Annotated in this window: 215 protein-coding genes, 5 tRNA genes, 1 pseudogene and 2 riboswitches (2 of these 223 only partly in view); of the genes and pseudogenes, 115 read left to right on the forward strand and 106 right to left on the reverse strand. The window is 58.4% G+C overall.

The window, feature by feature from the left end; all coding sequences use genetic code 11:
- The 3 genes in view from cobM to cbiE are tightly spaced (each overlapping or abutting the next) and all read right to left on the reverse strand, a layout consistent with a single transcriptional unit that may run on beyond the window.
- On the reverse strand, positions 1-550 hold the 5' portion of the coding sequence (gene cobM, locus GS620_RS00270) for a precorrin-4 C(11)-methyltransferase (RefSeq protein WP_171231969.1). It extends 245 nt beyond the left edge of the window; the window shows 550 of its 795 coding nt (coding positions 1-550); it begins with the start codon at positions 548-550; its stop codon lies beyond the left edge, outside the window.
- Positions 547-927 carry a cobalamin biosynthesis protein gene (locus tag GS620_RS00275; protein WP_171329089.1) on the reverse strand — a complete coding sequence of 127 codons (381 nt, stop codon included), beginning with the start codon at positions 925-927 and terminating at the stop codon, positions 547-549. The genes cobM and GS620_RS00275 overlap by 4 nt, the downstream gene beginning before the upstream one ends.
- Positions 924-2,123, reverse strand: a complete 1,200-nt coding sequence (gene cbiE / locus GS620_RS00280) for a precorrin-6y C5,15-methyltransferase (decarboxylating) subunit CbiE (RefSeq protein ID WP_171613510.1) — start codon at positions 2,121-2,123, stop codon at positions 924-926. Before cbiE ends, GS620_RS00275 begins: the two co-directional genes overlap by 4 nt.
- On the opposite strand from cbiE, the gene GS620_RS00285 reads away from it, so the two are divergent.
- Entirely contained in the window at positions 2,122-2,853 is a 732-nt protein-coding gene (locus GS620_RS00285; RefSeq protein ID WP_171613512.1) for a cobalt-precorrin-6A reductase, read from the forward strand. The genes cbiE and GS620_RS00285 overlap by 2 nt on opposite strands.
- On the opposite strand, the gene cobJ is transcribed toward GS620_RS00285, so the two are convergent.
- The 9 genes from cobJ to GS620_RS00330 all read right to left on the reverse strand — a co-directional run bounded on the left by cobJ (position 2,844) and on the right by GS620_RS00330 (position 13,889).
- Entirely contained in the window at positions 2,844-3,608 is a 765-nt protein-coding gene (gene cobJ / locus GS620_RS00290) for a precorrin-3B C(17)-methyltransferase (RefSeq protein ID WP_171613514.1), read from the reverse strand. The genes GS620_RS00285 and cobJ overlap by 10 nt on opposite strands.
- Positions 3,605-4,333: a precorrin-2 C(20)-methyltransferase gene (locus GS620_RS00295; protein ID WP_171206609.1), complete on the reverse strand. Its 729-nt coding sequence runs from the start codon at positions 4,331-4,333 to the stop codon at positions 3,605-3,607. The genes cobJ and GS620_RS00295 overlap by 4 nt, the downstream gene beginning before the upstream one ends.
- Positions 4,330-4,959, reverse strand: a complete 630-nt coding sequence (locus GS620_RS00300) for a precorrin-8X methylmutase (RefSeq protein ID WP_152457460.1) — start codon at positions 4,957-4,959, stop codon at positions 4,330-4,332. The genes GS620_RS00295 and GS620_RS00300 overlap by 4 nt, the downstream gene beginning before the upstream one ends.
- Positions 4,959-6,080 (reverse strand): cobalamin biosynthesis protein CobG, encoded by a 1,122-nt coding sequence (locus tag GS620_RS00305; RefSeq protein WP_152457461.1) that lies wholly within the window; start codon positions 6,078-6,080, stop codon positions 4,959-4,961. Before GS620_RS00305 ends, GS620_RS00300 begins: the two co-directional genes overlap by 1 nt.
- On the reverse strand, positions 6,077-9,370 hold the full coding sequence (gene cobN / locus GS620_RS00310; protein WP_171613516.1) for a cobaltochelatase subunit CobN: 3,294 nt from the start codon (positions 9,368-9,370) through the stop codon (positions 6,077-6,079). The genes GS620_RS00305 and cobN overlap by 4 nt, the downstream gene beginning before the upstream one ends.
- Before the next feature lie 5 nt (positions 9,371-9,375).
- Positions 9,376-10,431 (reverse strand): cobalamin biosynthesis protein CobW, encoded by a 1,056-nt coding sequence (cobW, locus tag GS620_RS00315; RefSeq protein WP_171119456.1) that lies wholly within the window; start codon positions 10,429-10,431, stop codon positions 9,376-9,378.
- 1 nt (position 10,432) lies between these two features.
- Positions 10,433-10,804, reverse strand: a complete 372-nt coding sequence (locus GS620_RS00320) for a DUF1636 domain-containing protein (protein ID WP_152457464.1) — start codon at positions 10,802-10,804, stop codon at positions 10,433-10,435.
- Positions 10,805-10,895: 91 nt separating this feature from the next.
- Positions 10,896-11,103: riboswitch (cobalamin riboswitch) on the reverse strand.
- Positions 11,104-11,330: 227 nt separating this feature from the next.
- On the reverse strand, positions 11,331-13,187 hold the full coding sequence (locus GS620_RS00325; protein WP_171228874.1) for an SLC13 family permease: 1,857 nt from the start codon (positions 13,185-13,187) through the stop codon (positions 11,331-11,333).
- Between the two features lie 628 nt (positions 13,188-13,815).
- Positions 13,816-13,889, reverse strand: a tRNA-Cys gene (locus tag GS620_RS00330).
- Positions 13,890-14,114: 225 nt separating this feature from the next.
- Here GS620_RS00330 and GS620_RS00335 point away from each other — a divergent pair.
- From GS620_RS00335 to GS620_RS00345, 3 genes are all read left to right on the forward strand, one after another.
- Positions 14,115-14,768, forward strand: coding sequence for a protein-L-isoaspartate O-methyltransferase (locus tag GS620_RS00335; RefSeq protein ID WP_171613518.1), 654 nt, complete (start codon positions 14,115-14,117; stop codon positions 14,766-14,768).
- 94 nt (positions 14,769-14,862) lie between these two features.
- On the forward strand, positions 14,863-16,281 hold the full coding sequence (locus tag GS620_RS00340; protein ID WP_171170416.1) for a TolC family outer membrane protein: 1,419 nt from the start codon (positions 14,863-14,865) through the stop codon (positions 16,279-16,281).
- Positions 16,282-16,354: 73 nt separating this feature from the next.
- Positions 16,355-17,128, forward strand: coding sequence for a hypothetical protein (locus tag GS620_RS00345; protein ID WP_171613520.1), 774 nt, complete (start codon positions 16,355-16,357; stop codon positions 17,126-17,128).
- A 3-nt stretch (positions 17,129-17,131) separates the two neighbouring features.
- Here GS620_RS00345 and GS620_RS00350 read toward each other — a convergent pair whose 3' ends face one another.
- Positions 17,132-18,589 (reverse strand): cobyric acid synthase, encoded by a 1,458-nt coding sequence (locus GS620_RS00350; RefSeq protein WP_171613523.1) that lies wholly within the window; start codon positions 18,587-18,589, stop codon positions 17,132-17,134.
- A 62-nt stretch (positions 18,590-18,651) separates the two neighbouring features.
- Between GS620_RS00350 and GS620_RS00355 the strand changes: the two genes are divergently transcribed.
- Complete coding sequence (locus GS620_RS00355) at positions 18,652-19,221, forward strand: cobalamin biosynthesis protein CobQ (RefSeq protein ID WP_171613525.1); 570 nt, start codon at positions 18,652-18,654, stop codon at positions 19,219-19,221.
- Positions 19,222-19,308: 87 nt separating this feature from the next.
- On the opposite strand, the gene GS620_RS00360 is transcribed toward GS620_RS00355, so the two are convergent.
- Positions 19,309-19,629 carry a DUF6280 family protein gene (locus GS620_RS00360; protein ID WP_037310273.1) on the reverse strand — a complete coding sequence of 107 codons (321 nt, stop codon included), beginning with the start codon at positions 19,627-19,629 and terminating at the stop codon, positions 19,309-19,311.
- Between the two features lie 218 nt (positions 19,630-19,847).
- Here GS620_RS00360 and efp point away from each other — a divergent pair, with 218 nt between their 5' ends.
- Positions 19,848-20,411, forward strand: coding sequence for an elongation factor P (efp, locus tag GS620_RS00365; RefSeq protein WP_170346480.1), 564 nt, complete (start codon positions 19,848-19,850; stop codon positions 20,409-20,411).
- A 54-nt stretch (positions 20,412-20,465) separates the two neighbouring features.
- On the opposite strand, the gene GS620_RS00370 is transcribed toward efp, so the two are convergent.
- Both GS620_RS00370 and GS620_RS00375 read right to left on the reverse strand, forming a co-directional pair.
- Positions 20,466-21,407 carry an ABC transporter transmembrane domain-containing protein gene (locus tag GS620_RS00370; RefSeq protein WP_152457471.1) on the reverse strand — a complete coding sequence of 314 codons (942 nt, stop codon included), beginning with the start codon at positions 21,405-21,407 and terminating at the stop codon, positions 20,466-20,468.
- A 113-nt stretch (positions 21,408-21,520) separates the two neighbouring features.
- Complete coding sequence (locus GS620_RS00375; RefSeq protein WP_152457472.1) at positions 21,521-22,258, reverse strand: folate-binding protein YgfZ; 738 nt, start codon at positions 22,256-22,258, stop codon at positions 21,521-21,523.
- A gap of 73 nt (positions 22,259-22,331) precedes the next feature.
- Between GS620_RS00375 and GS620_RS00380 the strand changes: the two genes are divergently transcribed.
- Positions 22,332-23,006 carry a TIGR04283 family arsenosugar biosynthesis glycosyltransferase gene (locus GS620_RS00380; protein WP_171613527.1) on the forward strand — a complete coding sequence of 225 codons (675 nt, stop codon included), beginning with the start codon at positions 22,332-22,334 and terminating at the stop codon, positions 23,004-23,006.
- Positions 23,007-23,013: 7 nt separating this feature from the next.
- Here GS620_RS00380 and GS620_RS00385 read toward each other — a convergent pair.
- Positions 23,014-23,769 (reverse strand): annotated as a pseudogene (locus GS620_RS00385) (hypothetical protein); the annotation flags it as partial.
- 103 nt (positions 23,770-23,872) lie between these two features.
- On the opposite strand from GS620_RS00385, the gene GS620_RS00390 reads away from it, so the two are divergent.
- Complete coding sequence (locus tag GS620_RS00390) at positions 23,873-24,643, forward strand: alpha/beta hydrolase (RefSeq protein WP_171170424.1); 771 nt, start codon at positions 23,873-23,875, stop codon at positions 24,641-24,643.
- Positions 24,644-24,741: 98 nt separating this feature from the next.
- On the forward strand, positions 24,742-25,581 hold the full coding sequence (locus GS620_RS00395; protein WP_171613529.1) for a DMT family transporter: 840 nt from the start codon (positions 24,742-24,744) through the stop codon (positions 25,579-25,581).
- Between the two features lie 39 nt (positions 25,582-25,620).
- Here the strand turns inward: GS620_RS00395 and GS620_RS00400 are convergent, their stop codons facing one another.
- Positions 25,621-25,902 (reverse strand): hypothetical protein, encoded by a 282-nt coding sequence (locus GS620_RS00400; protein ID WP_152457476.1) that lies wholly within the window; start codon positions 25,900-25,902, stop codon positions 25,621-25,623.
- 210 nt (positions 25,903-26,112) lie between these two features.
- Between GS620_RS00400 and GS620_RS00405 the strand changes: the two genes are divergently transcribed.
- Positions 26,113-26,724, forward strand: a complete 612-nt coding sequence (locus GS620_RS00405) for a hypothetical protein (RefSeq protein ID WP_171613531.1) — start codon at positions 26,113-26,115, stop codon at positions 26,722-26,724.
- An 83-nt stretch (positions 26,725-26,807) separates the two neighbouring features.
- Here the strand turns inward: GS620_RS00405 and GS620_RS00410 are convergent, their stop codons facing one another.
- From GS620_RS00410 to parE, 3 genes are all read right to left on the reverse strand, one after another.
- The gene (locus GS620_RS00410) at positions 26,808-27,776 is read right to left on the reverse strand and encodes a UDP-glucuronic acid decarboxylase family protein (protein WP_171613532.1); all 969 of its coding nucleotides are present in this window, start codon (positions 27,774-27,776) and stop codon (positions 26,808-26,810) included.
- Between the two features lie 323 nt (positions 27,777-28,099).
- Entirely contained in the window at positions 28,100-28,924 is an 825-nt protein-coding gene (locus GS620_RS00415) for a hypothetical protein (protein WP_171613534.1), read from the reverse strand.
- On the reverse strand, positions 28,917-30,875 hold the full coding sequence (gene parE / locus GS620_RS00420; RefSeq protein ID WP_171119470.1) for a DNA topoisomerase IV subunit B: 1,959 nt from the start codon (positions 30,873-30,875) through the stop codon (positions 28,917-28,919). The genes GS620_RS00415 and parE overlap by 8 nt, the downstream gene beginning before the upstream one ends.
- A gap of 434 nt (positions 30,876-31,309) precedes the next feature.
- Between parE and GS620_RS00425 the strand changes: the two genes are divergently transcribed.
- From GS620_RS00425 to GS620_RS00450, 6 genes are read left to right on the forward strand one after another with little or no spacing between them, the layout of a single operon-like run.
- Positions 31,310-31,972, forward strand: coding sequence for a hypothetical protein (locus GS620_RS00425; protein ID WP_171613537.1), 663 nt, complete (start codon positions 31,310-31,312; stop codon positions 31,970-31,972).
- 48 nt (positions 31,973-32,020) lie between these two features.
- Complete coding sequence (locus tag GS620_RS00430) at positions 32,021-36,250, forward strand: PKD domain-containing protein (RefSeq protein ID WP_171613540.1); 4,230 nt, start codon at positions 32,021-32,023, stop codon at positions 36,248-36,250.
- Positions 36,251-36,266: 16 nt separating this feature from the next.
- Positions 36,267-37,664: a S8 family serine peptidase gene (locus tag GS620_RS00435; RefSeq protein WP_171328940.1), complete on the forward strand. Its 1,398-nt coding sequence runs from the start codon at positions 36,267-36,269 to the stop codon at positions 37,662-37,664.
- 30 nt (positions 37,665-37,694) lie between these two features.
- On the forward strand, positions 37,695-38,150 hold the full coding sequence (locus GS620_RS00440) for a hypothetical protein (protein ID WP_152457484.1): 456 nt from the start codon (positions 37,695-37,697) through the stop codon (positions 38,148-38,150).
- Positions 38,143-39,117, forward strand: a complete 975-nt coding sequence (locus GS620_RS00445) for a polyprenyl synthetase family protein (protein ID WP_171613542.1) — start codon at positions 38,143-38,145, stop codon at positions 39,115-39,117. Before GS620_RS00440 ends, GS620_RS00445 begins: the two co-directional genes overlap by 8 nt.
- A gap of 1 nt (position 39,118) precedes the next feature.
- Positions 39,119-41,341, forward strand: coding sequence for a geranylgeranyl reductase family protein (locus tag GS620_RS00450; protein ID WP_171613544.1), 2,223 nt, complete (start codon positions 39,119-39,121; stop codon positions 41,339-41,341).
- Positions 41,342-41,509: 168 nt separating this feature from the next.
- Here GS620_RS00450 and GS620_RS00455 read toward each other — a convergent pair whose 3' ends face one another.
- The 3 genes from GS620_RS00455 to GS620_RS00465 all read right to left on the reverse strand — a co-directional run bounded on the left by GS620_RS00455 (position 41,510) and on the right by GS620_RS00465 (position 47,156).
- Entirely contained in the window at positions 41,510-45,799 is a 4,290-nt protein-coding gene (locus GS620_RS00455) for a thiopeptide-type bacteriocin biosynthesis protein (RefSeq protein ID WP_171613553.1), read from the reverse strand.
- Positions 45,800-45,837: 38 nt separating this feature from the next.
- Positions 45,838-46,230, reverse strand: a complete 393-nt coding sequence (locus tag GS620_RS00460; protein WP_171613555.1) for a hypothetical protein — start codon at positions 46,228-46,230, stop codon at positions 45,838-45,840.
- Between the two features lie 254 nt (positions 46,231-46,484).
- A complete protein-coding gene (locus GS620_RS00465) occupies positions 46,485-47,156 on the reverse strand; it encodes a GntR family transcriptional regulator (RefSeq protein ID WP_171613558.1) in 672 nt (223 codons plus the stop codon).
- A gap of 128 nt (positions 47,157-47,284) precedes the next feature.
- Here GS620_RS00465 and GS620_RS00470 point away from each other — a divergent pair, with 128 nt between their 5' ends.
- The 5 genes from GS620_RS00470 to GS620_RS00490 all read left to right on the forward strand — a co-directional run bounded on the left by GS620_RS00470 (position 47,285) and on the right by GS620_RS00490 (position 51,478).
- Positions 47,285-48,229, forward strand: a complete 945-nt coding sequence (locus tag GS620_RS00470; RefSeq protein ID WP_171613559.1) for a glutamine amidotransferase — start codon at positions 47,285-47,287, stop codon at positions 48,227-48,229.
- Positions 48,226-48,939, forward strand: coding sequence for a glutamate synthase (locus GS620_RS00475; protein ID WP_171170454.1), 714 nt, complete (start codon positions 48,226-48,228; stop codon positions 48,937-48,939). The genes GS620_RS00470 and GS620_RS00475 overlap by 4 nt, the downstream gene beginning before the upstream one ends.
- A complete protein-coding gene (locus GS620_RS00480) occupies positions 48,924-50,348 on the forward strand; it encodes an FMN-binding glutamate synthase family protein (protein WP_152457492.1) in 1,425 nt (474 codons plus the stop codon). The genes GS620_RS00475 and GS620_RS00480 overlap by 16 nt, the downstream gene beginning before the upstream one ends.
- Positions 50,345-51,040: a type 1 glutamine amidotransferase gene (locus tag GS620_RS00485; protein WP_171119482.1), complete on the forward strand. Its 696-nt coding sequence runs from the start codon at positions 50,345-50,347 to the stop codon at positions 51,038-51,040. The genes GS620_RS00480 and GS620_RS00485 overlap by 4 nt, the downstream gene beginning before the upstream one ends.
- Before the next feature lie 87 nt (positions 51,041-51,127).
- Positions 51,128-51,478, forward strand: coding sequence for a DUF1127 domain-containing protein (locus tag GS620_RS00490; RefSeq protein ID WP_171119483.1), 351 nt, complete (start codon positions 51,128-51,130; stop codon positions 51,476-51,478).
- Here GS620_RS00490 and GS620_RS00495 read toward each other — a convergent pair.
- Positions 51,475-52,614, reverse strand: a complete 1,140-nt coding sequence (locus GS620_RS00495; RefSeq protein ID WP_171613561.1) for an FAD-dependent oxidoreductase — start codon at positions 52,612-52,614, stop codon at positions 51,475-51,477. The genes GS620_RS00490 and GS620_RS00495 overlap by 4 nt on opposite strands.
- 91 nt (positions 52,615-52,705) lie before the next feature.
- Between GS620_RS00495 and GS620_RS00500 the strand changes: the two genes are divergently transcribed.
- The 13 genes from GS620_RS00500 (at position 52,706) to GS620_RS00560 (ending at position 64,083) form a co-directional block, all read left to right on the forward strand.
- Positions 52,706-53,998, forward strand: a complete 1,293-nt coding sequence (locus tag GS620_RS00500; protein WP_171119485.1) for a glutamine synthetase family protein — start codon at positions 52,706-52,708, stop codon at positions 53,996-53,998.
- Positions 53,998-54,264: a EutN/CcmL family microcompartment protein gene (locus GS620_RS00505; protein ID WP_171170465.1), complete on the forward strand. Its 267-nt coding sequence runs from the start codon at positions 53,998-54,000 to the stop codon at positions 54,262-54,264. The genes GS620_RS00500 and GS620_RS00505 overlap by 1 nt, the downstream gene beginning before the upstream one ends.
- A 39-nt stretch (positions 54,265-54,303) precedes the next feature.
- A complete protein-coding gene (locus GS620_RS00510; RefSeq protein WP_117869464.1) occupies positions 54,304-54,612 on the forward strand; it encodes a BMC domain-containing protein in 309 nt (102 codons plus the stop codon).
- 22 nt (positions 54,613-54,634) lie between these two features.
- Positions 54,635-55,819 carry a hypothetical protein gene (locus tag GS620_RS00515; RefSeq protein ID WP_171613563.1) on the forward strand — a complete coding sequence of 395 codons (1,185 nt, stop codon included), beginning with the start codon at positions 54,635-54,637 and terminating at the stop codon, positions 55,817-55,819.
- Positions 55,819-57,198 (forward strand): aldehyde dehydrogenase family protein, encoded by a 1,380-nt coding sequence (locus tag GS620_RS00520; RefSeq protein WP_171613565.1) that lies wholly within the window; start codon positions 55,819-55,821, stop codon positions 57,196-57,198. The genes GS620_RS00515 and GS620_RS00520 overlap by 1 nt, the downstream gene beginning before the upstream one ends.
- Positions 57,195-57,818, forward strand: coding sequence for a BMC domain-containing protein (locus GS620_RS00525; protein ID WP_152457501.1), 624 nt, complete (start codon positions 57,195-57,197; stop codon positions 57,816-57,818). Before GS620_RS00520 ends, GS620_RS00525 begins: the two co-directional genes overlap by 4 nt.
- Entirely contained in the window at positions 57,818-58,999 is a 1,182-nt protein-coding gene (locus GS620_RS00530) for a malate dehydrogenase (protein ID WP_171613567.1), read from the forward strand. The genes GS620_RS00525 and GS620_RS00530 overlap by 1 nt, the downstream gene beginning before the upstream one ends.
- Positions 58,996-59,406 carry a Rid family hydrolase gene (locus GS620_RS00535; protein WP_171119491.1) on the forward strand — a complete coding sequence of 137 codons (411 nt, stop codon included), beginning with the start codon at positions 58,996-58,998 and terminating at the stop codon, positions 59,404-59,406. The genes GS620_RS00530 and GS620_RS00535 overlap by 4 nt, the downstream gene beginning before the upstream one ends.
- 95 nt (positions 59,407-59,501) lie before the next feature.
- Positions 59,502-60,782 carry an ABC transporter substrate-binding protein gene (locus GS620_RS00540; protein ID WP_171231918.1) on the forward strand — a complete coding sequence of 427 codons (1,281 nt, stop codon included), beginning with the start codon at positions 59,502-59,504 and terminating at the stop codon, positions 60,780-60,782.
- 65 nt (positions 60,783-60,847) lie between these two features.
- Complete coding sequence (locus tag GS620_RS00545) at positions 60,848-61,699, forward strand: branched-chain amino acid ABC transporter permease (protein WP_171613569.1); 852 nt, start codon at positions 60,848-60,850, stop codon at positions 61,697-61,699.
- A 1-nt stretch (position 61,700) separates the two neighbouring features.
- On the forward strand, positions 61,701-62,648 hold the full coding sequence (locus tag GS620_RS00550; RefSeq protein WP_171613571.1) for a branched-chain amino acid ABC transporter permease: 948 nt from the start codon (positions 61,701-61,703) through the stop codon (positions 62,646-62,648).
- The gene (locus tag GS620_RS00555; protein ID WP_171119617.1) at positions 62,645-63,376 is read left to right on the forward strand and encodes an ABC transporter ATP-binding protein; all 732 of its coding nucleotides are present in this window, start codon (positions 62,645-62,647) and stop codon (positions 63,374-63,376) included. The genes GS620_RS00550 and GS620_RS00555 overlap by 4 nt, the downstream gene beginning before the upstream one ends.
- Positions 63,376-64,083 carry an ABC transporter ATP-binding protein gene (locus GS620_RS00560; protein ID WP_171613573.1) on the forward strand — a complete coding sequence of 236 codons (708 nt, stop codon included), beginning with the start codon at positions 63,376-63,378 and terminating at the stop codon, positions 64,081-64,083. Before GS620_RS00555 ends, GS620_RS00560 begins: the two co-directional genes overlap by 1 nt.
- An 87-nt stretch (positions 64,084-64,170) precedes the next feature.
- Here the strand turns inward: GS620_RS00560 and GS620_RS00565 are convergent, their stop codons facing one another.
- On the reverse strand, positions 64,171-65,175 hold the full coding sequence (locus tag GS620_RS00565; RefSeq protein ID WP_171613575.1) for an Ldh family oxidoreductase: 1,005 nt from the start codon (positions 65,173-65,175) through the stop codon (positions 64,171-64,173).
- A 31-nt stretch (positions 65,176-65,206) separates the two neighbouring features.
- Complete coding sequence (locus GS620_RS00570; protein WP_171613577.1) at positions 65,207-67,636, reverse strand: FAD-dependent oxidoreductase; 2,430 nt, start codon at positions 67,634-67,636, stop codon at positions 65,207-65,209.
- 322 nt (positions 67,637-67,958) lie between these two features.
- Here GS620_RS00570 and xylB point away from each other — a divergent pair, with 322 nt between their 5' ends.
- The 3 genes from xylB to GS620_RS00585 are packed head-to-tail and all read left to right on the forward strand — an operon-like array spanning position 67,959 to position 71,658.
- Entirely contained in the window at positions 67,959-69,416 is a 1,458-nt protein-coding gene (gene xylB / locus GS620_RS00575; protein ID WP_171613579.1) for a xylulokinase, read from the forward strand.
- Positions 69,416-70,363, forward strand: coding sequence for an aldose epimerase family protein (locus GS620_RS00580; protein WP_171613581.1), 948 nt, complete (start codon positions 69,416-69,418; stop codon positions 70,361-70,363). Before xylB ends, GS620_RS00580 begins: the two co-directional genes overlap by 1 nt.
- Positions 70,360-71,658, forward strand: coding sequence for a cytochrome-c peroxidase (locus GS620_RS00585; RefSeq protein ID WP_253283773.1), 1,299 nt, complete (start codon positions 70,360-70,362; stop codon positions 71,656-71,658). The genes GS620_RS00580 and GS620_RS00585 overlap by 4 nt, the downstream gene beginning before the upstream one ends.
- Here the strand turns inward: GS620_RS00585 and GS620_RS00590 are convergent, their stop codons facing one another.
- Together GS620_RS00590 and GS620_RS00595 are read right to left on the reverse strand one after the other, a co-directional pair.
- Positions 71,659-73,158, reverse strand: a complete 1,500-nt coding sequence (locus tag GS620_RS00590; protein WP_253283774.1) for a CRTAC1 family protein — start codon at positions 73,156-73,158, stop codon at positions 71,659-71,661.
- 1 nt (position 73,159) lies between these two features.
- On the reverse strand, positions 73,160-74,377 hold the full coding sequence (locus tag GS620_RS00595) for an ROK family transcriptional regulator (protein WP_171613585.1): 1,218 nt from the start codon (positions 74,375-74,377) through the stop codon (positions 73,160-73,162).
- Positions 74,378-74,530: 153 nt separating this feature from the next.
- Between GS620_RS00595 and xylF the strand changes: the two genes are divergently transcribed.
- The 5 genes from xylF (at position 74,531) to GS620_RS00620 (ending at position 80,593) form a co-directional block, all read left to right on the forward strand.
- Entirely contained in the window at positions 74,531-75,550 is a 1,020-nt protein-coding gene (gene xylF, locus GS620_RS00600) for a D-xylose ABC transporter substrate-binding protein (RefSeq protein ID WP_152457515.1), read from the forward strand.
- Positions 75,551-75,625: 75 nt separating this feature from the next.
- The gene (locus tag GS620_RS00605; RefSeq protein WP_171613587.1) at positions 75,626-76,924 is read left to right on the forward strand and encodes a sugar ABC transporter permease; all 1,299 of its coding nucleotides are present in this window, start codon (positions 75,626-75,628) and stop codon (positions 76,922-76,924) included.
- Positions 76,924-77,721 carry an ATP-binding cassette domain-containing protein gene (locus GS620_RS00610; RefSeq protein WP_171614469.1) on the forward strand — a complete coding sequence of 266 codons (798 nt, stop codon included), beginning with the start codon at positions 76,924-76,926 and terminating at the stop codon, positions 77,719-77,721. Before GS620_RS00605 ends, GS620_RS00610 begins: the two co-directional genes overlap by 1 nt.
- 10 nt (positions 77,722-77,731) lie before the next feature.
- A complete protein-coding gene (gene xylA, locus GS620_RS00615) occupies positions 77,732-79,039 on the forward strand; it encodes a xylose isomerase (protein WP_171119505.1) in 1,308 nt (435 codons plus the stop codon).
- 198 nt (positions 79,040-79,237) lie between these two features.
- Entirely contained in the window at positions 79,238-80,593 is a 1,356-nt protein-coding gene (locus GS620_RS00620; protein WP_171614471.1) for an MATE family efflux transporter, read from the forward strand.
- Positions 80,594-80,603: 10 nt separating this feature from the next.
- Here the strand turns inward: GS620_RS00620 and GS620_RS00625 are convergent, their stop codons facing one another.
- From GS620_RS00625 to GS620_RS00660, 8 genes are all read right to left on the reverse strand, one after another.
- Positions 80,604-81,701: a M56 family metallopeptidase gene (locus tag GS620_RS00625; protein ID WP_171613590.1), complete on the reverse strand. Its 1,098-nt coding sequence runs from the start codon at positions 81,699-81,701 to the stop codon at positions 80,604-80,606.
- On the reverse strand, positions 81,688-82,083 hold the full coding sequence (locus tag GS620_RS00630; RefSeq protein ID WP_170346648.1) for a BlaI/MecI/CopY family transcriptional regulator: 396 nt from the start codon (positions 82,081-82,083) through the stop codon (positions 81,688-81,690). Before GS620_RS00630 ends, GS620_RS00625 begins: the two co-directional genes overlap by 14 nt.
- A 65-nt stretch (positions 82,084-82,148) precedes the next feature.
- Positions 82,149-82,550: a DUF2160 domain-containing protein gene (locus GS620_RS00635; RefSeq protein ID WP_171613592.1), complete on the reverse strand. Its 402-nt coding sequence runs from the start codon at positions 82,548-82,550 to the stop codon at positions 82,149-82,151.
- 8 nt (positions 82,551-82,558) lie between these two features.
- Complete coding sequence (locus tag GS620_RS00640; protein WP_152457520.1) at positions 82,559-83,356, reverse strand: carbohydrate ABC transporter permease; 798 nt, start codon at positions 83,354-83,356, stop codon at positions 82,559-82,561.
- The gene (locus GS620_RS00645) at positions 83,353-84,216 is read right to left on the reverse strand and encodes a carbohydrate ABC transporter permease (protein ID WP_152457521.1); all 864 of its coding nucleotides are present in this window, start codon (positions 84,214-84,216) and stop codon (positions 83,353-83,355) included. Before GS620_RS00645 ends, GS620_RS00640 begins: the two co-directional genes overlap by 4 nt.
- On the reverse strand, positions 84,213-85,289 hold the full coding sequence (locus GS620_RS00650; protein WP_171613594.1) for an ABC transporter ATP-binding protein: 1,077 nt from the start codon (positions 85,287-85,289) through the stop codon (positions 84,213-84,215). The genes GS620_RS00645 and GS620_RS00650 overlap by 4 nt, the downstream gene beginning before the upstream one ends.
- 1 nt (position 85,290) lies before the next feature.
- Entirely contained in the window at positions 85,291-86,340 is a 1,050-nt protein-coding gene (locus tag GS620_RS00655) for an ABC transporter ATP-binding protein (protein WP_171613596.1), read from the reverse strand.
- An 82-nt stretch (positions 86,341-86,422) separates the two neighbouring features.
- The gene (locus tag GS620_RS00660; RefSeq protein WP_152457524.1) at positions 86,423-88,162 is read right to left on the reverse strand and encodes an ABC transporter substrate-binding protein; all 1,740 of its coding nucleotides are present in this window, start codon (positions 88,160-88,162) and stop codon (positions 86,423-86,425) included.
- 243 nt (positions 88,163-88,405) lie between these two features.
- Between GS620_RS00660 and GS620_RS00665 the strand changes: the two genes are divergently transcribed.
- Genes GS620_RS00665 through GS620_RS00695 form a run of 7 tightly spaced genes read left to right on the forward strand, consistent with a single transcriptional unit; the run spans position 88,406 to position 95,792 of the window.
- Positions 88,406-89,767: a V-type ATP synthase subunit B gene (locus tag GS620_RS00665; RefSeq protein ID WP_171613598.1), complete on the forward strand. Its 1,362-nt coding sequence runs from the start codon at positions 88,406-88,408 to the stop codon at positions 89,765-89,767.
- Positions 89,745-90,350 carry a V-type ATP synthase subunit D gene (locus GS620_RS00670; RefSeq protein ID WP_171363145.1) on the forward strand — a complete coding sequence of 202 codons (606 nt, stop codon included), beginning with the start codon at positions 89,745-89,747 and terminating at the stop codon, positions 90,348-90,350. The genes GS620_RS00665 and GS620_RS00670 overlap by 23 nt, the downstream gene beginning before the upstream one ends.
- Positions 90,347-92,143 (forward strand): V-type ATP synthase subunit I, encoded by a 1,797-nt coding sequence (locus tag GS620_RS00675; RefSeq protein ID WP_171613600.1) that lies wholly within the window; start codon positions 90,347-90,349, stop codon positions 92,141-92,143. Before GS620_RS00670 ends, GS620_RS00675 begins: the two co-directional genes overlap by 4 nt.
- A complete protein-coding gene (locus GS620_RS00680) occupies positions 92,140-92,583 on the forward strand; it encodes an ATP synthase subunit C (protein WP_152457528.1) in 444 nt (147 codons plus the stop codon). The genes GS620_RS00675 and GS620_RS00680 overlap by 4 nt, the downstream gene beginning before the upstream one ends.
- The gene (locus tag GS620_RS00685) at positions 92,583-93,260 is read left to right on the forward strand and encodes a hypothetical protein (RefSeq protein WP_171613602.1); all 678 of its coding nucleotides are present in this window, start codon (positions 92,583-92,585) and stop codon (positions 93,258-93,260) included. The genes GS620_RS00680 and GS620_RS00685 overlap by 1 nt, the downstream gene beginning before the upstream one ends.
- Before the next feature lies 1 nt (position 93,261).
- Complete coding sequence (locus GS620_RS00690) at positions 93,262-93,954, forward strand: hypothetical protein (protein ID WP_171613604.1); 693 nt, start codon at positions 93,262-93,264, stop codon at positions 93,952-93,954.
- Positions 93,951-95,792, forward strand: coding sequence for a V-type ATP synthase subunit A (locus tag GS620_RS00695; RefSeq protein WP_171613606.1), 1,842 nt, complete (start codon positions 93,951-93,953; stop codon positions 95,790-95,792). Before GS620_RS00690 ends, GS620_RS00695 begins: the two co-directional genes overlap by 4 nt.
- A gap of 100 nt (positions 95,793-95,892) precedes the next feature.
- On the opposite strand, the gene GS620_RS00700 is transcribed toward GS620_RS00695, so the two are convergent.
- The 7 genes from GS620_RS00700 to GS620_RS00730 form a co-directional block, all read right to left on the reverse strand.
- Entirely contained in the window at positions 95,893-96,276 is a 384-nt protein-coding gene (locus GS620_RS00700) for a hypothetical protein (protein ID WP_171119516.1), read from the reverse strand.
- A 555-nt stretch (positions 96,277-96,831) separates the two neighbouring features.
- Positions 96,832-96,906 (reverse strand) — tRNA-Glu (locus GS620_RS00705).
- A 24-nt stretch (positions 96,907-96,930) separates the two neighbouring features.
- Positions 96,931-97,005 (reverse strand) — tRNA-Glu (locus tag GS620_RS00710).
- 97 nt (positions 97,006-97,102) lie between these two features.
- Positions 97,103-98,845: a single-stranded-DNA-specific exonuclease RecJ gene (gene recJ, locus GS620_RS00715; RefSeq protein ID WP_171613608.1), complete on the reverse strand. Its 1,743-nt coding sequence runs from the start codon at positions 98,843-98,845 to the stop codon at positions 97,103-97,105.
- A gap of 93 nt (positions 98,846-98,938) precedes the next feature.
- Positions 98,939-99,922, reverse strand: a complete 984-nt coding sequence (gene glpX / locus GS620_RS00720; protein ID WP_171119518.1) for a class II fructose-bisphosphatase — start codon at positions 99,920-99,922, stop codon at positions 98,939-98,941.
- Positions 99,923-99,991: 69 nt separating this feature from the next.
- Positions 99,992-101,278, reverse strand: coding sequence for a homoserine dehydrogenase (locus tag GS620_RS00725; protein WP_171613610.1), 1,287 nt, complete (start codon positions 101,276-101,278; stop codon positions 99,992-99,994).
- Between the two features lie 127 nt (positions 101,279-101,405).
- Positions 101,406-101,654: a hypothetical protein gene (locus GS620_RS00730; RefSeq protein WP_171119520.1), complete on the reverse strand. Its 249-nt coding sequence runs from the start codon at positions 101,652-101,654 to the stop codon at positions 101,406-101,408.
- Positions 101,655-101,756: 102 nt separating this feature from the next.
- On the opposite strand from GS620_RS00730, the gene GS620_RS00735 reads away from it, so the two are divergent.
- Positions 101,757-102,344, forward strand: a complete 588-nt coding sequence (locus tag GS620_RS00735; RefSeq protein ID WP_152457537.1) for a TetR/AcrR family transcriptional regulator — start codon at positions 101,757-101,759, stop codon at positions 102,342-102,344.
- Between the two features lie 21 nt (positions 102,345-102,365).
- Here the strand turns inward: GS620_RS00735 and GS620_RS00740 are convergent, their stop codons facing one another.
- Entirely contained in the window at positions 102,366-103,277 is a 912-nt protein-coding gene (locus tag GS620_RS00740) for a pirin family protein (protein ID WP_171613612.1), read from the reverse strand.
- A 157-nt stretch (positions 103,278-103,434) separates the two neighbouring features.
- On the opposite strand from GS620_RS00740, the gene GS620_RS00745 reads away from it, so the two are divergent.
- On the forward strand, positions 103,435-103,917 hold the full coding sequence (locus tag GS620_RS00745) for a hypothetical protein (RefSeq protein WP_152457539.1): 483 nt from the start codon (positions 103,435-103,437) through the stop codon (positions 103,915-103,917).
- On the opposite strand, the gene GS620_RS00750 is transcribed toward GS620_RS00745, so the two are convergent.
- Genes GS620_RS00750 through GS620_RS00760 form a run of 3 tightly spaced genes read right to left on the reverse strand, consistent with a single transcriptional unit; the run spans position 103,876 to position 106,692 of the window.
- A complete protein-coding gene (locus GS620_RS00750) occupies positions 103,876-104,475 on the reverse strand; it encodes a TadE/TadG family type IV pilus assembly protein (protein ID WP_152457540.1) in 600 nt (199 codons plus the stop codon). The two genes, GS620_RS00745 and GS620_RS00750, sit on opposite strands and share 42 nt — an antisense overlap.
- 4 nt (positions 104,476-104,479) lie before the next feature.
- Complete coding sequence (locus tag GS620_RS00755) at positions 104,480-105,010, reverse strand: TadE/TadG family type IV pilus assembly protein (protein ID WP_171119523.1); 531 nt, start codon at positions 105,008-105,010, stop codon at positions 104,480-104,482.
- Positions 105,007-106,692, reverse strand: coding sequence for a Tad domain-containing protein (locus GS620_RS00760; RefSeq protein WP_171231900.1), 1,686 nt, complete (start codon positions 106,690-106,692; stop codon positions 105,007-105,009). The genes GS620_RS00755 and GS620_RS00760 overlap by 4 nt, the downstream gene beginning before the upstream one ends.
- A gap of 333 nt (positions 106,693-107,025) precedes the next feature.
- On the opposite strand from GS620_RS00760, the gene GS620_RS00765 reads away from it, so the two are divergent.
- The 4 genes from GS620_RS00765 to rpoD all read left to right on the forward strand — a co-directional run bounded on the left by GS620_RS00765 (position 107,026) and on the right by rpoD (position 113,001).
- Entirely contained in the window at positions 107,026-108,456 is a 1,431-nt protein-coding gene (locus GS620_RS00765; RefSeq protein ID WP_171613614.1) for a Glu/Leu/Phe/Val dehydrogenase, read from the forward strand.
- Between the two features lie 119 nt (positions 108,457-108,575).
- The gene (locus GS620_RS00770) at positions 108,576-108,872 is read left to right on the forward strand and encodes a hypothetical protein (protein WP_171363153.1); all 297 of its coding nucleotides are present in this window, start codon (positions 108,576-108,578) and stop codon (positions 108,870-108,872) included.
- 80 nt (positions 108,873-108,952) lie between these two features.
- Entirely contained in the window at positions 108,953-110,899 is a 1,947-nt protein-coding gene (gene dnaG / locus GS620_RS00775; protein ID WP_171613616.1) for a DNA primase, read from the forward strand.
- Between the two features lie 113 nt (positions 110,900-111,012).
- Entirely contained in the window at positions 111,013-113,001 is a 1,989-nt protein-coding gene (gene rpoD / locus GS620_RS00780) for an RNA polymerase sigma factor RpoD (RefSeq protein WP_171119526.1), read from the forward strand.
- A 160-nt stretch (positions 113,002-113,161) separates the two neighbouring features.
- Here rpoD and GS620_RS00785 read toward each other — a convergent pair whose 3' ends face one another.
- Positions 113,162-114,202: an AraC family transcriptional regulator gene (locus tag GS620_RS00785; RefSeq protein WP_171363155.1), complete on the reverse strand. Its 1,041-nt coding sequence runs from the start codon at positions 114,200-114,202 to the stop codon at positions 113,162-113,164.
- Between the two features lie 459 nt (positions 114,203-114,661).
- Between GS620_RS00785 and GS620_RS00790 the strand changes: the two genes are divergently transcribed.
- The 4 genes from GS620_RS00790 to ribD all read left to right on the forward strand — a co-directional run bounded on the left by GS620_RS00790 (position 114,662) and on the right by ribD (position 117,189).
- Positions 114,662-115,066: a hypothetical protein gene (locus GS620_RS00790; protein WP_171613618.1), complete on the forward strand. Its 405-nt coding sequence runs from the start codon at positions 114,662-114,664 to the stop codon at positions 115,064-115,066.
- A 21-nt stretch (positions 115,067-115,087) separates the two neighbouring features.
- Positions 115,088-115,501 (forward strand): secondary thiamine-phosphate synthase enzyme YjbQ, encoded by a 414-nt coding sequence (locus GS620_RS00795; RefSeq protein ID WP_171363156.1) that lies wholly within the window; start codon positions 115,088-115,090, stop codon positions 115,499-115,501.
- Between the two features lie 120 nt (positions 115,502-115,621).
- Positions 115,622-116,092 carry a transcriptional regulator NrdR gene (gene nrdR, locus GS620_RS00800; RefSeq protein ID WP_117869416.1) on the forward strand — a complete coding sequence of 157 codons (471 nt, stop codon included), beginning with the start codon at positions 115,622-115,624 and terminating at the stop codon, positions 116,090-116,092.
- Positions 116,089-117,189, forward strand: coding sequence for a bifunctional diaminohydroxyphosphoribosylaminopyrimidine deaminase/5-amino-6-(5-phosphoribosylamino)uracil reductase RibD (gene ribD / locus GS620_RS00805; protein WP_171328875.1), 1,101 nt, complete (start codon positions 116,089-116,091; stop codon positions 117,187-117,189). Before nrdR ends, ribD begins: the two co-directional genes overlap by 4 nt.
- 2 nt (positions 117,190-117,191) lie before the next feature.
- Here the strand turns inward: ribD and GS620_RS00810 are convergent, their stop codons facing one another.
- Genes GS620_RS00810 through GS620_RS00820 form a run of 3 tightly spaced genes read right to left on the reverse strand, consistent with a single transcriptional unit; the run spans position 117,192 to position 121,708 of the window.
- The gene (locus tag GS620_RS00810) at positions 117,192-119,192 is read right to left on the reverse strand and encodes a capsular polysaccharide biosynthesis protein (protein ID WP_171613620.1); all 2,001 of its coding nucleotides are present in this window, start codon (positions 119,190-119,192) and stop codon (positions 117,192-117,194) included.
- A gap of 3 nt (positions 119,193-119,195) precedes the next feature.
- Positions 119,196-120,329, reverse strand: a complete 1,134-nt coding sequence (locus tag GS620_RS00815) for a polysaccharide biosynthesis/export family protein (RefSeq protein WP_152457552.1) — start codon at positions 120,327-120,329, stop codon at positions 119,196-119,198.
- Positions 120,330-120,382: 53 nt separating this feature from the next.
- Positions 120,383-121,708: a capsule biosynthesis protein gene (locus tag GS620_RS00820; protein ID WP_171613622.1), complete on the reverse strand. Its 1,326-nt coding sequence runs from the start codon at positions 121,706-121,708 to the stop codon at positions 120,383-120,385.
- 141 nt (positions 121,709-121,849) lie between these two features.
- Between GS620_RS00820 and GS620_RS00825 the strand changes: the two genes are divergently transcribed.
- From GS620_RS00825 to GS620_RS00845, 5 genes are all read left to right on the forward strand, one after another.
- Positions 121,850-122,437 (forward strand): riboflavin synthase, encoded by a 588-nt coding sequence (locus GS620_RS00825; protein WP_171613625.1) that lies wholly within the window; start codon positions 121,850-121,852, stop codon positions 122,435-122,437.
- A 99-nt stretch (positions 122,438-122,536) separates the two neighbouring features.
- Positions 122,537-123,658 (forward strand): 3,4-dihydroxy-2-butanone-4-phosphate synthase, encoded by a 1,122-nt coding sequence (ribB, locus tag GS620_RS00830; RefSeq protein ID WP_171328867.1) that lies wholly within the window; start codon positions 122,537-122,539, stop codon positions 123,656-123,658.
- A gap of 2 nt (positions 123,659-123,660) precedes the next feature.
- Entirely contained in the window at positions 123,661-124,212 is a 552-nt protein-coding gene (locus GS620_RS00835) for a 6,7-dimethyl-8-ribityllumazine synthase (RefSeq protein ID WP_171206893.1), read from the forward strand.
- On the forward strand, positions 124,209-124,691 hold the full coding sequence (gene nusB, locus GS620_RS00840; RefSeq protein ID WP_171119535.1) for a transcription antitermination factor NusB: 483 nt from the start codon (positions 124,209-124,211) through the stop codon (positions 124,689-124,691). The genes GS620_RS00835 and nusB overlap by 4 nt, the downstream gene beginning before the upstream one ends.
- A 59-nt stretch (positions 124,692-124,750) precedes the next feature.
- The gene (locus GS620_RS00845) at positions 124,751-125,056 is read left to right on the forward strand and encodes a hypothetical protein (protein WP_171170548.1); all 306 of its coding nucleotides are present in this window, start codon (positions 124,751-124,753) and stop codon (positions 125,054-125,056) included.
- Between the two features lie 214 nt (positions 125,057-125,270).
- On the opposite strand, the gene GS620_RS00850 is transcribed toward GS620_RS00845, so the two are convergent.
- A complete protein-coding gene (locus GS620_RS00850) occupies positions 125,271-125,696 on the reverse strand; it encodes an SRPBCC domain-containing protein (RefSeq protein ID WP_171170550.1) in 426 nt (141 codons plus the stop codon).
- On the reverse strand, positions 125,689-126,012 hold the full coding sequence (locus GS620_RS00855; RefSeq protein ID WP_152457560.1) for a helix-turn-helix transcriptional regulator: 324 nt from the start codon (positions 126,010-126,012) through the stop codon (positions 125,689-125,691). Before GS620_RS00855 ends, GS620_RS00850 begins: the two co-directional genes overlap by 8 nt.
- A gap of 114 nt (positions 126,013-126,126) precedes the next feature.
- On the opposite strand from GS620_RS00855, the gene GS620_RS00860 reads away from it, so the two are divergent.
- The gene (locus GS620_RS00860) at positions 126,127-126,558 is read left to right on the forward strand and encodes an MmcB family DNA repair protein (RefSeq protein WP_152457561.1); all 432 of its coding nucleotides are present in this window, start codon (positions 126,127-126,129) and stop codon (positions 126,556-126,558) included.
- Between the two features lie 2 nt (positions 126,559-126,560).
- Here GS620_RS00860 and GS620_RS00865 read toward each other — a convergent pair whose 3' ends face one another.
- Positions 126,561-126,749: a DUF6324 family protein gene (locus tag GS620_RS00865; protein WP_152457562.1), complete on the reverse strand. Its 189-nt coding sequence runs from the start codon at positions 126,747-126,749 to the stop codon at positions 126,561-126,563.
- A 77-nt stretch (positions 126,750-126,826) separates the two neighbouring features.
- Between GS620_RS00865 and GS620_RS00870 the strand changes: the two genes are divergently transcribed.
- Entirely contained in the window at positions 126,827-127,309 is a 483-nt protein-coding gene (locus GS620_RS00870; protein WP_171119537.1) for a GNAT family N-acetyltransferase, read from the forward strand.
- Positions 127,310-127,356: 47 nt separating this feature from the next.
- Positions 127,357-127,433: transfer RNA gene (locus GS620_RS00875), tRNA-His, on the forward strand.
- A gap of 94 nt (positions 127,434-127,527) precedes the next feature.
- On the opposite strand, the gene GS620_RS00880 is transcribed toward GS620_RS00875, so the two are convergent.
- The 12 genes from GS620_RS00880 to secG all read right to left on the reverse strand — a co-directional run bounded on the left by GS620_RS00880 (position 127,528) and on the right by secG (position 136,771).
- Entirely contained in the window at positions 127,528-128,334 is an 807-nt protein-coding gene (locus tag GS620_RS00880) for an ABC transporter permease (RefSeq protein ID WP_152457564.1), read from the reverse strand.
- A complete protein-coding gene (locus tag GS620_RS00885; protein ID WP_171170555.1) occupies positions 128,331-129,218 on the reverse strand; it encodes an ABC transporter permease in 888 nt (295 codons plus the stop codon). The genes GS620_RS00880 and GS620_RS00885 overlap by 4 nt, the downstream gene beginning before the upstream one ends.
- A gap of 82 nt (positions 129,219-129,300) precedes the next feature.
- Positions 129,301-130,050 carry a transporter substrate-binding domain-containing protein gene (locus tag GS620_RS00890; protein WP_171170557.1) on the reverse strand — a complete coding sequence of 250 codons (750 nt, stop codon included), beginning with the start codon at positions 130,048-130,050 and terminating at the stop codon, positions 129,301-129,303.
- Positions 130,051-130,083: 33 nt separating this feature from the next.
- Complete coding sequence (locus GS620_RS00895; protein WP_152457567.1) at positions 130,084-130,860, reverse strand: ABC transporter ATP-binding protein; 777 nt, start codon at positions 130,858-130,860, stop codon at positions 130,084-130,086.
- A gap of 109 nt (positions 130,861-130,969) precedes the next feature.
- A complete protein-coding gene (locus GS620_RS00900; protein WP_216597811.1) occupies positions 130,970-131,728 on the reverse strand; it encodes a phosphate/phosphite/phosphonate ABC transporter substrate-binding protein in 759 nt (252 codons plus the stop codon).
- Positions 131,729-131,733: 5 nt separating this feature from the next.
- Positions 131,734-132,171, reverse strand: a complete 438-nt coding sequence (locus GS620_RS00905) for a TerB family tellurite resistance protein (RefSeq protein ID WP_171613627.1) — start codon at positions 132,169-132,171, stop codon at positions 131,734-131,736.
- Between the two features lie 20 nt (positions 132,172-132,191).
- Positions 132,192-132,641, reverse strand: coding sequence for a TerB family tellurite resistance protein (locus tag GS620_RS00910; RefSeq protein WP_152457570.1), 450 nt, complete (start codon positions 132,639-132,641; stop codon positions 132,192-132,194).
- Between the two features lie 42 nt (positions 132,642-132,683).
- Complete coding sequence (locus GS620_RS00915) at positions 132,684-132,977, reverse strand: DUF1330 domain-containing protein (RefSeq protein WP_152457571.1); 294 nt, start codon at positions 132,975-132,977, stop codon at positions 132,684-132,686.
- Between the two features lie 66 nt (positions 132,978-133,043).
- The gene (locus tag GS620_RS00920; RefSeq protein ID WP_171613629.1) at positions 133,044-133,829 is read right to left on the reverse strand and encodes an isocitrate lyase/phosphoenolpyruvate mutase family protein; all 786 of its coding nucleotides are present in this window, start codon (positions 133,827-133,829) and stop codon (positions 133,044-133,046) included.
- A 167-nt stretch (positions 133,830-133,996) separates the two neighbouring features.
- Positions 133,997-134,479 (reverse strand): bacterioferritin, encoded by a 483-nt coding sequence (locus GS620_RS00925; protein WP_152457573.1) that lies wholly within the window; start codon positions 134,477-134,479, stop codon positions 133,997-133,999.
- A gap of 122 nt (positions 134,480-134,601) precedes the next feature.
- Positions 134,602-136,245, reverse strand: a complete 1,644-nt coding sequence (locus tag GS620_RS00930; protein WP_152457574.1) for a CTP synthase — start codon at positions 136,243-136,245, stop codon at positions 134,602-134,604.
- Positions 136,246-136,405: 160 nt separating this feature from the next.
- Positions 136,406-136,771, reverse strand: coding sequence for a preprotein translocase subunit SecG (gene secG / locus GS620_RS00935; RefSeq protein WP_171613631.1), 366 nt, complete (start codon positions 136,769-136,771; stop codon positions 136,406-136,408).
- A 151-nt stretch (positions 136,772-136,922) separates the two neighbouring features.
- Between secG and nthA the strand changes: the two genes are divergently transcribed.
- From nthA to GS620_RS00960, 5 genes are all read left to right on the forward strand, one after another.
- Positions 136,923-137,537: a nitrile hydratase subunit alpha gene (nthA, locus tag GS620_RS00940; protein WP_171613633.1), complete on the forward strand. Its 615-nt coding sequence runs from the start codon at positions 136,923-136,925 to the stop codon at positions 137,535-137,537.
- The gene (nthB, locus tag GS620_RS00945) at positions 137,534-138,211 is read left to right on the forward strand and encodes a nitrile hydratase subunit beta (RefSeq protein ID WP_171613635.1); all 678 of its coding nucleotides are present in this window, start codon (positions 137,534-137,536) and stop codon (positions 138,209-138,211) included. The genes nthA and nthB overlap by 4 nt, the downstream gene beginning before the upstream one ends.
- Positions 138,208-138,537 carry a nitrile hydratase accessory protein gene (locus GS620_RS00950; protein WP_171613637.1) on the forward strand — a complete coding sequence of 110 codons (330 nt, stop codon included), beginning with the start codon at positions 138,208-138,210 and terminating at the stop codon, positions 138,535-138,537. The genes nthB and GS620_RS00950 overlap by 4 nt, the downstream gene beginning before the upstream one ends.
- Positions 138,538-138,761: 224 nt before the next feature.
- Positions 138,762-140,057, forward strand: a complete 1,296-nt coding sequence (locus tag GS620_RS00955; RefSeq protein ID WP_171119553.1) for an adenylosuccinate synthase — start codon at positions 138,762-138,764, stop codon at positions 140,055-140,057.
- Positions 140,057-140,293 carry a DUF2842 domain-containing protein gene (locus GS620_RS00960; protein WP_171228487.1) on the forward strand — a complete coding sequence of 79 codons (237 nt, stop codon included), beginning with the start codon at positions 140,057-140,059 and terminating at the stop codon, positions 140,291-140,293. Before GS620_RS00955 ends, GS620_RS00960 begins: the two co-directional genes overlap by 1 nt.
- A 149-nt stretch (positions 140,294-140,442) precedes the next feature.
- Here the strand turns inward: GS620_RS00960 and GS620_RS00965 are convergent, their stop codons facing one another.
- On the reverse strand, positions 140,443-142,143 hold the full coding sequence (locus GS620_RS00965; RefSeq protein WP_171363169.1) for a hypothetical protein: 1,701 nt from the start codon (positions 142,141-142,143) through the stop codon (positions 140,443-140,445).
- A gap of 219 nt (positions 142,144-142,362) precedes the next feature.
- Between GS620_RS00965 and GS620_RS00970 the strand changes: the two genes are divergently transcribed.
- Positions 142,363-142,974 (forward strand): thiamine diphosphokinase, encoded by a 612-nt coding sequence (locus GS620_RS00970; protein WP_371809764.1) that lies wholly within the window; start codon positions 142,363-142,365, stop codon positions 142,972-142,974.
- On the opposite strand, the gene GS620_RS00975 is transcribed toward GS620_RS00970, so the two are convergent.
- From GS620_RS00975 to GS620_RS00990, 4 genes are read right to left on the reverse strand one after another with little or no spacing between them, the layout of a single operon-like run.
- Complete coding sequence (locus GS620_RS00975) at positions 142,919-143,833, reverse strand: DMT family transporter (RefSeq protein WP_171613639.1); 915 nt, start codon at positions 143,831-143,833, stop codon at positions 142,919-142,921. The genes GS620_RS00970 and GS620_RS00975 overlap by 56 nt on opposite strands.
- A 45-nt stretch (positions 143,834-143,878) precedes the next feature.
- The gene (locus tag GS620_RS00980; RefSeq protein WP_171119557.1) at positions 143,879-144,295 is read right to left on the reverse strand and encodes a GFA family protein; all 417 of its coding nucleotides are present in this window, start codon (positions 144,293-144,295) and stop codon (positions 143,879-143,881) included.
- A 23-nt stretch (positions 144,296-144,318) separates the two neighbouring features.
- Positions 144,319-145,692: an L-serine ammonia-lyase gene (locus GS620_RS00985; protein ID WP_171170577.1), complete on the reverse strand. Its 1,374-nt coding sequence runs from the start codon at positions 145,690-145,692 to the stop codon at positions 144,319-144,321.
- A 1-nt stretch (position 145,693) separates the two neighbouring features.
- Positions 145,694-146,395, reverse strand: coding sequence for a glutathione S-transferase family protein (locus GS620_RS00990; RefSeq protein ID WP_171206882.1), 702 nt, complete (start codon positions 146,393-146,395; stop codon positions 145,694-145,696).
- A gap of 167 nt (positions 146,396-146,562) precedes the next feature.
- Here GS620_RS00990 and rpiA point away from each other — a divergent pair, with 167 nt between their 5' ends.
- The 6 genes from rpiA to GS620_RS01020 all read left to right on the forward strand — a co-directional run bounded on the left by rpiA (position 146,563) and on the right by GS620_RS01020 (position 152,766).
- Complete coding sequence (gene rpiA / locus GS620_RS00995) at positions 146,563-147,351, forward strand: ribose-5-phosphate isomerase RpiA (RefSeq protein ID WP_171231878.1); 789 nt, start codon at positions 146,563-146,565, stop codon at positions 147,349-147,351.
- A gap of 126 nt (positions 147,352-147,477) precedes the next feature.
- Positions 147,478-148,836 (forward strand): glutathione-disulfide reductase, encoded by a 1,359-nt coding sequence (gor, locus tag GS620_RS01000; protein WP_171613641.1) that lies wholly within the window; start codon positions 147,478-147,480, stop codon positions 148,834-148,836.
- A 72-nt stretch (positions 148,837-148,908) separates the two neighbouring features.
- Complete coding sequence (hflK, locus tag GS620_RS01005; protein ID WP_171170586.1) at positions 148,909-150,051, forward strand: FtsH protease activity modulator HflK; 1,143 nt, start codon at positions 148,909-148,911, stop codon at positions 150,049-150,051.
- Complete coding sequence (hflC, locus tag GS620_RS01010) at positions 150,051-150,947, forward strand: protease modulator HflC (protein ID WP_171119562.1); 897 nt, start codon at positions 150,051-150,053, stop codon at positions 150,945-150,947. Before hflK ends, hflC begins: the two co-directional genes overlap by 1 nt.
- The gene (locus GS620_RS01015; protein ID WP_152457591.1) at positions 150,947-151,141 is read left to right on the forward strand and encodes a DUF2065 domain-containing protein; all 195 of its coding nucleotides are present in this window, start codon (positions 150,947-150,949) and stop codon (positions 151,139-151,141) included. The genes hflC and GS620_RS01015 overlap by 1 nt, the downstream gene beginning before the upstream one ends.
- A 110-nt stretch (positions 151,142-151,251) precedes the next feature.
- Positions 151,252-152,766, forward strand: coding sequence for a Do family serine endopeptidase (locus GS620_RS01020; RefSeq protein WP_152457592.1), 1,515 nt, complete (start codon positions 151,252-151,254; stop codon positions 152,764-152,766).
- 223 nt (positions 152,767-152,989) lie between these two features.
- On the opposite strand, the gene GS620_RS01025 is transcribed toward GS620_RS01020, so the two are convergent.
- The 5 genes from GS620_RS01025 to GS620_RS01045 all read right to left on the reverse strand — a co-directional run bounded on the left by GS620_RS01025 (position 152,990) and on the right by GS620_RS01045 (position 157,226).
- Positions 152,990-153,658 carry a Crp/Fnr family transcriptional regulator gene (locus tag GS620_RS01025; protein WP_152457593.1) on the reverse strand — a complete coding sequence of 223 codons (669 nt, stop codon included), beginning with the start codon at positions 153,656-153,658 and terminating at the stop codon, positions 152,990-152,992.
- 115 nt (positions 153,659-153,773) lie between these two features.
- A complete protein-coding gene (locus GS620_RS01030; protein WP_152457594.1) occupies positions 153,774-154,379 on the reverse strand; it encodes an inner membrane-spanning protein YciB in 606 nt (201 codons plus the stop codon).
- A 16-nt stretch (positions 154,380-154,395) separates the two neighbouring features.
- On the reverse strand, positions 154,396-155,298 hold the full coding sequence (locus GS620_RS01035) for an EamA family transporter (protein ID WP_171170590.1): 903 nt from the start codon (positions 155,296-155,298) through the stop codon (positions 154,396-154,398).
- A gap of 91 nt (positions 155,299-155,389) precedes the next feature.
- Complete coding sequence (gene ftsY, locus GS620_RS01040) at positions 155,390-156,529, reverse strand: signal recognition particle-docking protein FtsY (protein WP_171119565.1); 1,140 nt, start codon at positions 156,527-156,529, stop codon at positions 155,390-155,392.
- 58 nt (positions 156,530-156,587) lie between these two features.
- Entirely contained in the window at positions 156,588-157,226 is a 639-nt protein-coding gene (locus GS620_RS01045) for a lysoplasmalogenase (protein ID WP_171119566.1), read from the reverse strand.
- Positions 157,227-157,366: 140 nt separating this feature from the next.
- On the opposite strand from GS620_RS01045, the gene GS620_RS01050 reads away from it, so the two are divergent.
- Entirely contained in the window at positions 157,367-157,762 is a 396-nt protein-coding gene (locus GS620_RS01050) for a hypothetical protein (RefSeq protein ID WP_253283775.1), read from the forward strand.
- Here GS620_RS01050 and GS620_RS01055 read toward each other — a convergent pair whose 3' ends face one another.
- Positions 157,763-157,984, reverse strand: coding sequence for a glutathione S-transferase C-terminal domain-containing protein (locus tag GS620_RS01055; RefSeq protein WP_171170597.1), 222 nt, complete (start codon positions 157,982-157,984; stop codon positions 157,763-157,765).
- Positions 157,985-158,006: 22 nt separating this feature from the next.
- Entirely contained in the window at positions 158,007-159,491 is a 1,485-nt protein-coding gene (xseA, locus tag GS620_RS01060; RefSeq protein ID WP_171613643.1) for an exodeoxyribonuclease VII large subunit, read from the reverse strand.
- A 75-nt stretch (positions 159,492-159,566) separates the two neighbouring features.
- On the opposite strand from xseA, the gene purD reads away from it, so the two are divergent.
- Positions 159,567-160,835 (forward strand): phosphoribosylamine--glycine ligase, encoded by a 1,269-nt coding sequence (gene purD / locus GS620_RS01065; protein WP_171613645.1) that lies wholly within the window; start codon positions 159,567-159,569, stop codon positions 160,833-160,835.
- A 134-nt stretch (positions 160,836-160,969) separates the two neighbouring features.
- Here the strand turns inward: purD and GS620_RS01070 are convergent, their stop codons facing one another.
- Both GS620_RS01070 and GS620_RS01075 read right to left on the reverse strand, forming a co-directional pair.
- Positions 160,970-161,713: a VCBS repeat-containing protein gene (locus GS620_RS01070; protein WP_171613647.1), complete on the reverse strand. Its 744-nt coding sequence runs from the start codon at positions 161,711-161,713 to the stop codon at positions 160,970-160,972.
- Complete coding sequence (locus GS620_RS01075; RefSeq protein WP_152457603.1) at positions 161,713-162,036, reverse strand: 2Fe-2S iron-sulfur cluster-binding protein; 324 nt, start codon at positions 162,034-162,036, stop codon at positions 161,713-161,715. Before GS620_RS01075 ends, GS620_RS01070 begins: the two co-directional genes overlap by 1 nt.
- Positions 162,037-162,163: 127 nt before the next feature.
- Between GS620_RS01075 and GS620_RS01080 the strand changes: the two genes are divergently transcribed.
- Together GS620_RS01080 and GS620_RS01085 are read left to right on the forward strand one after the other, a co-directional pair.
- Positions 162,164-162,556, forward strand: a complete 393-nt coding sequence (locus GS620_RS01080) for an OB-fold nucleic acid binding domain-containing protein (RefSeq protein ID WP_152459842.1) — start codon at positions 162,164-162,166, stop codon at positions 162,554-162,556.
- A 225-nt stretch (positions 162,557-162,781) separates the two neighbouring features.
- On the forward strand, positions 162,782-163,168 hold the full coding sequence (locus tag GS620_RS01085) for a hypothetical protein (protein ID WP_171119571.1): 387 nt from the start codon (positions 162,782-162,784) through the stop codon (positions 163,166-163,168).
- 69 nt (positions 163,169-163,237) lie between these two features.
- Here the strand turns inward: GS620_RS01085 and GS620_RS01090 are convergent, their stop codons facing one another.
- Positions 163,238-163,936: a glutathione S-transferase N-terminal domain-containing protein gene (locus GS620_RS01090; RefSeq protein WP_171613649.1), complete on the reverse strand. Its 699-nt coding sequence runs from the start codon at positions 163,934-163,936 to the stop codon at positions 163,238-163,240.
- Between the two features lie 121 nt (positions 163,937-164,057).
- A riboswitch (SAM riboswitch) is annotated at positions 164,058-164,135 on the forward strand.
- A 62-nt stretch (positions 164,136-164,197) separates the two neighbouring features.
- Here GS620_RS01090 and metZ point away from each other — a divergent pair.
- Together metZ and folE2 are read left to right on the forward strand one after the other, a co-directional pair.
- Complete coding sequence (gene metZ / locus GS620_RS01095; RefSeq protein ID WP_171613651.1) at positions 164,198-165,403, forward strand: O-succinylhomoserine sulfhydrylase; 1,206 nt, start codon at positions 164,198-164,200, stop codon at positions 165,401-165,403.
- Between the two features lie 232 nt (positions 165,404-165,635).
- A complete protein-coding gene (folE2, locus tag GS620_RS01100) occupies positions 165,636-166,739 on the forward strand; it encodes a GTP cyclohydrolase FolE2 (protein WP_171613653.1) in 1,104 nt (367 codons plus the stop codon).
- A 342-nt stretch (positions 166,740-167,081) separates the two neighbouring features.
- Here folE2 and GS620_RS01105 read toward each other — a convergent pair whose 3' ends face one another.
- The gene (locus GS620_RS01105) at positions 167,082-167,588 is read right to left on the reverse strand and encodes a hypothetical protein (protein ID WP_171613655.1); all 507 of its coding nucleotides are present in this window, start codon (positions 167,586-167,588) and stop codon (positions 167,082-167,084) included.
- A gap of 260 nt (positions 167,589-167,848) precedes the next feature.
- Here GS620_RS01105 and GS620_RS01110 point away from each other — a divergent pair, with 260 nt between their 5' ends.
- A complete protein-coding gene (locus GS620_RS01110; RefSeq protein ID WP_152457609.1) occupies positions 167,849-169,297 on the forward strand; it encodes a TrkH family potassium uptake protein in 1,449 nt (482 codons plus the stop codon).
- Positions 169,297-170,871: a 5-guanidino-2-oxopentanoate decarboxylase gene (locus GS620_RS01115; RefSeq protein ID WP_171613657.1), complete on the forward strand. Its 1,575-nt coding sequence runs from the start codon at positions 169,297-169,299 to the stop codon at positions 170,869-170,871. The genes GS620_RS01110 and GS620_RS01115 overlap by 1 nt, the downstream gene beginning before the upstream one ends.
- Before the next feature lie 52 nt (positions 170,872-170,923).
- Here the strand turns inward: GS620_RS01115 and GS620_RS01120 are convergent, their stop codons facing one another.
- Positions 170,924-172,663: a serine protease gene (locus GS620_RS01120; protein WP_171613659.1), complete on the reverse strand. Its 1,740-nt coding sequence runs from the start codon at positions 172,661-172,663 to the stop codon at positions 170,924-170,926.
- A gap of 206 nt (positions 172,664-172,869) precedes the next feature.
- Between GS620_RS01120 and GS620_RS01125 the strand changes: the two genes are divergently transcribed.
- A complete protein-coding gene (locus tag GS620_RS01125; RefSeq protein ID WP_152457612.1) occupies positions 172,870-173,799 on the forward strand; it encodes a glycine--tRNA ligase subunit alpha in 930 nt (309 codons plus the stop codon).
- A gap of 8 nt (positions 173,800-173,807) precedes the next feature.
- On the opposite strand, the gene GS620_RS01130 is transcribed toward GS620_RS01125, so the two are convergent.
- Positions 173,808-174,440 carry a MarC family protein gene (locus tag GS620_RS01130; RefSeq protein WP_171206867.1) on the reverse strand — a complete coding sequence of 211 codons (633 nt, stop codon included), beginning with the start codon at positions 174,438-174,440 and terminating at the stop codon, positions 173,808-173,810.
- Positions 174,441-174,518: 78 nt separating this feature from the next.
- On the opposite strand from GS620_RS01130, the gene GS620_RS01135 reads away from it, so the two are divergent.
- The 9 genes from GS620_RS01135 (at position 174,519) to glmM (ending at position 186,837) form a co-directional block, all read left to right on the forward strand.
- The gene (locus GS620_RS01135; protein WP_171206866.1) at positions 174,519-175,040 is read left to right on the forward strand and encodes a DUF6446 family protein; all 522 of its coding nucleotides are present in this window, start codon (positions 174,519-174,521) and stop codon (positions 175,038-175,040) included.
- 8 nt (positions 175,041-175,048) lie between these two features.
- Positions 175,049-176,257 (forward strand): sodium/glutamate symporter, encoded by a 1,209-nt coding sequence (gene gltS, locus GS620_RS01140; protein WP_171613661.1) that lies wholly within the window; start codon positions 175,049-175,051, stop codon positions 176,255-176,257.
- 9 nt (positions 176,258-176,266) lie between these two features.
- Positions 176,267-178,537, forward strand: a complete 2,271-nt coding sequence (glyS, locus tag GS620_RS01145) for a glycine--tRNA ligase subunit beta (protein ID WP_171613663.1) — start codon at positions 176,267-176,269, stop codon at positions 178,535-178,537.
- 89 nt (positions 178,538-178,626) lie between these two features.
- Positions 178,627-181,167, forward strand: a complete 2,541-nt coding sequence (locus GS620_RS01150; RefSeq protein ID WP_152457617.1) for a putative PEP-binding protein — start codon at positions 178,627-178,629, stop codon at positions 181,165-181,167.
- Between the two features lie 187 nt (positions 181,168-181,354).
- The gene (locus GS620_RS01155; protein ID WP_152457618.1) at positions 181,355-181,996 is read left to right on the forward strand and encodes a cell wall hydrolase; all 642 of its coding nucleotides are present in this window, start codon (positions 181,355-181,357) and stop codon (positions 181,994-181,996) included.
- Positions 181,997-182,069: 73 nt separating this feature from the next.
- On the forward strand, positions 182,070-183,443 hold the full coding sequence (locus GS620_RS01160) for a multicopper oxidase family protein (protein ID WP_171613665.1): 1,374 nt from the start codon (positions 182,070-182,072) through the stop codon (positions 183,441-183,443).
- A 101-nt stretch (positions 183,444-183,544) separates the two neighbouring features.
- Positions 183,545-184,465, forward strand: a complete 921-nt coding sequence (locus GS620_RS01165) for a dihydroneopterin aldolase (protein ID WP_152457620.1) — start codon at positions 183,545-183,547, stop codon at positions 184,463-184,465.
- Positions 184,462-185,460, forward strand: coding sequence for a dihydropteroate synthase (folP, locus tag GS620_RS01170; RefSeq protein WP_171613667.1), 999 nt, complete (start codon positions 184,462-184,464; stop codon positions 185,458-185,460). Before GS620_RS01165 ends, folP begins: the two co-directional genes overlap by 4 nt.
- A gap of 33 nt (positions 185,461-185,493) precedes the next feature.
- Positions 185,494-186,837 carry a phosphoglucosamine mutase gene (glmM, locus tag GS620_RS01175; protein WP_171228515.1) on the forward strand — a complete coding sequence of 448 codons (1,344 nt, stop codon included), beginning with the start codon at positions 185,494-185,496 and terminating at the stop codon, positions 186,835-186,837.
- Here glmM and GS620_RS01180 read toward each other — a convergent pair.
- Together GS620_RS01180 and ilvC are read right to left on the reverse strand one after the other, a co-directional pair.
- Entirely contained in the window at positions 186,834-187,736 is a 903-nt protein-coding gene (locus GS620_RS01180; RefSeq protein ID WP_171170634.1) for a DMT family transporter, read from the reverse strand. The two genes, glmM and GS620_RS01180, sit on opposite strands and share 4 nt — an antisense overlap.
- A gap of 131 nt (positions 187,737-187,867) precedes the next feature.
- Entirely contained in the window at positions 187,868-188,890 is a 1,023-nt protein-coding gene (gene ilvC / locus GS620_RS01185; RefSeq protein ID WP_171170636.1) for a ketol-acid reductoisomerase, read from the reverse strand.
- A 131-nt stretch (positions 188,891-189,021) separates the two neighbouring features.
- Between ilvC and GS620_RS01190 the strand changes: the two genes are divergently transcribed.
- Both GS620_RS01190 and GS620_RS01195 read left to right on the forward strand, forming a co-directional pair.
- Positions 189,022-189,477, forward strand: a complete 456-nt coding sequence (locus GS620_RS01190; RefSeq protein ID WP_171170638.1) for an Lrp/AsnC family transcriptional regulator — start codon at positions 189,022-189,024, stop codon at positions 189,475-189,477.
- Positions 189,474-189,932 carry an Lrp/AsnC family transcriptional regulator gene (locus GS620_RS01195; protein ID WP_171613669.1) on the forward strand — a complete coding sequence of 153 codons (459 nt, stop codon included), beginning with the start codon at positions 189,474-189,476 and terminating at the stop codon, positions 189,930-189,932. Before GS620_RS01190 ends, GS620_RS01195 begins: the two co-directional genes overlap by 4 nt.
- Before the next feature lie 6 nt (positions 189,933-189,938).
- Here GS620_RS01195 and GS620_RS01200 read toward each other — a convergent pair whose 3' ends face one another.
- On the reverse strand, positions 189,939-190,640 hold the full coding sequence (locus GS620_RS01200; RefSeq protein ID WP_254705361.1) for a GntR family transcriptional regulator: 702 nt from the start codon (positions 190,638-190,640) through the stop codon (positions 189,939-189,941).
- Positions 190,641-190,869: 229 nt separating this feature from the next.
- Between GS620_RS01200 and GS620_RS01205 the strand changes: the two genes are divergently transcribed.
- Positions 190,870-191,997 (forward strand): aminotransferase class V-fold PLP-dependent enzyme, encoded by a 1,128-nt coding sequence (locus GS620_RS01205; protein WP_171613671.1) that lies wholly within the window; start codon positions 190,870-190,872, stop codon positions 191,995-191,997.
- Positions 191,998-192,009: 12 nt separating this feature from the next.
- Here GS620_RS01205 and GS620_RS01210 read toward each other — a convergent pair whose 3' ends face one another.
- From GS620_RS01210 to GS620_RS01220, 3 genes are all read right to left on the reverse strand, one after another.
- On the reverse strand, positions 192,010-193,206 hold the full coding sequence (locus tag GS620_RS01210) for a UbiH/UbiF family hydroxylase (protein ID WP_171119593.1): 1,197 nt from the start codon (positions 193,204-193,206) through the stop codon (positions 192,010-192,012).
- A 74-nt stretch (positions 193,207-193,280) separates the two neighbouring features.
- The gene (locus GS620_RS01215) at positions 193,281-193,529 is read right to left on the reverse strand and encodes a hypothetical protein (RefSeq protein ID WP_171119594.1); all 249 of its coding nucleotides are present in this window, start codon (positions 193,527-193,529) and stop codon (positions 193,281-193,283) included.
- An 85-nt stretch (positions 193,530-193,614) separates the two neighbouring features.
- Positions 193,615-194,259 carry a pyrimidine 5'-nucleotidase gene (locus GS620_RS01220; RefSeq protein WP_171613673.1) on the reverse strand — a complete coding sequence of 215 codons (645 nt, stop codon included), beginning with the start codon at positions 194,257-194,259 and terminating at the stop codon, positions 193,615-193,617.
- Between the two features lie 100 nt (positions 194,260-194,359).
- On the opposite strand from GS620_RS01220, the gene GS620_RS01225 reads away from it, so the two are divergent.
- Positions 194,360-195,007, forward strand: a complete 648-nt coding sequence (locus GS620_RS01225) for a GntR family transcriptional regulator (RefSeq protein WP_171613675.1) — start codon at positions 194,360-194,362, stop codon at positions 195,005-195,007.
- A 3-nt stretch (positions 195,008-195,010) separates the two neighbouring features.
- Here GS620_RS01225 and GS620_RS01230 read toward each other — a convergent pair whose 3' ends face one another.
- On the reverse strand, positions 195,011-196,888 hold the full coding sequence (locus GS620_RS01230; RefSeq protein ID WP_171613677.1) for a glycosyltransferase: 1,878 nt from the start codon (positions 196,886-196,888) through the stop codon (positions 195,011-195,013).
- A gap of 81 nt (positions 196,889-196,969) precedes the next feature.
- Positions 196,970-198,136, reverse strand: a complete 1,167-nt coding sequence (gene carA / locus GS620_RS01235) for a glutamine-hydrolyzing carbamoyl-phosphate synthase small subunit (RefSeq protein ID WP_171170651.1) — start codon at positions 198,134-198,136, stop codon at positions 196,970-196,972.
- A 183-nt stretch (positions 198,137-198,319) separates the two neighbouring features.
- Here carA and GS620_RS01240 point away from each other — a divergent pair, with 183 nt between their 5' ends.
- Positions 198,320-198,805, forward strand: coding sequence for a GatB/YqeY domain-containing protein (locus GS620_RS01240; protein WP_152457635.1), 486 nt, complete (start codon positions 198,320-198,322; stop codon positions 198,803-198,805).
- 18 nt (positions 198,806-198,823) lie between these two features.
- Here the strand turns inward: GS620_RS01240 and GS620_RS01245 are convergent, their stop codons facing one another.
- The 3 genes from GS620_RS01245 to ctaD all read right to left on the reverse strand — a co-directional run bounded on the left by GS620_RS01245 (position 198,824) and on the right by ctaD (position 201,742).
- Positions 198,824-199,315, reverse strand: a complete 492-nt coding sequence (locus tag GS620_RS01245) for a DUF2244 domain-containing protein (protein ID WP_171119599.1) — start codon at positions 199,313-199,315, stop codon at positions 198,824-198,826.
- 44 nt (positions 199,316-199,359) lie between these two features.
- Entirely contained in the window at positions 199,360-199,959 is a 600-nt protein-coding gene (locus GS620_RS01250) for a 2-hydroxychromene-2-carboxylate isomerase (RefSeq protein WP_171613679.1), read from the reverse strand.
- 124 nt (positions 199,960-200,083) lie between these two features.
- On the reverse strand, positions 200,084-201,742 hold the full coding sequence (ctaD, locus tag GS620_RS01255; protein ID WP_170346621.1) for a cytochrome c oxidase subunit I: 1,659 nt from the start codon (positions 201,740-201,742) through the stop codon (positions 200,084-200,086).
- Between the two features lie 305 nt (positions 201,743-202,047).
- Between ctaD and GS620_RS01260 the strand changes: the two genes are divergently transcribed.
- Positions 202,048-202,467: an HIT family protein gene (locus GS620_RS01260; RefSeq protein WP_171170655.1), complete on the forward strand. Its 420-nt coding sequence runs from the start codon at positions 202,048-202,050 to the stop codon at positions 202,465-202,467.
- Here GS620_RS01260 and GS620_RS01265 read toward each other — a convergent pair whose 3' ends face one another.
- Positions 202,468-202,890 (reverse strand): helix-turn-helix domain-containing protein, encoded by a 423-nt coding sequence (locus GS620_RS01265; RefSeq protein WP_171613681.1) that lies wholly within the window; start codon positions 202,888-202,890, stop codon positions 202,468-202,470.
- An 83-nt stretch (positions 202,891-202,973) separates the two neighbouring features.
- Here GS620_RS01265 and GS620_RS01270 point away from each other — a divergent pair, with 83 nt between their 5' ends.
- Positions 202,974-203,915 carry a cation diffusion facilitator family transporter gene (locus GS620_RS01270; RefSeq protein ID WP_171613683.1) on the forward strand — a complete coding sequence of 314 codons (942 nt, stop codon included), beginning with the start codon at positions 202,974-202,976 and terminating at the stop codon, positions 203,913-203,915.
- A gap of 316 nt (positions 203,916-204,231) precedes the next feature.
- Here GS620_RS01270 and lipB read toward each other — a convergent pair whose 3' ends face one another.
- Positions 204,232-204,888 carry a lipoyl(octanoyl) transferase LipB gene (lipB, locus tag GS620_RS01275; protein WP_152457642.1) on the reverse strand — a complete coding sequence of 219 codons (657 nt, stop codon included), beginning with the start codon at positions 204,886-204,888 and terminating at the stop codon, positions 204,232-204,234.
- Positions 204,889-204,927: 39 nt separating this feature from the next.
- Entirely contained in the window at positions 204,928-205,587 is a 660-nt protein-coding gene (locus GS620_RS01280) for a DsbA family oxidoreductase (RefSeq protein WP_171170660.1), read from the reverse strand.
- Positions 205,588-205,728: 141 nt separating this feature from the next.
- Here GS620_RS01280 and GS620_RS01285 point away from each other — a divergent pair.
- Positions 205,729-205,815 (forward strand) — tRNA-Leu (locus tag GS620_RS01285).
- A 528-nt stretch (positions 205,816-206,343) separates the two neighbouring features.
- On the opposite strand, the gene GS620_RS01290 is transcribed toward GS620_RS01285, so the two are convergent.
- The 3 genes from GS620_RS01290 to GS620_RS01300 form a co-directional block, all read right to left on the reverse strand.
- Positions 206,344-208,200: a KGGVGR-motif variant AAA ATPase gene (locus tag GS620_RS01290; RefSeq protein WP_171613685.1), complete on the reverse strand. Its 1,857-nt coding sequence runs from the start codon at positions 208,198-208,200 to the stop codon at positions 206,344-206,346.
- Positions 208,200-208,724 (reverse strand): type II TA system antitoxin MqsA family protein, encoded by a 525-nt coding sequence (locus tag GS620_RS01295; protein ID WP_171613687.1) that lies wholly within the window; start codon positions 208,722-208,724, stop codon positions 208,200-208,202. Before GS620_RS01295 ends, GS620_RS01290 begins: the two co-directional genes overlap by 1 nt.
- Positions 208,725-209,214: 490 nt before the next feature.
- Positions 209,215-209,772 (reverse strand): hypothetical protein, encoded by a 558-nt coding sequence (locus GS620_RS01300; protein ID WP_171613688.1) that lies wholly within the window; start codon positions 209,770-209,772, stop codon positions 209,215-209,217.
- A 400-nt stretch (positions 209,773-210,172) separates the two neighbouring features.
- Between GS620_RS01300 and GS620_RS01305 the strand changes: the two genes are divergently transcribed.
- The 4 genes from GS620_RS01305 to GS620_RS01320 all read left to right on the forward strand — a co-directional run bounded on the left by GS620_RS01305 (position 210,173) and on the right by GS620_RS01320 (position 215,820).
- Entirely contained in the window at positions 210,173-212,056 is a 1,884-nt protein-coding gene (locus GS620_RS01305; protein ID WP_171613690.1) for a glycosyltransferase family 2 protein, read from the forward strand.
- 94 nt (positions 212,057-212,150) lie between these two features.
- Complete coding sequence (locus GS620_RS01310; protein ID WP_171613692.1) at positions 212,151-212,822, forward strand: class I SAM-dependent methyltransferase; 672 nt, start codon at positions 212,151-212,153, stop codon at positions 212,820-212,822.
- A gap of 22 nt (positions 212,823-212,844) precedes the next feature.
- Complete coding sequence (locus GS620_RS01315) at positions 212,845-213,897, forward strand: glycosyltransferase family 2 protein (RefSeq protein ID WP_171613694.1); 1,053 nt, start codon at positions 212,845-212,847, stop codon at positions 213,895-213,897.
- Between the two features lie 27 nt (positions 213,898-213,924).
- Positions 213,925-215,820, forward strand: a complete 1,896-nt coding sequence (locus GS620_RS01320) for an ATP-grasp fold amidoligase family protein (protein ID WP_171613696.1) — start codon at positions 213,925-213,927, stop codon at positions 215,818-215,820.
- A 48-nt stretch (positions 215,821-215,868) separates the two neighbouring features.
- Here the strand turns inward: GS620_RS01320 and GS620_RS01325 are convergent, their stop codons facing one another.
- Positions 215,869-216,171 carry a DUF6476 family protein gene (locus GS620_RS01325; protein WP_171613698.1) on the reverse strand — a complete coding sequence of 101 codons (303 nt, stop codon included), beginning with the start codon at positions 216,169-216,171 and terminating at the stop codon, positions 215,869-215,871.
- Between GS620_RS01325 and GS620_RS01330 the strand changes: the two genes are divergently transcribed.
- The 4 genes from GS620_RS01330 (at position 216,170) to GS620_RS01345 (ending at position 219,798) form a co-directional block, all read left to right on the forward strand.
- Positions 216,170-217,204 (forward strand): RluA family pseudouridine synthase, encoded by a 1,035-nt coding sequence (locus GS620_RS01330; RefSeq protein ID WP_171613700.1) that lies wholly within the window; start codon positions 216,170-216,172, stop codon positions 217,202-217,204. The genes GS620_RS01325 and GS620_RS01330 overlap by 2 nt on opposite strands.
- 145 nt (positions 217,205-217,349) lie before the next feature.
- Complete coding sequence (rpoH, locus tag GS620_RS01335; protein WP_171116444.1) at positions 217,350-218,246, forward strand: RNA polymerase sigma factor RpoH; 897 nt, start codon at positions 217,350-217,352, stop codon at positions 218,244-218,246.
- A gap of 249 nt (positions 218,247-218,495) precedes the next feature.
- Positions 218,496-219,470 (forward strand): Gfo/Idh/MocA family protein, encoded by a 975-nt coding sequence (locus GS620_RS01340; protein ID WP_171613702.1) that lies wholly within the window; start codon positions 218,496-218,498, stop codon positions 219,468-219,470.
- Between the two features lie 58 nt (positions 219,471-219,528).
- Entirely contained in the window at positions 219,529-219,798 is a 270-nt protein-coding gene (locus GS620_RS01345; RefSeq protein WP_170346639.1) for a DksA/TraR family C4-type zinc finger protein, read from the forward strand.
- Positions 219,799-220,505: 707 nt separating this feature from the next.
- On the opposite strand, the gene GS620_RS01350 is transcribed toward GS620_RS01345, so the two are convergent.
- The 3 genes from GS620_RS01350 to GS620_RS01360 all read right to left on the reverse strand — a co-directional run bounded on the left by GS620_RS01350 (position 220,506) and on the right by GS620_RS01360 (position 223,675).
- Positions 220,506-222,326 carry a M3 family oligoendopeptidase gene (locus tag GS620_RS01350; RefSeq protein ID WP_171613704.1) on the reverse strand — a complete coding sequence of 607 codons (1,821 nt, stop codon included), beginning with the start codon at positions 222,324-222,326 and terminating at the stop codon, positions 220,506-220,508.
- An 84-nt stretch (positions 222,327-222,410) separates the two neighbouring features.
- A complete protein-coding gene (locus tag GS620_RS01355; protein WP_171613706.1) occupies positions 222,411-223,385 on the reverse strand; it encodes an alpha/beta fold hydrolase in 975 nt (324 codons plus the stop codon).
- Positions 223,385-223,675: an SCP2 sterol-binding domain-containing protein gene (locus GS620_RS01360; protein ID WP_152457676.1), complete on the reverse strand. Its 291-nt coding sequence runs from the start codon at positions 223,673-223,675 to the stop codon at positions 223,385-223,387. Before GS620_RS01360 ends, GS620_RS01355 begins: the two co-directional genes overlap by 1 nt.
- 30 nt (positions 223,676-223,705) lie before the next feature.
- Here GS620_RS01360 and GS620_RS01365 point away from each other — a divergent pair, with 30 nt between their 5' ends.
- Positions 223,706-224,314: a tetratricopeptide repeat protein gene (locus GS620_RS01365; protein ID WP_171204570.1), complete on the forward strand. Its 609-nt coding sequence runs from the start codon at positions 223,706-223,708 to the stop codon at positions 224,312-224,314.
- A gap of 21 nt (positions 224,315-224,335) precedes the next feature.
- Positions 224,336-225,693 carry the start of a helicase-related protein gene (locus GS620_RS01370; RefSeq protein ID WP_171613708.1) on the forward strand. Its footprint extends 1,468 nt past the window's final position, so the window shows 1,358 of its 2,826 coding nt (coding positions 1-1,358); its start codon is at positions 224,336-224,338; its stop codon lies off the right edge, out of view.

A 225,693-nucleotide genomic window follows, 5' to 3' on the forward strand; every position in this document is an offset into this window, starting at 1 on the left:
CGGACCCATAGGCCGGGGTCAGATCGGCAATGACATTTTCCAGATTGCCGATGGACAGATGAATGGCAAGTGTCGCCCCTGTGCGTGCGAAATTCTCCAACGTCTCGCCTTCGGGCATAGAAGATGCACGGCCCGGCGTCCGGGTCAGAACCACGGATTGCGCCAGCCCGGGCAGAGTAAGCTCGGTTCCCAAAGCCGCCGCAGCCGCCGCAAAGGACGGAACGCCTGGGGTTACGCTGACCGGGATGCCCATTTCCTTGAGGCGGCGGATCTGCTCCCCCATCGCCGACCAGACCGACAGGTCGCCCGAATGCAGACGGGCCACATCCTGGCCGGCCTGATGTGCGGCCTCGATCTCGGCCATGATCTGATCTAGGTCCATTGGCGCGGTGTTCACGATCCTTGCGCCTTCGGGGCAGTGGCCAAGAATTTCTTCCGGAACCAGGGAACCCGCATAAAGGCAAACGGGGCAGGATGCGATGATGTCGCGCCCGCGCAGCGTCAGTAGGTCGGCGGCGCCCGGTCCGGCGCCGATGAAATGAACGGTCATGTCTGTCCTCCGATGGCTATGGCGCAGGTCGCCAGCCGGTCGTCTGAAATCTGTCTGGGTGAAAGCAGCCGCGCACCCGGGCCAAAATGCTTTCCGGCGGCGGCCAATGCGGATGCTTCGGCCACGCTTCCGGTGCCATAGGTTGCGCGGCTGCGGTTCGAGCAGGTGAGTGTACGTTGACCGGCCAGATCGGCGGCGGCAACGAAGTGGAGCGGAAGGGACAGTTCTTCGGCAAAGGTCGTCAGGGCCGAATGACCTTCCTTGTCAGCAACGGTTGCCAGGGCGGCGACATCGTGGTTTGCGGCCGCCGTGTCAAATACGGCGCGCAAGCTGGCAACCGTGGCAGCGGACGAGAATCCCAAACCGGCAACGATCATAGCGTCACGCTCCACTGCACGACCGGATAGGCGGATTTCCAGCCGCGGCGCGGTCCAAGCGGCGCCGACTGCGCGAGTTCGATCCGCAGAAGCTCTCCGCCCAGTTTCTCATGCCATTGGGCCAATATGGCCTCGCTTTCCAAAGTCACGGCATTGGCAACCAGGCGGGTTCCGGAAGACAGGTTCTGGTGCAGCCAGTGCAGCAGGTCTGGATCAAGCCCCCCTCCGATGAACACCACGTCGGGCAGTTCCAAACCATTCAGTGCAGCGGGCGCGGTGCCATGGATGACGTTCAGCCGATCCTGACCCAGTGCATCGGCATTCCGACGAATGCGCTCAGCCCTGTCAGCACGGGGTTCAATGCTGGTTGCGGTCAGGGTCAAATCGCACATCAGCCATTCGATGCTGATCGAGCCGGTGCCCCCTCCGATATCCCACAGGTGCTCGCCCCTTTGCGGAGCAAGCGCCGAGAGTGTCAGCGCGCGGATCGGGCGTTTGGTGATCTGCCCGTCCGTCTCGAAGATGTGGTCCGGTTTGCCAGACGCCTTGGAAAGGGCAGGTCCTGCACCGGAAACCTCCAGACCGACGCAGACCGGATGGTCGAACGTACCCAACAGCGCCTCGGTCAGCGTGACTGTTCGGGTGTTTTCGCGCGGGCCACCTAGGGCCTGCATCACATGCAGGGCCGAGTCGGCAAAGCCTGTCTCGGTCAGATACCGTGCCAGTTCCGCCACGGACTTTCCGTCACGCAGCAACAAGATCGCGTGCGCTCCCGGCGCCAGATGAGGACGCAAACGGGTCAGCGGCGCGGCGTGCAGGCCGAAGGTCAATGTGCTTTCCAAAGGCCAGCCGAGCCGGGCAGCGGCCAGCGAGAAGGTGGATTGGCCGGGCAGGGCGGTCCATTCACCGGCATCTAAATTGCGCGCAATGACCGAGCCTGCGCCAAACCAGAACGGATCGCCCGAGGCCAGAACAACCGTCTGGCGGCCACGCAATTCCTTCAGGATCGGCAGCCCTTCCGAGAACGGCACAGGCCATTCGACACGTTCCGCCCCTGTTTCGGGCAGCAATGACAGGTGGCGCGGCGGCCCCATGATCACTTCGGCCCGGTCCAGCACTTGACGGCCGGATGGCGACAGGCCATCAAACCCATCTTCGCCCAGCCCCAGAACGGTCAGCCACGGAGATTCAGACATGACAACCCTCCTGATCCTTGGCGGCACGACCGAGGCCAACGCGCTGGCCAAAGCTGTTTCGCGACAAGGGATTGCTGCTGTGTATTCCTACGCCGGACGGGTGGAAAACCCGCGACCGCAGCCCTTGCCGGTAAGGGTTGGCGGTTTCGGCGGTCCGGAAGGTCTGGCCGCCTATATCCATGAGAACGCCATCACCCATGTCGTGGACGCGACCCATCCATTTGCGGCCCGGATGAGCCGGAACGCGATCGAGGCATGCGCCGCGACGCGGACGCCATTGGCCGCGTTGACCCGCGCGGCCTGGGTGTCGCAGCCCGGCGATGTCTGGCGTCACGTGCCCGACATCGCTGCCGCCGTCGACGCATTGTCCGGTGATGCTCAGCGTGTCTTCCTTGCCGTTGGCCGCATGCATCTTGAAGATTTTTCGACCCGGCCTCAACACAGTTATCTGCTGCGCCTTGTGGATGAGCCCGACACTTTGCCCTTGCCGAATGCAGAGGTGGTCGTCGCCCGAGGGCCGTTTACCGAAGCCGACGACCGGGCGTTGATGCAGCGCCAAGGGACGCAGCTGGTCGTGTCCAAGAACGCAGGCGGCACGGGCGCGCGCGCCAAGCTGGACGCGGCGCGGGCGCTGGGCCTTCCCGTCCTGATGATCGACCGCCCGGTTCTGCCGAAGCGGACCGAGTTTTCGCAGGTCGCACAGGTTCTGGACTGGCTGTCTCATCCCTGATCCTCATCAGGGGTGAAGCGAGGGGTGTAAACGATGGGTGCGCCATCGCGCTCGATGACGCGCGTTCGGGATGACCCCACGATCACCACAGTCTGCATATCCGCCATGTTGGGCGTGGCTTCGGCCAGTGTCGAAATGCGCATCTCTTCATCGGCCCGCGATACGGCGCGGGCGAACAGGATCAGACGTTCGGGCTCACATTCTTCGCGCAGGATTTCCAGCGTCTTTACAAAGCCTTCCGGGCGGGACTTCGAGCGCGGATTGTAAAAGGCCATCGAGAAATCCGCCTGTGCAGCAAGGCGCAGGCGTTTTTCAATCAATGACCATGGTTTGAGGTTGTCGCTGAGGTTGATGGCGCAGAAGTCATGCCCCATCGGGGCGCCCGCGCGCGCGGATGCAGCCAACATCGCCGTGATCCCCGGCAGCACATCGATATGAAGGTCGCGCCATTCCGCAGGGCCGTTTTCCAGTGCTTCGAAAACGGCCGCCGCCATGGCAAACACGCCGGGATCGCCCGAGGATACAACGACCACCCGTTTGCCATCGGCAGCCATTTGCAGCGCGTGTTGCGAGCGGTCGATTTCGACCCGGTTGTCACTGGCATGCAGTGTAAGGCCGGGGCGTTCGGCAATACGCGCTACATATGGGATATAGCCCACAACATCGGTGGCTTCGGCCAGCGCGGCTGTTACTTCTGGTGTAACAAGCGCCTCGTCACCCGGCCCCAGACCGGCAATCTTGACCCAGCCGCTCATGGTCGCCGCCCCTGACCGTGCACGACGATGATCGAGAAATACGGGGTGATCTTCTCGCAGGCTTCGGACAGCTTTGTCACCGTCTGGTTCGGCATCTGCGCATATTCCACGATCCACGCCCGGTCATACAGGCCAGCGGTCTTCAGAGCGCGCTTCACCTTGTCGATGTTGCGTCCGATTTTCATCACGACCAACGCATCGGTCAGAGCCATGCGTTCCGCCAGCGTGTCCTCGGGCAGGGTGCCAACCAGCACGGTCAGCACATCATCACCCCAGGTGATCGGGTCTCCGGTCGCGGTCCACGCTCCGGACATACCGGTAATGGCGGGTACAACTTCAACCGGCGCGTCTTGGCGCAGTCGGCTGTAAAGATGCATGAACGAGCCATAGAAGAAGGGATCGCCCTCGCACAGAACAACCACGTCCTCACCCCGTTCTGACAGGGCCTTGAGATGCCTTGTGCAGTCTTCGTAGAATGCTGCCAGCAATTCGTTGTAACGCGGGTCTGTCACTGGGATCTCGGTGGTTACGGGATATTCCATCGGAAACTCGACCGCGCCTTCGGGGATCATCCCGTTAACGATCTTGCGCGCCTGACCACTGCGACCGGGTTTGCGGAAATACGCTACATGCTTTGCATTGCGCAGCAGGCGATCAGCCCTGACGCTCATCAAATCCGGATCGCCGGGGCCAAGGCCCACACCGTATATGGTGCCCATCTTCATTCTGCCCGGCTTGCGATGGCGTTGATGGCCGCCACCGTGATGGCGCTGCCGCCCAGACGACCTTTGACGATGCAGGACGGCACCGGTTGCGCCTGCCACAGCGCATCCTTGGATTCCACCGCGCCGACGAAGCCAACCGGGCAGCCGATGATCGCGGCAGGGCGCGGGCAATCCGGGTCTTCCAGCATGTTCAGCAAATGAAACAGTGCGGTGGGCGCATTGCCTATGGCGACCAGCGCGCCCTCTAGATGCGGCCGCCACAGCTCCAGCGCAGCGGCGGAACGGGTGTTGCTCATCTCGGCAGCCAGCGGGCGTACGCGTTCATCGTGCAGAGTACAGATCACCTGGTTGTCGGCGGGCAGGCGGAAACGGGTGACACCTTCGCTGACCATGCGCGCATCACACAGGATCGGTGCGCCATTTTCCAATGCGGTGCGGGCCGTCTGCACGAAGCCGGGTGAGAAATGCACGAACTCTTCCAGCCCGACCATGCCCGCGGCGTGGATCATGCGAACGGCAACCTGCTCTTCATCGGCATCAAAACGGGCCAGATCAGCCTCGGACCGGATGGTGGCAAAGCTTTCCTTGTAGATCGCCGCGCCATCGGTTTCGTATGTATAGGGCATCAGGTGAAGTCCATAGTCATGAGTGTTTCCGGGTCGAGCCCGCGTTGGCTGGGCTCATCCCCTGCGCGGCCCTGTTTGACAAGATCAAATCGTCCGTTTGCGCCCACCAATGTGATGTCGGCAGGACCCATGCGAGCGCATCCCTTGCTACAGCCCGAAACATGCAGGCGTACGGACACCCGCGAAGCCAACGCCCGGGCGATGTCGCGCGTCTCGGCCTGCGCTTGCGGGCAGAACGGCGCGCCGGGGCAGGCGTCGGTGGTCATCAACGGATCGGTTTCATTTTCGACAAAGGCCGGGGCAGGTATCGCCGCCCCGCCTTCCAGCAGGATCAGCCGCCACGGGGTGACGCGCAGGGCGCAAGCGCCGCTGTCCTCGATCAGGTCATACAGCTTGCGCGCAGGCAGCGACCCAAAAGCCGCGCCGTACAGGGCACCCAGTTCACAGCGGCCCGGTTGAAGCTTTGCGCCAACGGAACCGGGCGCACATCCTTGCCATTCCTGCGGCAGGGCGTCGATGACACGCGCCATGCGGCGTGTCTCGGGTGTGTAGGTTTCGGCAAACCACATTGCCAGCGCGATCACGTGATCAATGGCGTCGGTCTCGGTTACGCTCCGCCCGGTTGCGCACCCGTCAGCGCGCAGGATCAGGCTGCCTGCACCGGATTCCAGGCGAATATCGGCCGAATCCGACGCCAGCAGACGTTCGGGGCCGGTGTCGATTGCAAAGCCGAACTTTGCCGGCAGGGCCGGCAGCTCCGCAAGCCGGTCAATCAGTTCATGGGTCAGTCGAGCAGTCAAATCGCCCGCCTGATAGAGCGGCGTAACCAGAATATTGCGGCGTATTTCGATACCGGGTTCCGCATCCAGCAGGTTCAGCGCGGCAAGCTCTTTGAGCAGAGGCTGATGGTCTTCCTCTTCCACGCCCCGCAATTGCAGATTGGCGCGATTGGTCAAATCGATCGAGCCGTTGCCAAAGCGGTCCGCCAGATCGCACAGTCCCAGTGCCTGATCGGCCTCCAGACGCGCCAGCCGGGGCCTGACCCTGACGACCAGACCGTCACCGGACATCATCGGACGATGGGCGCCCGGGCACCAGCCCTGAACAATTGGTGCACTCATCTCAATCCCTCCAGATCAGCCCGGATAGAGTTCCGGCGCGTGTTCCAAAGCCCGGCCTCAAGCAGCGCGCGGAACTGGTCCTGCATGGCCTGGCGCGCCTTGGGATTGGCCTCTTGCAGGAACGCGTCGACCTCTTCGTTGCCCAGAGTGGCATCGTGGTAGAGGTCAAAAAGATGTGGTGCGACCGTGCCAGACAGATGCGCGAAAGAAGCCATATGATCCAGCGTTGCCGCGATTTCAGCCGCCCCCCGGAAACCATGGCGTTGCATCCCGGCGATCCAGCCGGGGTTGGCGGCACGGGCGTGGACGACTCGGCTGATTTCTTCACGCAAAGTGCGGGCACGCGGGTTTTCGGGGTTGGTGTTGTCCAGATGGTACAGCTGCGCGGTTCCGCCGGCGATCTTCTTGGCGGCGGCAAAACCCGCCTCGTGTGTGGCATAATCGTTGGCCAGAAGAAGATCGGTTTCGGTCAGGTCCTGCAAGTGGACAAAGCTGTCCGCATTTGCAACGCGTTGGGTGATGCCGTCCTTGTCCTGCGAGATGTGTTCGCCTTCCAATGCAAAAGAGCTGGCCTCAAGCCACGCTTCACCGGCCTCCGCACGGGCCTCGTCGGTATACACCTCGGAAAGTTCGGTCATATTCACGCCATAGCTTCCGGGCGCAGGTCCATAGACCCGCGCTGCCGGCTCCTGCCCGGCATAGGGGTTCCAATCCGTTGCCTCATCACGCGCGGACAATGCGCGCACCGCTTGGCCAAACAAAGCGGACAGCGTCGGGAAAACATCCCGGAACAGGCCCGAAACCCGCAGGGTAACGTCCAGGCGCGGGCGGCTCAGGTCGGTAATCGGCAGAACCTCGATGCCGGAAACCCTCTCGGACCCTTTGTCCCACACGGGTTTGACGCCCAGCAGGTGCAGGGCCATGGCGAATTCCTCGCCCGCCGTGCGCATGGTGGCTGACCCCCACAGATCGACGATCAGCCCCTTCGGGTAATCGCCTTCTTCCTGAAGATGGCGTCGCACCAGTTCTTCGGCCAGTTTCACACCCTGAGCATAGGCCGCACGGGTCGGAACCGACCGCGGATCGGTGGTGTAAAGGTTCCGCCCGGTGGGCAGAACATCTGACCGGCCACGATAGGGGGACCCCGAAGGCCCGGCATCAATCCGCTTGCCTTCGAGCGCTTTGATCAGCGCGTCGCGTTCGGCGTGGGCCGAAGGGGCCGGATCGAAACTGCCCGTCACCTCGGGCACGCGCCCGAAGATGTGCAGCCCGTCGCCAAACTGACTTTCCTTGATGTCACAGACAAAGCGATCGATGCGGGTGATGGCCTCGGCGGTGCAGGTTGCCTGATCGAGGCCAAGATCGCTTTCCAGCCCTATCGCCTGCGCTTCATCACGGATATCTTCCTGCAAGCGGTCGCGGCGTTTGGGGTCAAGCCCGTCGGCGTTGGAAAACTCATCCAGCAGCGATTCAAGCCGCACCATCCGATCCGGCGTGCCGCTGTCCTTCATCGGGGGCGGGATGTGGCCCAGCGTGACGGCTCCGATCCGGCGCTTGGCTTGCGCGGCCTCGCCCGGGTCGTTCACAATAAACGGGTAGATCACTGGCAGATCGCCGATCAGCGCCTCGGGCCAGCAATCGGCTGACAAGGCGACCGATTTTCCGGGCAACCATTCCAGCGTTCCATGCGCGCCGATATGGATCAGCGCATCGGCACCCAAGCCTTTGCGCAGCCACAGATAGAAGGCGACATAACCGTGGCGCGGGGTGCGCGAGAGGTCATGATAGTCGTCATCCCGCAACTCGGGCGTGCCGCGTTCGGGTTGCAGCGCGACCAGCGCCTTGCCGCGCCGAAGCGCGGTGAAATGGAAGGCCCCATCGGCACAGGCCGGATCATCTTCGGGCGCGCCCCAAACGGCGTGCAGACCGGCGCGCAGGGTCTCGGGCAATTCCGCAAGCGCATCCTGATAATCCCCGAGCGACCACGAAATCCGTGCGTCCAGAAGAGTGTCGGCAATCAGCTCGCCTGTCGCGATGTCATAGCCTTCTTCGTCAAGATCGGACAGCATCGCCTCGGCCGAGGCCAGCGCGTCGAGGCCAACCGCATGGGCCATCTGCCAGTCTTTGCCGGGATAGGTGGACAGGACCAACGAAGGAATCTGATCTGCCTTGGGTTTGTCGTTCAATGCAAGCCAGCCCGATACACGGTCGATGATCGCTTCGATCCGGTCCGGTTCGGGCCGATGTGCAAAGCGCGCGTATTCCAGATGCGGATCGCGTTTGCCGGGTTCCTTGAAAGACGCGATTCCCGCCGAGATCCGTCCATCCACCTCGGGCAGTACCACATGCATGGCAAGATCGGCCGGGGACAAACCGCGTTCCGCCTCGGCCCAGGCTTTGCGGCGGGAGGTGGCGAGAGCGACCTGAAACACCGGCACGCCTACCGCGTCCAGAGGCGACGTTCCCGACGCGCCTTTTCCCGAAAACGAAGTGGCGTTGACAATGGCCGATGGGTTCAGCGCAACAACATGTTCCCGCAACCAGTCGGCGGCCACAGGCGCCTTGAGCGACGGGGCAAACAGGCCCACCGCCTCGAACCCACGGGCGCGCAGGCTGCGGATCAGGGCCGCGATCGGGGCGGTGTCCGCCGAGGTCAGGTAAGCGCGGTAGAAGGTGACGAGGATGCGTTTGGCGTTACCTTCGAACGCGGTTTCCACCGGGATTACGCCGCGATCCGGACACCACGCGCCACATTCGGGCAAGGTCTTGGCGCCCATCACCGGCCCGGCATAAAGCCCCGCCGCCAAAGCCATCTGCGCCAGCGCCGCCTGTGCCGCGACCTCGCCGCCGGTATCGCATAGATGCGCCAGCCGCCGCAGGGTGGAAACGGGCAGGGTGGAATAGTTGTCCAGCCGCGTGTCCTCGCGCCCGTCGGCGGGCAGCACCGCCAGCGCGATGCCTTTGGCCTGCGCCAGCGCCAGCACCTGCTGCAACCCGTAGGACCAGTAGGGCACCCCGCCGATCAGACGGATCAGAATGCCCTTGGCGCCCTCCAACGTCTGTTCGACATAGGTATCGACCGACAGGGGGTGTTTCAGCGCCGTCAGGTTGGCCAGCCGCAACGAGGGCATCCGCCCCTCGGGCCCGCCACCACGATGCCAGCCCGCCGCGAAAGCACCCAGATCGCTGTCCGAAAAGGACAGCACCACCAGTTCCGCCGGGCTCTGGCCCAGATCGGTTGGGGTCTCGGTTTCCTCGAGCCCGTGGCTTTCGCGGAAGACGACGTGCATGGGTCTTACTCGGCGGCCTCACGCACACCCACGAGGATTTCGCGGATTTCCGCCTCTTTGATATCGTCATGCTCGGCGATGACGACCAGACGCGAACGACGGTCTTCACCGGGTTCCCACGGGCGGTCATACTGGTGCCGTACCCGCGCGCCGACCGCCTGAACCAGCAGGCGCATGGGTTTGCCCTGAACGGCGGCATACCCTTTGACGCGCAGGATGTTCAGTTCATTGGCGAGGCGTTCGATATTGGCGACCAGTTGGGCCGGATCGGTCTGCTCGGGCAGCTCGACGATGATGCTTTCGAAATCGTCATGCTCGTGATCGTGATGGCCGTCGTGATGCGAGGGTCGGGCGTCCATGTCATCCTCGGCGGCGGCTTCCAGACCCAGCACAACGCGCACGTCCACGGCACCTTCGGCCACTTCGACGACGGGCAGGGGGCGCGGCGCCTCGGCGGCGATGATCTCGCGCGCTTTGGCCACGCCTTCGGGGCCGGCGAGGTCGGGCTTGGTCAGCAGGATGATGTCGGCGCACGAGATCTGATCCTCGAACACCTCGGACAGGGGCGTTTCGTGGTCGATCGAGTCATCGGCCATGCGCTGGGCGTCCACCGCTTCGACATTGGGCGCGAAACGGCCTGCGGCCACAGCCTCGGCATCGGCCAAGGCGATCACGCCGTCGACGGTGATCTTCGAGCGGATGTCAGGCCAGTCGAATGCCTTGAGCAGCGGTTTCGGCAGGGCCAGACCGCTGGTTTCGATCAGGATATGATCCGGGCGCGGCTCCAACGCCATCAGGGCCTCGATGGTGGGAATGAAATCATCTGCCACGGTGCAGCAGATGCAGCCATTGGCCAGTTCCATGATGTTTTCCGCCGGGCAATCAGGAATGGCGCAGGATTTCAGGATGTCGCCATCGACGCCTACATCGCCGAACTCGTTGACCACGACGGCAAGGCGCTTGCCCTGCGGGTTCTGCATCAGGTGACGCACCAAAGTGGTCTTGCCCGAGCCCAGAAAGCCGGTGATCACTGTGACGGGGAGTTTTTCGAGGTTCGACATGTCAGGCTCCAATGGGGGGAATGCGCGAGGCACAGTTCTTGCGAAAATGTTCGGGGCGTTCGCGCCATTTCACCAAACCATCTTCCGTGGCCAGATACTTGGTCGCGCCGTCGACGATGACGTCGACATGATCTGTTTCGTTCAGGTTTTCATACACGAAGGTCCAGCGGCCCGGCCCGCGCAACACGATCGAACAGCCTTGATCGCAGTTTGACAGGCATTCAACGGCTTTCAGGGTGACACCGTCGGGCAGGTCTGCCTGTTCCAGGGCCTTGTGCAACAAAGCGCCCGGGCGTTGCGCGTCATCTTCGACAGGCAGGCCGCGACGGCAGGTGGTACAGACCAGCAACTCGACTGGTGCGGTCTCGGTCATGTCTCTCATCCCCCCAAATCCTCTTCGCGGGGGACGGGGTTTCATGCGGGCCACGATTGGTCATGGACCCGACACCGGAACACCCCGCCCGGTTTCAACTTCGGTTGTTGGCAGGTCTCCCGGCTTGCGGATGCCAGAGGCGGGCCTCTGTCGGATGTCCCGCCTTCCCGGCTTTCGAGCCAGTGGCATTGGGCATCCTCTCCGTTCACGGTCGCGGGGGCGGCTGCGTTTGGCGGCAAGACCGTTGACGCATTCCCTTTTCATCGGCTGTCACCGACACCAACGAAAGGGACATGCGGCACCGCTGGCCTGCTTGTCAAGCGAGTCGCGCGCAACAATTATGCAGAGGCATGGAAAGCGACCTGTGGGCGTCGATGGGCGGCATGGTGTGCCGGGACCCAGCCTGAGGTGGGCCGGGCGACGAACGGTATCTCAGCAAGGGGCGTAGACTATGGCCAACCGGTGCTTCGACTGAACCTGTCCAGATGATGGGTAAAGACCACCGAACCCCCTGGATCCTCTTGCGCTAATAGATGACGTTTATCATGAGCAGCGAGACGACCAGAAACAGCGCCGTCATTATTCCGCCGGAGCGGACGAAATCCATCACCTTGTATCCGGCCGGACCCATGATCAACGCGTTTACCTGATGGGTTGGGATGATGAAGCTGTTCGAGGTCGATATGGCGACCGTCAGGGCAAAGACGGCCGGGTTTCCACCCGCCGCCACCGCAATCGATACCGCCAGAGGCACCAGCAGAACCGTGGCCCCCACATTGGACATGACCAAAGAAAAGGCCGTCGCCAGAACAGCGATGCCGGTTTGCAGCGACCAGAGCGGCCAGCCGTCCAGAATTATCATGATCTGCTGCGCGATCCACGCGGCCGTGCCTGTGTTCTGCACGGCTTGTCCCAAAGGTATGAGGCAGGCGAGCAGGAATACGGTGTTCCATCCGACCGCGCGGTATGCCTCGTCCACGCTGAGCACACGGGTCAGCATCATGCCCACCGCGCCGGTAAGAAGACAGAGTGAAAGCCGGACATCCGTGAACAGGATCAACGACAGCGAAATGGCGAAGAATGCCAGGGCCCAGCCGACTTTTTGCGGCCGCAGCTCGTCCTGAGGAAAGTCCGTCGTCACGACGACGAAATCCGGATCTCGTTTGATCCGCATCAGGTTGTCCCATCTGGTATGTGCCACAAGCATGTCGCCCGCCTGAAACTTTTCGAGTCCGATCTGAGTGGATTCGTGATCCTCGGTCTCGACATGGCTCAGCGTCTCTTCGCCGCGGTGAATGGCCAGCAGCGACATCCCGTAGGTCTTGCGAAACAAAAGCTCGCGGGGGCATTTGCCGATCAGCTTGCTGTCGGGCGTGATGACCACCTCGGCCACGCCTGCATTGGTTGGGGCGAACTCTTCGACGAAAATGTCCAAATCCGGAAGAACGGTCAGCCCGTATTTCTCGGCGAACTTCTCGACCTCCCAACGGCGGCCGACGATGGCCAGCCGACACGGCGCTGCAATTTCCGCTGTCAAAACCTGAACCATCGAGGTTTTGCCGCGATAGAAGGTGGAAATGATGTACAGGTGGTTTTCGTGGTTGATGTCGGCCAGAATCTCGCCGACCAAAGGGCTGTCCTCGGGCACCACGACTTCGAACACATCGGCTTTGAGGCCATAGACCCTTTGCAGGTATTCCTGTGTCCCTTGTCCGGTACCCGTATTGTCAGGCCCTTCAGCCTCGGGCAAAACCCAACGTCCCAACAGCAGAAAGTAACCAATTCCCGTCAGGATCAGAACCGCACCGATCGGCGTGACCGAGAACAGGCCGAAGGGCTCCATTTTCTGAGAGGCCGGCAGACTGTCATTTGCCGTCAGGATCAGATCGTTCAGCAGGATAAGAGGAGACGACCCCACCATCGTCATGGTGCCGCCCAAAATGGCGCAGAATCCCATCGGCATGAGCAGGCGCGACAGCGGTATGCCCGACCGTGTGGAAATTCGGCTGACAACCGGCAGAAACAGAGCAGCGGCGCCGACATTCTGCATGAACGAGGATATGACGCCAACGGTGCCGGAAATGATTGGTACAACCCTGCCTTCGGACTTGCCGCCGTATTTGAGGATGACGGCAGCCACCTTGTTCATGATCCCCGTCTTGTCCAGACCGGCCCCGACGATCATGACCGCAATGATCGAGATGACGGCATTGGATGCGAAGCCGTCGAACAGAAGGGTGACATCCGCCAGATTTCCCAGCCCGGGCGCGTAGCTGAGCAAGCCTATGAGAACCAGAACCAATATGGCGGAAAGGTCGATCCTTATGATCTCGGAAACGAAAAGAAAAACGGTGAAAGCCAGCAGGGTGCAAACGACCCCCATCTCGAAGGTAAAGGCAATGTGTTCCACAATACGTCCAGAACTTTTTCTTTGTTAGAGTCCTAGTTCATCCTTCCCGAGTTGTCATGAAGTTTCGTTTTCCGGCGATGGTGAGACATAATATTGCTCAAGAGCTGTTGCTTGAGCAATGCTTTCGGGAACCCCGTTGGACGAACACGTCAGAAAGAAGGATAGGCCAAATTGCATAAGGCAGTCTGCACGCTTCGCGCAGGCGCGATGCCGTCCCAACCAGGTCGAAGCAGCACAGGTAATGGCAGGTCAATTCCAGCCATGGACGACAGACAATCCGACAGCTTTGTTTGCAGCACCATTCTGCCGCTGCGTGAACCGCGCAAAGGGCCTGCTTGGCCGTCCCTGATCGCAATCTGACTACAAGAAAGGTTTGTACCCAAATGGCTGGGACCAATGGTTCAGGTCACCAATTCTGATCATTTCAAGATGAAGATGCCCAGGAAGTACGGCGGGTGTTGCCTGAACGCAAGCTGGCGGCATATGTCCAGAATGCTCGCATTCGGATGGAACAGAACAAGATCACAATACGAAAAATCCAATAGTTGGTTGGATATTGGACCTCGAGGAGGGAAAAAGTACCGCAAGTCATTGGAGGTACTGGAGGCGAGTACCGGAATCGAACCGGTGTAGACGGATTTGCAATCCGCTGCGTCACCACTCCGCCAACTCGCCTTTTCAAGCAAAATCAAATACTTGCTGTGGTGTGCGTGGGGTTTTAGCAGCTTTCCCAAGGGGCGTCCAGAGGATTGCGCGCAATTTTTGTCGACGAGATTGAAATTTGCCGAAGCCCGCAACCGCAAACGCACAGGCGCGGGGGGTTGCGTCAACAGGGCCGTTGCTGGGCGTTTCAGGATGTGGCAAAAGCCGGGTAACTTTGGGAATGACTCGAGAGATCCTATGACAGATTTCGCTGCCCGGCGCCGCACTATGGTTGATACGCAAATCCGGCCTTCGGATGTTACAAAGTTCCCGATAATTGAGGCGATGTTGAACGTCCCGCGCGAAAACTTCGTGCCTGACGCACAGCGTGAGGCCGCCTATGCCGACAGTGTGATCGATCTGGGCAACGGGCGCTGTATGCTCGAGCCGAGAACGCTTGCTAAAATGCTGGATGCGCTCAACATTTCGAACGACGAGATGATTCTCGATATCGCTCCGGCGACGGGGTATTCCACTGCGGTTGCCGCGCGTATGGCCCAGTTGGTTGTTGGTGTGGAAAGCGACGACTCGCTGGCGTCCGAGGCGCAAAGCCTGTTGGCTGAGGCCGATGTGGACAATGCCATTATCCACGCCGGTCCTTCGGATCAGGGTGCGGCTGAGCACGGTCCTTACGATGCGATCATGGTGCAGGGCGGTGTTGAACGGATTCCCGACGCGCTGTTGGATCAGCTCAAGGAACATGGCCGGATTGCATGCCTGTTTGTTGAAGGCAATCTTGGAACTGTGCGGATCGGTCGAAAGACCGGAGGCCGGGTCAGCTGGCGGGATGCGTTCAACGCCAGTGCACCGATACTAGAGAGCTTTTCGGCGGAGTGTGCATTTTCGCTATAGTTCGCCGATAGATTCTGCTGGCGCCTTGATTAGTTGAAAAGAAGACCGCAAACTGCCTTCAGGGCAGTGTAATTTCGTTTGAGAGGATTTCGGTATGCGTGGTTCAGCGACAGGCAAGCTGGTCAGGGCATTCGCAGTGACCGCAGGACTTGCCATCAGCGTTATGCCAGGGCGTCCGGTGTGGGCTGACAACATAACAGACGCCTTCATCGGCGCGTATAATACAAGCGGCTTGCTGGAGCAGAACCGGGCGCTGCTGCGCGCGGCAGATGAAGACGTGGCAATCGCGCTTTCTGCATTGCGGCCAATCATCAACTGGACTGTACAGGTCAGCCAGGATTATACCCGGTCTCGGACCAACAATGTGGTCACAACGACCGAGCCGTCCCGGTTTTTCACCGGTCTGGGGCTAACTCAGCTTCTGTATGATGGTGGCGCTTCGGTTCTGGGCAAGCAATCGGCGCAGGAAACGGTTCTGTCGACCAGACAAACCCTGATCGACATTGAACAACAGGTGCTCATCCGCGCTGCAAATGCTTACCTGGGCGTGCTGCTACAGGAAGAAACAGTCGCAATTCGCCAGAACAACGTGGATGTTTCGGCGGAAGAGCTTCGCGCATCGAATGATCGCTTCGAAGTTGGCGAAGTGACGCGCACGGACGTGGCGCTTTCCGAGGCGCAGTTGGCAAGTTCGCAAGCTGATCTGGCGGTCGCTCGTGGTGAACTGAGCATCGCGCAGGCTGAATATGTCAATGCGGTCGGCAAGGCGCCAGGGAGGACGGCCGGTCAACCCAGCCTGCCCAATCTGCCACGAAGTGAGGCAGAAGCGATCAGCCTCGCGCAACGCAACCACCCGGCGATTCTGTCGGCGCAGCATCAGGTCCGCGCTTTTGATCTGATTGTACAGCAGCAGCGGGCCAACCTTGGGCCGAATGTCAGTTTGAATGCTGATGCGGGTGTGCGTGAAAGCTATGACAACAACGACTATGTGAACGACGCGACCGTGTCGCTGGACTTTACACAGCCGATTTACGCCGGTGGCCGGTTGGCCGCGAATGTGCGGCGCGCTATGGCAAATCGGGATGCGTCTCGTGCGAATCTTCTGAACGTACAAAAGAATATCACACAGGGCGTTACGGACCGGTATGCAGCGTTCCAGGCAGCCAGTGCCAGCCTCAGGGCATCGACGGAACGGGTTCGCGCATCGCAGGTGGCATTTGATGGCATCAGGGAAGAAGCGACCTTGGGTGCCCGGACCACTTTGGACGTTCTGAATGCTCAGCAGGATTTGCTGGACGCGCAGCTGGCCGAAGTGGCGTCGCGAACGGAACGATCCCGCGCAGCGTATCAGCTGTTGCAGGCGCAGGGCCTTTTGACGGCAGAACGTCTTGGCCTGGCGGTTCAGATCTATGACCCGACTTTGTACTATAATCTGGTCAAGAAAGCCCCCGCGCGTGTCAGCAAACAGAGCAAGGATCTGGATCGAGTCCTCAAAGCGTTGCGTCGGGACTGACCGGCAATACTATTTGTTGTAGGGCTCGGATTGTTTGGCTACACTCGATCCAACGATAGAGCGGTAGAGAACAATGTCTGATAATGTCGTGAAAGCAGGGATCGAAGACGTTCTGTCTTCGGTCAAACGTCTGGTCAGTGAAGACAGTCGCGGTAAATCCTCCTCGGATCAACAGGGTGCAACGCGCAAGCCGGGGCGTTTGGTGCTGACGGACGCGCTGCGCATCAGCAAACCCGCTCAGCCCGAGATCATGCCCGCCAAGCCGTCTCCTGATGTTGCCGACTCGGCCAAGCCGATGCTGCTGCGTGCCTGCGACATCGTCAGGGCAGGTGATCCTGCCAACACTGCGGATGACGCGACCGAGGGGCATTCCGCGGAAACTGGCTCAACCGATGATCCCGCGATCAGCCTGAGTGCCAAGATCGAAGCGCTGGAAGCGGCGATTGCGCAAACCGAGGATCAATGGGAGCCGGATGGCGACAGCGCAGACGCCTATTCCGGCACACCGACGCATTCCCTGCCGTGGAACGTCGAAGAGGAGTTTGCGGCCGCAAGGACCGTCGTTCTGACTGATCAGGAAGATACGGACGATCCTCAACCCGAGTCCGCTTCGATACAAAACGCAGAGTTCATCCGGGCGGGACGACCGGCTGAATCCGATCGTGCCACTGAAGTCGTTGTAGACGTTTCGACAACGGATTTGGATGAAGAAACATTGCGTGAGCTGATCGCGGAAGTTGTCCGCCAGGAGTTGCAAGGCGCGATGGGCGAGCGGATCACGCGAAACGTGCGCAAAATGGTTCGGCGGGAAATCGCGCGTGCGCTCGCCGCGAAAGATCTGGGATAAGATTCAGCCGCGCTGTGGTGGCTGGCCCAGGCTCAGCATCAGGTCAAGATTCATGTGGCGTTCCAGATGATCGGCCAGATCATCCAGCGCCTGCTCTACTCCGTCTTCGTAGGCTATGTCCGACGTCACGCCCAGCGTTGACAAGTAGCGGGCACGAAATGCGTCTGACGAGAAAATTCCGTGCAGATAGCTGCCCTTGACCCGGCCGTTGCTGCTGGCGGCGCCTTCTGGTCTACCTTCGACCTCAAGCCATGCGCGGGCGCGGTCAGGGCCGTCGGTATGGCCCATGTGGATTTCGTATCCGCTGACCGGCTCTCGGTCTGGCAGGGCATGGGCGGAACGCAGGATGACCTGTTTCTGCCCGCCCATTACGGTATCGACGTTCAGCAACCCCAATCCATCAACTTTGCCCGGCCGGCCGTCCACGCCATCAGGATCGGAAATGGTCTTGCCCAGCATCTGATAGCCGCCGCACAACCCCAGGACATGTCCACCGCGGCGAACATGTGCATACAGGTCGATATCCCAGCCCTGTGCACGAAAATAGCTCAGATCTCCGATCGTGGACTTGCTGCCGGGAAGCAGAACCAGATCCGCATCGCCGGGCAGGGGACGTCCGCCTGGAATGACCTCGACGCTCACGCCGGGCTCGGCAGACAACGGATCGAGATCGTCGAAATTGGCCATACGCTCCAGTTGGGGCACAACGACCTTGCACGCGCCGCCTGTATGGGAACGGATGTCCATCATGTCTTCGGCCGGCAGTTTCCAGGCGTCGTGAAACCAGGGCACAACCCCAAGGCAGGGCCAGCCTGTTCGGGCCGAGATGTCATCACGGCCTTCGTCAAACAGGGACACGTCGCCCTTGAAACGGTTGATGGCAAAACCCCTGATCTGCGCCACGTCGCCTTCGTCCAGAACGGCCTGAGTCCCAACGATCTGCGCAATCACCCCGCCACGATGGATGTCCCCGACCAGAACAACAGGAATGTCCGCTGCACGGGCAAATCCCATATTGGCGATGTCACCTTTGCGCAGGTTGGTCTCAGCCGGGCTGCCAGCGCCCTCGATCAGAACCAGATCAGCGTCGGCGCAGAGCCTGTCAAAGCTTTCCAGTGCTGCGCCCAGTAGCTTGGATTTGTCCTTACGATAGTCACCGGCCTTCATCGTGCCAGCGCGCTGCCCCTGAACGATAATCTGCGCGCCGGTATCCGTCTCGGGTTTGAGCAGAATAGGGTTCATGTCCGTGTGTGTTGCCCGCTTTGCCGCGCGGGCCTGAAGGGCTTGTGCGCGGCCAATTTCGCCACCGTTTTCGGTGACGGCTGCATTGTTCGACATGTTTTGTGGTTTGAACGGCGCGACCCGAAGGCCCCGGCGCGTGTAGGCGCGCGCCAGCCCCGCCACCAGAACCGATTTTCCGACATTGCTGCCGGTCCCTTGAATCATGATGGCGCGAACCATGCCTTGTCTCCTATAAGTCTGGGCGCAGATGATCTGATTTGAGCCGAAAGGGAAAGCCCCGGATGAATACGCCTGCGCATCTTTTGATCGGGGCTGCCGTGTTCGCCCGGCCGCCGCAAGGGCCTGTCCTCTGGGCTGCGCTGCTGGGAGCGTTATTGCCGGATCTGTCCCTATACGTGATGGCGGGCGTATCCCTGTTTGTTCTGGGCATCCCCGAGCAGGTGGTCTTCGGGCAGCTTTACTTTTCCCCGGCGTGGCAGACCGTATTCGCCATAGACAATTCCTTTATCCTATGGGGGCTGGCATTCCTGCTGGCAGTCTGGAGAGGTTGGCATGTTCTGGCTGTCGGTGCAGCGGCGGGTCTGTTGCATCTTGCGACAGATTTCCTGCTTCATGCGGGCGACGGACGGCCACAGTTCTGGCCCATCAGCGACTGGGTGTTCCAAAGCCCTGTCAGCTATTGGGACAGCGACCATCATGCTTTGTGGGTGGCACCGGTGTCAGCCTTTGTCTGTCTGGCTGCATATGTTCTTCTGTGGCAGCGTGGATTGCCGGTTTGGGGCAAAGCCCTGTTCGCTACCATGCTGGCGGCTGAACTCTGGGTGGTTCGGCAATGGCTGTTGTTCTTTTGAGCCATTGGCTTCATGCCTGTCGATCAGGCATAGAAAAACGCGCTCTGATAGGCAGAGCGCGTTTGTTCAATCCAAATCTACTTTGGTTCAGGCAGCTTCGGCCTGCTGTGCAGCGTTGCGGCGTTCGCTTTCTTCCCGCGACAGGGCGACCGAGGTACGGACGCCGCGTCCAACGAATTCCATCAATCCGCTGACGACCCGTTCGTTCGGGTCAATGCCTGCGCAGGACAGAACTTCGCGCCCATCGCGCGAACGCGCCCAGCGGGCGATTTGTTCGGGGCCATTGCCGTATTTCTTGTCATCGGCGATAGCATCATCAAGCGCAGCCAGGACAACGGCCGCGAAAAGTTTGCGCGCACGATTGCCTTGCTCATTGTTAAAGGCAGTGCCGTCAACGAAATCTCTCATCTCGTCTTCCTTGTTGTTCTTGCTCTTGCATTTTCGGCGTGAGGGTCCTTATGACCGATTAGGTGCGATTCGGATACAGCTAAAATGCATAGTTGCGTTGCGTCACTTGCATGGCTCGCTGCACCTGCAGCACTAGGTGTCGTTGTCTTGTCAGGTGTGATCCCGCCAGATATAGGGACCGCAACTGATGCATCAACCGTTTGTGAAGGATTTATGTAATGCCCAAGATAAATGGGAACGAAATTCGCCCCGGCAATGTGCTTGAGCATAACGGTGGCCTGTGGGCAGCGGTCAAGGTCGACCATGTTAAGCCGGGCAAAGGCGGAGCTTTTGCACAGGTGGAGCTGCGCAACCTGCGCAATGGCTCGAAATTGAACGAACGCTTCCGCTCGGCGGACAAGGTCGAACGCGTGCGTCTGGAGCAAAAGGATCAGCAATTCCTGTATGAATCCGACGGGATGCTGGTGTTCATGGATTCAGAAACCTACGAACAGATTGAATTACCAGCAGAATTGCTGGGTGACCGCCGTCCGTTTCTGCAAGATGGCATGACCATTGTTGTCGAATTCTACGAAAGCGAGGCGCTGAACGCGACGCTGCCGCAGAAAGTGACCTGCAAGATCGTCGAGACCGAACCGGTGGTAAAAGGTCAAACGGCGGCGAACTCTTTCAAGCCCGCGCTGCTGGACAATGGCGTGAAAGTCATGGTTCCCCCCTTCATCGGCCAGGACGAAATGATCGTCGTGAACACGGAAACGATGGAGTATTCCGAACGCGCGTGACGTTTCGTCACGTTACGCATCAGACCGCGCAGGCACCCGCCGCGCGGTCTTTTTTTATGCGTTGGGTCGATAGCGATAGCGGGTTGGATCCGGGCCGAACAATTCCAGCATCAATTCGTACTTGATACGATTGGCGCTGACCTGACGATAGAATGCGATCAGAAAGGCAGTGGGTCCCTGAATGCGGCTGAGCCCACTGGTGGCGGCCACCACGGTGCCCACATCCGTTTTGCCCTGTAAGACCAGATATCCCCCCAGCATCAGGATGCCGACGGTGCCGGCCCCGTTGATCACGCTCAGCAGGAACTTTGCCGAAAGTTTCCACAGGAACATCCGCCGCCGCGTGTCGTAAATGTCATCGAACATGATGTTGATATCCCGCTCAACGGCTTCGATATCCTCGGTCGTCAGTCGGTCGGTGGCACCGCGCAGAATGCGAACCCGTTCCGCCACGAAAGTGTTCACTTTGCGCTGCGAGACCAGAACGATGATGATTTGCGGCACGATCATTGACAACGCAATCAGCCCCAGACCTGGTTGCGTGGACGAGATATAGCCGATGACGCTGATCAGCGTTCCAATCTGAACGACCGGATCCGAAAAGGCTCCACCGGCAAACTTGCCCAACTCTTCGGCTTCGGCCGAAATGGCGGTGGTCATGGTGCCTTTGCGCAGGCCTTCGTCTGAATCCTTCAGGTCGGTCGAACGCCAAAGCAGGCGTTGGCGGATCAGCCGGATCATGTCTTCGCCCAAGGTTCCGGCGCGATAGCCCAGTACCCATTTCAGGGCGAGGCTCAGCAGGATGACGGCCATCATGCCGATGCCCAGTTGGATCAGTTTTTCAGTCCCGACATCGTCGGATGTCAGGTGGTTGACGATGTCGCGCTGAAACTCAAGCGGCACGGCGGCAAGGCCCGCAATTGCGACGGACAGCATGATGAGGATGATCTGCCGCCCCGCACTGGCGCGCCAGATCGCGGAATAAAGTCGAAACATGCGGGTATCCGGTTCGTCCTGTTTGCCTGCACTTTGGCAGTGCAGGACAACGGGTTCAAACTTTTCGATACAAGCTGATGCGCGGGTCGTGCCGATTTGGCAACAAGGTGGGCTCAGTCCTCCAGGCGCACTGTGGCGTCTCCGGCCTGCATCTCAGGGCCTGCACGATCAAATCGCAGATACGCGATCCCGTTTCCGCCGGCCTGTGTGTACAATGTTCCGACAGGTTTGCCATTTGCACTGACCTCGGTCCCCACCGGGGCCGAGCCCTGGACAACGACGCGTCGCAGACCTTTGCGCAATTCGGTTTTGTGCTTCATGCGTGCGGTCACTTCCTGCCCGACATAACATCCTTTTTTGAAATCCACGCCATTCAGCGCTTCGAAGCCGGATTCCAGGATGTAACTGTCCGGGGTCAGTTCAATGCCTGACTCGGGAATGCAGTGCCGGACGCGCAGTGCATCCCAGTCGGTTCCATCATCGCCCTCGGGTTCGGGGGAGTAGTTGCGCCAGCCCATGTCCGGGTGGCGGGGATCGGGCAGGGCGGTTTCCGGCGCAGCCTTGGTGCCGCGTTGCAGGTTCAGATCGGTTCCCTCGATCGTCACATCCGCACGCAACTTGTACATCGTCAGACGTTTGACCAGATCATCCGCAAGGTGTTCGGCCACATCCAGAAGAACTCTGTCGTCATTTCGTTTCAGGAAGAAATCCGCCAGGTACTTTCCCTGCGGAGTAAGCAGAGCAGCGTAGACCAGCCCGTTGTCCAACCCCTTAATGTCGTTGGTAATCAGATCCTGCAAAAAGCTTTCGGTATCCGAGCCGGACAGGCGCAGAATGCGGCGGGTGGGCATGGCTTGGTCCTCGTCATTTCCTCAGGCCTCGTGATATAGGAAGTTCCGATGCCAAGACCAGAGGTTATCAGACGTGCCCGCGCCTATTACCGTCGTAATCCCGACCCTCAACGCCGCCGATGCTTTGCCCGAATGTCTTGGGGCTTTGATGGAAGGGGTGCATGCCGGGTTGATTCGGGAATTGATCATCAGCGATGCCTGCTCAACCGATCACACGCCGGATATTGCGGAAGAGGCCGGTGCGACGGTCGTGACCGGCCCACCATCCCGAGGCGGCCAGCTGCGCCGAGGGTGCGCGCAGGCCAAAGGGGATTGGCTGCTGATTCTTCATGCGGATACAGTGCTGCAACAGGGGTGGAGCGAGACCGTCAGCGCCCACCTGCCTTCAGCCAAACCGGCTGCTTTTCGGCTGGCGTTCCGCGCGCGCGGGATCGCGCCGGCCTGGGTGGCTGGCTGGGCCAATCTGCGCAGCAGGCTGCTGGGATTGCCCTACGGAGATCAGGGATTGCTGGTTCCGCGTCACGCGTATCAAACGGCAGGCGGGTTTCCGGACCAGCCGTTGATGGAAGATGTGGCTTTGGTGCGCGCGTTGCCAAAGATAACGGTGCTGAATACTCGCGCCTCTACGAGTGCGGAGCGGTATGAGCGGGCGGGGTGGATTCGGCGCGGTGCTCGGAACCTGTGGACTCTTCTGCGTTACTTTCTGGGGGCTGACCCGCAGGTTCTGGCGCAGGCTTATCGACGTTGAACGTGGTGCGCAGTTCGACCACGGATTTGCCAAGCCGAAACGGTGCCGCAAAACTGACAAGGCATAGGGCCACGATTTGCAGGACAAGAATATGAGCATTGTCCTGTAGGTATTCCCATTCTTCTTTCAGCTTCCCGACCTGCGCAATCAGGTCATCGTAGCTCTGCGCAAGTATCAGATAGTCGCCCGCAATCGCGGGAACCTTGCGACGCATGTTGTCAATGGCGGTCTGTGTGTTTTCGTCCAGTGATGTGAAGACTAGGAACTGGTCGATGTCAAAGGCATCGGCCTTGGCGGCCATGTCACGTATTTCCTCCTTTTCGCCCTTGGACTGACCCCCAACCAGGAAGTGAAGCCCCTGTAGGGGGGCCACTTCGTTCGTGACCGCGATGAACAGGGGCAGTTCCGAGTTGCTGGCGGTCGAAGCTGAAAGGAATTCAACCTTTTCGCATAAAACGGCGGTGTCCGGATCATAGGCCGGATCACAGAACCGCAGGCGAAACCGGGCCGCATCCCTGTCAAATGCCAGCGTCGCGGCATAGGCCACGTCGATCTGTCGGTCCAGTCGCGAGCTGTCCGAGGTGTAAAGCCCGGCCAAAACAGCCACCAATGCCCCGATGCCACCCAGCACAACCCATACCAGATCAGCCAGTTTCCACGCCCGGTGCCCTGCCGGTTTGCGAAACAGAAAGGCAGTGCCGATTGAGCCGATGACAAAGAACAGGATCAGCAGCGGCAATTGATTGTCGGTCACAAAACTCATGCGTCCAATCTTAGGACCTGTGCTTCGACCTGCAACAGGGATCACGGGCAGTTGTAACGTCTTACCATATCCCCATACTGTAGGCAGCGCAGGGGGGACTTCGATGACCAAAGAAATCGTTCTTATCCACGGAGCATTTGCCGGACCTTGGTGCATGCAGGATTACGCGGCCTTCTTTCGGGGCCAAGGTTGGACGGTTCACGTTCCTGCCTTGCGTTACCATGACGGTGATCCGAAAGCGGACCCCGACCCGGGTCTGACCGATACCAGTGTCATGGACTACACCAATGACATCGCCGATTTTGTACAGGGACTGGACCACAAACCTGTCATTTTGGGGCATGCCATTGCTGGGGTGGTGGCGCAACAAGTGGCGTCTCGTGGTTTGGCCAGTGCCATCGTTCTGATCAATCCCAATGCGCCTTGGGGCACTTTGCCCGAAACCGATGATGAACGGGCTGTACCGCGCACCTTGATGGAAGGCGGCCCATTCTGGAAGCAGCCGATGCGGGTCGGGTTCGATTTGATGGCCCCATTCGCCTTGAACAAGATGGATGAGGCGCAGCAGCACGCTGTATTCGATCAATTGGGCGCGGAAAGCGGGCGCGTGATGTTTGAAATGTTCTTTTGGATGTTCGATGACCATCACGCGATCAAGGTTGATTTCGACAAGGTTGACTGCCCGGTTCTGGTGGTCTCGGGTGCCGAAGACAGGGCTGTTAACCCCGATACCTGCCGCGCACTGGCAACGCGCTATGGGGATCGCGGAACCTTTTTGCTGGTCAAAGATCATGCGCATTTCCTGTTCATGGAGCCAGGTTGGGAAGGGCCGGCCTCGAAGATCGAGAAATGGCTGACAACCCAGGTGATCTGAAACGGGCTTGACAACGATCCACCCTTTGCAGACATGGCGCCAATTGAATGGGGCAGTTGACCCTTTTGGCGCGAAATCTCTGCGGGAAAGGTCCGGACATGACCCTGTTCGTTGTCCTTATTATTCTTTTAGCTGCTTTGCTGCACGCGGTGTGGAATGCAATCGTGAAGACAGCGGCGGATCGAACCACCATGCTGGGTTTGGTCGCTTTGGGTCAAGTGCTGCCTGCGGCGGTCATGGTGATGCTGCTGCCGCTGCCAAACCCTGAGAGCTTTGTTTACATCCTGCTCTCGACCGTTGTGCATTTCGGCTATTACTTCATGCTGGGCAAAGCCTATCAGCATGGTGATCTGAGTGTGGTCTACCCCATCGCCCGTGGAATTGTCCCGGCGCTGGTTTCGCTTTGGGCAATGGCCTTGGTCGGAGAAGTGCTGCCTTTTCAGGCCTGGACCGGTATCGCCCTGATTGCCCTGGGTATCCAGCTGAGCAGTTGGAAAGCTCTGCGCTCGGGCGTTGGGCGCAGCGCACTGATGTTTGCGCTGGGTACCGGGTTCTGCATTTCGGTCTATTCGGTCGTTGACGGGATCGGTGTTCGGCTGTCGGGTAACACGCTCAGCTATTGGGCGTGGGGTGCGTTTCTGCACCTGTTCATTGCCGGATTTGTCGGGGTGCGGAAACGTGCGACCCTGAAAGACCTGCCAGCCAAAGTGTGGATGATCGGCATTCTTGGCGGGCTGGTATCGATGACAGCTTATGGTCTGGTACTGTACGCCAAGAATTTTGCACCGCTGGGCGCGGTTTCGGCGCTGCGGGAAACTTCGGTCATCTTTGCCGCACTGATCGGGTTCGTATTCCTCAAGGAAGGCAACTGGGCGCGACGGTTGGGTGCCGCGGTGCTCATGGCCGTGGGTGTCGCCCTGATCGGATTGGCGGTCTGATCCGGCTGAAAAGCCCCGGGCGACAGTGATTTTTCTGGCTTAGCGGCCGACCTGAAACGTGCTTTGTGGCTTCCAGTGCATGGTGCCCTTGTCGCTGCTTACACATCGCAGCAGGCGTTCCTCGCGCGTGTTGATCGTGTCAGTGACCGTATTGTCGCCAAAGATCACGATGAAGGAATCCGGTGAATAAGCCAGCCCCTTGTAATAGCAAAACCGTGTTTCCGCCCCGTCCGGGATCGGAGATGCCAGGCTAAGCGTCTGTTGCGCCGGGGCCTGGGTCGCCAGCATGGCAAAGGCCAGCCCATAGGTCAGTGTTTTCATGTCGTCCTCTCGTCCTGCAAATCGGTTGTCGATCAAAAAGGGTTTGGACGCCCGGACCTCAATCATGGTTTCTTGTTTCAGCAAGTTTGAACGAGATCAACGGGTTAGGCAACGAAAATCCTACACGCGCAGCGACAAGCCAAGGGGGCGATTTTTACGGTTGGTCACTTCTGTGGTAACATGGCCGCATTGTTTAAGGAGAATTGAGAGATGTTCAGACCCTCTGTGGGAGCGATTATGGATGTCATGTCCCAAAAAGGTTTTGTGGTTTTCGACACCCCCACTGTCGATTGGAACCTGAACATAGTGGGCATTCGCGCCCACCCGGTTTCACCCAAGAAATTCGATGATGTCATGACGGTGTTTCACCGGTTTCTTGGCGTTTGGGATATAGCGTATTACCCGATGACGGCCGATCCCAGCGATCATTACCTGAAGAACCCGATAAACCCGGATGGGACGGCCATTCTGGCGCCGGGGCAATACCGGTCCTGCTACAAGATCGATATTCATAAACGAGGCCGGCCCGGAGGCCACAAGGCGCTGTGTCAAAGGCTGGGAAACGTTACCGTGTTTCGGGACAACAACAGGGATGGAAACCTGAACCTTGTTAATCCTCAAAGCGGGATGTTCGGCATAAATCTGCACAAGGGGCCAAACAACGGTGACGATGACACTGCGAATACGATCTATTCCGCCGGGTGTCAGGTATTCGCCGATCAGCGTCACTTTGCCGAGTTTCTGCTGAAATGCGAAGCCGGGCGCGACGCGTTTGGCAACAAGTTCACCTATACGCTGCTGGATCAGGCAGATTTCGAATAAAGCGATGGTTTGCGAAGGTTCTGCAAGCGCCGGGGCAGGACAGGGGCTGGGGGCGTGCCCGGATCTTAAACCGGGCCTTGGCCCTAGGTCTCGACTTCGGCCTGAAGGTCTCGGAAATACCGGATGGTTGCGTGCAGCCCTTCTTTCAGTTGCACTTTGGGCTCCCAACCCAGCAGGGTGCGCGCCAGTGTGATATCGGGCTGGCGCTGTTTCGGGTCATCCTCTGGCAATTCCTTGAAACTGACAGGGGTTTCTGCCCCCACAAGGGCCTGCACTTCGTGGGCCAGTTCGTTCATCGAGAATTCGTTGGGATTGCCCAGATTGACCGGGCCGGTGACGTCCGGGCCGGTCTCCATCAGGCGGATGAACCCTTCGATCAGGTCATCCACGTAACAGAAAGACCGGGTCTGCGTACCGTCCCCAAAGATCGTGATCGGATCACCCGTCAGGGCCTGCATGATAAAGTTCGACACGACGCGCCCATCTGCGGGGTGCATTCTGGGCCCGTAGGTGTTGAAGATTCGGGCGACCTTGATCTCTAACCCCATCTGCCGGTGATAGTCGAAGAACAACGTCTCGGCGCAGCGCTTGCCCTCGTCATAGCACGAGCGCGGGCCAACCGGGTTGACGTTGCCCCAATAATCTTCGGTCTGCGGATGGATGGTCGGGTCGCCATAAACTTCGGAGGTCGAGGCCTGAAAGATCTTGCATTTCAACCGCTTCGCCAGACCCAGCATGTTGATCGCGCCGTGCACGCTGGTCTTGGTCGTCTGCACCGGGTCGTGCTGATAATGCACGGGCGAGGCCGGACAGGCGAGGTTATAGATCTCGTCAACCTCCACAAACAGCGGGAAGGTCACATCGTGGCGCATGAACTCGAACCGCGGGTTGTTGTGCAGATGGTCGATATTGCGCTTGGTGCCGGTGAACAGGTTGTCGACGCACAGAACCTCATGCCCCTGATCCAGAAGCCTGTCGCACAGATGCGAGCCCAGAAACCCGGCCCCACCGGTTACGAGAACACGTTTTCGACTGTCATAAAGGCGGGCCATTGCAAATCCTTAATCGTTAAATCCAAGCCAGCTTGTCACAGGGAAGCCGGGTCTTGGTTTGATTAGTAAACCGAAGATGTTTGAATTGCAGTAGATTTTGGTTTTTTGAGGGCGCGTGTGGTGTTGGTGTGAATTCCGCTCAGTCAATACTTGATGCAAAGCATCAAGCATGCGCCCGACCCGCGCCATGGGCGGGCGCGTTCCGCACTTACCCTCGGGCCGGGCGCGAGGTTTGTGATTAGGTATGATGGGTGTTCACACCCATGATGATGAAAAAAGTTCAATAGGCGTTAACAAATGCCTGGTGTTCGCTTCGTGTACGTTTAATCCTTAATCTTAGCCTCGCATTCAAAAGTAACGGTTTCACTAGTGTGCAGGTATTCCTCTTTGGAAATGCCAAAAAACCTTCGTAGGTAGGGATCTAACTTTCGTGGAAGAACATCCATAAGGATGGGGATTGACGCAAGGAAAATAAAAATGGGAGTGACCGTTCTAAACACCTTGTAGCCAAGGCTGGCAGATTCGGAACCATCGAGTGGAGGAAAATACTGAAATATCAAAATAAAACTTGCTAAAACGAGTACAATGCTCACCAGTCCAAATTGCCAAGTATCAGATGGCCTAAGATACTTCTTGGCTGCAAGACTTGGTAAGTTCTTTAAGTCACCATGCAAGTGCTTTTGGATGGCGCTATCATGTGCAACATAAATAGTTAGAGAGTTTCCCCGAGGAATGTAAACGTCCGATAGAATAATTGCTTCTTGTTGATCCGACAACATCGCGTGAGAACCGTTGTTGCTATCAATCACTATGCTTGAAAACACAGTGTTTTTGTTCTTCTTGGGAATCGCGATAGGCTTGGCGAAATCTTCATCTGTCAAAACAACATCGGTGTTGTTCAACAACGTGATGACATCAGTCACTAGGCTATGGCCCTTCGCTTCCCCATTCGAAATGGTTATGTCGAACCCCTTAGGTAAGTTGGTCTTTATTCTTTCCTCTCTTACCCATTGAAAGAAGAGTTTCTTCTTTTTCCTTTCTTTGTGACCTCTGAGCCAAAAGAAAGCTCCAAGAATTGAGATCGTACTAGCTACGCCATTGATGTAGTCACCGTTGTTTGCATAGAGAGAGGACAGAAATTCAAACATCCAACTCCTCCACAAACCGGGCGTTCTCCTGAATGTACTGGAACCGCAGTTCGGGTTTCTTGCCCATCAGACGCTCGACCAAGTCGCCGGTTTCGCCGGGTTCGTCCTCATCGATCGTAACCCGGATCAATTTCCGGGATTTGGGATCCATCGTGGTCTCTTTCAGGTCCTTGGCGTCCATCTCGCCCAGACCCTTGAAGCGCGAGACGTCGATTTTACCCTTGCCGCCCAGACCTTTCTCAAGCCACTCGTCGCGCTCGGCCTCGTCCAGGCAATAGACGCGTTTGGCGCCTTGGGTCAGACGATATAGGGGCGGGCAGGCCAGGTACAGGTGGCCCGCGTCGATCATCGGGCGCATCTGCGTGAAGAAGAATGTCATCAGCAAGGACGCGATATGCGCCCCGTCCACATCCGCGTCGGTCATGATGATGACCTTGTCATAGCGCAGATCGTCGAGGTTGAACTTGCTGCCCAGCCCTACGCCCAGCGCCTGCGTCAGGTCGTTGATCTCGGCATTGGTGCCCAGTTTCGAACTGGCCGCGCCCAGCACGTTGAGGATCTTGCCGCGCAAGGGCAGCAGGGCCTGCGTTTTGCGGTCACGCCCCATTTTGGCCGAGCCGCCGGCCGAGTCGCCCTCGACGATGAATAGTTCGGTGCCTTCGCGTGTTGAACTGGAACAGTCCACCAGCTTGCCGGGAAGACGAAGTTTTTTGGTGGCGGACTTGCGTTGTGTTTCCTTCTCGGCCCGTCGGCGCAGGCGTTCCTCGGCCCGCAGGATCAGGAAGTCGAGGATCGCGCCGGCGGATTTCGTGTCGGCGGCCAGCCAGTTGTCGAAATGGTCGCGCACCGCGTTTTCCACCAGCCGCTGCGCCTCGACCGTGGCAAGGCGGTCTTTGGTCTGGCCGACGAATTCCGGTTCGCGGATGAAACAGCTGACCAGCGCACACCCCCCGGCAATCAGGTCTTCACGCGTGATTTGGGCGGCTTTCTTGTTGTTGATCAACTCGCCATAAGCCTTGATGCCCTTGAGGATCGCGGCCCAGAACCCGGCCACATGGGTGCCCCCTTCGGGCGTGGGGACGGTGTTGCAGTAGGATTGGATGAACCCGTCGCGCGAGGGCGTCCAGTTGATCGCCCATTCGACCTTGCCGGGGGTTCCGAATTTCTCCTGAAAGTCCACGGTTCCGGCAAAGGGCTGGTCGGCATAGGTCGACGAGCCATTCATCGTCTCTTTCAGGTAGTCCGACAGCCCGCCCGGGAAGTGAAAGGTGGCCTCGGTGGGCGTCTCGCCGTCATCGATGGCGGATTTCCAGCGAATCTCGACGCCCGAAAACAGGTAGGCCTTGGAACGGATGGATTTGAACAGGCGGGCGGGTTTGAACCGGTGGTGGCCAAAGATCTGGTCGTCAGCGTGGAAGGTGACTGTGGTGCCGCGCCGGTTGGGGGCGGCGCCGACCTTTTCCACTGGGCCCAACGGGACACCGCGCGAGAAACGTTGTTCATAAAGTTGCTTGTCGCGGGCCACCTGAACGACCATCGAATCCGACAGCGCGTTCACCACCGAGGCGCCCACGCCGTGCAGACCACCCGAGGTCTGATACGCTTTGCCCGAGAATTTGCCGCCCGCGTGCAGGGTGCACAGGATCACCTCGAGCGCGGATTTGTCCGGGAACTTGGGGTGCGGATCGATCGGAATGCCGCGACCGTTGTCGCGCACGGTCAGGGCGTAATCGGCGTGCAGTTCCACCTCGATCCGGTTGGCATGGCCTGCCACTGCCTCGTCCATAGAGTTGTCGAGGATCTCGGCCACCATATGGTGTAAAGCGCGTTCATCCGTGCCGCCGATATACATACCAGGTCGCTTGCGGACCGGTTCCAAACCTTCGAGCACCTCGATCGAGGAGGCGTCATAAGTTGTGGTCGCTTCTGGCGTCAACAGATCGTCGGGCATGGGTGCTGCTCTTGTTTTTGAGTTTCCCCCATTATGGCAGGTGATGTGGTCCGGGGGAAGAGGGGCGCGAGGTGTTGTGGACGGATTGAAGGCGCGGGGCCGCGGGATGCTTGCACAATGTGGCGGCGTCCCGATTGGCGGTTTTGCTTGAAACCACCACCCCTCGCCGTGGCGCGGGAAGGTCCCGCACTGCCGTTGTCGACAGTTGGTCAGGGCCTGTATTCTGGGCTGCATTTCTCGCGACAAACCCGTCCGATAAAACCAGCGACGCGACAAATAAAGTTACGCGATCGGGTTGAAGTCAGCCTTGCTGCGTCTCCGGCTCATTGACGGAATCGCTTTAAAAATATATCGTGAAGCAAGACTCCCAAAGTATCTATATATCAGTTCCAAGCGTTCAAGAGTTACGTTTATTTCGTAATTGGAAGGCTGCTATGGCTACGTTTCAGGACGTTCAAGCAGCAGTGCGTGATATTGCTGCCCGTTTGAATGTCACCCCAGAGCTTGCTCGTGCTGCGCTGATTAACCCCGTGTTGGCGCTTGAGGAGCTTGGGTTCGAATTGGACCTGTCTGGCCGACTTGAGCTGGAGGACAGAGCGCGGTTCTCCAAGAAACAGATCGTTGAACGCAAAAGCTTGCGGAAGAAGATTTTCGCCGCGTCCGGGCATGAATTTGACCCCGGGCAGGAACACGATCTTGCTGTGGTACTTTTCGACGAGTTGAAGCTGGTCGATGAGGCTTCGAAACGCCCTGACCTGTCTCCCTTGTCCTTGCCGATGCGAAAAGTGCGCTATTCCACCTCCAAAGTGAAGGTGGCCAGGGTCAAGGCATCGGAAATCGCGCGTCGATTTCCCGGGAAAGCCAAAGGCAAATCCGTCGCCGGGATCGATCCAAGTTTGATCGAGCCCGTGAAGATTCCCGACCCGCTGGAAGCACTGGGCAAGGCGCACAAAATCATCGCTCCGTTACTTGCCTACCGGCAACTTGATGCATCGACACCGCGTTTTGCGACCGAGGCGCTGTATCGTGCCGTGCGAACCGGGAAACGTAGGCTGGTCAATATCACGCCCCGCGCCGTTGTCACCGGCACTGCTTGAAGACACCCGGGCGCGATTCCCTCGCGCCGTCACACCGAGGACGTCAGGATGGCAAATACAAGAGGATATCAAGTTGTCGTCGAAGCCTCGGAAGAGGTCCTGCGAAAGGTCATTCGGGGGGCGTGGAAGTCCGCGGAATGCGACGATGATCCCGGCGATGAAGGCCGCATTCCCGAATTCATGGATGTTCCCGCAGGTGAAACCTTTGGCGGTTTTGTCGTAGCTGACGGGTCGGTTCAGATTCCCGAAGACCAGTTGGACGCCAGCTTGCGCCCGGACATCACCGGTGCCGAAATTCAACTTGGTGTCCTGATCCAGATCGAAATCGAAAACCCCCCGGTTCCATCGGCGCAAATGCTGACGATGACGGCCGATCTTGCTGCGGCTGCGCCGATTGGTCTAATTCCCGGGCGTCAGGATGTGGGATGGCTGTTGGATGGCCTGCCTCGCAACCAGGTGTCCGCAACGCTGACCAGCGGCGATCCGATTGCGTCCAATATCGAGTTGTTCGCAAGCGAATTCGTGGACAAAGCCTATGAGAACGGCGGCCCCGGCGGACCGATCGATCCGGCCTTTCCCTCCATCCCCCATGTCATCGATGAGACCGAGCTGCAATTTGCCTTGGGAGCGTTGACGACGGATGTCCATGCGGAAATCTTCAACGACGCCTCGGATGCGGCGCACGATATTGAAACCACCGTGTCAGGCGGTGACATAACAATTTCGCTGCCGGTTTATCTGCGGATGTTCAACATTGTCGTTGGGCCGACGGTACAGCTTTTTTTCAATCCGCAGGACCCCATGGGGATCGAAACGCGGATCAACATCACGGCACCTTTCAGTCGGGTCGGTTCGGAATTCCGCACGGATTTGAACGCGGCCACCGTTACCGTGGACGCGATCAACCCCGCCGGTCCGGAATATGGGCCAGAGGGTGACAATTACATCGACAACCGTGATCAACTGGCGGCGATCCCGTTGGTCGCGATTGACCTCGACGCCCAGATATCCAGCGAACTGGTGTCACGGGGGCAGGAATTGGCCAGTGGGCTGGGCGAGATTTCAATTGCGGCCCCGACAGTGGCCGAGATCGAAGAATTCATCGGCGACTTTTTTCATCAGGATCTTGAGGCCCGCGATTTCGTTTACATCTGGGGACCAGAGGCAACGGACGAAGAGTTTGAAGTCGACAGCATCACCGTTGGTGTGACAAACGAGTTTCTGGCGATCGCCTTGAACGATGATGGCGGCGGTGACGTAGGCGGGCTTGCCAATTTCATTCCTGCTGACAGGGATTTTGCAATTGCCATCAGCGCGGCCCAGGTCGAAGCATCGATTGAAACGGCGCGCATCGAAGCCGAATTGTCGGATGATGACCTTCCGAAGACCTTTACACCTGACGGGCGCGAAGTCCGGCTGACCGATCTGGACGTGAGCCTCAGGGCGGGGGCGATCAGAATATCGGGCAAGGTGACGGTCGTAGACGCGATCCTGGGCAGTATTGATGTGGATGCCGACTTTTTCAATGATGTCGGATTGCGCTGGCAGCCGAACGGTTCGTTGGGCCCAACCGGTGGACAGCAAATGGATCACTTTGAAATCGACAGCGATGTCGATCCCGAAGAATCCGTGTTGCTTTGGGTGCTGACGGCAATCGCCGCGATATTGTCATTCGGCGCTTTCGGAATTCTGGGCGCATTGGTCGTTGTGATCGTGGCCCTTGTCGTCCGGGGAATTGCCGAAAGCATGGGCAGTGAAATCCTGTCAGACGAAGTTACGAATACGGTCACGGGTATCACCGGCTGGCCGGAGAACCTTGCCAGGATCGGGCGGGTGGAAGCGGTTTTCTCTGACCCGATCGTGATTGATACCGACGGTCTTGAAATTGCCGGAGATTTCACGGTTATAAGCAGTTGCGAAGCCACGGATGTCGTCCCGGCGGATTCGGGCGGGGCACGGTCGGGTGCGGCCGCATCGGCCATGTCGCTTGCGGCTGCGAATGAACATCCTGACGCGGGGTACGAGTGGTTGCCGGGTGACGGAACACCGGCCGCGGTCTTGCCCTCGATTCAGCATGTCTATGCTGCAAGTGGTGTCTACACCGCAAAACATGCGCTGACGATCAACCAGCCGGGTGGCGCGCGCAGTCGCAGTTTCTCGCTTGTTACCGTCGAAAATGTGCCGCCGACAGTGGATGCCGGCCCTGATCTGACGGTGCAGGAGGGTGAAGAGGTCACTCTGGTCGCACGGTTCCGAGATGTCGAATACCCCGACACCCACGAATCCATGTGGTATTTCGGTGATCACCACGCGCCCAAACCCGGCGTGATTTCTGAAACCAATGCACCTCCTGCGGCGACAGGCACGTCGACCGTGACTCATGCCTGGTGCGACAATGGCGAATACACCGTCACGGTGCGCATTCGCGACGTCAATGGGGGCGAGGCCATCGACACCTTGCGTGTCACCGTCACCAATGTTCCGCCCGTGGTCGAAGCTGGCCCGGACCTTTATGCCTATGTCTGCACACCGATCACGCTTGTCGCCGATTTCCGGGATCCCGGATGGTGCGACACGCATACGGCCAAGTGGGATTTCGGCGATTGCGGCGAACCCCGCACCGCCCTGATCGAGGAAACGAACGAACCGCCGGAAGCCGAAGGCACGGCGACCGCCTCGCATGTCTATGAAAACTGTGGTGACTTCCGGGCGATCTGTACCGTCATGGATGACGATGGCGCCTTTGGTCAGGACGACCTGACCGTCCGGGTCGTGCATTTGCTGAACCCCGGTTTCGAAGATGGTTTCCGTTCGCTTCCAGCGGGCAATGTCGGTCGGTTCTGGACACCCTATGCATGGCTGACCGACTTGGCAGCCTTTCACGCCGGAAAGGGAAATCCCGTTCCGCAATTGGCCCCGATCCCCGCCGATGCCTTTGACTGCGAAGGTTGCATCGTCCGGACCGGTGACAGGTCCCAGCGGGTCATCGCGCAGCGCGGCCTTCGTGTCGGGCTGTGGCAATCGCTGGGTTCGAACCCGGGATGGGATTATGAGTTCTCTTGTTGGTTCGCGAAGGAGGCCGGCGACGCAGGCGGCTATGCTTTGGGGTTGGATCCGCGCGGTGGTGATGATCCTCGGGCGCCCTGGGTGGAATGGTGGACCGGCAACCTGGACGGTGCCTGGCGGCAATTGCGGGGCCGCGTGACGGCGGAAGCCGAAGCCGTGACGGTATTTCTGGAGTTCAGCGGAGATGATCCGCGCAACGATGCGCTTGGCTATATTGATGATTGCGCTTTCATCGCGATTCAGCCGCATTGTCCGGAACAGCCGAAACCCGATCCGGAAATTCCCCCGCGTGAACGTTGCATTGATTTTCGCGGCCAGAAACTGCCTTCCCGCCATCCGGTATTGAACGTCGGCGGAGTGCGGTTCCTGCCGACCAAGGGCAGCGTTCTTCAGATCATTGGCGGGTTCCAGCCGCAAGGCACACCCAAACTGTTGCTTTCCATCGCCGGTGTTTTCGCCCATCTGCCGGTCGTCGCTGACTGGGCCCGCCTCAAGCTGAGCTTTGCTGGCGGAAAGCCCATAACGATCATCGCACTTGATGCGGCGGGCAATGTCCTGACGACCCAGACAGGAACGCAGCAGCAGGGGGTACAGATCATCGAGGTTCAGGCGAGCGGTATGGTGACCCTCGCGATGCGTGCGCAGGAAGCGGCGTTGATCGAGCTGTGTTTCCGGCCGGAACACCCGCGCAGTACGCCTTCGGCAGAGCCTGAACCGGGGCCCGGCATTGTCGTGAACCCGCGCTTCGATCGTGCCGTCGCACCGGCCATGTTCAGTGCAAGGACGACCACGGAGGACAGAACCTTGACCGAAACCAACAGCCCCCATCCGTTCGGCCTGTCCGAGGCGGCTTGGGGCAAGCTGGACACGCAGCTGCAATCGGAATTGGCGAAGGCCGCAACAGACGGCGATGATGGGAACTCGGTGCAGGTCATATTGCGCTTGGCGCCAGACACCGAAGGCAATGCGCCCTCTTTCCGGCGCGCCGAAACGAAGGCCCGCGAAGATTATTTCCGCCGACGCACACGGCCCTTGTTCGGTACCCTGGAAAACCTGGGCGGTGTCGGGATTACCGAACTGTGGCTGATAGACAGTGTTGCCGTTGAACTTTCGCCCGGGGCCATCGCGACAATGGCCAACGATCCTTCCGTCGTGATGATCACCCATTCCACCAAACGTCAGGCCATTCCTGAAAACCCCACAAGACCATGATCTAAAGGAGCACGAAATGTCCGAGTTAAGCCGGGAACACGTTGATCGCTTCGAAAGAGCGGAACGTCGTGAAATCGAGAAGCTTCGTGCCGAGTTTGGCAGCGAGTCCATCTCGAAGATGGACAGCATTATCTTGCGCGACCTCTTGGCCAACCGAAAAGAGGCGCGCCTGAACGCTCTGCTTGGCCAAACCGAAACCGCCCAGCTTCCTCGGCATCGCGTGCTGGTCTCGCTGCGCAGCGGCAGGGCATCGCCGGATCGCCCGCCCCGTGCGTTCGACCGGCGCCAGCGCCGCCGTTCGATCATGCAACACCGGCGCCATGGTGAAGACGTGGTGGGTAAAATCGCCAAAAGCTTTGAAGAGCGGGGGATTGAGGTCGAACGGTTGTTTTGGCTGACTCACAGTCTGGTTGTTCTGGCCGATGACCAGCGCCTTACGGATATCGCGGGGCGCGCCGATGTCCTGAAGATGGCTCATTGCAAAAACCAGATCCTGATCGACCTGGATAACAGTCGTCCGCTGATCAATGCCGATGTCGTGGAAGCCAGCGGGATCAACGGTGCAGAGGTGGATGTTGCCGTTCTGGATACGGGCGTGGACCAGACACATCCCGAACTTGCCGGGAATTTCGGAACCCAACAGGATTTTACCGGCGAGGGGTTGGGCGACCTGAATGGGCACGGTACGCATTGCGCGGGCGTTGTCGCCAGCAACGGCGCGACGTTCCGTGGTGTCGCCACGGGGGCGGTCATCCACGACTACAAGCTGCTGGATCAGTTTGGCAGCGGGAACGCTCCAAACTGCGTTGCGGCAATCCAACAGGCCGTGGCGGACGGGATGGATGTCCTTTCCAATTCCTGGGGCTTTTCGCACAGAAACGGCAATTGGGTCGATCCGGACGGAACATGCGTTTTATGTGTCGCCGCTGATGCGGCTTCGACCGCCGGGGTGACCTTTGTGGTGGCCGCGGGCAACGAGGGAAATGACAGTTGCGGCACCTATGACACGCGCATTCGCTGTCCGGGTATTGCGCAGAGCGTGATTACCGTCGGCGCAAGCGATGACAGCGACAACATGGCCGGTTTCTCCAGTCCCGGACCAACGCCGGATGGACGCGACAAACCGGATGTCACCGCCCCCGGCGTGGATATCGTGGCATCGCGATCGGCGACCGGCAATGACATGAATGGCGGCGCGACGGTGATAGATCCGCTTCATCTCGAGGCCAGCGGCACCTCGATGGCCTGCCCCCATGTCGCAGGGGTCGCGGCGCTGATGTTGCAGCGAAACCCGACACTGCTGCCGGCAGACATCAAGGCAGTTCTCATGGCCACCGCCGTCGATATCGGCGCACCGACCACGCAGCAGGGCGCCGGGCGTGTGGATGCTCGGGCGGCGGTCGGCTCGGTCTGATTTGGATATTTTGGAACGGAGGATACGAACGTGGCAGACTATGAACAGCGGATGCAGCCGGAAGAGGGTGCAAAGGCAGTCGAAAAACTGGCCGAAGATGCTTTGGCTGGTTTCAAGGCGGACGCCAAGAAGGAATATGCTGAACTGGTCAAGCAGTACGAGGGCGCCAGTGCAACGGTTGGTGTTTTTGGTATGGGGTCGGTCGAAGTTTCGGTGATGAGCGGTGAAGTTCTCATCAACCCGAGCCAAAAGCGCAAAGGGAAAGGCCGGGGCGTCGGCGCGATTTCACCGGAAGCACTTGTGGCCATATCCGAAGGCAGGATGACCGTAATGGACGCTTTCCACCGTGGTGAGATTGTCGTTCGCGCCGAGTCCGCAGCATTGCACGAGGGCTACGACAGTTTCATCAGGAACTCCGAAGCGGCGCTCAGGTCGAAGCGTTTGCAGAAGACTCTGGCGCAGTTCCGCAAGATTGCGGATGTCTGACTGGTTGCAAGACGAACAGGTCCGGGCCACGATACCCCAGGTTGAAGCATCCATGTTGGATGCCGTCGCCTCGGACCAGCCGGGATTCGAAGAGATAGCCCACTGGCTTATCGGGGCTGGCGGGAAACGGTTGCGGCCAATTCTTCTGCTGCTTACCGCGCGAAACCTCACCGACACAGAAGGCCGCAAGCGCGCAATTCAGGCGGCGGCGGCTGTCGAAATGATCCATGTGGCGTCGCTCTATCATGACGACGTCATGGACCGGGCCGAACTTCGGCGTGGAGCGGAAAGCGTGAACCGTCGCTGGTCTTCGCCCATCGCCAGCTTCGCCGGAACATTCATTCTGGCCCGTGCAATAAACCTGTTGGAGTCCATCAGCCCAAAGGCCTCTGAGCTGGCTGGCAAACACTGCGCTGCGCTGTGTCTGGGGCAGTTGCGCGAAGCCGAAAACGCCTACAACGCCGATTGGACCATTGAAGAGCATCTTGAAATGCTCGAGGGCAAGACGGCCGAGCTGTTTGTTCTCGCCGCATCGTTGGGGGCGATGTTGGCGGACGTAAGTGATCAGGATCGAGACGCACTGATCACCTATTCAAAGTGCCTCGGCCTTGCATTTCAGCTGCGCGACGATGTTCTGGACTACATTGCAAGCAGCGTGGAGCTTGGAAAAGGGTCCGCCTCTGATCTGCGCGAAGGGGCCTATACGATGCCGGTGCTCCTGTGCCTGGGTCAGAACGGTCAGGCCGCCGATGAATTGCGGGCCAGGTTGAGGCTGGCTGAAATGCAGGATGCGGATATTTCGCGCGCTGTAGAGATCATTCGCAATTCGGGCGCGGTGGAAGCTACGGAACAGTTGGCGCGGGACAAATCCGAAGCGGCCGTACAGGTCATCTCGGGGCTGGATGATCATGTGCTGCGCGCCTCGCTGGCAAACCTCGCCCGGCTTTCGGTCGAAAGGAGGGCCTGACATGGACGGTTACGGCCCTTTTGCCGAGGATCTGCCGTTTGCGACACCTGCGGAGGCCGCGGTCGAGACATGGGACGCCGTCATTGTCGGTGCGGGGCCCGGCGGCAGCGCTGCCGCCATCGAGCTGACGCGGAGAGGTCGAAAGGTCATTCTGATCGACCGTGAGGATTTCCCTCGGGACAAAAGCTGTGGAGACGGGATCACCCGGTCCGGTATCTCTCAGCTGAAACGCCTCGGCATTCTGCCTGCGCTTACAGATCAGCAGGAGGTCGAAGGTGTGCGTGTCCATATGCGCAACAGGGGCCACCGGGATTTTCGATACGAGGGCGAAGACGACTATGGGCTGGTTGTACCCCGTTTGATACTGGATGACTGTCTTTTGCGTCAGGCCCGCGCGGAAGGAGCGGCTTTCTTGCCGAAATGCCGCGCCGACGATCTGGTAACGGATGAAAGCCGGACTGTCACAGGTGTCACCGCTCGGATGCAGGATGGCGCGACAGTGGTTCTGACCGGGTACATGGTCATCGCGGCAGACGGGGCCGCGTCTCGATTGGCGAAAGCAGCGGGATTGCGGGAAACACCGGAACAAGGCTATGGCACCGCGCTTCGCGGTTATGTCGATGGCTGCGGAGATACTCCGCCACTGCTGGAAATAATGCTGCCGTTGACTGATGTTACGGACCGGTATTTGTTGCCGTCCTATGGCTGGGCGTTCCCAACGGGGAAGGGAACTGCAAATGTCGGTGTCGGGCTGTTTTGCAGGGCGTTTGATGCCAATGTCAGGACATTGTTCGATCAATTTCTGGACGTGCTCCGCAAGGAATATCCGGAATATTCGGGTATTCAGTTGTCCGGCACGACCTTGGGGGCACCGCTGAGATTCGATTTCGCACCGGAACGCGCCGCCCATTCGGGTCTGTTGCTGGTTGGGGACGCCGCCGGTCTTATCAGCCCGTTTACAGGCGAAGGAATTAGCTTTGCGCTGGAATCCGGTGCGCTTGCGGCGCAAACCACTGATCGGTGCCTCCGCACCGGGGCAGGCCCCTGGGTGGCGGCGGAAGACTATGCGCTTTTGTTGGGGGATCGCTTTGCCGGGTACTTCACGCTCGGGAACCGCGCAAGCCGCCGATACGAGTTCATCTGGCGCGTGTTGGACGATACGTTCGAAAGCGAAAAGCCCGTTCACAACATGCTGCGCCGCGCCGTTTTGGTGCCTGAAGGCACTGGCGGTGATGTGGAAAGCGCCATGTTGGATGACGTATCGCCCCTTGTGCGAGTGCCCGAGATGCCGCTTGGGGACGACCTGCGCGATGTGGGTGCGCGCCTCAATCACATCGTACGCACCGATTGGCCGTTTCTGACGCGCATGTCCTTCGCGGGCAAGCGGGCTGACATGGTTGCGTTTCGACCTTCGCTGCTGCTTTTGCTGACGTCCTATCTGGGTGATGTTGAGGCGAAAAGGCGTCGTGCTGCGGCAACCGCGCTGGAGCTTGCGTATCTGGGGTTTCTTGCCCAAAGCGGCATTCGAGGGATCGAGGCTGCGGCCGCAACAGCCGACGCCACGGCCAACTGGGGCGACAAGCTTGGGATACTCACAGGTGATTACCTTTTGGCGAAGGCGCATGAAGTCGGCGCACGGGACTGCCCGGATCTGATGCCATCAATTCTGAGTGCCATGGCCTCGGCCTGTGAAGGCCGAGTGTCCGAGCTTCGGACTGCATGGCACCCGGATATGGCTGTCGAAAAGCGCATTGCGCAGATGCGGCAATGCATGGCTGCATTCTTCCGACTACCTTGCGAACTCGGCGCGATGCTTGCCGAACAAAACGATCTGTCAGGTGCCCTTCGCGACTATGGCGAGAATCTTGGCCTGGCTTACCTGCTGACCGAGGATGAACTTGCCCTGGACCGCCCCCCGGGCAGCACCCCATTTGCGTCAGACCTCTCGAGCGGCCTGTTCAGCGTGCCTGTTCTCGAGGCAGCCCAGCGGCAAACGGGGGGCGCAGCGGCCCGTGCTTTCCTCAGTCACCGCGACCCAGCGCGGTTTTTGGCAGAGCTTTCTCCGGCCACGCGCCATATCAAGAGGCAGCAATTGCCCGAAGAATACCGCGATCAGGCAATAGCGGCGCTAAGCCCCGTGCCACGGGGCGGCGTGGCAAAATCGCTTTCGGCGCTTGCAGATTACGCGGTAAGTCGACAGGTCCCAAAACGCCGCGTGCTGTAAAAGTGCGATCCAGGTTCCGAGGTGTCCCGCTGTCGGTCAAAAGCGCAGTGATCCACGTTTCCTTACCTCATGCGCCGGATGCTTCACTCAGGGGCAGGGGGTATGTGTGGACAGCCCATGTTTCGGACGGAGGGTTCAGGTTCCAACCGGCTGCCATGAGCATGCCGCCTAGGGCGATTTCCACCCGTGGTTCAATTTGGTTCGATAATGTCGACACAGCGCCTCGTGGATGACCGCCTCTTCCGCGGCGGTTCCCCAGTGGAGGATCCGGTTGATGGACATATGAGCGAGGCTTCCCAGAAGGTCGGCCAAGCTGTTTCCCAACCGGCCATCCTGTTCTTCTCGCTGAAGGCGTCCAATATCCGGATAAAGCCTGGCGGCACGAGCGTTCCAGCGCGATGGCCGCGAATGAATGCCTTTGCCTACACCGAGTTCACTCAGAACAACGCATGCACTTTTCCATTCCTTTCCAGTAGCACGACGCGCAATCCGGCGCGACGCCGGGCCGCCCCCGTAGTTTTGTGAACAGCGCTCGGAGATCGCCAGCCGAACACCTGTGGGCAGTTCCAAATCTTCGAACAGGGCATCGATACTGGCGGCTGACGCCATCCACCGTCTGGACCGGCTGATCTTCGGATCGTTGAGTACGTCAAGCGCAGTGATCGAGTCGGCGCCGAATATCCTCTCGCATGCGCCGAGCCCCAGTTCTCCGCCGTAGCGCGCCGTTTCAGGCAGGTATTCGTCAACAAGAAACCTGTCCACCAATCCACCGGCCGTTTTCTGCAAGTGAACAAGCACCCGGTTCCTCAGAACTCTGTCATGATCGTTTGAAAATTTGATGCGGAGGCGCAGTTCAAGTTCCGGGTCTGCATATCTTACGAAGAACCAGTTCTCGATCAGGTTGCGTTTCTGCCAAAGCGTCAACCTGTTCGATTGCAGTTTCAGGAACTGTTCCAGCTTTATGGCATCCCCGAAAAGCCGCAGATACAACCATGACCCGGCCTCTTCAGTGCCGTGCCCCAGCGGTTGCCATGCGGTCGGGTTGGCATCGTATTCGACAAAGGACGTATCAACGGGCTTTGCTGGGGCATAAACCAGTTCAGAGGCCAATCGACCATGCGGTGAGTCGATCCACCAATCCTCGGGCGTTGGAAGGTACTCGCAGATTGAAAGCGGCCCTTTTTTCAGCGTCTTGATCAGGTTGGCAGTGGAAAAGGGGTTGTCCAGATCCCATGGCGTGGCCATGTCGCTGGCCTCATCCGTGGGGACCACATATCGCGGCAACTCCAGTTTTTGTCGGTTGGCTTCCATCCAGAATTCCGCTTTGCCTGACCTGACCATCTCTGTCGGGATACAAAGCCGCCACCGTTGCGGTGCAAGGACCACATTTCCAGCACAGACCCTGGGCAGCCGGTTCCGATTGCTTTGCGATTGCCACGACCAGATCACCGACGGTTGCCGCATGTGCATGGCGATGTCGATGAGCAGAAGATAGACAGCGGGCGCCCCGGGAGGGCTTTGGTGCGCAGCATGCAACTGTGGAATGACCTCGACGCCTTGGCTGCCCCAGAACAGCCGGAACCGACTGCCATCGTGACGAATCCACAGATCGTGCAGCGGAATCCTCTGTTCGGACGGTAACCCGCTGTCGCCGAGGATCTCGATGACACACCGGGAAAGGCTGGCGCGCCTCAGGATGTTTGATGACCGGGGGTCCGTGGCGCACAGGATGTCTGCTTCGACAATTGTTGAATCCTCTTCACGCGTGGGGCTGTGTTGCATCAACGCGTCTGCGATCAACTGATTTCGCCTTGAGAAACGGCCGAAAATCGCCTTGGGGCCGCCCGGAAAAATTCCTTCGGGATAGGCCGTCCAGACGGGGTTGTGCCCGGAGCTGCGTCCTACTTTGCTCAGAAGAACGCCATCTTGGATGGCGAAAGGGGCCTGATCCGTGTTGCGGGCATGCAGGATCTCGATATCCTGCGCGCAAAGCACCCACTTGCGCGCGTCCCAATCGGGTTCCAGCGGAAATTCCTGAAGGTTTTGCCTGGGGGCATCACTTGACGACCCCGTACCTGTAACGAAATCCATTCGCAGCGGCATGCCGAGATATGCTAGCCCGCTTTCGGCATCCACAGCCTGACCCAGCAACACGGCGCGGTCACCGTATCGGTCAAGGAAACGCCGTTCAAATTCCAGAAAACGGTTTGGCTTTGGCACGCGAAAGCCGATCTTTTCCAAAATGTTCCATGCGTCGGTCAGTGCCTGCACCGCGCGCAGTGGAGTTTCCAACGTGCCGACGCAATGCGCATCGACATGCAGAAAATCACCTCTCCAACCCGGGGCGAAAGAGTCAGCTGTTCGCCCCAGTTGCTTTAACGCGATCATCGAAGGGGTTTCACGCGCGGCATCAAGAGCATGCCCGAGCGCCGCCAAGCCTCTCTTTTGACGGGCGGTCATATCTCTTTCCAGCCGCTTCAGGGTTCTGGCGGTTGCGTCATGCCCCAGAAGTATTGGGTCTTTCTGTGGAATCAGAGCCTCGGACCGGCAGAGATCCGAGATTGTCACGGCAGATTTGAAAGGGCGGTCTTTGAGGGCCGTTTCCAGATCGGAAATCGGGACGGAATCGACATCAAAGATGAACTCTGCCAGATCGGAATCCGCTGCTGCAATGATCTGTTCGTGGTTCCAGGGCCCGTCGAGATTACCGTTGGTTATCCAGTGCAGAACGTCCTGTTCCCACCAGGCCGATGGATTGCATCGCACCCTCGTTCTTTGCGTCTCGGCGAGTCCGGCGGCAATATGGGACAAAAACCCACAGTCCAGATCCATATCCAGATGGTGGTCTGCCACGGTGACGATGTCCTTGCCTGCAACAGGTATTGCCGTGCCCACTGCCGCGAATGCGCCGAACGGCGTCGGGCGAAAACACATTCTGTAAACAAACCGATACAATGTGCCGAGGACTGCGGGGGAGAGGCCTTCGCCTTTCTCGATTTCCCGCATGACCTTCGAGAAAAAACCGGGTCGTGCTATGAACAACGACAAGGCAAAGGACGGATCGCGAATTAAATCTGAAGCACGCTTTTCCAGATCCTTTTTTCGGGTGCTTTTTGTGACTCCGCCAAGATCGTGCTTCGGTGAACGCGTACATACACGAATTCCGAGGAACGGACGAGAGCTGTGCGGTTCCGGATGGGACGGGCAGTGGACATTCTGTTCAACATCCAGCCCCATGAACTTCAGATATCCGAGGTAACCCGGGTCCCTTAGGGCAAGCAGTGCCAACAAAACGCCGCTCGACCCGGTCAAAAGATCCGTCGATTGAAACGTCTTCCAGCCTGTGCCGATCGCGGGAAGCCCGTCCGGGCTCAATTCCCGTTCAACGAGGGACAAAAGCCGTTTGGCGTGCTTTTCAATCAGAGGATCGACGTCTGCTTTGGAATAAAGCGATCGAATGGCAAGGGCCATCACCACAATTCCGGCATCGCCATGGCACAGCCCGCCGTCATTGATACCCGTCTCATGAAAAGGTCTGTCGACGCAGGATATCAGAACCCGCGATGCGACATCGCGTATTTCGTCCTCCATACCCACCAGCCTCGCCGCCGCGAGCGCGGTGTATATGATGCCAAGGTCGCCATAACACCACGCAAGACGTGACGGTACCTCCCAGGCATGACTGAGCGCTGACATGCAGGGAAAGCAGGATGACAGGCCGCTGTCTGAAAACGCGCCCTGGTGCGAAAGCAGAAACAGGACCGCGTCTTTGAGGTCTTCGATGTGTCGTGGCGTGAACGCGTGCCGCCGACCCAGGCGGGCCAGAGCCAGAACGGCGCCGGGAGAACCATGCGCCAGCCCCATGTTGACGAGGTACCGCGTTGTTTTCAGGGGGCCGGTCTCGTCTTCCGGTGAGGAAAAAGGTTCTGTCCACGCAAGCCCCCGTTCTGTTCGTGCCGAGTGCCTCCAAAGCTCCTCTGACAAACGCAGGCACAGCGACTTTCCCCCAAGACGGGCCGTCCGGGATTTCGGTTCGCACAGAAATACGGATATACCCGCAAGACCGGACACGTGATCGAAGTGCCCCATCCAGGGGGCTTCGAGAAGGCGTTGCGCAACCGAACGCAGGGCACGGTCAAGCGCCAGTTGCGCTTCGGGATCGTGTGGATTGGCGTCCAGAGCATGACAGGCCAGCAACCCAAGGCCGGCGCGGCCATCGAACAGAGAAACAGGGGCTCCGCGCAGGTCTCGGTCGCAAGCCCAAATGGTCGCAAGGCGACGTGACGCGGCGGATCGCACGCGATCATCATTCAGAAAATTGTCTGCCGCCAACAATGCCAGCGCCTCTCCGGCGACGGCGCTTCCCAGTCCGATTGCATCAGTTCTGATCGGGGCCGCAACAATCGACCCTGCAATGGACTGTATTGCCGCATCAATCCGCGTTGTCGAAATAGACATGGGCAAAACAATCTTCCCCGCCAAACGGGATTTGTCATTCAGCAGGCGTTTGGATGGCACCCTTTGCTGCTGGCACGGATGCTGCACCAGTTCTTGCAGCAATTTTTGGCCCAGCTGAACGTGCGGCGCGTCGGAGCGCCAACGCTGCCGGCGTCAACGAAGCCGAAGGCAGGACCGGTGGACGTGGGGTTGAAATCAGAAGAATGATTACCCAGCTCGACCAGGGATTCGATGGATGTCAAAAGCGCGTCCAAGCGATGTTCGACGGTTTCCAGCCTGTCTTCCGGGCCTGGTTCCATGACGCGCATCAACTGGTCGAGGCGCTGCTCGATCGCGGTCAGCCTGTCATCGACAGACCGGCATTCCGGATCTGTCTTTTCGCTTTCGGTGTATTCGTGTTCTTTGCGATTGTCGTTTTCGTCAGCACTCATTTCTCTCTCCGGAATCTGAGGTGGTCGAATAGTCGACTTGGGACCGCCTGTGGAAAAACGTGTCGTTCAAATATCAACTCCGATGGAATCGGAGGGTCTTTGTAATGAGAGATTTCAATAATAGACGAAAATGACCGTTTTGTCATGAAGCCGTCAGAACAGCGCGCGGATATCTTGATGGCATTACACACGATGCATGAGCCGGTTTCAGTCAGGCGAACCGGCGCGGTCCGCTTTGCCTATGGTTCTGTGCGTCAGCCGTTGTCCGCTTCTTTCAGCCCCTCGATCTGCAAATCGAACCCGGCCTGAATATGGGCGGTAAAGGTTTCCAGTGCTTCTGTTACGTCTCCGGTTTCAATCGCGTCGACAAGCGCCTGATGATCACCCAGAGACTGTGAAATGTCGACATTTTCGATGGCGGAAAACAGGTGAAAGGCCATGGCCTTGCCCCAGATCATGTCGAACATGTCCAGTAGGAATTTGTTTCCCGCTTCAACCATGAAGGCGCGATGAATGCGCCGATTGGCAATGAAGTAGTCGCGCGTCGTAGGGTTGGTCAGGTTTTCCTCACGACGAATCAGCTCGCGCAAACCGTCCAGAACCGCGGGGTCTGCGTGGGCCGCAAGAATCCGGGCGGCCTGACCTTCGATTGCGGCGCGGGCCTGATACAGTTGCCGGACTTCGGCTTGATCCATGCGTGCCAGCCGGAAACCACCGCTTGCGGCGACTTCCAGAACCCCTTCGGTTTCCAGCCGCATAAGGGCTTCGCGAACCGGGGTTCGGCTGATGTTTAGTTCCGCTGCCAGCTTTTCCTGAACCAATCGATCTTCGGCAGAGATTTCGCGGCTCATTATGGCTTCGACCAACTGATCATAAACCTCGTCCGCCAGCCGTCTGCGCTGTGTTTTTATCTGTTTCAGAGCCACTCAGAGCCTCTCTTTCCGTGTTTTGTGAATTCTGTATTCAAAAAAGCATCTGGTGCCAAGGCGAATGGGCTTGCTATTGTTCGTGTACTGTATACAGTATACAGACGTAGTTGAACAGGGAGCTCTTCATGTGTGGAATCGCTGGAAGGATTCTTACCGCACCCGGGCAGGTCGGGGCGGACCTGGTAGACCTGATGGATGCGCAGGAACACCGTGGCGCAGACAGCACCGGGTTTGCAGTTTATGGGCCGCCACGAGACACCGGATATGTTTTACGAGGGATGGGATTTGACAAATCCCGGCAGGATGCTGACCTGAATGCGTTTGAGGCGGTGTTGAAGGATCACGGCTCTGGCTTTCTGTCCGATCCGAAGATCGTAACCGATGAGAACCGGCATTATTGCTTTCGTGCGGAAATCTCGGACCCGACTGATTTGCAGGCCTGGGTGCGGGATGCAGATGAGCTGACGGACCGGTTCGAAGTGCAGTCCTGCGGCCGCAGTCTTGAGATCATCAAGGACATCGGCGGGGCCGAAGCGGTTGCCGAAAAGCATGGCGTGCGCGACATGATCGGCACCCATGGTCTTGGCCACGCGCGGCTTGCGACGGAAAGCTCGGTTCTGCCCAACGCTTCACACCCGTTCTGGGCGCGGCCGTTTTCGGATGTGGCGATCGTGCATAACGGCCAGATCACTGACTATTTCACTTGGCGCGACAAGTTGAGCCGAAAGGGCTATCGCTTTCTGACCGAGAATGACAGCGAGTTGATAGCGGTCTGGGTCAGTGACCAGATGAAAGCGGGCCTGACGATGGAACAGGCGCTGAAGAAGTCGATTATCTCTATCGACGGGGTATTCACCTACATGATTGCAACGCCGGGCGGGATCGGATTTGCCAAGGATCGGTTCGCGATGAAGCCGCTGGTTGTGGTCAATCGCAATGGGGATCTGGCCGCCGCGACCGAAGAACAGGCGGTGCGTCGGGTGATGGCCGAGGAATGCGACGTGATCAACTATGATGGCCCGTCGCTAACCGGCATCTGGGGTGTCGGCAACCGGAGCCTGGCAGCATGAGCGAGGTAGCAAGACAGATGGATGAAATCGTCATCGAAGTCGGCAAGCGGCACATTCGTGAAGTGAACCGGGATATCATGGCGGCCTGCGCATCAGGACGGCCGATCCGGGTTGTCGATACGCTGTCGCGACACAATCTGGGCGTGGGCCTGCCGGACAATGTGGACATCACTTTCGAAGGTTCGGTGGGGTACTATTGCGGCGGTCTGAACACTGGCGCCAACATTTCTATCGAACGCAATTGCGGGTGGGCCGTGGGCGAAGGGATGGCCAAGGGTCACATCACTGTCGGTGGCTATGCGGGCATGTCCTGCGGGGCGGCGATGATTGGCGGCACCATTCATGTCAAAGGTGATGCCGGGCCGCGTGTCGGTGTTGCCATGAAGGGCGGCAACATCGTGGTCGAGGGCAAGATCGGATACCAATCCGGTTTCATGGCGCATGCGGGACGCATCATTGCGCTGGGCGGTGCGGGTGAATCCTGTGCGGACGCGTTGTGGCAGGGCGAGGTTTGGGTCGCAGGCGAAGTCGAAAGTCTGGGTGTGGACGTCTCGGTGATCGAACCCACTGCCGAAGAGGTGGCCGAGGTCGATGCGATCCTTGATCCTCTGGGGCTTGTCGACAGCTCTCGTAACTGGCGCAAAATGGTCTCTGGCCAGCGCCTTTGGTATTTTGAAAGCAGGGACGCAAGCGCATGGCTCATGATCTGAGTAAACCCTATGACTACCCGTTCGAGGTCGCGTCAGAGGAAGAAATACGGTTCCGCGACGCAGGCGCGGTCGATGGACGACCGGCCGGTGTGCCTTCGTCTTATGATGAGGGGGGATCAACCCGTTGGACGCCCGAAGCGATATCGGAAGTTCACGCATTGGCGCAGCTTGGGCGGTATCAGGTGCGTGGCTACAACACGTTCAACAAGCAGTTGCCGACATTCGACGATCTGACATTTGTCCCGGCGACGATGACCCGCCTGCCGCTTGAAGGATACCGCGAGAGCTGCGATACGACGACGGTTCTGGGCGGCGGGCGCGGATTGGTGGAACGGCCACTGGAACTAAAAATCCCGATTTATATCGCATCGATGTCTTTCGGCGCGCTCTCGGCTTCGGCCAAGGCGTCGCTTGGTTATGGTGCCTCGAAGGTGGGCACCATGACCTGCACCGGCGAAGGCGGCATGCTGGAAGAGGAGCGCGAAGCCTCCCAACGCCTGCTCTACCAGATGTCGCCCGCCCGCTATGGGGTCGATCTGGATCACCTGCGCCGCGCCGATGCGCTCGAACTGGTGGTCGGGCAGGGGGCCAAACCGGGCACCGGCGGTCTGCTGCTGGGAATGAAGGTCAGCCCGCGGGTCAGCGAAATGCGCACTTTGCCCGAAGGGGTCGATCAGCGATCCACTATCCGGCATCCCGATTTCCTTGGGGCCGACGATCTGGCCGTCAAAATCGAGGAATTGCGGATCGCCACGAACTATCAGGTACCGATCTTCATCAAGATGGGGGCCACGCGACCACGGTTCGACGTGGCCGTGGCTGCAAAGGCGGGCGCGGATGTGGTTGTGGTGGATGGGGCCGAGGGCGGCACCGGTGCGTCACCCGAGTTGCTGCTGAATCACACGGGCATACCGACCATGAGTGCCATACGAGCGGCACGCGAAGCGTTGGATGAGTGCGGGATGAGCGGCAAGGTCTCGCTTGTCGCCGCGGGGGGTATTCGATCAGGGGTGGACGCGGCCAAGTGTCTGGCGCTTGGGGCGGATGCTGTCATGATCGGGAATGCCGCGATGGTCGCGCTGGGATGCAATACTCCCAGATATCTGGACGATTACCAGGCGCTGGGAACATCGCCGGGGGCGTGCCATCACTGCCATACGGGCCGTTGCCCGGTTGGGATCGCAACGCAGGATCCTGACCTTGAGGCGCGAATGAACCCGCATGCAGGTGCAGAGCGCGTCGCGCGGTATCTGACCGCGATGACAATGGAGATCACGGCGCTTGCCAAGGCCTGCGGCAAATCTTCGGTGCACAATCTGGAAACCGAAGATCTGCGCGCGCTCAGCTTTCAGGCCTCGGCCTTTACCGGCGTCAAGATGGCGGGCATCGACCGGGCCTTCGACTGGTGAGGATAGCACTTCTTGAGTTGACCCTTCATCCATTGCCGCTGCTTGAGGGGCTGCCGCGTACGGCCCAGCAGATCCGCGCATGGCTTGAACCACATCTGCCCGAAGCCCGATTTTCCACGGTGGATGTGGTCGACGGCGAGGCATTGCCTCAGCTCGGGGATTTTGATGGGGTTGTTGTCGGAGGGTCCGAATTCGGCGTCTACGATGACACGGAGTGGATGCGGCCCCTTCGCGATTTCCTGGAGTTGTGCCGGGATCATGCCAAGCCGGTCTTTGGCATCTGCTTTGGTCATCAGATCATGGCGGATGTCTATGGCGGCAAAGCCGAGAAGGCCGAGATCGGCAATGTCGTCGGCGCGCGAGGCTTTGACTATGGCGGGAGCAGCGTTGATGCCTTTGTCTGGCATCAGGATCAGGTCACGCATGTTCCGCCTTCGGCGCGCGTGACAGGGTCGGCGGATCACTGCCCGGTAGGGGCCTTGGATTATAATTTCCCGGCCCGTTCCGTGCAATTCCATCCCGAATACCGGGCAAGCCATCTGCGTGAATTGTTCGTGCGCGGGCGCGACGTGTTTCTTGCACCGCAAGAGGCGGATGAGGGGCTGGCCTCGATTAAAGCGGCACATGTGTCGAAGGATCTGGCCGCCGCGCAGGCGGTTGACTTGTTTCGCAAGGCCTGCGGTCGGCCGTAAGACCTGAAAACCCGCTTGATCCTGATCAATTCCTGCTTTGAAACACTGTGTATACTGTATCCATAACGTGGTGGAGGAGGCCGCGAGATGTCGGGATACACAGATTTCTTTCATAAAATAGCGCGCATTGTCAGCTCGCCTCGGGATGAAAACCTGAGTGACCGAGAGCTTTCGGACCTTGGCTTGTCCCGCGCGGATCTGGCCATGTTGCGATCGGGCGCACCACAGGCACGAGAGCGTATACTCGCCATGGCCGGACAATTCGGACTGACCGAGGCAGACCTGAACGCGCACCCCGAGCTGGGATTGGAACTGGCGGAAAAATGCGGGCACTGCCTTCAGGCCGAAACCTGCCGTGACGCAATTCGGGCGGGCGCGCGTCTTCCCCAGGGCAAATGCCCGAATGCTGGAATTTATCGCGCCCTCCTGGATGGTTAGCGTCCGCTGGGGCTTTCCTTCGGGATCAGCTTTCTGCGGCCGCTGATCTTGAACCGGTCCGCGGTTCCAAAATCCTTCAGCCCAACGCCTGCTGCAAATTCTGCAAACACCGGGGCGTGCTTGAACAAATGGCCAGAGCATCCGCCGGCGAACAGCACGTTTTCATGCTCGGGGTGCCAGTCGACAATGAAATGTGTATCCGGGGTCAGAATTATCTGGTTGAACTTGGAATCCACGACACGTTGCCCCTCTAAACCCGGAAGCCGGTGGCGGATATAGCTGCGTGTGCGGCCAAGCGTTTCCTGGCGGATCAGCCGTTCATCATTGTCCAGATCGATCTTGTCCGGGATGACAACCGCCGCCTTCACGCCGGATCCTTCGGACGAGGGCAGACCAAATGACCTTTGCCCGTGATCGATCCAGCAGGGCATCCGGCTCATGTCGAAATCCTCCGACCCGTCGGGTGTCGAAGTGTAGAGGACATTAACGCCGACCACGGTCGAGATCGGCTTAATCGTTCTGGGAAACATGTCAGCCATCCATGGGCCGGTCGCTATGATGATCAGATCAGCCTCGAGCGGTTTGCCGTCAAGCATCGGACGTTCCGATCCATCCGTGGTGACGCGACCACGTTGTACTTTGCCTCCTGCCTTTCGGAACAGATCCAGACCGGTCAGAACGCATCGATGCGCCATCAGCATTCCGGCTTCGGGTTCGAACAGCGCATATTCGATGTCGGTGACCTTGAACTGAGGGAACCGCGATTCGATATCCGACCGACCGAATTTGTAATAGGGCACCCCGACCCGGTCGAAAGTTTGTGCGGTTGCGTCTTCCCAGTCGCAATGTCCCGCCGTCGCCAGAATCAAGGCGCCGCATTCATACATCAGGTTCTGGCCGCTTTCGGTTTGCAGCTCCAGCCAGCGCAGGCGGCTTTCGCGCGCCCAGCGTGTATAGAACTCGTCCCGTCCGGATATGGCGCGAATCACTCGGTTGTAATCTGTTGAAGATGCACGGGAATGTCCCGGCTCCCACCTGTCGATCAATGTCACGGCCTCGCCGCGCCGTTGCAGTGTAAGCGCTGTCATGACGCCGACTATGCCGCCTCCGACAACGATAACCGAGCTTTTGGACATGGCGCAGATTTTCCTTGTTTCCTGACTGGCTTTGTGAATACTGTATACAGAATACAGCAATTATAAAGCTAAAAACAGGGAGCACGCGCAAATGAGTTCGGGGTTTGATCTGCCCGAGGGCACACATACCGTCATTCTTGGTGTCGGGGATCTCAACGGCATCATGCGTGGCAAGCGCATTCCGGCCAGCCATTGGGATCATGTCTGCAAAAGCGGCAATGCCTTGTCGATTGCGCTGCTGGCGATCGATATGACCTGCGACGTCTGGGATACGCCTTACGTCAATTTCGACAACGGCTATCCCGACATGCATGTCTTTCCGATGACAAAGCCTGTCGCTGTCCCGTGGGAACCGGGCGTGGCCGTCTGTTTTGGCCGCGCTGAGGGCATGGATCACAAACCGGTGCCGATCGATCCGCGTCAGGCTTTGGTGCGGCAGGTGGACCGGGCCCGCGACATGGGGTTCGAGGTGAATGTCGGCACGGAACTGGAATTCTATCTGCTGGACCCGGAAACCGGCCAGCCCCGCGACACGGGCATCCAGGTCTACGGCCTGGGCCGCGCCGCCCGTATGGAACACATCGTTGGCCCGATCCGTCAGCAGATCAACGAATGTGGCATTCCCATCGAACAGTCGAACCCGGAATATGCAGCCGGCCAGATCGAGGTGAACATTCGTTATGGTGAAGCTCTGGCAGCTGCGGATCGTGTCGTTCTGTTCAAATCCCTGATCCGCCAGTTGGGGATCGCGCACGACTATCTGGCGACTTTCATGCCCAAGCCGTTTTTTGATCAATCGGGCAACGGGTTTCATACGCATTACTCGTTGTGGAAAGACGGCAAAAACGCCTTTGCCGACAACGGCAAGATCAACGACACCGGAAAATCCTTCATCGCAGGCCTGCAAAAGCGCATGTGCGAGACGGCGATTTGCGGCAGCGGCACGGTCAACGGATATCGCCGTCGCCAGCCCTATACGTTCTGCCCGATCAACGCGAGCTGGGGCTATGACAACCGGACGGTTGGTATCCGTGTCATCGAAGGCTCGGACAGTGCCGTGCGGGTGGAAAAGCGCGATGCCGGTGCAGACGCCAACCCGTATCTGTTGCTTGCGGCCGAGATTGCCGCCGGGCTTGACGGGATCGAACAGGGGCTGTCCCCTTCGGAACCGACGACAGGCAACGGGTACGAGGAAGGGATCGGAGATCCAATTCCAACCGATTTGCCAACCGCCATCGATCTGGCGCGCGGATCGGAATGGCTGCGCGATGTCATGGGCGAAATGCAGTGGGAACTGGTCCTGCAACAGGCCGAGCGAGAGCTGGAATTCTTCAATCAACAGGTCACACAGGTCGAGCTGGACCGCTACCTGAGGGCGTTCTGATGCACTTGGGCAAGGTCGCTGGAACTGTCACGGCAACTGCCAAGGATGCCAGGCTGGTCGGAGCAAAGCTGCTGGTGACGGATCTGGTCGACAGCAAGGGCAGCCTGATCGATCCCGCGCGGGTTGCGGTCGATACCTGCGGCGCTGGGGTCGGGGATACGGTGCTGGTTGTCAGCGGGTCTGCCGCCCGCATGGCGGCCGGGCTGTCCACGACCCCCGTGGACATGGCCATCATCGCGGTGATCGACCGCGTCTCGACGACCTGAATCACACTACGCGAAACATCTTTTTTGGAGGAACAGAAAATGGCGAAACCAGTGGCGGGGCAGATGGCCCTGGGCATGATCGAAACACGCGGCCTGGTCGGCGCGATTGAAGCCGCGGATGCGATGGTCAAGGCAGCCAGCGTTGCCATCGTGGGTCAGACCAAAGCTGGCGGCGGGCTGGTGACGACCCTTGTGCGCGGCGAGGTCGGCGCGGTCAAAGCCGCCACCGATGCAGGCGCGACAGCGGCCAACAAGGTGGGCGAGGTGGTCTCGGTTCACGTGATCGCACGGCCGCATGACGAGCTTGAGGCAATCATCGACGGGCTGGGTGCCGGGTCGTCGGCCTGATCAACCCCTTTGAGGAGGTACCATGTCAGCCGGATTCGAGGATTTCACGCGCGCGGTGACACGTGGCGCGACACGGGATGCACCCGTTGCCCAAAGGTTTGAGCGCATTGCTGTATTGGGTGGCGGCCCGGATGCCCGTCTTCTGGCAGCGCTGTGTCTGGCGGAAGGGGCTGAGGTTACGCTGTTTTCGGCCTATGGGGCGGAACTGTCACTGCTTGCGCAATCCTCGGGCATCGGTATTCGCGGCGAAGGGCCTGTGGGCACGTATCAGGTGGATCGCGACGGGCCTTCAATCCGCACCACGTCAGAGTTGGATGCAGCAGTGCGGGACGCACAGGCGATCTTTCTGACCGGGCCGATCCACAAACAGCGCACCTATGCGATGGTGCTGGCCGATCATCTGCACGATGGGCAGGTGCTAGTTCTGGCGCCCGGTCGCTCTTTGGGCGCGGTCGAAGCGGTGTGGATGCTGCGAATAGGCGGCTGCACTGCCGACGTTACTCTGGTCGAGGCGCAGGGCCTGCCATACTGGTATCAGGCCGAAGGTGCCGGCCTGACCCTGACGCAGGCGGCACCGATGGCTGCTGCGACATTGCCCCGAGGCCGCGCGGACGTTCTTGAAGCGCTGCAACCCTTTCTTTCGAACATCCAGCCGCTGGATTCGGTTCTGGCCTCAGGCTTTGCCGATCTTTCCGCAGCGGTCGAGATTCCGGCGTTGATCCTTGGTGGCGCGGGGCTGGGGGCCGGTGGACCGGATGTGCCGATGGGCGGGGTGCCGCTGGAAGGCAACCGGACATTCTCTGCGCTTATAGGGCCGGAACAGCATGAGGTGATCCATGGGTTGGCTGGCGAAAGGCGGCAGGTCGCAAAGGCCTTTGGCGTTCGAAACCTGCCCGAGACCGATGACTGGATCGCGACCTATGCCGGCGCCGAGCGGGGGGCGGGCGCGCGTCCGGTCCCGGATCGGCAGGCCGCGCGCCAATTGATGCGCGACGGCGTCTTGGGGTCATTGGTGCCCCTTGTTTCCGCCGCACAGCTTGCAGGTTTGACTGCGCCTCTGACGGAAAGCCTGATCTGCATGACAGATCGCATCCTGGGTGCTGACGTGGCCGCATCCGGGCGCAGGCTGGAAACCATCGGCATTTCCGCAGGCGATGTCGATCAGGCCCGCCGTATCTTTGACACCATTGCCACCGGAGCCTCGTGATGGACGCTGATCTGAAATCCATCGCCGCCGCACGGCGCGCTGCTGAAACGGCTTTCGAAGCCTATCGCGCCTTTCTCGGAACCGACCCGGCACAGGTGGATGCCATCGTCGATGCCATGGCTCGGGCGATCGAACCTGAAGCCGAACGGTTGGGGCAATTGGCGGTCGAGGAAACCGGGTACGGCAACGTAGCAGACAAGCGGGTCAAGAATCTGTTCAACGCCTTGTCGGTCGCCGATTACCTGCGGGATGTCACGACGCTGGGTCTGTTGTGGCGGGACGATGCGACAAAGATCGCGGCCTTCGGAGAGCCGATGGGTGTGGTCGCGGCGCTTATCCCGGTGACAAATCCGACCTCCACGATCATCTACAAGGTTCTGTCTGCGGTGAAGGCGGGAAATGCCGTTGTCTGTGCCCCGCATCCGCGCGGCGTGGAATGCGGGAAGGAAACCGTCCGCATCATGGCGCGCGTTGCCGAACAGATGGGCGCACCCAAAGGGTTGATACAATGCCTGGACGCCGTGACCATTCAGGGCACCGCCGAGTTGATGAAGCATCGCCGCACGTCGGTTGTCATGGCGACAGGTGGCCCTGCCATGGTCAAGGCCGCCTATTCCAGTGGCAAACCGACGCTTGCAGTCGGGGCGGGGAACGTGCCGTGTTACGTGCACAAGTCCAAGGCGCGCGATCTGTCCGAAGTTGCCGAGATGATCGTGACGTCAAAAAGCTTCGACTATGGCACGGCCTGTGTCAGTGAGCAGGCCGTGGTCGCCGATCCTGAAATTGCACGCGATCTGCGCCATGAACTGAAACTCAAAGGCGCCTATTTCTGCACCCCGGCCGAGGCCGATCGGCTGGCTCGGGTCATCTTCAAGGGTGTTCGGGCAATGGATCCCGAACGCGTCGGCCAAAGCCCTCAGGCTCTGGCCGATGCTGCGGGGTTCTCGATTCCGCCGCGCACGCGCTGCCTGGTGTCGGAAGAGACCGAAGTGGGGTGGCAGCGCCCGCTTTCGGCCGAAAAGCTGAACCCGGTGCTGGCCTTTTACGAGGCGAAGTCCACCGATCACGGCATCGAACTGGCGCAATCCATTGCCAAATTCGAAGGTTGGGGACATTCCTCGGTCATCCATTCCGATGATCCCGAGGTGGTCGCTCGGTTTTCCACCGTGCCCACGGGGCGGGTCCTGGTGAATACGCCGGGGATCATGGGCGGCATGGGGTATTCCACCGACCTTGAACCATCCTTCATGCTGGGTACCGGTACGTGGTCGGGGTCGATCACCTCGGACAACGTCACCGCCCTGCATCTCATCAACATCAAGCGGGTCGCGTATGAAAGCAGACCCTGGCGCGACATTTACGAGGAGTATGGCGCATGAGCGAGATCACGATCCGGGCGCTGATGCAGATCGACAACCTGCAACCGAAATTCGCCGCCTACAACGGCGCGACGGTGCAAGGGTCAGTGCCTTTGTCCGGTGACACCGTGCTGATCGGAGAGTTCGCGCCGGGCAATGGCGTGTTCTCGCTGATCGACCGGGCGCTCAAGGCGTCTTCGGTCGAAGCGACGACGCAGATGGTCGAGCGCGAATTCGGCTTCTTCATCCTCCGCTCACCTTCAAACGCCGAAGTATCCGCTGCACGGGACGCGATGCTGGCCGAACTTGGGGCTTCCATGACAGACCGGTTGAAGCCTGCCATCAGTTCCACGCAAATCATCACAAGTGTCGAACCCTATCAGGCGCAGCTTTTGAACAAATGGCGCAAGGGCGCGTTGATCGTGCCGGGGCAGACGTTGGGGATCGTGGAATGCGCGCCGGCCGCATATATCTCGATTGCCGCGAATGAGGCCGAAAAGGCCGCCGAGATTGACATCGTCGAAGTGCGCGCGGTGGGGCGGTTTGGCCGCTTGTTCATCTCGGGGTCTGAAAATTCGGTCAAAACCGCCGTCGAGGCCGCGACGCGTGCAATCGAGGCGGTGGACGGACAGGACGGCTGATGGCAACCCCTCGCGTCATAGGCTCGGATGCGGTCGAGGATGCGCGCCGCCGGGGCAGGATCGTGTTCGAGGTTTTGCCGGGTGACATCGTGACGGCCCTTGCGCGTGAAACCGCAGAGCGTGTTGGTATCGCCTTGGTGGATGGCCCGCTGGAGAGACCGAAACCGCCGCGTACGGATGGTGCTGTTTCCATGCGCCGGGTGCTGTACCGCCGTTCACCCAAATGGGTTGCCCCTTCGCGTGTGCCGCGCAAAGCCCGCAGGCTGGGCAAACTTGCCTTGATCGGGGCAGGGGGTGTTGGCGGCAATGTCGCGCATCTGGCGGCGATGGCGGACATGGCGGATGAAATCGCGCTGATCGACATCACTCCGGGATTGGCGGCTTCGACTGCGCTGGATCTCAATCATACGTCCGGGATCACCGGTGCGCGGGCCCGATGTGTCGGTGGCGAAGCGATGGATCTGGTGGCCGGGGCGGATGTGGTCGTCGTCACGGCCGGACGAGCCCGCCGTCCGGGCATGACACGTGCCGATCTGATCGATGTGAATGCCCGCGTGATCCGAAAGTCGGCCGAAGCGATCCGGTCGGCCGCGCCAAATGCCATCGTGATCGTGGTGACCAACCCGCTGGACGAAATGACGGTCGAGATGCTGCGTGCAACAGGTTTCCCCCGCGAACAGGTTTTGGGTATGGCAGGAACTTTGGACAGCAGCCGGTTTCGCAACGCGCTGGCGATGGCCGCGGGTGTCACGCCTGCGGACGTCGAAGCCTTCACGCTTGGCAGCCATGGGGACGAAATGGCCCCGATCCCCAGCCGTGCCAGGATCAAAGGCCGTCCGCTGGATGTATTTCTGTCCCGCGAACAGATCGAAGCCTGTGTTCAGGATGCGATCACCGGGGGCGGTCAGGTGGTTGCGCTTCGGAAGTCAGGCTCTGCAACGATAGCTCCGGCTCATGCCTCGATCGAATTGATTGATCACATTCGGGGCGCGCGCACGGGCCCGGTTCCGGTTTCGGTCATGCTGCACGGGGAATACGGCATCGACGGTGTCGTGCTGGGCGTGCCAGCCCATCTTGGTGCAGGCGGATTGGTTGAGGTCGAGGAGTTGCGGTTAACCGCCGAAGAAAATGCGGCATTGCAAAACGCGGCTGAAGCGATCCGGGTGAGGCTGGGCCTGTGACCCTGCGGTTTTGGAAATCCGGCGGACGGTTTGAAGAGGTGGCCTCGTACTCTCGGGCCAAGCGCATCGGCGCCTTTGTCTGGGTTGCCGGGACAACGGCCATCGAGCCGACGGGCCGCATCCACGCGCCCGGGGACGTTGGTGCGCAGACCTTTTACATCCTGTCACGCATCGAGGACGCACTGAAAGAGGTTGGCGCCGAACTGCGACATGTGGGGCGGGTGCGCGCCTACCTGACCGATCTGTCCCAAGCAGGCGCGTTTGCGCAGGCGCATGGCGAAGTTTTCAAGGGGATCGATCCGGTTCTGACCGCCGTTCAGGCTGGGCTGACGCAGCCGGGGCTGATGGTGGAAATCGACGTGGATGCCGTGATCCACGATGAAAACGGCGAAATCAGCGGATTCTGAACATGAGTCTTCAAGAAAGGAATTGATCGAACCATCTTCTTGTGTACTGTATACAGAATACAAGAAGGCATAATGAGACACAGGGAGCTAATGTGATGATCAAGACAGCGCTGCTCAGCGGAACATGCATCGCGCTCATGGCCTCGGCGGCCGGAGCGGAAATCAAGGTAGGATTCATTGGGTCGCTTTCCTCGGACACCGGATTGTCGACGCTGCGCGGGGCCGAGATTGCGATTGAAGAGCTCAACGCAAATGGCGGCGTGATGGGCGAACAGATCACCCTGGTCTCGGCGGATACCGGACAGGACCCGACCGAGGGCATCCGGGCCTATGAATATCTTGCGGAAACGGAAGAGGTTGATTTCATCATCTCGGGCTCGATTGACGATGTGTCGCTGGGATGGCTGCCCCGCATGCAGGAGTACCGGATTCCGACGCTTGACACCTGGACATCCTACATCGGCATCATCGACATGGTGGTCGAAGACCCTGAAAGCATGGCGCCCTATTTCATGAACATCGCCTCGGATGAGGCTCTGGCCACGTTGTACATCAACTTTGGCGCGGATGTTCTGAAGGAAAAGATGGGGTGGGATTCCGTTGTCATTCTGGCGGAAGATACGGCCTTTGGCGAGGCGATCACCGGCCTTGTCACCGAAGCGCTTGCACCGGTTGCGGGTATCGAGGTCAAGGACATCATCACTTATGACGTCGCCACCGTCGATTTCGCTCCGATCTTCAGCCGCGCGCAGGATACCGGGGCGGACTTCATCTATCAGGTCTCGTCGGTCAATTCGCAGGTTGTGTCATCGCAATACGTGAAACTCCAGGTGCCGATGGCGATGACGGGCGTGAACGTCGCTGCGCTGGGTATGGAGTATTGGGAAGATACGGGCGGTGCCGGTGGCGGTATCTCGACCCTGTCTCCGATCCCTTCGGTCGGGTTTCGGCTCGATCCGGCCAGCCAGGAGTTTGTCGATACCTATCAGGCGAAGTATGACAGCCGCCCGCTGCTGCCGCATTTCAACGGGTTCAATGCCTATCATGGGCTGAAACAGGCGATGGCCGCAGCCGAAGAGGCCGGCGGTTTCGAAAATGTCGAAGGCTGGGCCGATGCGATGAAGAAACAGGATCTGGTTCTGGAACTGGATGGCCAGTTGTGGCTGCGTTACGCCTTCTGGGGCGATGACGAGGTAGAGCCCGTGACTGGCCGGACTTACCCGCACAATATCCGTTTTGATCTGTCCGAGCCGTTCGACGATGCCGCGCCGTCAATGGTCGTGGTCCAATGGTACGAGGACGGCACCGCCGCCGTTGTCTATCCCGAGAAATACGCGACGGGTGAATTCACCTTGCCAAGCTGGGTCAAACAGTAACCTGTCCGTTCGCTTAGCTTGAAATGGGTGCGCGGGTGCGCGCACCCGCAGCCAGGGATCCTTACATGTTGCAAATACTGATCCAGGGGCTTTTGCTCAGCGGTCTCTATGCGCTTATCGCAATGGGTTTCACGCTGATCTTCAGCATCGGTCGGGTCCTGAACCTGGCCTACGGTGCCTATCTGATGGTCGGCGGGTACATGTATTTCTGGGTGTCCCAGACGCTGGGAATGCCAAAGCTGATGGGCGTTGCGGTGGCCGTGGTTCTGGGCGTTCTTATGGGGGTTCTGAAATACCGCCTGATCGTCAAGACCCTGAAAGGGGATCACGTAGCCGTCGAGATATCGACTCTGATCCTGGCGGTCGTGATTCAGGCCGGGATCGTTCTTGTCTTTGGCGACAGCAGCAAGATCCTGCTGCCGATCGTGCCGGGCGTGATCAACGTCGCCGGAGCGTCCGTTACTTATAATATCCTGATTGCAACGCTGATCAGTTGGGCTGTTTTGCTGGGCCTGTATGCCTTTGTCCGCCTGACACATACAGGGCGGGCGATGCAGGCGGTGTCGATGGACGCCAAGGGGGCCGCGATTTCAGGGATCGACCCGGATCGGATCAACCTGATCACATGGGGTATCTCAGGGGCACTGGGTGCGCTGGGCGGCGTGTTTTTCGCCAGCTATACACAGCTTTCGCCGTCAATGTGGGTTGCGCCTTTGATCATCTCGGTGGCCGTCGTCATTGTGGGCGGCATCGGGTCGATCATCGGCACGCTGGTCGTTGCTCATATCGTCGGCTTTCTCGAAGTCATCGTTGTCGCCACCCTGGCGCCGGAACTGCGCGGTGTCTTCACCATGCTGCTGATCATCGGCGTGCTGGTGACGCGACCGCAGGGCCTGTTCGGTCGCGAGGAGTTGTAACATGGGTCTGCGCTGGTTTCACTTTGTCCTTTGGGGCGGCCTGATTGCGGGGATGCTGCTGTTGCCCCAGGTCGTCTCGAACGGGACGCTGCGCACGATGATCTTTGCCAACTATCTGGCCATCTTCGCCATCAGCTGGGATGTGCTGTCGGGCAGGACCGGGTATGTGAGTTTCGGGCATCCCTTCCTGATCGGTATCGGGGCTTATACGACTGCCATCCTGACCAAACGGTTTGACATGCCGGTCGAAATCTCTATCCCTGTGGCCGTGTTGGTCACGATGATCGCGGGCCTGATTGTATTGTTGCCCGCTCTGCGCATTCGCGGCAGCTACTTCGCGCTGGTCACACTGGCTTTCATGGAGCTGCTCTATCAGCTGGTTCAGGTGATCCGTCCGGATCTGACCGGCGGCACACGCGGGATGTCGGGAATTCAAACTCTGACACGCGGCGCGGCAAACGGGTACTACCTGTCCACGGCCCTGATGCTCAGCGTGGCGGTCAGCATGTGGCTGCTGATGAAAACCCGGCTGGGCACTGCACTGGCCGCCATCGGAATGAATGAAGAAAGCGTGCGCGGTTCGGGGCTCAGCACCACGCGGTTGAAGGCCTTTGCGTTTCTGACCAGCGCGTTCATCGCCGGTCTTGGCGGGGCGTTCTATGTCCATTACCTGGGCTCACTCGCGCCCCGCGCGCTGTTTGACATCAACTTTCTTTTCACCATCATCGTAGCGGCATTGCTGGGCGGAACATCGACCATCATCGGCCCCATGATCGGTGCGTTCTTCATGACGTTCCTTCTGGAATACCTGCGCCCCGTGCTTCCCGGGGCTGAACGGTATTTCGTCTACGGTGCCATCGCACTGCTTCTCTACATGTATCAGCCAAAGGGATTGGTTGAACTTGTGCAACGCGGCTTTCAAAGACTGCGGAAAGGGGGGCTGGCATGACCGTTGCGCTGAAAGTTTCCGGTCTCGTCAAACGGTTCGGCGGGCTGGTGGCCACGAATGATCTGTCCTTTTCCCTGCAAGAAGGAGAGTCGCTGGGCCTGATCGGTCCGAATGGCGCGGGAAAGACGACGGTATTCAGCCAGATCATGGGCGAATTGCGGCAGAACAGCGGTACGATCGAGCTGTTCGGCAATGAGATTTCGGCACTGTCGACGCCTCAGCGTATCCGGGCCGGGGTCAGTAGAACCTATCAGATACCTCGGCCGTTCGGCGACATGAGTGTTGCAGAAAACATCAGGGTGGGCCTGATGCCGGACGACATCTGGCGCATGATCGTTTCGCCGCCGGATACGGACAGGGAAAAAGAGCTCGCGCTGAGTGTCGGGTTCACGGAAACGGATCTGAGCCGCTCACCCGCCGAACTGGCAATGGGTGATCTGCGCAAGCTCGAAATGGCCCGAACCATGGCCACGGCACCGCGAGTCATGTTGCTGGACGAGGTGTTTGCAGGTTTGACAGTCGGTGAAATCGCGCAGATTTCCGATCTCATTCAATCCATGCGCAAGGACGGGATGACCTTTTTGATCGTCAGCCATGATTTGCCAGCGCTGGAACCGCTGATCGACCGCGCCATCGCCATCGAGCGGGGCACCATGATTGCCGAAGGCGCGTTCAGCGACGTGATGAACGACACGGCCGTTCAGGCCTCGTATCTGGGGAGCGTTTGATGTCCTATCTGGAAATCGAGAAGCTGTCCGCGTTTTACGGCAAGGCCCAGGCGTTGACCGATATTTCGATCACGGTGCAGCCCGGTGAGATTGTCGCCGTGGTCGGCCCGAACGGTGCAGGTAAATCCACCTTGTTGGACAGCATCATGGGCCTTGTGAAAATCGAAGGCGACATCCGCTTGCGCGGGCACAGCCTTGCCGGTCGAAGCCCTTCGGAAATCGTGCGTCACGGGGTGGGCTATGCGCCCGAGCGGTTCAACCTGTTTCCCTATATGTCGGTGCGCGACAACCTGATGGTGGGGGCCTTCACCGCACGAGACGACATCGAAAACAACCTTGAGATGGTGCACAGTCTTTTCCCGCGTCTGCAAGAACGGGAAGGGCAGGAGACGTCGACCCAATCCGGCGGGGAAAGGCAGATGGTGTCCTTTGGCAGGGCCTTGATGACCAGCCCGGAACTGCTGCTTGTCGATGAGCCGACGATCGGTCTTGCCCCGAAGATCTGTCACGAGATTGCCGAAGTCGTCCGTCAGCTGAACAAGGAATACGGGCTGACCGTCGTCATCACGGAACAGAATGCCAATTTTGCCCTGTCGCTTGCCAGCCGCATTTATGTGCTGGAGTCCGGGCGGATGCAGACGTCGGGTACAGCTGACGAATTGAGAAATGACAAACGCTTGCTCGAGGCCTATTTCGGCGGCCATTGAGTGGCTTGGTTGGCAAGCCGGGCAGGTGCTGTCCGGCCATTCGATGGCAGGTGCTGTCCGGCCATTCGATGGCGGGTGATTTCAGTTTCAGCCAAGTGCGGCCAGAACCTCGGTGCTCACGTCGATGCCATGGGCTTCGGCGGCTGCCCGTTTTGCAAGGCGACCGTCCCCCGGAACCCGGGCGGATCCGTTGCCGGAAATCTCGGCGCAGATGCGGGCGACATATTCGTTGAAGGCCGCGTTGCCGAACCGGGTGGGATCGATGGCAATCAGGGTCGCACCACCTTTGATGTTCAGGGCGCCGAAGGACTCGCGTTCTTCGTTGTCCACGGACAGGGTCCCACCGGCCAGCGCGGCGCCCACCACCTCAACCATGAAGGCGATCGCGGCTCCCTTATGCTCTCCGAACGGCAATAGGCTGCGGGTTTCAAGGATGGCATTCGGGTCTGTTGAGGGCTCGCCTTGGGGATCAAGACCGGCAGGGCGGGGCAGGTCGTGCCCCTCGGCAGCGGCCATGCGGATATCCATGAGGGCCACCATGGACGAGGCCTGATCCCAGACCACGGGCGCGTCGCCGTCACGCGGGCAGGCAAAAGACATGGGGTTGGTGCCAAAAACCGGGCGAACCCCACCTTGCGGAACCACCATGGACAACGAGTTGATCACGGCAAAGGCCACCAATCCGGCTTCGGCCAAAGGTTCGGTGTCAAACCGTAACGCACCCAGATGGTGGCAGTTCGCACAGGTGAACGCGGCAATCCCGTTTTCCCGGGCCATCGCGATCAGGTCCTCGCGGGCCGCTGCCGCTGCAACCTGATAATACCCGTTGTCGGCATCACAGCGCAAAACGCCCGGGGCAACCTTTTCGGTTTTGGGCTTCGCGTGCCCGTTGGCGTAGCCGGACGTGAAGCTTTGGACATAGACCGGCAACATGCGCAACCCGTGACTGCGCGGGCCGTCCCGTTCAGACCGGGTGACGATATCGGCAAGTACATCACTGCTGCGCGAGTCCGCCCCGGCAGAAACAAGAACCGATTTGGCCAAGTCCCGAACTTCGGCAAGTGAAAGCGTTTTTGTCAGTTGTTCGGTCATCGGTTCGAGTCCAGTCTTTCTGTTTTCGCACTCAAGCGCGCGGGCGTGTGTTTGCGGGATCAACAGCACATGTGTCGATGACCACGGCGTCGCGCATCTCATTGTGGACCAGCACCTGCATTTTCGTTCCGGGCGCCGTCATGTTCTGTGGCACTAGTGCCATCGCAATGTCGTGGTTGCAATAATAAGAGAACCCGCCCGAGGTGACACGGCCGATCAGCTTGCCCTGAGCATAGACACCCTCGTCAAACATCACCGATGTTTCGCCAAAGGGCAGTTTCAGCGTGACCAACCGCCGGTACGTCCCTTCCTTTTTCTGTTTCAAAAGAGCGGCCTTGCCTATGAAGTCGCGACCATCAGTTACCACGAACCGATCAAGGCCGGCCTCGTATGGCGTCATGTCCTTGCAAATTTCGCGATTGATGGCGCGATAGGATTTTTCAAGACGCATGGATTCCAGTGCCTCAAGCCCGAAAGGTTTCACACCGGCCTTCAGCAGCAGGTCGACAAGATGGCGGTTGTAACCGACCGGGTGATGCAGTTCCCACCCCAGCTCGCCGGTATAGGACACGCGAAGCAGATGAACGCCCTTGGCGTACCCCACTTCACCCATTTGCGCAGAAAGCCACGGGAAGGTTTCGTTCGACAGATCATTGTCGGTCAATGGTTGCAGGATCTCTCGTGCCTTGGGGCCAGCCAGAGCAATCACGCCCAATTGTTCTGAAACATCTTCAAGAAGGACAGAGCTGTCATTGGGCAGCAAACGTCGCAGTTGATCCCAGTTGCAGGCGCGCCAGTTCGGGGTGGAGACCAGGTAAAAATCATTCTCGGCATAGCGGACGACCGTATATTCCGCATCCATGCCGCCCTTTGGGTTCAACAAAAGCGACAGGGTCATTCGCCCGACTTTGGGCAGCCTGTTCGCCATGAGGCCATCCAGCCATTCGGCGGCCCCGGGTCCGCGCACGGTGAACTTGGTCATCGGTGACATCTCGATGAATCCGGCCACGTCACGGGTGGTACGCACCTCTTCCTGAACGCGTTCCATGTGGTTGGTGCGTCGGAAGGAATGTTCCGGAACAGCGTCCTCGCGCGATTTGGCGAACCAGCGCGGAAACTCATAACCGTTGAAGCTGGTCCAGACGGCACCATGCGCGCTCAGCAGATCGTAGGACCCCATCGTTTTCATCGGGCGCGCGCCGGGAAAATCTTCTCCGGGGATGTGCGCGTTCATGTGGGTTCCCCACGTTTCGCGCACCTTGTCCATGGTCCACCGCTTGGACGCGTAATCCGAAAAACGGCGGGGGTCGAGTTCGGACATGTCCATGCCCGGATCCCCATCGACAATCCAGCGGGCCAGGCGTTCGCCAACAGTGCCACCCCACAATATGCCGCCGGGCATGCCTTCGGCCAGCCACAGGTTTTCCTGGCCCGGTGCAGGCCCCGCAAGCGGTAACTCGTCCGGCGTCATCTGGAACGGACCTCGGGTGTTGGCCTTAATACCCACCTCTGCAAGTGTTGGAACCCGCTCGATGGCGCGTTCCCACTGCGTTTGGACCGCGTCGAAATCTTCGGGCAAGAGGTCGGCACCAAAGTCAGGCGGCACGCGGTCTTCGGCAAATAGCTTGAGGTCTTTGGTGAACTCATAAGGACCGAACTGAATGCCGCCCACATCTTCGCGCAGATAGGCACCGTAATCTTCATCCCGCAGGATCGGGAACTCGGGCAACCCTTGCGCGCGGCGTTCTTTCAGCAGCGGAACGGTTTCGGTTGTCCAATATTGGTGAACGATTGGAATGCAAGGCAGATCCAGACCAACACGACGCGCGTTTTCGCGGGCATAGTTTCCGGTCGCGAAGACAAGATGTTCGCAAGTGATCTCACCCTGATTGGTTGTCACCTTCCAAAGACCGTTTTCCAGTTTTTCATAAGCCTGCGCTTCGGTGTTCTGAAACACTTTGGCGCCTTTCTCGCGCGCCAGCCTGGCCATTGCCATGGTGATGTCGGCCGGGTTCACATAGCCGTCCTCGGTATGCAGGATGCCGCCGCGAATATGTTCCGATTGGTTGAGCAGAGGGTGCAGTTCGGCGATTTCCTCTGGCGTCAGCAGCTTGCAGGGCACACCGGCAGCTTCGGCAATCGAGACATAGGACAGGAACTCGTCCCAGCGTTCCAGCGTATTGGCAACGCGCAACTGGCCCACCTGGCGCAGCCCGACCGAAGCGCCGACCTTCTTTTCGACTTCGGAATAGATGCGGATGGTCTCCATCGTCATCTTCGAAACATTGTGGGATCGCACGAAGGTAACCAGCAGACCCGCCGCATGCCAGGTAGAGCCGGAGGTCAGCGTCGTTCTCTCCAGCATGACTGCATCTGTGCATCCATGCTGCGTCAGACCATAAAGAACCGAAGCCCCAACGCATCCGCCTCCTACGACAACAACCTTGGCATGTGACTGCATTCGACGCATTCCTTCCTAAGGCTGTTTTCGTTTCCAGAGGGTCAGTCAAAACGAAATCAGCGGGCTGAGAACTGATTGAACTGTTTACGTGAAATCCGCGTCAGGCAATTCGAAAAATTTTCCGGTCCAGCTGAGTTCAGTTAAACCATGATCGGGTTTGCCGATGATTTCACGCGGTCTGCGAGGCGGCCCGCAAAAATACCGGCCGACTCTTGTTTGGAATTGTTGTGTTAGCGCAAACTGTGCTGGTAAGGTCTGACATCGGCTTGGGGTGCGCTTTGTTGCGCCCGCGATCCGTGCGGCATACGAAGGGGGAAATCGCGTGTATCTCGGTCTGGATTTGGGGACGTCAGGTCTTCGGGGAATTGTGGTCAGCGAAGAGGGCAAAGTCGTTGCCGAAGCCGAGGCAGGTGTCGAGACATCGATTTTGCATCCCGGCTGGTCGGAACAAGATCCGTCCGATTGGGTAGAGGCCTGCCAAAACGTCGTTGCCCAATTACGCGCGTTGAACGGTGTTGCATTTTCTGCGGTGCGCGGCGTCGGTCTGAGCGGCCACATGCACGGTGCCACGTTGCTGGATCGGGATGGCAATGTGCTGCGGCCCTGTATCCTTTGGAACGACACGAGATCAGCGCAGGAAGCTGCGGAGCTGGATGGTCTGCCGTCGATGCGCGCGATTACCGGGAACATCGTTTTTCCGGGTTTCACCGCACCCAAGCTGGAATGGGTGCGCAGACACGAGCGCGACGTGTTTAAAAAGACATCCAAAGTGTTGCTTCCGAAGGATTATCTGCGTTTCTGGCTCACCGGTTCCTATGTCAGCGACATGTCCGACAGCGCCGGTACGGCATGGCTGGACGTTGGAAAACGTGAATGGTCAGACACTGCGCTGGATCAAAGCCATATGCGCCGGGATCAAATGCCAGAGCTGGTTGAAGGCAGTTCGGCAGGCGGAGAGCTGCGGTCAGAGATCCTTCGGCAATGGGGCCTGACTGGGCCCGTCGTGGTTGCCGGCGGGGCCGGTGACAACGCGGCAGCGGCCTGCGGTATCGGAAGTATTGGCGAGGGCAGCGGATTTCTATCCTTGGGCACTTCGGGGGTGTTGCTTGTCGCAAAGGAAAGCTATGCGCCCGCGCCGGAAACAGCTGTTCATTGTTTTTGTCATGCGGTTCCGGATCGCTGGATTCAAATGGGTGTGATCCTGTCGGCCACCAACAGTCTCAACTGGCTGTCGCGCCATCTCGGTCAACCCGTCGGTGCGCTGGCGTCGACCCTGCCGGAATCGGTGAAGGGGCCGTCAAAGATTACCTTCCTTCCGTACCTGTCCGGTGAACGGACGCCTCACAACGACAGCGACATACGCGGGGCATTCCTGGGGCTGGATATCGCATCGGAACCCGCTGATCTGACGCAATCCGTGACAGAGGGGGTTTCCTTTGCCATGCGCGATTGTTTGGAGGCGCTCAGAAGCACGGGCACCAATCCCGAAAGTCTTCTGGTCGTCGGTGGCGGTGCGCGGTCTCGGTTTTGGCTGGAAACGCTGGCCACGGTTCTGAACACGCCGCTTGCTGTGCCCGATGGAAGTGGGTTCGGCGCAGCCATAGGTGCGGCGCGTCTTGCTGCATGTGCGGTGGACGGCACCGACCCCAGGGATGCCATGCTGGCCCCGGAAGTCGCTGAGCATGTTGAACCACGTGTCGAGCTGACCGGTGCATATGAGGCGGAACATCAGCGGTATCGTGAATACTATGCTGCTTTGTCCCCTTTGGCCGCGCGCTGATGGCTGATCCCAAACTCAGGCCTGTCGAGCAGGTCCTTCTGGAAGACGGCAACATGTCCGTTTCCCTGTTGAACTATGGCGCAATCACGCGAGGCTGGTGGCTTGGCGAAACACCTTTGATATTGGGCTACGAAAACCCGCAGGATTACCTGTCGGACCCGTTCTACCTTGGCGCGATGGTCGGGCGAGTGGCCAACCGCATCGGCGGGGCACAGTTTGCATTGCAGGGGCGCGTTCATCACCTGACAGCAAACGAAGGGCCAACCACGCTGCATGGTGGTCCGGGCGGGCTGTCGCGCAAACACTGGAGTATCGTGAAAACCACTCTGAATCAGGCGGTTCTGTCCTTGACTTCACCTCACGGTGAAGGCGGTTTTCCCGGTGAAGTCAAATTCGAGGTGCATGTCGAACTGGCCTGTCCGCGTCTGATCTATACAATCAGCGCGCGCCCGGATCGCCCAACGCCGATCAGCATCGCGCAGCACAATTATTACACTCTGGGCTGTCCTGAGGATATCCTGGACTGCCGGCTCAGGCTGAGGTCGAGCCGGGTGCTGGAGCTGGACGCGCGTTCCGTTCCTTCTGGAGACATCTCCGCTGCCGGCGAAAGTGTGCCAGATTTCGCGTTGTCCCTCACCGTCGGGCCAGAGGGGGGCGAGCTGGACCATTATTTTGTGTTTGATGACGGTGGAACCCATGATCATCCGGTCGCAGAGGTCACGGCACCTTCGGGATTGAAGATGAACCTGTATTCAGATCAACCCGGTGCACAGGTCTATGCCGGAGCACATCTGTCAGGCCGATTTAGCCCGTGTGCGGGGCTGTGCATTGAACCGTCAGGATATCCGAACGCCGTGAATGTCCCCGCGTTCCCGACCGTCATCCATACGCCGGACAACCCGTATCAACAAACTCTGACACTTGAGATTTCCGAGGAACGATCATGAGACTTCAGATTGCAGCACATGCCGTAGGCATCTGGATGTCGCTTTCAGTTGCTCAGGCGCAAGACCTTGGTCCGAAACCTGAATTCATCGAACCTGACTTTTCAAACGCAGAGTTGGGGCAACTGCTGTTCTACGATCCGATCCTGTCGGGCAACAAGAACATCAGCTGCGCAACCTGTCATCATCCGAAGCTGGGAACGTCCGACGGGCTTTCACTGGGTATCGGCGAAGGTGGGGCTGGGCTGGGTGGTCAGCGCAAGGTCACACAAGACAACAGACCCGAACAGCGCATTCCCAGGAACTCGCCCGCGATGTGGAACCTCGGAGCGCTGGAATTCACGACGTTTTTCCATGACGGTCGTCTCGAGGCGGATCCGTCACAGCCCAATGGCATCAGAACCCCGTTGGGGACGCATATGAGGCCGGGGTTCAAATCGGCTTTGGCGGCGCAGGCGATGTTTCCGGTGCTGTCACCTGACGAAATGGCGGGGCACTATTCCGAAAACGAGGTTAGCAAGGCCGTACGTCTCGGCCTGCTGACCCAAGAGGGTAGCGCCTGGGATCTGATCGCCGCGCGTGTGGCGGCGATACCAGAGTATCAAAGGCGATTTGATGACATTGCGCCCGGAGAAGACATCTCCTTTACCGCAATCGCCAATGTCATTGCCGATTTCATCGCGTTTGAATGGCGGGCTGACAACAGCCTGTTTGATCGTGCGATGCGAGGCGAAGACACGCTGCCCGAACAAGCGCAGCTGGGGATGGCGCTGTTCTACGGAAAGGCTGGATGCAGCGCCTGCCATTCCGGCTGGTTCCAGACCGATCACGGGTTCCATTCCATCGCCATGCCTCAGATAGGCCCCGGAAAATCAGCCCGTTTCGAAAATCATGTGCGGGATGACGGGCGACTGCGCGTCACGGGCGACAAGGATGATGCGTTCGCATTCCGCACGCCTTCGCTGCGCAACGTGACCCTGACGGCGCCATATGGCCACAGCGGTGCCTACGCACGGCTTGAGGATATCGTGCGCCATCATCTGGACCCGGTTTCCGCGTTGCGGAACTACGCCATCGAAATGGCTGACCTGCCAGAGTTTTTCGGGGCAGAGGATCAAAAGGCTTTGCTTGATCCCCGGCATGTCGAAGCCATAGCTGCGTCAAACGATCTGGCGCCCATCGACCTGAGTGATGACGAGGTCGATGCCATCCTGAGTTTTCTGGGCACGCTGGAAGATCCGGCTGTGCGGCTGGGTGTTCCCCAAACGGTTCCCAGCGGATTGCCCGTCGATCAGTGATCAACGGTCGAGGCGGATCACCTGATTGGCATCTACCTTCTGCCAATCTCCATGTTCACCATCAGGCCAGATCACCCGTACTTCTGCGGTTTCGAGGTCTCCTAAACCAAAGTGGTGGAACCCGGCAATTCCGCTGGCGTGTCCCCCGCCAATGGTCACTTCACGGGTTTGAATGCCCTCGGGCGTCCTGACCTCGATAAAACTACCGACTGCCTGTCTGTTGGGGTGGCTCTGGCCGAGATCAATCATGAGCCAGTTGCCGGTCGTCGGTTCATTCTGAAAAACCTCTAGGTCCGAGCCACGATTGACCACCACCAAATCCAGCCACCCATCCCCGTCGAAATCCGCCAGGGCCCCGCCGCGGGACTTTGCCATGGACGCGACACCAGCCTCTGATGCTGTTTCGACAAACTGACCGGTGAAGGTCTGCATCAACAGATTGTTGGGGTCGTTCTGCGCCGCGTCGGGCATCTGCTCGACATTGCCTTTGGCGACGAAAATGTCGTCCAGCCCATCATTGTTGACGTCCCCGAACTGTGCATGCCAGCCGGTCGAGGGGCGGCCGTCTCCTCCTGCATGTGGCCTGTGTGCCGTTGTTCCACGGTCGTAAGTCGCATCCCGCCATGTCGGCCCATCTGATGCAGGGTCAAAAACCTGGTATTTCTGGTCCCCCATGGACGTCAGATAAACATCGGAAAACCCGTCACCGGTCAGATCCCGCGAGGCGATCCCCATGCCCCAGATCGAATAGGGTAGCCATCCATCGGCCTCGCTGTACAGGCGCGGGGTGTCTTCCATGGCCCACAATTGCTCTTGCCCGCCACGCACATAGTAGTGGCGGTCATTGCTGACACGCAGATCCGCGCGACCCGTGCGCGCCCAGTCGGAAAACAGGATCGACAGGGAACAGTGACCGGGTTCCAAACGGACAGGATCGCCGTACTTTTCGCCTTGGGGTCGGTACAGAAGCGTCGGCCCGCAAGCCTCAAAAGGTCCATCCGGATTGCTTCGGTCGACATAGGTTCCAAAGGCCAGCGTTGGCAGGGTTTGCCCACGTTCCCAAGTGGCGGAAAAGCCGGTGGTCCAATGGTCCTGAGATTGAAAACTCAGTGCCGTGAACGGCTCGAACGCGCAGTTCGGTTTGCCGCGCAGCAACAGGTCTTTGCCTACGCGCAAAACCGCAAGATCCAGGAACCCGTCGCCATCAATGTCCACCGGGTATGCGCCGGTCACACCGGTCAAGGATAGATGGCCGGGCGTATCCTGAAGAAAACGGACCTCTGTGTCGGATGTGTTGATGAACAATTGCGCTGGGTTTGATCCGCCTGCCACGAACATTTCAGGGCGGTCGTCATCGTTGCAGTCGAAGACCGCGACACCCCCGCCGACGAAATGTTCCCAGCCGCCATCGTAAACATGGCCGGGGGTTTCCACCTTTTGAAAGCGGGGTGGAACGGTGTCCGCAGCGGCAGCGGAACCTGCCGCAAGCAAGATTGCCATCTTAATTCGCATGAGCCGCCAGTTCCCTGACCTTCAGGATAGAGACTTGTTCAATTCCATAAGCCGCTGCCCCTTTTGCCCACATTGAATCGCCCCAGTGGTTGACCTTGATTTCCGGCAACGGCGCGTCGACGCTGACGACGCCGTTTTGGACACGTGCCATCACCTCGTCTGAATGCAGATAATCAAATCGGCCTCTGGCGCCGGACAGGATAATGCACTCGGGGTCGAACAGATTGATCAGGTTCGAAACTCCCATCCCGAACATTTGGCCCGCGCGAGCCAGAACGGAGATGGATCGGGCGTCGCCGGCTTTTGCTGCTGCGAGTATATCGACAAGAGTGCGGGGATCCGTTGCTTCACTGGCGATCGTCGCTTCGCGGATCAGGGCGTATTCCCCCACATAGGCCTCGAGGCATCCGCGCTGGCCGCACTGACACAAGGCGCCGTCCAACTGAACTTTGAGGTGCCCAAATTCTGCGCCGCATCCGCGTTCACCGCGATAAAGCTTGCCATCTAGAACGATGCCCAGGCCGATGCCGTGTTCGATCGTAACAACCAAAAAGTTCTTCAGCCCCTTTCCCAACCCAAAAAGCTGTTCCGCCTTTGCGACCAGATTGGCGTCGTTTTCGATGAAGGCGGGGCAGGGGAGCACCTTGGACAACAGCGGGCTCAAATCCACATTTCGTTCCGTCAGCGAAGATGACCAATGCACAAAGTTCTGATTTGCATCGATAAGGCCAGCGATGCCGATGCAGACACCTGACAAATCGGCAAGGGATCGGTTTGCCAAGGCGCAGGCCTGATCAAGCACGCCGCGGATCTTCTTGGCAAACGCATCCGGGGCCATGCGGGCTTGGTCCAGCGGATGCGTGTACGAAGTGATTTCGGTTCCTTCAAAATCCACGAGAATGACTGAAACCTGCTGGCGGGCGACTTTCACGCCCGCGATCAGATGTGACGCGCCATTTAGTTTCAGCTGTACCCGCGGTCTGCCGCGGCGCGCTGATTTGGAAGGTGTTTCGCTTTCTATTTCCGCAATCAGACCGGCAGACAGCAGATCGGCAGTGGCGGACGTGATGGTCGCTGGGCTGGTCTCCAACGCGGTGGCGATGTCGATTCGCGAAATGGTTCCTGTGGCCCGGATTTTTTCCAGAACGCGCAGGCGAGTGACGTTCCTTTGGTCCGTGGCATTTGAAGAAGCTTTGCTTTTCAGCATCTTGCCCTCGCGAATCTGATCCCTGTTTCAACCTAGGTGGTTTTTTCAGTTACCGATAGCATAAATATTTTACCGACTGAAATAAATATGCTACTCAGAATTATCGGGGCCACGAATCATGAAACGATGGCTCAATGAAACCGGGAGGAAATCATGAAACGAATTCTCAGCGCCTCTGTCGTGGCGGTCCTGATGGGGACAGCTGCATTCGCAGAGCCCACGGTCGGCGTAAGCTGGTCGAATTTCCAGGAAGAGCGTTGGAAGACCGACGAAGCGGCGATCAAGGCTGCACTGGAAGCGGGCGGTGCGGAATACATCTCGTCGGATGCCCAATCTTCTTCTGCCAAGCAATTGTCGGATATTGAAAGTCTGATCGCCCAGGGCGTTGATGCGCTGATCATCCTGGCGCAGGATTCCCAGGCCATCGGCCCGGCAGTGCAGGCGGCGGCTGACGAAGGCATTCCGGTCATCGCGTATGACCGTCTGATCGAAGATGACCGTGCCTTCTATCTGACATTCGATAACGTTGAAGTCGGCCGCATGCAGGCCCGCGCGGTGTTCGAGGCGATGCCGAAAGGCAACTATGTGATGATCAAGGGCTCGCCCACGGATCCGAACGCGGATTTCCTGCGCGGCGGTCAGCAAGAGATCATCCAGGCCGCCGTTGACAGCGGCGATATCGTCATCGTGGGTGAAGCTTATACCGACGGTTGGTTGCCTGCGAACGCACAGCGCAACATGGAACAGATCCTTACCGCGAATGAAAACAACGTCGATGCCGTCGTGGCCTCGAATGACGGTACTGCCGGCGGCGTTGTTGCAGCACTGACCGCGCAGGGCATGGAAGGCATTCCGGTTTCGGGTCAGGATGGCGATCACGCGGCGCTGAACCGGGTTGCCAAGGGTACGCAGACCGTTTCTGTCTGGAAAGATGCGCGTGAGCTGGGCAAAGCTGCCGGGGAAATTGCAGTTGCGTTGAGCAACGGAACAAGCCCCGAGGACATTGAAGGTGCCATCAAATGGACTTCGCCCGGCGGAACCGAGATGAATTCGGTCTTCCTGGCGCCTGTACCGATCACCAAAGACAACCTGTCCGTCGTGGTCGATGCTGGCTGGATTCCGTTGGAAGACCTGTGTCAGGGCGTCGAAAACGGCCCTGCACCCTGTAACTAAACCAAGTTCCAAACCATAATATCTCTGGCCCGCAAGGGCGGGCCAGAGATCATAGCTGAACATGAAAGATCGGATATGACCGAAACTTCGTCTCAGCCGGTACCCCAAAAAGCAAAGGCCAACCTGTTTCAGCAACTGGAACTGGATATGCGGCTATTGGGCATGATCGGCGCCTTCATCATCCTGTGCATTGGCTTCAACATCGTGACGGATGGCCGCTTTCTGACGCCCAGAAACCTGTTCAACCTGTCGATCCAGACCGTCTCGGTTGCGATCATGGCCTGTGGCATGGTGTTCATCATCGTCATGCGCCACATCGATCTGTCGGTCGGCGCACTTCTGGCGACAACATCTGCCGTCATGGCGATGACACAGACCGAGCTGTTGCCGAACGTGTTGGGGATGGGATTGAACCACCCCGCGACATGGGCGATCACGTTGGTGGTGGGTCTTGCGGTCGGGACATTGATCGGTGCGTTCCACGGTTGGATGGTGGGGTATCTGACCATTCCGGCTTTCATCGTAACGCTTGGTGGGTTTCTGGTCTGGCGCAACGTTGCCTGGTACATGACTGACGGCCAGACAATCGGCCCGCTGGACAGCACGTTTCTGATGTTTGGCGGCACCAACGGAACCTTGGGAACAACCGTCAGCCTCCTGTTCGGCCTTGCCGCCACGGCTGTTGCGATCTGGGCGTTGTGGAGCGGTCGCCGGTCCAAAGCGGCTCATGGGTTCCCTGTCAAGCCAGTCTGGGCCGAAGCGACACTTGCCGGGATCGTTGGCATTGCCATCATGGGCTATGTCTTTATCGTCAACAGCTATGCCATCCCGACACGCCGTCTGGAACGTATGTTCGAAGCGCGCGGCGAGACCATGCCGGAAGGGTTGGTTGTGGGATACGGCATCCCGATCTCGGTCCTGATCCTGATCATTGTGGCAGTGACATTGACCATCGTGGCCCGCAAAACCCGCTTTGGCCGTTACATCTTTGCCACTGGCGGCAACCCGGACGCGGCCGAGTTGTCGGGCATCAACACCCGTTTGATGACCGTCAAGATCTTTGCCCTGATGGGGTTCCTGTGCGCGCTGTCGGCGGTCGTGGCCTCGGCCCGTCTGGCCAATCACTCGAATGATATCGGGACGCTGGATGAGCTTCGCGTGATTGCCGCTGCCGTGATTGGTGGAACCGCGCTGTCCGGCGGCATCGGAACGATCTACGGCGCAATCCTTGGCGCGCTGATCATGCAGGCGCTGCAATCGGGCATGGCCATGGTCGGCGTGGATGCGCCGTTTCAGAACATCGTCGTCGGCACCGTCCTGGTTCTGGCCGTCTATATCGACATCGTCTATCGCAAACGTCTGGGGGCGAAATGATGCAAGCACAAGAAACACAGAACCGGGCTTCGGGTCGCGGATCGGGCCAGCCTCCGCTGGTGGAAATGCGCGATATCTCGATTTCCTTCGGGGGTATCAAGGCGGTAGACCATGTGTCGGTTGATCTCTATCCGGGCGAGGTCGTGGGCCTTCTGGGGCACAACGGGGCCGGTAAATCCACCCTGATCAAGGTGCTTTCGGGTGCCTATCAGATGGACCACGGCGAAATCCTGATCGACGGCAACAAGGTCGAGATCAACAACCCCCGCGACGCGCGCGCCAACAATATCGAGACGATCTATCAGACGCTGGCGCTGGCGGACAACCTGGATGCAAGTTCGAACCTGTTTCTGGGCCGCGAAATGGTGACGCCCTTTGGCCTGGTCAACGACGCCGCGATGGAGGCGGAATGCCGCAAGATCATGGCGCAACTGAACCCGAACTTTCAGAAGTTCAATGATCCGGTCTCGGCCCTGTCGGGCGGTCAGCGGCAATCGGTGGCCATTGCACGGGCGGTGTATTTCAACGCGCGTATCCTGATCATGGACGAGCCCACGGCCGCACTTGGCCCGCACGAGACACAGATGGTGGCGGACCTGATCCAACAGCTCAAGGCGCAGGGGATCGGGATTTTCCTGATCGACCATGATGTACACGCGGTGATGGAGCTGTGTGACCGGGCCTCGGTCATGAAGAACGGGCAATTGGTTGGAACAGTCGATATCGCAGACGTCACCGATGACGATCTGTTGTCGATGATCATTCTGGGCAAAAAGCCCGGCGAAAAGACGGAATGAGGTAAGCGAAATGACGAGCGGTTTTTTTCAGGGAATTGAAGAAGTCCAATTTGAAGGCGAGGACAGCAAGAACCCGCTCGCATTCCGTCACTACAACCCGGACGAGATTATCTTGGGCAAGCGCATGGAGGATCACCTGCGTTTTGCCGTGGCGTGGTGGCATTCCTTCGCGTGGGAGGGCGGAGATCCGTTTGGCGGCCCCACTTTCGAGCGCCCCTGGCACCCACAGGATGACATGGGCCGCGCCAAGATGAAGGCCGATATCGCGTTCGAGATGTTCCAGATTCTGGGACAGCCCTATTTCTGCTGGCATGATGCCGATATCCGTCCAGAGCAGGGGAACTTCGCCGACAATCTGCGCACGTTGAACGAGATCACCGACTATATTGGTGAAAAGATGCAGGCATCCGGCACCAAGCTGTTGTGGGGTACGGCCAACATGTTCAGCCATCGCCGCTGGATGGGCGGTGCCAGCACCAACTCCGACCCCGACGTCTTTGCCTTTGCTGCCGCCACGGTGAAATCCTGCATGGATGCCACCCACAAGCTGGGCGGAGAAAACTATGTGCTGTGGGGTGGGCGCGAAGGGTACGAGACGCTGCTCAACACCGACATGAAAACCGAGCTGGATCATATGGGCCGGTTCCTGAACATGGTGGTCGAGTACAAGCACAAGATCGGGTTCAAAGGTGCGATCCTCGTCGAACCCAAACCGCAGGAGCCATCAAAGCACCAATATGATTTCGATGCCGCGACCTGCATTGGTTTCCTGCGCAAATATGGGCTTGAGAATGAGGTCAAACTGAACCTCGAACAGGGGCACGCGATCCTGGCGGGACACAGTTTTGAACATGAGATTGCCGTAGCCGCGGCCGAGGGGATGCTGGGCTCCATCGACATGAACCGAAACGATTATCAATCGGGTTGGGATACGGATCAGTTCCCCAACAACACCCCCGAGGTTGCGCTGGCCTATTACCACATCCTGAAGGCGGGTGGGTTTACCACTGGCGGCACCAATTTCGACGCCAAGCTGCGCAGGCAGTCGATCGATGCCGAAGATCTGATCGCCGCGCATGTGGGCGGTATGGATATCTGTGCCCGGGGCCTGAAAGCAGCGGCAGCGATGATCGAAGATGGCGGATTGGAACAGGCGCTGGCTGATCGGTACGCGGGCTGGAATACGCCCGAGGCGCAGGCAATGCTGACCTCTGGTCTTGATGAGATTGCAGCGCGGGTGCTGGCCGAGGGTCTCAATCCAGATCCGCGCTCGGGGCGTCAGGAAATCCTCGAGAACTACGTGAACCGTTTTGTCTGATCCCTGTGGGTTCAGCCGATCCGTAAAATAACCTGTGTACAATGCCCCGGAAACGCGTGAGTTTGCTTCAGCGTTGGCCGGGGCTTTCCCTTGCTGGGTGCAACGGCATCAAAGGCCCGTCGGGGTCGAACAGGTGGGGCGAACAGGGTTTTGGCGGATCAATCGGCAGGCAAAGCGGTGTTTCTGAGCGGCAGTCTGATGCTGCATGTGACACGCATGTCATTGACCACCAGCATTGGCCTGATGGCCATTTTTGCCGTCGACTTTGTCGATATGATCTTCATCTCGATGTTGGGCAACGATGCGCTTGCGGCGGCGGTGGGCTATGCCGGTACGCTGCTGTTTTTCACCAACGCGATTAATATCGGATTGTCGATTTCCGCCGGGGCGCTGGTTGCTCGCGAACTCGGGGCCGGGCGGGCTGAACAAGCAAGGCATTACGCGTCCAGTGTGGCCGTTATCGGGCTGATTGCCGGGCTGACAACCTCGGGCCTGGTCTTGTTGAATCTCAGCTCTCTGCTGTCCTTGCTTGGCGCGGAAGGAGAGGTTCTGAGGCTGGCGACGCGTTATGTGTCGATCATCCTTCCGACCATGTTCGTGATGTCCATTGCGATGACGGCGATGGCCGTGCTGCGCGCTCATGGCGATGCGCGGAGGTCAATGATGGCCACGATCTACGGCGGAGTGGTGAATGCAGTTCTGGACCCGATACTGATCTTTGCGGTCGGGCTGGGGCTGGATGGCGCCGCTATCGCCTCGGTCCTGGCGCGGCTGTGCATGCTGGGGGCGGCGTTGTGGCCAGCGCATCGGGTGCATCGGGGATTTGCGCGCCCTTCACTGAAGCAGGTTGCAAAGGATTTGCGCCCCGTGCGGGCGATTGCAATTCCAGCGGTTCTGACAAATGTCGCCACGCCGATCGGCAATGCAATCGTTGTGCGGGAAATCGCGCAATATGGAACGGACGCGGTTGCGGGCATGGCGGTGATCGGGCGCCTTTTGCCGGTGGCGTTTTCGGTTATCTTCGCTCTGTCCGGCGCGATAGGGCCAATCATCGGACAGAATTTTGGTGCCGAAAAGTTCGATCGCGTGCGTGCTGCCTTTCTGGCAGGGATCAAGTTCACGGCCATTTATGTCGTTTGCATGTCGGCCGTTTTGTTTTTGCTGCGCGCACCGATTGCGGATCTGTTTGCTGCCGAGGGCGAAACCCGCAGTCTGATCTATCTGTTCTGCGGCCCGTTGGCTTTGGCTTCGTTCTTCAATGGCGTGATCTTCGTGACAAATGCCAGCTTCAACAATCTGGGGCATCCGGTCTATTCCACATGGATAAACTGGGGTCGTCACACTATCGGCACTTGGGTTTTCGCGACGATTGGTTCACAGATCGCCGGCGCATCCGGCGTTCTGCTGGGGCAGGCGTTTGGAGGCGTCATCTTTGCAGTCATAGGCTGGGTTATGGTCGCGCGGGTCGTGGCGCGGTTGGAGCGCTCGCAAGCGCTCGAGCCTTTTTCAGATCAAGGTCGGCTTCATTCGCTGTTCGGGCGTCGCGGCTGGTGATCAGGTCGGATCAGTTCCCCTGATTGCGTGCTTCCAGCCGTTCCAGATTGACCACGGTTGACAGCATCAGGCGGTCATGGCTCCAATCTTGCGTTTGCTGGATCGACGCAGACCCCAATGCAAGAAGGGTGGCGAAGGTCAATGCCATCCCCAGAAACAGAGCGGGCAGGGTAGGCACCGCCGGCTGTGCATCGGTCAATGCAAGCACGCGCTGACGCAGCACGCGCTTGGCCTTGCCGCCCGTCACAAACGCAACATTCAGAACGCGAGGATTGTTTGCCGAGATCGTACGCGCGCAATAATCCAGCAGGCAGGAAGTGTATTCGCGCGCATCGATCCGTTTGCGGGCCACCACGGACTGGTCACATGCCAGTTCACGCAAGCGGCCGAACTGATATTTGAGCATCAGATAGGCTGGGTTCCAGAACAACAGCGGGCGCAGCATTTCAAAGCCCAGTTCCCATTCCACGTCACCGGCCCGAACATGCTGAAGCTCGTGCGCCAACGCAAAGCGCAGTTCGTGCGGGGTATCCAGCAGGTGGCTTGGCAGAACGACATGGCGACGGCGCAATCCGCGCACGGCGAACGGAACGGTGATGCGATCCGAAAGACGGATGTCAACCTTGGCCGACTGCCGCCAAAGAAAGCTGGATTTGACTGTCTGACGGATCATCGCCGCGTCCCGCAGAGCGCGGGCCGCAAACACGGCGGCGACCAAAACAAGCAGCGTTACAAGGGCAGTGATCACCGGCTGTTGCCCTGACAATGCAAGGTCCACCCACCGTTCACGGGTGTTCAGCAAGGCCTCGAACTGGGTGGCGGGCATGGCGATATCGCCGCGCAGATAGGCGGCAACGGCGATGTCGCCAAGCGCCATGGCGCTGCCCGGCCATGCATAAGAGGCGAGTGATGACACGCCAAACGCAAGAAACGGGCTGATCAGAACGCACACGCACAGCGCCTTGAGCGCACGCAACTGCGCGACATAGCTGTGGCGCAGGGCTGTTCGGGTCAGGGCTGCGCGGGCCGCCAGCCAGATGACGGCTGACAAGGCCAGCACGATGTTGAGTTCGATAAATGTGTCGAGAACCGGTCTAACCGCTGTCATTTTGCAGTCTCCTTTCTACCAGTGCTCGAATTTCCTCCAGGTCGGCTTCGCTCAGCCCCGCATCATCGACAAGCCGGGCCACCAGTGTGGCGGGTGTGTCGTCAAACAGAGTGCGGGACAGGTTTTGCAGAGAACGGGCCTGATATCTGTCCTTTTCCAGAAGCGGCGTATAGATCAGGGTCTTTCCTGTCTTGCGGCTTTCCACAAAACCTTTCTCGTCCAGAATACGCAGGATCGTGGCACCGGATGTATAGGCCAGATTGCGTTCCGAAGGCAGGCGGTCCAGGACATCTCGCACCGAGCCTTGCCCGAGGGCCCAGAGCTCGTTCATGAACTCCAGTTCAACCTCGGTCAGCAGATTTGTTGTCTTTTTCTTTCGCATCGATCTCGGTGTTGTCATGTTTAGTATGCCTGCCAGACAAGCATCCTTTCGCGATTTCTCAAAGTCTAAACTTTCCAGAACACAAAAACGCCCCAGCCGATAGACAGGAAAAGAGGTGTCCATACCGGCTGCCCGACAATGCCCAGCCATGCGAGGAAGATATAGGCGGACCCCAGAAGGGTGATGAAAAGCCGATCGCCCAATGTGGTAGTCAGCCCCAGTATACCGCGCCGTTCTATGCCATCGCGATACTTGAAGCCCTCAAGAACGCCAATCAGCGCGATGGCCGAAAAGATGCCGACAAATACGGCAAGTGTCGCCGGGGTCCAGGCCATCCAGAAATCGGGCCACAGTGGTGCAGTCCAGGAAAAACCTTTTTCCTCTTGCTGGCCGACACTGCCCCATCCGGCCTGCTGGGCAAAGGCCGTAGAAGGAAGGAAAAGAAGGATGAGAAGAAGTTTACGCATATCGAACCTCACACACGTCCCATCGCGAAACCACGCGCGATGTAGTTGCGGACAAACCAGATGACGATGGCGCCGGGGATGATGGTCAGGGTGCCGGCGGCGGCCAGCAGCCCCAATTCATAGCCCGCGCTGGACGCGGTGCGGGTCATCACGGCGGCGATGGGTTTGGCCTCGACCGCGGTCAGGGTCTTGGCCAGCAGCATTTCCACCCACGAGAACATGAAACAGAAGAAGGCCGCCACGCCCACGCCCGCTTTGATATTGGGCAGGAAGATCGTCACGAAGAAACGCGGGAAGGAATAGCCGTCGACATAGGCGGTTTCATCCAGCTCTTTTGGAATGCCGCGCATGAAGCCTTCCAAAATCCAAACTGCCAGCGGCACGTTGAACAATGTATGCGCCAGTGCCACAGCCAGATGCGTGTCGAACAGGCCGATCGAAGAATACAGCTGAAAGAACGGCAAGGCGAAGACCGCTGCCGGGGCCATCCGGTTGGTCAGCAGCCAGAAGAACAGCTGCTTGTCGCCCAAAAACCGATAGCGAGAGAACGCATAGGCAGCGGGCAAGGCGACGCTGACCGACAGCACCGTGTTCAACGTCACATAGGTGATCGAGTTGATATAGCCCCAATACCACGTCGGGTCCGTGAAGATGGTGATGTAATTCTCCAGCGTAAAAGTCTGGGGGAACAGGGAAAAACCCGACAGGATCTCGTTCGTTGTCTTGAAGGACATCGCCACCAGCCAATAGATCGGCAGCATCAGGAACGCGATATAGAGGATCGGGATGAGAGACCGCTTCTTCATTGCGCGTCATCCTTTGTCATGAGGGTGTAGAAGAGCCACGAAACCAGCAGCGTGATGGCGAAATAGATCAGGCTCATCGCAGCCGCAGGGCCAAGGTCGAACTGCCCCAGCGCGATTTTCACAAGGTCGATCGACAGCAGGGTGGTCGAGTTGCCGGGCCCACCGCCGGTCAGCACGAACGGCTCGGTATAGATGTTGAAACTGTCCATGAACCGCAGCAGGACCGCGATCGTCAGAACCGTCTTCATCTTGGGTAGCTGGATGTAGCGGAACACCGACCATGGGCTTGCGCCGTCGATCTTGGCCGCCTGATAGTAGGCGTCCGGGATCGACACGAGGCCTGCATAGCACAGCAACACGACCAGCGACGTCCAGTGCCAGACATCCATAACGATGACGGTGATCCAGGCCGAAAGCGGCTGTTGCGTCATGTCATAGTTGATGCCCAGAACGTCATTCAGGAAATATCCCAACAGACCGATTTTGGGCAGGGTGAAGATGTTCCACATGGACCCAACGACGTTCCACGGGATCAGCATCGGCAGGGCCATCAGCACCAGACAGACAGGCACCCAGAATCCTTTGCGCGGCATCGACAGGGCCACGATGATGCCAAGAGGCACTTCGATGATCAGGATCAGGAAAGTAAACAGGAACTGTCGTCCAAGTGCGGCCTGAAACCGGTCCGACCGCAGGATCTGTTCGAACCAACCCAGGCCTTCCCAGAAAAACTGGTTGTTGCCAAAGGTTTCCTGCACCGAATAGTTGACCACCGTCATCATCGGCACCAGCGCGTTGAACGCGACCAGTGCCAGCACGGGCAGGACAAAGAACCACGCTTTTTGATTTTCTGTTCTCATTGGGCCCGCTCCTCGGTTGCGATCCACCCGTCGCGGTAGACGCGGGATTGTTCGGGTTTGAATTGCAGGAAAACCTGTGATCCGGGTTCGGGCACGCTGTGTTCGGTCACGGCCTTGAGGGCGGTATTGCCGACCATCGCGCTGACCACAAAGTGGCGACCGATGTCGGAAACCTTGGTCACATGCGCCGGGATGCCGGTCTCGCCCAAGCCGACATATTCCGGGCGAATCCCCAGATCGGTACGGCCGCCATCACCGTGAATGGGACCTTCCAGCATGACTTCGTGCCCTTCGAACAGGGCGCGGTCGCCGCGCGCCTCGCAGGGCAGCACGTTCATACCGGGCGAGCCGATGAAATGGCCCACGAACGTGTGCTGCGGGCGCTCGAACAATTCGACCGGGGTGCCGATCTGCACCACTTCGCCCTCTTGCATCACCACGACCTCGTCCGCGAAGGTCAGGGCCTCGGTCTGGTCGTGGGTGACATAGATCATCGTCGCCTTGACGCGCTGGTGCAGTTCTTTCAGCTTGGACCGCAGCTTCCACTTCAGATGCGGGTCGATCACGGTCAGCGGCTCATCAAACATCACCGCGTTCACGTCATCGCGGACCAGGCCGCGACCCATCGAGATTTTCTGCTTGTTGTCCGGGCTGAGGCCGCTGGCGCGGGTGTTGAGCATGTCGGTGACATCCAGCATCTCGGCGATCGCATCGACGCGGCGCTTGATCGTCGCCGGATCGACGCCGCGGTTCTTCAGCGGAAAGGCCAGGTTCTCGCCCACGGTCATCGTGTCGTAGATCACCGGAAACTGAAACACCTGTGCGATGTTGCGCTGATCGGGGGGCAGGGCGGTCACGTCACGGTCGTCGAACAGGATCTGCCCTTCGGACGGGGTCAGCAGGCCCGAGATGATGTTCAGCAGCGTGGACTTGCCGCAGCCTGACGGCCCCAGCAGGGCATAGGCGCCGCCATCACGCCAGGTCACGTCGATTTCCTTCAGCGCATAATCCTCGGGGCCTTTTGGCGACGGCATGTAGCTGTGGCGGAGGTTTGAAAGTTTGATCTGTGCCATGTCAGGCCACCCTTTTGCCGTCTTGGCCGAAATACCGGCAATGGGCCGGGTTCATGAAGAATGTGTGGTCCTCGCCCACCTGATAGGGATGGACTCCGGCGGCCAGCGACACCCAGGCGTCCTCGCCATGCTGGAAATGCGCGCTGGAATCCGAACCCGAAAGCTCCGTCACGATCACGCGGCCGGTCAGTTCCACGTCCGCGTCAGACGTACGGAACGGCGTCACGCGATGCGGCCGCACCGCAACCATGTAATCTCCGTCGGCCATGTCGGTTACGGCCCAGCCACCTCCACCGGCCAGTTGCGCCTGCGCAGCGGAAACGGTGATGCGTGCGACATTGATCGGCGGGTCCGAAAAGACCCGCGCGGCGGCGATGTTCTCGGGGTTGCGATAGATGTCAGCGGTTGGCCCGAACTGGGTCACGCGGCCATCTTCCATCAGGGCGGTGTAGCCGCCCAGCAGCAGCGCCTCTTCGGGCTCGGACGTGGCATAGACCACCACGGCCCCGCGACCTGCGAACAGATCGGGTAGCTGCTCGCGCAGTTCTTCACGCAGTTTGTAGTCGAGGTTGGCCAGCGGTTCGTCAAGGAACACGGCGCGGCTTTCTTTGGCAATAGCACGCGCCAGCGCGGTACGTTGTTGTTGCCCACCCGACAGCTCGTGCGGGCGGCGGTGCAGCATCGGGCGCAGTTGCAGCAGGTCGGCGGCCTCTTCCACGCGGCCTTCGATCTCGGATTGCGCCATGCCTGCCACACGCAGGGGCGAGGCGATGTTGTCGAATACGGTCATATGTGGGTAGTTCACGAAGAACTGGTGCACGAGGCTGATTTTTCGCTTCTGCGTATTCAGCCGTGTGACGTCCTGCCCATCCATCAGGACCTTGCCCGAGGCGATCGGGTCCAGACCGGCCATCATCTTGATCAGAGAGGTCTTGCCCGAGCCCGTCGCGCCCAGCAGCACGTTGAAGTGGCCTGTTTGAAGGGTCAGGTTTGTGGGCTTGATATGGATGACGTTGCCGACCCTTTTGGTCGCGTCTTGAAGTTCGATCATGTCCGTGGGTTCCGGTCCTTCAGTGCAATGCACTGGTCTTGAAGTGGGAGTGCCTGATGCGGCACCCCCGGGTTTCAACGGCTTACTTAGACTGCCAGCGCTGAACCAGTTCGTCATAGTTGACGGTCTGGCCCTGCGGCTTTTCGTTCTCAAGCTTGGCCTTGGGCGAACCCGGCTTTTCCAGCCAGAAAGATGGGTCCTGCGGCTCGTTCAGGCGTGGACCGCAGCCGCCGTAGACACCGGCGCTTTCATCCGCGGCCTGCATCCGGGCCATGGTGATGTCCATCTCTTCGGCCAGACGATCCATCGCCTCTTGTGGGGTGAAGGCGCCCGAGTTCACGTCACCGATCTGCTGCCACCAGATCTGGGCCAGCTTCGGATAGTCCGGCACGTTGATGCCGGTCGGCGACCATGCCACGCGGTCAGGTGAGCGGTAGAACTCGACCAGACCACCCAGCTTGGGCGCGCGTTCGGTGAACGACTCGTGATTGACCGAGCTGTCGCGGATGAAGGTCAGACCCACATGGGACTTCTTCACATCGACAGTTTTGGAGGTCACGAACTGGGCATAAAGCCAGGCTGCCTGGGCACGATCCGAGGGGGTCGATTTGAGGAACGTCCAGGACCCCACGTCCTGGTAGCCAACCTTCTGGCCTTCTTCCCAATAGGGGCCGTGCGGGCTGGGCGCCATCCGCCACAGCGGCGTACCTTCGTCATCCACGGTGTTGTTGCCTTCGGACTTCGGCTTGACCATGTCGGCGGTGAAGGCCGTGTACCAGAAGATCTGCTGGGCCACGTTGCCCTGGCTAAGTGCCGGCAGTGATTGGTAGAAGTCATAAGACGCGGCACCCGGAGGCGCATAGGCCCGCAGCCATTCATCCCATTTCCGGATCGCATAGACCGCAGCCGGACCGTTTGCAGCACCACCGCGCGACACCGAAGCGCCAACAGGGTTACAGGTGCCCGCTTCCATGCGGATGCCCCATTCGTCGACAGGCACACCGTTCGGTTCGCCCTTGTCGCCGGCACCGGCCATCGACAGCCAGGCATCGGTCATGCGCCATCCGAGGTCGGGCGCGCGCTTGCCGTAATCCATGTGGCCGTAGATCGTGGTACCATCGACTTCTTTCACATCATTGGTGAAGAACTCGGCGATATCTTCATACGCGGACCAGTTGACCGGAACGCCCAGATCATAGCCGTACTTTTCTTTGAACGCGGCTTTGTTCGCCTCATCATCAAACCAGTCCTTGCGGAACCAGTAAAGGTTCGCAAACTGCTGATCGGGCAGCTGATACAGCTTGCCGTCCGGTCCGGTGGTGAACTGAATGCCCATGAAGTCATCCAGATCCAGCGTCGGCGAAGTTGTCGCGGCCCAGTCACCGCCCATCATGTCCGTCAGCGGATAGGCCAGCTGCAAACGCGAATGGGTGCCGATCAGGTCACTGTCGTTGACATAACCGTCATACAGGTTCCGACCCGTTTGCATTTGGGTTTGAACGGCCTGAACCACTTCACCTTCACCCAGAATCTGGTGGTTGACCTTGATGCCGGTGATTTCCTCGAACGCCTTGGTCAGCACCTCGGATTCGTAGGAATGTGTCGGGATACCTTCGGACAGGACGTTGATTTCCATACCTGCGTAAGGCTGTGCAGCTTCGATGAACCACTGCATCTCGGCCATCTGTTCGTCTTTCGACAAGGTCGATGGCTGGAATTCGTCGTCGATCCAACGTTGTGCTGCGGCTTCGTCGGCCCAAGCAGGACCGTGCCCCGCAATGACGGCAGCCGCCGCCACTGCGGAAAGTAGATGTCTCCGCATCTGTCTCCTCCCAAAATTATGGTTCTCCGGCGGAAACCGGATGACGGACAGCATCAGCGATTTCTTGCGTATGTGTCAAACTAAAAATTTAGTAATTGACGTTCAGGCATCCCAAAAGAGGTGGCGCTGAACTCGTTTGCCAATTTGTGAATTCGTTGTAAGCTAGGATTGTCATTGCAAAAATTACCGCTGAGACGTGCGGCGCGAATTACGAAAAACGACTTGGAACAGTGAGGATAGGCAATGTCCCGAAGTCTGTTGAAGTACACGCGTGTTCTGGAAATCGTCGGGGACACAATCAAGGTCCGGGTTCCGATCCAGAACAAAGGAGAGCCGGCTGTCCGGTTCAACGACCTCGCTGTGATCGAGACGGTGGATGGCCAAAAAACACTGGCCCAGACGATCTTCATCGACCGGGATGTCGTCACGTTGCAGGTGTTTTCCGGCACCAAGGGCATATCGACCGAAGCAACGGCAACCTTTCTCGGTCACCCGATGCAGACACCTTATTCGGCCAACATTCTGGGCCGCGTGTTTGATGGTGCCGGTGTGGCCATTGATGGAGGCCCCGACCTGTCTGCGGAACCGCATATCGATATTGGCGGACCGACCGTCAATCCGGCGGAACGCGCGGTTCCAAACAGAATGATCCGCACGGATGTGCCGATGATCGACGTGTTCAACACATTGGTCGAGAGCCAGAAAATTCCGATCTTCTCGGTTTCAGGCGAGCCATTCAACGCGTTCCTCAGCCGAATCGGTATTCAGGCCGACGCGGATATCGTGATCTTTGGCGGGCTGGGGCTGATTTTTGACGACTACCACACGTTTCGCACCTCGTTCGAAGATGCGGGTGTGTTTTCGCGCACCGTCATGTTCGTCAATCAGGCGATGGATCCTTTGGTCGAACGTCTGCTGGTGCCGGACATGGCATTGGCAGTGGCCGAGAAGTTCGCTGTGGAAGAGGGCAAACGCGTGCTGGTCCTGCTGACGGACATGACCGCCTATGCTGACGCGATGAAAGAGGTTGGCATCAGTCAGGAGAGGGTGCCATCTCAGCGCGGCTATATGGGGGACCTGTATTCGCAGCTTGCGCGCCGATACGAAAAAGCCTGTGACTATGCCAAAGGCGGGTCGGTCACGGTTCTGACCGTCACGACCATGCCCGGAAACGACGTGACCCACCCGGTGCCTGACAACACCGGCTATATCACTGAAGGGCAGTTCTATCTGCATTCCGGCGTGATCGATCCGTTCGGCAGCCTGTCGCGCCTCAAGCAGAACGTGATCGGCAAGACCACCCGCGAAGATCATGGGCAGATCATGAACACGATGATCCGTTTCTATTCTGAAAGCCGCGATGCCGCGCAAAAACAGGCGATGGCCTTCGACCTGTCAGACTATGATCACCAATTGCTGAAATTCGGCGGCCTGTTCCGGTCGCGGTTTATGGACATCAATGTTTCGATCCCGCTGGAAGAGGCGCTGGATCTGGGTTGGAAGACACTTGCAGAGTGCTTTGCGCCGGAACAGTTGCTGATGAAGCAGGCATTGATCGACAAGTATTTCCCGAAGGATGCCAATGGCGCGGTTGCAGCTGAATAAATCGTCGCTTGCGCGCGAGCAGACACAGCTGAAAAGCTATGAGCGGTTCCTGCCGTCGCTGGACCTGAAGCGACAACAGTTGATGGCTGAACGGGTCCGGGCCCGGGAAGAGGTCGACCGCCTCGAGCAAAAGGTGCAGGCGCTGGTGCGGCAGGTTGGTGAAAAGCTGCCGATGCTGGCCCAGCAGGGTGTCGCTCTGGATGGGCTGGTCACGCTCAAGGACTACAAGGTCAAAGAGGTCAATGTGGTGGGGGTCAAACTGCCTGACCTTGATCGGATCGAAGTGGTGGTGCGCCCATATTCCGTTTTGGCCAAGCCCCATTGGGTCGATGCCGCTGCGCTTTTGCTGCACGACGTCATCGAAGCGCGGGTGCGGGTGAAGATTGCCGAAGAACGCGTTCGCATCTTCGACAAGGCGGTGGCCACCATCACCCAGCGGGTCAACTTGTTCGAAAAGGTTCTGATCCCGCGCGCCAAGGCCAACATCAAGAAGATCCGCATCTACCTGAGCGACGAACAGATGCAGGCCGTCGTGCGGTCGAAGATCTCGAAACGCAAACACGCGCAGGAGGCTTTGACATGAGCGTTGCGCGTCTGAAAAAGATGTCTCTGATCGGGCCTGCTACCCGAAAGGCGGAAACGCTTGAGGCGCTTCAGGCCCTTGGCTGCATGCATGTTTTGCCGCTTGTTCCCACACCGAAAGAGCCGGAAAAGATCAGTGAGCGCGGTGCAAGAGAGGCGTATAAGGCATTGCGTTTCCTTGCAGAAGTGCCTGATCCGCGCCGCCAGGTCCAGCGTGCGTCTGATTTCGACATGGATCGTTTCGTGCGCGAGGTGACCGACCTCATGCAGCGCGTTCGGGATACAATGGACCGGCGTGACTTTCTGGCGCATCGCATCGCCCAGGTGCGACCTTGGGGGGATTTGGATTTTCCGCCGACCGATGCGCTGGCTGGCAACAGGCTGTGGTTCTATCAGCTGCCGCTGAAGCACCGGGATGCATTGTCCGAGGTCAGATTCCCCTGGGCGATATTGGAGGAAGACCACCGGTACCTGTATGCCGTTCTGATTTCACCTTACGAACCCGATGATGGTGTTCTTCCTGTTCCGCGAACCCATGTCGGTTCGCTGCCAGTACACGAGCTTGAGGCCCAGTTGGAAGAGGCCGAGATCGCCCTCGAGGCGTTGGAAGCCGAACGCGTGGCGCTGACGCGCTATCTGACATTGATGCGCCGGAACCTGTCCGTCGCCGAAAGTGCCGCCGAGCTTGCCCATGCAACGCAGAAAGTGCGCGACGAAGAGGCAGTGTTTGCTTTGCAGGGGTGGGTTCCCGTGGATCAGATGGATGCTGTTCTTGCCATGGCAAACGCCAAGGGTTCAGCCGTCCTGATTGAAGATCCGGGGCCGGGCGACGCGCCTCCGACCTTGCTGGAGCAGCCTGAAAACCGCAGGGCCGCTGTCGATCTGGCGCTGTTCTATCAGGTGCCCGGATATCAAGACTGGGACCCCAGCGTCATCGTCTCGGCGTCCTTTGCGATCTTCTTTGCCATGATCGTTGCGGATGCCGGGTACGGCGCCGTCATCCTGCTGGCGGTGCTGGCCTTTTGGAGACGGATGGACCGCACCGCTGGTCAAAGATCCTGGCGTCTGTTCGGCCTGATCATATCGGCGGTTACGATATTTTACGGGGTCATGGTGGGCAGCTATTTCGGGGTGTCACCGGCTGGGGGCTCGATTTGGGCAAGGCTCAAGGTGCTGGATTTGAACGATTTCGGCGCGATGATGATGGTCTCGATCGTCGTTGGCGTTATCCACCTTGTCCTGGCCAACGCACTTGCGGCCCGCGCGGCGTGGGGGCAACGCAAGGCGGTTGCCAATCTGGGCTGGATTGCGGCCCTGATCGGCGGGTTTGTCCTTTGGCTCGGCTACATGAACGGGAAGTCTCCGGTGCCGGGCGCAGCTATCCTGACCGCCGGCATCGTGGCGATTGTCCTGTTTTCCAGCGAGCGGGTCATCCAGAGGCCGATGGACTGGGTCTGGCGTTTGCTCGAAGGGGTTCAAAGCCTTGCCGGGGCGATGGGCGCCTTTGGGGATGTTCTCAGCTATATGCGTCTTTTCGCGTTGGGCCTTGCTTCGGCCTCGCTGGCGATCACGTTCAATGATCTGGCGGTGTCGGTCATGCAGGCCCTTAGGGGGCCGGGCATTCTGTTTGGGCTGCTGATATTGATCATAGGTCATGTATTGAACTTCGCGCTCGCGATGATGAGCGGCGTCGTGCACGGTTTGCGTCTCAATTACATCGAATTCTTTAAATGGGGTCTGCCGGATGAAGGCATCATCTTTCGTCCATTTGCCCGCAAGGAGGTTCAGGAATGAATGAGCTTGTTCTTACACTGGGTTGGCTGGGTATTTATGCGCCAATGGCGTTGGGGGCTGCGGCCAGCGCCATAGGGTGTTCGATCGCCGGGATGGCCAGTATCGGGGCCATGACGGAAACCGAGGGCGGCTATGGCCGTTTCGTGGGTGTATCCGCGTTTCCCTCAACGATGGTCATCTATGGGATCGTCATCATGTTTACCCTGAACCGCGACGTGACACCTGAAAACGCAGGCGGTCTGTTCGGGATCGGCATCCTGTCGGGTATCGCACTGATGTATTGCGGCATCTGGCAGGGTCGGGCCTGTGCGGCTGCGATCAATGCGACCAAGGAAAAGCCCGAGATTTTTGGCCTTGCTCTGGCCCCTGCCGCAATCATCGAAGGGTTTGGTGTTTTTGCCTTCGTGTTTGCGTTGGTCATCAGTGCGGGGATCAGCTGATGGCACAAGACAGAACGATTGCGCATGGGGTTGACGCGCTGATCGACAAATTGCGCAACGATGGGGTTGCCGCTGGTCAGGCCGAAGCCGAAAAATTGCGCGCGGAAGCAAAAGCCGAAGCCGCGCGCATCGTGGCAGAGGCAAAGCGCGAAGCCGAGGAGTTGAAAAAGAAAGCCCGCACGGAGACAGACAATTACAGGGCTGCCGGCGAAGAAGCATTGAACACCGCGATGCGGGATGCCGTGCTGACCATGAAGGCGGGTCTGACGGATCGCTTCAAGGCAGATGTCGAACGCCTTGTAACCAAAGAGATGTCCGATCCCGAGCTTCTGAGGCAGATGATCCTCGAGGTGGTAGGCCGGGCCGGGGAAGGTGCAAACCTGGACGGCAAGGTTTCCGTTATCCTGCCTGCCAGGGTCGCCACGCAGGAAGACATCAAGCAAAACGCCGATGACATTCAATCCGGCAAGCTGACAAAATATGTTCTTGGGCTGACTGCGAAGATGCTGCGCGAGAATGTCGAGTTGCACGCAGCCGATGACGTGCAGGAAGGCATCCGCGTTCGCGCAGAAGATCAGGGTGTTGTTCTGGACCTTACGGATAAGGCAGTGGCATCGCTGTTGATGGAGCATTTGCAGCCCCGGTTCCGTGCCGTTCTGGAAGGGGTCATCCGCTGAGATGTCAAAACAGGACGCCTATATCGCGTTGATGTGCAGCCTTCCGGGTTCGGAACGGTTGTTCGTTGCCAAGCAGCCGCCCCTGTCACGTATCAGGCTGGACCGTCGATTGACGGCTTTGACACCGGAGGACAGCAAAGTTTTGAAGATCCTCGAGCACGCGTTGAGCTGGAGCGCCTACGACATGGATGTCACCGACGCTCAGGCGATCCAGCGCTGCAAGAAAGCGATGCTGGACATCCCTCAGCCCACCTTGCGCAAACTCTTCATGGAGCGCATGGAACTACGCTCGGTGGTCGCGGCATTGCGCCTGAGAAAACGCGGAGAACCGGCGCCTTCAGGCCCATTCGGAGTCGGACGATGGAGCCGCCACATCCCAGCCAATTGGGGTGATCCCAGTTTTCGGCTGGAACGGCTCATGCCCTGGATCAAAGAGGCAACTCAATTGCTGGAAAACGAAGATCCGCTGGGTCTGGAACGTCTGCTTTTGTCGATAAGCCACAAGCAGCTCAAGCGGCACGCGGCTCGTCACATGTTCGATTTCGAGGCGGTCGCCATCTACGTTCTGATCTGGAACATCTTCGACCGCTGGGCGCAAAGCAGCGCTGCGGAAGCCGCCAAGAGATTTGAGAAACTGGCACAACAGGCCATGGCCGACTTCGCTGATGTCGATTTTGAGGGAGCAAGCGCATGACAGCCCCAATCTCAGCCAAATACTCATCGACCGCACGCGTCGTCCTTGTTCAGGAAGGGCTTGTGCGGATACAGGCCAATCCGGACGCGACCGGCCACCCCGGTCAACTGGTCAAAAACGAAGTGGTTTACATATTGCCTTCGCGTTCCGGCCCCGGTGGGCGGCAGGAAAGGCTCAAGGGCGAAGTGCTGCGCGTACGTGGGGATATGGCGGACGTTCAGGTCTATGAAAGCACTGATGGGGTGGCGGTCGACGACCCGGTGGAGCAATCAGGTCAGCTCTTGTCGGTCGAGCTGGGGCCGGGGCTGCTGGGGCAGGTGTTTGACGGGTTGCAGTCGCCTTTGCCCAAGGTGGCAGCAGCATTTGGTACCTTCCTGCCGCGCGGCGCAGATGTCGCGCCCTTGGATGAAAACGCGAAATGGTCCTTTACACCGTCCGTGAAGGTGGGTGACACGGTCACTGCCGGGGACAGCATCGGAACGGTGCCCGAAGGCCATTTCAGCCACAAGATCATGCTGCCGTTCAACTGGACTGGTGTGTACAAGGTGGTCTGGGTGCAAAAAGGCGCGGCCACGATCCATGACATCGTGGCCCGACTGGAAGACGAAGACGGTGGCGAGCATACGCTGACGCTTTCGCAGAAATGGCCGGTTCGGCGACCATTGCCGGAAAACATCCTGAAGCGCGCACTGTCCGAGCGGTTGTATCCCACGGAACCGGTTCTGACGTCGCAACGGCTGATCGACACGTTCTTTCCGATTGCACGCGGCGGCACCGCCTGTATTCCCGGGCCGTTCGGTGCGGGCAAGACCGTGCTGCAAAACCTGATCGCACGGAATGCGAAGGTTGATATCGTGATCGTCGTGGCCTGCGGCGAACGTGCAGGTGAGGTGGTCGAGACCATCGAGGAATTTCCGAAGATGACCGATCCAACCACCGGTGGCAGCCTGATGGATCGGACGATCATCATCTGCAACACGTCCTCCATGCCGGTTGCCGCGCGCGAGGCGTCGATCTTCACCGGGATCACGTTGGGGGAATACTACCGCCAGATGGGCAATGATGTCTTGTTGATCGCCGACAGCACCAGCCGGTGGGCGCAAGCCATGCGCGAGACCTCTGGCAAGCTCGAAGAGATCCCGGGCGAAGAGGGGTTCCCGGCCTATCTGGAAAGCTCGATCAAGGGTTTGTACGAACGCGCCGGGGCGCTGAAAACGAATGACGGCGATCTTGGCAGCCTGACGCTGATCGGAACGGTTTCGCCTGCTGGCGGCAATTTTGACGAGCCGGTAACCCAGTCAACCTTGTCGACGGTCAAGTGTTTCCTCGGGTTGTCATCCGAACGCGCCTACAAGCGGTTTTATCCAGCGGTCGATCCAATGCTCAGCTGGTCTCGGTATACCGACCAATTGTCCGACTGGTATGACAGGAACGCCGAGCCGGGTTGGACAGCCAAAGTGCGCACCCTGTTGGCCCTGATCGAAAAAGGCGAACAGGTCGATCAGATGATGCAGGTCACTGGGGAAGAGGGCGTCACAATTGACGACTTTGTAACCCAACAGAAAGCCTTGTTCGTCGATATGGTCTACTTGCAACAGGACGCATTTGACACAGTCGATGCGACAGTGCCGCTTGAACGGCAGATAAAGACGTTCAAGCTTGTGTACGATGTGACGCAATCCAAAGCGGTCTTCTCGGACAAAGCCGAAGTGAGGCAGGTGTTCACGCAGCTGACCGGGCTGATGAAAAACTTTCACTACGCGGCAGAAAACACACCCGAATACAAATCCACCGGGCAAAAGATCGAAAACCTGTGCCGAGAAAAGTTCGGAGTGTGATCAGGTGAAATGATAGCCCGAAGGGGGTAGCGTAGTTTTTTAGTAGTTCCCAAGGCTGACCAATTGCAAAATGCTCTGCTTGCAGCTTTTTTGTGAGAGCCTAACCCTTACCGCTTCCCAGACTTAAACGAAATGCGTGGGACAACGCGGTTGATGTCCTTAGTAAGTTTTGTGATCCAACTTGAGTTTGGTTTCGCACGGGAGAAACCAGATGCTGTACTGCTGACGCGTTCGATTTAGTCGTTTTAACCTGAGAACTATTGTTGGCGGTGAACGAGACATACTTGAGGTTTCGAGAAACAAACGCTTCATGCAGTTGGATAGCTTCTCTCAAGATTAAGTCTGCGTCTTCTAGAGCGGCTTCTATAGCGCGATCTCCGAACCTCTCTGAAACATAACGCAGTTCTTTGGCCTTGTTGATGAAATAATGCTCAATTTCCATTTGGCCTGAAGCATGAAGTTTCCATGCGCCGTGGGCAGCCATGTTTCGGTTTGGCAATCCTGAATGAATACGCTCAGCTAACAGAAGTAGTCGTATCCCTAACGGAGCGTAGCACTTAACGGCCGATTGCCTGAGTCTGGCAACTATGTTTCTGGTGTTTAGCTATAGGCGAACAAATTCCTCAATTTGAGCGCGGGACGAAGGGTCAATTCCATCGACCATCTGAACAATTCGCCACGTGCACAACTCGATGTGAGCACAAGTTTGAAGGTAAACCCCCTGCTTCAACAATACCTCAGAGGGAACAAGCTGCTCGACAAAGTATCTCATTATTTTTTAACTGACTAATTTAGCTCTTCAGTAGATAACACTTCGTGAAAGCAGAAAGCGAAACTGCCTTAGATCAAAAAGAACCCCCGGTGGGGCCTGAGAAGCTTACACTGAGGGTTCCCTGCGTGTATACGGATCTCTTAGGACCAGATGCACGGCTGACAAGCAGGACGGTATTTCCTCTAGGCTGCACCATCAAGGCATAATCAATCCGAAATCGCGCGCAGGGAGACTTTTCCGGTAGCTTGTTGATGTTGAATAAGAAAATGGTAGCCCGTAGGGGAATCGAACCCCTCTTTCCAGGTTGAAAACCTGGCGTCCTAACCGATAGACGAACGGGCCACTTGGTAGTGACGCAAGCACAAGTGGTAGCCCGTAGGGGAATCGAACCCCTCTTTCCAGGTTGAAAACCTGGCGTCCTAACCGATAGACGAACGGGCCACGCTGGCTTGTGGAGGGCCTTTTACGGTTTCACCGTGACCCCCGCAAGCCGAAAAACGCAGGGATGAGAAAGTTTTTTCGCCTTCCGAGCGAGACGTCAATTTGCCTCTGCCGCGTCCTCGAGCCTGAGCTGCACGGATTGCCGCCCGCCCCAGTTGTTCACCTCAAGCCGGCCTGCAAAATGAAAGCGTGCGCCACCATGATTTGATAGTCTCTCGCCCATCGGACCGTCAAAGGCACCAAAGGCAATCGCATCCAGCCCACCACCCATGCCATCGGACAATGACAACTTCAGGTGCGTTTCCCCGACACGTTTGGCAAAACGCACCTGAAGATCCGGAAGCGCGTATCGCGGGGCAGGGGCTCCGGCACCAAACGGTCCGGCCTGTTCGATCTGTTCGACAAGATCCACTGTTGCGGCACCCGGCATAAGGGCGCCTTCCAGCTTCATATCGGCAGGGCCGCCCTGACCTGCGCCTTGTTTTGCCAGCAACTCGCTGAGGCGTTCCATCGCAGGTTCCAGTTTGTCGCGCATGACGGTAAGTCCAGCGGCCATCTTGTGACCGCCACCCTTGACCAGCAACCCTTCGGCCGCGAGCCGCTGGATCGACGCCCCCAGATCCACGCCCGAGACCGAACGCCCCGAGCCTTTGCCCTCATCACCGTCAAAGCCGATCACGACGGCCGGACGGTTGGCGGTTTCCTTCAAACGAGACGCCACGATGCCCACCACACCCGGATGCCAGCCTTCACCGGCGGCCCAGACCAGCGGTGCGTCGAGTCCGCGACCCTCGGCCTGCTCCATCGCGGCGGCGCGCACGGCGTTTTCAATGTCCCGGCGTTCTGTGTTCAGCGCGTCCAGACGTTCGGACAGGGCCTGTGCCTCGTGCAGGGAATCCGTGCTCAGCAGGCGGGCGCCCAGATCGGCCTGCCCGATGCGACCACCCGCGTTCACGCGGGGGCCAAGCAGAAAACCCAGGTGATAGCTGTTGGGCGCCGTATCCATGCGCGAGACATCCGACAATGCGACAAGTCCGGGGCGCTGCCTTTGGGCCATCACTTTAAGGCCTTGTCGAACCAGGGCGCGATTGGCGCCGATCAAAGGCGCAACGTCAGCCACGGTTGCCAGGGCCACCAGGTCCAGCATCGATATCAGGTCAGGCCCCTTTGTGCCTGCCGCGCGCAGCTGGCGCCCTGCTTCGACCAGCATCAGAAACACGACACCCGCCGCGCAGAAATAGCCCAGATCACCGCTTTCATCCTGCCGGTTGGGATTCACGACTGCGACGCAATCCGGCAGGGTTTCGCCGCCGAGGTGGTGATCCAGAACAATCACGTCCGCCCCCGTGGCTGCGGCAATCGGTTCATGGCTGAGCGTGCCGCAATCGACGCAAATGATCAGGTCGTGGCTGGTTGCCAGTTCCCGCATTGCCGGAACATTCGGACCATATCCCTCATCAATCCGATCCGGCACATAAAGCGTCGCCTGCAACCCCATCTGCCGAAGCCAAACCAGCAGCAGAGCGGCAGAGCAGCCGCCGTCAACATCGTAATCCGCGAACACCGCGATTTTCTGGCGATGGCGTACGGCGTCCAGAAAACGCGCCGCCGCCGTTTCCATGTCCTTCATGTCGCGGGGATCTGGCAGCAGCTCCTTTAGCTTGGGGTCCAGAAAGCCGCGCGCCTCCATGACCGGCACGCCACGACGGGCCAGAACCTGACATACCGCACGCGGCAGGTCGGTCTGTTGAGTCATCATCTCGGCAGCCCGCTCCAGCTCGGCTTCCGGGCCAACCCAGCGCCGCCCGGTCAGTGATTGTTCTACGCCAAGAAAACCCATTGCCTGCCCCTTGTGAACCAAGGCCGGATCCTTTCGGACCCGGCCTTTTCATCTTTTCCCAAATACTCCCGCCGGAGGCAACGGCGCAAGCCGTTAGGCGTTATCGTGCGGCCAGGTGGGGGTGCGATACGACATGCGGCGTACGGACCCGGTCTTTGAACGCATCAGCAGCGTCGTGGTTTCCACCCAACCCGGCTCGCGCTTGATGCGCGGCAACAGAGAACCGCCGGTTACACCCGTTGCGGCAAAGATCACATCTGCGGTCACCATCTCATCGCGCGAATAGACCCGGTCCAGATCGGTGATACCCGCCTTGGCAGCACGGCCCCGCTCGTCATCGTTGCGGAACAACAGGCGACCAAAGATCTGACCGCCCATGCATTTCAGCGCAGCGGCAGCCAAAACCCCCTCGGGGGCGCCACCCTGGCCCATATACATGTCGATGCCGGTCACTTCGCTTTCTGCGCAATGCATGACACCTGCCACGTCACCATCGGTGATCAGGCGGATCGATGCTCCGGTTTCGCGCACTTCGGCGATCATCGCCTCGTGACGGGGACGTTCCAGAATACAGACGGTGATGTCCGCAGGCTTGCAGTTCTTGGCTTTTGCCAAGGATTCCACCCGTTCACGTGGAGACATGTCCAGATTGACGACGCCCTCGGGCAGGCCCGGACCAACAGCAAGCTTGTCCATGTAAACGTCGGGCGCATGCAGCATCGAGCCGCGCGGGCCCATGGCAATCACGGTCAGCGCGTTGGGCATGTCCTTTGCGGTCAGCGTTGTGCCTTCCAGCGGATCCAGCGCGATGTCCACGCCGGGGCCGTTTCCGGTGCCGACCTCTTCGCCGATATAAAGCATCGGTGCTTCGTCGCGTTCACCTTCACCGATCACCACGACGCCAGCAATGTCCAGCATGTTCAGCTGTTCGCGCATGGCATTCACGGCGGCCTGGTCGGCGGCTTTCTCGTCACCACGCCCCACCAGCGAAGCCGAGGCCAGCGCAGCCTGTTCCGCCACCCTTGCCAGCCCCAGAGACAGCAGGCGGTCGTTGAAATCGGTTTTGGCAGCACTCATTGTCATGTATCCTCTGGTCATTTAAGCCGTTTCTATCGGCATAGCTTGCGTTTCATGCAGGCCGCAAGTTCAAACCTCTTCAATCCGCAACGCGACGGGGGCACCGGCAACCACATCTGTGTCCCGGAACCCGTCCAGCGCAACGTCCAGCGCGGCGCGGGTGGTTTTGTGGGTAACGATCAGCACAGGCGCCGTGCTTTCGGCATGGGCATATTGGCGCATCCTGTCTATGGAAACACCGGCATCGCCCAGAATGGCTGCAACCTTGGCCAGTGCGCCCGGTTTATCCAGCAGACCCAGCCGCAGATAATAAGGCGCCGGCAGGCCCGTGACGGCGGGGGCCGCAGCCTCAAGCGATTTGGCCGGTCGGCCAAAGGTCGGGATTTGCAGCCCGCGTGCCAGATCGCACACGTCGCCCATCACGGCGCTGGCCGTCGGGCCTTCACCCGCACCGGGGCCGCGCAGCACAACCTGTTCAACCGCGTCGCCTTCGATCACCACCATGTTGGTGCCGCCTTCCAATTGCCCCAAGGGCGAGTCGCTGGGCACAAGGCAAGGCTGCATCCGCTGTTCCAGCCCGCGCGCGGTGCGCTGCGCGACGCCCAGCAATTTGATGCGAAAGCCCATATCCTCGGCTTGGTCGATATCGTCGAGGCTGATTTGCTGAATGCCTTCGATCTCAATCCCGTCGAAATTCGGCTTGGTGCCAAAAGCGATCGAGGCCAGCAAAGCCAGTTTGTGCGCGGCGTCGATGCCACCGACATCCAGATTGGGGTCGGCCTCAAGATACCCAAGTTCGGCGCATTCGTCGAAAAGGGCGTTATAGCCCTGACGCTGCGATTGCATCCGGGTCAGAATGTAGTTGCAGGTGCCGTTCATCACGCCCATCACGCGCGTGATCTCGTTTCCGGCCAACCCTTCGGTCAGGGATTTGATTACGGGGATACCGCCCGCGACTGCGGCCTCAAACCGGATGACGCGGCCAGCAGCTTCGGCCTGTTCGGCCAGTTCCTGCCCGTGAATGGCCAACAATGCCTTGTTGGCGGTCACGACGTCTTTGCCGCTGGCCAACGCGGCTTCGACCGAGGCCTTGGCCGGACCGTTTTCGCCGCCCATCAGTTCGACATAGACATCGATATCGTCACGTTTCGCCAGCGCAACCGGGTCGGTTTCCCAGGCACAATCCGACAGGTTCACGCCGCGGTCCTTGTTCGGATCCCGCGCCGATACGGCCACGATTTCAATCGACCGGCCCGTGCGCGCCTTCAGCAAATCTGCGTGGCGGCGAACAATCTTGACGACACCCACGCCGACAGTTCCCAAGCCCGCAATTCCCAGCCGCAGTGCCTGTGTCATGTCGTGGGTTCCTTTCCGCTCGAAACTTGTCTGCATTCGGACGCCTGCCCGATCAGCGCTGCCTTATCGGGTTCAGGCCAAGGGTGCAATCCGTCACCGGGGGATTGTCGAGGTCAAATGTCACGCTTTAGTTGGTTTGCGCGTTTTGCAGCGCCTGGGCCTTTTTCGCAAGCGCCTCGCTGCGCTGCGTCAGGTCTTCCTCCACCTCTGCGGCCTGGCTTACGGGATCAATCGAAGGCCCCAACGTTTCCTGCACCGGAACAAGGCGCGGATAGGGGGCCGATTTGACCGAGGCCGGTTCACTGCCTTCAAGTTCGGGAAAGTCTGAACACCCGGCAAACACAAGAATAAGAGGCAGAACAGGCAGCAGTTTCATGTGGCACGCTTTTCGGTTTCGTTCGTCATTTCGTGATGCACCTTTTGCCGGCGCCGATCAAGCGGGGTTCTATATGAACATTTGTTCAGATACTGTGGGCGGATGGCACGTACTCAAGGCTCCCACTCTGATATCACAGGCCCGCGCATTCGAAAGGCGGCCCTGAACCTGTTTGCCCGCCACGGCTATGCCGCGGTTTCGATGCGGCAGATCGCGAAAGAGGTCGGCGTTCAGGCGGGGGCGCTATACAATTACACGCCGGACAAGCAGAGTTTGCTGTATCGGTTGATGCGAGAGCATATGCAGGATCTGCTTTCGGCGCTCAACGCGCTAGAGCGCTGCGATGACTGCCAGCAAGCGTTGCGCAGATTTGTCGGTTTTCACATTCGTTTCCACCTGCAACGCCCAGACGAGGTGTTCATCGCCTATATGGAACTGCGCAACCTCTCGCCCGAAAACTTCGCTGAAATCGAAGACCTTCGGCGCCAATACGAAAACGCGCTGGAGGACATTCTTCACTCTGGCCAGCAGGCTGGTCAGTTTGCGATACCGGACACCAAGATCGCCACGCTGGCGGTGATTGCCATGTTGAACGGTGTGATGACCTGGTACAGGTCCGGAGGGCGGCTGTCACTGGACGAGGTCGAACAGATTTATTGGAACATGGTGCATAAGGCGGTGACAGCCTGACAGGGCCAGACAGTCACTGTGTCAGTGCGCAGGGCGAATGAAGGTCCCGTTTCGCAGTTCGCGAAACGCTTGTTCCAATTCGGACCGCGTGTTCATCACAATGGGCCCGTGCCATGCGACGGGCTCATTGATCGGAGCCCCCGAGATCAACAGAAACCGAACGCCTTCGGGGCCAGCCTGAACGGTGATTTCGTCCCCCGTCCCGAAACGGACAAGCGTGCGGTCACCCGACATATCCCGGATATTCACCTCTTGCCCGGCGACCTCTTTTTCCAACAGCACACCGGACGGGCGTGACGCATCTGCAAAAGCTGCCTGACCTTGAAAGACATAGGCGAAGGCTCGGCGATAAGTGTCGATGCGAAAGGTCTTCTTCACACCCGCCGGAACCGAGATGTCCAGATATTGTGGATCTGCCGCAATGCCGTCCACGGGGCCGGTTTTGCCCCAGAACTCTCCGACAATCACACGAACGGTGGTGCCGTCGTCATCAGTGACTTCGGGGATATCCTTGCTTTGAACATCCTGATAGCGCGGGGCAGTCATCTTCTGATCCGAAGGCAGGTTACCCCACAGCTGAAACCCGTGCATCTGCCCCGAGGTGTTTCCCTGCGGCATTTCCTGATGCAGGATGCCGGACCCCGCCGTCATCCACTGTACGTCGCCCGCGCCCAACGTGCCGGTGTTGCCCAGCGAATCCGAATGCTCGACCGATCCGGCCAGAACATAGGTGATCGTCTCGATTCCGCGATGCGGATGCCAGGGAAAACCAGCCTTATAGTCCTGCGGGCGTTCGTTCCTGAAGTCGTCGAACAGCAGGAAAGGATCAAGTTCGGACGGGTCCTGAAACCCGAATGCGCGGTGAAGTTTCACGCCAGCCCCTTCCATCGTCGGGGTGGCCCTGCGTGTTTCCAGTGTGGGTCTAAGGGACATATTCGCCTCCGGTTCGTTTGATCAGCATGTAACCCCTGCGTGATTGCGGTCAATCAGCGTTAATTAACCGGAGCTGTGCAAATTTGCTAAGCAACCAAAGCCCTGTTGTTTCCCCTGGAAAGTCGCTAAGTCGAAGCGGAACGGACAGGAGACATCCATGCAGGACGAAGTGCTGGCAACGATTCAGGCATCATCCCCCAGACGGTGGATCGGAGTAGGGATGCTGTCGACGGTTGGGGTGCTGGTCACATACGTCGCTTTGGCATCGCCGCCCGAACCGGCGTGGCAAGTATTTCTGTTTGCCGTAGGGGGCGCGTCGCTTTGGCTGGCCTATCGTGTATGGCACGCGACCCAGGACCATATTGAACTGACACAGTCGGAATTGCGTACCGGGTCAGGTCAAATGATCGCAAAGGTGGCTGATATTGAGTCGGTGGATCGCGGCGTATTCGCGTTCAAGCCGTCAAACGGCTTTCTGGTTCGCACCAAGCACAAAGATACGTACCAATGGGCCCCCGGATTGTGGTGGCGGATTGGTCGCCGGGTCGGCGTCGGCGGCATGACGTCTGCCGCCGAGGCCAAGTTCATGTCAGAAGTCTTAAGCGCTATTATCCACGCAGACGACCGGAGGGCGCACTAGGTTGCAAGCGACCTTGGTGGAAAAGCGGGGACGGGTGAAGATGAAGTTTTGAAAGTTAATGCCGGTCGCCAGATCCCAGCCAGGTTTAAACTGAGGAATATACTCGTTGGATGTTTCCACCAGAATGACCGTGTCCTGATCCGGCATCGGCGGCAGACGGTTTTCGATTTCCTGAATGTTGTTGTCGTTCCATTCCGTGTCATAGCCGCGCACGGTCGACCAATCCACGTAGTGGCGGTTGTCGTTCTCGTCAAAACGGATCAGCGAGACACGCATGCGCACTTCAGACCGGTTGTTGACCATTTCGCCCATAAGTTCGTGAAGCGAGTCGATGTAAACATCAGTCACGGCGGCCGATTCACGTGAGATCAGATCGCTGACCGTATAGGCAGCCTTCAGGTTCGACGCGCTTTGACGAAATCCCTCGAATGCGGTGAACGTAAACGTAATCGTCCACAACAACAGCGGGAAGATCATGATGGCCTCGACGGTCAGAATACCACTTTCGTCCTGCTTGAAGGCCTTGATGCGGTTTTTCACGTTTCTGAATACAAACATAGCTTTACCGTGGCTCCTGCACGAATGCGGTCGTTGCTGTCACTGCATAGTGGCCACTTTCGTCGACCACTGTGTTTGCGATGATCGAGCTTTCCAGAACAGGATCGATACGCAGGCAGGCCCGCAAAATCATCAACTCGTTTGAGGCCCCGCTTTTGAAGTCGAGCACTGGTTTGGGGTCTTCCGAACTGTCGGTGCAGGGTATTTCGTCCGAAAGTACGATACCATTGAATGCGTTCTGGCGGAGCATTTGCAGCCGCAGGTTGGTTTTACAATTCTTGATACCGGAAATGTCGCAAATCCGGTCCTTGATTACATCGTGGCTCCAGTTGGTGCCTGTGCCCAGACGGATATCCCGAACGACCAGATCAACTCCCCGTTCCAGCGCGGCGTGCTTGGTGGTGATTATCGACATCTCTCCACCAATACCAATGAATGCCAGGAAAAACGGAATGATCATGACAAATTCGATCGTCGCGTTCCCGGACTCGGATCGCTTGAAAGTACGGAGTTTTGACAGTGATTTGCGGATCATTGCGTCAGCCTCAATTTGCGGATGGACGAAGCAATCGCAGTAAACGCCTTGTCCAGATCCAATCCAGCTACATTGTGAACATGGCTGTCCGAGCTTGCGCAGGACTTGATGGTATTCAAGCCGCTGGTGGGGGCCTCGAAAGCGATGCCATAGATGATGACACCCTTGTCTTTGGCCGCGCCGCAGATGCTGGTCGTGCGCGCGTTCTTTGTGGAAGATCCCACTGATTTTCTGAGGCCGTAGTACCAGTTATTCTCGTGGTTGCTTTGCCAATAGAAGTTGTTCTTGGCGTTCCACCACAGCGAAGCTCGGGCAAAAAGCTCGGGATAGGTCAGGCGAGTGGCGGTGCCAATCTCTTCGTTAGAGGAGTTTTCATTGGGTGGATTCCCAAAAGGATGGCCTGCCGTGACATAGCTGCCGTTTTCTTCTGTATGTTGCATCCAGACCCAACGATCCGGGTTGGTCGAATAGCGGATACTATATTCACCCTTTTTCCCGTCGGGTCTTTGATAGTCAGGGTTGAACCAAACTTCAGTCAGGCCACTACGCGCGGACGAGTCCAACATGTACTGCGAAGTGTTTTGCCCGTCGGTCATTACGATTACGACCTTAAGCACGTCCGAGTCATAAGATTCCGGGCGCAGAGCGAATTTTGCAGGAACCTTGTTTTCGGTGGCCAAGGCATTGATCACAGGCTGGAATGACGGATCCAGCATGCCGACACCCCATTTCATGCCTACGTCGATAGATGTGTTGCCACTTGCGGTCAGGGCATCGATGCGGTTGTGCAGATATTGGACATTGTCGGTGACAGCTGTAATTTCACTGCCGCTGCGAACAGGGCATACGAAATAGGCCGGGGGCTGTTCTCCATCGGTTGAAACGCCGTTGACGTTTGCCGAATTGTATCGCCAAGGATCGAAATGCCCAGTACGCTGATAGAAGGTATTCGGGCTAAGCGTCGCAGATCCGAATTGTCCGGAAGTAAAGTTCACGCAATGGGAATAGTTGTGCTCTGAGGTCACGTTGGTGAATTTACCCAGAATGTCCTGCCCGGCATTGACTTGAGTGGCATAGGGGACAATCGACATCGAAATCTTCGTTTCACCAGATTCCTCAAGCATTTTGGTGACAAAGCCCTTCGCCGCAGTTCTCAAGACTTCGATCTTCGACTTTCCGGCGGTCGCAGAAGACCTTGTCATGGAACCGGACATGTCCAGAACCAGCGAGATTTCAACAGAACCGATGGACTCTATGGCAGTGCTTGCCGCTTTCATATTCAGTTCGGTAACTTTTCCGAACCTCATGAAACGCGTCGGAACGACTGCATTGGCGGTCGCGGCCACCTTTCTGGAGCCAAACCCTTCGGTGACGGTCACGGTTTTCTCAAGATGGCCCAGCCCGGCCTTTTCCATATAGGCGTCGACAACATCCTTGGGTGGCAGCTTTTGGTCAAGATCTGCTGCAGCAAGCACCGCACGGTCCAGCGTGGATTGCAGGCTGGCGCGGTCGCGCTCGTACGTCATCAGATCCATCGCCATGCCGGTAATGGCCAGCATCAGGATTAAAATGAGCAGGGTGAATATCGTAAAAGTGCCGTCTTCTTTTCGGGCAAACAGCCGCAACCGGGAAATCTTGTGTTTCGGCTTCGAGCCGTCGTTCTGAAGCGAGAAAATTATCATTTGATGACTCCGCCTCGCACATAGAAGTCGTGCGCCAAAGAAAGGAAATTCCGGTTAAATTTAATTTTCAAACGTGGCGTGAATTGGGCGAAAAAGGCTTGGTTTTGGCCTTTTTGCGCACTCAAGGGGTATAATTTTCACGTTTTCCCCTGGTCTGTCGATGAATTGAAGACAATCAGTTAAGCGGTTGACTGGATTGGGCGACTCACCATCAGGCCCTCAAGTCTCTGTTAAGAAGGTGATGAAAAAAAGTGCATTGTTTGATTGCAGCCAGACTTGGTTGGTGCGACAAAACGTCATGACGTTTCGTCATCCAGCGGTACGGAGGATTTTATGACCGGCATCCAAGAACCAAGCTTTCGCGAGAGTGTTGACCTGATGTTCAACAGGGCGGCCGCCCTGATGGAACTGCCGCCGGGGCTGGAGCAGAAAATCCGGGTTTGCAACGCGACCTATACAGTTCGGTTCGGTGTGCGTCTGCGCGGTGAGATCCATACGTTCACCGGATACAGGTCCGTCCATTCTGAACATATGGAGCCGGTCAAAGGCGGCATTCGTTATGCCACTGCGGTGAACCAGGATGAGGTCGAAGCGCTGGCTGCGTTGATGACGTACAAATGCGCTCTTGTCGAAACGCCTTTTGGCGGATCGAAAGGCGGGCTTTGCATTGATCCGCGGAAATACGAAGAACACGAGCTGGAGCAAATCACGCGACGCTTTGCCTATGAACTTGCAAAGCGGGATCTGATCAACCCGTCGCAAAACGTTCCCGCGCCCGACATGGGAACGGGCGAACGCGAAATGGCCTGGATGGCCGACCAATACGCCCGGATGAACACCACCGACATCAATGCACGGGCCTGTGTGACCGGCAAGCCATTGAACGCAGGTGGTATCGCTGGGCGGGTTGAAGCCACCGGACGTGGCATTCAGTACGCTCTGCGCGAATTTTTCCGTCACCCCGAAGATGTCAGGGCGGCAGGCCTGTCGGGCAAGCTGGACGGCAAGCGTGTTGTGGTGCAGGGGCTCGGCAATGTGGGCTATCACGCTGCGAAGTTTCTAAGCGAGGAGGACGGTTCACGCGTTGTAGGTATCATTGAATGGGACGGAGCGCTCTATAACCCGGATGGTATCGACGTCGAAGCCGTCCGCCAGTGGATCGTCAAGCATGGCGGCGTCAAGGATTATCCGGACGCGACTCATTCAGCGGAAGGCACAAGCGTTCTGGAGGCTGAGTGTGATATTCTGATTCCGGCTGCCCTGGAGGGTGTCATCAACCTTTCCAACGCGGATCGGATCAAGGCACCTTTGATCATCGAAGCAGCGAACGGCCCGGTCACCGCTGGCGCGGATGAGATTCTTCGCAAGAAAGGCACCGTTATCATCCCGGATATGTATGCCAACGCGGGTGGTGTGACGGTGTCTTATTTTGAATGGGTCAAGAACCTCAGCCACATTCGTTTCGGCCGGATGCAGCGTCGGCAGGAAGAGGCGCGACATGAACTGATCGTCAGCGAGCTAGAGCGGCTGGACCGTTATCTGGGTGACGCGTGGTCGATGTCGCCGGACTTCAAGGCAAAATACCTCAAGGGTGCCGATGAGCTTGAACTGGTGCGCTCAGGCCTCGACGATACGATGCGGATTGCCTACCAGTCGATGCGTGAAGTGTGGCACAGCCGCGACGATGTCGAAGACCTGCGTACTGCGGCCTATATCGTGGCGATCGACCGCGTGGCCAAAAGCTATCGCGCCAAGGGGCTCTGAAGCAGGTGGGCGGGGTGATCATTTCGCCCCGCCGGTACACGCCGCGGCTTGAATGTCGATGGCGGCCCGTTAGTTTGACAGATAGTAGACACTCAGAGAAACGAATCCCGGAGACCTCCATGTTGCGTATAGCCATTGTCGCGGCTCTGCTGGCCACCCCTTTGGCCGCTCAGGAAACTAAGGAACAAAGCTGCAAGTATCAGGCGGATGTAGTGGCAGCGATCCAAAACGCGCGGCTGGACCGCGTGAAAGAACGCGATGTAGCGCAAGCCGTGGCTGATAGTGGCCCGACATGGCCCGAGAACTACAACGCCGCGATTCCGCTGATCACACCGTGGGTCTATGAACAAAAGATGCGCGACGTGCGCAAAAAGGATCTGGGCGCCGCTTGGCTTGAGCTGTGTTTGCAGCAATAATCCACAGCCCGGACATTTCCCTGTGGACAAACGCGCGCCTTCCCCTTGGCGCGCTTTCCTGTTTCTGTCAGGTTTGACCCATGTCACTGCCCCCAGGATTTCTGGATGAACTGCGCACCCGCCTGAGCCTGTCTCAGGTCGTCGGGCGCAAGGTGATTTGGGATCAGCGCAAATCCAATCAAGGCAAAGGTGACATGTGGGCGCCTTGCCCGTTTCATCACGAAAAGACGGCCTCATTCCATGTCGATGATCAGAAGGGGTTTTATTACTGCTTCGGCTGTCACGCCAAGGGCGACGCGATCAGCTTTGTAAAAGAAACGGAAAATGTTTCGTTCATCGAAGCGGTGGAGATCCTCGCCCGCGAGGCTGGCATGCCGATGCCTGCGCGGGATCCGAAAGCACAGGAAAAGCAGGATCGCCGCAGTCAGCTTGCCGATGTGATGGAACAGGCGGTGCAGTTTTTCCGCTTGCAGCTGAAAACAGCGGCGGGGGCAGAGGCACGGGATTACCTGTCGCGCCGGGGTTTGGATCAAAGCGCGCTGGATCGGTGGGAGATCGGGTTTGCGCCGGACAGTTGGCAGGCGCTTTGGGATCACCTGCGCGGCAAGAGCATCCAAGAGGAGCTGATCCTTGGCGCCGGGCTGGCCAAGCCTTCAAACAAAGGCAAAAAACCCTATGACACCTTCCGCAACCGGATCATGTTCCCGATCCGTGATCCGCGTGGGCGCTGCATTGCATTCGGTGGCCGCGCGATGGATCCGAATGACAACGCGAAATACCTGAACTCGCCCGAGACCGAGTTGTTCGACAAGGGGCGCAGCCTTTACAATCAAGGTCCGGCGCGGCAGGCGGCGGGCAAAGGGCAGCCGCTGATCGTGGCCGAAGGGTATATGGACGTGATCGCGCTGGCCGAGGCGGGGTTTGGTGCGTCGGTTGCGCCTTTGGGAACGGCCATTACTGAACATCAGTTGCAACTGCTCTGGCGGATCGCGGATGAACCGATCATTGCACTGGACGGGGATGCCGCGGGTCTGCGGGCGGCCATGCGGGCGGTTGATCTGGCACTGCCGCTGCTGGAGGCCGGAAAATCCCTGCGTTTTGCCTTGATGCCCGAAGGCAAGGACCCGGACGATCTGTTGCGCGCCGAAGGCCCGGGCGCCGTTCAGGCCGTTCTGGAAGGGGCCGTGCCGATGGTCAAACTGCTGTGGCAGCGCGAGACCGAAGGAAAGGTATTCGACAGCCCGGAACGCAAGGCAGCACTGGACAAGGCACTGCGGGACAAGATCAAGCTGATCCGAGATCCCTCGATCCGCTCGCATTACGGTCAGGAAATCAAAGACCTGCGCTGGCAACTGTTCCGCCCCCGACGACAACCTCAAAACCGTCCGTGGCAACCGCGGGGAAAATGGCAGCCGCAGCAGACCGCGACGCCGGGCGCGCGCAGTTCGTTTCTGGCCTCTTCGGAAAACGCGGATATCCAGCTGCGTGAAGCCGCTATTCTGGCGATTTCAATTCTGAATCCCAAGGTTGTTGTCCAATTTGAGCAACAGTTGGAAGAAATGGAATGTCACAATCCTGACTACGCGGCGTTGCGCGATGCTGTTCTGCGTCACGCAATTGATGATCCGGACAACCTGAAAGACCACATTATCGCATCAATGGGGCCTGACGCCCTTGAAAACCTGCTGACCCTTCGCCATGTGGCAGTCATCCCCTGTGTGTCCAAGCCAGGCGACGTTGAAAAGGCCGAGATGACACTGGCCGAGGAACTCGCAAAGATCAAAGCGCTCCGGGGGTTGGATGCCGAGATTGCCGAAGCGGCGGAAGAACTGTCCGATCTGCCCGATGAGGCGCTGACATACCGGCTGGCGCAAGCCGCCGAAGAGCGCAACCGCACGAGTCGAAGCCAGAACGAGGATAGGGCCGTTTTCGACATTGCTGACAATGGGGCGCGAATCAATCGTGACGAGAAAGACGCGTTTGCGGCGATCATGTCTGGCATCAAATTCGAGCGGAAACGCCGATAAGTGGTGTTTTCGTAAGGCACTGGAAAAGAAAAACGGGTAAACGGGTGGCCGAATCACTTATACGCGCTAATGATTCGGCTGAGACGAATCACCCATCCCTGCAGGAGCATTGAATGGCCGCCAAGGATACGAACGAAGACCGCAAATCCGACGAGCAGGAACAGGAAATCTCGCTGGACATGAGCCAGGCGAACGTCAAGAAGATGATCGCCGAGGCTCGCGAGAAAGGTTACATTACCTACGACCAGCTCAATCAGGTGTTGCCGCCTGATCAGGTCAGTTCGGAACAGATCGAAGACGTAATGTCGATGCTGTCCGAGATGGGCATCAACATCATCGAAGATGAAGAGGCCGAAGAAGAAGAGAACAAAGGCTCGACCGAACTGGTTGCCGCGGAAAGCAACCGTGAGGTTGCACTGGCCGGTTCCGGCACTGAAAAGCTGGATCGCACCGACGACCCTGTGCGCATGTATCTGCGTGAGATGGGGTCGGTCGAACTGCTGAGCCGCGAGGGTGAGATCGCAATCGCCAAGCGGATCGAAGCCGGTCGCAACACGATGATTGCGGGCCTGTGTGAAAGCCCGCTGACCTTTCAGGCGATCACCATCTGGCATGACGAATTGTTGTCCGAAGACATTCTTCTGCGGGATGTCATTGATCTGGAAACCACATTCGGCAACCAGTTGGACGAGGACGGTGACGTTGAAGAGCCGGTCGTCGATACCTCGGCCGTGCAGGCGAACAAGCCAGCCAAGGATACCGGCCCCGAGCTGGATGCGGATGGCAACCCGCTGAACAACGATGACGATGACGACGAAGACGATCAGGCCAACATGTCACTGGCCGCGATGGAAGCGGCGCTGAAGGATCAGGTCCTGACCACGTTGGAGCGTATCTCGACCGACTTCTCGATGCTGTCAGAAATGCAGGACAGCCGGATTTCGGCCACGCTGAACGAAGACGGTACGTTCAGTGAAAAGGACGAAGAAACCTATCAGAAACTGCGGGCTGAGATCGTCGAGCTGGTGAATGGCCTTCACCTGCACAACAACCGGATCGAGGCGCTGATCGACCAGCTTTATGGCATCAACCGCCGCGTCATGTCTCTGGACAGCGCGATGGTCAAGCTGGCCGATCAGGCACGCATCAACCGCCGTGAGTTCATCGAAGCGTATCGGGGACGTGAGCTGGATCCGAACTGGCTGGCCGAGATGGCCGAAAAGCCGGGCCGGGGATGGCAGATGTTCATCGAACGCTCGACCGCGAAGGTCGAGGAACTGCGCAACGACATGGCTCAGGTCGGCCAGTATGTCGGTCTGGATATCTCGGAATTCCGCCGCATCGTGCAGCAGGTTCAGAAGGGCGAGAAAGAGGCGCGGCAGGCCAAGAAGGAAATGGTCGAAGCCAACCTGCGCCTGGTGATCTCGATCGCCAAAAAGTACACCAACCGCGGCCTGCAATTCCTTGATCTTATTCAGGAAGGCAACATCGGCCTGATGAAGGCGGTGGACAAGTTCGAATACCGTCGTGGCTACAAGTTCTCGACCTATGCGACCTGGTGGATCCGCCAGGCGATCACCCGCTCGATCGCAGATCAGGCCCGCACGATCCGTATTCCGGTTCATATGATCGAAACGATCAACAAGCTGGTGCGCACGGGCCGTCAGATGCTGCATGAAATCGGCCGCGAGCCGACGCCGGAAGAACTGGCCGAAAAGTTGCAGATGCCGCTCGAGAAAGTGCGCAAGGTGATGAAGATCGCCAAAGAGCCGATTTCTCTGGAGACGCCGATTGGCGACGAGGAAGACAGCCAATTGGGCGACTTCATCGAGGACAAGAATGCTGTGCTGCCCCTGGACAGCGCCATTCAGGAAAACCTCAAGGAAACCACCACAAGGGTTCTGGCCTCGCTCACCCCGCGCGAAGAACGGGTTCTGCGGATGCGTTTTGGCATCGGCATGAACACCGATCACACTTTGGAAGAAGTCGGCCAGCAGTTCAGCGTGACCCGCGAACGGATCCGTCAGATCGAGGCCAAGGCGCTGCGGAAGCTGAAGCATCCCAGCCGTTCACGAAAACTCCGGTCTTTCCTGGATCAATAAGAACAAAGATATATCAGAACAAAGGCGCCCCTCAGAGGCGCCTTTTTTCGTTCACATTGGCTGGTTCTCGCATCACGTTGGCGCGAATGCACAAGGCCGGGGCGGTGTGCCTTTCTATATCGGTCTTGTCCACTCATGGGACAGGCCGGGGCGAGGTTTTTCAGGCTGATGACCCCCGGCCAGCTGTCCGAATGGGATGTTCCACTCGGGTCTTGAAGGCGCTGGGCGGTTGACCTGTCCACCGTTTGAAGGCGGTCGAAAAAGCAGCCTGATCGGCATAGCCCAGCGCGTATGAGATTTCAGACAGAGTCATGCCATTTGTGATGAAAGTCTGGGCCAGATCACATCTTAGATCGTCCACAATATCGCGATAGCTTGTGCCTTCTTCCTTGAGACGTCGACTGAAGGTTCTGAGGCTCATCCCCAGATCAGCCGCCGCATCTTCGGCTTGCAGGATTGCGCCGGGCAGGGATCGGGTGATCAGACCTTCGACACGGGCGCGGGTCTGGTGCTTGGGAGGTGTTTTTTCGGCCAGCAGACGTTCACCGTATTCCAGCAAATGCTCCCGCAGCTTGGGATCATAGGTCGGCACTTTCAATTCCAGCGCAGATAGCGGCAGAATGATCTCAATCTTTTCAGCGCTGAAAACCACCGGGCAGCCTGCCAGCTTTTCGTAGGTTTTGGCGTAGCTTCCAACTTTGTGCTGAAAGCGCATCTCGATCGGGTGCAACTTCACCTGCGTGAGGTTTCTCATCCTGGCCAGCGCAGCGAACAACAGGAATTCCGTGCGCCGATGATAGCGGGCAAAGCTGGCGTCTTTCCAATCGGCCTCAAGGGCCGCGAAGTTACCGGCAACACGGAAGCTGAGCCCGATGGCCGGATCGATGATGCCGTGAAAACGGGATAGGTTTTCCATCACCTGCCTCAAATCGCGTGAGTATTTACTGATATACCCCGTCACGGTCGAGGCCGACGTGACCTCGAGCCCAGTGCGCGCCGCAAATGTGATGTCACCAACGGCGTCACAGGCGTGCCGGATGAAAAGGGCCTCTTTATGTGCGCTGTAGACTGCGGCAGGGGGCGCGATATCCTGCTGACGCATCCCGGCCTGTTTCAATACCCGCTGGGATACTTTGCTGTTGCCGGTGTGGCGATCCAGTGCCTGGATCAAAAAATGTAGTCGGTCGATATCTACATCCATCGTGGTACAACACCTTACGTTCTCAAATACACTAACAGTTTATCAGGGAAATCCCTTTGTTGACTTTGGCTTTTGGCAGAAAGGATTTTGCACTTGAGTACTACTTGTTGGCAAGTTCTCGAAAGGTTTTGACCGGAACGCGCATGAAGTGTAGCGCGCGGCTGTCCAAATCAGCTTTGTTGCCGGGTCGGGACCTTTATGGGGATGAGGTCAGAGCCTCGGAGAAATCACCAATCTCTGCTCAGGGCTCCCCGGCACGCTCTTTTTCCCGCAGGTGACGCGTTGGTCTGCGACACCGGGCTTTGGCCTGCTGATCCGCTGTCAAGGCTGGCTCACACCGGATCACGCTATGTACCAGACGGGCTGAATTGATCGTGAGGCACCCTGTGCACGCGGTGAAGTTCGACTAACCTATTTGGAGGTCACTATTTGGAACAAGCAATCAGGGAAGAAATTACCATGAAACAGTCATACACTTTCGCCGCGTTGGCAGCCTTGGCCTTCAGTGTTCCATTGACAGCAGATGCTGCGCGAAACGGATTTCGAACGGAACCCATAAACGCCACTGATTTTGAGGTCATCCCCCGCGGCGACATGCGTACCGAAGGCTATTGGTGCGCGGCCGCAGATTTTGCGCGCCGAACCTTGGGATTGGGCTGGACGGACCGGATTTACGTGCTGCGGGGGTACGGGCCCAGTGTCACAACCGGTCGCAGAACAGCGGTTCAGTTTTCCATCAAGCAACCTCAAACGGTTGATGTGCAACCAGGCAGCTTTGTCTCGTTCGGGTTTCAGCCTGGCAACAGTGAATCTGTACAAGGTGCGAATGCACGGTGTAATTATCGACCGTTCTTCAACGACTGACAAACGCGCAGGATAGTCACGATGCAGACCGAGTTCGTTTTGCACACCCAAGGTCCGGGGCTGTACGAATTCACGTCCGACGTTCTGCAATGGCTTGAACGGGTGGCGAAAGATGGGGTCTTGACCCTGTTCGTTCGCCACACTTCCTGCTCATTGCTGATCCAGGAAAACGCGGACCCCGAAGTTCAAACAGATCTTCAGGCGTTCTTCGAACGGCTGGTTCCGCCGTCAGACAACCCTGCCATGTCCTATCTGCGGCACACCTATGAAGGCCCGGACGATATGCCTGCGCATATCAAGGCCGCGCTCTTGCCGGTTTCGTTGACGATCCCGGTGTCGCAGGGACGGCCTGTTCTTGGAACATGGCAAGGGATTTACCTGTTTGAACACCGCACCGCGCCGCATCAAAGGAAGGTCGCGGCGTATCTGGCCTGACCCACTATTTAGCGGTTTGAATTTCCGACTACCCAAATCCTAGCGGCTGCCCTATAGTTGTGGATAAGTAAGCCGCAGCGCTTACAAAAAGAGGCCGAACATGGGACGAGGAGACGGCGGATGCGCTGCCCGTTTTGCGGAAATATCGACACTCAGGTGAAAGATTCACGCCCGGCAGAGGACCACGTGGCAATCCGCCGACGCCGGTTCTGTCCGGCCTGTGGCGGACGGTTCACGACCTACGAACGTGTGCAACTGCGTGATCTGGTTGTCATAAAGACCAATGGTAAACGCGAAGATTTCGATCGCGACAAGCTGGAGCGTTCGATCCGTATCTCGATGCAGAAACGCCCCGTTGATCCCGAACGGATCGATCAGATGATTTCGGGCATCGTGCGCCGTCTGGAAAGCATGGGCGATACGGATATCCCGTCCAACAAGATCGGTGAGATCGTTATGGAAGCTCTGGCGCGGATCGACACTGTCGCCTATGTTCGCTTTGCGAGTGTGTACAAGAATTTCCAGGCGGCCGATGATTTCGAGGAGTTCGTCCACGAACTGCGCCCGCCGCAGCCTTCGACTGACGAGTGAACGAAACAGATAAGCGATTCATGGCGCTTGCCCTGTCTTTGGGGCGGCGCGGTCAGGGGACGTGCTGGCCGAACCCCGCTGTGGGGTGTGTCATCGTTCGTGATGACCGGATCATTGGGCGGGGCTGGACACAGCCGGGTGGCCGCCCTCATGCCGAGACCGAAGCCTTGGCTCAGGCCGGGCAGGGTGCGCGTGGTGCGACCGCCTATGTAACTCTGGAACCCTGTGCCCATCACGGCAAAACGCCACCCTGTGCCGAGGCCTTGATTGCGGCAGGTGTATCCCGCGTTGTGGCCGCTGTCGAAGACAGCGATCCGCGCGTGGCCGGGCAGGGTTTTGCTATGTTGCGCGAGGCGGGGATTGACGTTGTAACTGGCGTTCTTGCGCAACAGGCAGAACGGGATCTGGAAGGCTTTTTCCTCAAGACTGAACAAGGCCGGCCTTTTGTGACGCTGAAGATGGCCAGCAGTTTTGACGGGCGTATCGCAACCTCGACAGGGCACAGTCAATGGATCACCGGACCGCAGGCACGTCGTGTGGTCCATGCCATGCGCGCACGTCACGATGCGGTTATGGTCGGGGCAGGGACGGCGCGCGCCGACGACCCCTCGCTGACCGTTCGGGATCTTGGCGTTGAGCATCAACCCGTCCGCGTCGTGGTGTCCCGCCATATGGATATTTCTCTGATGGGGCAGCTGGCGCGCACGGCTTCAAAGATACCTGTCTGGCTCTGCCATGCGCATCACCCGGATGCAGAACGTGCACAGGCGTGGGAGGGATTGGGGGCAAAGCTGATCCCCTGTGCGTTGAAAGATCATCATATCGATGCGATGGATCTGCTTCAGCAACTGGGTCAGGCCGGTTTGACCAGTGTCTTCTGCGAAGGCGGGGCCGCGCTTGCGGCCTCGCTGCTGGCCGAAGATCTGGTGGACGAGCTGATCGGGTTCACTGCCGGCTTAACCATCGGGGCCGAGGGCCTGGCCGCGGTCGGGACACTAGGTCTGGAAACGTTGGAGGCCGCCCCCAGATTCGAATTGATCGAGACGCAGGCGGTCGGCGGGGATGTATTGCACCGTTGGCGCAGAGCGTCGGAATAACGTCAACGCCAAAGATGAGCGTGCGTTGCGAACGCGCCCTGAAGCTTTGACAGAAACCGGTTGAACGGACCGGACGGTGCCGAATGCCCCAGCGCCAAGCGTTCAACAGCCACTTCGACAGGGCAGGGTTGTCTGGTGATCGGATCGAAATAGCGTGGATAGTCAATCAAGGTGGCGTGCACCAAACCCATCAGCGACGGCCGTGCACCTCGCCTGACGGGGACGGCATCCAGATCGGTGGTCAGGCCCCATCCCGCATAGAAGGGCGCGCCCAGGGTCGTGACCTTCACCCCGCGCAACAATGCCTCGAACCCCAATAGCGATGTCATCGTCCACACCTCGTCCACCTGCGTCAGCAGCGAGGCAGGGTCAGTTCGGGTCACGACAAGGTCCGCAAGTGACTCTGCGTCTATCTGGCCATCCCGCAAACCGGCTTCGACATCGGGGTGCGGTTTGTAGATCAGGATTGCATCGGGGTTGGCTTCGCGCGCCGTTTTCAGCAAGTCCAGATTGCTGCGCACCGTGTTGGTGCCCAGCAGGATCGAGGCGTCATCTTCAACCTGTCCGGGCACCAGAATTCGGTGCCCATGGGGTAGAACCGGCGCGGATTGGCCCGTGTTGTATTTGCTCAAACCATCGGCCAGCAATCTCTCAACAAGCCGTTCAGCGCGCAATTCCTGATCCGGGCGCAATGTTGCACGCTCGCTGATCAGGTTTTCCAACTGGCTGGGCTTTGTGGGGTCATAGTAGATGCCGATTTCGTCGGTTACCAGGGATAGGGGCGGAACAAGCGCCGCCCCAAGTCCGCGGGAACGCAAAAAACCGTCTTCCACACGAACGGCCCCTTCGCTGTCGCGCGCCTGACTGGCCCAGACCATGTGCGGGCGATCCGAGGCATCAGGCTGTGTGGCCGTAAAGCGCAACTTGCCATGCCGCCCGAAAATCTGTTGCATGTGCCTGCGTTTCCACAGACGCATACCGGCGGCCGTCCAACCGTGCCTGTCCTGCTGCCATGCGCGGGTCTGCGCCTCCAAAATGTCCAGAACCGTTTCCAGTTCGCAGAGCTGATCGCGAAAGGGGTCGTACCAGGTCGGGTAAAGCAGCATAGCGGCCGCGAACAGTTGCGCGCGCGTCAGGTTGCGCTGTCGGCGTTGGACTGGGAATTCATCCTGCGTCAGGCCCCAGCCGGCATAGAACGGTTGGCCGAAAACGCGCGGTTTGTGACCGACCAGGATTGCTTCAAAGCCCAGCTGCGAGGAAACGGTATAAACCGCAACGGCACCCTCAAGCAGGGGCCAGGGGCTGATGGGCTGGTCAAACCACGTGACCCGGTCTGACAGGTTCTGATCGGTGAAATATCCCTGACGATGACCTGCCATCGTTTCTGGATGTGTCTTGATCAGAATGCGCGCGCCTGGGTTTTCCTCCTGCGCGACCACGAGCATTTCAAGAAAACGGGCACGATCGGCACCGCTTGCCGTGACGGCGGCATCGCCAACCGTCTGATCGATGACCAGTACATAACCGGGATCAGGTGCGACAAGGTCGAGGTCAAACGCGGAATACTTGCTGAGGTGCAATTCCCTGACCCGCTCCATCGCCGCGCGTGCGCGGTTCAGCAGCGCGGTGTCGTCCAAGGGATCAGTGTTCAGCAGCTTCTCAAGGTCGGAAGGTTCTGCCGCATCGAAATGCGGGCCTGAACGGTCCAGCAAAAGACCCAAGGGCGGTTCACCGGCGCGCCCCGGGTGCAGAGACCTGAGAAAGGCATCCTCGACCCGCAGAACGGGTGCACGGTGTTTTTCGGCGATGCGCAGGCCCCGATACGCGGTCGGGCTGTTGCCCCATATGCCCACGCAATCGCCATCCTTGGGAAGACCCAGACGAATGTCATATCCGGCAAGCGTCAGAATCCGTCTCAGGCGTTTTTGCGTAAGAAACCCGCCGTTGTAGACGAACAGCCGGGTGCGCTCGGCCCCGGCTGCGCTGTCCGGATCGGGTACCATGCATCAGTTGCCGGTCAGCGTGGCGACGTTTGCGATGGGGGTCAGACCACCAGCGATCAGCGAGATCGATTTGCTCCACTGTGCATAGGGTGCTTCGGTCACATAAATCGTATCATCGTCGCGGATCACGAAATCCCGCGCGATGAACAGGCCGTTGGGGGCCGTCAGGTTCAGCAGGTAGATCATGCGTTGATCCCCCTTCAGGTCGGCGCGTCCCGTGATGCTGCGCGCGATGTCCTGACGCTCTTTTCGCAGAATGAAAATGCCGGTTGGATCAGAGGACAGTGTTAGCAGACCACCGACCTGAGCCAGTGCTTCCAAGGCGGTAAGGTCCTGACTGTCAAAGGCCACACGAGACTGACCCCCGGTCGCGCCGAGAGCTATGTATGATCTGCTGTCTTCTTCCACCAAAATGCGGTCGCCGCCACGCAAAGCGACGTCCAGTTTCGGGTTGCGGAACAGATCTTCGTACCAGACGGTGCCCTTTTGATCCCCTCGGATCAGCGTCACCAACGCGATATCCGACGCTACTGAGACCCCGCCCGCCTTGGACAGCATGCCAAGCAGGGAACGGGTTGGGCGTTCGATCGGATAGATGCCGGGGGTTGCGACTGTACCCGTCAGCGAGACGGTGGAACCGTCACCCGCAACACGCCGCACTTCGATCTGTGGGTCGGGTGTCTGTTCCCGCAGCTTGTTCGTAATCAAAACGCGAAGCTGTTCGGGCGTGTTGCCCGCGGCCCGAATCCGACCCGCATAGGGGACGAAAATGAAACCATCGCTGTCGACCTGAACTTCGTCCAGAATGGTCGCCGCACCGGTTTCGCCGGACAGCAACCCGTCGTCCACGTTTTCCCATATGGTCAGGCCCAGCACGTCACCGGGGCGGACAGTGTCGGCGGTCAAGGCCTGGGCGCTGCTGAACGAGGACGAAAAGCCAAACTGAGGCACGGCGGATGCAAGGCGTGTCACGCGGTCATCGACTTCGACGACAAACGCGTTGCCGCCATTCTGGACTGCGCCCGCCAGAATTTCGGTCTTGTTCGGCCCGGATTTCGGAAGTTGGCAGGCCGCCATCAAGCCGATTGCGGCCACAAGGGAAACCCCCCGCATCCATCGCTTAGGAGAGAATTGCACTGCCGGATATCCTCAGTCTTTTGTTGTTGCGGGAAGATTAGCCGGTAAGCAGCTCAACTTCCAGTCACAGGGCGCCCGAATTGCTCGACGATTTTCAACTGTGGCGTCGGTGCCTCGTTCTTGTTCAGAAGGGCCTGATAAGGGTCACTGCTGCTGAGCATCATGTCCACAGCGCGGCGCAGCAACTGCCGCCTGCCGCGCCGGGAATAATACCCGCCCGGAACCTGGCTGGTTTCCAGCAGGAATTGCCGGTAACAGCGATAGGCGTCGACATCCGGCGCGTCTGGTTCGGCAAAAAATGCGGCGATCGACTGCTGTGATACGAAGTCGGTCTTGTCATAAACCGAACGTCCGAAAATATGCAGCGGAATACCCCGCCACAAGACCTGCTGCCCCGCAGTGGAATTCACGGTGACGGCCGAATTTGCCTCATCCAGCAAACGTGCCAGCTTTCCGCCGGGGACATAGTGAACACGGTTCTGCACCCCGTGTTTCATGGCAATCTCCATGGCGCGCTGGTGCAATGGTTCACGGTGGTTTTCCAAAGGGTGCTCTTTCACAACCAGCCTGTGATGCGCCGGTGCGCCTTGCGCGAATCCTGCGATGACCAGTTCCAGAAAATCGGACATGCAGGAGAATTCGGAATGGGCCTGAACCGAACTGTCATGCCCCAGTTGCAGCAGCACGAGGTGATAGGGGAAGCCCCCCCATCTGACGCGCGCCGTGGCAATGCTGCGTTGCAGGCGATGAACAGGCATCAGCATCAGGCGTTTGAAATACAACCGGAATTCCTGTGAAACCGACAGATCACGATGAGGCCGGAAATTGCGGTATCTCTTGTTCAGGAACATGACGAACCAATGATAGAGGGCACCGTAGAATATGTGTTGCCGCATATCCCCCCAATGCGATGGTGGCGGGGGCGTTTTGCTGTCCGACCGGGCCAGAGCCTGCCGCATCTGGTCGACATTCAGTGACATCAGGCGCGAGTGCCCGTTTGACCCGTTCCGCTCGTACGTAACCCACCAAGGCCGCAGGTAGCCTTCTTCGAAAACGTGAATTGTCAGCCCTTGAGACTTCGCAATCTCAACTGCGCGGGCGTGGACCGGTCTCGTGTCGCCATAAAGAACGATATCCGTGACGCCCTTGTCGGCAATCAACCTGTTCAATGTCTCGGGCCAATCGTCGGGCCTGTTCCGGAATGCGATGAAACTTGCCTTGTCGAACCAGAACGCCTGATCCCCCGCATTGAACCCAACCCGCCAGACCTGTGCCCCCGTGGCACGCAACATCCGCCCGAGTGTCGAGAAAAACGGCCCGTGAGGTCCCTGAAGAAACAGGAAGACCCGTTTGTCTGAGCCTGAAGGCATTTGCGGCATCTGGACGGCTCTTTTGGTATTTGTTGCCGAAACTATGCCCGTTTGGGTCTTGTACGGCAAGGCGGGGCTTGCCCGCGCGGCCCATTGGGCTTACCTCGACGGTGAATAGCAGGCACAGGTTAGGAACTGAGGGTTAACGGAATGTTCACAGGGATCGTCACCGACATCGGCACCGTCACCGAGCTGGAACAGCAGGGGGATCTGCGCGCACGGATCAAGACGGCCTATGACACGGCCGGTATCGATATCGGAGCCTCGATTGCCAGTGATGGTGTGTGCCTGACGGTGATCGCGCTGGGCGACGATTGGTATGATGTTCAGATCAGCGCCGAGACGGTTTCGAAGACCAACCTTGATACATGGGCCGTCGGCAAGCGTGTCAATCTGGAACGTGCGCTGAAAGTCGGCGATGAACTGGGCGGTCACATTGTTTCGGGTCATGTGGATGGCGTGGCCGAAGTGGTCGCGGTCGAGGATGAAGGCGACAGCACGCGTGTCACCTTGCGCGCACCGAAGGAACTGGCCCGGTTCATAGCGCCCAAAGGGTCGGTTGCGCTGAACGGGACATCGCTGACGGTGAATGACGTGAGTGATTGCGAGTTTAGCATCAATTTCATCCCTCACACCAAGGAAGTCACGACCTGGGGCGATGTCAGTGTGGACGATCGCGTCAATCTTGAGATCGATACGCTGGCCCGGTACGTCGCGCGCCTGTCCGAGATGTCCTGATACGTCGCGTCGGAAAGCACCTGCGCCGTTTGTGGACTGGTCTTTGCGCCCTCAGTGGTCTATTCCGCCGAGCAAACCTGCCATGTGAAAGGCTGCCCCATGAGCTTTGAAACCCCCGGACCGGTCGAGGCCCAGTTGCGTGACGCGATCAGCCCGATCGAAGAAATCATCGAAGAAGCGCGCGCAGGCCGGATGTACATTCTGGTCGATCACGAAGATCGTGAAAACGAAGGCGATCTGGTGATTCCGGCCGAGTTTGCGGATGCCGAGGCGATCAACTTCATGGCCACCCACGGGCGCGGTCTGATCTGTTTGCCGATGACGGCGGAACGGATAGATGCGCTGGGGCTGCCGATGATGGCCGTGAACAACTCGTCCCGGCACGAGACGGCTTTCACCGTATCGATTGAGGCGCGCGAAGGTGTCAGCACCGGGATTTCAGCCGCCGACCGGGCGCTGACCGTGGCGACCGCAATAAATGAACAGAATACGATGGCGCATATCGCCACCCCAGGCCATGTCTTTCCGTTGCGGGCAAAGCGGGGCGGGGTGCTGGTGCGCGCAGGCCATACCGAGGCCGCCGTGGATATCTCGCGCCTTGCCGGGCTAAACCCGTCAGGCGTGATCTGCGAGATCATGAATGCAGACGGAACCATGGCGCGCCTGCCGGATCTGGTCGAGTTCGCCAAAAAGCACAACATGAAAATCGGCACGATCAGCGATCTGATCAGCTATCGGTCGCGCAATGACAATCTGGTTGTCGAGACTTCTCGTCAAACAGTCACCTCGGAATACGGCGGTGAGTGGGAAATGCGGATTTTCACCGATCAGACCCACGGCATTGAACATGTTGTCATGATCAAAGGCGACATCACCACGCCTGAGCCCGTTCTGACGCGCACGCACGCCCTGCACGAAGCGCCGGATATCCTGGGGCTTGGCCCGAAATCATCGCGCGAGTTGCCGCGCGCGATGGAAAAGATCGCCGAAGAGGGCCGCGGAGTGGTCTGCCTGTTCCGCCAGCCGCGCAACTCGTTGTATGCGGTCGAGGATGAAGGCCCGCGCACCATCAAGCAAACCGGTCTGGGGGCGCAGATCCTGTCCAAGATGGGGATTCAGGAACTGGTGCTTCTGACCGACTCTCCTGAAACGGTGTATCTTGGGCTGGACGCGTTTGGCCTGTCCATCGTCGGCACCCGCTCGATTCTGAAGGAAGACTGAACATGGCTGAACAAGACAAACACGGAATTCTGCCGACACCCAGCTTCGACAAGCCGGTGAAACTGCTGATCGTGGCCGCTCCGTTCTACCGCTCGATCGCCGACAACCTGATTGCGGGTGCCACGGCCGAGATCGAAGCGGCTGGCGGCACCTGCGAAGTGGTCGAAGTGCCCGGCGCGCTGGAAATTCCCACGGCCATCGCCATGGCCGACCGACAGTGCAACTTTGACGGCTATGTCGCGCTTGGCTGCGTCATCCGCGGTGAGACCACGCATTACGAAACCGTCTGCAACGACTCCAGCCGCGCGATCCAGCTGCTGGGCCTACAGGGGCTGTGCATCGGCAACGGCATCCTGACGGTCGAGAATGACGAGCAGGCCGAAGTCCGCGCCAACCCCGAAAAGATGAATAAAGGGGGCGGCGCGGCCGCTGCGGCCTTGCATCTGATCGCGCTCAGCCGTAAGTGGGGCGCTTCGAAAAAGGGCGTCGGATTCAAGCCGCCGTCCGAGTCCATCCTGGTGGCGGGCGACAGCAACGGATCAACGACAGCATGACCCAGACAGACACGCCGAAACCGGCAAACCGGAAACGCCTGATGAAATCCGCAGCGCGGCTTTATGCCGTGCAGGCGCTGTTCCAGATGGAACAGTCGGGCCAGACGACCGAGCAGGTGGTCAACGAGTTTCTGGACCACCGGTTCGGCGCGGTCTACGAGGGCGACGAGATGCTCGAGGGCGACAGCACGCTGTTCCGCAAGCTGGTGGATGACGCGGTGAACTATCAGGCGCCGATCGACCAGATGACCGACCGCGCGCTGGTGGCGAAATGGCCGATCGCGCGCATCGACCCGACCCTGCGCGCGCTGTTTCGCGCGGCGGGTGCGGAACTGACCCAAAGCGGCACACCGCCCAAGGTGGTGATCACCGAGTTTGTCGATGTGGCACGTGCATTTTTCCCTGAGGGTAAGGAACCAAAATTCGTCAATGCCGTGCTGGATCACATGGCGCGCGAGGCCCAGCCCGAGGCGTTCTGACACGTTTACCTGAACCAGACATGCGCTAGCATTGTTTTCGAAGCGCAAGGAGGTTCGCCATGCCCAAACTGATCCGCCTGTATATCACGCAAGTCGCCTGGGGTTTTGTCATTTCGGCCGTGTTTGTCGGGGTGCTCTTGGCGCTGAACGTCGCGAACCTTCGGCATCTGATCACCGGGTCGGAAATCGGCCTGATAGCGTTGGTGATGATCTGGTTCATGAACGGCATCGTCTTTGCCGGCGTTCAGTTCGCGTACAAGATCATGAGCATGGCGGAAAAGCCGCAGGGGCCGCGTCGGGGAACACCGGTCGCACACAGCTTCGAGCCGGCAACCGTGAAACAGGAAGCCCACGCAGGGCGCTGATATTTCAGGGAAAGTGCGGCGGGACCACCAGTCAACCGTGCGGTTTGATTCCCGAGGACCTGTATGTACAGGTGGGCGCCGGGTAATCAGGCCAGGACCTGAACAGAGCCAGCCCCCTCGGAATTGCTTAAGGCCACCAGAATGCTACCTGTCACAAGAAGGGCAGAACCCGCCACGCGCTTAAGTAGGGTGTCTGACGGGTTCGCGCAAGAGGTCAGGCGTCAACAGTTTCGTGCAATGCCACACGCAACTTGCCGAAATGTTCATCCCATCCTTTGTCCAGGGCCAGGATCAGATCAAATGCTGCGACGCCTTGCGGCAATCCTTCGTGCACAAGCTCAAGACGTGTGCCGCCCGAGACCGGCTCCAATGTCCATTTGACCACGCTGACAGCGTCTCCCATCGGTTTGACGGTGAAGGTGTGTTCAAGATATTTTGGGGGGCGGGCGACACGGACCTCTCCCCAGATCAGCAAGTCGCCGCTTGTCGTGCCGAACATCTCAAGCTTCTGACCTTCTGCCAGTGTTCTTTCAGGTTTGTGGAACCATTCCGCCAAATGCTCAGGTTCCGTCAGATATGCCCAAACGGTTTCCGGTTCCGCCCTGAGGAAAATCGATTTCTTCAATACGGCATCAGTCATTTTGTTTCCTTTCAATGGCTTCCTTGAGAGAGTTGAGGCGATCGTCCCAGAACTGGTCAAAATAGCTGAGCCAGTCGAGCACCGGGGCCATACCCTGTGGTTCAAGTCGATTGATGCGTTCCCGGCCGCGCGCTTCGACTGTGATCAACCCACCGTCGGACAGAATCGTCAGGTGTTTTTTGACCGCAGCGCGGGTCATGTCGAACCGGTCCGTCAACTGCCCGATCGTCATGTCCTGTGACGAGAGCAGTCGCACGATGTTCCGGCGTGTGGGATCGGCCAGCGCGCGAAACGCGTTTTGAGTTTGGTTCTCCATAAGCAACCCCAGAAATAGTACCTTTTGGCGTCATATGAATGTAATACCAAAAGGTACTATGTCAAGACGCAAAGGCGCTTTACTTTTGTTCGCTAATTGTTCACATTTTCAGCTATGACTTTGGATCTGCAACCTGGACAGAGACTGGCACGTGGCGTCGCGCGGCATCTTGCGGCCCATGGCTTTGTTTCTGTGGAGGAATTCGTGCCTGCGCGCGGGTTGCGCGTTGACGTGATGGGGCTGGGGCCAAAGGGTGAGTTGTGGGTGATTGAATGCAAATCCAGCCGTGCCGATTATCAGTCGGATTCGAAATGGCAGGGCTATTTGGAATGGTGTGACCGATTCTTTTGGGCCGTCGACACGGAATTCCCGACCGATCTGTTGCCTGATGAAACAGGCCTGATCATCGCCGATGCCTATGATGCGGAAATCGTGCGCATGGCGCCCGAGGACAAAATCGCACCGGCGCGGCGCAAGAAGATGATCCAGAAATTTGCAACGGATGCCGCGCGCCGTTTGCACGCGCTTCGGGATCCCAGGCTGTAAGGTCAACCTTTGACGGCAAGGGCGGCTTGTACCGCAGCACGAATTTCGTCGGCGATTTCTTCTGCTTCTTCCGGGTCAAAATCCATCGGTATTTCGATGCCGTCAGCTTCGATGAACAGGCGGACCATACCCTGATCGGTCGGACCGATTTGCAGGTTTGCCTGAATGTCGCGTTCGGTATTGATGCCCATCTGTGCCTCCGAGACTGAGCGTTCCTGCTAGCGCGCACGGGGTTGAGAATCAAGTCACCTTTGCGGTCAGATGAGATATGGAAGACGCCGTTCTCAGACCCTTTAACCCCGATGACGCCGCGTGGCTGGTTGAACAGCACGGTCTGCTTTATGCGCGCGACGAAGGGTTTGATGACAGCTTTGCGCCCCTAGTGGCCAGCATCCTTGACGACTTCATGGCCAACAGTGACCCCAAGCTTGAAAGAGGCTGGATCGCCGAGCAGGACGGGCAGCGTCTGGGCAGTATTTTCTGCGTTGCTGTTGACCGGAATACCGCCAAGTTGCGGCTGTTTCTGCTTGTCCCGAAAGCACGAGGGCAGGGGCTGGGAAAGCGCCTGCTGCAAGCATGTACTGCCTTCGCACGCGGGGCAGGATACAAAGAAATGGTTCTGTGGACGCACGAAAGCCATACCGCCGCCTGCGCACTTTACAAGGCGTCCGGCTGGGAATTAACAGACAGCAAAGCGGTGCATTCCTTCGGTGTCGATCTTGTCGAACAAAGCTGGAAAATTCGGCTTTAATGCTCTTGCATTCCGCGGGCGTGTTCGGTACATCGCCCCTCACGAGTGCCGCCTTAGCTCAGTTGGTTAGAGCGCTGGATTGTGGATCCAGAGGTCCCCTGTTCAAGCCAGGGAGGCGGTACCACTTCTCCCCTTTTGAATGTGCTGTAAAGCGCGCGGGCGCGCGGTGATTGGCGTTGATTTGATTTGGTGTCCAGACGTGACTGGCGCGCCGAAACTCAGCGCGCCAGGTTCAGTTTGAACCGCATCTTGGCCCGTTTTGCGACCGGCAGGTGCCGGTTCAGGCGTTTATTGATCAGGCCAAAGCCCCCGACAATCACCAGCGTCAGCAGGATGAAATAGAACGCCAGTATCGGGTATGGGATGAACGGGTTGAACGTCTTGTCCGCAAAGTAACTGGCGTAATACAGGGCGTCTCCGCGTTGCTGCCATGCCGGAAAGGCTGAAAAGAAGACCAGCGTTGTTGCGTGGAAAAGAAAGATTGCTTCGTTTGTGTAGGCAGGCCAGGCAAGACGCAACATGGTGGGCCAGACGATCCGGCGAAAACGGGCCCAGCCTGACATGCCATAGGCATCTGCGGCTTCAATATCGCCCTTGGGAATGGACCTTAGCGCTCCGTAAAAGATCTCGCCTGAATAGGCGGCAGTGTTGAGGAACAGCACGATCAGCGCCCCCAGCCAGGCCGAGGTGAAGGCGTCGAACATCGGGTTGGATTTCTTCAGCGACAAGAACAGGAAATAGGCGAAGAAAAACTGGATAAACAAGGGCGAGCCGCGAAACAGGAAAATGAACCATTCCGAAGGCTTGCGAAGCCATTTGTTTGCTGACGCCTTGCCGACGGCCAGGGCCGTGGCCAGAAAGAAGCCGGTCGCCAGCGCCATGATCCCGAAATAGACATTCCAGATCATCCCCGACCCGATCAGCGTGAACTGTTCGCACAGGGTGAAGTCACTTTTGGGCAGTAGCCGCTCGCCGATACCCAGGGACCGCAGGCCGTAATCTTGAATCGTCTGCAAGCAGCTCATGCCGTGGTCTCCTTGCGCAGAAGCTCGCCGCCGGACGTGGCCTGCCCGTGGGACAGTTTCCGCATCAGCTTTTCAAGCCCAAGTTCAGATACGCGCGTCATGCCGAGGTAGAACACAAGCAGGAACAGGAAGTACCACATGCGCCAGTCGCCATGCGGATACTGAGTGAACTTGGACGTCTTGGTGCCGCCAAGTTCGCGGGCCCAATAAACGATGTCTTCGATCCCCAGCAGGAACAGCAGCGGAGTGGCCTTGATGAGAACCATCCAAAGATTCGACAGGCCGGGCAGGGCATAGACCCACATCTGCGGCACAAGGATGCGCCAGAAGGTCTGACGACGGGACATGCCATATGCTTCGGCAGTTTCAAGCTGCGCGTGGGGCACGGCGCGCATTCCACCAAACAAAACGTTTGCCGCAAACGCCCCGAAAACAATTGAGAAGGTAACGACGGCCAGGAAAAAGCCGTAGGTTTCATGCACCCATTCCGGTGCGGTCCCCAATGGCAGCTTGGCCGCCTGACAGACGATAAAGTCATTTCCCTGCCGGATCGGGTCGGTCCATTCGGGGCACAATATCTTGTGCCGCGTCCATTCGAATGCCTGATCCAAGGCTATCACGAAAAACAGGAAGAAAGCGATGTCCGGAACACCACGCACGATGGCAATATACCCTTTGCCCAGCCAGCTCAGCGGCGGGAAATGTGATCGGGCGGCCATTGCGCCAACAAAACCAAACGCCAATGCGACCGGCGCGGTCACCGCCAGCAATCCCAACACCTTGAGGAACGACAGGTAGAAGGACCAGTGCACGCCGTTGGTCAGGTAGCAGGAGAACCAGCGGAACGTTCCAAGCGTGTCAGGGTCAGCGCAATAGGAAAACATGAAGCGTCTTTCGAGCGTCGTACCCGGTTATTCCACCGGGCAGGGTTCGGCGCGATGGACGCGCCGAACCGCTTGATACGGATTAGTTTGTAACGACCGAACCGTCAGCGTTGTAGGTCGGAACGCCTTCGCCGAACCACTTGATGATCAGTTCGTTCAACGAACCGTCCGCTTTCATTGAGGTGATCGCCTCGTCGAACTTTCCGCGCAGTTCGCCATCCGACTCACGGATGCCCAGCCCGATGCCACCGCCCAGCGGAACGTCATCACCCACGAAGACCAGCTCTCCGGCGGATTCCTCAACGATCGGCACCAGGAAGTCCTTGTCGGCAAACACGGCATCGGCTTCACCGTTGCGGACGGCTGCGATGGTTTCTTCCGGAGTTGCAAACTCGACCAGAGTCGCGCCCGACTCGGCTACGTGGCCTGCCTGAATGGTGGCGGTCTGTGCGGCAACGACGCCGGTGGTGACATCAACATCCGCAGACGCACCGACATAGGCCGAGGCCGCAGGCGGGAAGTAGTTCTGGGTGAAGTCGATGACTTCGTCACGTTCGTCGGTGATCGACATACCCGCGATGATGGTGTCGTAGTTGCCCGAGACCAGGTTCGGAATGATCGAATCCCAGTCGTTCTTGACCCATTCACATTCCAGGTTTGCGCGCTTGCACAGTTCGTCGCCGACTTCACGCTCAAAGCCGTCGATTTCGCCCGCATCATTGATGAAGTTGTACGGAGGGTAGGCGCCCTCGGTTCCCATGCGGACCGTGTCGGCCATGGCGATACCGGCGGTCAGCGCCAGTGCGGCAGTGGACAGAATCAGATTTTTCATTGGTTGCTCCCCAGTTTGGTTCTGTTTTTGAAGTTAAGCCGCCTGAGTGGCGGAGAGAAAACCCCGAAGCCGTTCGGATTCAGGAGATGTGAAGATATCTTCGGGCGTGCCTTCTTCCTCGATCAGGCCCTGGTGCAGGAACACCACGTGGCTTGAAATGTCGGCGGCCATTTTCATGTCATGCGTCACGATGATCATGGTACGCCCTTCGGCGGCCAAGTCCTTGATCACCTTGATCACTTCCTGTTCCAGTTCAGGGTCCAAAGCCGAAGTCGGTTCATCAAACAGCAGGGCTTCGGGTTCCATGCACAGGCCGCGGGCGATGGCGGCGCGCTGTTGCTGCCCGCCGGACAATTGCGCCGGATAGGCGTCGCATTTGTCGCCGATGCCAACCTTATCCAGATACTTGCGCGCGCTCTCTTCCACCTCGGCCCTGTCGCGCCCCAGAACGGTCACGGGGGCTTCCATCACATTTTGCAGGATGGTCATATGCGCCCAAAGATTGAACTGTTGAAACACCATCGACAGGTTGGTGCGTATGCGCAGAACCTGTTTGGAGTCGGCGGGGCGGCGCCCGTGGCTTTCCCCGGACCATTTCACAGGCTCACCCTTGAAAAGGATTTCTCCTTGCTGGCTGTCTTCCAGAAGATTGCAGCATCGCAGAAGCGTCGACTTGCCGGACCCGGACGACCCAATCAGTGATACCACGTCACCGCGATGTGCCGTGATATCGACCCCCTTCAACACTTCAAGATTTCCGAAGCTTTTGTGAAGGTCTTTGATTTCGATAACGGGTGCAGTTTCTGTCACGGGCAGTCCAGTGGTTGGTGGTGTTGGTCCGGTACTAGGACCGAAAAAAAAGGTCAATGCAATGTGCAAATGACAGAATCAAGCGGAGAAACACCCAAATTGGCCAAAATCAGTCGACAAATTGGGCAGTTGTTGATCCGCCGTCTTTGGGGGGCGCCGGAGTGGGGACAGCCAAGTAGTGCGCCGCAGGAATATCGATCAACCCGCGTATATGCAGCAATCGTTGATCGTCGTCGCAAAGCTGGTCAATCGCGGCCCGAACAGCGCCTGCAACGACCTGCGGATTCTGACCCATCGATGTGATGTAGGGCAGGGTCGGAGTCGGAGTCGTTCTTGCCAGTTCGCGCAGTTTGGTCCCCAAATTGCTATGTTGTTGCAGCATCAGCCACGTCAGCATGTCCAGTGCGGCAAAGTCCGCTTTGCCATCTGCGACGGCTTGGGCAGACAGCGCATGCCCGCCGGTTTCCAACAGTCCGGCGGGGTGCAGGTTTGCTTGGGTCATATGTGTGATCGGGGCTGCCCAGCCGGATTGGGACAGGCTCTCATTATACGCGAACACGCCTGTGCTCAGCCCCGCCAGATCCCGGTCGTCGTCATTCCGAGACACAAAGACCGAGCAATAGTATCCGGGGGGACATCCGGGCAGGCCATAGTCCGGGGTGCCAACCAGTTGCACGTGACCATGCAATCGGGTTCGAAACGGCATGCCACAGGTTTGTGCCAGAATCAGTTTTGGGTCCCGCCAGACCGTCCACACGTCTTTGTCGCGGGTAAGGTGTTCCGGGCCTGATCCAAGTTGGGCGCGAATCAGGTTCCAGAACCTGTCATTGGCGGCTTGCAGGGCAGGCATGTCATACATGCCCAGCATGGCAATCACGATTTTGCAGCCTTTTGCCGTGCCAAAGCGGAATCCACGTCACTTACGCCTAGAAGACTGACCACCAGACGCAGCAGCGAATCTTCCTCGCTTGTGCGGTGCCCATCGGCCAACGCCACGGACCACAGTGCCTGAACGACCGCAAGCCGATCTTCATAGGCAACCGCCTCTTTGATGGCTCGGGTAAAGCGGACGGTGTCCGGGGCCTCGGCCTCAAGATCTTCTGCGCGGGCACGCAGGGCGGCGCATTCGAACGGGGACAGGCCATAGCGTTGCGCCGAAATTCGGTCGATACGGGCCATTTCGGTATCGGAATAGTCATTGTCGGACCGTGCCAGACGCACCAGAAGGGCCGTCAGGGCCAGGCGGGCGTCATCTTCGACAAGAGGATCGGGCTGCGGCTGCGTGAGCCTGGAAAGAAATTCACTGAACATGCGTTAGATATAGCGAGCGACTAACTCACATCCAAGCGGCTTTGAACGCGTTCACGCGCAGCCTTGCTGTCGTTAAAGCTCAACCCCATGGCAACGCGGGCTTCCTCGACGATTTTCACCTCGCCTTCGTCGGTGTTTCCATCTGCCAGAACAACTTCCCACAGCGCATCCAGAGCGGCCAGGCGTTCCTTCAGATCCGTGGTCTCACGGATCAGCTTGCCGAAGGTATCGGTATCCGGTGCTGCCGCGTGAAGCTTTTCGCATGTGGCGCGCACCTTGGCTGCTTCGATCGCGTTGTGCTGGTAAAGACGGGCCAGGATTTTGTCGATCAGGCGGATCTCTTCCAGCTTGTAGTCCCGATCAGCCTGCGCCACGCGCACCATGAGCGCCCCCAGAGCAAGTTCGGCATCCGGGTCCGGAAGATGTTCATGCTGGGGCGGTCTGAGCGCCTGAAGGAACTTTTTCAACATGGCAAAAGATTATTCCATATTTTGTGGTGCGCCAAGCGTAGTCTACCCGTCATAGCCTTGAATGATCACAAGATCGCCCATCGATACCGGGGCGCGCAGTGCTTTGGCTTTCTGGTATGCTTCGCTTTCGTAACAGGCAAGCGCATCCTCATAGCTGGGAAATTCGATCACAACGGTCCGGGCGCGCGCTGCGCCTTCCTTAACTTCACGCTTTCCTCCGCGCGTCAGAAAGCGCGCACCATAAGCTGCAAAGGGCTCCGCATTTGCAGCAATGTAGGTCTTGTACGTGTCCATGTCGTCCACATCGACATGTGCAACCCAATAGCCTTTCATCAGGCTTGCCTCCTGTCCGATTTCAAAAGCAGGGTGATGAGAAGTGGCGGCAATTGCAATCCCACAACTTCAGGGTGAACAGTTGCGGTAGTGAATAGCGGCTTGCGCCTGATCTGTTAACCACTTGATCATCTGGCGATAAGGAACCGGACCATAGCTGACGCGCGCAACCCCCAGTTCAGCCAGACGCGGTGTGCCAGGAGTGCCGGGCAGGGCGATGATGTTGACCGGCAGATTCGTACGCTCGCACAGACGGCTGATCATCGCCTCGTCTTTCAGCCCCGGAGCAAAAAAACCGCTGGCGCCCGCAGCCTCATAGGCCGAAGCACGGGCAATGGCGTCGTTCAGCATGGCCTCATCATGTGTTTCTGCCGGGGCTTTCAGGAAAATGTCGGTTCTTGCGTTGACATAGGCAGGTATGCCCGCGTCTTCGCAGGCCGCGCGCATGGCTTCGACGCGTTTGGCCTGAACAGCTGTATCGTACAGCCCGTCACCGCCGATGATCTGATCTTCGAAGTTGAAACCAACCACGCCGCAATACAGCGCACGCTTGACGTTTTGTGCAATGCCCAGTGGATCTTCGGCATATGCCCCTTCGAAATCCAGTGTCACCGGAAGATCAACCGCTGCAACGATGCGGCGCGCATTGTCCAATGCGGTCTCAAGCGGGATGTTCTGACCGTCGCCAAAACCCTGTGCCATGGCAACAGGTGCACTGCCAGTTGCAATGGCTTGCGCGCCTGCATCCCGCACCGCGCCGGCACTGCCAGCATCCCAGATGTTGAACAGAATGACGGGGTCGCCCTTTTTGTGAAGGCTGGCAAAGGTCTTCGCGCGTTGGGATTGATCGCTCATCGGGGCTCTCCTGTCGTGGTGTGATCAACAGTTAACCCCATGAGGGCAGACCGAGTAGAGGTTTTTTGCTCGGCAGCGTCACATTGAAGTGACGGAAACCGCACGGCCCGGTCCATTGCAAGATGGTCCGGGCCATGCTGGTGCATAGGTAAGCGGCGGTGCGTGCCTCAGGCTTCTTCTGCGGCGCCGGATACGAATTTTGCGCTGAAGTTGGCCTCACCCAAACGCTTCAACAGGTTCAGCTGAGTGTCCAGCCAGTCCTTGTGGCCTTCTTCTTCCAGCAAGATGCGTTCGAACAGGGTCCTTGACCCGACATCGCCGACCTCGGCGGCCTGCAACGCTGCCTTGGTGTAGAAGTCGACCGCCTCGGTTTCATCTTTCAGGTCCGCGGCAAACATGTCTTCCAGAGACCCCGCGGCGACTGGACTTTTCTGAAACGCAAGCTCGGGCACGCCGCCAAGGAACAGGATACGCTCGATGAACGCGTCGGAGTGACCCAATTCTTCCTGCATTTCAGCGCGCATTTTTTCGGCAAGGATGTCCAGCCCCCAGTCCTCCAGCACATGGGCATGCAGCTGATACTGGTGCGCCGCCGTCAGCTCCATATGAAGCGCTTGCTGGAGGTTGGTAATCGTTGTTGCGTTGCTCATCGGAAATCTCCTGAAACTCTGAACGGCATTGAGCCTGCGAAGCAGAAATTCTGCCCGCACATACAGTTAAGAGATCAGCCCGCACAAAACAACGCGGGGTGACAGTCCGACACAGCCCAGGGTCAGACCAGGCGAGAAGTGTCTTTCGCAGCGCGTACGAAATCGCGGAACAGGGGATGCGGGTCGAACGGTTTGGACTTAAGTTCCGGGTGGTACTGCACGCCGATGAACCATGGGTGATCCGACCATTCCACGATCTCGGGCAGGCGTCCGTCCGGCGACATGCCCGAGAAGTTGAGCCCGGCCTTTTCAAGCTGCTCACGGTACTTGATGTCCACTTCATAGCGGTGACGGTGGCGCTCTTCGATCTGTGTGCCGCCATAAACTTCAGCGACTTTCGATCCCTCTGCCAGCACCGCATTGTAAGCGCCCAGGCGCATGGTGCCGCCCTTGTCGTCACCGACCTTGCGTTCGACCTTGTGATTGCCCTGCACCCATTCCTTCAGATGGTACACGACAGGTTCAAAACGTTTCTTCCCGGCTTCGTGGTCGAATTCTTCCGAACCAGCTTCCTTGATGCCAGCCGCATTTCGGGCGGCCTCGATCACGGCCATCTGCATCCCAAGGCAGATGCCCAGATAGGGGACTTTGTGCTCGCGCGCATATTGCGCGGCCTTGATTTTGCCCTCTGTGCCACGTTCGCCAAAGCCTCCGGGGACGAGGATGGCGTGGAAACCTTCAAGATAGGGTGCGACGTCTTCGTTGTCGAACACCTCGGCGTCAACCCATTCGACCTTGACCTTGACCCGGTTGGCCATGCCGCCATGGGTCAGCGCCTCGGCTATCGATTTATAGGCGTCTTCAAGCTGCGTATACTTGCCTACGATGGCGACCTTCACTTCACCCTCGGCGTTGTGGATGCGGTCGCTGACGTCTTCCCATTTTGCCAGATCAGGTTTGGGCGCAGGGCTGATCTGGAACGCGTCCAGAACGGCCTGATCCAGACCTTCGCGGTGATAGGCCAGCGGCGCGTCATAGATGGTGCTCAGGTCCTGCGCTGCGATCACACTGTCGGGGCGCACGTTGCAGAACAGCGCCAGTTTCTCGCGCTCCTTGGTCGGGATCGGCCCTTCCGAGCGGCAGACCAGAATATCGGGCGCCAGACCGATCGAGCGCAGTTCCTTCACCGAGTGCTGAGTCGGTTTGGTTTTCAGCTCGCCCGAGGCCTTGATATAAGGCAGCAGCGTCAGGTGCATGAAAATGCACTGCCCGCGCGGCTTGTCCTGACTGAACTGGCGGATCGCCTCGAAAAACGGTAGACCCTCGATATCGCCCACGGTGCCACCGATTTCGCACAGCATGAAATCAACCTCATCCTCGCCGATGGCGATGAAATCCTTGATCTCGTTGGTGACGTGCGGGATCACCTGAATGGTCTTACCCAGATAGTCCCCGCGGCGTTCCTTTTCGAGCACGTTGGAATAGATCCGCCCCGAACTGACCGAGTCGGTCTTGCGCGCAGCCACGCCGGTGAACCGTTCGTAATGGCCCAGGTCCAGATCAGTTTCGGCCCCGTCATCGGTGACGAATACTTCGCCGTGCTCAAACGGCGACATCGTCCCCGGATCGACGTTCAGATAGGGGTCCAGCTTGCGCAGCCGTACCGAGTATCCCCGGGCCTGCAACAAGGCGCCCAACGCCGCCGAAGCCAGTCCTTTGCCCAAGGACGAAACCACACCACCAGTGATGAATATAAAACGCGCCATAGTTTTTCGGCTGCTCCCGTGAGACGTCATTATCAGTTGCCCGACGGTTTCGAAAAACCGCTGCATCACGGGACTTCACGTATAAAGGATTCGCGCCAAAAGCGCAAGAGAACCGCAAGATGCTGTTGCAGTCCTCTTCCATGTTTCTAGGTTTTGTAGGTCAGTCGGCCTGCGGGATCAGCGGCGCGTTGTCGCCCTGTGCAGGCGGCAGAAGGTCATCCGCCGACGGAATTGCCGGAGTATTTTCTTCGCTTGAAGCCGGAGCCGGCACGCCCAAACGGTCGATCACCGAGCTGCCCGAAGATTTCTGCGCCGCCAGAATGGTCAGCGTGATCGAGGTCACGATGAAGCAAGCGGCAAGGATCCAGGTCAGTTTGCCCAAAGCCGTCGCTGCTGAACGGCCTGTCATGGCTCCGCCACCACCGCCACCCATGCCAAGGCCACCGCCTTCGGACCGCTGCATCAGAACAACGGCAATCAAGCCTAGGGCCAAGAGAAGGTGGATGATGAGAACGACGTTTTCCATGGTGTTCCTGTACAGCGTGGCGTGTATCGCGTGGTATCTATGCAAGTTTGCCAGCGGGGGCAAGTGAGGAGTTCGCATCACCCCACGTGATATGTCATATCACGTCAAAGGGACTGGACAGAACGCCGATGCGTGACGCAGGCTGCGGCCCATGCCTCATGACGACCACGACCACCCGCACGCCCTTTTGCCGCCCGAACCCGCGCTGCGCGTCAAAGCGCTGGAAACGATTCTGACCCGCAAGGGCCTGATCGACCCGGCGGCTCTGGACGAAATCATCGACACCTATCAGAACAAGATTGGCCCGCAGAACGGTGCGCGGGTGGTTGCCAAAGCCTGGAGCGACCCAGCTTTCAAGGCCGCTCTGCTGGAAGACGCCACCTCGATGGTCGCGGATCTTGGTTATTATGGTCGCCAGGGTGAACACATGGTTGTTGTCGAGAACATGCCAACCCGGCACAACATGGTCGTCTGCACCTTGTGCAGCTGCTATCCTTGGCCGTTGCTGGGTATCCCGCCGGGCTGGTACAAATCTGATGCCTACCGTGCCCGAGCGGTGCGTGAACCCCGCAAGGTACTGGCCGAATTCGGCCTCACCCTGCCTGAAGACACTTCGGTGCGGGTCTGGGATTCGACGGCCGAGATTCGCTATCTCGTTCTGCCGATGCGTCCCGATGGAACTGATGGGATGGATGAGGAGGCGCTTGCCGCACTTGTGACACGTGACAGCATGATCGGCACGGGCCTGCCGAAGGCCCCTTCATGACCCGCGTTCACGATATGGGCGGCCGCTTTGGAGATGGTCCGATAAATCCAGAGGCCGAGGACGCGTCGGTTTTCACCGAAGACTGGCACGCGCGGGCGCTTGCGGTGACACTTGCATCCGGCTTTCTGGGGCAGTGGAATATCGACGTATCCCGCCACGCAAGGGAACGGTTGTCGCCAAAGGACTATGCCCGGTTTTCATATTACGAGAAATGGATTTCGGGCCTGGCTGACCTGTTGGTTGAACGCGGCGTTCTTTCTCTGGATGACCTGCGCAGCGGCAGAGAGGATGGGCCGCATCCGTTGGCAGAACGGATGCTCAAGGCGGACGCCGTGTCAGCCGCTCTGGCCAAAGGTGGGCCAGCAGACAGACCTTCGAACGTGGCGGTGCAGTTTTCTGTCGGTCAACAGGTGGTCACGACCCGTCCGGCGGGAAATCGCATTGTGGATGGCGGGCACACACGCCTGCCGAATTATGCGTCCGGTGCCAGGGGTCGAATACTGCGCCTGCACGGAACCCATGTCCTGCCCGATTCCAATGCCCATGGGCTGGGCGAAGCGCCAGAACCGATCTATGCCGTGGTCTTCCCCGCTTCGGAACTTTGGACCAGCCCGGAGCATCCGGATGACGAAGTGGTACTGGACCTATGGCAAAGTTATCTGGAACCGGCATGAGCGGCTGCAACGAGCATTCAGCCCCAGAACCGGTGTTTGCCGAACCCTGGCACGCTCAGGTCTTTGCCGTCACCGTTGCCCTGAACGAGGCGGGGCGGTTCGATTGGTCCGATTGGGCGGCACGGTTCTCGGGAACGTTGAAACGCCTCGGGCTCGCGCGAGAGCTGGACGGCGGCGACGACTATTTCCGTGCATGGCTGGAAACGCTCGAGGGGTTGCTGGCCGAGCAGGGCGTCGCGCCGCCGCAGGAGGTAAAAGGGCTACATCAGTCCTGGGAAGAGGCTTATCTGACGACACCTCATGGGCAACCGGTGCATCTGCGTTGATGTCGGGCAGGGGGCTCTGCCCCCGCCGCCCGTTCCGTGCGGCTTCCCCAGGGTATTTTCAGCCAGATGAAGCAGGGGACCGCTTTTCATCTGGCCATAAATATCCCCGCCGGAGGCATCGCGCGTTCGCGCGATTTTCATCTGCGGCGAAATATCGGTTTCCCTGCCGTTTGCGCCCAGCTATATGAGCCGGGTTTGATAACTCAGCGCAAAAAGGACCGGATATGGCCAACGTGGTTGTTGTCGGCGCCCAGTGGGGTGACGAAGGAAAAGGCAAGATCGTCGACTGGCTCAGCGAACGGGCGGACGTGATCGCGCGTTTTCAGGGCGGGCATAATGCCGGACATACGCTGGTGATTGATGGCGAAGTTTACAAGCTGCACGCTCTGCCGTCCGGTGTCGTGCGCGGCGGTAAGCTGAGCGTCATCGGCAACGGCGTGGTGTTGGACCCCTGGCATCTGGTCAAGGAAATCGCGACCATCCAGGCACAAGGTGTGGAAATCACCCCCGATACGCTGATGATTGCCGAGAACACCCCATTGATCCTGCCGATCCACGGCGAGTTGGATCGTGCGCGCGAACAGGCGGCCAGCAAGGGAACCAAGATCGGCACCACAGGTCGTGGGATTGGGCCGGCCTATGAAGACAAGGTCGGGCGCCGTTCCGTTCGCGTCGCGGATCTGGCGGATGAGGCCACGCTCGAGGCTCGGGTAGACCGTGCTTTGCAGCACCACGATCCGCTGCGCAAGGGTCTGGGAATCGAGCCGGTCGACCGCGACGCTCTGATCGCCCAATTGAAAGAGATCGCGCAAGAGATTCTGCCGTTTGCCGCGCCTGTGTGGAAAGTGCTGAACGAAAAACGCAAAGCGGGTAAACGCATCCTGTTCGAAGGGGCGCAGGGCGCTCTGCTGGACATCGATTTCGGCACCTATCCATTCGTGACCTCGTCCAACGTGATCGCAGGTCAGGCCGCGACCGGGGTGGGGATTGGACCGGGATCGATCGACTTTGTGCTGGGGATTGTCAAAGCCTACACCACCCGTGTCGGCGAAGGCCCATTCCCGACAGAACTTGAGGATGCGGATGGTCAGCGCCTTGGGGAACGCGGGCATGAGTTCGGAACAACGACAGGTCGAAAGCGCCGCTGTGGCTGGTTTGATGCGTGCCTGGTTCGTCAGACCTGCGCGACCAGTGGCGTGAACGGTATTTCTCTGACAAAACTGGACGTTCTGGATGGGTTCGAAACCCTGAAGATCTGCACAGGCTATGAACTGGACGGCGAGCGCCTCGACTATCTGCCGACTGCCGCAGAACAGCAGGCGCGCTGCACCCCGATCTACGAAGAAATGCCGGGCTGGAGCGAATCCACCGAAGGCGCGCGCAGCTGGGCCGAGTTGCCTGCCAACGCAATCAAGTATGTGCGCCGGGTGGAAGAGCTGATCGAATGCCCTGTGGCCCTTTTGTCCACCAGCCCGGAGCGGGACGACACCATTCTGGTGACCGACCCGTTTGCAGATTGATGAACAAAGAGCAGAAAACAGGTCTGAGCTACAAAGCGCGCCGGCGCTGGTCGTTGGTTATTCTTGTGATCGGCCTGCCACTTTACATTGTGGCGGTGGTGACGGTTCTGAACTGGCTGGAGCGCCCCCCGATATGGGTGGAACTTCTGGTCTATATCGTTCTGGGCATTCTTTGGGCCCTGCCGTTCAAGTTCGTTTTTCGCGGCGTTGGCAAAGAGGACCCGGATCAATCCTGAGCCGGGCCATTGCTCGGACCAAGGCGGCTGGTCGGGCCCAGTACAATGGGCAACGCTGAGTCTTGTTTAACAACGGGCGTTTGTCTCTGGACGTGCCATAGCAAAAGGGCCGGGGTTCACCCGGCCCTTTTCGTCAATTGGCGCGGCAGTCAGCCTACTGCGCGCTCATCATCAGGACGGAAGCCGATCAGGTCAGAGGCCGCAAAACGGCCGCCACCGGCTTTTTCGATTTTTCCATCGCGCAGCAGCTGTCCGAAGGAACGCAGGCTTTCTTCGCGATTGAACTCATCCTGCTTCAAAGAACGGACTTTGTTCATCAGTTGGGGGCGCGAGAATTGTTGCTGTCCTTCGATGAAAGACAGGTAGGCCGCCGCCGCTTCAAGCAGGTCCTGGAGCGACTGTGCACCCTGATCCTGTGCGAATTGCGCAAAACCGCCTTCTTCCGACCCGGTTTCTTCCACCTGAGTGGTCACGCGACGCGGCATCACGGGGCCATTGGATTCGCTTTGATCGTCCACGCGCTGCTCAGCAACCAGCTTCAACGGAGCCGGAGCGTCTGCTTCCGGGCGTATGCTGGTCACGTTAACTTCGGGGCGGCGCGGGCTGACCGCTGAAGCAAGATCAACGCGATACTCATCAACAGGCGAGGTTTTCGGGGCCGGTTGGTCATCACGGTCGGCCTCGGTCGCGGCAACGGCGGTGCGAAGGTGCGAATAGGTTTCTCGCGCGTCGCTGCTGGAGGGATCCTCCATATGTTCACCGGTTTTGGCCATCAGTCGCGAGATATCCTGATCAGGATCGGCGTCATCCGTCAGTTTTTGGCTTGAACGACCTGCCATGTCTTTTTCGATTTCGGAAATCTCGGACAGCAGCTGAATTTCGTCCTCTTCCGACAATACTCCTTGCGCCTGATCGTCTTGCGGCTCGTCATCTGCTTCATCTTCGGATTCGATCGCCACGTCTTCGACGTTGAGGATGTTTGGAACATCTTCTTCGTCGATTTCCTCGTCGGTATCCTCTTCAAGATCCGAAAACAGGGGCTCAGCAGGAAGCTGCGCGTCGTCCGTTGCGACCTCGATTTCTTCATCCCGCAGGTGGTCGGGGGTCAGCTGCACCTGCTGTTCGGAATTGTTCTCGATATTCGGCGCGGCGGATTCGAAGGCCTGGTGTTCAGATACTGCCGGCGCGTCGTCTTGTACCTCTTCGGCGTCAAGCGCTTGCAGATCCTCGATTTCTGCGGCCTCGGGCTGAGCAGGTTCAGCAAAGTCATCCGCATTGAGAGCACCTGCTTCGAACGCAGCGGCCACGGCGTCCACCGGGGGGGCGGTGTTGGCCAGCAGCGAAGATTCCTCGTCTTCGGAATAGGCAGTGGGGGGGACGTCCGAGTGGGAAACAACGGCCCGGATGCGTTGCAGTTTTGCGGCAATGCTGTCGGCCGGCGGAGATGTGGTGGCGTCGACGGCCTCCGCGTTCGTGAACGCGGTCTGCCCCGGGCTTGCTTGCGCATATCCGGGAGGGGGGGTGGTCATAGCATCTGCATTTTGCGCATGCGGGCCCGTTGCGTCAGAAGCGACCGGTGCCGGGGCTTCACTATTTGGAGCGGCACGCAGCAGAAGCCCGGATTCGTTTTGGCTGGCTTCGACGCGTTGCGATGCGTCGCGGCGTGCGATACGGGTCAGCATTTCGGCGTCTGGTTGTGGAGGCTCTGAGCCGAAGTAACGATCATCTGCAGCAAGATCGCGGAAATATTCGGCAATGGCTTTCATCGTTTCAAAGGAATCGTCGAATCCTTCCAAAGTGCAGGAGAAGGTTCCATATGAAACGGTTAATACCTTGTTATTCTGTACCATCAGACGCACGTCCTTTACAAACTACGAGAGCCCACTTACCCGGAATCGGGAGCACACGAGGGCTCTGAACTTTATGCATGAACCTATCATTTTGTGGTCTTAATGTGTCCAAATCCGGGAAAAATGGCCAATCTTTGGAAAAATGAACCAATTGTACGCTCTGCCGATCCAATCGGGTTGTTTGGGGGTGGTTTTGTTGGTTCCGAGGACCTGAATTTGGTGCTGAACCGCGTCACTTCTGTCGTTGCAGCTGATGGTGGAGCGGCAGTTCTGACAGAATCAGGCCGGATTCCGGATGCGGTCATCGGGGACTTCGATTCGCTGGACAAAGCAACGAAAGCCAAAATCCCGTCTGACCGGCTGTTTGCCATTCGTGAACAGGACAGCACCGATTTCGACAAGGCCTTGCGCAATGTGCAGGCTCCACTGGTTTTGGGGGCCGGTTTTCTGGGCGGACGGCTTGATCATCAGCTTGCCGTTCTGAACGTGCTGGTCAAACGTCAGGAACAGGCCTGCATTCTGCTGGGCGCGCATGAGGTGGTGTTTCACGCACCCCGCCAAATGCGGCTGCCGGTTTCTCCAGGGGATGTGGTGTCGCTGTTTCCAATGCGCCCTGTGACGGGGCGCAGCACCGGGCTGGAATGGCCCATCGACGGCCTGCGGTTGCAACCGGACGACCAGGTGGGCACCTCCAATCGCGCACTGTCGGATGTTGAATTGCAGATGGATGGGCCCGGCCTGTTGGTGATGGTTCCCCGCGCCGCACTCGATCCGCTTATGCAGGTGTTTCTGTCGGGGCAGAGCGAGCGGTGGCCCGTTCACGAAGAATAACGTACAAACCGGCGGCGACGGTAATCATGATCCCAACCGCCGCCAGCCCGTCGGGCAGGTCGCTGAAGATTGCCCAGCCAATCAGGGTCGCTACAGGGATTTCCAGATATTGCATCGGGGCCAGCGTGGCCGAAGGTGCATAGCGCAGCGACCATGTCATCAGCAGATGTGCGACAGTTCCCAAAACTCCTATCGCGATCAGCAGCCAAAACATGTCGGGGGCGGGCAAGGCGGCTGACAGGTTCCAGATACCAAGCGGTGTTCCGATCACAAGGACAGGAACCAGCCCCACAGTTGCCATGACACCAGACACCGCCTGCAAGGAAATCGGATCAGTTTCCTTGGCGATTTGCCGCGTGACCAGCATGAACAGGGCAAATACCACGGCAACGATCAACGGCAGCAGGGCAGGTAAACCTACCTCGGCAAAGCTGGGCTGGATGACCAGAAGTGTGCCGATGAAACCGACGATGCAGGCCGCGAGGCGCCGCGCGCCGACCTCTTCGCCCAGAACGTATCTGCCCAGCAGCAACATGATGAACGGCATTACAAAGGCAATGGCGACGGCATCAGCCAGGGGCAGGAACTGCAACGCACTGAACATCGCGGTTATGCCGATGATGTGCAGCAGCGTGCGGATGACTGTCAGGCGCAGGATACGCCCGTGCATCCGCCAGGGCCGGCCTGTCATCATCACCAGCGGGATGAGAATCAGCGCTTGTACCGCGAACCGGGCTGCAACCAGCAGACCCAACGGTGTCGTTTCGCCCAACAGCTTTGCCATCGCATCCCCCAAGGGTGCAAGCACGCAAAAACCGAGCATCAAGAAGATGCCAAAGACGGGACGATCCTGAGTCATGCGCGCGACGCTATCTGCTTCGCGGCGCAGTGGAAAGGTCGAATGTCAGGCGTCGGGCAGGGGTTGAATCTTTGTGTAATCCGGCCCGGTGCAGGTGGGCAGGTTGTCATCCAGATGCAGCCAGCTCAGCCTTTCTTCATGAGACACGTGCAATGTGGGCTGCATTGCCTCGGGGTTCTCCAAAGTGGCGACGTAAAGATGCAGCACATCCGACATTTTGGCCGAGCGGAACGAGATTGGCGTGCCGCAATCCGGGCAAAAGCTGCGCTCGACTCCGGGCGAAGAGTTGAAGCGTTTCGGCTCTTCTCCGATCCAGCGCCACTGCCCGTCACGAACCGCGAAATAGGTTGTCATCGGCGCGGCGCATTGGCGTCGGCAGCTGTCGCAATGACAGGTGACGCAGGACAGGGCAGGAGGGTCGATTTCGTACTTGATGCTGCCGCACAGGCAATGTCCACGCATATCGACCCCCATTTGTTGCGATCTCAGCAGTTTGGCACGTTCACGGCCAATCCACCAAGCGAGGTTTCCTTGTATTTTTCGTGCATGTCATGACCGGTCTGACGCATCGTTTCGATCACCGCATCCAGCGGCACGAAATGCTCTCCATCCCCGCGAAGGGACAAAGACGCAGCGGACACAGCCTTGATGGCCCCCAGCCCGTTGCGTTCGATACAGGGCACCTGAACCAACCCGGCGACGGGATCGCAGGTCATGCCCAAATGATGCTCCAACGCGATCTCGGCGGCGTTTTCAACCTGTTCGGGCGTACCGCCCATCACGGCGCAGAGCCCCGCCGCGGCCATGGCTGATGCGCTGCCGACCTCGGCCTGACACCCCGCTTCGGCCCCCGAGATGGACGCATTGTATTTGACCAGCCCGCCAATCGCGGCCGCGGTCAGAAGGAAATCTTCGATATGGCTCTCCGAGGCACCGGGAACGTGGTCCAGGTAATAGCGCAGCACCGCAGGAAGAACGCCCGCCGCCCCGTTGGTCGGTGCCGTTACGACTTGCCCACCGGCGGCGTTTTCTTCGTTGACCGCCATGGCGTAGACGCTCATCCAGTCGTTGATCGTGTGCGGCGCGGTCAGGTTCATGCCGCGTTCGGCCATCAGCGCGTCATAGATACCCTTTGCCCTGCGTCGCACTTTCAGCCCGCCGGGCAGAATGCCGTCGGTCGTCAAACCGCGTTCGATACAGGCATTCATGACGTCCCACAGACGGGCGCAGCCCTTGGCGAAACTGTCGGCGCAGCCGCGCGCAATCTCATTGGCGCGCTTCATCTCGGCGATGGTTTTGCCGCTGGATTTGGCCATCTCCAGCATTTCAGCCGCGGACTTGAACGGGAACGGCACCGGTGCGCCCTCATCCGTTGCCTTGCCTTCGGCCAGTTCTTCTTCGGTCAGGACAAAACCGCCACCGATGGAATAGAACACCTGGCGCAGGATCACGTCCCCCTGCGCGTCCGTGGCCATCAGGATCATCCCGTTGGCGTGTCCCGGCAGGTTGGTGTCATAGTCGAAAATCAGGTCTGTATTGGGATCGAACTGAAGCGTCGGCAGGCCGTCGGGGGTAACCGTGTGCGTCTTGGCGATATCCGCCAATGCGGCCTCGGCCTTGTCGTTGTCATAGGTGTCCGGAACAAAGCCGGCCAGGCCCAGTATGGTCGCCCGGTCGGTCGCATGGCCGACGCCGGTAAAGGCGAGCGAGCCATGCAGCGAGCCCTTCAGACCCGCAAATTCAAAGGGTGAAGCACGCATCATATCCAGAAAGCGCGCCGCCGCCACCATGGGGCCCATGGTGTGCGAGGAGGACGGGCCGATGCCCACTTTGAACATATCGAAGACAGAGAGGAACATGTCAGGTAGCTGAGCCTTCTAAGGGGTTGGCGTAAATTGGAGAGGTGTAGGGTGCGGGGCCCAGACCCTCGGCCGCGATGGCCGTGTGAGTGGCGGGGCGTGTCTCGAGCTGTGCCAGGATGGTTTGCAGGGCCGGGGTGTCAGACAGCGCATACCAACTGCGATCTGCCTCGGCCGGATACAAGGCCATCCAACGCATCATGCAGGCGACATAATAGGTCACAACCGACGGGCATTCCGCGCAAAACCAGGCTGGCGCGCGTTTTGCCAGCGCGTCCAGCAGTTGCAGGTGCTGCTTCAAACGGGGTCTGATGCCTGCGCGCAGGGTATCAGCCTGTGGTGGGGTGATGTATTTCTCGGCATAGAACAGAATGCGCAGATCGGCGTGCAGCGTGTTGGACGCAAAGAACAGCCATTTCAAAAACTCTGCGCGTTCGGGGGCGCCTGCCGCCGGGGCCAGTTGCCCGTGGCGCTCGGACAGCCACAGCAGGATTGCCGCCGTTTCAAAGATCGGCCCTTGCGGAGTTTCAAGCACCGGGATCAGCCCGTTGGGGTTCAATGCCCTGTACGCCGCGCTGTCCTGTTCGTTGCGACGGCGATCGACCAGCACAGTTTCATAGGGCACACCCATTTCTTCCAGCACCAGCCGGATCACCAGCGAGGCGTTGTCAGGGGCGTAGTGCAGGCGGTATCGGGTCAACATGCGGGCAATCTATATGACAAAGATGAGGGCGTAAGACATGATTGCGACGTTTCCGATAGGAAACGCGCAGTCTTCAGGCATCTTTACGCTTGCCGAACCGCAAAATGTGGTCGCAGTCGCGCGGCGCATTCCCTATAACTCCGGCAGGCCAAACTGGGAAAGCTGCCATGACCGGAGAACTGTCGCCCATCGACACCGCAAAATACGTGGCCGCATGTCGTGCCGCCGAGATGGTCGAGGACGGCATGCGCGTGGGTCTTGGAACGGGATCCACTGCGGCCTGGCTGGTCCGTCGTTTGGGCGAACGGGTGCAGGACGAAGGTCTGCGAATCAAGGGCGTTCCCACGTCCACCCGCACCGCGCAGCTGGCACGCGAGGTCGGGATCGAAGTCATTTCTCTGGATCAGGCCGGGTGGCTGGACATGACCATCGACGGCGCGGATGAATTCGACGCCGACCTGAACCTGATCAAGGGCGGCGGCGGCGCGCATTTGCAGGAAAAGATCGTTGCCACGGCCAGCGATCAGATGATCGTCATCGCAGATGCGGGGAAAGAGGTGGAAACGCTGGGTGCTTTCCCCTTGCCGGTCGAGGTTGTTCCATTTGGCTGGCAAACCACGCGAACACTGATCGAAGAAGCGCTGGACGCGATGGATGTACTGGGAACCTCGTCGGCGCTGCGTATGAATGGCGCGGCCCCATTCGTGACGGATGAAGGCAACCACATTCTGGACCTGCACCTGCAACGCATCGGCAATCCCCGTCAGATGGCCCTGATCCTCAACCAGGTTCCCGGCGTGGTGGAAAACGGCCTGTTCATCGATATCTGTGACAAGGTTATCATCGGCCACGGCGACGGGCGGGTCGAACTGCGGGATATCAACGCGGGCACCCTGGAACTGGATCAGCTGCTGAGCGGATCCCGGGAAAACCTGTTTTCCGACCAAACGGACTGAGTTTTATGCAAGCCAATCGGACAAGCGTCGGCAAAAGATCGAAAATTCCACGCCCGGGGGTTGGCACCGGGGTTTTCGCGCCCAGATATCCAGAGGATTTTTGCAAGTTGAACGAAGGAACTCGGCATGAGCTTTGACTATGATCTTTTTGTGATCGGCGGAGGCTCGGGCGGGGTCCGGGCGGCACGCGTGGCAGCGGGTGAAGCCGGTGCAAAGGTCGCGCTGGCTGAAGAAGACCGCTATGGCGGCACCTGTGTGATCCGGGGCTGCGTGCCAAAGAAACTGATGGTCTTTGCCAGTGAATACTCGGGCATGATCGAAGATGCGCAAGCCTATGGTTGGGATGTTCAGCCCGGCGCGTTTGATTGGGGCATGTTTCACGGCAAACTGGTTGCAGAACTGGACCGGTTGGAAGGGATTTATCGCAGCATCCTGAAAAACAAGGGCGTTGAAAGCTTTGATCAGCGTGCGCGCCTGGTGGATGCGCACACGGTCGAGCTGGCCGATGGCACCCGGAAAACCGCCAAACACATCTTGATTGCAACAGGCGGTCGACCGGTGGTGCCGGATTTCCCGGGATCGGATCTTGCGATCACGTCGAATGAGGTTTTCCATCTGGACAAGCTGCCCGAAAGCATTCTGATCGTCGGCGGTGGCTATATCGCCAGCGAGTTCGCCGGGATCATGAACGGTCTGGGTGTCAAGACCACGCAATTCTATCGCGGTGCGCAGATCCTGCGTGGCTTTGATGAAGAAGCGCGTGGGCTGATCTGCGAAGAGATGCGCCAGAACGGCATCGACGTACGGCTGGGCACCAATGTGCTGGAAATGGTCAAAGATGGCGACCAGATCCGTGTCAAGGCGACAGACGGCACCGAGGATCGTTTCGATGTCGTCATGTACGCCACCGGCCGGGCACCGAATGCCGATAACCTCGGGCTGGAAGAGCTGGGCGTTGAACGTGGGCGCAAGGGCGAGATCGTCGTGGATGAATACAGCCAGACCGCCGTTCCGTCGATCTATGCCATTGGCGATGTCACCGACCGGGTCAACCTGACACCCGTGGCCATCCGCGAGGGTATGGCCTTTGTGGAAACCGTCTTTAAAGGCAACCCCACGCCTGTGGATCACGCGCTGATCCCAACCGCCATTTTCACGCAACCGGAATTCGGCACAGTCGGCCTGAGCGAGGAAGAGGCCTCGGCCCAGGAACCGATCGATGTGTATGCCACTTCGTTCAAACCGATGCAGAAGGCGTTTGCCGGTGGCACGCAACGGGTTCTGATGAAACTGATCGTGTCTCAGGCCACCCGCAAGGTTCTGGGCTGCCATATTGTCGCCCCCGGAGCAGGAGAGATGATCCAGCTGGCCGGAATTGCCGTAAAGATGGGCGCGACTAAGGAAGATTTCGATCGCACGGTTGCAGTACATCCCGTTATGGCGGAAGAACTGGTGACAATGCGGCAACCTGTACGCTCCGCTTGATTTGCAAGCGCGCGCACACAAGTTACAAGTGTGCCCGTGATCACACGGGCCTAAACGAAGGAAATGATACATATGGCGGGCAACAGCGGTGGCCCCTGGGGGGGCGGAGGCTCTTCAGGAGGTGGAGGAAATCGGGGTAACAACGGGGACGGGCGACGCCCACCCGAAGGCGACGGCCCGCAGATTCCCGAGATCGACGAGCTGATGAAAAAAGGCCAGGAGCAGCTGCGCGTCCTGATGGGCGGTCGCGGCGGCGGTGGCCGTGGTGGCAGCGGTGGTCAGGGCGGTGGAGGCCCGGCCTTTACCAAAGGTACGGTTGCGATTGGTCTGGTGGCAGCTGCCGTTTTGTGGGGGCTGGCCAGCTTTTATACTGTAAAACCGGAAGAACAGTCAGTTGAGCTGTTTCTGGGTGAGTTTTCTGCGGTTGGCAATCCGGGTCTGAACTTCGCGCCATGGCCGTTTGTCACTGCCGAGGTGATTCCGGTCACCCGCGAACAGACCGAAGATATGGGCGGAGCCCGGGGCAGCGATGATGGCCTGATGCTGACCGGCGACGAGAACGTGGTCGATATCGATTACCAGGTCGTCTGGAACATCAACGACCCGGCCAAGTTCCTGTTCAATCTGCGTGATCCGCGTCAGACGATCCGCGCCGTGTCGGAATCGGCGATGCGCGAGATTATCGCGCAGAGCGAGCTGGCACCAATCCTGAACCGGGATCGCGGCATCATTGCCGAGCGCCTTCAGGAACTGATCCAGACGACGATGGACAGCTACGATTCGGGTGTGAACATCATCCGAGTGAACTTCGACAAGGCCGACCCGCCGCAGGACGTGATCGCCGCCTTCCGCGATGTTCAGGCCGCCGCGCAGGAGCGTGACCGGCTGCAAAACGTCGCCGACGCCTACGCCAACCGGGTTCTGGCTGAGGCGCGCGGTGAAGCGGCCCAGGTTCTGGAAGAAGCCGAAGCCTACCGCGCACAACAGATCAACAGCGCCATGGGTGAGGCCAGCCGTTTCAGCGCGGTTCTGGAAGAATATTCCAAAGCGCCTGATGTGACCCGCAAACGTCTGTACCTGGAGCGGATGGAGCAGGTTCTGGGTGACGTGGACAAGATCATTCTGGACGAAAACTCGACGGGTTCGGGGCAGGGCGTCGTACCTTACCTGCCGCTGAACGAACTGCGCCGCAATTCCGGACAGGAGAGCAACTGATGCGTAAAGCGACCTTTATTCTGCCGATCGTTTTCATCGCGATTGTTGGTGTACTGTCTTCGATCTTTATCGTGGATGAACGTGAGCGCGCGTTGGTTCTGCAATTTGGCCGCGTTGTTGCGGTCAAGGAAGAGCCGGGTCTGGCTTTCAAGATCCCGCTGATTCAGGAAGTTGTCCGCTATGACGACCGGATCCTGTCCATCGACGTTCAGCCGTTGGAGGTTACGCCTCTGGATGATCGCCGACTGGTGGTTGATGCCTTCGCCCGCTATCGGATTTCTGATCTGGAACAGTTCCGTCAGGCCGTTGGTGTGGGTGGTATTCCGGTCGCCGAAGACCGTCTGGATCGTATCCTGCGCGCTGAAACCCGCGAAGTACTGGGTTCGGTGTCCTCGCGTGACATCCTCAGTTCAGACCGTGCCGCGCTGATGCTGCGCATCCGCAACAGCGCGATTGCCGAAGCGCGGGCGCTGGGCGTCAACGTGATCGACGTGCGCCTGAAGGCAACCGACCTGCCGCAGGCGAACCTCGAGGCAACCTTCGACCGGATGAAGGCTGAACGTGAACGTGAAGCGACCGACGAGCGCGCACGCGGTAACGAAGCTGCACAACGTGTTCGCGCTCAGGCAGACCGTACCGTGGTCGAACTGGTCTCGGATGCCCGTCGTGAGGCGGAAATCATCCGCGGTGAAGCTGACGCCGAACGCAACGCGATCTTTGCCGAAGCGTATGGTGCAGACCCGGAGTTCTTCGAGTTCTACCGTTCGCTGACCGCGTATGAAAATGCGCTGCAAGGTGGTAATAGCTCATTGATCCTGAGCCCGGATTCCGAGTTTTTCAACTACCTCGCTTCGCCAAACGGACGGCGAGCACCGGCGGCTGCGGCGTCTGAATAATGGGTATGATCCTTCTGGCTTTCGGGCTGGTACTGATTGTCGAGGGGCTGGCCTATGCGCTGGCCCCTTCGCTTATCGAGCGGATGCTTGAAGCCCTGCGGGACATGCCAGAGCAAGCCCGGCGCCTGGTCGGATTGCTATGCGTGATCAGCGGTTTGGTCCTGCTTTGGGGCGCGCAACAATTGGGATTTTGACGCTGTGGTTTCACTTGCTGGTGATTTCGCTGCGATCCCGAGTTGCTCGTGGGGGCAAACTGACTACATTGGTTTGTAAGAAAGGCCGAGAACAAGCGGTCTTGGCGTGAATGTCGACAAGGAGAGCTCAAGTGCAGGCGAAAGCGCGCAGTGTATCCGTCCGGTGGGACGAAGTGAGTGTTTGGATGCGGCTGATGTGGCTGGCTTTTGCAGGTTCACTGCTGTTGCTGGCGCAATCGGTTGCAGCGCAGGCCAAAAGTGAAAGTTTGGCACCGCTGGCTGAGGAAATCAGCCCGGCAGTAGTGAACATTACCACCAGCACTTTGATCGAAGGCCAGACTGGACCGCAAGGTATTGTTCCTGAAGGCTCTCCGTTCGAGGATTTCTTTCGCGAGTTTCAGGATCGCAACGGTGACAACGGTGACAACGCGCCGCGTAGAAGTAACGCGCTGGGATCTGGGTTCGTGATCTCGGAAGATGGCTTTATCGTCACAAACAACCATGTGATTGCCGAAGCTGATGAGATCCTTGTGGAATTCTTCCCCGGCGATGGGCAACCCAAGAAAGAGCTGGTGGCCAAGGTTATCGGAACGGATGAGAAAACCGATATCGCGCTGCTCAAGGTCGAGGCTTCGGGCCCACTGAAATACGTGAAATTCGGCGACAGCGACGTAGCGCGTGTGGGTGACTGGGTTATCGCCATGGGCAACCCGCTTGGGCAAGGCTTTTCGGTATCGGCGGGGATCGTTTCAGCCCGCAACCGAGCGCTGAGCGGAACCTATGACGATTACATTCAAACGGACGCGGCGATCAACCGTGGCAACTCGGGCGGGCCGCTGTTCAACATGGACGGCGAAGTGATCGGTGTGAACACCGCAATCCTGTCGCCCAACGGCGGTTCGATCGGCATCGGTTTCTCGATGGCGTCGAATGTTGTCGTGAAGGTCGTGGATCAACTGCGCAAATATGGCGAGACCCGCCGCGGGTGGTTGGGCGTCCGTATTCAGGACGTAACCGAGGACATGGCTGAGGCCATGGGCCTGGAAAAGCCGGGCGGGGCGCTGATCAGCGATGTACCGGATGGCCCCGCCAAGGAAGCTGGGTTGAAGGCGGGTGACGTGATCCTCAGCTTTGATGGCGTCGAGGTGGAAGACACGCGAGGTCTGGTGCGTCAGGTCGGTGAAGCAGAAGTTGGCAAGTCGGTCAGAGTGGTCGTGCACCGCGACGGCGGAACCCAGACCGTACTTGTGACACTAGGGCGTCGGGAAGATGCGGAACGCGCTGACACTGGCGAGGAGGAACCGCAGGAAGCTCCGATTGAAGAGAACGCGGATATTCTGGGCCTGACGATTTCCCCCCTGACCGATACGCTGCGTGCAGATTTGGGTCTGGATGGTGATGCAGACGGCCTTGTGATTACGGATGTCGATGAAGCATCTGAGGCGTATGCCAAGGGAATGCGGGCAGGTGATCTTATCACCGAAGCAGGCCAGCAAAAGGTGGAAACCATCGGAGATCTTGAAGCCCGTATGGAAGAATCGCGCGAAGCTGGTCGCAAATCTCTGCTGCTGTTGGTGCGCAGGGGCGGCGATCCGCGTTTTGTGGCGCTGAGCCTCGAGAACTGATTGAACAGGCCGGGAGAACTTCCCGGCCTTTTTTCTGATTGCGGGCCAGACCAGGTATCACTGATGCGCCAAAAAAATGAGCCATACGCAGTGATTGCGTATGGCTCAGATACAGGGAGAGGTCAGTGGACAGATATCGGGGATGATTCTCTGACCTCCTACGGTAACAATCTCACGTTAGGTCAAAGCGTAATCGATGGTCTGTGAACCAGATCACACCGGATCAAATAAGATCTGAATCAGCCAATTCTCGCAGGGCTTCAAAGTCCTGGATCAGCAAACCACCTCGAGAGGCTTCGACCATGTTGTCGCGTTTCCAGATCGAGATGGTTTTGGATACTGCCTCGCGTGTGGCACCGACAAATTCGGCCAGTTCGCTCTGCGACAGGGTGATGCGCGCGGTCGGGTCGTCCTGTAAACTGGACAGGTGCAGCAGCTTGCGGGCCAGCCGAATAGGCATGGGCAGAAAGACCTGCTCGTTCAATTGCAATCCCATCCATCGCATCCGCAATCCGGCCAGACGGATCATATCCACGGCCAGATCAGGCTGTTGCCTGATCTGGTTCATAACGTCGTTGCGGCGCACACGCAGTACACGCGACTTTTCGGCCGCCGCAATGGTGGCCGTACGCGGACCATTGTCGAACAACGCGATTTCACCGAAGACTTCGCCGGGGCGCATCAAGGTAAGTGTCAGTTTGCGGCCGCTCATTGCCAGAAAGGAAACCTCTAACGTGCCTTCCAAAATGGCATAGAGAGAGTCGCCCTCGTCACCTTGTTCAAAAAGTATTTCACCTTGGGACAGAGATATTTCGGTCGCCTGCGCCGAAAGCATTTCTCTGAGCCCGTCGGAAGCTTCGGCAAGGAAGCCGCTGGTGGGAAAGGCCGTCATGTATGCACCGATCTTGGGCAGGGTATGAGAGTGGGTGGTGGCACAACTTCCCATAGCTGGGCGCTCAAGCCAAGAATTTTGTTTGTTTTGGCAGGTCTGGCGGGTGTAAAGGCCGCTATTTCTGCTCGGGATCGTCCATATAGCGTTGCAGAATGCTGAACTGAAGCATCAGGAAGGCCATCAGCGCGATGGGAAAGCCGAAGGTCTCGATCTTGACCCACAGATCCGTCGACATGGTGCGCCAGACGAATTCGTTTGCGGCGGCCAGAACGGCGAAACAAGCACACAGACGGCGCGTGAGTATCATCCAGCCTTCGTGTTTCATCGGCAGCATTTCGTCCAGAACATAGGCCAGGTAGGATTTCTTTTGCATCAGACCGATGCCGAGGATCAGGGCAAACAGACCATAGACAAGTGTGGTTTTCATCTTGAAGAACCGCTCGTCGTTGAACCAGGCTGTGAGACCGCCGAAGAAAATCACCATGATGGCCGTGAAGATCTGCATCCGGCTGAGTTTGCCGGTCAAATACCATAGGATACCCATTGCCCCCAGCATCAGGGGGACAAAGATAATCGTGGCGATAATGAAGCCGGAATACTCGATGCCGCCGATCAGAAAGCTGTCGTCGCGCAGGCGCAGGTAGATGAAGAAGAAGGCCAGCGGGGGGCCAAGTTCCAGAACCTGTTTCAGAAAAGGGTTGATGTCTTTTTTGCCTGTCATCTGTACTTCCTGCTGCTTATCCGCCCATTTCAACTATTACGGCGCCAAGTGCAATCAATGCCATCAGGGCAATGCGTCTTGGGCCAACCGTTTCCTTTAGCACAAGCCAGCCGATCAGCGCAGCGAAGACTGTTGAGGTTTCGCGCAGAACGGCTGCTTCACCGACCTTGTCCAGCCGGGTGGCCAGCATGATCGCCCCGAAGGACAAAGGGGCGATGATACCGCCAGCGAGGCCGCGCAACATCAGCGGGCCAGGCGCAGGTCTGTGCGCCATCGCGCGCCACCTGAGAAATGCGTAGATCGGCATGGCCGCGCCGTCGATCATGAAGAACCAGGCCAGAAAGGTGAACGGATCGGCGGTGGCGCGAATGCCATAGGCGTCATAGGTGGTGTACAGGGCCACAAACAGGCCAGTGATGATTGCCAGTGTCAGCGCGATGCCCAGCGTATCCCTGTTGGTTTCCAGGAACCTGAAGTTGTAGGCAGCCAACCCGAATATCCCCGCCAGCAAGGTGGCCACACCCAGCCATTGAACGGCCGAGAATGTTTCGCCGAACAGAAGATAGGCACCGATGACCGTGAACAGCGGGCCCGTCCCGCGCACCACCGGATAGACGACGGTGTAAGAGCCTTTGGTATATGCCATGGCTTGCAGTGTCTTGTAGGCGATGTGGATCAGCCAGACGAGCGCGAAGATCGGCCACATATGAGGTTCGGGCCAGGGCACCACGAAAAAGGCGAAGGGGGCGGCCATGAGGCAATAGCAGGCGTCGATCGCGCCGCGGGACAGCCATGGGTCATGCCTGCCTTTTTGCAATGCACCGAAGACCGCGTGCAGGAACGCGGCCATCAAAGCCAGCGCCAATGCCAGCTGGTGTCCGGCTTCGGTGCCTTCGAGAGAGATCAGCCAGTCGCTCAAATACGCGGACCTTTTGCGGAGCGGAGAAGGTGGGGGGCTGTCTGCCCCCCAACACCCCCCGAGGATATTTGGGGCCAGATGAAGCCTGGGATCAGCCTTTGTCGAGACCGGTGAGGGCGGCGGCGAATTCTTCGGGGTCGAAAGGGGCAAGGTCGTCGATCTGTTCACCGACGCCGATCGCGTGGATGGGCAACCCGAATTTGTCTGCCAGGGCAACAAGAACACCGCCCTTGGCCGTGCCATCCAGCTTGGTCATGACCAGACCGGAAACGTCCGCCAGTTTGCGGAACGTTTCCACCTGGCTCAGCGCGTTCTGTCCGGTGGTGGCGTCGAGTACGAGCAAGGTGTTGTGCGGAGCAGTGTCATCAACCTTGCGAATGACGCGGACGATTTTGGCCAGTTCCTCCATCAGGTCGGTGCGGTTTTGCAGGCGGCCCGCCGTATCTATCATCAGCAGATCGGCGCCCTCTGCCTGTGCACGGGTCAGCGCGTCAAAGGCGAGGCTGGCGGGGTCCGAGCCTTCGGGGGCGGTCAGCACCGGAACTCCGGCGCGATCGCCCCAGACCTGCAACTGTTCCACGGCCGCAGCGCGGAAGGTATCGCCGGCGGCGATGACGACCTTTTTGCCGGCCTCTTTGAACTGGCTGGCCAGTTTTCCAATTGTCGTGGTCTTGCCCGAGCCGTTGACGCCGACGACCAGCACCACTTGTGGCCGTTTGGGATAGATCGGCAGAGGCTTGGCCACAGGCTCCATCACGCGGGCGATTTCTTGTGCCAGGAGTTGCTTGATCTCTGTGGTCGACAGTTTGCGGCCAAAGCGGCCCTCGGCCATGTTCGACGTGACACGCAAGGCCGTGTCGACGCCCATGTCCGAGGCGATCAGCAGCTCTTCGAGCTGCTCCAGCATGTCATCGTCCAGGGTGCGGCGCATTTCCGTGACGGCGCCTCGATTGAACAGGCGGTTCAGGATACCCTTGGATTCCGGTATTTCCGGCGGTGGAGCGACAGGCGTCGGGTCAGCCGGGATCGGTGCTGGCGGTTCAACCGGTTGCGGGGCCGGGGCAGGCTCGGGCACTTCCGGAACGGGTTGCGGATCGGGCTGCGGCTGAGGGATCACCGGATCCGGAGCCGCCGTTTCCTCGCCGCCATCCTCGACGATGGCTTCCAGCCCTTCTTCAAGACGAGATGAAGATTTGAACAGCTTGTCCTTTAGCTTTGAAAAAAACGCCATACTTGGTCTCCACAGGTGTTCCCTTCACCTAATGCGGATTTGCGGCAGTTGCAAAGGGTCACGCAAACGCAAGGACAAAGCCAAGCTGAGCACCCCAGTAAAGGGGCCATACAAGATAGGGCGTCACCTTGAGGGCCGGATGGTGCGGCGGCAGCAGGAACTTCTCGGTTGCGAGGATCAGATCTGACGCGATGAAGGCCATTGCGGCGGGAAAGGCCCACCGAAGGGGACCGGCATCCGGCAGTGCCAGCACCGTGATCCCCATGCCAAGAATGATGGGGATATAGGCCAGAACGGGCCCCTTCAGGTCTCCGGCGCGGGGCGCAAGCAATGTGGCCATGATGATGCCCAGAATGATCAAGGACCATACAATCGCAGGCGCGCTGAGGATCAGCCCAGCAGAACTGATCGGCAATGTCAGGAACAGAGCGATATAGGCCAGATGCCCGGCGGCAAATGCGGCGATGCCCGTCATGAAGGTGGCATCTGTTTCGCGCGACAGCAGCGCGTCGCCTGTCGCACAAAGAGCGAGCGCAAGAACCAACAGCCAAGGCCCACCGTTCATGATGGCCGTGACCGCCAATAGGGCGACCGATGCGGTTTTCAGTACAGTGCGCAAAGAACCGGCGGGCCGGGAGGTCAGCGGCAGGTACCCAAGGGCACAGCCAAAGGCGATCCAGAACAGTAGGGTTGGCATGTCATCTCCTCGCCGGTTCAGAATAATCTGATCTGGGACGTGGCTTGAAATCAACCGCTTACGTTGAGTTAAGCACCTTGTGATGACCCCGATCCAACAGGCGAATGGCATGACCGAAGCGCTTCTGACAAAATGGAAACATGTTCAGGTTCCTGATGATTCTCGTGACTTTTGCCGCACATTCCGTGGCGGCACAAACGCCTTTGTCTGGCTCGGAGTTCGACAAGTATACGCAGGGCAAAACTCTGTTTTACGGGTTCGAAGGTCAGATTTACGGGGTGGAGCGGTATCTTCCGAACCGTCGTGTGATCTGGTCTTTTCTCGACGGGAATTGCAAGGAAGGTATCTGGTATCAGCAGGGTGAGCAGATCTGCTTTGTCTACGAAGACAGGTTGGATCCGCAATGCTGGGTTTTCACTCAATCCGGTGGTGGTTTGATTGCGCAGTTCGAAGGCAATCCGCAAGCGACCGAACTGTATGAGGCCGAGGATCTTGGGGAAGAAATGGTTTGTTACGGGCCGGACGTTGGCGTTTGATCAGTTTGCGCGCAGCTCATCATAATTGATCATGACATGGGTTTGGTAAGCTGTTCTGTCCGTCAACCCTTCATAATAGCGGCGCAAGCTGGGCAGTGATGCGCGCGAAACATCGATGTCATAGTAGCGATAGAGTATGTGTCCCAACTGGATATCGGCCAACGTCAGGCAGGAACCGCACAGGAAAGCGTTTTCAGAAAGTTGCGCATCGGCGATTGTCACGGCCCCAGATGGTCAACATGGCTTAGAACAGTGATCCCTGATCCGGGGTGTCCGGCCTGGGTTTCTTTGAGGGTGATTTCGCGCCCGGGCCGGTGCTGAGAACACCATCGGCGAATTCGATCTCGAGCGCCGTTTGTTTGGCGGCCTGAGCCTTGGTGGTGATCACATTCCCTTCGGCCCGGACGACCGCGTATCCGCGGTCCAAAGTGGCTTTGTAGCTCAGCGTCTCGCGCAGGCGATCCGTCGCTTCGAGTTGCTGTTTGAGGCGGTCCAGTCGCGTGGTTTGGGCCGTGTGCATTCGATCGCCGAAACGATCGAGGTTTTGCCGCTGCTGGTCGATTTCCCTTTGGATCGGTCGCAAGGACAGGCGCGATGACAGGTTGCGCAGCGATTCCTGTCGCGTCGATATCAAGCTTCGCAGGGTCGAGGGGCGCAGATGGGCAGACAGTTCCACCACTTGAAGGCGACGGTTCTGAACCCCGCGGATCAAGGCGGGCGTGAGGCGATCTGCAATCAAATCAAGGCGTTGCCTTGGAGAGTTCAACAGGCTATCCGGGCGCGGCAGGGCGCGGGACAGATCGCGCAGCCTTTGCGTTCGGCGTTGGACTGCATCCGTTGCCGCGCGGGACAGGCGTGCGCCTTGCTCGCCAGTCCAGGCAAGCAGTTCCATGCGGACGGGAACGGCCAGTTCGGCGGCCGCGGTGGGTGTTGGCGCGCGCTGGTCCGAAACGAAATCAATCAGGGTGGTGTCGGTTTCATGCCCAACGGCCGAGATCAACGGTATGTCCGACGCAGCTGCGGCGCGGGCGACGATCTCTTCATTGAAGCCCCAGAGGTCTTCGATCGATCCGCCGCCACGGGCCACGATGATCAGGTCGGGCCGGGGCAACGCGCCGCCGGGTGTCAATTGGTTGAAGCCTTCGATGGCGCGGGCAACCTCGGGCGCGCAGTTGGCCCCTTGAACCGCCACAGGCCAGATCAGCACCTTGCGCGGGAACCTGTCCCTGAGCCGATGCAGAATGTCGCGGATCACGGCGCCTGAGGGGGATGTGACCACGCCAATAACCTGCGGCAGGTATGGCAGGGTTTTTTTGCGCTCGGGCGCGAATAATCCTTCGGCCTCAAGCTGCTTCTTGCGCTTCTCCAGCAGCGCCATCAGCGCGCCCTGACCCGCGACGGAAACCTCATCGACATTCAGGTTGTATTTGGATTGCGCCCCGAAAGCCGTGAGGCGACCGGTGACGACGACCTCCAATCCTTCTTCGGGAACAACGGACAGGCCGGAAATCTGACCTTTCCACGTGGTGCAGGCTAAAACGTTCCGGTCGTCCTTGATGTCGTAATACAGATGCCCGGATCGGGCTTTGAACACGCGCCCAACCTCACCACGCACGCGGATTCGGCCGAATGAGCCTTCGAGCGTCCGTTTCACCTCACCCGAAATTTCGGACACTGTGTATTCAGGGGTGTTTTGGCCCGGAATCGGGTCATCAAGCAGGTCGGACATTTCAGCGCCTTGTTTCATATGCGCGCCCAGCTTAGAACGCCGCGCAGGCAAGGCCAAGCAGATCGGAGAGCTTTCATGAATATCCTCATTCTCGGCAGCGGAGGGCGCGAACACAGCCTGGCATGGGCAGTGCTGCAAAACCCCAAATGTGATCGCCTGATCGTTGCTCCGGGGAATGCGGGGATCGCGCAGATCGCTGACTGTGCCGCTCTGGATATTGAAAACGGCGGGGCTGTTGTCGGCTTTGCCGAAGAAAACGCGATTGATTTCGTGATCGTCGGGCCCGAGGCGCCTTTGGCGGCCGGTGTGGGTGATCGGTTGCGCGAAGCCGGAATATTGGTTTTTGGGCCCTCGGCCGAGGCGGCGAAGCTGGAAGCGTCGAAAAGCTTCACCAAGGAAATCTGCGACGCGGCCAACGCCCCCACCGCAGCTTATGCCCGGTTTACGGAAGCCGAACCCGCCAAAGCCTATATCCGCGAACAGGGCGCACCAATCGTGGTCAAGGCTGATGGTCTGGCCGCAGGCAAGGGCGTTATCGTTGCGATGGACGAAAAGACCGCACTGGACGCCATTGACGACATGTTCGGCGGTGCGTTTGGCGGTGCCGGTGCGGAAGTCGTCATTGAAGAATTCATGGATGGCGAAGAAGCCTCGCTGTTCGTTCTTTGTGATGGTGAGGACATTCTTTCTGTCGGGACGGCCCAGGATCACAAACGGGTTGGCGAGGGCGATACTGGCCTGAACACGGGCGGGATGGGCGCGTATTCTCCGGCGCCGGTGTTGAGCGAAGAGGTGGAGGCGCGCGCGATGGAAGAGATCGTGCGCCCCACCATCGCCGAGATGAAGCGCCGGGGAACGCCGTTTCAAGGCGTTCTTTATGCAGGTTTGATGATCAAGGACGGGCAGCCAAGACTGGTCGAATACAACGTCCGCTTCGGTGATCCTGAATGTCAGGTGTTGATGATGCGATTGGGCGCGCAGGCGATGGACCTGATGCACGCCGCCGCCGAAGGCAGGTTGGGTGAGATGCGGGTGAATTGGGCGGATGACCATGCCATCACGGTTGTAATGGCGGCCAATGGCTATCCGGGTGCTTACAAGAAAGGCACTGCGATCAAAGGGCTTGAAGGCCTGCCGGAAGACAGCCGGAACATGGTGTTCCACGCTGGTACAAAGAGTGTCGATGGACACGTGGTTGCATCGGGCGGGCGCGTGCTGAACGTGACCGCCCGCGGGGACACGCTGCAAGAGGCGCGCGACCGGGCCTATGAAATGGTTGAAGCTGTGGATTGGCCTGACGGGTTTTACCGGCGCGATATCGGATGGCGTGCTTTGGAAGGTTGACGGGGTTGGGGGGGTGCCTCCTCGGCCTTGCGGCCTCCCGGCGCTGCGCGCGTTCGCGGTCGAAATCGTCCACTGGACGATTTCCTTTCAACCGCTCACCCCCCAGGATTTTTTTGGCCAGACGAAGAAGCGGATCAGCAGTTCAGGGCTTGGGCAAGGCTTTTGTGGCCGTTGAACGGGCCCCGGTCGGATGTGATCCAGCCGTCGTAGTAGAAGACGCTGACGATCCGCGTCCAGTCGGCGCTGGCCACGATCAGTTCCGGGCGGTCGCCGCAGGTGCGCAGGCCTCCGGAAATGAAATCTTCACCGATCCTGTGGTTGGTCAATCCGGGCAGAGCCGCGATTTCGGTCAGGGCGTTGTCTTTGTAGCGCCAGATGCGCAGCGTTTTGGCCAAGTGAGGGCGATCGACATAGGCGATCTCGACATGTCCGTCGCCGTCCAGGTCGGCTGCTCCAATTGGGGCGAGCCAGCGGAAGCGGGTACCGATATGAGGCGTGGCCGCGATCTTGTCTCCGGCGGCGTCGTAGATCGCAAGTTGAGCCCCTGATTTGTCGTGGGATTCAACGACAATTGCTTCGCGCGCGCCGTCCAGGTTGACGTCTGCCAAACGCGGAGCGAGGTCTTCGAACACGCGATCCTGCGGCAGTCGAACAGTTACGACCATAGTGTCGGTCGTGAATTCCACCGCGCCATATTCGATCGTGTCACCCAGGACGCCATGGGCGTAGCGGGTGGTTGGTTCTGTGAAGCGGGCGTCGTTGATGGTTTCCGCCGCGTCAGCCGGTTGCAGCGTGAGCCAAAGTCCGAAAGATAGCAAAGCGCCGCGTGCCCGAGATTGCCAAAAGCGGCGGGGCAGGCGCGGCGCATTGTTGTGCATCAGATCTGCTTTTCAGGCATCTGAACGACCAGACCGTCCAGCGCATCGGTGACCTTGATCTGGCAGGTCAGGCGCGAGCGGGCCGGGTCGGGCTCATAGGCAAAGTCCAGCATGTCTTCTTCCATGTCATCCTTGGCCGGGATTTTCTCGACCCAGTCGGGGTGGACGTAGACATGGCAGGTCGAGCAGGCGCAGGCGCCGCCACAATCGGCCTCGATGCCGGGAATGTTGTTGTCACGGGCCCCTTCCATGACGGTCAGTCCGTTGGCGACCTCGACTGTGTGTTCGGTACCGCCGTGCTCGACATAGGTGATCTTTGCCATTGCGTGCGTCTTCCTTTTGCGATGTTCGATTTCTTCCTTAGTGAAGGCATTTAGGTCTTTCCAGCCTCATTTGCGACTCAGCGCGCCGTGTCTGGACTTTCTTGTCGTTTGTTCTATTTTTGTTCTTATGCTTGTTACACCCATTCGCCCTGTGGTTTCAAACCGGGATTGGCCGCGCCCGCCGTCCTGTCTGCCTTCCAGCCAACTGGATTCCCCGCCCGAGGGCGCGCGCGTGGCTGTGGCCGGGCTTGTGATCCTGCGGCAGAGGCCGGGGACGGCCAAGGGCGTGATCTTTCTGACGCTTGAAGATGAGACCGGGATCGTGAATGTGGTGGTCTGGCGCAAAATCTACGAACGGTTCCGCCGTGCGGTGATTTCGGGGCGATTGCTGAAGGTGACGGGCCGGATGCAGCGGGCGCATTCAGTGACCCATGTGATTGCGGAAGAAATCGAGGATATTTCGGGGATGCTGGATATGCTGGTTCAGGGCGCAGGGGCGGCCTGCCGTGACGGACAATAGCGAGCGGCTGTCTTGCCGCCTTGCGCACAGCAAGACCTGTGCGCCGATGAATGTCGGTAAGTTCTCGCATATCACGCTGGGTCAAAGGCGCTTTCCCGCCAATTCGGCATTGGTCGGTCGACTCTTTGATGTCGTGTTAGTACTGCGGGCATCTCTATGCGTCGGCCTGTGTCTGAACGCAGGCGCGACGGCGCGCTACTCAACATCTTCTCAGAGTCAGTTCAGATGCCCGAAGTAACACGAAATGGATCGTTCGAAAAAACCGTCCAGCTGGATGAGAGCCAGATTGCCGGTCGCCTTGGCGAACTGTTGGAGCATACGCGTTCAAAAGGATACGTGCATACCGCCAGAATGATCGAGGAAGCATTGAGTGCCCACTCTTTCGAGCGCAGACACCTTGGGAATACCCAAAAATACCTCTCGGAATTGCAGCGTCTGAAGCGAAAAGAGATGACACGCTTGGTGCGGGAAACGGATGGGAAGAAGCAAGCGGCTTTTGTCCTGACGCCCCGGATGCGCGTTGACCACAGAAATCCTGCCGCGCTGCGCAGTGGAGCTTGGAGGAACACCCCGATGCCTTTCCCGGCGGAACCCGAATTCAAGTTTCGCTAGCCGAACCTGCCGTGGCCAAGGCGGACAGGGCTGATGATCCGCATCAATCCAAACGGGTTTTCAACGCAGTCATCGTTTGAACAAGACCTCCTGCGCCTGCTTGTCACGATTGTCTCCTCGTAGCTCTGCGTGCAGAGCGCGTCCGGCCTGAACACCGGGGCGGGCGCCGACGGTCTTCAGCCAGCGCGCAAAGTGGGGTTTGTCATCCAGCACTTGCTGCTGCCCTTCCCACAGGCTGGCCCAGCCCCAGATCGACATGTCTGCAATCGAATAGAAGTCTCCGGCAACGTATTCGTTCTCGGCCAGCCGTCTGTCGAGCACCCCGTACAGACGACCGACCTCGGCCCGGTATCGATCTTTGGCATAGGGCAGGTCCTGTGGCGGGTTCAGTTGCGGGGCGTATTTCAGGAAGTGATGCGCCTGACCGGCCATCGGGCCAACACCGCCCATCTGCCACATCAGCCATTCTTCGACGGCAATCCGATCACGCTCGGTCTTGCCATAGAACTGCCCGGTCTTGCGGGCCAGATACATCAGAATTGCCCCGCTTTCAAAAACCGAGATCGGTGCACCATCCGGCCCGTCAGGGTCCACGATTGCGGGCATACGGTTGTTCGGGGCGATCTTCAGGAACTGCGGGTCGAACTGATCACCTTTTCCGATATTGACCAGATGCGTGGTGTAGGGCAGCCCCATCTCCTCCAGGGCGATGGACACTTTCCAGCCGTTTGGTGTGGGCCAGAAATACAGATCAATCGGGTCAGCCATGTGTTCTCCTGATGTTGGGGGGATCATGCGGGTTTCTGCCGGTTCGGCAAGGGCCGCTTACGAAAGCGTGACCGAACGCAAGCCGGGCTTGACCGCAAACCGCCCGAGGCGTATTGCCATCCCAAAGCTACGTGGCGATTTGTTACCGGATTGCGGGCCACGCTAAACAACACCGCTAAAAGGTCAGGATGAAAGACCCCTTTCGCTTGGCCGCGTCTGGGGTTTTTTGTTTGCCTCCGCCGGAGGCTGAAAGGGAATGAGATGAGCGAGAACTGGAACAAACGCACCCAAGCCGTCCATGGCGGTGTCCGCCGCAGTCAGTACAACGAGGTGAGCGAGGCGATTTTCCTGACGCAGGGCTTTGTGTACGAAACTGCCGAACAGGCCGAAGCCCGGTTTCTGGAATGCGGCCCTGATGAGTTCATCTATGCCCGCTATGGCAACCCGACGGTCTCGATGTTCGAACAGCGCATTGCGGCCCTTGAAGGTGGCGAGGATGCGTTTGCGACGGCTTCGGGCATGGCGGCGGTGAACGGTGCGCTGACCTCGATGCTGAAGGCCGGGGACCATGTTGTTTCAGCAAAGGCACTGTTCGGGTCCTGCCTGTACATTCTGGAAAACATCCTGACCCGTTTTGGCGTCGAGGTGACCTTTGTGGACGGCACCGATCTGGAGCAATGGAAGGCAGCGATCCGCCCGGACACCAAGGCGGTCTTCTTCGAGTCGATGTCGAACCCGACTCTTGAAGTGATCGACATCGCATCCGTGTCCAAGTTGGCCCATTCCGTCGGGGCGATTGTGGTGGTGGACAACGTGTTTTCGACGCCCGTCTTTTCGCGCGCGATGGAACAGGGCGCGGATGTGGTCGTTTATTCGGCGACCAAGCATATTGATGGGCAGGGCCGTGCGCTGGGCGGCGTCATCATCGGCACCAGGGATTTCATCCGCGGAACCGTCGAGCCGTATCTGAAGCATACCGGCGGCGCGCTCAGCCCGTTCAATGCCTGGGTCATGCTCAAAGGTCTGGAAACCATGGCGCTGCGCGTAAATGCGCAGGCCGACAGTGCACAGAGGATCGCAGAGGCGCTGGAAGGGCATCACGCGTTGGCGCGCACCCTTTACCCCGGTTTGAAGACCCACGCGCAAAATGCTCTGGTTCAATCGCAACTTGGTGGAAAAGGCGGGACCGTGTTGTCCCTGGATATCAAGGGCGGCAAGGACGCGGCTTTTGCTTTCCTCAATGCGCTGACCATTCCTGTGATCTCGAACAATCTGGGCGATGCCAAGTCGATCGCAACGCACCCGGCGACCACAACGCACCAGCGTCTGAGCGATGCGCAGAAGGACGAGTTGGGCATTACGCCGGGCCTGATCCGTTTTTCCGTTGGCCTGGAAGACGCCGGAGACCTGCTGGCAGACATCCAGCAGGCATTGGAGGCTTCGCAGAAGCAAACAGCAGCACAGTGACAAGCCTCTTACCACTAGGGGTCGTCGCGTTATCTGTGAACGCGGCGTCTTTCCGGGTGGTGTTCGCGGTTGAAGCCTGGCCTTTGTGTCTGCGAAAGGCGTATTTCGTTGCAGAATGACGGTTTTGCGCCGGTTTTTTCAATCCGGACTGCTATTGCCTGCGTATTGGGTTAAACTGGTAAATCACCTGCAGTCGTATATATTTCTACGACCAATCGAGGAACCGCAGCCGATGAACATCCACCCGCGCGACATTGATGAGACCCCGGATCAGGAAAAAGCCGCCGAGGCCCTGAAAGTTCTGCGGCAATGGGCGGAATCTGCGACGGCATCCGAGATCACCCAACTGGATCCGGCTATTGCGCGGCTGGTGCCCGGCCTGACCCGGGTGAACTATCCTTCGCTTTCGCGCGAGTACCCGGAGGGTTTCTCGGTTGACGCGGATTACCGAGCGTCGTTGCCCGACTTGCAAAACGGCCCGTCCAGCTTGATACGCGGTGCCAAGCAACAGATTCAGCATGTTGGCATCTCGAACTTTCGCCTGCCGATCCGTTTCCATCGGAAAGATGGGGAAGACCTGACGCTTGAGACATCTGTTACGGGCACCGTCAGCCTTGAGGCCGAGAAAAAGGGCATCAACATGTCCCGGATCATGCGGTCTTTTTACAAACATGCCGAGCGTACATTCAGCTTTGAAGTGATGCAGGCGGCGCTTGACGACTATATGACCGATCTGGACAGCTTTGATGCACGTATTCAGATGCGGTTTTCTTACCCCGACAAGGTCAAGAGCCTGAGATCAGGTCTGGAAGGATATCAGTATTACGACATCGCTCTGGAACTGGTGGAGTCGGGCGGTGTGCGCCAGAAGATCATGCATCTGGACTATGTCTATTCCTCGACCTGCCCGTGCTCTCTGGAGTTGAGCGAACATGCTCGTGCCATGCGGGGACAACTGGCGACACCGCATTCGCAACGATCTGTCGCGCGGATTTCCGTGGTGGTGGATTGCGATGCCGATTGTCTTTGGTTTGAAGACCTGATCGGGTTGTGCCGACGCGCGGTGCCGACCGAAACTCAGGTCATGGTCAAACGTGAAGACGAACAGGCTTTTGCCGAGTTGAACGCAGCCAATCCGATTTTTGTCGAAGATGCGGCGCGCTTGTTCTGCGCTGAATTGCTGGCAGATCATCATGTTGGTGATTTCCGGATAATAGCCAGCCATCAGGAAAGCCTGCATAGCCACGACGCTGTGTCGATTCTGACCGAAGGCCCAACCTTTGCGGCATCCAGCTTGGATCCAAGACTGTTCAACACTTTGTTTCACGTTGGGTGAATACCGCCGTGTAAGCGATTAGGATTTAATCAGAGATTACGACGGTAGGCGTTCTTTTGCCGCAATGCAGCAAAAATGCTGCATTTGCGCAGTCGTTTGTTGTATATCTATCGTGAATGCAGCAGCTGGATGCTTGCCATTTGATTGGCTGGCCGCCCCGAAAAGGATGCCGAGACGTGAGACGCCTTGGACTGCAAGACCGCGACCACCGTTCGAGAAATCGAAGAGGGCAAGGCGTTTTATCCATCACATTTGGGCTGCATCGTTATTACAGGAGAAGCATGTAATGAATCCGATTACCCAACCGCTGGAGTTTCAAGCTGCGGCAATTCGCATGGCTGGTTACGCAATGGTCAACCAGATGAAGATCATGCAGATCGTGGCCCGTTCAGCGTTCGAATTGCCGATGGCTCCTGTGCAAGCGTTGCACGTGGCTGCGGCGTCCCCGCAAAAGCCGGTGGAAAAGACGACGGTCAAGGCAAAAGCCACTGCGCCGCGTGTGCAAAAATCTGCCGTCAAAAAGACCGCAGCAGTGAAAAAAACCGTAACGAAGGTCACCGCCGGCAAACCTGAGCCCAAACCTGCGGAGTTTTCCGCGAAGCCGCGCGCCGCCGTCACGCCAAAGGCTGAACCTGCGGCGATAGCAAAGCCCGCACCAAGACCAGCACCCAAACCGGCGCCGCAGCCAAAAACAGAATCGAAACCGGCCGCAGCTGTTGCAAAAAACGCCAAACCGGCTGCGCGGAACGCGACTGCAACCACGTCTTCCTCAGGCGCTTCGGCCCCGGCAAAAAGACCTCGTACCAGACCGGCGGCTTCTGCGACCAAGGCACCTGCTGCGCGCGCCAAAGCCGCTAAGCCTATCGAAAAAACCGTTTCGACCCCAGCAAAAACCGCGCCCCTTGCGCCCAAAGCAGAACCTCAGAAGTCGGCGCCCGATGCTGCGCAGTCAAAACCTGCGGCGTCGGCAGAACAATCAAAACCGCAGGCGCGCAAAACGCGACCGCCGTCTAAACCGCCCGCAATGCCGGGGGCAGATACCAAAACAGACACGTAAACCGGGATCATCTGCTTGACACGGTCGGGCTGGCGCGCCAACGCTGCGCGTTATGATGGATCTTCGCCCGGTCGGATATGTGATTGGCTTGCTGGTCGCCATTCTAGGGGCGACCATGCTGTTTCCTATGCTCGCGGACATTATCGAAGGTCGCGGCGAATGGAATGTGTTCCTGGAAAGCGCGATAATCACAATGCTGACCGGATCCGTCCTGGCGATGAGTTGCTCGAACGGTGTGGGCGAGGGGCTGACCATCCGGCAGACCTTTTTGCTGACAACCGGTGTTTGGGTCGCGCTGCCGGTGTTTGGTGCAATCCCGTTTCTGTTCGGTGAAACCGAGCTGCGCTTTGTCGATGCCTATTTTGAGGCGATGTCAGGCCTTACGACGACCGGTTCGACCGTAATATCAGGGTTGGACACGCTGCCAAAGGGCCTTTTGTTGTGGCGCGGTATCCTGCAATGGCTGGGAGGCATCGGTATCATCGTCGTCGCGATGGTATTCCTGCCCGAATTGCGGGTTGGTGGCATGCAAATCTTCCGCTCGGAAGGATTTGAAACCATGGGGAAAATCCTGCCTCGCGCGCAGGAGATTGCGGGGCAGATTTCCCTGATCTACGTCTTCCTGACTCTTGTGTGCGTGCTGGTCTATGCCGCGTTTGGGATGAGCTTTTTTGACGCGTTAGTGCATGCTTTCACGACGGTGTCCACGGGCGGTTTTTCGAACTATGATGCCTCGTTTGGAACATTTTCAGGCCCGGCCGAATATGCTGCATCCGTCTTCATGATACTGGCGGCTCTTCCCTTTGTGCGCTATGTCCAGTTGGCCAATGGTCATACGGCGTCGTTATGGAAAGACAGTCAAATCCGGGCATTTCTGGCGACCATTCTGGTTCTGGTTGTCATCATGTCAGTCTTTCTGACCTCGGTCTTTCCGCATCATTGGGAACAGGCGTTCCGCGAGTCACTGTTCAACATCACCTCGATCATTTCGGGGACAGGATATGCCAGTGTCGATTACATGGGGTGGGGCAGCTTTCCGATCATGCTGTTTTTCCTGATCGGATTGATCGGTGGATGCGCGGGGTCGACTGCGTGTTCGATCAAGGTTTTTCGCTATCAGTTGCTGTTCGCCTCAATCAAAAGCCAGATCAAACGGATCAGGTCCCCACATGGCGTGTTCATGCCGCTCTATGATGGAAGGCCGGTCGGACGGGACGTTCTGACCTCGGTGATGAGCTTTTTCATGTTCTTCGTTTTGTCGATGGGGGTGTTGTCTTGGGCGTTGGCACTGACAGGTCTGGATTTCATCACATCCGTTTCCGGGGCCGCGACAGCGCTGGCGAACGTTGGACCGGGTCTCGGCGATCAGATCGGACCGGCGGGTAATTTTGCTGGTCTCAACGATACGGCCAAATGGCTGCTTACAACTGGAATGCTGGTCGGGCGGCTCGAGCTTTTAGCGGTATACGCGATCTTCACCGTTCAATTCTGGAGAGGCTGATGAAAAGACCCCTTGGCGCGCAAATCTCGCATATGCTCAAGGATCGTGGCGTGGATGTGATTTTCGGTATACCGGGCGTCCACAACCAGGAAATGTATCGTGGTATCGAAGAGGCCGGCATCACGCATGTTCTGGCCCGGCACGAGCAGGGGGCCGGATTCATGGCTGATGGTTACGCGCGCGCAACCGGCCGCCCCGGCGTCGCCTATGTGATCACCGGCCCCGGTTTGTGCAACATCATGACCCCGATCGGACAGGCCTACAGCGACTCGGTTCCGATGCTGATTCTGTCCTCCTGTCTGGATGAAACGCAGGCTGTCCGGGGTCAGTTGCACCAGATGAAAGATCAACGTGCTGCCGCCGGTACGGTTGCGGATTGGTCCGTACAGGCCAACTCCGCCGAAGCTGCCTATGGGCTGATAGAACGGGCGTTTGAAGAATTTGAGCTTTCGCGCCCGCGCCCCAAGCACATTCAGGTGCCCATCGCGCAGTTGCAGGCCGAGGCCGACTCCGCGCCGTTCCCCAACCAGCCCGCGCTGCGCACCAAAGCCTTGCCGCCTGACGTGTCATCGGTCGTGTCCATGTTGAACCTGGCCCGCAGGCCGCTGTTCATCCTGGGCGGCGGATGCAGGTCGAATGATTGGCGTCAGATTTTGACACAGCTGGGGGCGGCCTGTTTTACCACGTATGCCGGGCGCGGGCTGCCGGGCGCAAATTATCCGCTGGACTTCGGGTCCATGTTGCCGCGTCCCGGCAGCGCCGAGGTAATCGCGTCGGCGGATCTGGTCGTTGCGGTCGGGGCCGAGCTGGGCGAGGTCGATTTGTGGCGGCAGGATTTGGGGCACAAGGCGACCTTGATACGCGTCGACCTCGACCCCGAGGTTCTTTCGGATCGCCATCGCGCCGCCATCAAGCTGCAAGTCGACAGCCAGAGCTTTGCCCGCGCCTTGTGGCACGCAACTCAGGACATGAAACCAGCAACAGGCTGGTCGCCCGAGGAAGTCGCCGAGATGCGCGCCCGCTGGCGTGCCGAGGTGGATGCAGAGCGGCCCGGAATCGTGCCGATCGCGGATGCTTTGCGCGCTGCCATGCCGGCCGACACCATGATCTATTCGGACATGACGCAGTTTGCCTATGTCGCCAAAGAGGTATGGGACATGGCCTATCCTCATCACTGGCATCATCCGACGGGGTTTGGCACTCTTGGCTATGGGTTGCCCGCCGGTATTGGCGGGGCGGTTGCCCGGCGCGGCAAACCCACGGCGGTTATCGCCGGGGATTACGGGTTCCATTACACAATGCAGGAACTGGGCGTGGCGGTTGAGTTGGGATTGTCGCTTCCGATCATTCTATGGGACAATGGCAAACTGAAGGAAATCGAGGACAGTATGGTGCGCAGCCAGATCGCGCCCAACGCGGTCATGGCGCATAATCCCGATTTCTGCAATCTTGCCGAAGCCTTTGGTGCGCGCTCCTCGGCGCCTTCGAATGTGGCAGAGATGCAAAGTGCAGTAAGGGCCGCATTCGATGCGCCTGTGCCGACCTTGATCCACGTGACACCTGATATTCTGTAACGAAGAAGCGCCGCACTTTCATGCGGCGCTTTTTTGCTGAGGTGCTGTCTGATCAATCCCAGCAGTGAACCAGAACCGTCATGCCGGTTGCGCGCCGGTTCAACTCATTGGGTGATATCTGTATGGTTTCTTCGCTCGATTGACCGGAAACTCCGGCCTCTGCAAGAATTTCGGTCAACCGATCAACGGTGGCCGCAAGGCTGACCGAAGCGGGCAGGGTGCGCCCTTCGGACGGTGTGGGCAACAACATTCCGACGACGTTGCCGCTGTCGTTGAAGACCGGGCCGCCTGCATCACCGGGTTGGGCGTTCAGCGCCAGACGCTTGACGCCGGTCTCACCGCTCAGCCCACGAATGTCCGCGACCTGCCCGTAGGTCAGCGTGGGGCCACCCAATGCGCCCTGATAGGAAAAGCCTGACACGGCCACTTCCGACTTGATGCGCGGCTTGGCGGCACTGAACGCGGCGACGCTCATGGGGGCGAGCGTTTTTGCAGGGCGCAGGACCGCCACGCCAAGTTCAGGGTCCGTCAGGGCCAGTTGAACCTCTTGATCACCATCCAGAGTGATCCGCGTGCAGCTCTCCGCTGCCTCGGAAACCGTCAGTACTGTCCCGTTCTCATCCGCGAAGAAACCAGAGCGCGTCAGCCGAGGCTTGCGGACCTGAAGGCCCGACACCAGATCGATGCGCTGTTCTGCGGAAGCACCGGCGGCGGCATCCAGAACCGCATCCGTCGTGCTGAAGCTGGACGTCATCGCTGACAGAACTCGCAGGCGACGTGCCTCGTCTCCTTCGGGCCAGACAAGGGTGAAGCCCTTGATTTTTCCATCGGCCAATTGCGCTTGCGTAAAGGACACTTTGCCGTTGCCGCGTCCTTCAAGGGTAAACCAGTCGCGGCCCAGTTCACGAGGGCCATTCAGTGGAACGATCTCAAGCGATTGCATCACCTCGTAAAGCGCGCGGAGCGTGTTCTTGTCCCCCTCCTGGCTGATCAGCAGCGCCTTGGCGTTCAGGTCAGAGCTGCTTTTGAAATGTGCGAAGGGGGCCTCATAGCGATCAAGGCTAACAGCGCCCAGAGGCATGTCGAGCACGATCCCGGCCTTGTCGTCGGAATACCGCTCCATTCCGACAGAGATCAGCGGCGCGTTGTATTCATCCATCAGGGCCTTGCGCTGCAACGTCGTCAGAACGCCCGTGGCGTCAAACCCGTTATAGCGCTGCCAATCGCTCATCGATCGGCGGGTGCCTTGCCCGAACGCACCATCAATGGTCGAGTTGTAAAACCCCGCCGCGCGCAGAGCCGTTTGCAGATCCTTGCGTTCCTGCGCGGTCAACAGACGTTCGGACTGAAGCGCCTGCGCACGGGCTTCATCCGAATCCTGTGGTGTGGCGACTGCCGGAGCCTCTTCCGGTTGTGGCGCTTGTTCAATTGGTGCCGCGACGGCGCCACGGTTCAGAACGTTTGCCCCGATGGGCCAGAACTGTTGCCCCATCGCGCTGGAAAACGCGATGTAACTGTCGCGCGGGATCTGGCCTTCCGCCCGATAGACGCGCAGCACCTGTTCGGCGTCGGCCCGCGCATAGGGGCCGATCACGATCGCGTACCAGCCGCTGTTCAGGCGAAACCCGTTCACGTCCGGCAAAGCGCTGGCATAGGCCTGTGCCCGTTCCTGCGCTTCGCGCAGCGAGGGCCGCGCCTCGACCTGGACCCAGACGCCGGGATCTTGTTGTGCGGCTGCGGCGCGCAGGCCGACCAGAAGAAACAATAGGATTGCTGAAAATACGCGTGTCATAGTCTGCCCGTCTTATGCAGTGTTCGTGCTTTGGCGCAGAATACGCGAATTCATTTGCGAAAAGCCATGCCGCGAATGCGGGGAATTTACGGTGTGGCCCTGCAGATACAGGCTTGGCCCCAAGCCCCGTTGACGCCCCTTTGCCCCTTGCATAGGAAGGGCAAAACCGACCGGAACCGGGCGCAAAGGCGCCCAGAGGGAATGCCATGACCGAACCGACCAGCGCACCGCGTTCATTTCAGGAGATCATCCTGCGGCTTCAGACCTATTGGGCTTCTAAAGGCTGTGCCATTCTACAGCCCTATGACATGGAAGTCGGGGCCGGAACGTTCCATCCCGCGACCACCCTGCGCGCGCTTGGCTCGAAAGCCTGGGCTGCGGCTTACGTTCAACCGTCACGCCGCCCGACGGATGGGCGTTATGGCGAGAACCCGAACCGGTTGCAGCACTACTATCAGTACCAGGTGCTGATCAAACCCAGCCCACCGGATTTGCAGGAGCTGTATCTGGGAAGCCTCGAGGCGATTGGCATCGACATGGACCTGCACGACATCCGTTTTGTCGAAGATGACTGGGAAAGCCCGACGCTCGGCGCGTGGGGTCTGGGTTGGGAAGTCTGGTGTGACGGAATGGAAGTCAGCCAGTTCACCTATTTCCAACAGGTTGGCGGCCATGACTGCGCGCCGGTATCAGGCGAGCTGACCTATGGGCTGGAGCGTCTGGCCATGTATGTGCTGGGCATTGATCACGTGATGGACATGCCGTTCAATGACCCCCAGTCGCCGAGTCCTTTGACTTACGGCGATATCTTCAAGCAGACCGAAGAGGAGTATGCCCGCTGGAACTTTGACGTGGCCAACACCGAGGTTCTGCTGCGCCACTTCGAAGAGGCCGAGGCCGAGTGCGCCGCCATTCTGAGCCAGGAGCATGTGGACCCGAAGACGGGCAAACGCATCATCATGGCGCACCCGGCCTATGATCAATGCATCAAGGCCAGTCACATCTTCAACCTGCTGGACGCGCGCGGCGTGATCTCGGTGACCGAACGGCAGGCCTATATCGGGCGCGTCCGGGCGTTGGCCAAACAATGTGCGGATGCGTTCGTGCAGACCGAGGCCGCCGGGTTTCAGGCCTGATGAGGCAATCAGGCCAGCCCGGGCAAAAGCGCCTTGAGCCCGTCTGCGATCATGCTGACGGCAATGGCGGCAAGGATCATACCCATGAAGCGGCTCATGATCACGCGCGCGTTGCTGGACAGGCGTTCAGCCAGCCAGGCGGCGTTCCAGAACGTGATCAGAAGCAGACCGACCACGACAAGAAATACTCCCATAAAAACAAAAGCCTCGACCGTGGTTTTAACCTGATGTGCGTACAGGATCAGGGTGGTTATCGTGCCGGGGCCCACAAGAATGGGAAAGGCCAGCGGGTAAAAGGCTACCGTATCGGTTTCGGGGTAAGCTTCCTTCTCTCCTTTTGTTCCATGATGAGAGGTGCTTTCGTTTCCGTTCAGCATGTTGAGGCCGATCATCATAACGACCAGGCCGCCGGCGACGCGCAGGTGATTGACGCTGATGCCAAAAAGGCCAAGCGCCTGACTTCCGACCAGCGCAAAGGCACCGCCAAGGATCAGGCAATAGATCACCGTCTTCACCGCAATCTTGCGCTGGTCGGCGGCAGGCAGGTCCTGAGTGACGCTCAGAAACACCGGCAGGTTGGAAACCGGGTTCATGATGGCAAACAATGCGCCGAAAAAACCGACAGCAAGCGTGGATTCCATGGTGTTGACCTCATTGATGCCTGTACCCGGACGAAACCTGTCCTATTTTACAAGAACTTGAAAGAGGCAGCCTGAAACATGACGGGAAAACTGCTGGCAATTGTTCTGTTGTTGTCGGCCTTGGTGGCCGGGGCCGGAATGTATTATTTGCAGATTTACGGTTTCTACTATGAGGTCGAACCGCAGCCCGGCCAGGACGTGGTCCTGATGACGGACCAAAGCGATGCGCCTGTCCCAATCACCTATTCGGACTTTCAGGCGATCGATGCAGACAGTTCTCCGATCCGCTACCGAGGCTGTTTTGAAACGGATCTGAAGCCGGATCAGATGGCCGAGTTTATTGCTGTTGAAAACCCCGAACCCTTGACCGCGCCTGGTTGGTTTGACTGTTACGACGCCGTTTTGCTGGGCGATGCGCTGAAATCGGGGCAGGCGCAGGCGTTTTTGAGTGAGAAGAACATCCATTTCGGCGTCGACCGGATCGTGGCGATTACAAGGGATGGCAAGGGATATGTCTGGCACGCGTTGAACAACTGCGGTGAAAAAGCCTATGACGGTACGGTGGTGGGTGAGGAGTGCCCGAAACGCCCTGAAAACTGAGGAAAACCATGGCTGACGCCGTTTTGATCCCGGACTTCATTACTGCAACTCTGGGGTTTGCGGTGTATTTGTTGGGCGCCCGGATCAACAGCAAAGTCGCAGTTCTGAGGCAGTTCAATATTCCTGAACCGGTCACGGGCGGCCTTTTGGCTTCGCTCGTGGTTTTGCTTCTGTATCTCTTTGCCAATGTAGAACTGTCATTCGAGTTGCAGACCCGGGACGCTCTGTTGGTTCTGTTCTTTGCCGGGATCGGACTGAACGCGCGGCTTTCTGACTTGATTGCCGGTGGTAAGCCTTTGTTGATCCTTCTGATTTTGACGCTTGTCACGATTGTTGCGCAGAACGTTATCGGCGCGGCAGGGGCTTCCTTGTTTGGCTATCCGGCGCAAGCTGGCGTTCTGTTCGGTTCGGCCGCGTTGATTGGTGGACACGGAACCGCAATCGCATGGGCACCCGAAGTTGCCAGCGCAACGGGTCTGGACGGTGCAACCGAACTTGGCGTTGCCGTGGCGACGCTCGGACTGGTGCTTGCTGCGCTGGTGGGGGGGCCCATCGCCCGTCTTCTGGTGGAAACACGAGGTCTGTCGCCGGACCGACCTGACGAAGAACATACGGTCGGACTGCCGGAAGAAACGACCGCGGCCACCGAAATTGACCATGTGACAATCATGCGCGTGCTGCTGCATCTGAACCTTGCGATTATTCTGGGCTATGCGCTGGGCGAGGCGATTTCGGCCGCTGGGCTGAAACTGCCGCTGTTTGTGCCCTGTCTGATCATGGGCATCGTGATTTCGAATGTCCGGGCGGCCATCGCTCCGTCCGCGCCGCCGGTTGCGCGTACACCGTCGCTGGCATTGCTGTCTGAATTTGCTCTTGGTGCCTTTCTGGCAATGTCACTGATGAGCTTGCAGTTGTGGACCATCGCGGAACTGGGTGTGGCAATTGCCGTGATCATGACGGCGCAAACGGTGTTTACGGTCGTCTTTGTGATTTGGGTACTGTTTCCCCTGATGGGCTCGAATTATCGCGGAGCGGTGCTGGCAGCGGGCTTCGGAGGCTTTGCCCTGGGCGCCACACCCACGGCGATTGCAAATATGACGGCAGTAACCAAGCGATATGGGCCGTCGCCTATTGCCTTTATCGTGCTGCCCCTTGTATCCGCCTTCTTTGTGGATATCGCCAATGCCATCGTCATTCAGACGATTGTGAACTTCTAAGGACCGACTATGCCCGACCTGCTGATCGAACTGTTTTCCGAAGAAATTCCTGCGCGGATGCAAACCCGTGCCGGTGAGGATCTGAAAAAGCGGATTACCGATGGTCTGGTCGAGGCCGGTTTGACCTATTCAAACGCGGCCGCACTGACCACACCGCGCCGCCTGACACTGGCGGTGGAAGGTCTGCTGGCGCAAAGCCCGACAATCCGGGAAGAGCGCAAAGGGCCCAAGGTCGGCGCGCCGGACAAGGCGATCGAAGGTTTCCTGCGCGGCGCGGGCCTGACCCGCGACCAACTGGAAGAGCGTGAGACACCCAAGGGCGCTGTCTATTTCGCCACCATCGAGAAACCGGGCCGCCCGGCCGCCGAGATCATTGCCGAAGTGCTGGAAGCCACCATTCGCAATTTCCCATGGCCCAAATCCATGCGTTGGGGCAGTGGCAGTCTGCGGTGGGTGCGTCCGTTGCATTCCATTCTGTGCATATTGTCGGATGAATCAGGGGCGCAGGTTGTTCCGATGCAGGTCGATGGCATTCGTTCCGGTGACACCACGGCCGGTCATCGTTTCATGGCCCCCAACCGGTTCTCGGTTACGTCTTTCGAGGACTATGCCGCCAAGCTGAAACGCGCATTCGTTTTGCTGTCACAGGATGAACGTGCCGAACACATCTGGAATGATGCGCAGAACATGGCTTTTGCCGCCGGTCTGGAAATCGTCGAAGACAAGGGACTGTTGGCCGAGGTTGCCGGGCTGGTGGAATGGCCTGTGGTGTTGATGGGGAAAATCGACGAGGAATTCCTCGAATTGCCGCCCGAGGTGTTGCAGACCTCGATGAAAGAGCATCAGAAGTTCTTTTCGGTGAAGAACCCCAAGACCGGCCGGATCGAGCGTTTCATCACCGTCGCCAATCGCGAAACCACCGATAACGGCGCGACCATTCTGGCCGGCAACCAAAAGGTGCTGTCGGCGCGTCTGGCCGATGCCAAGTTCTTTTGGGAGAACGACCTGCGTATTGCCAAATCGGACATCACCCAATGGACCCGCGCGCTGGAGAACGTGACCTTTCACAACAAGCTGGGCACTCAGGCCCAACGTATCGAGCGCATCGCCGCGCTGGCCCGCGAACTAGCCCCGGTGACGGGTGCCGACCCGGATCAGGCCGAGAAAGCCGCGCGTCTGGCCAAGGCCGATCTGAGTTCAGAGATGGTCTATGAATTCCCCGAACTTCAGGGGTTCATGGGGCGGTATTACATCGAAGCCGCCGGCGAGGATGCCGCGGTGGCTGCTGTTGCGCAGGAACACTACTCGCCGCTGGGGCCGTCGGATGATGTGCCGACCGCGCCACTGTCGGTTGCCGTGGCGCTGGCCGACAAGTTGGACACGTTGACCGGGTTCTGGGCCATTGATGAGAAACCGACCGGGTCAAAGGACCCGTATGCGCTGCGAAGGGCTGCGTTGGGGGTTATCCGGTTGGTTTTGGAGAATGGTGTGGTTGCACCGTTGTCCTCTATCATTGAGTTCTCTTATCTGACTACAGTTAGATCGATGGTTCGTTCTCAAAGGGCGGGGCTTCTTGACGGAGAACATGAAGGTGATGAAGTTTGGGGGTGGGGTGATGTAGTTTACCATCCTGATGGTGAAGAAGGTCGTCGGGAAGACGCTGAAATCGTGCGGAAATTCTATGCTGGTGAGGTGACGTTTACTTCGCTGAATTCCAAGGATTTTAGCCGAATTACACCTCATGCCGAACTGATTGCAGACCTCCTCTCCTTCTTCCACGACCGCCTCAAAGTCTTTCTGCGTGACGAGGGCATCCGCCACGACATCATCGATGCGTGCATCGCGATGGAGGGCAATGACGACCTCAGCTTGCTGGTCAAACGTGCCCGCGCGTTGAATGCCGTGATCGCGACCGAGGATGGCGAAAACCTCGTGCAGGGGTTCAAGCGGGCCAACAACATCCTGACCCAGGCCGAGGAGAAGGACGGCGTCGAATACTCCTACGGTGCGGATGTGAAATTTGCCGAGACAGACAGCGAAAAGGCGCTTTTCGCGGCTTTGGATGGGGCGCAGACGCAAATCGACGTGGCCCTGAAATCCGAAGACTTCCCAACTGCAATGGCGGCGATGGCCGGGCTGCGCGGGCCGGTGGATGCGTTCTTTGAGGACGTACAGGTCAACACCGACAATGACGTGATCCGTCGTAACCGGTTGAACCTGCTCAGTCAGATCAGGCAGGTTTGTTCCAGCGTGGCCGATCTGTCGCGGATCGAAGGTTAAAACCTCGGGCACGCAGTGATGCGTGCCCACAACGCCCTTGCACGAAGGGCGCAAGCGCTTATGCTGCACGCAAATCAAAAGGTGCTGCAGTGCAGAATAATCCGCATACCACGCTCATTACATCCGATGCTCCGGTCACGGCCCATACCCATGGCGGGCGGGCCAAGTGTCTGCAACGGCTGGTCCGACTGGACCTGCCGGTGCCCCGGACCGTCGCCTTGTCGTTTGATGCGGTCCATCAGATTGCGGAAGGAGATGTTCCGAACCTTGACGCGATCCTTGAGCAATTCGATCCCACGACCTTGCTGTGCGTCCGACCAAGTTCTGAAGATCCCGATTGGGGTGGGCCCGGTGCGGTTCTGAACATTGGCATGAATGATGCCCGCTATGTGGACCTGTCCGATACCATGGGGGCAGAGGCCGCTGCTGCGCTGTATCTCAGGTTCGTTCAAAGCTATGCGATCCACGTGGCGCGGCTGGACGCGGATGTGTTCGATGACATCGACATGGATGGCAGCGAAGGCCTGCGCCATTCCCTGCGCGCTTACGAAGATGAAACGGATGAAGCCTTCCCGCAGGACCGGGGTGAGCAGTTGATCGGGGTTTTACGCTCGATGGCCCGCGCATGGGACGGGACATCCGCCCGGCTGCTGCGGCAGGCCAAGGGTGCCCCGGCAGATGCCGGTCTTGGGCTTGTCATTCAAGAGATGATCCCGGGCGTCGGGCAGGGTGAATGCGGATCAGGCGTGCTTCAACTGGTCGACTCGACCACCGGAATGCCGCAGATCACGGGGCGCTACCTGAGCCAGAGCCAGGGCCGGGATGCGCTGGGCGAAGATGTGGCCGCGCTGTTTCTTGAAAAAGACCCGCGAGGACCGTCGCTTGAAGAAGTCGCACCCAAAGCCTTTGCCGAGTTGAAAGAACAAGCCGCGCTGATGCGCGAAAAACTGCGCGAAGAAATGCAGGTCGAGTTCGTCATTCAAAACGGCAAAGTGCACATTCTGGATGGCGTCCGGGTTCAGAGAACGTCGCGCGCGGCGATGCGGATCGCCGTTCGTCTAGCTGAAGACGGGATCATACCGCCGCAAGAGGCGGTGATGCGTGTGGACCCCCATGCGTTGAATGAACTATTGCACCGGCAAGTCCATCCGGAAGCGCGGCGTGATGTTCTGACAACGGCCATCGGCGCCAGCCCGGGCGCCTCAACCGGAAAGATCGTGTTTACATCCGCAGAAGCGCAGGCCAGTGCCGCGCGCGGAGAGGCCTGCGTTCTGGTCCGCCGCGAAACCTCGCCCGAGGATGTGCGCGGGATGCATGCCGCCGTGGCGGTTCTGACGGAAAAGGGCGGCATGACCAGCCACGCTGCCGTGATTGGTCGTGGACTTGGCCTGCCCTGTATCGTTGGTGCCTCAGACATGCGGTTCCAGACCAAAAAGAAGATGCTGACCGCACCCGATGGTCGTGTTTTCAAAACCGGCGATGTTCTAACCATCGATGGCAGTTCCGGTCAGGTGCTGGCAGGGCAGCCTGCCATGCTTGAGGCCGCGTTGGATGATTGTTTTCAGACATTGATGGCCTGGGCCGATGCCGAGCGTGATATTGACATCCGCGCCAATGCCGACACGCCGGCCGATGCGCAGACGGCGCGCAATTTTCAGGCTCAGGGGATCGGCCTGTGCCGGACGGAACATATGTTCTTTGAACCCGGTCGTCTGATCGTGATGCGCGAGATGATTTTTGCGCAAACGTCCTCGGGCAGGGCGGCTGTGCTGGAACGTTTGCTTCCGATGCAACGCGAAGACTTTGTTCAACTGTTCAGAATCATGGAAGGGCAGCCTGTCTGCATTCGCCTGTTCGACCCGCCCTTGCACGAGTTCCTGCCCACCACGCGCAGCGGTCAACGGGAATTGGCCGAGGCGCTGGATTTGCCGGTTTCCGATGTCGAACGCCGGGTCAATGCGATGACTGAATACAACCCGATGCTGGGTTTGCGCGGCGTTCGTCTGGGCGTAACGGTGCCGGAAATCTATGACATGCAAGCGCGCGCGATCTTTGAAGCCACGCTTGATGCCAGAAAGAACGGCGCCCCGGTCGTGCCCGAAGTGATGATCCCGCTGGTCTCTGCGAAACGAGAGGTCGAACTGGTCAAGTCCCGCATCGATTCGGTGGCGGCAGCGGTCGCGTCAGAACGAGGGCAGGAGTTTGAATATCGGCTGGGTGTGATGGTTGAAACCCCGCGTGCCTGTCTGCGCGCGGAAGAGATCGCCCCGCAGACCGCGTTCATGAGTTTCGGTACCAATGACCTGACGCAGATGACCTATGGTCTGTCCCGCGACGATGCCGGCCGGTTCATGTCCGCCTATGTTCGCCAGGGTGTCTTCGGCGAAGATCCGTTTCACGTTCTTGATCCGGATGGGGTCGGGGAATTGCTGAAGCTGGGAGCCGAGCGGGGACGAGCCGCGAAACCGGATGTAACCCTTTCGGTTTGCGGAGAGCACGGCGGAAACCCCGAATCAATCGCCATTTGCAGGGATTTGGGGTTCGACTATGTTTCGTGTTCGCCGTTCCGGGTTCCTGTCGCTCGGCTGGCTGCCGCTCAACTGGCGATTTCCTCCAGACTTGGGGGTTGACAGGGGCTGAAAACCCAAGGATTAGTGGGTTATCAGAACACTCGCAGGCGAAATTTATCTTCGCTGCGGGCAAGATTCCACTTGCATTTTCCGAAAGACTGGACCTTTGCGCTCGATTGCGTTAGATGCCTCGTCGCGCCCGCCGGGGGAGGGTATGGCGCGTGAAGTGCCTGTGCGAGGTTATCTGATGCTACGTTACATAATGGCTGTTGCCACAATGGCGGCAACCGTGCTGCCGAGTGCGTCCTTCGCCGAGAGGGAAGCAATTGATACTGCAAAGAAAGAACTTGTCGCCCGCAGCGAATTGCCGGCGCAAAGCTTTCGCGACTATTTCAAACTGTTCCAGCCGCGCAAGGCGGCCAAACCTGTTGAAGTAACATACTCCAAGGATTGGCTTGACCAACAGCCCAAGGCGACCGGTGACGAAAACTGGAAGTGCCTGTCCGAGGCGCTGTACTTCGAAGCGCGAGGCGAAAGCGTGCGTGGTCAGTTTGCGGTGGCCGAGGTCATTCTGAACCGGGTCAAAAGCAGCCGCTTTCCAAGCTCACTGTGTGGTGTGATCCGCCAGGGCACCGGCAAGAAATACCAGTGCCAGTTCACCTATACATGTGACGGTCGCAAAGAGGTCATCCACGAGAAGAAAGCCTATGAGCGCGTGTCCAAGGTCGCTCGGGCGGCCATTGATGGTATCGGCCATGAGCTGACCGAAGGGGCGACCCATTACCACACGACCGCGGTTCGGCCATCTTGGTCGCGGGTCTATAAACAGACTGCGCGGATCGGTGTGCACATTTTCTACCGCCACAACTATCGGACAGCGAGCAACTGATTGACGCACCCGCGCTGGAAGCTTGATGGCGCGTGGCAGGTCGCAGTCTATATTACGGGCCAGGAGGCCCGTAATGCTTTTCACCCGACGACACATTCTGAAAACAGCCGCCGCAGTCGCCATTTTGCCGGTCGCGGCCGAGGCTGGTTATCCGCCGCTCAAGGCGCGTCTGAGCCGACAGCGCGTTGCGCCCGATGGGTTTCCTGACACGACGGTCTGGAGTTACGGTGACACAGTCCCCGGTACGATCATAAAGGTCGATCAGGGCGCACGCGTTCAGCGCAAGCTGGTGAATGACCTTCCCCAACCCACATCGGTGCATTGGCACGGAATACGCATCGATAACGCCATGGATGGTGTGCCCGGCCTGACGCAGGATGTTGTCGAACCGGGCGGCACTTTTGACTATGATTTCGTTGTCCCGGATGCGGGCACCTATTGGTACCACGCGCACAACCAGTCGATGGAACAAGTTGCCCGCGGGCTTTACGGGCCGCTGATCGTTGCAGAGGCCACGGCACCGGATGTCGATCAGGATCTGGTGCTGATGTTGGATGATTGGCGGTTGAACCCTGAGACCGCGCAGATAACGGATGATTTCGACAATGGCCATGATCTGAGCCATGCAGGTCGGATTGGGAACATCCTGACCGTCAACGGATCATTCGATCCCGCGTTTGCGGTACGCAGAAACGAGCGACTGCGACTGCGATTGGTCAACGCCTCCAATGCCCGGATATTTGATCTGGATCTTGATGGTCTTTCGGGGTGGATCGTCGCCTTGGATGGAATGCCCCTGGAAACACCACTGCGGCTGTCGGGCTCTTTCCCGCTGGCACCTGCGCAGCGTGCGGATCTGATTGTGGATGTCGTCACCGAGGGCGAAACGGCAAGCCTGGTCAGCGTCGAAAGAGATGGTTCCTTTGGGCTGGCACGGTTCGAGGTCGGTGGAAACGCTGCCGGGGCGCACAGACAGGGCGTGTCAGCATTGCCGCCTAACCCTTTGCCTAAGATCGGGATTCTTCAACATGCCAGAACGCACCAGATGGTTCTGCAAGGTGGTGCAATGCGCTGGCTGGAAAGCGCCCGGCTGGGTGATACGGAACTGTCGGGCCGCGAGCTGGCGCAATTGGGCAAATTCTGGGCGCTGAACGGTTACGCCGAGCGCCCCGAAGATCCGTTTCTGGATGCGGCCGTCGGTAGTTTGCACAGGATCGAGTTCGTGAATGAAACCGCATTTCCGCACGCAATGCATCTGCACGGGCATCACTTCCGGCTGATCATGGACGATGGCTCTCTGGGCCCCTGGCGTGATACCGTTCTGGTCGGGCGGGGACAGACACGCCAAATCGCACTGATCGCGGACAATCCGGGGAACTGGTTGCTGCATTGCCATATGCTGGGGCACGCCGCGTCCGGGATGATGAGCTGGTTTCGGGTCTCGTGACGCCGCATTCGGCGGTTGGAATGGCGCTTGTTTGAATGCTATAGGCCCTCGCAACGCCTATAGTGGGCAAACTATGCAACGAGCCCGAAAAGGCCTGACCCATGAGTTCTGAAATCCGTCTGGCATTCGCACACCCGTCCGAACGGTCCGAGGCGACGTCTCCTCGGGGGCCGTTGGATCGTATCTCGTTGCGCGACCATATCGTCGAAGTCGAAATCGGTGCCTTCCAGGCCGAGCGGGGAACAACCCAGCGGATCTGCTTCAACATCGTGGTCGAAGTCCGACCTCTGACGGACCCGATTGATGATGATGTGGATCGCATCCTGTCATATGACCGCGTAACGGAATCCATCGCCTATGAGCTGGCGGCCGAGCGCCTGAACCTGCTTGAGACATTGGCCGAACGCGTTGCGGAACGCATCCTGCTTGAACCTCAGGCTGTAAGAGTCTTTGTTCGCATCGAAAAACTGGATCGGGGCCCGGGTGCGTTGGGGGTTGAGATCGTGCGCGGAAAAGACTCGGTCCATCATGAGGTGGCCGAAGAAGAACGCCCGCATCCCCGCCTTGTCTTCCTGTCGAATGACGCCATCGCCTCGGAAAACCTGAAGGGTTGGATCGATCAGTTGGAGAACCGCCAGCGCCCGCTGATCCTGTGTGTCGGGGCGTCCGACCTGGCCGCTCCGCAAACGGGTCATGCGATGACGCAACGCCGAATTGACCTGTTGGCAATTGAACAGAATGCCTGGGTTCTGGCGGCACGGGACCATCGCTGTGTGGTGGTCTCAACGCGGACCGAATTGGATTGGGCGATGAAGAATGGCCAGATCTGTGTCTGGGCGCCATCCAAGATCGTACTGGATGCCGTTGACGGCCCCTCTGCCGCCCCGTCGGATGCCGTGGCGCTGGCTGCATGGTTCGCGGCGACCTTTGAAGCGAGCGAAATGATGGTGATCGGCGGCGCATTGCCGACGGAACCCAAAACACCCTTGCGCGCTGTTGCGGTGGATCAGGCCCAGCTGTGAGAACCTATTTCAGACCACTGGTCCAGCATGGAGCGACCCGTCCCACAGGCGCTGTGCCGCTGGCGGGCCAACCCCTTTGGTTCACTCATGTCGAGGCCCTGCGGCGCGGGTCCGAACCCGAAATCGTCGCGGCCTCGGACGTTCCGTCAGATTACCTGAGCCGTTTGAGCCAACTGCGGGCTGACGTGACGGGCCTTGATATGCAGGTGCCTCATATCATGGGGATTCTGAATGCCACGCCGGACAGTTTCTCGGATGGCGGTGTTCACAGCTCGGTGGACGCTGCTCGCGTGGCTGCGGTGAATATGGTGGCGCAGGGTGCCACGATTCTGGATATCGGCGGAGAGTCCACCCGCCCGGGTGCGGATTTTGTCTCGGCCGAGGAAGAAATCGCCCGAACCCGCCCGTTGATCGAAGCGATCCGGTCGGAAACAGGCGCTTTGATTTCCATCGATACACGCAAGGCAGATGTCGCCAAGGCCGCCTGCGATGCCGGGGCAGGGTTGGTCAACGATGTCTCGGGCTTCACCTTCGATCCCGGATTGGCGCCGTTCTGTGCCGCGCAGGGTGTGCCTGTCTGTGTCATGCACATGCAGGGTGATCCGGCGACGATGCAGATCAATCCTCGATACGACAATGTATTGCTGGATGTTTACGATTTTCTCGAAGGCCAGATCGCGTTGCTGGAACGTCTTGGCCTGAGCCGCGATCAGGTCGTTGTGGATCCTGGGATCGGGTTTGGGAAGACCGAGGATCACAACCTGACCCTTTTGCGCAATCTCAGCCTGTTCCACGGCTTGGGCTGCCCGATCCTGTTGGGCGTGTCGCGCAAGGGCTTTATTGGCGCCATCGGAAAAGAGCCTTGCAAGACTGCCCGCGCGCCGGGATCAATTGCGGTGGCTCTGGCAGGATTGTCTCAGGGCGTGCAGATCATCCGCGTTCATGACGTGGCCGAGACCTCTCAGGCCTTGCGCCTATGGGCTGCTGTCCGGTAATCCGGTCGCACGGCAAATCACGGAGTGACACCTATGCGCAAGCTGTTCGGAACCGACGGGGTGCGGGGCACCGCCAACACGCATCCGATGACGGCAGAGATGGCGTTGCGTATCGGGGCCGCTGTCGGGCGGTATTTCCGACGGGACGCGACAGGGGTGCACCGGGTTGTCATCGGCAAGGATACGCGTTTGTCCGGCTATATGCTGGAAAACGCGCTGACGGCCGGTTTGACGTCCACTGGAATGAACGTGCTGCTGCTGGGGCCCGTTCCGACGCCCGCCGTTGGCCTCATGACGCGGTCCATGAGGGCTGATCTGGGCGTCATGATCTCGGCCAGCCACAACCCTGCCGAAGACAACGGAATCAAGTTCTTTGGGCCGGACGGCTATAAACTGTCCGATCAGGCCGAGGTCGAGATCGAAAGGCTGATCGACGAAGGCGTCAGACCCGCCCAGGCGCAGAATATCGGCCGGGCGCGCCGGGTTGACGACGCACGGTTTCGCTATGGCGAACGTGTGAAGTCGTCGTTGCCGCGGAACGTCAGTCTGGATGGTTTGAAGGTGGTGATCGATTGTGCGAACGGCGCAGCCCACCGCACCGCGCCAGAGGTTCTGTGGGAGCTGGGCGCAGAAGTGATCCCCGTGGGAATCGCGCCCAACGGCAAGAACATCAATCTCAACTGCGGATCGACCAAGCCACAACTGGCCGCAGAAACCGTTGTCGCGCATGGCGCCGACGTGGGCATATGTCTGGACGGCGACGCGGACAGGGTGGTTGTGGTCGACGAAACCGGCCAGGTGGCTGACGGCGATCAGCTTATGGCTTTGCTGGCGACGGCATGGAAGAAATCGGGCCAGTTGAAGGGCGACGCCCTGGTCGCGACCGTCATGTCCAACCTGGGTCTGGAACGCCACCTAACAGCGCAGGGTTTGCGTCTGGAGCGAACGGCCGTCGGCGATCGCTACGTGGTCGAACGGATGCGTGAAGGTGGGTTCAACCTTGGCGGGGAACAGTCCGGCCATATCGTGATGAGCGATTATGCCACCACCGGTGACGGGTTGATGGCAGGCCTGCATTTCCTGGCGGAAATGGTTCTGTCGGGGCGCAAGGCGTCGGATCTGTCCAAACAGTTCGAAACTGTGCCGCAGTTGCTGAAGAATGTACGTTATTCCAGCGATCAAACCCCGTTGGAGGTTCAAAGTGTACAGGCGGCCATTGCCGATGCCGAGGCACGGCTGAACGGGCAGGGCCGGTTGTTGATCCGCAAATCCGGGACCGAACCGTTGATCCGCGTGATGGCTGAATGCGAAGATGATGGGTTGCTGACCCAAGTTGTCGACAGCATCGTGGCAGAGGTCGAAGCCGCCACAAGCTAATTCCCGAACAAAACCTTTCGCAGGCCGAACCACTGGCTGATGGCCATGCCGGTCAGGATCAGGGCCAGAGCGATGAAAAAGCGCAGGGGCAGGGCCTCGGACAGGATCCATGCGCCGAACACCATCGACCAGATCGGCACCTGGTAATTCACCAATGTCAGGAAAACCGACCCGGCGCTGCGGGTGATCGAAACGCGCAAAAGGGTGGCAAACGCGGTTGGCAGCAAACCCAGAACGATCAGGGCGATTGTCGGGCGTGGGCCTTGCCAGGTCGGCAGCCCCTCGGTGAGCAGCATTATGGGCAGAAGAAGCACGGCGCCGACAACCAGTGTCAGGGCAGCCAGCACCAAAGGGTCAACCGGCGGGCAGCGTCGCGTCAGCACGGATGAACTTGCGTAACACAGCGCTGCCGTGATGCAGGCCAGTTGCGCGACGGGTTCTGCCCCCTGGCCCAATTGTGCAAGGCCGGGTCCGATCAAAACCAGGGCCCCGGAAAAGCCAAGGCACACCCCCAGAAACCGGCGCAGGTTCAGTGGTTCATCCGAGAAGAAATGCGCTAGCGGCAGCACCATCAGCGGGATGGCAGCCATGGACAGCCCCGCAAAGGCAGATGGCACAAATTGCTGCCCCCAGCTCAGCAACATGAATGGCACGGCAGTGGACAGCACGCCAATAAGGACAATCGAAACACTCAGCGCCGGCGTCAGAACCGGCAGCTTGCGACCGGTCGCCCTCATCATCAGCAACAGGGTAACTGCGCCCAGCGTAGTTCGTGAGGTGGCAACGGTGATTGGGCCATACCCTTCAAGTGCCATGGCAACGACCATGAAGGTCGCGCCCCAGATCAGGCCAAGCGTGAAGACGCCGCTCCAGTCCTGTTTTGTCGGCTGTTGAACCATTGATTGTCCTGTCGGAACGCGCGGGTGCGCCAGAAATTAACCCTGACCGGCTGTTTATGTGCCTTGCCGAACCTTTGTTCAAACGAAAAGGGCGGCCACGCGGGCCGCCCTGTGACAGGCTTCCGCTCTTCTTAGTTCTTTTCTTTGTCGACCATCTTTCCGGCCGAGATCCACGGCATCATGCCGCGCAGCTTGGCGCCGGTTTCTTCGATCATGTGCTCGTCATTGGCACGGCGCGCCGCTTTGATGGTCGGCTGGCCAACGGCGTTTTCCAGCATAAAGTCACGAACGAATTTACCCTGCTGGATGTCGTTCAGAACCTCTTTCATGCGTGCTTTGGTCTCGTCGTATTTCAGGATACGCGGCCCGGTGACGTACTGGCCGTATTCGGCGGTGTTCGAGATCGAATAATCCATGTTGGCGATGCCGCCTTCATAGATCAGGTCAACGATCAGCTTCACTTCGTGCAGACACTCGAAATAGGCCATTTCAGGGGCGTAACCGGCTTCGACCAGAGTTTCAAAGCCGCAGCGGATCAGTTCGACCAGACCGCCGCACAGAACCGCCTGTTCGCCGAACAGGTCGGTTTCACATTCTTCCCGGAAGTTAGTTTCGATGATGCCCGAGCGGCCGCCACCGATGGCCGAGCAGTAGGACAGGCCGATTTCCAGCGCCTTGCCGGTTGCATCGTTGTGGACAGCGACCAGGCAGGGCACGCCGCCGCCTTTGGTGTATTCGCCGCGTACGGTGTGGCCGGGGCCCTTGGGGGCCATCATGATGACGTCGACGCCTTCTTTCGGCTCGATCAGGCCGAAATGGACGTTCAGGCCGTGGGCGAATGCAATCGCGGCACCCGGCTTGATGTTGTCGTGGACGTATTTTTTGTAGGTTTCGGCCTGAAGCTCGTCGGGCATGGTGAACATGATCACGTCACACCAGGCGGCCGCCTCGGCGATGCCCATGACTTCCAGGCCCTCGGCTTCGGCTTTCTTGGCCGAAGGCGAACCTTCGCGCAGCGCGATGACCAGGTTCTTCGCGCCTGAATCGCGCAGGTTCAGCGCGTGCGCGTGACCTTGCGAGCCATAGCCCAGGATGGCCACTTTCTTGTCTTTGATCAGGTTGATATCGCAATCGCGATCGTAATAGACGCGCATTTCGCCGGTCCTTTCTGGTTTGATTGTGGCGGTTGTATCTGCCTGTTCGCGCAATGGCGATAGGGCTGGGCTTGAGTATTTGCGAAAAAGATGAAGAATAATTCGCGCTAATCGGAGAATGTGAAAAAATCATGCTTGATGATATTGATCGGCGTATTCTGCGCCACTTTCAAGCAGACCCGAGCCTGACAACAGCGGAACTGGCCGATCTTTGCCGGATCAGCGCGGGCGTCTGCTGGCGACGAATCGAGAAGATGCACGCCGCAGGGATCATCGAAGGGCAGGAGGCCGTGATAGACTGGGCCGCGATGGGATATGCCGTCGAGGTTTCGCTTCGGATCACGCTCGACAAGACGCAGGCCCGAGCTTTCGACGATTTCACGCAGGCGGCGCGTGACGTGGCAGAGGTGATCGAAATCCAGACCTTTCTGGGTCGTGTCGATGTTCGTCTTTCCGTCATTGCAAGAGACATGAAGCACTATCAGCAGCTTTATCGCGACCGGATTCTGACCCTGCCGCATATTGCTGATATCGAAGCCCTTATGCACATCGCGCGGGTCAAGCGGGACGAGGTGCTGCCGGTATGATCGAGCTGGATGAGATTGATCGCCGTCTTCTTCGCGCGCTGCAACAGGATGCCACGCAAAGTGCCGGAGCATTGGGGCGCAGGTTCGGGTTATCCCAACCCGCCACCTGGCGTCGCATTCGCCGGCTGGAAGAGGCAGGAATAATCAAGGGCCGTCGGCTGCGTCTGAATGCCGAGGCGCTGGGATTCGGTGTGACAGTCTTTCTGGGCATCAAGCTGGGGCGCAAGGGCCAAGTCAGTCTTGAAGATTTTGAGCGCGCTGTCAGTGGCGTTCCCGAGGTGCAGACCGTCGAGCATGTGCTGGGGCTGTATGATTATCGACTGCGTGTCGTGGCCCGGGACCTGGCCGATTTCGAACGTGTTTTGCGGCGCCGGATCATGACTCTGCCAGGTGCAGGCGACGTCGAGGCCAACGTTCTGCTGAGCGAAGAACGTCTGCCCGGTCCCATCGGCTGAACAGAGTCAGTACTTGGTGCGGATGCAATAGCCCGGATGATGCGTCATACGCGCAAAGGTAAGCGGCCTGTCTTCTTTCCAGGTGGTGCGCTCCATTTGAATCATGGATGTTCCCGCCGTGGTGCCCATGAATTCTGCCAGTCGCGCATCTGCGGAAATGGCACAGAAAGCGACCTCGGCATCGGTGAAAGGTGCGGCCGTCAACAGCCATTCATGTGGCCCCTGTTCGAACAAGTCCGCGTCCTCCACATCAGGTACGGCCTCGATGTTGATCCATCGTTCTTCCATCTGGAAGGGCCGATTGTCCGCATAGTGCATACAGATTACATGTAGAACACGCGCATCCGGTGCCACGTTGATCTGCGAGGAAAGCCATCCTGGGCTGGTGACGACATTCCTTTCAACAAGCGCATAACGATAGTTTGCATTCTGGCTTTCGACCACTTGCCGCGCCAGTGACAATTCGAGTTTGGCGTGTTTGCTGGGCTCTTTCTTGACACGTGTGCCGCTCTTGCGTTTGCGCTCGACAAAGCCCTGGTCGGCCAGTTCTCTCAAGGCTCTGTTCACAGTGGCCCGGGCGCAATTGAACTCCTCTGCCAGCTGGGTCTCCGTCGGCAAAAGCGATCCTTGTGGCCAGACACGGCTTTCAATGCGTCGTTTTACTTCGTCTCGAACGAACTGGAAGCTGATCCGCTTTTGTATCGTCACGGGTGAATCTATCCCTTCAAGTATAAAGTGTGCGCATCTGTTCAGAAGCAAGTAGAAGTGTAAAGGGGAAGTGACACTGGTTGGCGTCATTTTCGTGCTTTCACGAATTTAAGCGAAAAAAATTAAGTGTTTGTTAAGCTTTACGTTGGGTCAAATTTTGCCGCGAAAGGGCTTTACCCGAACTGACAAAGCGGACAAGACTTCGAAAACGCTTTGGAAAGGATGCGCGATGCCAGGCTTGCTGGAAACCGTTGACCCGAACGGGCTCGAAGAATTCTCGGTCGTATTTACCGACCGCTCGCTGAACCATATGTCGCAGAAGTTTCAGCAGGTGATGCGCGACATTTCGGATATGTTGAAGGGCGTGTACAACGCAGATGGCGTCGCCGTTATTCCCGGCGGTGGAACCTATGCCATGGAAGCGGTCGCCCGACAGTTCGCGCGCGGCGCAGATGTGCTGGTGGTTCGCAATGGATGGTTCTCGTACCGGTGGAGCCAGATCATTGAAAGCGGGTCTCTGAACAACTCGACCACGGTCATGAAGGCGCGCGAGACCGGCAATTCCAGCCCATCGCCTTTTGCGCCTGCTCCGATCGAAGAGGTCGTCGCCGCGATTCGCGAACAAAAGCCCGGTGTTGTTTTTGCTCCGCATGTTGAAACGTCGGCGGGGGTTATTCTGTCGGATGACTATGTGACCGCGCTGGCAAGCGCGGCGCATGAGGCGGGTGCGTTGATGGTGTTGGATTGCATTGCGTCGGGTTGCGCCTGGGTGGACATGAAAGCCACCGGTGTCGATGTTCTGATCTCGGCGCCGCAGAAAGGGTGGAGCGCCTCGCCATGTGCCGGTCTGGTCATGTTGTCTGAACGCGGAGAGGCACGTCTGGAGCAGACCAGTTCCGACAGTTTCGCCCTTGATCTGAAGAAATGGCGGCAGATCATGCAAGCCTATGAAAACGGCGGCCACGCCTACCACGCCACGATGCCGACCGATGCGTTGCTGGCCTTCCGCGACACCATGGCAGAGACTCGTGAATACGGGTTCGAAAAGTTGCGTGCGGCGCAGTGGGCGCTGGGTGACGGTGTGCGATCGATGCTCAAGGACAAGGGTGTCGTTTCGGTTGCGGCCGACGGTTTCGGCGCGCCCGGAGTTGTGGTCAGCTACACCTCGGATCCCGAAATCCAGAACGGCAAGAAATTTGCGGCACTTGGCATGCAGATTGCCGCGGGTGTTCCGTTGCAATGTGATGAGCCCGAAGGGTTCAGCACGTTCCGGTTGGGTCTGTTCGGGCTTGACAAGCTGTACGACGTGGACGGCACCATCGCGCGTTTGAAACGGGTGCTGGATCAGGTTCTGTAAGCGGACCGGGCCTTAGCGAACGCCAAGGCCCATCTGCATCAAAGTCTTGCGCACTGGTGGCAGGGAATAGAGCGCGCTCAGCCCCATCGCCCGTGCATCTCGCAGCGGCCGCGTCTCAATCATCGAGGCGCGGTTCAGCAGATCAATGCCTTTGACGCGCATCTCGATCTCGGTGTGACGGGCCTTGTGATAGGCACCCAGCATCTGCTCGTCTCCCAGACCTTCGGGCCGGGCCTGTGCCAAATCCAGCAGGCAACGCAGGTCGCCCAGAGACATGTTCAATCCTTGTGCCCCGATGGGAGGCACCACATGCGCCGCCTCGGCCATCAGCGCGATGCGTTCACCCGCCAGCCGTTCCGCCGATTGGCTGATGATGGGCCAGATCGTTCTGCGGGATGCCAGTTTCAGCGGGCCGAACAACCCGCAGGACCGAGAGGTCATGGCGGCCTCGAATGCCTCGGGTTCCAGGTTCAGGAGTTCAACGGCCTTCGGTCCGCGTTCCATCCAGACGATGGCGGACGAGGGCTGCCCGTTCCAGTCCGGCAGAGGCACCAGCGTGAACGGCCCCCCGGATCTGTGAATTTCGGTCGAAACATTCTCGTGTGGAATGGGGTGCGTCACCGCAAATGCCAGCGCCTTCTGCCCATATCGTGTTGTGTGCACCTTGATGCCGGCTGCTTCGCGCATTGGCGAGTTGCGACCATCGGCAGCAAGCACAAGCTTGCACCGGACGCGGCTGCCATCACTCAGGCTCACGCGGGCCTCGGCGGTTCGGGTAAACAGGCTGGTGGTCGCGGTGCCGGGACGGAAATCGACATTTGGCAACTCGGCCAGTCGTGCCACCATTTCACGGCGCAACAGCCAGTTGGGCAGGTTCCAGCCGAAAGGTTGTTCGGAGATGTCGGCCGCGTTGAAGTCGCGGACGACGCGTGGCTCGGGCAAGTCGCCCCCGGCGTCAACGATCCGCATGACTTGCAACGGAGCCGCCTGTGCATCCAGTCTTGCCCACAGACCGCATTGTTCCAGCAGGCCGCGCGCAGGCTGCAAGAAAGCCGTCGTACGCAGGTCTGACCCGTCCACGTCCCGCTCGGTGATTGGAGGGCTCGGATCAACGCAGATCACTTCAAAACCTGCCGTTCCGAATACCGCCGCAGCGGTCATACCGGCGATCCCGCCACCGGAAATCAGGATGTCACAGCTGTCGGACATGGCGCCTCTCATCATTCTGGGCAGAACCTAGTTCGGATCTGCCCCGAGTGCCAAGCGACATCCTGTCCCGTATTTCAGCCCCGTGAAATCAGGATGAGGATAAGAAACATCAGCGGCACCATCATAAGGGCAGGGATGTAGAGGCCGGGAAGGCCGAACAACATTATGGAACAGCCCCACATGCTGAAAATCGCAGCGGCGGTGTAATACAAGTCTTCTGCCTTGGCGTTGACAGCGTCGCGCGCCAGCCATCCAAAGACGGGAATTGCGAAGAAAAGGCGCTGCCAGATCGGCAGGCGCAGCGGCATCTCAATCACGCTCATCGGGGTCTCCATCTGTTCGTCGCTGCAGCGCATATAAGGACGCAGATGGGTGTGCAGAACGTGCAGATCGTCGCACTGTGACAGCCTATCGCAGGCGCGCCAGAAACGCGGTCAGATCGTCCGTGTGATGGTGGATGTGATCGGCTTCATGCGGGTCGGGAGAAACATGAACCGTGCGCATTCCCATCTCGTGTGGGGCCGCGAGATTGCGTGGTTCATCTTCGAATATGGCCGCTATTTCGGTCTGAAGGCCGTCCTTTTCAAAAACCGCTTCGAACGCGGCTTTTTCGGGTTTTGGTCGGTACCCTGCATGTTCAACACCGTATATCGCGTCGAACAGGCCTGTCAGACCGAGTGCCTCAAGGACCCGTTCCGCATAGGGCGCGCTGCCGTTGGTGTAGACGATCCGCCGGCCGGGAAGGGCGCGGATATGATCGGCCAGTTCCGCATCCGGGTCCATGTGGCTCATGTCAACCTGATGTACCGCGTGCAGGTAGGGGTCGGGGTCCAGATCATGTTCGGCCATCAACCCGGCCAGCGTGGTCCCGTATTCCCGCCAGTAATGCGCGCGCAGCCGGTCGGCCTCGGCCCGGTCAACACCGATGGCTTGCACCACATAATCCGTCATCAGAACTTCTATCTGATCGAACAGCCGCATATGCGGTGGGTATAGGGTGTTGTCCAGATCGAACACCCATTGTGTGACATGACTAAACGAAGGTTTGACCATGGCTTGGGTTTAGGGCGCAGTCGGTCGGTTTTCAATGCTGTACTTGATCGCCGCCCCCTGTCACGGCTAGACATGTCCGAACGAGGAGACAAACGATCCCATGAGCCAGACCCGATCCCCGACCAAGGACGCCTACGGCCTTATCCTGGAAGCCATCGATGTGGGCGTCTATAAGCCCGGTGATCGGTTGGTCGAAAGCGAACTGGCAGAGCGTTTCGGAGTGTCACGCACCCCGATCCGCGAAGCGTTGCAACGGTTGGAAACCCAGTCTTTGCTGGAACGGGACGGGCGGTCGTTGATCGTCGCATCCCTGGATCACAACCAGATGGCCGAGCTTTACATCGTGCGCCGGGAACTTGAGGGGCTGGCTGCGCGCCTTGCCGCAAAACACGCCACCGAAGAAGAAATCAAGGTTCTTCAGGACATGGTCGTCGAAGATGACAAGCTGATCGATGACCCAACGGCCTTGTCGCGCGCCAACCGACGGTTTCACGAACAGATTCATCTGGCGTCACACAACCGCTATCTGGTTCAGCAGCTTGATCTGGTTCACCGGACGATGGCCCTGATGGCGACCACTTCGCTGGCAGTTCAGGGGCGTGGTGAGATTGCGCAAAGTGAGCATAAGGGAATCGTCGATGCCATCGCAGCCCGAGACGAGGAGGCTGCAGGGCAGGCGTTGAAGGAACATATTTCGGTCGCCTTCATGACACGTCTGAAACAGGATGCCAGTCGTCGCGACAAATGAACGTTAGGTCAGCGGAACGTCTTCGCTGGCCTGCCCGTGTTGGGTTTTGTCCCAAAAAAACGGATTTGTCGCCAGTTCCCACAGGGCTTTGTAGCCGGCAACCACCCCCAGAGGGAAATACAAACACATCGTCGGGACCCACGGCAGCAAAAACCGCCGTTCACGCGCGGATACAGCGATGATCCCGACGCATATGTTCAGAGCCTCGGTTGCCAGAAACAGCCAGATCAGCGCCGTCGTGATCTGCTGCGGCAGGATCTGCTCCATCGGATTGGGTATGCCCAGGGCGTATAACCAGAAAATCCATAGAACAGGGGCCAGCAGGAACTGACCCAGAGTGCCCAGAAAAAATGCCTGTAGGCCGATAAACTTGGCCGCACCCAAATCAGCATACAGTTTCCGCGGGTCCCGCATGTGCACAAGATAGGTGACCATGAACCCCTTGAGCCAGCGTGAGCGTTGCTTCACCCACGGCCAGGCACGGAAATTCGCCTCTTCGAAGGTGGCGGTGTCCACCATCTCGGTCCGGTAACCCGCCCGGCAAAGCCGCACGCCCAAATCCGCATCTTCGGTGACATTGTGAGCGTCCCAGCCGCCCAGTTCCAAGAGCTTTTCGCGGCGGAAAAAGAACGTCGTTCCCCCAAGCGGGACGACCAGCCCCATACGTGCGATGCCCGGCAGGATCACGCGAAACCAGCTGTTGTATTCGATGGTGAAACAGCGCGACCGCCAGTTCGTGCGGGGGTTGTAGTAATCCAAAACACCTTGCAGGCAAACCACCTCGGGCGAAGCTTGGGTGAAATGCGCAACCACACGTTCAATCTGATCCGGCTGTGGTGCGTCTTCGGCATCCCAAACGCCAACGATGTCACCGTGGCAAAAGTCCAGCGCGTAATTCATGGCGCGCGGTTTGGTGGTCAACCCGTTCAGTTCGGGGACTTCAACAACACGCATCCAACTGGGCAGAGCCACTCGAGCAAGGGCGTCGCGCGTCACGTCATCCGTCGCCTCAAGCACGAGAATGACGTCCAGCAGCGCTTTGGGATAGGTCAGCCTTTGAAGCCGTTGCACCAGAGCACTCGCGATTTCTCGCTCCTTGTACAACGGCACCATGATGGACACGCAGGGGTGACGCAGCGCGATCGCCGCCTCTGTTGGCTCGGTCGGCTTTTTCATGCGGTCGCTGAGGCAGGCCAGGGCGCCCATTATCCGAAAGGCTGCAAAAAGAACCAAACTGCCTACGGCCGCGCCCAACAAAACCATCAATCCAATCGAGGGGAACAGGGCAGAAAGACACAGCACACCCAGCGTTGCCGCAGATGATACGAGCCGGGACCCGGCGGTCCAGTTGCGACAGCTTTGTTCCGCGTTCACACGGGTTTCGGCCGCTTTTGCGAGTGTCCGCGAGAAGTGCTGTGCAATGACCCGGTCGATCTGATGAGAATCCGCAAGAACCGGCAGGATGGAATAGTCGCAATCCTGCATCTCGGCTGCCACGGTTGCAAAACGATCGGGCCGGGCAGTGGCGACCAAAAGCAACGGGCCGATGCGCATCCAAGGGATAACATTGTGCTCAAGCCAGAAGTCCACCGGCTTCAGGTCACACAATCCGGGCATCGGTGGAATTTGTTCGAGGTCCGCGATCTGCCACCCGAACTGCATGGACAGAGCTTTCAGAACGTCCTGCCTGGTGGCATACCCCTCGCCAACCAGAATCTCGCCAAGCGGCGCTTTCTGCCTGGTCTGCAGGCTCAGCGCATGGTCCAGTTGCGAGCGCGTGATGACCTCGGTTTCCAGCAGGCATGTGCCCAGCGGTTTGCGAAATCCGGGCGCCGGGATCGGGGACGCGTTTGTAAAATCCTGAAGGTTAAGTTCAACCATTAAAAAACCCTGGCACAGTTACCTGCGCTCAGGGTTGATCAAACAAGGTTAATGTGCCGTTAACTCTGGTAACTTAAGGGTTTATGCCTGCTCTTTTTTCTTTTCCATCGCATCGGCGAAACGTTCGAACAGGTAAAAACTGTCCTGGGGGCCGGGCGAAGCTTCGGGGTGGTATTGCACCGAGTATACAGGTCTGTCAGTCATGCGGATCCCGCAGTTCGAGCCGTCAAACAGCGATCTGTGGGTCTCAACCACGCCTTCTGGCAAAGACTGCGCGTCCACAGCAAAACCGTGATTCATCGACGTGATTTCGACCTTGCCGGTTTCCAGATCCTTGACCGGGTGGTTCGCGCCGTGGTGGCCGTGGTTCATCTTGACTGTCTGACCGCCTAACGCCAGCGCCAGCATCTGGTGGCCAAGGCAGATACCAAAGACGGGCAGATCGGTTGTGTCCAGAATTTCCTTGATCATCGGCACAGCATAGGCACCCGTTGCGGCCGGGTCGCCGGGACCGTTCGACAGGAAAACGCCATCCGGCTGATGTGCCAGCACTTCGGCAGCGGTTGCCGTTGCTGGCAGCACGGTTACATCACATCCAGCCGAGGCGAGACAGCGCAGAATATTGCGCTTTGCTCCATAGTCGACAGCCACGACTTTGTGGGCGGGGGCCTCTTGCCGCTTGTACCCTTCCGGCCACGCCCAGCGCATTTCATCCCAGCGGTAGCTTTGGGCACAGGTGACATCCTTGGCCAAGTCCATCCCCTCCAGCCCGGCAAAGCCGCGGGCCGCAGCAACCAGTGCTTCGATGTCGAAATCGCCCTCGGGATCATGAGCCAGCGCCACATGCGGCGCGCCCTGCTGACGAATGGCGCGGGTCAGACGGCGGGTATCGACGCCGCCGATCGCGATGCGACCACGGCGGGCAAGCCAGCCCTTGAGTTCTTCGACCGAGCGCCAGTTGGACGGCTGGGTCGGATCCCATTTGACGACCATGCCAGCGGCAACCGGATCAGCGGTTTCGTCATCTTCGGGGTTCACGCCGACATTGCCGATATGGGGGAAGGTAAAGGTGACGATCTGCCCGGCATAGGATGGATCGGTCATGATTTCCTGATATCCGGTCATCGCTGTGTTGAAGCAGAGTTCTGCCACGGTCTGTCCGGTTGCACCGAAACCGATGCCGTAAAACAGCGTTCCGTCGGCCAATGCCAGACATGCGGTGGGCTTGGACGGGGCGTTCTGGGCCATGGCGCGACTCTCCTGCAAGGTAAACCGGCGCATACCTAAGGGGGTTAAGCGCTTGGGTCAAGTCTGTTCAATTTTTGGGCTATCGTTATTTTTCAATGGGTTAAGCTTGTTCGCCCCTGGTTGTAACGCGCTTTTTGTTTAGATATGTTCGGGGTTCCGTTGTCATGGGGATGGACAAGCCAAATGGACATGCGATCACGGGTGAATGCCGCCCTGAAGCAAGCAATGAAAGACAAGGCAGCCGAGCGTCTGTCGACACTGCGGTTGATCAACGCGGCCATCAAGGACCGCGACATCGCCGCGCGCGCCTCGGACAATGAAGAAGTCAAAGGCTGTGGTGATGCAGAGGTGCTTGAAATTCTTGGAAAAATGACCAAGCAACGCAAGGAAAGTGCGCGCGCCTATGAAGAGGGTGGTCGCCTGGACCTAGCCGAGCGCGAGATGCAGGAAGTCGCCGTCATCGAAGAGTTTCTGCCCAAACAGTTGGATGATGATGAGGTGTCAAAGGCGATTCAGGCTGCAATCACTTCGACCGGTGCCGGTTCCATTCGCGACATGGGCAAGGTGATGGGCGAGTTGAAAACCCGTTATACCGGACAGATGGATTTCGGCAAGGTCGGGCCTATGGTCAAGGACCACCTCTGCGCCGCGTCAAACGGCGACTGCTGAGACATCAGGCTGAAACACCTACTGCGCGACAGGGTCGCGCAGTTTCCTGGCCAAATCGTCATAGAGCGTGATGCGCTCATCTTCCGACAAAAACGCCCCGATTTCTACTTCACGCCCGTCTCCGACGAGCGTGACATAGTGTGGAACCGGGCCGCCTCTTTCGTACATTTCAGGTCGTGCCCAATAGCGATTGCACGACCATTCCTGTTGGTCTTTGCCCGGAGTGTGATGCACCAGGCGGGCTTGTGAACCGGACAAGGTGAAAACCTCAAACGCACTGCGCGCGCGATAGTTCGCCTGAATCGCCAGCCAAAGCCCAAGCACCGTCAACAGCAGAAACGGTAACAGGCCCCACAACACGACCGACCCAAGCACGGCCAACAATGGGATCAAACCGAACAGAAATACGGACAGGATGGCAATCATCGCCCCACGTCGCGGCAGTGAGTTATGCGGCCAGAGGCGCAGTTCCTGTTCGGTCTCGGATGTCTGATTCCATTTGTACGGCATACCGGAAACATATCGCAGTGCCGCCTCATGTCGACGGATTTTGATCAGACCACGTGGCCCACACGCGCCCAGGACAAGGCGTCATCCAAACGGTCGTCGCCCCAGAACACCTCTTGCCTCACCACGAAGCTGGGGGCGCCGAAAACACCCAGTTTCACGGCGATGTCTGTTTCAGCTTCCAGCGCGGTGACGAAATCCGGGCTGCGCGCGCGGGCCAGTGTCAGGCGAGGATCCTGCTGGCACCGTAGCAAAGCTTCGGACAGGGCGCTTTCGCTGCCGGCCTCGACGCCATCCTCGAACCAGATGCGGTATAGGTTCTGGGTAAATGACTTGCCCCATCCGTCCATCATACCAAGCAGAGCGACCTGATTGGCCAGGGCAAGATCGGAAATCGGATAGGGTGCGGGCAGGCTGGCGTGGATGTGATACTTGGCACAGCGACGTTCGATATCACGCCACATATATGCGGATTTTTCGGGTTTTCCGGCGAACGGGATATTCTGCTGGGCTGACATGACCGTGCGCACATTAAAGGGCCGCCAGTTAACGGTGGCGTCATGTTCTGCGCACCAGTCGTCCAGCCGCATCACGGTAAGGAAGCTGTAAGTGCTGCCGATTGAATACCATAAGTCGATTTCCGGCATTGCCGATCCTCCGACTGTTCTGTGGGGGTATCATAGCGGATTTTGGTACACTTGGCGAACCGACAGAAGTGGAAAACGAAAACCCCGCCACTTGGGCGGGGTTTTTTTTGGGATCAGATAGGGATCAGTGCGCGTGGCCTTTGTCCCAGTCTTCCTGCTTGGGCAGCTGCTCGAACGTGTGTTCGGGCGGCGGCGTCGGCAGGGTCCATTCCAGCGTATCCGCGTATTCGTTCCACGGGTTCGGACGTGTCTCTTTCGCACCACGGAACAGGGCGTAGAACACGATCCCGAAGAACAGCAGGAACGAGGCGAACGAGATGAACGCGCCGATCGACGAAACGAAGTTCCACTGGGCGAATGCCTCGGGGTAGTCGATGTAGCGGCGCGGCATGCCCTGACGGCCCAGGAAGTGCTGCGGGAAGAAGGTCAGGTTGGCGCCGATGAAGAACAGCCAGAAGTGAACCTTGCCCCAGAACTCGGAGTACTGACGGCCCGTCATCTTGCTGAAGTAGAAGTACACCCCAGCAAAGATCGCAAAAACAGCACCCAGCGACATCACGTAGTGGAAGTGTGCCACAACATAGTAGGTGTCATGATAGGCACGGTCGACACCGGCCTGCGACAGAACCACACCGGTCACACCGCCGACGGTGAACAGGAACAGGAAGCCGAAGGCGAACAGCATCGGTGTCTTGAACTCGATCGAGCCACCCCACATGGTGGCGATCCACGAGAACACCTTGACCCCCGTCGGAACCGCGATGACCATCGTGGCCAGCATGAAATAGGCCTGCTGACGCAGCGACATGCCGACGGTGTACATGTGGTGCGCCCACACGACAAAGCCCAGCACGCCGATTGCGATGATCGCCCAGACCATCGGCAGATAGCCGAAGATCGGCTTGCGCGAGAAGGTGGCGATCACGTGGCTGATGATGCCGAAACCAGGCAGGATCACGATGTACACTTCCGGGTGGCCGAAGAACCACAGGATGTGCTGATACAGGATCGGGTCACCGCCACCGGCCGGATCAAAGAAGGTGAAGCCAAAGTTGCGGTCCATCAGCAGCATGGTGATCGCGCCTGCCAGAACCGGCAGCGACAGCAGAATCAGCCATGAGGTGACGAAGATCGACCAGCTGAACAGCGGTACCTTGAACAGGGTCATGCCTGGGGCACGCATGTTCAGGAAGGTGGTGATCATGTTGATCGCGCCGAGGATCGAGGAGGCGCCCGATACGTGCACGGCAAAAATCGCTAGGTCCATGGACATGCCGCCTTCGGTCGTCGACAGCGGCGGATACAGAACCCAGCCCACACCCGAGCCGAGCTGATCGTTCCCACCCGGGCTGAGCAGCGAGGCAACACCCAGCGAGGTGCCGGCGACATACAGCCAGAAGGACAGGTTGTTCATCCGCGGGAACGCCATGTCCGGCGCACCGATCTGCAACGGCATGAAATAGTTGCCAAATCCGCCGAACAGGGCAGGGATGACAACGAAGAACATCATCAGAACACCGTGATAGGTGATCATCACGTTCCACAAGTGTCCGTTGGGGGTACATGGGTCGGCCATGAAGCCTTCCAGGCACATGTACTGAACGCCCGGGTGCATCAGCTCGAGCCGCATGTAAACGGTCATCGCCACCGAGATCAGACCGGCAAGGGCCGAAACGACCAGGTACAGAATCCCGATGTCCTTGTGGTTGGTCGACATGAACCAGCGCTGGAAAAAGCTGCGCTGATCTTCATGGTCGTGACCGTGAATGGCTGCGTCTGCCATTATAGGTGCCTCCTGTTGCAACTGCACCGCGCAGTCGGACCTCTCCAACGCGCGGGATTCCTGCTGGTTTTAGAATGTGAAGAAGGCACCTTCAATGGCCGAGTTTGATCTGGATCAAGATTAATTGTCGCGGGCACGCGGGTGCCGCACGATTTTCCGGCTTTGAACGTGGGGTATCTGGGCATGGCGGATGAGAATTCAAGCCCGGACTGTCGATGCGGCATGGGCGTTGGCAGAGTTCCGCCTTGACCGTCGCCCGCGCGCGTCTCAGAACTGTGCCAACACCCGCAATCCAGAGGTTTGAGATGGCTGATTACGACCCCGACAATATCTTTGCCAAAATCCTGCGCGAAGAAATCCCGTGCATGCGCGTGTACGAGGATGATGAAACGCTGGCTTTCATGGATATCATGCCTCGCGTGGACGGGCATCTTTTGGTGATCCCCAAAACACCATGCCGCAACGTACTGGATGCCACGCCCGAGCAACTGACGGCGGTTATAAAAACGGTGCAGAAGATGGCCCGGGCGGTCAAGTCCGCATTCGACGCGGACGGGGTGACGATTCAGCAATTCAACGAGGCGGCAGGCGGGCAGGAAGTCTTCCACCTGCATTTCCACGTCCTGCCGCGCCACGAAGGGGTTTCCATGCGCCCGCCGGGCAAGATGGGGGATTTCGAGCTTATCGGTGAACACGCGAAAAAGATCAGCGCCGCTCTCGCCTGATCATTCGGCGCCATGGGGCCCCATGCATTCGCCATGATCCTGAAACGCGTGCAGCACGGCACAGACATGATCGTGCTGCCCGTCGCAGGCCGCTGAAATTCGGGTCAGTTCCGCTTCGAGGTTTTGCAGGCGGGCAATTCGGTCCCGGAGATCGGCCAGTTGTTTTTGGGCAATTTCGTGCGCCCGGTTAAGGTCGCTGCCAGACGCGCCCTCAAGGGACAGCAGGCCCACGACGTCAGCCAGTGGCAATCCCAGATCACGGCAATGGCGAATGAAGATCAGCCGTTTCAACGCGGCTGCGTCATAGCGGCGTTGATTGCCCGCGGTTCGCTCTGGCTTGGGGAACAGGCCTTTGTCTTCATAAAACCGGATTGTCGGAATTTTCACTCCGGTTCGGCGCGATAAGTCCCCGATCGAATACATTTTTCCGGTTTTGACCTCTTGAACCTCTAGTGGCTAGAGGAATTACATGCTCTGGGAAGCCGTAACAAGGGACATGAAACGATATGGCACACCAGCATTCCCACACCGGGCATGGTCACCAGCACAACCACATTGATCCAGACGCTGGCGATGCGCGCGTCGCCTGGGCGATTGCGGTGAACATGTTCCTGACATTGGCTCAGGTCATCGGGGGCATCATTTCGGGTTCTCTGGCGTTGATTGCCGATGCGCTGCACAATTTTTCGGATGCTGTTGCGCTGATCATTGCGTTTTTTGCCCGCAAGATTGCACGGCGTCCGGCCGATCCTCGGATGAGCTTTGGCTATGGCCGGGCCGAAGTCGTTGCGGCCTTGGTCAATTACACCACGTTGACCGTGTTGTCGGCCTACCTGTTCTACGAAGGCGTCATGCGGTTTTTTGAACCCGAGCCGATCAACGGATGGCTTGTGGTCTGGGTCGCCGCGCTGGCATTGGTGGTCGATCTCGTAACCGCCGCTCTGACCTATACCATGGCCAAGGACAGCATGAATATCCGGGCCGCATTCATCCACAATGTTGCGGACGCCTTGGGATCAATCGCCGTGATCGTAGCGGGCACCGCAGTGATCCTGTTCGGCTGGACATGGGTGGACCCGGCGGTGACGATCCTGATCTCGGTCTACATCATGTGGCATGTCAAAGAAGAGATAGGCGAGACGGTCCGCGTTCTGATGCTGGGCGCTCCGCCCGACCTGGAGCCAGAGCAGGTAGCCGCGGCGATCGAAGAAACGGATGGGGTGGCCGAAGTGCATCACGTGCATTTGTGGAGCATGCAGGAGCGGCAGCCCGCGCTGACGGCGCATCTGGTCATCGATGCGAACGCGTGGTCAGCTGCCGAAATGGTACGGGACAGTGTCAGGCACACGCTGCAAGTTCGTTTCGGGGTGGGGCATGCGACGCTCGAACTGGAACAGGCTGGCCGCGCCTGCGTCGGTTCGTCCCGATTTGGCCACCAGGAAGAATAGCGGTGCCTGAAAGAGAATTGCCGTTCCGATTTGGGGTCGGAACGGCAGACTCGTAACCAAACACTTCTCGGATTTCGAGGGCGAGCCCTGGATCACCGGTTAACATACCACTCACTCTTGATTGGCAGTTCCATATTACTCGTTAACGGGGCCTTTGTATCTACCTGAGTTAAAAAAATGCTTAAAGACTTCCATAAATCCACCGAATTCAGGGTTAATTGCCTTACGCATGGGAAACAGAGCCAGCCGGCCACAGGGATTGTTGTTTGCAACAGTGGCGCGCAGCGATTCGCTGCGCAGTGATCGACAGATGGATTCAGGGTGCCACTGGGCCAAAAACGTCTGCGAAAGTCTTTTTCAGTGCGGCATCAAGGTCTGCCATCGTTACCGGCAAGCCCAGGTCGACCAATGAGGTCACGCCGTATTCGCTTATCCCGCAAGGGACGATGCCGGAAAAATGCTCCAGATCCGGTTCGACATTCACTGAGATCCCGTGAAAACTGACCCATTTGCGCAGGCGCAGGCCAATGGCGGCGATCTTGTCTTCCGCCGGTTTGCCGGTCGCTGTCAACGGCTTGTCATCACGCCGAACCCAAACCCCCACGCGCCCATCACGGATCTCGCCTTGCACGTTGAATTCCGCCAGCGCCGAGATCACCCAGGTCTCCAGCTGTTTCACAAACTGACGCACGTCGCGACCACGTTTGTTCAAATCCAGCATGACATAGGCCACACGTTGACCGGGCCCGTGATAGGTGTATTCGCCGCCGCGTTTGCTTGCGTAAACCGGAAACCGATCGGGGTCGGTCAGATCCTCGATCCTGGCCGAAGTGCCGGCCGTATAAAGCGGCGGGTGTTCCAGCAGCCAGACACATTCTTCAGCTTCGCCATTTGCGATTGCGGCGACGCGCGCCTCCATAAAGGCAACGGCGTCGTCATAGCTGGTCAGACCATCGGTGATTTTCCATTCCATGCCGGTCTCATATCCGTCTGGATCGGTCAAGAAAAGGGGTCAGGCGGCCTCGGACAGGCAACGTTGCAGCACCTGTGCATAGGTTTCAGAACCCTGCGCGCCGGTCAGCAGGTATTTCCCGCCAAAAACCATGGATGGCACGCCTGAAATTCCCCGGCTGGTCCAGAACAGCTGTTTTTCACGCACCGGGGCTATGTGTTCTCCGCTTTCAAGCGCTTGTCGCGCCGTGTCCGCGTCCAGTCCGATGGATCGAACAACTTCCAGCAGAACATCCATATCGGAGACATCCCGCTGCGCTGTGAAATAGGCGTCGAACAGAGCCAGTTTCAAAGGATGCTGTCGGCCGACTGATTCCGCCCAATCCAGCAACTGATGCGCTGCGAATGTGTTCACCATTCTGCTGTCATCGTCGAAGTTAAAGGCAAAGCCGAGCTCGGCCCCGATCGAGGTAAGCTTGTCCCGTGCCTGCTGACTTTGCTCGGCGGTCGAGCCGTATTTGGCCATGATGTGTTCACGCAGGTTCTGGCCTTCGGGTGGCATGTCCGGGTTCAACTCGAACGGATGCCAGCAAAGCCGGGCAAGGACACCCTGTTGCTGCAACGCCATGTCAAGCTGTCGAAACCCGACAATGCACCAGGGGCACACAACATCCGAGACGATATCGATCTGAACGATCGGGAGGTTTTCGGGCGGGGGCATCGGCGGCTCCTGTCAGGTCAATGGCGTGTTGTCCAGTGGCAGAGATAAGCCCGTGGTGAAGGAATTTAAACCACTGCGTTTTTGCCTCTTCACATCGCGCGCACCAACGTCTATACGCCGCTTTACCAAGTCATTGGCAGTGCGGTCGTGGCGGAATTGGTAGACGCGCAGCGTTGAGGTCGCTGTGGGGTAACTCCCGTGGAAGTTCGAGTCTTCTCGACCGCACCATAATTTTCTGAAAAATATTTTAATTTCAGAAACTTAATGAGAAATCACATAATTAAGACCACCTTTTGGGCCACCTCATGCGTGCTGCTTTGGTGGAGGTTCAAATCCATCGTTATGACTGCCATCGATTAAATTGGGCAAAGATGCAGCTCTGCCGTGGGGCTCTGTCGGTGCTTTGGGATTGAAGTTTCTTTGGGACTCAAGTGATGTACCTCGGTTGAGGGTCTTTCGCAAGACTTTCACCTTGGTGCAAGCTACCGCTATCTTAGAGTTCCGTTTCCACCAAGTATGGCAGGGCGTTCGCTGCGGGAGCTCCAGCTTTCTCTATTCGATGAACAAAGAGGCGCTACAATTTGCAGCGCCTCTTACGTAAGCTTCAAGAAAGTTCGACAATATTACTCGTCTGAACCAGGATGAAAGATCATCTCAGTACTCCAAGAAGTGTTTCGTCGTTCTAACGGAACCTAGTTACGATTGGGTTAATTGTCTAGTGATAATCACCGGAAGTGGCGGAGCCAAAAGGTTAATTTAGTCTAGGTGGTTTTCTTCGACCTGCATGAAGGGGGGGATGACCTTGCTTCCTTCGTTCGCAAGCGTCCTCATATCTTGTAGCTGCTGGGTGAGCTCCTCACTTGGTGTATTTAAGTAAGTCCAGCAGCTAAAAACCGTTTCTCCGGGTTTAAGCAGTTGTTCTGCAATTGAAATTTGCTCTATGGCTTCGTCATGTGCGCCCAGCGCAATTTGTGCCAAGCCTAGACACTGTCTTGCATTAACAGATAGGTTTGAGTTGCGAGCTTCTGCTCGCTCGATAATGTTTTGCAAGAGTTCAATGGGCGGTTCTCCGTCAATAGCCCACGTCGCCATAGCGCGATTAAACAGGTTCTCAACCACGTATTCGGATGGGTCAGAGGTAGAGAACTTATCAATATACTCAATTGCTTGGTGGAATTGACCAGAGGCGATTAAGCACAAAATAGCGTAATTGCGGGCTTGTGTCCTCTGATCAGTCGGCATTCCGCTGAAGTTGGACAGCTCCAAAAGCCGTTGGGCGCAAAGTGGTGTCGCTTCGCGCCACAACATTAGATTCGAAACGACAGACAGCAATATGGCGAATTGCTCGTCCGGACGATCTAGGGCGACCGCTACAGCGGCCAACCATTCGTCAGAAAACTCTTTCAAAACTTGAATTGCAGGAATGAGTTCGAAGACAGTTGCCGTCTTTGACCGCAATACCGCTACCAAGTCAGCTAAAGAATCCCTAGTGCTATCGGAGGATGATAGGGATTTTACTCCTCGGATCAGGCGCGCCCTATCAATCTCGTGGCCACAATCAATGGCAATGCTGAGCGCTTCGATCTCTTCGGACTGATCGCCAAGAGCGTCGAAAGCTTGAGCTGCCAAAAATGCTACTTCCCCGTCATTCGGGTGAAGGAACAAGATATTGCGTGTTTGTTCGTGCAGTCGTTCGCGTTTCTCTACATTTCCTTGTTGCCTTGCAGTATCTAGTTCGGAAGGGACTAAGCTAAGAGTGTATAGAGCTCCTTCTCGATCTGCTAAATTCCTGCCAACGATCTTAAGCCGCAGTTCATCCAACTCCCGCGAAAGTTTGGAATTTGGTCGAGCAATCGAAAAAGGGCTCTTTGAGAGAATATCAAGGCTCTGATAGTGGTGAATTGTGGTTGAGAATTCTTGGCTTTTGTTCAGTTTTTCCGAAGCATCATGAAGTAGTTCCGCCAGTATTCCTTTCTCGTCGTCCAAGTCTGGAACGTTCGTGGGAGTAATGTGCAGGTCAATTTTTGAGTGCCTATCTTGATTTTCATCGCGAATGCTTTTCACAATTGGAGTTAGGCCTGTGATATTGGAATCATTTGGTAAAAACATAATACTCACGGCATCAGGTAGATGCCGCGTGCAAATTCCTCCAACATCAGTGTGTCCGGTCCTGCTATCAATGAGGACGTAGTCGAATCCATGTCCTTTGTATTGTGCCCACTGCTGCTTCATGTCTTCAAAGAAGAGATAGCCGTCTTGCTTTTCGTACAAGACGCTCCAGTCAATGGAATTTAGATCTTCTGTATAGCTGCCGTCAGAATGACGTCCTGCTGGCATCACCCAAATCGGGTTATTTTTGACATCACATTCAACGATAAACTCTTCACAGTTCGGAGCGATACCGGTGTTGCGATACGACGAAACGTAGTCCACCAACCCTTGCGAGTTCCGGGCATTCTGAAAGATATCAAAACTAGGTAGGCTGGGGGCTTCTAGATCAAAGTCAACCGCGAGCACTTTTCTACCAGATTCAGCGAGCATCGCGGCAATGTTGACCAGAGCCAATGTTCTGCCGACACCCCCTTTGTAGGAGTAGAATGTTACGACGTACATTATGCGGCCTCGAGTTGTCTACTGTGGTTTGGTCTTAGGGAAAAGCTGCGTGCTCTCTGGCGTGTTGCTTCAGAAATCTCTGTACGGAAGACCGAGGTCCAAGACTGAGCATTTTTGACAACCAAGTCTTCGATCAGGGCCCGAAGTTGGTTGTCAAAGGCTTGCCCCTGAATCACTATGCCAGTTTCCCAGCGTTTGATTGACGCCACGCCGATTCCAGTGTGCCTCGCAAATTGAGCTTGCGACATACCCAGTTGTTCGCGCAGTCCTAATATCTCCTTGGGTGTGAGCCTTCCCAGAAAATTACAGACTGCTTCGTGCTTTATTGTTTCGGCACCTTCTGCAAAGTATCCGTCATCACAAGAAGCGCATTCGACAACTGGTACGCGTACATTCAAGGTTGCCAGTCTATCCCCGGCTCTATAGTCAAATTCATGATCTACCATGGAAATCGTAGCGCCCGCTGCGCCGCAAATCTCACAAACCTGAGTGGGAATTGCAGGTCCATTAAGTGCATTATCCATATTAGTAGTTCCTTTTCTCACTTACGTGAAAGCTACGCCCTATCACCTTGCTCTCTGCGATCTCCAGCTTGATGTAGATGCTTTCATTGTGGTTTCCCGGAACAAGCATCACATACCCCGTTTTCCCAGGTGGCTTGTCCAACGTCATAACTTCGATATCGACGCCGTCATCTAGACATTGAGCAATGAACTCCCAAGCTCCCGCGTTGGTAAACGCGTCAATTGTGCCCGGTGCGCAAATGGTTTCCGGTGACCATCGGTTTGGCCTCTTTCTCGTCCAAGTTTCCGTCCGTGTCCGGGTCGAGCGGCATAGTTTGGCGAGCTGCTTGCGTATTTCGTCAGGCGCTGCCATTCCAAAATGCTCGTTCGCTGAGATGTTCTTTGGCATCATATGATACCGACCTTCTTGGATGTCAACTGCATTCTTTGCTCTGAGTTCTAACTATTCAGAAAACATCTCTAACAAGAAAAGGGAGCGTAATCACTTTATTTAAGGGCGAATTGGTATTCTTTTTCGCTCGGGAAAACATTGGGTTATCGGTCGTTGCTCATTTGCCTGTTTTGTAGTCAGTCCTATGCCTGAAATCAGGTCGTCATATGATTCCGTCACATCTTCTTCTGATAACTCACGCCCTTCTCCGGATAGAGAAAGCAATTCAACCAGCCTTATCTGGAGCTCGCGGACCAGCATCATATCGCTTTGCTCACCCTCGCGCACTTCTCCGTAGGCATTGGCGTCTAGTGGGTTTTGGTCGGGACGCCCATACAGTCCGATGCGTTCTCCCATTCTGTCGAACTGAGCTTCGGCTTGGGTCACCGTGTTGAGGTATGCCCGTTTTTCCTTTCGGTCTGTGGCGGAATGGTAGCCGGCCCACGCTTCCGCACGCACTTGCCTGAGTGAGGACACACTTTCCATAACGAAGTCACGCGGCTGCATGGATACGGCCTCTTTGCGAAGGTCTTCCAGCAGTCTCTGCTTCCACCTGTAGGCAGTGTCCACAGAAATGCAGAACGCGTCCGCGATGGCTTTGCCGGAATAGTTCTGCATCAACATCGGATGAAGCAATTGCCTGACGATTTCCCATTGTGCTCAGAGCGCATGCGCCTTTTGATCTTTGAGATTGCCTGTCATGATCCACTCGAGATGCCGCGCCTGTGCTGCCAAATGACTTCGACGGCGGTGAATGCCAGCGATAGATGGTTGGCGCGCGATGGCAATCCGAATGACGGTTTCAAGGCGGAGACACGCTGGAGGATCGCTGCGTGCGGGGCCGTGGCCGTCTGCGGGATCTGGAGTTGGCAGTCGCCGAACCGGCGGGCTCGTCCACTTGCAATGCATTTCCGGGGCCCGTAACAAAGCCGCAGGCAGGGATGCGCGCTATACATCTGCAAAGATGCGTTTTTTCCCGCTATCCTGAATTTGCGGGCCACGGGTACAGGTAGACGCGATGAGACTTGTCATATCCACGATGAAAGACGAAGGGCCGTTCATCCTGGAATGGATTGCATACTATCTTTCGATCGGCTTCACCCACTTTATCGTCAATTCGAACGATTGTTCCGATGGTACCGACGCGATCCTTCAGCGATGCCAGGAACTGGGGTTTCTGGCGCATATCGACAATCCCGGCCCGTGGGAATTTGGACCTCAGGCTTCAGCTTATGCAAACGCCATGGAACACCCCTGGTGCAAAGAAGCCGAATGGATATTGGTCTGCGACGTGGATGAATTTCTTGATATTCGCGTCGGCGACGGAACACTGGACGATTTGTTTCGTGCATTGCCGCATGCGGACGGATTTGCCGCAATCTGGCAGCTGTTCGGGCACAACGGAATCGTCGAGTTCGAAGACAGGTTCGTTGTCGAGCAATTCACCCGTGCGGGCGAGCTTGGCGCCGTCAGTCCTCACAACTTGCGGGCGTTCAAATCGCTGTTTCGCAACAACGGATCGTATCGCACAATCAGCACGCATCGACCGCGCGGCCCGATACCCAACAAGGCGGATCGATTTGCTTGGGTCGACGGGGACGGTGATCCGTTGCCGCCGGCCATGCGAAGACGAGGGTGGGCGTATTCATCAACGGGCGCCGGGTTTGGGCGCAGGCTTTTTCGGATGAACCACTATGCGGTGAGGTCCGTGGAAAGCTATCTGATGAAGCGGTTGCGTGGGGATGTGAAGACCTCGAGTTTTCATCCGAAGATGGAGGCAACAGGTCAGGCCTACTGGAAGCTGCATTGCTATAACGACATCGAAGAAACTTCGATCCTGTCCAAAGTTGCGCGACTTCGGGAGGTTTATGAAAAGCTGCGGTCCGATACTGTTCTGGGGCAATTGCATCATCAGGCAGTTGCATTTCAAAAGGAACGCATCGCAAGCCTCAGAAAAACCGAGGTGGCGCAGGATTTTATCGCTAAGTTCAGCCGTTTTCGCAGCGGGCGCTATGTCAAGGCGCTGGACCTCGGCGTGATGGAAGATGGCGATCTGTCTTTCAACGCTGAAATGTACAAGGACCCGGACATCACATTTGCCCAGGTCGCGAAATGGACGCGGCTCGGCAAGATGTCCAAGCCCGAGAACTCCAAGCCATACAATTTTCCTTGGTTCGTTCGGCTCGATGCCCTCGAAACCTCGTTTGATTACGAAGAGGCCGCTGCGCAGCATGCGCAAATTACGGATGCCAAACAGGTTTCGGTGCCGTTCGATCCCAAGGATCCTGTCTACCTGCCTTCTGCCCCTCCGGAAGTTGAAAGAACAAAAGACCAGCGGCAGAGTTTTCTTCGATCAATCAGTGGCAAGAAGAATTGGGTGCTGATCGGACATGTTGAGACTGAAATCATCGAAGAAATACTTGATCTGGACGCTGTCGAGAAATTGACGGTCATAGGACCGTGGGGGCTGTCTTGGGACGGTTTTACATGTCCGGATGCAACTCAGGATCCCGAGCTACAGGCGTTGGATCGCACGTTTTATGCATTGCTGGAATATTTCCGCGACCCCATTCTTGCCGGGCGATTGCATATCTACCGGGCGCTGCCCCCCTTGATGCTGAAGCTGTTTGAAGACGAAAGCGTCGGCGTCGTCATCATCCGCGGGGTGCGGGCAGAGCAGGTGATGACCCAGCTGTTGCGCCGTATCGACCGGGTTCTTGCCCCCGGGGGTAGTATCGCGTTCACATCCTATCGCCGTCACGGAGGCGGGTCGTATACGGGTATGAATGCGGCGATAAACAGTTTCCTCGGGCGTAATGCTGCACGTTACCGGATAACCAGCTTGCAGCCACCGTGGCTTGGCATCGACAAGTTGCCACCGCTTGGCAAAAAGGACACATAGCTTCTGGTTCTTGAGGCTGTGGCGTGGTAGCCATGGCGCAATGAACAAAACGGGTTTTGAGTGAATGTGATACCCGTCTGCAAGTGAGGTCGAGATGTCGAACGAACCCAAGGTTATCGGTGTTGCGCCCGGCGGCCAGAAGAAACCGAAGGCTGACAAAGCGACCAAACGCAAAAACAGCAAAGAAGCAATCCGCCGAACATTCCTTTCGCGTTTGCCAAAGGGGGGCTTGGCTGTTGAAATCGGTGTCTGGCAGGGTGAGTTCTCTCCGACCATTCTGAAACTGATCGAGCCCAGTCAGCTTTTTCTGGTCGACCCATGGAAACATATTGGTGAGGAATCACACACAACCGCGTTTGTGGGCCGGACCGAAGATGAAAAGATGGAGGCCATCTTCCAGAAGGTCGTAAAGACTTTCGAGGCCGAGATCGAAGAGGGCAAGGTCGGTATTATCCGCGATTTTTCGGTGCCTGCGTTGGAGCTTTTTGATGATGAAAGCATCTCGTTCGCCTATGTCGACGGAGACCATTCGTATGAAGGCGTGACCGCTGATCTGGCCGCTTTGTTTCCCAAGATCAAACCCGGAGGGATCATGGCATTCGACGACTACCACCGCCGCGGCTGGTGGGGCGACGGCGTGATCCGTGCGGTCAACGAGTTTCTGGGCCAGCACCCCCGAGAGCTGCGCATCCGCGCGATTGCCGGCGCGCAGATCGCCATCGAAAAGATTGTCCCGCAAGATGACAGCAAAGGTCAGAACGACTAGGCGGCGGGGATAAGTGGCAGCGATGGAAAAGCCTGAAAAGATCCTCATCACTGCGATGAAGAACGAGGGCCCCTATATTCTGGAATGGGTGGCCCATCACAAGGTGCTGGGGTTTGACCGGATCATTGTCTACACCAATGACTGTACAGACGGCACCAACCAGATTCTGAGACGGTTGCAGGACTTGGGCCATGTGGAGTTTCACAGGAACCGGGTTGGAACCGGAGGGATTCATCGGTCTGCGCTGCGACAGGCACGGCGCTTGCCGGTGGTGAAAGACGCAAAGTGGATATATGTCGGCGACGCGGATGAATTCCTGAATATTCACGTTGGAAATCACAGGGTTGATGATCTGATCGAGGCAACGCCCGGCGTTGACGTCATTTCCATCCCCTGGAAGATTTTCTCGAACAGTGGTCGGCATGTTATGCGCGATACGCTGGTGACGCGGCAGTTCTTCGATTGTGAACTGGATTTCGAACAAGGCGGGGCAGGGCGCCGGTTTGTCAAATCCCTGTTCAGGCAGGGCGATTTCTATCTTCGTTTCGGGTTGCACAACCCGCACCCCCGTCCCGAACTTCAGGCCGGCGTGTTCCGGTCCGTGCCCGGAGGGCACGCCACGGAACCTGCGCCCTTCGGCAACCATGTCTCGCCTCCGTTTGGTTTTGAAGTCGCACAGATCAACCACTATGCCGTCAGATCCACGCAGGCCTATCTGGCCAAGCGCAGCCGAGGTCGGGCAAATCATTCCTCGCAGACACTTGGAACCGAATATTGGGACCGCTGGAACCGTGGCGGTGCCAAGGATGAAACAATCCTGCGGTACAAGGATGAAGTGGATGCGGCGCTGGAAGAGTTTCGCGCCGACGACAGGCTTCGACGGCTACATAGAAGAGCGTTCCGCTGGCACAAGGCCCTGATCAACGATCTGCTGAAACTGCCAGAGTATGATGAGCTGTACCAGAAACTTCTTGAAAAACCGGCTGTGGATTTTGTCGCAAAGGACCGTGGCGTAAGGGAACGCATGTCGTCCAGCGCGCCGTCTTCGACTGACGAAAACCGGACAGAGTCCTGACAAAACAGCCCCTGGAGAAATAGACGAATGGTTGCGGATCACTCTCTTCCGACGATTGGGATGCTGTGGATGGAAGGCAGCCTGAGCTTTCTGGAGCAGATGTGCATGCTGTCATTCGTCGAATGCGGGCACAGGGTTGTTTTGTTCCACTATGGGCAAGTCGACAACGTTCCGGATGGTATCGAACTGGTGTCGGCAAACGAAATCCACGAACCCAGGCAGTTCATCGTGAACAACCAGTTCAAGACGCCGGTGCCCCAATCCGATATCTTCAGATTGCACCTGATGAAGAAAACGGATTTTCTGTGGTGCGACACGGATGTTTTGGCGCTTGCCCCGATACCAAGGGCCGATCATGTTTTTGGGTATTTCAACCGCGATACCATCTGCAATGCTGTTATGCGGCTGCCCTTCGACAGCCCCACGTTGAACGCGTATTCCGAATACTGCCAGGATCCCTATCCGATCCGCCCTTGGGTTGAAGGGGAGGAACGGAAAGAACTGGAACGCCTTAAACAGGCTGGAGAGTTGCCTCATGCGTCAGATCAGGAACACAGTGTCTACGGCCCCGGCGTCATGACATGGTTTCTGCGCCATTTCGACGAGTTGAAGCATGCCAGCCCCATACCGGTCTTTTATCCTTTGCCGTTCAGACGGGCAGGGCAGGCCAATGACATTCACGTCCGAGAGTTCAGGGACGCGTATATCAAAGAGGAAACGCTTGCCGTGCATCTGTGGGGGCGTCGGATGCGGTGGTGGATTGCAAACGGGATCAAACGGCATTCGTTTCTGGATCGACGTTTGCGGAACCTGGGGGTGAGACCGGGCGACGCGCCTTTGCCGCGCCACGGCCGAGGGGGCCTCAAACCGGTGGAGTTTCCGGCAAACCTGCCCACCTTGCGCGCTACGAACGAAGAAATCCACGACGCCACCGGCGGCGTTGTTTCCGTTGCTCTGCTCTCTGACAGGGAAGACTATCTCAAGGCGGCACAGGCTGATCTCGACGCAATTGCAGCTGACAATCTGTACGGTGCCAACACCCCGCCACGCGTCGGTTTTTCGCGCGGTTGGGAACACTATGGCAGTGACCCTGCGCGGCTGAATGCGCTTGGTATGTCTTTGTACAACTATGCGGATAGCCATCGGTCTCTACCCGATCTGCGCGCGCCAAAGACATTCGCCGAAAAACTGGTGGTCATGAAGCTGTTTGGCGAAGTTCCTGATGCGTTGATCTCTGACCGGTCCAAATACGTGGGCAGCGCCTCGGAATTGCTTGCCTGCCCACAGCGCATGTGGGAGGCGCACATTCCGGCATTGCCCGAGACACTCGACCTCGGGCCCGGCCAGTATTGGTTGAAAGGAACGATGAGCCATGGTCACAAGCTGGCCCTGTCGTTCCCGCTGGATCGTACGCAGCGCGACGATGCCAACCAGAAACTGGCCGCGTGGCACAAGACAAAAACGCCCGAAGGGTTCTGGACAGGCGAATGGTGGCGCGCCACGCAAAAGCCCCTCTATTACATCGAAGAAGACTTGTCCGCCGGGGATCGACAGGCCGGCACCTGGAAATTCTGGGTAATCGCCGGACGCGTGCAGCTGGTGCAGGTTGACCGTGACCGGGGGCGAGGGCGCATCCAGATGCTCCATGATCGCGACTACGATTACCTTGCAGATGAGCTGTATTCACCAACCAGCAGCACTGTTGAACCCCGGCCCGAACGTTTTGAAGACATGATCCGGATCGCTGAAACCTTGGGGCAAGACCTTGAATGCGCAAGCGTAGAGCTTTTCCCGGTTGGTGACAGGATTTGCTTGGGTGACATCATGTTGGCGCCGGTGTCGGGCAAGCACAAGATGCGGTCGGATGCGCTGGATCAGCGTCTGGGTGCTGCGTGGACCGGAACTCGGCTGTTTCCCGGCTGAGGCTGGACGATCCCCTGACCTTTCATGCCGCCGAACAGGCAGCAGGGCCTATTCGATCGCGATCTCCTGGCGCAGTTTTCCTGTTGTTTTGTCAAAGATCAGAATGCGATTGTCATCGGTAACGACGGCATACCAGTTTGACCCGATGGTCAAGGCCTGCGCCCGGGCACCGTCGGGCAGCGCGATCTGATCCGGCAAGGTGGGGGTGCGGTCCGATAGGCGGATGACAATCAGGGCGAATGTCACTAGAACCCCGCCAATCATCACCGCGGTCAACAGCATGACCATCCGCCGCAGCAATCGCAGTTGCGGAGTTTCCTGCGGTTCTTGAGGTTCGGAAGGGACAGTCATGGGCACCCGCCAGATTGAGTTTCACATCGCGGCCGATCCGCCGCCTCGCCTTGATAAGGCGCTTTCCCGGGATGTGCCAGACGGGGAAAACCTGTCGCGCACCCGACTGGCGCGTCTGATCGAAGAAGGGGCGGTTCAGATCGACGGTGCCGAGACACGCGATCCCAAGTCCAAGGTGGCCGAAGGGGCACGGGTCACGATTGCCGTGGCCGAGGCCGAAGACAGCCATATCGGTCCCGAGGACATCCCGCTCGAGATCGTCTTCGAGGATGCGGACGTAATCGTCGTCAACAAACCCGCAGGCATGGTCGTGCACCCTGCGCCGGGATCACCCAGCGGGACATTGGTGAATGCTTTGCTCCACCATTGCGGAGACGATCTGTCGGGCGTCGGCGGGGTGAAACGCCCCGGTATCGTGCATCGCATCGACAAGGAAACCAGTGGTCTTCTGGTGGTCGCTAAGTCAGACGCGGCGCATCACGGTCTGGCCGAGCAGTTCGCGGCGCATAGCGTCGAACGGTATTACCGTGCGGTGTGTTACGGGGTGCCGGATGCCAACGATCCTCGGTTGCGCGGTGTCAAAGGGATCAGCTTTGAACCCGGCAACATCATGCGCGTCACAACGCAACTTGCGCGACACAAGACCGACCGTCAGAAACAGGCGGTTCTGTTCCATGGCGGGCGGCATGCCGTGACACGCGCACGCGTTGTCGAGACATTTGGTGTGCCGGCGGGTGTTGCCCTGATCGAATGCTGGCTTGAAACCGGCCGAACCCATCAGATCCGCGTTCATATGGCCCACGCAGGGCACGGGCTGGTGGGCGACCCGGTTTATGGTGGCAAGCGCAAGCTGTCCGCAAAAGCGTTCTCTGCCGCCGCCGCAGGTTTTGTAGGCGCTTTTCCCCGTCAGGCGCTTCATGCCGCCGTTTTGGGGTTCGAGCACCCTGTCACCGGTGAATCCCTGCGGTTCGAGGCCGATTTGCCGCAAGATATGCAATGCCTTGTCGAACGTCTGCGCACACCGCTGTCATAATAAGCAAACTCCTGTGAAAAAGGGCTTTTTACCTTTTCTTAACGTAAGATTAATTCCAGACTGTTAGCAGCACCTCTTGAATGGGAAGGGTTCCTTACCCATATCCTATGTTAAACATCTAAACATTTGTCGGAGGGACACAATAATGGCAAACTACGCAAATCTTCCCGCACCGACGCCCGAGGGCGGCCTGAATCGCTATATGCAGGAAATCCGCAAGTTTCCTCTGCTAGAGCCGGAAGAAGAATACATGCTGGCCAAACGCTGGGTCGAAGAGCAGGACACCGAAGCCGCGCACAAGATGGTGACGTCTCACCTGCGTCTGGCGGCCAAGATCGCCATGGGCTATCGCGGCTATGGTCTGCCGCAGGCCGAAGTGATTTCCGAGGCCAATGTGGGCCTGATGCAGGCTGTCAAACGGTTTGACCCTGAAAAAGGCTTCCGTCTGGCGACCTATGCAATGTGGTGGATACGTGCCTCGATCCAGGAATACATCCTGCGGTCCTGGTCTCTGGTGAAACTGGGCACGACCTCGGCGCAGAAAAAGCTGTTCTTCAATCTGCGCAAGGCCAAGGCCCGCATCGGTGCACTGGAAGAGGGCGACCTGCGCCCTGAAAATGTCAAGAAGATCGCCACTGATCTGGGCGTGACCGAAGAAGAAGTGATCAGCATGAACCGCCGGATGTCCGGTGGCGATGCGTCCCTGAACGCCACGGTCGGGTCCGAAGGCGAAGGCACCATGCAATGGCAGGACTGGCTTGAGGATGAGGATGCCGATCAGGCCGGTGATTACGAAGCTCGCGATGAACTGGAAGCACGTCGGGAATTGCTGGCGGCGGCTCTGGATGTGCTGAATGATCGGGAAAAGGATATCCTGACCCAGCGTCGTTTGATGGATCAGCCGGTCACGCTCGAGGAGTTGAGCACTCAGTATAACGTAAGCCGAGAGCGCATTCGCCAGATCGAAGTGCGCGCGTTCGAGAAGCTGCAAAAGAAAATGCGGGATCTGGCGCGGGAAAAAGGCATGTTGGGCGTCAGCTAACAGTTGCGCCCTTCTTGCCTCGCAGGAAGATTCTTCGCGTTCAAGCAATGACGGAAAACGCCCTCTGATGATCAGGGGGCGTTTTTTGAGAATGTTTGCAGAAACTGAAGCATAGCCCTGAATCAATGGCTGAAGGTCGAAAGCTGTGTTAGGAAAAGACGTGTTTCGTTTTTGATTTCGCAGCAGAACGAGCGCTGGTGACCCTTCGGGAAGCGTGAAATTTGAAACAAGCCGAGTACGGAGGGCGCAATGCAAAGACCGGTTCAATTTGGTGTATTGGGTGCCGCGAAATTTGCCCGCGAATACATGGCCCCGGCAATACATGCCGCCAATGGGGCGCGCTTGGCCGCGCTGGCAACTTCGGATGCCGCAAAAGCAGAGCCGTTTCAGTCCTTTTGCCCGGATTTGCAAGTATTTGACAGCTATGATGCATTGTTGGCAGACGCCGGAATCGACGCAGTCTACATCCCGTTGCCCAACCATATGCATACGGAATGGAGCCTTAAGGCTTTAAAGGCTGGCAAGCATGTTCTGTGCGAAAAACCCATGACCATGAAGGCGGATGAATTCGACGCATTGATCCAAAAGCGGGACCAATGCGGCCTGCTGGCCGCCGAGGCATACATGATCGTCCATCACCCTCAATGGCAGCTTGCAAGGAAACTGATCGCTGATGGTGCCATCGGCAATTTGGTACATGTGACCGGTGCATTCAGTTTCGACAATCGCTCTGACACTCGGAACATTCGAAACCGTGCGGAAACGGGCGGCGGAGGATTGCGTGACATCGGGGTCTACGTGATCGGCGGAGCACGCTTTGCAACCGGGCAAGAGCCTGTGTCGGTGCAATCCGCGATCCGTTGGCAGGATGATATCGACATCTTTTCCGAAGTACGCGCCCAGTTCCCCGGATTTACCTATTCCAGCTATGTGTCCATACGGATGCATCCCCATCAGGAGATGGTATTTCACGGCGAAAGCGGTTTGATCCGCCTGACGACCCCGTTCAATGCGCGTGTGTTTGGCGAGGCTCGGGTCGAGCTGCACTGGCCGGGGCTTGAAGTTCAGGTTACCCGCTTCCCCGGAGCAGACCATTACAAGTTGCAGGTCGAGGCCTTTTGCCGATCAATCAGGGACGGGGCGGAGTATCCCTGCCCTTTGGAATTCTCACGCGGGACGCAAGAGGTGATTGATCGTGTATTCGAGGGCGCGGTTTCACTGTAACTTGCGTTGCGGCCAACGGCTCAGCTATCCTGAGTGTCACAGTTTCAGGAGATGACCGATGGCCGGAGGTTGGGCACGCGACGGCGCTGTAAGCGAACAGATCGAAGCGTCGATCTCAGATGAACTGGCGCGGATGCAGGCGCAAAAGCGGCCCCAGGGCGAAAGCCTGACCCATTGTGCCGAATGCGAGGAACCTATCCCGGAAAAGCGTCGCGTCGCGTTGCCGGGAGTAAAGCTCTGCCTGGATTGCCAGCAAGAGCGGGACGGCGCGTTCAAGGCGCGCGGCGGCGTCAATCGGCGTGGATCGAAAGACAGTCAGTTGAAGTGATCTTGGTATGGCCGCGATGAGCCCATTGTGTCGGATGCGCCACTGGTTATGAATGTCCGAAGTCGGGAACGCAAATAAGTCATATGAAGAATCTCATACTCTTCTTGTTTTGTTCAGTCGGAGTATTGATAACCCTGCCAATAGTTCTGGTTATGGTTTGGTGGAGTTGGATTCACTTTGTTCAAAGCCCGCGATTTGCTTCTACGTTCTTTGAGGACTTGCTAGATATCGAAGACGTAGTCGAAAGCCGTAGATGGCATTGGGGCAGTCATCCATGGGCTGACAACGTATTTGGTTGTTCCTATGCAATTGCAAGTATTTCAGGGAACGCTGCATCAACCCCACCAGCGAACTGGCACGCCGATTGGGTCGAAACACCAGTTGCCGTCCCTGAAGGTCGCCACGATATCCTTGGCGCATGCACCTATCTTTGGCCAGAAGAGCTCAACGCTCGACTAATCCGAGCGCATGACGAACCAGGTTCATATTATTCCTCCAACTCAGAGACTTTGTTGCTTTATTCACCCAAAGAGAGAATCGCCGCAAGTATACGCTTCGGGGATTAAGCCGCCATTGGAACAAGCATACCAAATGGCGGTAATGTCCCACGTAGCGGCCGCTTGCATTCAACAGCCCCTTGGGCGCGACAGTGCCGAGGAAGGAGGATTTCCACAAGGCAGATGTCGCCACCCTCTGTTACGGGCGTCTCAGCCCTCCATCGCCTCCAGCTCGTCAATGAAGCCCGAGATCATCGACAGGCCCTTGTCCCAGAATTTCGGGTCGCTGGCATCCAGCCCGAACGGGGCCAGCAGTTCTTTGTGGTGCTTTGATCCACCTGCGCGCAGCATTTCGAAATACTTGTCCTCGAAACCGTCGGCGCCGCTTTCATAGACCGAGTATAGCGCGTTAACCAACCCGTCGCCGAAGGCATAGGCGTAAACGTAGAAGGGCGAATGAACAAAGTGCGGGATATAGGCCCAGAAGGTCTCGTACCCGTCCATGAATTCAAACGCCGGGCCAAGACTTTCGGCCTGAACGCTCATCCACAGGGCGTTGATGTCATCCGGGGTCAGCTCCCCTTCGCGCCGGGCGGCGTGCAGTTTGCATTCAAAGTCATAGAAGGCAATCTGGCGGACCACCGTGTTGATCATGTCCTCGACCTTGCCGGCCAGCAGAACCTTGCGCTGTTCGGGCGTTTCGGCCTGGTCCAGCATCTTGCGGAAGGTTAGCATCTCGCCGAAGACGCTGGCGGTTTCGGCCAGCGTCAGCGGCGTCGAGGACAGCATCTCGCCCTGATCGGCAGCCAGCACCTGATGCACGCCGTGGCCCAGCTCGTGCGCAAGCGTCATCACGTCGCGCGGTTTGCCCAGATAGTTGAGCATCACGTAAGGATGCACCTCGGTCACGGTGGGATGCGCGAAGGCGCCCGGAGCCTTGCCGGGCTTCACCGCCGCGTCGATCCAGCCTTTAGAGAAGAACGGCGCCGCGATGTCGGCCATGCGGGGATCGAAGGCGGCGTAGGCTTCCATCACGGTTTTCTCGGCGTCCTCCCACGACACGGTGCGGGTGTCTTCCATCGGCAGCGGCGCGTTGCGGTCCCAGACCTGCATCACATCCAGCCCCAGCCACTTGCGCTTGAGCTCATAGTACCGATGACTGAGTTTGGGATAGGCGGCCACGACCGCCTCGCGCAGGGCTTCGACCACTTCGGGTTCGACATCGTTCGACAAGTGACGCCCTGTTTGCGCGGTCGGCATCTTGCGCCAGCGATCGACGATTTCTTTCTCTTTGGCCTGCGTGTTGTGGACACGGGCAAATGTTTTGATGTTCTCCTGAAACACGCGGGCCAGTTCGCGCGCCGCGGCCTCGCGCTTGGAGCGGTCCTGTTCGGTCAGCAGGTTCAGGGTGCCCTCGATGTTCAGCTCGTCGCCGTCCACCGTAAAGGTCAGCCCGGCGATGGTTTCGTCGAAAAGACGCTCCCACGCGTCGCCGACAACGCCCAGATCGTGCAGGAATTTTTCCAGCTCGTCAGACAGCTGATAGGGCTTCATCGCGCGGATGCGCCGGAACACGGGCTGGTATCGGGCAAGATCTGGGTTGGCAGCAAAATGCGCCCCAAGCACATCATCTTCGATCCGGTTGATCTCGAGCGTGAAAAACACCAGAGGCGTCGTGAACACGGTGATCTTTTCCTGCATGTCCGACAGGAACTTGGCCCGCTCTGCGTCGGTGGTCAGCTGGTAATAGCGCAGACCGGCAAAGGACATGATACGGCCTGCGACGGCGTTGATCTTTTCATTGCGCTGAACGCAGGCCAAAAGGGCCGCGGCGTCCAGCTCTGCCAGCTTGCCTTCATAGTCGGCAGCAAAGGCGGCACATTCGCCTTCCAGCCAGTCTAGGTCGCGCGCCAGTTCGGGCGCCTCTTCAGAGGCGTAGAGATCCGTCAGATCCCATTCGGGAAGATTGCCCAGATTGTCGGCACCGCCCATTGCGTTTGCGTCACGGACGGGAAAGGGAAGGTCGCGCATGGATCACCTTTTGTAGACTGCTTTTGCAAACATCTAGGGTTGGCGCGCGCGGATCACAAGCGGCCAATCCCAAGGTGAAAAGGTTTACGTGGAAACCAGCTTGGACGCCCCGTTTGATTGGTTGGCCCGGAAATGACTGGCAAGCTGGTCCAGAACCGGGCCCCGAACGTCCGGTGCTTCCATCAGCACTTCATGTTCACCGTTCGGGATTTCGATCAATGTACCATTCGGCCAATTGGCCATGCGCGCCCGTATGGCCTTGCGATCGACGATTTGTTCGTGGCTGCCCAGAAAAGTCAGACAGGGTGTTTTTGGGGCGGGCTGTTCCATCAACCATTCGCATTCGTCCAGCGACTCGCGCAGCCAGCGGTTGGAAGGGGCACCAAGAGCCAGTTCGGGATGCGCATTCAGCTGATTTTGCATCATCCGGTACATGTCCGGGTCGCGGGTCAGCATATTCCCGTCGAAAGGTTGCGACAGGACATAGCTTTCAAGCGTCGTGGTCGGGGGGGTGCGTTCGCCAAGGCCAAGCGCGGTGCCCCAATACGCTGTAACGCGGCTCAGAGGTTTCATGACCGGAGTGAAGAAAATTCCCCACATCGGGCCGGTGAACGCGCACGCGGCAAAACACCCTTTTTCGATGACGGCACGCAACCCGATGGCACCGCCCATCGAATGCCCGACGACGTACCACGGCTTGGGCAAATCCAGAGCGTTGGCAAGGTCCAGGGTTGACTGAACATCATATTGGTAATCTGTGAAATGATCGACATGGCCGATGCGTGGGTTGTCCAGCAACCGATCCGCAAGACCCTGACCGCGCCAGTCCACGGCCAGCATCGCAAAGCCGCGCTTCGCGAATTCACCGGCGGTACTGCCATATTTTTCGATATATTCGGTGCGTCCGGGGAACATCATGACGGTGCCATGTGCGCCATCATCCGGATGCCAGTGACCCACGCGAATGCGTTTTTGGTCAGACGTCGTCAACCAATGGGCCTTTCCACCGGCAGGTCCGCCGGCCACGTCTTCAAAAAAGGGGGCCGGCGACAACTCCATCAGGCCAGCACCGAGGCAAGCTTCATGGCAACACCCATGTCGCCGTCAATGCTCAGCTTTCCGGACATGAACGCGCCGGTCGGATTCAGCTCACCGCTGAGGATCTGTTCGAATGTCTCTGCATCAGCGCTCATGGTGACACTGGCCTCTTCATCGCTGACCCGCGCACCGTTTTCGTCCAGAACGATCGAACCCAGATCGGTGATGGCGAACTTGGCCGTGTCATCAAACGCGCCGCCATCCAGTTTTTCGTTCAGTGCGGCAGCCGCCTTTTCAAGAGTCTCGCTCATGCTTTTCCTCATATTGTTAGTGCGCCGTGAATGGACATCCCCGGTCGCAACGCTACACTGACTATTGTTATGAGCATTGCAATTCACAATCTCAAAGGTACCGTTGCGGCACTTTTTGTCCTAGTCACGTTTTCCACCAATTGTTTCGCGCAGCAGGCGGATTCACGGGACGAGGATGAGTTGCTGCAAAAACTGGCGCAGTCGACCCCGGAACAGGCAATTGCACTGGATCGGCAGTTGCAGGCGCTGTGGTCGCAATCGGGGTCTGCGTCGGCTGATCTGCTGCTGGAGCGGGGACGCGAGGCCTTGGATGAGGGCGACGTCGACGCTGCTCTGGATCACCTGACCGCGCTGACGGATCACGCGCCTGATTTCGCCGAAGGCTGGCATCTGCGCGCATCTGCCTTTTTCGGGGTCGAGCGATTTGGTATGGCGGCCGCCGATCTGGAACATGTGCTGACGCTGAATCCAAATCACTATGAGGCGATTTACGGTCTGGGTCTGATCTTTGAAGTTATCGGGGAACCTCGGAAAGCCTACGAGGCTTATTCTCGGGCGTTGTCTATACATCCTCATCACGAAGAAGTAACCAATGCCGTGAATCGGCTGAAGCCTCAGGTTGAAGGCAAGGCGCTGTAAGGCTCGGGGCAGGGGGCGAATGTGAGCGGGTCATCCCGAATCGTGGCCGTACTTGGCCCGACCAACACTGGTAAAACCCATTACGCTATCGAACGCATGCTGGGCCATCGGACCGGCGTGATCGGTCTGCCGCTGCGCCTCCTGGCGCGCGAGGTCTATGACAAGATCGTTGCGATCCGTGGGCCGTCGGTGGTGGCGCTGGTCACGGGTGAAGAACGGATCGTACCGCCCCGCGCCCAGTATTGGGTGTGCACGGTTGAGGCGATGCCGGAAGGCATGGGCGCTGATTTTGTTGCCATCGATGAGATCCAGCTCTGTGCCGATCCGGAACGGGGTCACGTCTTCACCGACCGTCTGCTTAGGTCTCGCGGCACGAACGAGACATTGTTCCTGGGCTCGGACACAATGCGTGGCCCGATTTCGGCGCTGGTCCCCCAGGCGCAGTTCGTGCGGCGAGAGCGGATGTCACAGCTGGTTTACTCGGGCTCCAGAAAGATCAGCCGGATGCCTGCGCGCAGCGCCATCGCGGGGTTCTCGGTTGAAAACGTCTATGCCATCGCCGAATTGCTGCGCCGCCAGAAAGGTGGTGCCGCGGTGGTCATGGGGGCGCTCAGCCCGCGGACCCGGAATGCACAGGTGGACCTGTATCAAAACGGCGAGGTTGATTACCTGGTTGCCACGGACGCTATCGGGATGGGGTTGAACCTGGATGTGAACCACGTTGCGTTTTCATCCCTGTCCAAATTCGATGGGCGCAGGATGCGTCCGCTTGCGCCGAATGAGCTGGCGCAGATCGCAGGCCGGGCAGGTCGCGGGATGTCGGATGGCACCTTCGGCGTAACCGGAGAGGCCCCGCCGCTGGACGAGGGCGTGGCGCAGGCGATCATGGACAGCCGGTTTACGCCGATGAAAAAGCTGAACTGGCGGAATGCCGCCCTTCGGTTCGGCTCGATCGATGCGCTGATCGACTCGCTTGAGGTCAGCCCGGATGATGAACACCTGATCAAGGCCCGCCCTGCTGATGACCTGAACGCTTTGAAATCGTTGTCGCAAGTGACCGAGGTTGTCGCCCGGGCAAGCGACGGCCCGTCCATCCGGTTGTTGTGGGATGTGTGCAGAATCCCTGATTTTCGCGGTATCAGCCATGCGGAACACGCCAGCTTGCTGGAGGTGATCTATGGCCATCTGCATGAACGGGGATCTATTCCCGACGAGTTCATGGCGCGGCAGATCAGACGGATCGATCAGACCCACGGCGATATCGACGCTTTATCTAAAAGATTGGCATATATTCGCACGTGGACATATGTTGCGCAGCGGAAAGGGTGGGTTCGTGACGAATCACATTGGCGTGACGAAACCCGCACTGTAGAAGACAG

It is taken from the genome of Ruegeria sp. HKCCD6428 (genome assembly GCF_013110595.1).
Classification (GTDB): Bacteria; Pseudomonadota; Alphaproteobacteria; order Rhodobacterales; family Rhodobacteraceae; genus Ruegeria.

Excerpts from the sequence above, each read along its gene's own strand:
- glyS (WP_171613663.1), top strand. The coding sequence starts at position 176,267 with ATGCCCGACCTGCTGATCGAACTGTTTTCCGAAGAAATTCCTGCGCGG.
- GS620_RS01325 (WP_171613698.1), bottom strand. The coding sequence starts at position 216,171 with ATGACTGTCCCTTCCGAACCTCAAGAACCGCAGGAAACTCCGCAACTG.
- GS620_RS00345 (WP_171613520.1), top strand. The coding sequence starts at position 16,355 with ATGTCTGATAATGTCGTGAAAGCAGGGATCGAAGACGTTCTGTCTTCG.
- parE (WP_171119470.1), bottom strand. The coding sequence starts at position 30,875 with ATGCCCGACGATCTGTTGACGCCAGAAGCGACCACAACTTATGACGCC.
- gltS (WP_171613661.1), top strand. The coding sequence starts at position 175,049 with ATGGCTGACGCCGTTTTGATCCCGGACTTCATTACTGCAACTCTGGGG.
- GS620_RS00810 (WP_171613620.1), bottom strand. The coding sequence starts at position 119,192 with ATGGTACCCGATCCGGACAGCGCAGCCGGGGCCGAGCGCACCCGGCTG.
- GS620_RS01045 (WP_171119566.1), bottom strand. The coding sequence starts at position 157,226 with ATGCCAACCCTACTGTTCTGGATCGCCTTTGGCTGTGCCCTTGGGTAC.
- nusB (WP_171119535.1), top strand. The coding sequence starts at position 124,209 with ATGACCCAGACAGACACGCCGAAACCGGCAAACCGGAAACGCCTGATG.
- GS620_RS00395 (WP_171613529.1), top strand. The coding sequence starts at position 24,742 with ATGACCCTGTTCGTTGTCCTTATTATTCTTTTAGCTGCTTTGCTGCAC.
- GS620_RS00770 (WP_171363153.1), top strand. The coding sequence starts at position 108,576 with ATGTTGCGTATAGCCATTGTCGCGGCTCTGCTGGCCACCCCTTTGGCC.
- carA (WP_171170651.1), bottom strand. The coding sequence starts at position 198,136 with ATGGCCCAGAACGCCCCGTCCAAGCCCACCGCATGTCTGGCATTGGCC.
- GS620_RS00900 (WP_216597811.1), bottom strand. The coding sequence starts at position 131,728 with ATGCTGGGCATGTATGACATGCCTGCCCTGCAAGCCGCCAATGACAGG.
- GS620_RS00680 (WP_152457528.1), top strand. The coding sequence starts at position 92,140 with ATGAATGAGCTTGTTCTTACACTGGGTTGGCTGGGTATTTATGCGCCA.
- GS620_RS00675 (WP_171613600.1), top strand. The coding sequence starts at position 90,347 with ATGAGCGTTGCGCGTCTGAAAAAGATGTCTCTGATCGGGCCTGCTACC.
- GS620_RS01220 (WP_171613673.1), bottom strand. The coding sequence starts at position 194,259 with ATGGTCAAACCTTCGTTTAGTCATGTCACACAATGGGTGTTCGATCTG.
- GS620_RS00285 (WP_171613512.1), top strand. The coding sequence starts at position 2,122 with ATGACAACCCTCCTGATCCTTGGCGGCACGACCGAGGCCAACGCGCTG.
- GS620_RS01260 (WP_171170655.1), top strand. The coding sequence starts at position 202,048 with ATGGCTGATTACGACCCCGACAATATCTTTGCCAAAATCCTGCGCGAA.
- GS620_RS01270 (WP_171613683.1), top strand. The coding sequence starts at position 202,974 with ATGGCACACCAGCATTCCCACACCGGGCATGGTCACCAGCACAACCAC.
- GS620_RS00630 (WP_170346648.1), bottom strand. The coding sequence starts at position 82,083 with ATGCGAAAGAAAAAGACAACAAATCTGCTGACCGAGGTTGAACTGGAG.
- GS620_RS01070 (WP_171613647.1), bottom strand. The coding sequence starts at position 161,713 with ATGCACAACAATGCGCCGCGCCTGCCCCGCCGCTTTTGGCAATCTCGG.
- hflC (WP_171119562.1), top strand. The coding sequence starts at position 150,051 with ATGCGTAAAGCGACCTTTATTCTGCCGATCGTTTTCATCGCGATTGTT.
- GS620_RS00460 (WP_171613555.1), bottom strand. The coding sequence starts at position 46,230 with ATGAGTGCTGACGAAAACGACAATCGCAAAGAACACGAATACACCGAA.
- GS620_RS01075 (WP_152457603.1), bottom strand. The coding sequence starts at position 162,036 with ATGGCAAAGATCACCTATGTCGAGCACGGCGGTACCGAACACACAGTC.
- GS620_RS01240 (WP_152457635.1), top strand. The coding sequence starts at position 198,320 with ATGGACATGCGATCACGGGTGAATGCCGCCCTGAAGCAAGCAATGAAA.
- GS620_RS00730 (WP_171119520.1), bottom strand. The coding sequence starts at position 101,654 with ATGAAACTGCTGCCTGTTCTGCCTCTTATTCTTGTGTTTGCCGGGTGT.
- GS620_RS01310 (WP_171613692.1), top strand. The coding sequence starts at position 212,151 with ATGTCGAACGAACCCAAGGTTATCGGTGTTGCGCCCGGCGGCCAGAAG.
- ribB (WP_171328867.1), top strand. The coding sequence starts at position 122,537 with ATGAGCTTTGAAACCCCCGGACCGGTCGAGGCCCAGTTGCGTGACGCG.
- cobN (WP_171613516.1), bottom strand. The coding sequence starts at position 9,370 with ATGCACGTCGTCTTCCGCGAAAGCCACGGGCTCGAGGAAACCGAGACC.
- gor (WP_171613641.1), top strand. The coding sequence starts at position 147,478 with ATGAGCTTTGACTATGATCTTTTTGTGATCGGCGGAGGCTCGGGCGGG.
- GS620_RS00490 (WP_171119483.1), top strand. The coding sequence starts at position 51,128 with ATGTCGGGATACACAGATTTCTTTCATAAAATAGCGCGCATTGTCAGC.
- GS620_RS00670 (WP_171363145.1), top strand. The coding sequence starts at position 89,745 with ATGGCGCGGTTGCAGCTGAATAAATCGTCGCTTGCGCGCGAGCAGACA.
- GS620_RS00740 (WP_171613612.1), bottom strand. The coding sequence starts at position 103,277 with ATGTCCCTTAGACCCACACTGGAAACACGCAGGGCCACCCCGACGATG.
- rpiA (WP_171231878.1), top strand. The coding sequence starts at position 146,563 with ATGACCGGAGAACTGTCGCCCATCGACACCGCAAAATACGTGGCCGCA.
- GS620_RS00765 (WP_171613614.1), top strand. The coding sequence starts at position 107,026 with ATGACCGGCATCCAAGAACCAAGCTTTCGCGAGAGTGTTGACCTGATG.
- GS620_RS00605 (WP_171613587.1), top strand. The coding sequence starts at position 75,626 with ATGACCGAAACTTCGTCTCAGCCGGTACCCCAAAAAGCAAAGGCCAAC.
- GS620_RS00685 (WP_171613602.1), top strand. The coding sequence starts at position 92,583 with ATGGCACAAGACAGAACGATTGCGCATGGGGTTGACGCGCTGATCGAC.
- GS620_RS00745 (WP_152457539.1), top strand. The coding sequence starts at position 103,435 with ATGCAGGACGAAGTGCTGGCAACGATTCAGGCATCATCCCCCAGACGG.
- GS620_RS01115 (WP_171613657.1), top strand. The coding sequence starts at position 169,297 with ATGAAAAGACCCCTTGGCGCGCAAATCTCGCATATGCTCAAGGATCGT.
- GS620_RS00530 (WP_171613567.1), top strand. The coding sequence starts at position 57,818 with ATGGCAACCCCTCGCGTCATAGGCTCGGATGCGGTCGAGGATGCGCGC.
- GS620_RS00700 (WP_171119516.1), bottom strand. The coding sequence starts at position 96,276 with ATGGCTGCCCACGGCGCATGGAAACTTCATGCTTCAGGCCAAATGGAA.
- GS620_RS00835 (WP_171206893.1), top strand. The coding sequence starts at position 123,661 with ATGGCTGAACAAGACAAACACGGAATTCTGCCGACACCCAGCTTCGAC.
- GS620_RS00760 (WP_171231900.1), bottom strand. The coding sequence starts at position 106,692 with ATGATAATTTTCTCGCTTCAGAACGACGGCTCGAAGCCGAAACACAAG.
- GS620_RS01350 (WP_171613704.1), bottom strand. The coding sequence starts at position 222,326 with ATGCGCGACCTTCCCTTTCCCGTCCGTGACGCAAACGCAATGGGCGGT.
- cobJ (WP_171613514.1), bottom strand. The coding sequence starts at position 3,608 with ATGAGCGGCTGGGTCAAGATTGCCGGTCTGGGGCCGGGTGACGAGGCG.
- GS620_RS00400 (WP_152457476.1), bottom strand. The coding sequence starts at position 25,902 with ATGAAAACACTGACCTATGGGCTGGCCTTTGCCATGCTGGCGACCCAG.
- GS620_RS00750 (WP_152457540.1), bottom strand. The coding sequence starts at position 104,475 with ATGTTTGTATTCAGAAACGTGAAAAACCGCATCAAGGCCTTCAAGCAG.
- GS620_RS00415 (WP_171613534.1), bottom strand. The coding sequence starts at position 28,924 with ATGTTTGAATTTCTGTCCTCTCTCTATGCAAACAACGGTGACTACATC.
- GS620_RS00920 (WP_171613629.1), bottom strand. The coding sequence starts at position 133,829 with ATGAGCGATCAATCCCAACGCGCGAAGACCTTTGCCAGCCTTCACAAA.
- GS620_RS00375 (WP_152457472.1), bottom strand. The coding sequence starts at position 22,258 with ATGCCCACCCGCCGCATTCTGCGCCTGTCCGGCTCGGATACCGAAAGC.
- GS620_RS00430 (WP_171613540.1), top strand. The coding sequence starts at position 32,021 with ATGGCAAATACAAGAGGATATCAAGTTGTCGTCGAAGCCTCGGAAGAG.
- GS620_RS00555 (WP_171119617.1), top strand. The coding sequence starts at position 62,645 with ATGACCGTTGCGCTGAAAGTTTCCGGTCTCGTCAAACGGTTCGGCGGG.
- GS620_RS00595 (WP_171613585.1), bottom strand. The coding sequence starts at position 74,377 with ATGCTGAAAAGCAAAGCTTCTTCAAATGCCACGGACCAAAGGAACGTC.
- ftsY (WP_171119565.1), bottom strand. The coding sequence starts at position 156,529 with ATGGCGTTTTTTTCAAAGCTAAAGGACAAGCTGTTCAAATCTTCATCT.
- GS620_RS00335 (WP_171613518.1), top strand. The coding sequence starts at position 14,115 with ATGACAGATTTCGCTGCCCGGCGCCGCACTATGGTTGATACGCAAATC.
- GS620_RS01020 (WP_152457592.1), top strand. The coding sequence starts at position 151,252 with ATGTCGACAAGGAGAGCTCAAGTGCAGGCGAAAGCGCGCAGTGTATCC.
- GS620_RS00925 (WP_152457573.1), bottom strand. The coding sequence starts at position 134,479 with ATGAGCAACGCAACAACGATTACCAACCTCCAGCAAGCGCTTCATATG.
- GS620_RS00960 (WP_171228487.1), top strand. The coding sequence starts at position 140,057 with ATGAACAAAGAGCAGAAAACAGGTCTGAGCTACAAAGCGCGCCGGCGC.
- GS620_RS00820 (WP_171613622.1), bottom strand. The coding sequence starts at position 121,708 with ATGCCGCAAATGCCTTCAGGCTCAGACAAACGGGTCTTCCTGTTTCTT.
- GS620_RS00495 (WP_171613561.1), bottom strand. The coding sequence starts at position 52,614 with ATGTCCAAAAGCTCGGTTATCGTTGTCGGAGGCGGCATAGTCGGCGTC.
- GS620_RS00690 (WP_171613604.1), top strand. The coding sequence starts at position 93,262 with ATGTCAAAACAGGACGCCTATATCGCGTTGATGTGCAGCCTTCCGGGT.
- GS620_RS00410 (WP_171613532.1), bottom strand. The coding sequence starts at position 27,776 with ATGGCCCGCCTTTATGACAGTCGAAAACGTGTTCTCGTAACCGGTGGG.
- rpoH (WP_171116444.1), top strand. The coding sequence starts at position 217,350 with ATGGCAAACTACGCAAATCTTCCCGCACCGACGCCCGAGGGCGGCCTG.
- GS620_RS00855 (WP_152457560.1), bottom strand. The coding sequence starts at position 126,012 with ATGGAGAACCAAACTCAAAACGCGTTTCGCGCGCTGGCCGATCCCACA.
- GS620_RS00620 (WP_171614471.1), top strand. The coding sequence starts at position 79,238 with ATGCTGCATGTGACACGCATGTCATTGACCACCAGCATTGGCCTGATG.
- nthB (WP_171613635.1), top strand. The coding sequence starts at position 137,534 with ATGACCCGCGTTCACGATATGGGCGGCCGCTTTGGAGATGGTCCGATA.
- GS620_RS01030 (WP_152457594.1), bottom strand. The coding sequence starts at position 154,379 with ATGACAGGCAAAAAAGACATCAACCCTTTTCTGAAACAGGTTCTGGAA.
- GS620_RS01355 (WP_171613706.1), bottom strand. The coding sequence starts at position 223,385 with ATGGAGTTGTCGCCGGCCCCCTTTTTTGAAGACGTGGCCGGCGGACCT.
- GS620_RS00695 (WP_171613606.1), top strand. The coding sequence starts at position 93,951 with ATGACAGCCCCAATCTCAGCCAAATACTCATCGACCGCACGCGTCGTC.
- GS620_RS00540 (WP_171231918.1), top strand. The coding sequence starts at position 59,502 with ATGATCAAGACAGCGCTGCTCAGCGGAACATGCATCGCGCTCATGGCC.
- nthA (WP_171613633.1), top strand. The coding sequence starts at position 136,923 with ATGCCTCATGACGACCACGACCACCCGCACGCCCTTTTGCCGCCCGAA.
- GS620_RS01340 (WP_171613702.1), top strand. The coding sequence starts at position 218,496 with ATGCAAAGACCGGTTCAATTTGGTGTATTGGGTGCCGCGAAATTTGCC.
- hflK (WP_171170586.1), top strand. The coding sequence starts at position 148,909 with ATGGCGGGCAACAGCGGTGGCCCCTGGGGGGGCGGAGGCTCTTCAGGA.
- GS620_RS01330 (WP_171613700.1), top strand. The coding sequence starts at position 216,170 with ATGGGCACCCGCCAGATTGAGTTTCACATCGCGGCCGATCCGCCGCCT.
- glmM (WP_171228515.1), top strand. The coding sequence starts at position 185,494 with ATGCGCAAGCTGTTCGGAACCGACGGGGTGCGGGGCACCGCCAACACG.
- GS620_RS01090 (WP_171613649.1), bottom strand. The coding sequence starts at position 163,936 with ATGGCTGACCCGATTGATCTGTATTTCTGGCCCACACCAAACGGCTGG.
- nrdR (WP_117869416.1), top strand. The coding sequence starts at position 115,622 with ATGCGCTGCCCGTTTTGCGGAAATATCGACACTCAGGTGAAAGATTCA.
- GS620_RS00510 (WP_117869464.1), top strand. The coding sequence starts at position 54,304 with ATGGCGAAACCAGTGGCGGGGCAGATGGCCCTGGGCATGATCGAAACA.
- GS620_RS00515 (WP_171613563.1), top strand. The coding sequence starts at position 54,635 with ATGTCAGCCGGATTCGAGGATTTCACGCGCGCGGTGACACGTGGCGCG.
- GS620_RS01180 (WP_171170634.1), bottom strand. The coding sequence starts at position 187,736 with ATGGTTCAACAGCCGACAAAACAGGACTGGAGCGGCGTCTTCACGCTT.
- GS620_RS01050 (WP_253283775.1), top strand. The coding sequence starts at position 157,367 with ATGTTCAGGTTCCTGATGATTCTCGTGACTTTTGCCGCACATTCCGTG.
- GS620_RS00640 (WP_152457520.1), bottom strand. The coding sequence starts at position 83,356 with ATGAAGAAGCGGTCTCTCATCCCGATCCTCTATATCGCGTTCCTGATG.
- GS620_RS00850 (WP_171170550.1), bottom strand. The coding sequence starts at position 125,696 with ATGACTGATGCCGTATTGAAGAAATCGATTTTCCTCAGGGCGGAACCG.
- dnaG (WP_171613616.1), top strand. The coding sequence starts at position 108,953 with ATGTCACTGCCCCCAGGATTTCTGGATGAACTGCGCACCCGCCTGAGC.
- GS620_RS00870 (WP_171119537.1), top strand. The coding sequence starts at position 126,827 with ATGGAAGACGCCGTTCTCAGACCCTTTAACCCCGATGACGCCGCGTGG.
- GS620_RS01280 (WP_171170660.1), bottom strand. The coding sequence starts at position 205,587 with ATGCCCCCGCCCGAAAACCTCCCGATCGTTCAGATCGATATCGTCTCG.
- GS620_RS00885 (WP_171170555.1), bottom strand. The coding sequence starts at position 129,218 with ATGTTTTCCTATTGCGCTGACCCTGACACGCTTGGAACGTTCCGCTGG.
- GS620_RS00930 (WP_152457574.1), bottom strand. The coding sequence starts at position 136,245 with ATGGCGCGTTTTATATTCATCACTGGTGGTGTGGTTTCGTCCTTGGGC.
- GS620_RS00480 (WP_152457492.1), top strand. The coding sequence starts at position 48,924 with ATGGCTCATGATCTGAGTAAACCCTATGACTACCCGTTCGAGGTCGCG.
- GS620_RS00790 (WP_171613618.1), top strand. The coding sequence starts at position 114,662 with ATGAAACAGTCATACACTTTCGCCGCGTTGGCAGCCTTGGCCTTCAGT.
- GS620_RS00405 (WP_171613531.1), top strand. The coding sequence starts at position 26,113 with ATGTTCAGACCCTCTGTGGGAGCGATTATGGATGTCATGTCCCAAAAA.
- GS620_RS00890 (WP_171170557.1), bottom strand. The coding sequence starts at position 130,050 with ATGAAAAATCTGATTCTGTCCACTGCCGCACTGGCGCTGACCGCCGGT.
- GS620_RS00475 (WP_171170454.1), top strand. The coding sequence starts at position 48,226 with ATGAGCGAGGTAGCAAGACAGATGGATGAAATCGTCATCGAAGTCGGC.
- GS620_RS00390 (WP_171170424.1), top strand. The coding sequence starts at position 23,873 with ATGACCAAAGAAATCGTTCTTATCCACGGAGCATTTGCCGGACCTTGG.
- GS620_RS00755 (WP_171119523.1), bottom strand. The coding sequence starts at position 105,010 with ATGATCCGCAAATCACTGTCAAAACTCCGTACTTTCAAGCGATCCGAG.
- GS620_RS00425 (WP_171613537.1), top strand. The coding sequence starts at position 31,310 with ATGGCTACGTTTCAGGACGTTCAAGCAGCAGTGCGTGATATTGCTGCC.
- GS620_RS01305 (WP_171613690.1), top strand. The coding sequence starts at position 210,173 with ATGAGACTTGTCATATCCACGATGAAAGACGAAGGGCCGTTCATCCTG.
- GS620_RS00275 (WP_171329089.1), bottom strand. The coding sequence starts at position 927 with ATGATCGTTGCCGGTTTGGGATTCTCGTCCGCTGCCACGGTTGCCAGC.
- GS620_RS00975 (WP_171613639.1), bottom strand. The coding sequence starts at position 143,833 with ATGACTCAGGATCGTCCCGTCTTTGGCATCTTCTTGATGCTCGGTTTT.
- GS620_RS00660 (WP_152457524.1), bottom strand. The coding sequence starts at position 88,162 with ATGCGGAGACATCTACTTTCCGCAGTGGCGGCGGCTGCCGTCATTGCG.
- GS620_RS00910 (WP_152457570.1), bottom strand. The coding sequence starts at position 132,641 with ATGTTGAAAAAGTTCCTTCAGGCGCTCAGACCGCCCCAGCATGAACAT.
- GS620_RS00455 (WP_171613553.1), bottom strand. The coding sequence starts at position 45,799 with ATGTCTATTTCGACAACGCGGATTGATGCGGCAATACAGTCCATTGCA.
- GS620_RS01110 (WP_152457609.1), top strand. The coding sequence starts at position 167,849 with ATGATGGATCTTCGCCCGGTCGGATATGTGATTGGCTTGCTGGTCGCC.
- secG (WP_171613631.1), bottom strand. The coding sequence starts at position 136,771 with ATGGAAAACGTCGTTCTCATCATCCACCTTCTCTTGGCCCTAGGCTTG.
- GS620_RS00570 (WP_171613577.1), bottom strand. The coding sequence starts at position 67,636 with ATGCAGTCACATGCCAAGGTTGTTGTCGTAGGAGGCGGATGCGTTGGG.
- GS620_RS00905 (WP_171613627.1), bottom strand. The coding sequence starts at position 132,171 with ATGTTCAGTGAATTTCTTTCCAGGCTCACGCAGCCGCAGCCCGATCCT.
- GS620_RS01165 (WP_152457620.1), top strand. The coding sequence starts at position 183,545 with ATGAGTTCTGAAATCCGTCTGGCATTCGCACACCCGTCCGAACGGTCC.
- GS620_RS00470 (WP_171613559.1), top strand. The coding sequence starts at position 47,285 with ATGTGTGGAATCGCTGGAAGGATTCTTACCGCACCCGGGCAGGTCGGG.
- GS620_RS01195 (WP_171613669.1), top strand. The coding sequence starts at position 189,474 with ATGATCGAGCTGGATGAGATTGATCGCCGTCTTCTTCGCGCGCTGCAA.
- GS620_RS01085 (WP_171119571.1), top strand. The coding sequence starts at position 162,782 with ATGCCCGAAGTAACACGAAATGGATCGTTCGAAAAAACCGTCCAGCTG.
- GS620_RS00500 (WP_171119485.1), top strand. The coding sequence starts at position 52,706 with ATGAGTTCGGGGTTTGATCTGCCCGAGGGCACACATACCGTCATTCTT.
- ctaD (WP_170346621.1), bottom strand. The coding sequence starts at position 201,742 with ATGGCAGACGCAGCCATTCACGGTCACGACCATGAAGATCAGCGCAGC.
- GS620_RS01320 (WP_171613696.1), top strand. The coding sequence starts at position 213,925 with ATGGTTGCGGATCACTCTCTTCCGACGATTGGGATGCTGTGGATGGAA.
- GS620_RS01205 (WP_171613671.1), top strand. The coding sequence starts at position 190,870 with ATGCCAGGCTTGCTGGAAACCGTTGACCCGAACGGGCTCGAAGAATTC.
- xseA (WP_171613643.1), bottom strand. The coding sequence starts at position 159,491 with ATGTCCGACCTGCTTGATGACCCGATTCCGGGCCAAAACACCCCTGAA.
- GS620_RS00665 (WP_171613598.1), top strand. The coding sequence starts at position 88,406 with ATGTCCCGAAGTCTGTTGAAGTACACGCGTGTTCTGGAAATCGTCGGG.
- GS620_RS01265 (WP_171613681.1), bottom strand. The coding sequence starts at position 202,890 with ATGTATTCGATCGGGGACTTATCGCGCCGAACCGGAGTGAAAATTCCG.
- GS620_RS01120 (WP_171613659.1), bottom strand. The coding sequence starts at position 172,663 with ATGACACGCGTATTTTCAGCAATCCTATTGTTTCTTCTGGTCGGCCTG.
- GS620_RS00825 (WP_171613625.1), top strand. The coding sequence starts at position 121,850 with ATGTTCACAGGGATCGTCACCGACATCGGCACCGTCACCGAGCTGGAA.
- GS620_RS01300 (WP_171613688.1), bottom strand. The coding sequence starts at position 209,772 with ATGCAGAACTATTCCGGCAAAGCCATCGCGGACGCGTTCTGCATTTCT.
- folE2 (WP_171613653.1), top strand. The coding sequence starts at position 165,636 with ATGAACATCCACCCGCGCGACATTGATGAGACCCCGGATCAGGAAAAA.
- GS620_RS00650 (WP_171613594.1), bottom strand. The coding sequence starts at position 85,289 with ATGGCACAGATCAAACTTTCAAACCTCCGCCACAGCTACATGCCGTCG.
- GS620_RS01345 (WP_170346639.1), top strand. The coding sequence starts at position 219,529 with ATGGCCGGAGGTTGGGCACGCGACGGCGCTGTAAGCGAACAGATCGAA.
- GS620_RS00785 (WP_171363155.1), bottom strand. The coding sequence starts at position 114,202 with ATGGATGTAGATATCGACCGACTACATTTTTTGATCCAGGCACTGGAT.
- GS620_RS00565 (WP_171613575.1), bottom strand. The coding sequence starts at position 65,175 with ATGACCGAACAACTGACAAAAACGCTTTCACTTGCCGAAGTTCGGGAC.
- efp (WP_170346480.1), top strand. The coding sequence starts at position 19,848 with ATGCCCAAGATAAATGGGAACGAAATTCGCCCCGGCAATGTGCTTGAG.
- GS620_RS00985 (WP_171170577.1), bottom strand. The coding sequence starts at position 145,692 with ATGTTCCTCTCTGTCTTCGATATGTTCAAAGTGGGCATCGGCCCGTCC.
- GS620_RS00725 (WP_171613610.1), bottom strand. The coding sequence starts at position 101,278 with ATGACACAGGCACTGCGGCTGGGAATTGCGGGCTTGGGAACTGTCGGC.
- GS620_RS01130 (WP_171206867.1), bottom strand. The coding sequence starts at position 174,440 with ATGGAATCCACGCTTGCTGTCGGTTTTTTCGGCGCATTGTTTGCCATC.
- cobW (WP_171119456.1), bottom strand. The coding sequence starts at position 10,431 with ATGTCGAACCTCGAAAAACTCCCCGTCACAGTGATCACCGGCTTTCTG.
- GS620_RS00880 (WP_152457564.1), bottom strand. The coding sequence starts at position 128,334 with ATGAGCTGCTTGCAGACGATTCAAGATTACGGCCTGCGGTCCCTGGGT.
- GS620_RS01155 (WP_152457618.1), top strand. The coding sequence starts at position 181,355 with ATGCTACGTTACATAATGGCTGTTGCCACAATGGCGGCAACCGTGCTG.
- lipB (WP_152457642.1), bottom strand. The coding sequence starts at position 204,888 with ATGGAATGGAAAATCACCGATGGTCTGACCAGCTATGACGACGCCGTT.
- GS620_RS01135 (WP_171206866.1), top strand. The coding sequence starts at position 174,519 with ATGACGGGAAAACTGCTGGCAATTGTTCTGTTGTTGTCGGCCTTGGTG.
- GS620_RS01245 (WP_171119599.1), bottom strand. The coding sequence starts at position 199,315 with ATGCCGTACAAATGGAATCAGACATCCGAGACCGAACAGGAACTGCGC.
- xylF (WP_152457515.1), top strand. The coding sequence starts at position 74,531 with ATGAAACGAATTCTCAGCGCCTCTGTCGTGGCGGTCCTGATGGGGACA.
- GS620_RS01365 (WP_171204570.1), top strand. The coding sequence starts at position 223,706 with ATGGACATCCCCGGTCGCAACGCTACACTGACTATTGTTATGAGCATT.
- GS620_RS00955 (WP_171119553.1), top strand. The coding sequence starts at position 138,762 with ATGGCCAACGTGGTTGTTGTCGGCGCCCAGTGGGGTGACGAAGGAAAA.
- GS620_RS00340 (WP_171170416.1), top strand. The coding sequence starts at position 14,863 with ATGCGTGGTTCAGCGACAGGCAAGCTGGTCAGGGCATTCGCAGTGACC.
- GS620_RS00580 (WP_171613581.1), top strand. The coding sequence starts at position 69,416 with ATGGCTGATCCCAAACTCAGGCCTGTCGAGCAGGTCCTTCTGGAAGAC.
- recJ (WP_171613608.1), bottom strand. The coding sequence starts at position 98,845 with ATGGGTTTTCTTGGCGTAGAACAATCACTGACCGGGCGGCGCTGGGTT.
- GS620_RS00545 (WP_171613569.1), top strand. The coding sequence starts at position 60,848 with ATGTTGCAAATACTGATCCAGGGGCTTTTGCTCAGCGGTCTCTATGCG.
- GS620_RS00435 (WP_171328940.1), top strand. The coding sequence starts at position 36,267 with ATGTCCGAGTTAAGCCGGGAACACGTTGATCGCTTCGAAAGAGCGGAA.
- GS620_RS00990 (WP_171206882.1), bottom strand. The coding sequence starts at position 146,395 with ATGTTGACCCGATACCGCCTGCACTACGCCCCTGACAACGCCTCGCTG.
- GS620_RS01315 (WP_171613694.1), top strand. The coding sequence starts at position 212,845 with ATGGAAAAGCCTGAAAAGATCCTCATCACTGCGATGAAGAACGAGGGC.
- GS620_RS01015 (WP_152457591.1), top strand. The coding sequence starts at position 150,947 with ATGGGTATGATCCTTCTGGCTTTCGGGCTGGTACTGATTGTCGAGGGG.
- GS620_RS00860 (WP_152457561.1), top strand. The coding sequence starts at position 126,127 with ATGACTTTGGATCTGCAACCTGGACAGAGACTGGCACGTGGCGTCGCG.
- GS620_RS01190 (WP_171170638.1), top strand. The coding sequence starts at position 189,022 with ATGCTTGATGATATTGATCGGCGTATTCTGCGCCACTTTCAAGCAGAC.
- GS620_RS01250 (WP_171613679.1), bottom strand. The coding sequence starts at position 199,959 with ATGCCGGAAATCGACTTATGGTATTCAATCGGCAGCACTTACAGCTTC.
- GS620_RS00445 (WP_171613542.1), top strand. The coding sequence starts at position 38,143 with ATGTCTGACTGGTTGCAAGACGAACAGGTCCGGGCCACGATACCCCAG.
- GS620_RS01210 (WP_171119593.1), bottom strand. The coding sequence starts at position 193,206 with ATGTCCGACAGCTGTGACATCCTGATTTCCGGTGGCGGGATCGCCGGT.
- GS620_RS00635 (WP_171613592.1), bottom strand. The coding sequence starts at position 82,550 with ATGCGTAAACTTCTTCTCATCCTTCTTTTCCTTCCTTCTACGGCCTTT.
- GS620_RS00965 (WP_171363169.1), bottom strand. The coding sequence starts at position 142,143 with ATGGTACAGAATAACAAGGTATTAACCGTTTCATATGGAACCTTCTCC.
- ilvC (WP_171170636.1), bottom strand. The coding sequence starts at position 188,890 with ATGCGCGTCTATTACGATCGCGATTGCGATATCAACCTGATCAAAGAC.
- GS620_RS00865 (WP_152457562.1), bottom strand. The coding sequence starts at position 126,749 with ATGGGCATCAATACCGAACGCGACATTCAGGCAAACCTGCAAATCGGT.
- GS620_RS01225 (WP_171613675.1), top strand. The coding sequence starts at position 194,360 with ATGAGCCAGACCCGATCCCCGACCAAGGACGCCTACGGCCTTATCCTG.
- GS620_RS00950 (WP_171613637.1), top strand. The coding sequence starts at position 138,208 with ATGAGCGGCTGCAACGAGCATTCAGCCCCAGAACCGGTGTTTGCCGAA.
- GS620_RS00625 (WP_171613590.1), bottom strand. The coding sequence starts at position 81,701 with ATGACAGCGGTTAGACCGGTTCTCGACACATTTATCGAACTCAACATC.
- GS620_RS01295 (WP_171613687.1), bottom strand. The coding sequence starts at position 208,724 with ATGGATAATGCACTTAATGGACCTGCAATTCCCACTCAGGTTTGTGAG.
- rpoD (WP_171119526.1), top strand. The coding sequence starts at position 111,013 with ATGGCCGCCAAGGATACGAACGAAGACCGCAAATCCGACGAGCAGGAA.
- metZ (WP_171613651.1), top strand. The coding sequence starts at position 164,198 with ATGAGCGAGAACTGGAACAAACGCACCCAAGCCGTCCATGGCGGTGTC.
- GS620_RS00360 (WP_037310273.1), bottom strand. The coding sequence starts at position 19,629 with ATGAGAGATTTCGTTGACGGCACTGCCTTTAACAATGAGCAAGGCAAT.
- GS620_RS00350 (WP_171613523.1), bottom strand. The coding sequence starts at position 18,589 with ATGGTTCGCGCCATCATGATTCAAGGGACCGGCAGCAATGTCGGAAAA.
- GS620_RS00525 (WP_152457501.1), top strand. The coding sequence starts at position 57,195 with ATGAGCGAGATCACGATCCGGGCGCTGATGCAGATCGACAACCTGCAA.
- GS620_RS00295 (WP_171206609.1), bottom strand. The coding sequence starts at position 4,333 with ATGAAGATGGGCACCATATACGGTGTGGGCCTTGGCCCCGGCGATCCG.
- GS620_RS01160 (WP_171613665.1), top strand. The coding sequence starts at position 182,070 with ATGCTTTTCACCCGACGACACATTCTGAAAACAGCCGCCGCAGTCGCC.
- GS620_RS00655 (WP_171613596.1), bottom strand. The coding sequence starts at position 86,340 with ATGATCGAACTTCAAGACGCGACCAAAAGGGTCGGCAACGTCATCCAT.
- GS620_RS00980 (WP_171119557.1), bottom strand. The coding sequence starts at position 144,295 with ATGCGTGGACATTGCCTGTGCGGCAGCATCAAGTACGAAATCGACCCT.
- GS620_RS01360 (WP_152457676.1), bottom strand. The coding sequence starts at position 223,675 with ATGAGCGAGACTCTTGAAAAGGCGGCTGCCGCACTGAACGAAAAACTG.
- GS620_RS00325 (WP_171228874.1), bottom strand. The coding sequence starts at position 13,187 with ATGGGGGTCGTTTGCACCCTGCTGGCTTTCACCGTTTTTCTTTTCGTT.
- GS620_RS00320 (WP_152457464.1), bottom strand. The coding sequence starts at position 10,804 with ATGACCGAGACCGCACCAGTCGAGTTGCTGGTCTGTACCACCTGCCGT.
- GS620_RS00645 (WP_152457521.1), bottom strand. The coding sequence starts at position 84,216 with ATGAGAACAGAAAATCAAAAAGCGTGGTTCTTTGTCCTGCCCGTGCTG.
- xylA (WP_171119505.1), top strand. The coding sequence starts at position 77,732 with ATGACGAGCGGTTTTTTTCAGGGAATTGAAGAAGTCCAATTTGAAGGC.
- glpX (WP_171119518.1), bottom strand. The coding sequence starts at position 99,922 with ATGAGTGCTGCCAAAACCGATTTCAACGACCGCCTGCTGTCTCTGGGG.
- GS620_RS01290 (WP_171613685.1), bottom strand. The coding sequence starts at position 208,200 with ATGTACGTCGTAACATTCTACTCCTACAAAGGGGGTGTCGGCAGAACA.
- GS620_RS00370 (WP_152457471.1), bottom strand. The coding sequence starts at position 21,407 with ATGTTTCGACTTTATTCCGCGATCTGGCGCGCCAGTGCGGGGCGGCAG.
- GS620_RS01080 (WP_152459842.1), top strand. The coding sequence starts at position 162,164 with ATGCTTGTTACACCCATTCGCCCTGTGGTTTCAAACCGGGATTGGCCG.
- GS620_RS00735 (WP_152457537.1), top strand. The coding sequence starts at position 101,757 with ATGGCACGTACTCAAGGCTCCCACTCTGATATCACAGGCCCGCGCATT.
- GS620_RS01215 (WP_171119594.1), bottom strand. The coding sequence starts at position 193,529 with ATGAGCGTGATTGAGATGCCGCTGCGCCTGCCGATCTGGCAGCGCCTT.
- GS620_RS01025 (WP_152457593.1), bottom strand. The coding sequence starts at position 153,658 with ATGACGGCCTTTCCCACCAGCGGCTTCCTTGCCGAAGCTTCCGACGGG.
- GS620_RS00305 (WP_152457461.1), bottom strand. The coding sequence starts at position 6,080 with ATGAGTGCACCAATTGTTCAGGGCTGGTGCCCGGGCGCCCATCGTCCG.
- GS620_RS01125 (WP_152457612.1), top strand. The coding sequence starts at position 172,870 with ATGACCGAACCGACCAGCGCACCGCGTTCATTTCAGGAGATCATCCTG.
- GS620_RS00560 (WP_171613573.1), top strand. The coding sequence starts at position 63,376 with ATGTCCTATCTGGAAATCGAGAAGCTGTCCGCGTTTTACGGCAAGGCC.
- GS620_RS00550 (WP_171613571.1), top strand. The coding sequence starts at position 61,701 with ATGGGTCTGCGCTGGTTTCACTTTGTCCTTTGGGGCGGCCTGATTGCG.
- GS620_RS00610 (WP_171614469.1), top strand. The coding sequence starts at position 76,924 with ATGCAAGCACAAGAAACACAGAACCGGGCTTCGGGTCGCGGATCGGGC.
- GS620_RS00520 (WP_171613565.1), top strand. The coding sequence starts at position 55,819 with ATGGACGCTGATCTGAAATCCATCGCCGCCGCACGGCGCGCTGCTGAA.
- GS620_RS00845 (WP_171170548.1), top strand. The coding sequence starts at position 124,751 with ATGCCCAAACTGATCCGCCTGTATATCACGCAAGTCGCCTGGGGTTTT.
- purD (WP_171613645.1), top strand. The coding sequence starts at position 159,567 with ATGAATATCCTCATTCTCGGCAGCGGAGGGCGCGAACACAGCCTGGCA.
- GS620_RS00355 (WP_171613525.1), top strand. The coding sequence starts at position 18,652 with ATGAATACGCCTGCGCATCTTTTGATCGGGGCTGCCGTGTTCGCCCGG.
- GS620_RS00585 (WP_253283773.1), top strand. The coding sequence starts at position 70,360 with ATGAGACTTCAGATTGCAGCACATGCCGTAGGCATCTGGATGTCGCTT.
- GS620_RS01230 (WP_171613677.1), bottom strand. The coding sequence starts at position 196,888 with ATGGTTGAACTTAACCTTCAGGATTTTACAAACGCGTCCCCGATCCCG.
- cbiE (WP_171613510.1), bottom strand. The coding sequence starts at position 2,123 with ATGTCTGAATCTCCGTGGCTGACCGTTCTGGGGCTGGGCGAAGATGGG.
- GS620_RS00795 (WP_171363156.1), top strand. The coding sequence starts at position 115,088 with ATGCAGACCGAGTTCGTTTTGCACACCCAAGGTCCGGGGCTGTACGAA.
- GS620_RS00450 (WP_171613544.1), top strand. The coding sequence starts at position 39,119 with ATGGACGGTTACGGCCCTTTTGCCGAGGATCTGCCGTTTGCGACACCT.
- GS620_RS00590 (WP_253283774.1), bottom strand. The coding sequence starts at position 73,158 with ATGGCAATCTTGCTTGCGGCAGGTTCCGCTGCCGCTGCGGACACCGTT.
- GS620_RS00505 (WP_171170465.1), top strand. The coding sequence starts at position 53,998 with ATGCACTTGGGCAAGGTCGCTGGAACTGTCACGGCAACTGCCAAGGAT.
- GS620_RS00300 (WP_152457460.1), bottom strand. The coding sequence starts at position 4,959 with ATGCCCTATACATACGAAACCGATGGCGCGGCGATCTACAAGGAAAGC.